Here is a 230,686-nt window from a genome sequence, read left to right on the forward strand (position 1 = left end):
GTGGACAGCCATACTTCTGATTTATGGCAGCAAATTTTATCAATCATACAAAACAAACTCAGCAAACCCAGTTTTGATACCTGGTTCAAAGCAACCAAGGCTACCAAACTGAATGACCGCTCCATCGTCATTTCCGCACCAACTACGTTTGCCGTCGAATGGCTGGAGAGCCGTTACACCAAATTGGTCGGATCGACGGTATACGAGCTGCTTGGCAAGCAAGTCGATGTGAAATTTGTCATTGAAGAGAACAAGCCTGCTGAACCGGACCCGCAACTGCCGGCACCAACGCCAACCGTTGTACAGGAAGAAGCGGTACTCAGCATGCTGAATCCGAAATATACGTTCGATACATTTGTCATCGGGCCAGGCAACCGTTTTGCCCATGCCGCATCGCTGGCGGTCGCTGAAGCGCCCGCCAAAGCTTACAACCCTCTTTTTCTGTATGGAGGAGTAGGTCTCGGTAAAACACACTTGATGCATGCGATCGGACATTACATTCTAGAGCATGATCCAGGCAGCAAAGTTGTTTATTTGTCGTCTGAGAAATTCACGAACGAATTCATTAACTCGATCCGTGACAACCGCGGGGAGAGCTTCCGTAACAAATACCGGAGCGTCGACATTTTGCTCATTGATGATATTCAGTTCTTGGCGGGAAAAGAATCAACACAAGAGGAATTTTTCCATACGTTTAATGCGCTGCATGAGGAACGGAAGCAGATCATCATCTCCAGCGACAGACCACCAAAGGAAATTCCGACACTGGAAGAACGACTTCGTTCTCGATTTGAATGGGGGTTAATTACGGATATCCAGCCTCCTGATTTGGAGACAAGGATTGCAATCTTGCGTAAAAAGGCACGTGCGGAAAACTTGGATATTCCGAATGAAGCGATGATGTACATCGCCAACCAGATTGACACCAATATCCGTGAACTGGAAGGCGCCCTGATTCGGGTCGTTGCTTATTCTTCACTGACTAATCAAGATGTAACCACTCATCTGGCAGCTGAAGCACTGAAGGATATTATTCCTTCCAGTCGCCCCAAAATGATCACTATTCATGACATCCAACAAAAGGTCGGCGAGTACTATAGCCTTAAGCTTGAAGATTTCAAAGCACGGAAACGGACCAAGGCAGTTGCTTTCCCAAGACAGATTGCCATGTATCTCTCTCGTGAACTGACAGATTTTTCTCTGCCCAAAATCGGGGAAGCATTCGGAGGACGAGATCATACCACTGTCATACATGCTCACGAAAAAATCTCCCAAGCGATTAAAAACGATCAGGATCTCTATAAAGTTATCAACAACTTAACCGAAAAAATCAAGAATCCAACCTGAACAAGTCCCAAGCCTATGCACAACGTATACACATGTGGATAGGCTTGGGTGTACGGGTTTATACCCACTTATCCACATATTCAGTGCCCCTATTACTATTATTACTAAAAAGATCTTAAAGATATCATCTCCAAAATAGCCATTTCGGAGCTTAGCCTTCGGCCTTTGAAAAACACCTTTTAACACCCCAACACCCAAAAAATCAGCTAGGAGTGAAACCATGAAAATCAGCATAATGAAAAACTACTTAAACGATTCCATACAGCAAGTATCCAAAGCGATCTCAAGCCGTACAACGATTCCGATTCTGAGCGGTATCAAATTCGACGTGAATCATCAAGGTGTAACGTTGACAGCAAGCGACACCGATATATCCATTCAATCCTTCATCCCGCTTGAAGATGGAGATAAAAGCGTAGTTCAGGTAGATCAACCGGGCAGTGTAGTTCTACCAGCCAAGTTTTTCGTGGAGATCATTAAGAAGCTGCCATCCCAAGAAGTCCACATGGAAGTCAAAGAGAACTTCAACACCTTTATCTCCGCAGGTGCTACCGAGATTCAACTGGTAGGTCTTGATCCGGAAGAATTCCCGGTACTGCCAAGCATCGAGGAAAACCAAACGGTCTCCATTCCAGGAGATTTGCTGAAAAATATGATCAAACAAACCGTCTTCTCCATTTCCACACATGAAACAACTCCAATCCTGACAGGTGTACTCTGGAGTTTGGGTGACAACGAGTTGAAATTTGTGGCAACAGACCGCCACCGTCTTGCTACTCGTTCAGCAATGCTGGATAATGCAGAAGGTATCCGCTTCAACAACGTGGTCATTTCCGGTAAAACGCTGAACGAGCTCAGCAAAATTGTTCCGGATCAAAATACGCTTGTGGATATCGTTGTTGCAGACAATCAGGTTCTGTTCAAAATCGACCGTGTATTGTTCTACTCCCGTATTCTGGACGGAACATATCCCGATACTTCTAGAATTATTCCAACGTCATACAAAACAGAACTTGTTTTAGATACAAAAAAATTAAGTGAATCCATTGACCGGGCTTATTTGCTGTCGCGTGAAGAGAAAACAAACATTGTGCGTATGCAAACGATGGATTCAGGATCTGTTGAAATTTCTTCAAGCTCTTCCGAGCTAGGTAAAGTAAGAGAAGAAATCGAACCTGCCGAATTTACAGGAGATCCGTTAAAAATCTCGTTCAACTCCAAATACATGCTGGATGTGCTGAAAGTCGTTGAAAGTGAGCAGCTGATGATCGCTTTTACAGGAGTCATGAGTCCTATCATCTTGAAACCGCTGGATGACAGTCACAGCCTTTACGTGATATTGCCATATCGGACGACCAACTAACGAAAGGAAGATCAGAGTGAACCAAGTTACGATTCGAACGGAATATATTAAGCTTGATCAATTTTTGAAACTGGCTGATTGCATCCCAACTGGGGGTATGGCCAAAGCTTTGCTTCAGGAAGGACTTGTACGTGTGAATAAAGAGCCTGAGGAACGCCGGGGACGTAAGTTATACCCTGGGGATATCGTTGAAGTGGACGGAGAAGGCACATTCGAAGTTGCCGCAGAATAAGAAGACCAGTTCGATCCTGCTGCCTCCTGACGGACGGGATAAAAGGGAGGTTACCGCGTGTTTGTGAACAGCATTGATCTGCAGAATTTCCGCAATTATGAACATCTGAGACTGGACTCTTTTGGTCCCGTAAACTTGTTGATCGGGCAGAATGCCCAGGGCAAGACCAATCTTGCAGAGGCAATTTTTGTACTTGCACTCACCAAGAGCCACCGTACATCCCGTGACAAGGAGCTGATTCGTTTCGGTGAGGAACGTGCCAGACTTGCAGCAGAGGTCGACAAAAAGTACGGATCGGTCAAACTTGAGTTATCTTTGTCGCAACAAGGCAAAAAAGCAAAGATTAACGGCCTGGAGCAGCGCAAGCTAAGTGATTTTGTCGGAGCACTCAATGTCGTGATGTTTGCTCCGGAGGATCTGGAGATTGTAAAAGGCACACCGGGGGTCCGCCGCCGGTTTCTTGACATGGAGATCGGACAGGTCGCACCAGGTTACCTGTATCACCTGCAGCAATACCAAAAAGTGCTCGTCCAACGAAACAATTTGCTTAAGCAGCTTTGGGGACAAGGGGCATCAGCCCAGACCATGCTTGAGGTATGGAACGAACAACTGGTTGAGCATGGTGTTAAGATCGTCAAAAAAAGGAAACAATTCATAAAGAAACTGCAAAAGTGGGCAGAAACGATTCATCAGGGGATCACCGGAGGCGGGGAAGTCTTGCGCCTAGCCTACCTTCCGTCCTTCAGCGAAGCCGCTGAGGAAGATGAAGCTGTCTTAATGGACCAATTTATGATAAAATTATCACAAATGAAAGAGCAGGAGATTCGCCGAGGCACAACCCTTAGTGGGCCGCATCGGGATGACCTGTCCTTTTTCATTAACGATCGGGAAGTACAAACATATGGCTCGCAGGGGCAGCAGCGCACAACGGCGTTGTCCCTTAAACTTGCGGAAATCGAACTGATTCACGAAGAAATCGGAGAATATCCGGTCCTGCTGCTGGATGATGTTCTGTCAGAGCTGGACCCTTTTCGCCAGACGCAGCTGATCGAAACGTTCCAGAGCAAGGTGCAAACCTTTATTACAGCTACGGGGATCGAGAGCCTCAACGTTGACAAGCTCAAAGATGCCAGTATTTATCACGTTCATGCCGGACAGGTTGAACGCTAAGGAGTGAGGGCTTATGTACATTCATCTGGGCGGTGAGAAGATCATCCGTTCTTCCGAATTGGTCGCTATTTTTGATATATCAATTGAAAAATCCTCAAAGATCTCCAAGCAATATGTCACGCATGCCGAGCAGGAAAAAACCGTGGAACACATCGGTGAGGAGGAAGCCAAGTCCATTGTGGTGACCAAAAACATTGTGTACTACTCGCCAATTTCCTCAGCCACGCTGAAAAAGAGGGCTCACATTTTTCCTGATCTCTAGTAGTTCATTGGCATAAAGGTGTGTATTTTGCTGCTTGTCTTTATGTGGACAACTGGCGCTGAAATGAAGGACGTTGCCTATTTCAGCAAACATTATTAGTTAACGCATATTTACGATATTGAATCTATAGAAGTAGGTGAAAGCATGTCTATGAATCAACCGTCATATGGTGCAGATGAAATTCAGGTTCTTGAAGGACTGGAAGCCGTACGGAAACGTCCGGGGATGTATATCGGTTCCACCAGTTCCAAAGGTCTGCATCATCTGGTCTGGGAAGTAGTGGACAACAGTATCGATGAAGCGCTCGCAGGTTACTGTGACCATATCGAGGTTACTATCCATGAAGACAACAGTGTCACTGTTGTCGATAACGGACGTGGGATTCCTGTCGGTGAACATGCCAAAATGAAACGTCCTGCGCTTGAGGTCGTTATGACCGTCCTCCATGCAGGAGGTAAATTTGGTGGCGGCGGGTACAAAGTATCCGGTGGTTTGCACGGTGTAGGTGTATCCGTAGTTAATGCACTATCCGAAAAAGTTGTTGTCACAGTTAAGGTTGACGGGCATGTCTATCAACAGGAATACCGTCGTGGAGCTCCACAATATGACCTGAAAGTAATTGGAACAACGGAAGAAACGGGAACAACGGTTAGGTTCCACCCAGACCCTGAAATTTTCACGGAAACGAGAGTTTATGATTATGACATCTTGCTTGCCCGTATTCGTGAGCTGGCATTCCTGAACAAGGGAATTGGTCTTACACTGACGGATGAGCGTACAGGTGCAACCAACTCGTTTCTGTACGAAGGCGGCATTATCGAATACGTCTCCTTCCTCAACCAGAAGCGAGAAGTACTGCATGAAACTCCAATCTACGTTGAAGGTTCCAGAGATAATATCCAGGTGGAAGTTGCCCTGCAATACAATGACAACTACACCGAGAATATCTATTCCTTCGCCAACAATATCAACACGCATGAGGGCGGAACCCATGAATCAGGTTTCAAGAGTGCCCTTACACGGATTATCAATGACTACGCCCGTAAAGCGGGGGTAATCAAAGACAGTACGGGTAACCTTTCTGGGGACGATGTGCGTGAAGGCTTGACCGCTATTATTTCGGTCAAGATTCCGGAACCGCAATTTGAAGGACAGACAAAGACCAAGCTGGGTAACAGCGAAGTTCGTGGGATTGTCGAATCCTTGTTTGCCGAGAAACTGCAGGAATTCCTAGAAGAGAATCCTTCCGTATCCCGCCGCATTTTGGAAAAAGGACTGCAAGCAGCCCGTGCGCGTGAAGCAGCCCGTAAAGCCCGGGAACTGACACGTCGTAAAGGTGCACTCGAAGTAAGCTCACTTCCGGGTAAATTGGCAGACTGTTCATCCAAGGATGCTTCAATCAGCGAATTGTACATCGTCGAAGGTGACTCTGCCGGCGGATCAGCGAAGCAAGGACGTGATCGTCATTTCCAAGCGATTTTGCCGCTGCGTGGTAAGATTCTGAACGTGGAAAAAGCTCGTCTCGACCGGATCTTGGGTAATGCGGAGATCAGGGCTATTATTACGGCGATGGGTACAGGTATTGGTGATGACTTCGATATTGCCAAAGCCCGATATCACAAAATCATTTTGATGACGGATGCCGATGTCGATGGTGCTCATATCCGAACACTGTTGCTGACATTCCTGTATCGGTACATGCGTAAAATCATTGAGGCAGGTTACGTATATATTGCACAACCGCCATTGTTCAAGATTGAGCGTAACAAAGTGATTCGTTATGCCGGTTCCGAGCAAGAGCGCGATGAAATTATTGCCACGTTCGGAGAAAATGCGAAATTTAACGTTCAGCGTTACAAAGGTCTTGGCGAGATGAATGCCGGACAATTGTGGGAAACGACGATGGATCCGGAGAGCCGGACTATGATGCAAGTATCGATCAATGATGCCATACTTGCTGATGCGATGTTTGATACCCTGATGGGGGATAACGTTGAACCGCGTCGTGACTTTATCCAGGAAAATGCGAAATACGTGAAAAACCTCGACATTTAACGATATTCGAAGAGGCGCCTGTGAGGGCGCCTTTTTATATTATTTGAATCACGGAATAGGAGGCAGAGGACTTCCGTAACCCGTGGTTAGCGACGTACACGTTTTTTGGCAGACGAGGCCTGTGCTTTGGGGGATGGGCGAGAAGCCTTACTCTTTTTGGCGGGCAAACGGCCGTACGCAATTGCATAGCGTTTGATCTTCCGGTATGCCCCCTTGTCCGGGAGTAAACCAAAAGCATAAATGCCCGGCAATGTGTTGACTTCAAGAATCCAGGGACGTCCTTCTTCGTCTAGTGCAATATCAATACCAATCTCTTTGAGCCTTGGAAATGATGTCTGCAATTGCACAGCGGTATGGATACCTAGACGGTATAGCTCATTGCGGAGTTTTTTGAATCTATCCTGTTGAAGATGGGGCAGTACGAGTTCTTCAAACGTGGCCAATTGTCCACCACCATGAATGTTCGTGATAATTTTGCCCGGTGCAGCAACACGTCCCAGAATACCTGTTGTTTCCCAGTTATGTTGCAGATTTTTTTGAGTCAACACACGCAAGTCAAAAGGCAAATCTCCATGCTTCATCAGCGAGATTCCCTGTTGAATGATATAATCCCGTTCCTGAATGCGATCATTCAGTGCTCGTTCGAGTTCATCCAGGGAATGAAAGGATCTCTCCTCTGTACCGTATTGGAGATGATATGTTGTTATGAGCTGGGTAGCTCTGGAGGTAACAGCACTTGCTTCGAGTTCATCCGTAGGTGGGTTCCGATCATTGGTTTCTTCAGGAACATCTGCTTCTGTGGCGTAATCGTCGGAATTAACAACTGGTTCGTATAAACGGGTTGTTTTCACCCGCATGACCCCATTACCGTAAGTACCACGGTCCGGTTTGATATAGTTGGACTCGAATAATTCAGTCATTCGTTCCAAAGTTTGACGGCTATATTTTCGGGTCACTGGAATATATTCATTCACCATGCGACTGCGTTGTAACACAGCTGTTTTGGCCCATTTGCTGGAGACGCGTTGGATACCCAAGATCCATCAGTCCTTTCATGTTTTGTTCATTTCCAAAGAGGGAAAGACACGGAGAAATCAAAGGACAAGAGACGATTTCAGTGGTATAATAGAGAAATATGGCGTTTTGTGCGATGAGCTGCACAATTTGCAGTTTGATCGTAGGACGGGAATGGCTTTAGCCTCGATGGGCACAGTACATATGCCGTATTTCTAGCATTGTATGTGCAATTGAGGAGGAAGGCAGGGCGTATCCCCAGAGACGCAAAAGTTCCCGGAAGAAAGGCTATTGCCCAGCGGACGTTTAATTGTGTAACTTTTGTGAAAGTAATATAATAAAGAGTAGCGTTCTTGCGCGGTTTTAGCCTTGTTAGGCTTTTCACATATAATCAATTTTCTTGCATGACGGAATGGAACGTTTGTTGAAGGACAAGAAGGAGGTCCAGCATGGCGGAAGAAATGAACTCTCAGATTACAGATCGGGATATAGGCGTGGAGATGCGTGAATCGTTTATGGATTATGCGATGAGCATCATTGTTAGCCGTGCCTTACCTGACGTACGTGATGGATTGAAGCCGGTTCACCGGCGTATTCTGTACGCAATGTCAGAGCTCGGCATGACCCCCGATAAACCACATAAAAAATCAGCCAGAATCGTCGGCGAAGTTATCGGTAAGTATCACCCACACGGTGACTCTGCTGTATACGAGACGATGGTACGGATGGCACAGGATTTCTCCCTGCGCTATATGCATGTAGATGGACATGGTAACTTTGGATCGGTCGATGGCGACATGGCAGCAGCGATGCGTTATACGGAAGCTCGCTTGTCTAAGATTGCTATGGAAATGCTTAGAGATATCAACAAGGATACGATTGATTTCCAGGCGAACTATGACGGTGAAGAACATGAACCAATCGTTTTGCCTGCTCGTTTTCCTAACTTGCTTGTCAATGGGGTTGGCGGGATCGCGGTAGGTATGGCCACCAATATTCCTCCTCATAATCTGGGTGAGGTCATTGATGGTGTACAGGCCATGATTCAAAATCCAGACATTACATCCATGGAACTCATGGATTACATTCAAGGACCAGACTTCCCTACATCCGGTTACATTTTGGGCCGCTCAGGCATTCGCCAGGCGTATCAGACCGGACGTGGCTCAGTAACGATGCGGGCCAAAACCAACATCGAAGAGAATAACAACAAAGCGCGAATTATCGTTACAGAGCTGCCTTATCAGGTGAACAAGGCGAGACTCGTTGAGAAAATCGCCGAGTTGGTACGTGATAAAAAGATTGATGGCATTACCGACCTTCGTGATGAGTCTGACCGTAATGGTATGCGGATTGTAATTGAGCTTCGTAGAGACGTGAATCCGGGTGTTGTTCTGAACAACCTATACAAACACACATCGATGCAATCCACTTTCGGAATTAACATGCTTGCGATTGTGAATAAAGAACCTAAAATCCTGAACCTGCGTGAAGTGTTGTATCACTACCTGCAGCATCAGATTGAGGTTATTCGCAGACGTACGCAGTTTGAACTGAAGAAGGCTGAAGCTCGTGCACATATTCTAGAAGGCTTGCGCATTGCGCTGGATCATATCGACGAGATTATTACATTGATTCGTTCTTCCAGTAATGCAGATGCAGCCAGAGAAGGTTTAATTGAGCGTTTTTCACTCAGTCATGATCAGGCTCAAGCGATTCTCGATATGCGTTTGCAACGCCTCACAGGTCTGGAACGCGAACGTATTGAGAATGAATACAACGAACTGATGGTCAAAATTAGAGAGTATCGCGAAATTCTGGCCAATGAACATTTGGTGCTTGAAATTATCAGCACAGAGCTGCAAGAGATTCGCGACCGCTTTAGTGATGATCGTCGTACAGAGATCACTGTAGGTGAAGAGAGTATTCTGGATGAGGACCTGATTCCACGCGAAGAGGTTATCATTACGATTACCCATACAGGCTACGTGAAACGTCTGCCGGTATCCACATACCGCAGCCAGAAACGTGGTGGACGTGGGGTTGTGGGTATGGATACGAAAGATACTGACTTTGTTGAGCATCTGTTCGTAACCAACTCTCACAACTACCTCATGTTCTTCACCGACAAAGGTAAGGTGTATCGTCTCAAAGCGTACGAGATTCCAGAGCTTGGACGTACCGCACGGGGAACACCGATTATCAACCTGATCCAGATTGAGCAGGGTGAATCGGTTAATGCCGTGATTCCGGTTCAAGAATTTGAAAGTGACAGATTCTTGTTCTTTGCTACCCGTCAAGGGGTCGTGAAGAAAACGCCACTTGAGGATTACACCAATATCCGCAAAGGCGGCTTGATCGGTATTTCCTTGCGTGATGATGACATTCTAATTGATGTTAAGCTGACCGATGGACAGCAAGAGATCATTATGGGTACAGCTCACGGAATGTCTATTCGATTCTCCGAAAGTAATGTACGTTCCATGGGACGTAGTGCAACCGGGGTTAAAGGGATCACATTGGATGAACAGGATGCCGTTATCGGCATGGATGTAGTCGATAAAGATCTCGATGTTCTGATCGTTACAGCCAAAGGTTACGGTAAACGTACACCTGTGAGTGACTATCGAATGCAGACTCGTGGCGGTAAAGGGATTAAGACGATTAATGTCACAGAGAAGAACGGCGCAGTAGTCAGCCTCAAGATGGTTAAAACCGAAGAGGATCTGATGATTATTACGTCTAGCGGTACGTTGATCCGGATGAGCATGGAAGGCATATCCACGATGGGTCGATACACGCAGGGTGTGAAGCTGATTCATATTCGTGACGAAGATTCAGTAGCTACAGTCAGCCGGATTGACAAAAATGAAGAAGAACCAGACGATGAGTCACTTGAAGGCATGGAAGGTGGGGAAACCCAAGCTCCCGCAGTAAGCCTGGAAGAAGGAACCCTTTCTGACGCGGATGCAGATGCTGAAGTTGAGGACGACGATTCCGGTTCGGAAGCATAAACCTAGAATGTTATATAAACCGATCTCTTGGAGATTGGAAAAAGATTGCGAGGGCTCCCAGTGGGAGCCCTTTTGTTGTATAAAGGGATCTCTTCTTCTATTCTTTCGAATCTAGGATGTACAGCCTCATTTCTGAGTAATATAATGGGAAATATCATGAAAAACCGGGACTATGGTCTTGTTTGTTTTTAACATAGAAGAACGATGAGTGAGGGGAATATACATGGGACTTATCACCCTGTCAGAAGTCAAACCAGGACTCAAACTTGGGAGTGATGTGCAAACGCTTCGTGGCAACGTTTTGCTTCAGAAGGGCAAAGTCATTTTACCCAAGGATATGGAAGTGCTCAAAGCCTTTATGATTCACCAGGTGGATATTGAGCACGAGAGAATGGGATCAAGTAATACAGGAACCAAGGGTGCATCTGCGTCTGCAGGAAGTACAGCAAACGAGAAGAATGGTGAACGGACAGCGAAGACAGGGAATGTCAGCACAGCCCCTGTAACAACGTCTCTACAGGATGAGTATGAAAAGATGGTAGGACTGACCAAAAATGCGTTCTTGTCCTCTCTGGCGGCTGAATTGCCTGTATATGAGCTGCGTACACAGTTAGAGGCTGTGTTTGCACATCTCAAACAATATAATGTGCTTACCTTCAGTCCACGAGTAATGCAAGAACATGATTATGTGTATCACCATGCTGTACTGAGTGCAATCACATCCTACCAACTGGCCCAGTGGATAGATCTTCCCTCCAAGGATTGGATGCAAGTCGCGTTTGCAGGCTTGTTCCATGATATTGGTAATAACAAAGTAGATCCGCAAATTCTCCATAAGCCTTCTACGTTAACCGTTACAGAGCAGAATGAGATCCGGCAGCACACCAAATATGGTTACCAGATTCTTAAACAGGCAAAGGCTATTAATGAGGGCGCCAGACTTGCTGCTTTGCAGCATCATGAAAAAGTTGACGGATCAGGTTATCCGTTGCAGCTTAGTGGGACGCAGATTCATATTTACGCTAAAATCGTAGCTATCGCTGATATTTTCCACGCCATGACACTGGAGAAGATTTACCGTAAGGCACAATCACCGTATCTAGTTCTAGAACAGATCCAGAGTGAGGCATTTGGAAAATTGGATCCTGCAATTGTACGTGTATTTGTTCAACGATCAACCCAGATCCATAATGGCATCCGAGTAAAACTCAGCAATAACCAGATTGGAGAGATCGTATTCTCTGATCGAGATCATCCTACACGGCCTATGGTGTCAGTAGAAGGAACGATCATTAACCTAATGCAGCAAAGGCAGCTTCACATCCAAGAGGTTATCGGTTAACTATAGATATTAGGGCATTTTGAGGAGAGGGTCTTTCTTTTATAGAGAGGCCTTTTCGTTCTGAGATATATATGAATTGTAGATATACAAGAAAAGATTATTAAGAGAATGTATAATTCGATCAAAAAAAGACTTGCAATCAAAATCTGTACATGGTATATTCTAATTCCGGCCAAGAAAACACGGCTTACACAGTGCGGCAAGCAAATCAAATAAGCTTCGAAAGAAACTTAAAAAAAGAGCTTGCAAAGTTGGTTCGGATGTGATAAGATATAAAAGTTGCTGAAGAGAACAACGTTCGGTCACGAAACAAGTTTGATCTTTGAAAACTGAACAACGAGTGAGTAAACATTCTGCTTGCAGAATGAACGCGAAAGTTTGAAACAAGCCTTGGCTTGAATCGACTGGAGCACAATTGAGATTTTTAATCTCGTCAGATTCAAAATGAGCTTATCGCTCTTTTCAATACTTTATTGGAGAGTTTGATCCTGGCTCAGGACGAACGCTGGCGGCATGCCTAATACATGCAAGTCGAGCGGAGTTGATAAGAAGCTTGCTTCTTTGAGACTTAGCGGCGGACGGGTGAGTAACACGTAGGCAACCTGCCCTCAAGTTTGGGACAACTACCGGAAACGGTAGCTAATACCGAATAATTGTTTTCTTCGCCTGAAGGAAACTGGAAAGACGGAGCAATCTGTCACTTGGGGATGGGCCTGCGGCGCATTAGCTAGTTGGTGGGGTAACGGCTCACCAAGGCGACGATGCGTAGCCGACCTGAGAGGGTGATCGGCCACACTGGGACTGAGACACGGCCCAGACTCCTACGGGAGGCAGCAGTAGGGAATCTTCCGCAATGGGCGAAAGCCTGACGGAGCAATGCCGCGTGAGTGATGAAGGTTTTCGGATCGTAAAGCTCTGTTGCCAGGGAAGAACGCTTGGGAGAGTAACTGCTCTCAAGGTGACGGTACCTGAGAAGAAAGCCCCGGCTAACTACGTGCCAGCAGCCGCGGTAATACGTAGGGGGCAAGCGTTGTCCGGAATTATTGGGCGTAAAGCGCGCGCAGGCGGTCATTTAAGTCTGGTGTTTAATCCCGGGGCTCAACCCCGGATCGCACTGGAAACTGGGTGACTTGAGTGCAGAAGAGGAGAGTGGAATTCCACGTGTAGCGGTGAAATGCGTAGATATGTGGAGGAACACCAGTGGCGAAGGCGACTCTCTGGGCTGTAACTGACGCTGAGGCGCGAAAGCGTGGGGAGCAAACAGGATTAGATACCCTGGTAGTCCACGCCGTAAACGATGAGTGCTAGGTGTTAGGGGTTTCGATACCCTTGGTGCCGAAGTTAACACATTAAGCACTCCGCCTGGGGAGTACGGTCGCAAGACTGAAACTCAAAGGAATTGACGGGGACCCGCACAAGCAGTGGAGTATGTGGTTTAATTCGAAGCAACGCGAAGAACCTTACCAGGTCTTGACATCCCTCTGATCGATGCAGAGATGTATCTTTCCTTCGGGACAGAGGAGACAGGTGGTGCATGGTTGTCGTCAGCTCGTGTCGTGAGATGTTGGGTTAAGTCCCGCAACGAGCGCAACCCTTGATCTTAGTTGCCAGCATTTCGGATGGGCACTCTAAGGTGACTGCCGGTGACAAACCGGAGGAAGGTGGGGATGACGTCAAATCATCATGCCCCTTATGACCTGGGCTACACACGTACTACAATGGCCGGTACAACGGGCTGTGAAGCCGCGAGGTGGAACGAATCCTAAAAAGCCGGTCTCAGTTCGGATTGCAGGCTGCAACTCGCCTGCATGAAGTCGGAATTGCTAGTAATCGCGGATCAGCATGCCGCGGTGAATACGTTCCCGGGTCTTGTACACACCGCCCGTCACACCACGAGAGTTTATAACACCCGAAGTCGGTGGGGTAACCGCAAGGAGCCAGCCGCCGAAGGTGGGATAGATGATTGGGGTGAAGTCGTAACAAGGTAGCCGTATCGGAAGGTGCGGCTGGATCACCTCCTTTCTATGGAGAATCGTTTCCCGCGTGGAAACATTCAAATATGCAGCTCAGCTGCAAACTACTCACTCGTTGCTCAGTTTTGAGAGCTCAAACTCTCAAACAGCTTGCTTTTGCATGGAGCTTGTTCTTTGAAAACTAGATATCGAAACGAAACAAACGCGAATTAGAACATTCCTTTTTAGCTGAACTTGTGTATAACAAGTTTCAATAAAAACGGTAGTTAATTGCTGTTGCGATGGTATCGAGTGGGAGCGACTTTTGGTTTTGGACGCAGTCCAAAACAAGGGAAGCGAGCGATCGAAACCGGAGCAATTTGGTTAAGCTACTAAGAGCACACGGAGGATGCCTAGGCGCTAGGAGCCGATGAAGGACGTGGCGAACAACGAAACTGCCTCGGGGAGCTGTAAGCAAGCTTTGATCCGGGGGTGTCCGAATGGGGAAACCCAGCTGGGGTAATTTCCAGTTACTCATAACTGAATACATAGGTTATGTAGAGGCATACCAGGGGAACTGAAACATCTAAGTACCCTGAGGAAGAGAAAACAATAGTGATTCCGTCAGTAGCGGCGAGCGAACGCGGAGAAGCCCAAACCAGAGAGCTTGCTCTTTGGGGTTGTGGGACGTCTCACATGGAGTTACAAAGGAGTCAGTTAAACGAAGAGGTCTGGAAAGGCCCGCCAAAGAAGGTAAAAGCCCTGTAATTGAAAGTTGATTCTCTCCGAGACGGATCCCGAGTAGTGCGGGGCACGTGAAACCCCGTATGAATCCGGCAGGACCATCTGCCAAGGCTAAATACTTCCTAGCGACCGATAGTGAAGCAGTACCGTGAGGGAAAGGTGAAAAGCACCCCGGAAGGGGAGTGAAATAGAACCTGAAACCGTGTGCTTACAAAAAGTCAGAGCCCGTTTTAGGGGTGATGGCGTGCCTTTTGTAGAATGAACCGGCGAGTTACGTTCCCGTGCAAGGTTAAGGTGAAGAGCCGGAGCCGCAGCGAAAGCGAGTCTGAATAGGGCGATGTAGTACGTGGACGTAGACCCGAAACCGGGTGATCTACCCCTGTCCAGGGTGAAGGTGCGGTAACACGCACTGGAGGCCCGAACCCACGCACGTTGAAAAGTGCGGGGATGAGGTGGGGGTAGCGGAGAAATTCCAATCGAACTCGGAGATAGCTGGTTCTCCCCGAAATAGCTTTAGGGCTAGCCTCGGAAAACAGAGTCGTGGAGGTAGAGCACTGATTGGGTGCGGGGCCCGCAAGGGTTACCAAGCTCAGTCAAACTCCGAATGCCATAGACTTACTTCCGGGAGTCAGACAGTGAGTGCTAAGATCCATTGTCAAAAGGGAAACAGCCCAGACCATCAGCTAAGGTCCCCAAGTGTGTGTTAAGTGGGAAAGGATGTGGAGTTGCACAGACAACCAGGATGTTGGCTTAGAAGCAGCCACCATTGAAAGAGTGCGTAATAGCTCACTGGTCGAGTGACTCTGCGCCGAAAATGTAACGGGGCTAAACACACCACCGAAGCTATGGCTTGATGCTTTGCATCAGGGGTAGGGGAGCGTTGTATAAGGGTTGAAGGTGTACCGTAAGGAGCGCTGGACATTATACAAGTGAGAATGCCGGTATGAGTAACGAAAAGATCAGTGAGAATCTGATCCGCCGAAAGCCTAAGGGTTCCTGAGGAAGGCTCGTCCGCTCAGGGTAAGTCGGGACCTAAGGCGAGGCCGAAAGGCGTAGTCGAAGGACAACAGGTCGAAATTCCTGTACCACCGTAAGCCGTTATGAGCAATGGGGGGACGCAGTAGGGTAGTGACGCGGACTGATGGATGTCCGTCTAAGCAGTGAGGCTGATGTGTAGGCAAATCCGCACATCGTAAGGCTGAGCTGTGATGGGGAGCGAAAATTGTAGTAGCGAAGGTCATGATCTCACACTGCCAAGAAAAGCCTCTAGCCAGGTGAAGGTGCCCGTACCGCAAACCGACACAGGTAGGCGAGAAGAGTATTCTAAGGCGCGCGGAAGAACTCTCGTTAAGGAACTCGGCAAAATGACCCCGTAACTTCGGGAGAAGGGGTGCCCCGGTAGTGTGAATAGCACGAGGGGGCCGCAGTGAAAAGGCCCAAGCGACTGTTTAGCAAAAACACAGGTCTGTGCGAAGCCGTAAGGCGAAGTATACGGGCTGACGCCTGCCCGGTGCTGGAAGGTTAAGGGGAGTGGTTAGGAGCAATCCGAAGCTGTGAACCGAAGCCCCAGTAAACGGCGGCCGTAACTATAACGGTCCTAAGGTAGCGAAATTCCTTGTCAGGTAAATTCTGACCCGCACGAATGGCGTAACGACTTGGGCGCTGTCTCAACGAGAGATCCGGTGAAATTTTAATACCTGTGAAGATGCAGGTTACCCGCGACAAGACGGAAAGACCCCATGGAGCTTTACTGCAGCTTGATATTGAATTTGGGTACGATCTGTACAGGATAGGTGGGAGCCTTTGAAGCGTGAGCGCCAGCTTGCGTGGAGGCAACGTTGGGATACCACCCTGATCGTATCTAGGTTCTAACCTGGTACCGTAATCCGGTGCGGGGACAGTGTCAGGTGGGCAGTTTGACTGGGGCGGTCGCCTCCTAAAGAGTAACGGAGGCGCCCAAAGGTTCCCTCAGAATGGTTGGAAATCATTCGAAGAGTGCAAAGGCATAAGGGAGCTTGACTGCGAGACCTACAAGTCGAGCAGGGACGAAAGTCGGGCTTAGTGATCCGGTGGTACCGCATGGAAGGGCCATCGCTCAACGGATAAAAGCTACCCTGGGGATAACAGGCTTATCTCCCCCAAGAGTCCACATCGACGGGGAGGTTTGGCACCTCGATGTCGGCTCATCGCATCCTGGGGCTGAAGTAGGTCCCAAGGGTTGGGCTGTTCGCCCATTAAAGCGGTACGCGAGCTGGGTTCAGAACGTCGTGAGACAGTTCGGTCCCTATCTGTCGTGGGCGTAGGAAATTTGAGAGGAGCTGTCCTTAGTACGAGAGGACCGGGATGGACGTACCGCTGGTGTACCAGTTGTTCCGCCAGGAGCACCGCTGGGTAGCTATGTACGGACGGGATAAACGCTGAAAGCATCTAAGCGTGAAGCCCCCCTCAAGATGAGATTTCCCAGTATGTAAGACCCCTTGAAGACGACGAGGTAGATAGGCTGGGGGTGGAAGTGCAGCAATGCATGGAGCTGACCAGTACTAATCGGTCGAGGGCTTATCCAATAGCAAGTGATAGTTCGCATGTTTCGTTTCGAATCTAGTTTTCAGAGAACAACCACTCTGAAATGTAAGCTACGCGTTTGGTGGCGATGGCGGAGGGGTTCCACACGTACCCATCCCGAACACGACCGTTAAGCCCTCTAGCGCCGATGGTACTTGGACCGCAGGGTCCTGGGAGAGTAGGACGCCGCCAAGCGAAGAACCACTGCCGATGTTATTCGGTGGTGGTTTTTATTTGTTTATAAGGATTAGAGATGATGAGCGGAAGCTCTAACATGATCGTCAAATGAAGGTAACATTTTTGTTACGGATAACAGCGGCAAAACCAGTATAATAGGACTATGTTAAATATGCTAAAAGTACCTGACCACAGAGCTGGAATGTGCAGCTGTGAAAAGGAGGGTGTGTGTGTTAAGTTGGCGGAGACTTGGACTACAATCAATTCTGTTGCTTTGTTTGACCGTTGTTCTGGCAGGATGCGGTGAAGCTTCAGGATCTGTATGGACTTCATATGAAGGTGCGGTGAACGAGAAGAGTTTCCCGGTGCCTAAAGTAGCGAATAAATCTGACCAGTCCGAGAACAATTCGGATATGGACTATGTTCGATATACGCTGTCTGGTATTAGTGAGAGCACTAGCTTGCCTGAGGTATATCTAGACGAGATTAAAAGCTGGGGTTGGACAGAGAGGCAAGCCAAGGGTACATCCAATGAATCCAGTACCTTGCGAGTATTTGCAAAGGAAGGACATACTGTGCATTTAGCAGTACATGATGGATCCTTTACACTAATGGTTCCTAGAAATGATGCTACTCAAACGACAGTTAAATCATTGGCTGAAGACGATTGAGCTGCTACGTGTAAGATTGGATATGAAAATTAACGCTGTGATGTTCCTTATATAGTAAAGCTCCCGTGTACATGATAGGGGGCTTTTTGTTATTTTACGAAGTAGGCTGCAATCGTGATCGGAGTACCTAGTGTGTAATGCAAGAGAAGCCATAAAGGTAAAGAGGATTAGGAGTAGATATTGTGGTACAGAAAGGCGAGTATATGCGCTTGAACTATTATAGGGGTGTGCTGAGCTTTTAAAGGTAGAGGACGAGAGATGTAGTTATATAAAGGTATGGGGTAGATTGAATGGTTAATGGAAGGCTAGGCTAGAAGGGAGATAGAGGATCGCTCATAGGAGTAAAGTATACGAGATATTTGGAGTTAAAGGATATGGAACAGCAGATGAAAAAGTGGAGAAGAATGGAGTCTGTCATGGGGATAACTAATTTAGCCATACCCAGACTGTGGATAAGGGACAGGAAGGGAACAAAACATAAAGGTTATCCACTGTGGATAACCTTTGTTTGATCATGTGAGGCTGAGCCAGCTGGACGATACGAGCTCTTTTTTAACAAATATCCGAGGGGCTCAGGCCATTATGTATTACAGGTGAATGAGATACTGCACTATTGGATGAACGAAGGGTATTATTGCAGATAATATGAGACATCTTGTTCATTTAATTTGATGAGTCCATCTTTGCGCTCGCGGGAGAGTACCATGACAACATATAAGCGAGGACCCAGCAACCACAAATGCCAGAAGATCAGCGAGAGGGTGAAGGACAATGGGGACCATATCAAACATACTGTAATGATACATAGTCCAATCCAGCTCATGTTAAGGTGTACCCGGACAAACATACGGAAGCTGAAATGCTGATCAGGGATATAACCTAACCAAGGCATACGCAGATTCCAGCGCCACCGTTTAGCGTAAGAGGTACGTACCAAAAGTAATATTGTTCTGGCAATGACATAATGAATCCAAATGGTGATTGGGCCTGCCAGTACAAAAAAGAAGAGGCCAGTCCAAGAGAATGCAAGTAGATTGAATAAAAGCATGATGACCGGCAAACAAAGATAACTATAGATGACACTGCGGGCGATAGCCTTTTTTTTCAGAAGCCGGTATTGATAAAATGTTGCTTTATTCTCCGGTTCGGCGATCATACGTTTATATATCCTCCTTCAAATTCACGTTTGTGTGGGATAGGTATTTGTTTTCTTATACGTGTAAAAGGGAATGCATTATGTATGTATATATGAACCTTGTCTATCACGCCATGACGATTGTACAAGATATTGAGATTCGACTGAGCTTATCTCAGTATACTCTCGAATGCATGGACTGTCAGGCTTTGATATCGTTATCATGTATTATATATCGGCTGAGATTCCAAGTTTTTTTAAGAAATTTGAATATAAGTTTTGAGCCATACTAAGGGATACGTGATTTTGAGGGAAATGCGATGGATGCAGGATAACAGTGTAGACATAAGTAGATGAATGCTCCTGATCAGAAGATGAATGTATTTTTCGGTACAGACACCCCGGAGGGGGTGGGCGAATATATATATTTTATAGAAAGAAAGCACTATGAAAATGTATAAAATAATAGAAACTGTGCAATACTGATAGTAAACGTAAAACAAGGTGGGATGGTTCATGGAAGAACATGCCGAACACACATGTATTATCTGCGAGCAAAGAAAAAGAGAAGGCATTTTTATTGTATCTGAATTCATATGTGACACTTGTGAAGCAGAAATGGTTCATACCGATGCGCAGGATGCCAAGTACAATTATTTTATTCATCAAATGAAGCAAATTTGGGTACAAAAAAACGCATAATGCATATTGCTAATAGAAGTAGAAGCGAAACATCACGCTGTAAAGATGCTGATGTGTATAGAGGCCCATTGGGCCTTTTTCTGTTTTTAGGAGAGAGAGTCTTGTCTGCCATTTAAGGAAGGCGTATGCTGATATAATGATATCGAAAATTTGCAGCAGCGCGTGTGGAGATGGGGAAGAATGGCGTTCCTTGGATTAAGAAGCATGTGGGAGCGCACCGGGCGCACATTATATATGTACAGGATGGTTATTTCATGGAACATAAAAATAAATCAAGTAGAGCCCCTTTATATGAAGCGTTGCTTGCGTATCGTGATTCGAAGCAGCGTTCTTTTCATGTGCCTGGGCATAAGAATGGACAAGCTTACCGACATTTGCTGAAACCAGCAGAAGAAGGACAATCCCCCGTTAAGGATATTGTTAATGAGGAACACCAGCACAACGGAGATATTCAGAGCGAAGCGGGAAGAAATGTAAATAGAAGGATAGAGCAACTTAGTTTAGTGGAGAACGATGGGGATACCATAGGGAATGGGGAACGACTCAGCGATGAAGCGACTCATTCGGAGACAGGATTAGGACCGGATCGTTCATTCCTGGAGATGATGGAGATGGATGTTACAGAGATTACGGGCACCGACGATTTGCATCATGCGGAAGGTGTGATCCAGGAAGCACAGGAGCTTGCGGCAGATTGTTTTGGTGCAGAGGAGAGTTTCTTCCTTGTGGGGGGAAGTACGGCTGGTAATCTGTCCTTACTTCTTACTGTGTGTGATGAGCCGAACAGTATTGTGCTGGTGCAGCGGAATGTACATAAATCCGTTATTCACGGGTTAATGCTAGCCGGCGCAAGAGCTGTATTTCTGGAGCCGTGGGTCGATCCAGCGTCTGGACTTGCGGTCATGCCGTCGGTTGAGACGGTTCAGGCTGCTGTCCAGTCCTATCCTGAGGCAAAGGGCGTACTTGTCACTTTGCCCAATTACTACGGCATGGGCGCTGATCTGACGCCCATTGCCGAGGTATGCCACGTTGCTGGCATGCCATTGCTCGTAGATGAAGCGCATGGCGCGCATTATGGGCAGCATCCGGAGCTGCCTGTTTCTGCACTGTCATGCGGAGCAGACGGTGTCGTGCAGTCGACGCATAAGATGCTGTCGGCCTTCACCATGGGTGCGATGCTGCACATCCAGGGACCACGATTAAACCGGTCCCTGTTAAGGCAGCGCCTGTCCATGGTGCAAAGCTCAAGCCCATCATACCCGGTGATGGCTTCGCTTGATCTGGCGCGCCGGCTCCTGCATGTGCAGGGCGTGGACACGTTCACGGCGGGGCTCGCCGCTGTGAACGCCTTTAAGCGCGGCCTCGCAGAGCTGCCGCGCTTTCAGTTGCTGCAGCCTGCACAGCCGCTGCAGCCAGAACCGCCAGCCGGAACAGCGAAGCCGGCTGGTATGTCCGTGTCCGCTGCGCAGCAGACACGGGAGGGCCTGCCCGCGGCGGCGATGCCATCTGCCGCGGGGTATACCGCTCAGGACCCATTCAAGGCCGTCATCTATGACGGCGCAGGGGTGCTGAGCGGTTATGGGCTACAGCAGCAGCTGGAAGCATGCGGCTGTGTGCCCGAGATGAGCGACGAACGGTACGTCGTCTTGCTCTTCAGCCTGGGCTCAACGGTGCAAGACGCTCAGCACCTGTTGAAGGCTTTACACCATATCAGCTCTGCCAATGGGCATGAGCAGGTCCAATCTAATGCAGAGACATCACATCAACTCGCTAAAGATTCTGCGCATTATATTTCCACGTGGAACAATTTACAAGAAAACACTTGCTACTCGGAACCGATCTCCTTCACACTGCAACCAATTGTGGAGACGGATACGATCAATGTTCCGATAGAAGAAAGTGCAGGCTGTCGATCAGCCGAGATGGTTACTCCATACCCTCCAGGGATTCCGCTTGTCTATCCGGGTGAACGCCTAAGTCCAACGATAGTGGAGCGTATACAACTCCTGCGTGATGAAGGAGCGAAGTTTCACGGGGTATCAGATGCATCACTACAGGTATTAAAGGTCATGAAGGATTGATAAATACACATATGAAGTCTGAATTACATTTACCAACGGTAGTCTGTATGACCAATACGGTTAGTGATACCGGACCCTACACATGTGAGGGTCTCTTGGTCATTAATCTAGTTGCTATCTTCCAACTCAGGCATGCAATACGTTGAAGGATGTCAGGGTCCAACATTTTGAAGTCAAGGATTGCTGATCCTGACGAATTGTCCAGACGATAATCTAAGGAACCGAGTACATCTTATTTAGCCTTCGAGTTCTCCTTTTATTTTGTAAGGAACCTGAGACTTGTTATTAACCCAAATCACCTAACAAACACGCTGTAAACGGCTGATTATTCCAATATAGCGTGTTTCAGAATCCTTAGATTGCTGCGGACGCTTCAAATTGCTGAATAAGATGTCACAGGGTCGTTAGCGCTTCCGCTCCGTGTTCTGCTCCAGACACGTTCAGTTACGTTCCAGCTTTCGACAGGTACGAAGACACGCTCTAGTTCAGCTTATACAGATAGACATAAGAAAGAAGGGAACACTTTGGGTATTCCGCTAAAAAAATATACAGGAATAGTCCTGCAAGTTTTGTTAATGTACGGTTTTTATTGGATTGGCAACCTCATTCAAACTCTATTACATCTGCCGTTAACAGGAAGTATTGTGGGTATGCTGGTTTTGTTCATTGCCATTCAACTGGGATGGGTCAAAATGAGCTGGGGAGAAGAAGGGTCAACGTGGCTTCAATCCCATTTGCAATTATTGTTCATTCCACCTACTGTTGGCATCATTAATCATTTTGATTTTTTTAGAGCTAACACATTATTTTTAGTCCTTGGTTTGATCGTCAGCACATTAATCACATGTCTGATATCTGCCAAATTAAGTGAGTGGCTCATGACATGGAGATCGTCTCATTCAGGTAAAAAGGAGGCGATCACTTGTCAGCATTCATCCTCGGAATTGGAATGATCGCGCTAACTATCGCTGTATATATTCCAGCCACTCGTCTATATAAAAGGCTGAAATGGCCGATACTTATGCCTGTACTCACAACGACTGCCATCCTGATCCTGATCTTGGTGATTTCCGGTATAAAGCTGGAAACGTATATGCTAGGTGGCAAATGGATACAGGAACTCTTGGGCCCAGCAGTTGTATCTCTCGCATTTCCCTTGTCCAGACATCTGCATGTGCTGAAGCAAAATATCATTCCAATTGTGGGCGGAACGATCGGAGGCAGTATTACAGGGGTGTCCACAGGTGCTTTAATCGCCATTCTTCTGGGGTATCCTCAAGAGATGGTTATCGCTTTATTGCCAAAATCCGTGACCACTCCTGTTGCTATTCAACTTGCTAATCAGGTTGGAGGGAATGCCTCATTCACATCGCTGTTTGTCATGATTGCAGGATTCTCAGGGATATTACTGGGGCCGATGCTCTTGAAATGGGCCAAAGTCCGCAGTAAACATGCCTACGGAATTGGATTGGGTTCAGCATCTCATGCCCTCGGCATGGCAAGGTCATTTGAATATGGAGAGAATGCCGTAGCCCTCAGTTCAGTATCCATGATTGTAAGTGCCATTGCCGGATCAATGATGCTTCCATTATGGGTATGGATCATCTACGGTTGAACGCTTTACTTTGTTGTTCATGTTGGAGTAACTGCTGACCTATAGTATTATAGTAAGAAACAAGCTTGTATGATCTTGGTGTTATTATTACGTACCGATATAGCTGTAGCTATACACCTCTGGGCGGGGGATATCATATCCTGTAGCAAGAGGGTCAAAGCATTTTCAATTACAGCAGCAATAGATGCAATTATCGACATAGAAAGCAGGGAAGCATATGCAGGGCAGAGGTAAATTCATTACGCTGGAAGGGGGAGAGGGTTCCGGTAAAACAACGATGATTGGTAGAATAGGTTCTTATTTTGAAGAACGGGGTATACCTTACGTAGTTACGCGAGAGCCTGGCGGAATTGAGATTGCGGAGAAAATACGTTCAATTATCCTGGACCCTCTTCATACGGCAATGGATGCTCGAACCGAAGCGCTATTGTATGCAGCTGCACGCAGCCAGCATCTGGCGGAGAAGGTAGAGCCTGCGCTGAAAGCTGGAAAAGCAGTCATCTGTGACCGATTTGTCGATAGCAGTCTGGTCTATCAAGGATATGCCCGTGGACTCGGGATAGAGAATGTATGGGCTATTAATCGCTTTGCGATCGGTGATCTTATGCCGGATGTGACCTTATATCTGGATATTGAGCCTGAAGTAGGGCTTGCACGGATCGACGCTCATGATGGCCGCGAGGTGAACCGTCTGGATCTGGAGAATCTGGAGTTTCACCGTAAAGTGCGAGAGGGTTACTTCCTATTAAAAGAGCAGTTCCCGGAACGAATCAGAGTTATCGATGCTTCCATGAAGCAGGAGGATGTCTTGGCAGCGATGATTTTGTCGCTGGAGACAGGGATTTTGAAGGATTTTGACGAGTAATTGTCTAATATATAGACAGGGCATTTAATAAAGGTGCTTATTCTGAAGGAGGTTATGCAGGATGAAACTGATTGTTGCGATTATACAGGATAAAGACAGCAACCGATTATCCAGCGCATTGGTCAAAGCAAACTTTCGGGCAACGAAGTTGGCCAGTACGGGTGGATTTTTGAAGGCAGGCAACACGACGTTTATGATCGGTGTCGATGATGGTCAAGTCGAGTCCGTAATGAACGTCATTCGCAGCAGCTGTAAGGTTCGTGAACAGCTCGTGACTCCGGTCACACCGATGAGTGGAACAACCGACTCTTACCTGCCGCTACCTGTTGAAGTTCAAGTAGGTGGAGCTACTGTATTTGTTCTCCCGGTAGATCGCTTCGAACACTTCTAATTTAAACGTTTTGCATGGAACCCATGAGGGTCTTTCATGATCAATAGCATGTTGGAAACGATGGATGCAAGCAGCTTTAAAAGAAGTTCGTGTGTGCCACTTATGGAACCGCCTTTCTTGATCAGAAGAATGGGCACACTCTTTTTCGAATGAACATTTTCTAGCTGGGGAATGCTCATTCGGAAAGAGGTTGACTACAAACAACAAGTCCTTAATGGTGATGTATATCTACCATTTATATAGAGTGTGATCAGCATATATAGAAGCCTCATCCTCACGCACAGGCGCAACGCGCACTGTGCTGATGGGCGATTAGCTAACTTTGATAGAAAGCGGGCGTATCCATGAAAATCAATCCTGGATTCAGACCGATTCAGAGCGGGATCAGTTCTACTGATTCAGGCTCCAAACCGGTTCAATCCAAAAATTTCTCTGATATGATGAACCACCAGGGGGAACGGGCCTCACAAGCTGAACTGAATCGCCGGTTTAGTGAAATCCAGCTTCAAGGTGATCGCCTGGCACGTTCCATGACGATTCGTGAACTGAAGGCGTATAAGCAACTTGTTAAAAGGTTCCTGGAAGAGACCGTTCGTCGCGGTGTATCCATGAAAGAGACAAGGGGTTGGGATCGTCGGGGCAGAGGCAAGCGTTATAAGCTAATTGATGAAATTGACTCCGCTCTGTTATCCATGGCAGATGAATTGCTGGATACAGAAGAAGGAAAAATCTCTCTATTGCAACAAGTAGGCGAAATTCGGGGGATGCTTATTAATTTAAGCTTCTGAGGAGGAAGTATGTCCTTTCAACAGATTATGGGTCAACAAGCGGCCAAGCAAATGTTACAAAGCAGTTTGAGACGTCAGGCAATAAGCCACGCGTATTTATTTAGCGGTCCAGCGGGAAGCGGGCAACGGAAGACGGCAATTACCTTTGCCAAGGCAATATTCTGTACAGAGCTTGAAGATGACGCGTGCGGGCAATGTCTTGAATGTCGTAAGGTGGATCATGGTAACCACCCGGATCTAACCATGCTTGCACCAGATGGAAACAATATTAAAATAGATCAAATCCGGGATCTGCAGCGTATCTTTTCATACCGATCAGAGGCAGGTCATCCCAAAGTATATATTATAGAACAAGCCGAGAAAATGACGGTTCAGGCAGCAAACAGTTTGTTGAAATTCCTGGAGGAACCGCAGGTACCGGCAGTTGGCATCCTGATTACAGATAATGGACAGGCCATGTTGCCTACGATTCGTTCACGCTCCCAATTGGTGCCGTTCAGCGCACTCAATCCGGAAGAGATGCTGCAATCACTAATTGAGGAAGGGCACCCTGCCAATCTGGCTCGCTCTGCCGTCCATTTAGCGTCAGGATTGGAAGCATGTAGAGAAATTCTCCAGCAGAATTGGTTTGCAGAAATTAGAAACGTAATGTTACAATTAGGGAAGGAGTCCCTGGGTAGAGGAAGTACATCATTGATCTCTGCACAGCAGAAGCTTTTTAAAACCGGACTCTCTGAACACCTGGACATGTTACTCAGTTTGTTCCATCTATGGTTTAGGGACATGCTGTATGTTCAGTACGATAGGCATGAACATATCGTTTTTATAGATCAGTTAGACATGCTATCTCAGTTGGCACATACCCGCAGCACAGAGCAGTGGGTCTCCTATATGGATATGGCCGCAGCATGCAGAAAAAAATTGCGTTTTAACGTCAATGGCCAGCTTTGTCTGGAGCAATTTTTGATCGGTTTGGCATAAGACTGGGAGAGGGATAAGTTAGTTCCAATCATATGCAAACGGTTATAACTTCGGCCGGTTCCCTAAGAAGACGGGGCTTCAGACGAAGTGGGGTTGGCTTACAAGGGGGTTAATTTTTTGTACAGTGTAGTGGGTGTCCGTTTCAAAAAAGCGGGCAAAATTTATTACTTCGATCCCCTGGACCTTCCCATTGAGAAAGAAAACTGCGTTATCGTGGAGACAGCGCGGGGGGTAGAGTACGGTAAGGTTGTTGTTGGTAAGAAGGAAGTGGGCGAGTCCGATGTGGTGTTGCCGCTGAAGAAAGTCATCCGCGTTGCGGGCGAGACCGATGCCCGTGTGGTTGATGAAAATAAGCGTGCAGCGAAAGAAGCATTCGGTACTTGTTTAAATAAAATCAAAGACCATGGCCTCAAAATGAAGCTGGTCGATGTGGAATTTACGTTTGATCGCAATAAAATCATATTTTATTTTACAGCTGAAGGAAGAGTTGATTTCCGGGAGCTGGTCAAGGATCTGGCAAGCATATTCCGGACACGAATCGAGCTGAGACAGATTGGTGTACGTGATGAAGCGAAGATGCTTGGCGGAATCGGACCTTGCGGCCGTGTATTGTGTTGTTCTTCCTGGCTGGGAGACTTTGAGCCGGTATCAATCAAGATGGCTAAAGATCAGAGCCTGTCACTGAATCCGACGAAAATTTCAGGGTTGTGCGGAAGACTCATGTGCTGTCTGAAATTTGAGCATGATAACTATGAAAGTGTGAGAGAAGAACTGCCAGCTGTAGGCAAATTGGTCGTCACCTCATTGGGTGAAGGAAAAGTTGTCGGAATTAATGCCGGTAGCCGCACAGTCCATGTTCAACTGTTCGACATCAGTAAAGTCAAAGAACTTCCGCTGGATGACGTCGTTATCAAGTAAACCATAAAGGTTGCTTCGGGGTGGAAACTTGGAAAAGAAAAATCTGTTTACGCACATTCATGAAATGGAAACCCAACTGGGTCAGTTGCACGGTGATTTAGGAGAGTTAAAAATGATTGTGAAGGAGCTGCTTGAGGATAATCAGCGGCTTACCATCGAGAATGAGCAATTACGCAAATTGCTCAAACGTGAGGCTCCGGCAGATCTGCCAATCTCCTCAGCACTCGCTCCCGTAGCAAGACCAGCAGGTCCGGCTACAGGTGAAGATGTTGTGGGTGAAGGCTATGATAATCTGGCCCGGTTGTATCACGAAGGCTTCCATATCTGCAACGTCTATTATGGACATCTGCGGACGGAAGGCGATTGTCTGTTCTGCCTGTCTTTTTTGAATAAATGAAGTGACCGTAGGGATCCCCTACGGTTTTTTTTCAAGGTTACAAACCTAAAAGTAACAAACATGAGATATAGAATACCGGAGGATGAGCGTAACATATGAAAGCAAATGAAGTCGCGTTACAGGAGTCAGAGCGGATTGATGATCTGCTCTCTCATGATTTAAGAATCATTCAAAGTGATGAAGTGTTCAGTTTTTCGATGGATGCGGTATTATTAGCCCGATTTGCTTCCGTACCTAAACGCGGTCGTGTACTTGATTTGTGTACAGGTAACGGGGTGGTTCCCATTTTGCTTACAACGCGTACACAGGCTAGTCTGGAGGGAATCGAAATTCAGCCTCGTTTGGCGGATATGGCTCGTCGCAGCGTTCAATTAAATGCACTGGACGAATCAATTATGATTCGTGAAGGTGATTTGCGAGAATTGGTGAAAGAAACGGGACATGCTGTATACGATGCAATAACGGTAAACCCCCCTTATATGCCCCTGAATGGCAGTGACCTCAAAATGAACACACATCAGGCAATGGCACGTCATGAGATCGGGTGTACCTTGGAAGAAGTGATCCAGGCTTGCAGTCGACTTGTACGTAATGGCGGCAAAGTATCGATGGTTCATCGTCCACAGCGACTTGCAGAGATTATCTCGCTCATGCGTGAGTATAAGCTGGAGCCGAAACGAATTCGGATGGTACATCCCCGTGCTCATCTGGAAGCCAACATGGTATTAATTGAAGGCATGAAAGATGGTAAACCGGAAGTAAGGATGCTTCCTCCACTCATTGTCTACAATGAAGAGGGGAAATACTGCGAAGAGATTATGGATATTTACTATGGCCAGCAACATGCTGAGCGTACTACGAAAGGAGGACTATAGAGATGACTTTGCATATTCAGAAAAGCTATGCGGAGCAGCTTGAAGGATCAGGCAAGCTGTATCTGGTTGGAACACCCATTGGTAATCTGGAGGATATGACCTTCCGAGCCATCAAGACATTGCAGAGTTGTGACATCATTGCAGCAGAAGACACACGACAGACCCGGAAGCTGCTCACTCATTTTGAAATTACACCTTCGATGCTGTTTAGTTATCATGAGCATAACAAGGGGGCAAGTGGACCTGAACTGATACGCTATATAATAGAAGGAAAAAATTTGGCACTCGTCAGTGATGCTGGTCTGCCAGCCATTTCGGACCCGGGATCCGACCTTGTACAGCTTGCACTGGAAGCCGGAATAACGGTCATTCCCATCCCTGGACCCAATGCTGCATTATCTGCTCTGATCGTGTCCGGATTACCGACGGAGCGTTTTACATTCGGCGGTTTTTTGCCGCGGGAGAAAAAGGACATGCGAAAAGTGCTGGAGGCTTTTGACGAATCCAACGGGACTTTGTTATTTTATGAATCACCTCACCGTATTCGGAAAACATTAGTCCACCTCGAAGAAATTCTGGGTGATCGCTCCATTGTCCTTGCTCGTGAACTAACCAAGCGTCATGAGGAATTCGCAAGGGGTACTGTGAAGGAATGCATAGACTGGCTTGAAGAGCATCCACCTCTTGGCGAGTACTGTTTGCTGGTGGAAGGTATTAAGGAAGAGGAGCGGAAGGCTGAGCGCGAAGCATGGTGGCAGCTGATGTCACTTGCGGATCATGTCAGCCATTATGAGGGTGAAGGATATAATCGCAAAGATGCGATGAAAAAAACGGCAACCGATCGTGGTCTGACGAAGCGGGATGTATATAATGCGTTAATCGAGTAGCCAATCTAACCCAATATCTTCTGTTATGGGGAACATAACCTGAAAAGAACCTTATATTCAACATTCATGTAGTTTTTGGGTAATGGAACCCATAACAGGGCAAAAAAATACCTTCCGCGGTGGGGTTCACACCGGGAAGGCCATTAAGGAATATTAAAAAGGTTAGAAATAACAATTTAGATAAGTCCAGTATACCTGGTTTTTCTTATTTTGTCACAGGTGCAGGGATTTCGGAAATACATTCGTTACAAACAATTTTACCTTTGAAGTAAGTAACGTTCTCTGCATTACCACAGAAGATACAAGCAGGCTCATATTTTTTCAACATGATGCGCTCGCCGTCAACATAGATTTCCAGAGCATCTTTTTCACCAATACCGAGCGTACGGCGCAATTCGATTGGAATAACTACCCGTCCCAGTTCGTCCACTTTTCTTACAATACCTGTTGATTTCATCATTATAATCAGTGCTCCTCTCAGCTAACTATCATTGTCATTATTCGACATTATTTTATGTTTTATGATACTCATCATACCAACGATTCCCAAAACAGTCAACCTTAAAATTAGCTTAAAATTAAGGCTGTTTTTCACAAGGTTACTGGTGGTAAGGGATTGGCAGCCATTTTTCGCATTTAAACAACAATGCCAAGTTTGTCGATTTGGAAAACGACAAAACTACGTTATTCGACAAAGTTCGTCATAACGTGTCGAATCTTAGGTGAATCGTGGAGCTCAAAGCGTTAATATAAAAGAAATTAAAGGAGTGAATCGACATGGAACAACGACTAACGGAAGAGAAAGTATTCAAAGATCCGGTACATAATTATATCCACGTGCAAGATCCGGTTATATGGCAGTTAATTAACACCCCGGAATTTCAGCGTTTACGCCGGATTCGCCAACTCGGTACTTCTTACCTTACTTTTCACGGAGCAGAGCATAGCCGGTTCTCACATTCACTAGGTGTTTATGAAATTACACGCAAGATCATCTCTCAATTTGAAAGAAGTCATTATTCAGATTGGCCGAAGGAAGAAAAGATTGTAGCTCTGTGTGCAGCTCTGCTTCATGATCTCGGGCATGGTCCATTCTCTCACTCCATCGAGGAAGCTTTTGACATGAATCACGAAGATTGGACTTGTCGCATTATTACAGGTGATACCGAAGTAGGGGCGATCTTAAGACGGTATGCTCCTGATTTTCCTGAGAAAGTGGCATCTGTCATTCAAAAAACGTACGAAAAGCCGATTGTCGTGAACTTGGTGACCAGCCCGCTTGATGCAGACCGAATGGACTATTTGCTCAGGGATGCTTATTTTACAGGTGTAAATTACGGCACGATTGACCTTGATCGCATCCTTCGGATGCTGCGTCCTTATCATGGACGGATTGTAGTCAAGGAGTCAGGTATGCATGCTGTGGAGGATTACCTCATGTCTAGGTATCAGATGTATTGGCAGATTTACTTCCATCCGGTAACTCGTAGTTCTGAAATTCTATTGCGGCAAATATTCAAGCGAGCAAAAACACTCATACAGCATGATTTTCAATTTCGCTTCATGATTGATCCACTCCCTCAATTATTTGCAGGAGAATTATCCGTGGATGAATATTTGCAGTTGGATGAAGCATTAATTCAGACGGCATTTACACAGTGGCGAAAGGAGGACGATACTGTTCTGAGTGAGTTATGCGAACGTTTTATGGATCGCAAGTTATATAAGTATGTAGAGCTTGAACAGGTCGACTTGACAATAATAGAAGAGATTCGGGAAGCTTTTGTACAGGCAGGTCTTGATCCCGAATATGATCTTGAAATTGATTTTCCTTCCGATAATCCGTATGATGTTTTTCGTCCGGATGAATCCACGGATAAGCAGATTCTTCTTCTGGATCGACAGGACAATTTACGTGAGTTGTCAGAAGTATCTGACATTGTCCGTTCCATCAGCGGGCTTCACCGGGGGAAACATCATTTGTATTACCCGCAAAACAAGGTGGATGCGATTATTCATGAATTACCGTCACATATACGCCCCTATTTCTTGTAATCGTGTGGGTATAATCCAATGAAGAATTTAGATATCAAAAGACTTTCAAAAAGAGCTATTTTTCATGATACAGTAATCTGCTTTAATGGGGAGTATATGTAGATCGACATAATTTTGTAAATGAAAGTAGGCAAAGTTAGCACAATCAGCAATATGTAGATCAGAATATCCTTATATCTTCTATATATTGTAGTTGTGAAGAAACAAACGTAATGATGTAATATACAGATTGTCCAAAATGTTTTTTTGTATGAGTCATTAAAAAATTTGAATTTCACCAATTAAATTTTCAAAAGAAGATAGTCGTTATTTCGACATGAAGGGAGATACAGACATGATGCTGTTCGACACACATACACATCTGGATGCACCACAATTCGACGAGGACCGCGAGGACATGATTCAGCGTGCTGTGGATGCAGGAGTTGGTCGCATGATCAACATTGGCTTTAACCGGGAGACAATTCCAACCACAATGAAACTCGCTGAAACGTATGACTTTATCTATGCAGCTGTAGGTTGGCATCCCGTAGATGCGATCACAATGCAGGAGGGGGATTTGGAGTGGATTGCATCTTTATGCAAGCATGAAAAAGTGGTGGCAATCGGTGAGATTGGATTGGATTATCACTGGGATACTTCACCGAAGGAAATACAGCATCGCGTATTACGACAACAAATTGCCTTGGCGCGTGAAGTGAACATGCCGATTGTCATCCATAATCGGGATGCACATGAGGATATCATAAGAATTTTGCGTGAAGAGAAGGCGAGTGAGGTTGGTGGTGTGATGCACTCGTTCTCAGGCAGCTGGGAAACAGCGAAAAGTTGTCTCGATATGGGTTTCCATCTCTCCTTCGGAGGACCGATTACCTTCAAAAACGCAAAGCAACCCAAAGAGGTGCTGGCGAAGGTTCCGATGGACCGATTTTTCATTGAAACCGATGCTCCATATTTGACACCTCACCCTTATCGCGGGAAACGAAATGAGACAGCGCATGTACGTCTGGTTGCAGAGGCAGCTGCGGAAATTAAAGGCATTTCGGTGGAGGAAATTGCTGCAATAACCACCAAAAATGCCATGGAACGATTTGGAATTCGTTAAAAAAACGAGCAAATGAGGTGAAAAAGGCAGGTAAGCGGAGTTAATTTGCCCTTTGATCCAAATAAATCAAGAATATTACAATATTTTAACCAAATATTCAGAAAAACGTACTTGATCAACGCTTTACAACATGCATCAAAACAGGATATCATCTTTTCAGTGAATTGTTGTGCGGAAAATTGGACAGATGTTCGGGGGATGAACAAAGGGACACTTTCCGATGAAACAACATTACTTTCATGAATCAGTCTCGCTGAGTCTCCGTTAACGGAGAGCGGGGGAACCAATAGGGCTTAAACATCGGTGAATTTGGCCGATGCGCAACGTTCGCTGACCCAAAAGCAGCGAAGGGAACTGCGAAGCCGTATTTGATTTCTTCTTTGGGTCTCGGGGTGAATTCAAGGGCGTCCGCCATGAGCGGGTGACCCAAGATAGGGCGGCTCTCTTTCGCCCGAACCCGACAGCTAACCTCGCAAGCGGAAAAAGAGAGGCAACCTCGTGCATGAATTTCCGATATTCAAAATCATTCGGAAGCCACGAAAGAGTTCCTCTTACACTCTTTCTTTGGCTTTTTTGTTTTTGAATAAAAGAAATGTTGTCATCATACGGTAGGTATTCAGGAGGATGACATCATGTTGCGAAGATTGATTCATGGTGCAGAACCGATCAGTTGGTTCGATCTGTGTTCTGTAGAAAATTTGGTATAGTCACGTCAAAGACATCATGCGTTACTTTAGACGGCGAGGCTATGAAGGAGGACGGAGAAGTGGGCACATTCCAACCAGAAGAGACCCATGAGTCACGATCATCCAGTAAGTCTTTCGCGTTGCGGTGGAAGCATGAGAACATGCGTCAAATGGCATTGATCGCGATTTTCTCAATTGCGCTTACAATCATGATCTTGTTAGTCGTTTACGGTCAGGCCGGGAAACAAATTTCACTGGTTATTGATGGCAAAGCTCAGGTGGTAGAGACTCGTACAGGAATGCTTCAGGAAATGTTGGAGGAGCAGTCGATCACAGTCAGCCCTCACGATAAGGTATCCATGTCCATGAACGGGGCGATTACAGATGGAGACCGAATCGTTATTGAGCGGGCCGTTCCAGTTAACATTACGGCAGACGGAGACACCAAGACTCTGTATACAACGGATTCATCGGTAGAAGATGCAATTCAAAAATCAGGTATTCAAGTTGAAAGTAATGATAAGGTGTATCCGGCGCTTGGAACTGCGATCAAAGCAGATATGAAGATCCGTGTAGTGCGCGTAACAAAGCGTACAGTGGATGTAGAACAACCAATCGCTTACAAAGTAATTAAAACGGCTGACCCTAGCTTGTACAAAGGGGATAACCGTGTCGTTGTGAACGGCAAAGAAGGCACAATTGTACAGCACATCGAAAAGGTATTTCAGGATGGAGAATTGGTCTCCAAAAAAATGGTCGGCAAATCTGTCGCGAATAATCGTGTAGATAAAGTTATTGCTGTCGGCACCAAAGCAAAACCGGTCGTGAAAAAACCAGAGATTCAGACCGTATCAGCTCAGACTTCAACAACGAAAAAAGCTACAACAACGAACTCGAAGAAAACATCTGCCTCGGGCAGCAAAGTGATTACCGTATCCGGGACTTCTTTTAAATACTCCAAAGTACTTAAGAATGTATCCATGACTGCCTACTCTTCCGAAGAGCCTGGCATTGGAACCAAAACAGCTTCTGGTACTCGTGTAACGGAAGGACGCACCATTGCGGTTGATCCCAAAGTCATACCAATTGGCTGGTGGGTATATATCGAAGGTCTGGGATTCCGTCGTGCGGAAGATACAGGCGGTGCCATTAAAGGCAACAAAATTGACGTATATTATGACAGTGTGAAGCATGCCCTGAATTTTGGACGCAAGAAAGGCAAGACGGTCTACGTGATCGGTCCGGTGAAGCCGGAAGCGAACTAAAATCGTTTTACTTTGAAATGGGAATGCTATAAAATAGTTGCATGAATGATTCATGCGGAATATGCGGCGGAGGGGTCTGAATTCAGTCTCCCCCGCCGTTTGGCAGAGAAGAGGATATTCCTCTTCTTTTTGCGTTAGAAAGGAAGAAATGGAACATGATAAAAGAAGTCATTGTGGTGGAAGGCCGTGATGATACGGTAGCCATCCGTCGGGCCGTGGAAGCCGATACCATAGAAACAGGTGGATCAGCCATCAACCAACGCATTCTGAACCGGATTGCGCTTGCTCAGGAGAGACGGGGAGTCATTGTACTGACAGATCCGGATCATGCCGGCGAACGCATTCGTAAAATCATTGCGAATAAGGTGCCTGGTTGCAAACATGCTTTCATTCCGGAAGCCGATGCCACACGCAAAGGGGATATTGGGGTGGAGAATGCCTCACCGGAGGCAATCCGTCATGCTCTGGCACGTGTACATACTTCATACGAAGGCGCTCCTAGCCTGATCGATTGGGAGGACCTGATCGCGGCAGGACTTATTGTGCATCCGCAGGCTGCTGCACGTCGCATGGAGATGGGCAATCTGCTGGGTATCGGATATTGTAACGGTAAGCAGTTCCACAAACGTCTCGGTGTATTTCAGATTACACGGGAAGAGTTCTCTACAGCATTAGCGCAAATTGAACGTGAAGGATTGTGAGCATATGAAGGATATGGAAGAGACGATAGAAATTGCAACGCCCAAGCGAACCAAAGAAATTATTCAAAGACACGGATTCTCATTTAAGAAAAGTCTAGGTCAGAACTTTTTGATCGATCAAAATATACTGAACAAAATTGTTAATGCAGCCGATTTGGACGAGTCCAAGGGCGCTTTAGAGATCGGACCGGGTATTGGAGCCCTTACGGAACGATTGGCCCGGGTAGCGGGTCCTGTCACAGCCGTAGAGATTGATCAGCGCTTGATTCCCATTCTGGGAGAAGTGATGCAGCCTTATCCGAATGTACGTGTGCATCATGGTGATGTGCTGAAGCTTGATCTGGCTGAACTGTTCCAAAGCGATTTTGCATCGGTGGACAAAGTCAGTGTTGTGGCTAACCTGCCTTATTATGTAACGACTCCAATTATGATGAAACTGTTGGAAGAGAAGCTGCCAGTGGACAGCATTGTTGTCATGATCCAAAAAGAAGTGGCTGAACGCATGGCTGCTGCACCGGGATCGAAAGACTACGGCAGTCTGAGCATCGCAGTTCAGTACTACAGTATTCCTGAGCTTGTGTGTATTGTGCCACCGACGGTCTTCATTCCCCAACCTAATGTGGAATCAGCTGTCATTAAGCTGAAGGTGCGTGAGCAACCACCAGTTGAGATTCCCGATGAAGCACACTACTTCGAAGTGGTACAGGCTTCTTTTGCCCAGCGGAGAAAAACAATCTCGAACAACCTGAAGGCTCGTTTCTTCACAAAGGAGAACCGAGAACAGGCAGACATTCTGCTGGAGCAGGCAGGTATCCAACCATCCCGACGCGGAGAGACGTTAAGTCTGCAGGAGTATGCTACACTCAGCACCGTAATGTGGGAAGCAGGGGTACGCGCAGCATTATAAAATTCGAATGAACCAAACCGGGTCTCTGCCCATACGATGGGGTAGAGGTGATTACGTTGATGAATATCGGAGACTTGGTCGTTCGGAAGTCATACGGCGGCGATGTGACTTTTCGGGTGGAAGGCCTTCAGTTGGATGCTGCGGTCATTAAAGGGACTGAGTTCCGGCTGCTTGCCGATTCCCCAGTGGACGATTTGATACAGGTTCCTTACGAACCGCAAAGCGCCAAGACCAGACAGGCGCATATTAAAGCACATCAGACCCTTTCCCGCCTGCAACAGATTCGTATGGAACAGGCTGAGCGGAATCGTGAAGGTCTGGTACAGGACTGGTCTGCTCAGCAGGAGCCGGCTTATTTTGAAATGCCGGGAAAGGTGCTTCATCTGGATGGTGATCCGAACTATTTGAAAAAAAGTATGGATCTCTATGAGCAACTTCGTGTTCCCGCAGAGGGACAATACGTTCATGAATCGGCAATGGCAGATACCTTATACCGTTTATTACCCAAAGTACGTCCAGATATCGTGGTCATTACGGGTCATGATGGGGTGTTAAAGACACGTCAGCCCTATGACTTATATAGTCTTGGTAGTTATAAGAACTCGCAAAATTTTGTGGCGGCCATTCAGGTGGCCAGACAATATGAACGCCATCTGGATGCACTCACTATTGTGGCAGGAGCCTGTCAGTCCCATTTTGAGGCACTGCTGCGCGCTGGAGCGAACTTTGCCAGTTCTCCAGGCAGAATCCTCATTCATGCACTTGACCCGGTCTACGTGGCAGCCAAGGCTTCCTTCACATCGGTACGGGAAACGGTCAACATGAATGATGTTCTGCACAATACGATCAGTGGTAGCCAAGGTGTGGGTGGTGTCGAGACACGGGGGAGCTACCGGGTAGGTCTGCCGGGGCTGAATGATTTATCTACGCTAAAAGTGAACCCGTCGGCAGTCTGATGCAGGCCATTTAAAGTCCCAATTTGGGGCTTTTTTTGTTTGCAAAAAAATTCATTGACAACAACTTTTTGATGCTGATATAATAATTAGTTTTGATTTGACAATGACTGTAAAATCCGGTATAATGGACAAGAAAAGAGGTGGTCGTCGACAATGGCTAAAAACACGCTGTTGGATATCAAACGCAATCTCGATGCACATATTGGTCAGAAAATTATGCTGCGGGCTAATGGTGGCCGCCGTAAGACCATTGAGCGTACGGGTGTATTGGAAGAAACGTACCCTTCTGTTTTTATTGTTAAGCTTGATGAGGAGCAAGAAACCTTCAAGCGAGTATCTTATAGTTATGCGGATATACTTACGGAATCGGTGGAAGTCATGGTTTTTGACCCGGGCAGCCAGACGCATAGCTCCTATATGGAGACGTAAGTATCGTTGTACAGGCGATTCACCTCACGGGTGGATCGCTTTTTTATGTCTACAAAATCAACCATTTATCTTCTAAGGTAACCCATACATACGCAGGAATGAGTGAGGAACGGTCGCGGCATACTATATGTACAGGTGAAGGGACAGTTTCTTAAGCAATACAGGAAACTTCATTTGGTCTGATGGCAATATGTCCAAAACGTGAATGAACTCATCACATTATGATGGATACTTAGGAGGAGGATGGTTCATGAGTCGCAGAAGAAGAAGTGTCATGTCAGAGGATCTGAAGAATGAGCTCGCGAAAGACCTGGGCTTCTATGATACGGTCCAACAGGAAGGTTGGGGTGGAATCAAAGCCAAGGATGCAGGAAACATGGTGAAAAGAGCCATTCAACTTGCTGAGCAGGCTGCCCGCAAATCTTAATCCGGTTAAAGCAGACTGAAAAGCGGGGAAATCCGTCAGGGACAACCCCGCTTTTTCCCCTTAGATGCGGAATAGAAATGACTTGACAGCCCCATTTTGATATAATATGTTAAGTTGTCTTAGGGAAAAGGTGAGGACGGGTGAACGCCTTGAAAATTTACGAAAAAGCGCCTGCTAAAATTAATTTGATGCTGGACGTTTTACATAAAAGAAGCGATGGATTCCATGAAGTTGAAATGATCATGACCATGGTCGATCTTGCTGATCGGCTTGAAATGTCGGAGCTGCCGCGCGATACCATTTTTATCTCCAGTCAGGCGGGTTATATCCCGCTGGACGAGAAAAATCTGGCTTTCCAGGCAGCCAGGCTGATTAAGGAGCGCTATAACGTGCATACGGGCGTCCATATTCATCTGGATAAAAAGATTCCAGTTGCAGCCGGCCTTGCCGGAGGCAGCAGTGATGCAGCAGCAGCTCTGCGTGGATTGAACCGTCTGTGGCGATTGAATATACCGGATCACGAACTGCAGGAGCTTGGAGCTGAACTCGGTTCGGATGTTCCATTCTGTATCACAGGAGGGACTGCACTCGCTACAGGCCGTGGTGAGAAGTTGACTCCTATTCCTAATCCGCCGCAATGTTGGGTAATTCTGGCCAAGCCTCCAATCAATGTGTCTACAGCCGATGTATACGGAAGGTTCCGCAGTGACAAGATTGTTCGTCATCCGAGTGCGGCTAAAATGGAACAGGCGATTCGCAACCAATCCTTTACGGAAGTCTGTGACCAGATGGGCAATGTGCTTGAAGATGTAACGTTGAAGCTGTATCCAGAAGTTCAGCATCTGAAGGATGCCATGATTCGGTTGGGCGCAGACGGTGTGTTGATGTCCGGTAGTGGTCCAACGGTATTTGGACTGGTCTCCAAAGAATCCAAGGTTGCCCGGATATACAATGGCCTGCGTGGTTTCTGTAAAGAAGTGTACGCTGTACGTATGTTGACATGAAATTCGCTTTTATAATGTACAAACACGTATAAAGGTGGTATATTTTTAAATAATTATTCGGATTTAGATGTTTCCGTGATCGTGAGGATGGATCTCTGTGAAGAAGTTAAAACGAAGCGCAAGGCTGGTTGAAATGACGCAATATTTATTGTCCAGACCGCATACGGTTATTCCGCTCACCACATTTGCCGAACGTTATGGTGCCGCAAAGTCTTCAATTAGTGAAGATTTGGCGATTATCAAGGAAGTGTTCGAAGAAGGTGGCTCAGGAGAACTGCATACACTGGCTGGAGCAGCCGGGGGAGTAAGGTGGATTCCGAAGGTATCCCGAGAACTGGCACTTGCATTTGCGGAACGGCTCTCGACCCAGCTCGCGCAACCTGATCGTATCTTGCCTGGAGAATACCTGTACATGTCCGACTTGCTTGGTCAGCCCGCATTGATGAATGAAGCCGGCAAGATCTTTGCAACGGCCTTTGGCAATATGAATATTGATGTGGTAATGACGGTAGAAACCAAAGGAATTCCACTGGCTTATGCGACCGGAGCCCAGCTCAACCTGCCTGTCGTGCTCGTACGCAGGGACCATCAGGCTACAGAAGGATCGGCCGTAAGTATCAATTATGTATCCGGGTCCCATAAAAGTCTGCATACCATGTCCCTGTCTCGTAGGGCGATGCGTGAGCATTCCAGAGTACTTATTGTGGATGACTTCATGAAGGCTGGGGGTACGGTGCAAGGAATGATCGATCTTTTGGCCGAGTTTAATGCTACAGTTGCCGGGGTAGGGGTACTGGTGGAATCTGGTTCTGTAGATTCAGAAGAACGGCTGTTAACCGATTACGTATCTCTCGCGAAGCTGACAGCGGTTGATGCCAAGAGCAGACAGATTTCCGTCAAGCCTGGCAACTATTTTGACCTGTAGAAAGATGACGAATGTTATGTCGTTAAAGGGTCTTTTCCATCGACCTAGCACTAACGTTGTCGAATTGTGTATTAAATAAAAAAATTCCTGAAATTAGGAAATTTTTATGGTTATAAAAAGAAGGAGTTCGTATATGCCGTGTGGAATTATACACCAAGTTCTGATGGAAAAAGGTGGTGAACACACACATGCAAATTACGGATGTCAGACTCCGCCGTGTTAACTCGGAGGGGAGAATGAAGGCTATCGCATCCATTACCATCGATAACGAATTCGTCGTTCATGACATTCGTGTCATTGATGGTAACAACGGAATGTTTGTTGCTATGCCGAGCAAGCGCACTCCTGATGGAGAGTTCCGTGATATCGCCCACCCGATCTCTTCCGGTACGCGTGAGAAGATTCAGGCAGCAGTTCTGACTGAATACGATCGTGCTGCAACTGAGGAAGAAGTCATTGAAGAAGGTGCCTGAGAACATTATTGGGGTTCGAAGGAAAAGAGAGCCATGTCTTATGGCTCTCTTTTCTTTTTGATCGGAATAAGATATATTCAGTATTGAGTTTATTAGCAGAGAACAAAAAGCGCATCGTGCGCTTGGTGGCAGGGCGGCATCTTAGGAATCATTGGGATTCGGTTAAGCTCGCAGGTACACGGCGTATACATATAGGTCACATTTCGTTGGTGTCCGCGTTGTTACGTGTGATTACAGAGACAGCAGGCGATGAACAAGACCGGCGTGAAGCCGGCTGAACGATACTCATTGGATATAGATAAGCAATGCATTTCAATGGGTTTTTCAGAACAGGAGGTCGTTAACTTTGAAACGAATGGCAATCGTTCTTGCCGCAGGGCAAGGCAAACGAATGAAGTCAAAATTGTACAAAGTACTGCATCCCGTATGCGGTAAACCTATGGTTGGACATGTGCTGGATGCAGCACTCAGCGCAGGCGTTGAACGCAGTGTGGTAGTTGTCGGCCATGGTGCCGAAGCGGTGCAGTCATTTTTAGGTTCCAAGGCGGAGTATGCACTCCAGGCGGAACAACTGGGCACAGGACATGCAGTACAGCAAGTTAAATCCTTGCTTGGCGGCGAAGCAGGATCCACAATTGTGGTCTGTGGGGATACACCGCTCGTGACTCGTGAGACATTGGAAGGTCTGATGAATCACAATGAGAGTCGCGGGGCGGCAGCTACAGTACTTACGGCTCAGTTGGACAATCCCAAAGGCTACGGCCGAGTAATACGTGGAGAAGATGGTTCCGTACAGCGGATCGTAGAACAAAAGGATTGCAACGAACAGGAAGATGCTGTGAATGAGATTAACACAGGCACATACTGCTTCGATAATGCAAAATTGTTCGCTGCGCTGGATAAAGTAACGAACCAGAATGCTCAGGGAGAATATTATCTCACAGACGTAATCGGCATTTTGCGTAATGATGGAGATGTGGTTGAGGCTTACATGTCGGATGACATCGCGGAATCCATCGGGGTTAACGATCGATTGGCACTTTCGCAAGCAGAAGCCTTCATGCGTGAACGTCTCGCTGTACGTCATATGTTGAACGGTGTTACAATCATTGATCCGTCATCGACATATATCGGAGCGGATGTTACGATTGGAGCAGATACAGTATTGTATCCGGGGACAATTCTCAAAGGCACAACTTCGATCGGCGAAGCATGTCATATTGGTCCTCAGGCAGATGTGGAAGACAGCGTTATTCAGGACGGAGTTACAATTAAACATTCGGTGTTATCCAATGCCGAAGTGGGTTCTGATGCAACGGTTGGTCCATTTGCTAATTTGCGTCCAGGAACTAAACTGGGTCGCAACGTAAAAATTGGTGACTTTGTTGAAGTGAAAAATGCTACAATTGACGAAGGTTCCAAAGTATCTCATCTCAGCTATATTGGGGATGCCAAAGTAGGGAAAAACGTAAATGTTGGATGCGGGGCAATAACTGTCAATTATGATGGTTATAATAAGGCTGTAACGACGATTGAAGATGATGCTTTCGTAGGTAGCAACGTCAATCTGATTGCACCAATTACGGTAGGAAAAGGCGCTTATGTCGTTGCTGGCTCTACCGTTACCCATTCCGTTCCCGAGAATGATCTGGCCATTGCTCGTCCACGTCAGGAGAATAAACCTGGTTATGCGGAGAAGATTCGCGGACGTGCCAAAGCCAAGAAACAAAATGCCAAACCCCAATAAGGGGTTTTGATAACAAGATTGCCTCCCGAAGATCCGGGAGGTGCCGACATGTCGCAGACGCTTATAGATTCCAATGAACCAGCACGGAGGGTTTTTATTTTATGACTTATTTTGATTCGAAATTAAAAATATTTACTTGCAATTCTAACCCCAAGCTTGCCCATCAAATTGCTGATTATATCGGGATCCCTATGGGTGAATCCCACACGACCAGCTTTAGTGATGGCGAGATTCAAGTGAAACTCTCCGAGAGTGTTCGGGGCTGTCACGTTTACATCGTGCAGTCCACTTGCTTGCCGGTTAATGATAACCTGATGGAAATGCTCGTGATGATTGATGCACTCAAACGGGCATCTGCCAAGACGATTAACGTTGTTATACCTTACTACGGCTATGCAAGACAGGATCGCAAGGCGCGTTCGCGTGACCCGATTACAGCGAAACTGGTTGCTAACCTGATTGAAAAAGCGGGTGCAACGCGTGTCATCGCGATGGACTTGCATGCAATGCAGATTCAGGGATTCTTCGACATTCCGGTTGACCATTTGCTCGGCGTGCCGATTTTGGCTCAATATTTCCGGTCGAAACAGATCGAAAATCCGGTTGTTGTGTCGCCTGACCACGGTGGCGTAGTGCGTGCACGTAAACTGGCTGATTTCCTGAATGCACCCCTGGCGATTATCGATAAACGTCGTCCTGAGCCAAATGTGAGCGAAGTGATGAACATTATTGGTAATATCGAGGGCAAAACAGCCATTCTGATCGATGACATTATTGACACGGCGGGAACGATTGTACTGGGAGCGAATGCTCTGATGGAAGGCGGCGTAAAAGAAGTATACGCGTGCTGTACTCACCCGGTATTGTCCGGACCTGCGATGGAACGTTTGGAGAATGCACCATTGAAGGAAGTCATCGTAACGGATACCATTCCAATTACGCATGCTAACCCGACAAGCAAACTCAAAGTGTTGTCTGTAGCGCCTTTGCTCGGAGAAGCCATTATCCGGGTTCATGAGGAATTGTCAATCAGCAAGCTGTTTGAAATTGAATAAGGACGTCTGCATAAAGTAGTAGAGGGGTTACGTTTTCCGGTTCAATGGAAAATGTAACCCCTGTCGGCGTGCCGTTTTATTAAAAGTGAAAATAGACCCTGGTCAATCCATATAAGTTGAACTACTCATTTACAACGCAAGATGTCTCTGCACACGCAATGTTCCAGTGTAAAAAGGTTCGTTCATCTTAATATGGTTAATACCCGGGGCGGGAGATAAATCGGAAACGCCGCCGATGAAAAAGTGTATCGGCAATTTCGACAAATTGATTATCAAAACGGGTGATGAGTCCAATCTCAATATGGGTGTCGCGGTCGTATACCTGTACAGGTACGTGATATTCGAGATGATAGATAAAATCGCTATGTTGAGTCAGTTGTCCGTTGTCTTCGCGCAAAACCCGCTCACCTTCCTGGGTTGATAAAATATTAACTGTGAATACTACAGTAAATCGTAACTTTACTTTCCTGATATTATATGAAATATAACATTCGAAGTCTATGCCTCACCTCAGGCTAATCCGAAGGAGGGAACAAGATGAAGTGGATTGTCGGACTTGGAAATCCAGGCTCGAACTATGCCAAAACCCGTCATAATATCGGTTTTATGGCACTCGACCGGTTGGCTGATCGTCATAGTATCTCCATTACACAGAGTAAATGTAAGGCGCTGATTGGAGAAGGCCATATTGGCGGTGTGAAAACCGTGCTGATTAAACCAATGACTTATATGAACCTATCTGGTGAATCAGTTCGGGCGTATATGGATTTTTATAAAGTTAGTCTTGAAGATCTGATTGTTGTGTACGACGACATGGATACTGAGATTGGCAAAGTCAGATTGCGTTATCAAGGCAGTGCTGGCGGGCATAATGGGATCAAGTCCATCATTCAGCACACCGGTACACAGCAGTTTAACCGGGTACGCATGGGAATATCCCGTCCTGAGCCAGGACATGCCATTGTCGATTATGTACTGTCGACTTTCATGAAGAAAGAAAAGGAAGCCCTTGATCAGACCATTGAGCAAACATGTGATGCCTTGGAGCATAGCTTGACTCATACGTTTGAACAAACGATGGCGAAGTTTAACGGATAATGTTGTAAAACAACCTGGTAAAATGATCAAAAAGACGGGTTCGATTCAGCCATACTGGACATACTGGACGTATAAACCATGTTCAGGAGGCATAAACATGTCAGTGAATTACGTATGTAGGCATTGCCGTACCTTTATCGGACGAATCGATTCTGCCCGGATAACGGAAGCAGAGCTCGGCTTTCATTTCTTGACCCCCGACGAGCGGAGGGATATAATAGCGTATAATTCCGGTGGTGACATTACCGTTCGGATTACATGTGATTATTGTAAGGAAGCACTGGAGCACAATCCGGAGCTCAGCCTGCTCGCGAGTCCGCTTCAATAGACATCGCTGTAGCAGGATCGAATGACAGTTGAGGGCGGTTGCGTAATAACGCTCCACCTTTTATAGCCTTGGCAGCCTGCTGAGGCTTCTTTTCAGTTGGCATGAAAGCCACTGCTATTTCCAAATCAGGCCCCGCCACATCAACAGATGTGGCAATGTTGCGAGTAATCCTTTATGATGAAACAGGAGAAAAAGGAATTTGTATCCATTTTAATAGTGATGCTACGCGTATGCGTGAGATAATCAAGTAAGTTATAAGAGAGGTGCCCCTTTTGTTACAAGCACTTATACAGGCTTTTTCCAAAGATCCGGACTTCGGGTCCATTACAGCCGGAATCAAGTCCGGCATGAAGGAACAATTGGTTTCGGGTCTATCCGGCTCGGCGCGTCAGATTATGCTGGCTGCTCTGCATCAGGAAATGAACCGACCATTGCTCGTAGTAACGCACAATATGTTTTCAGCTCAAAAAATTGCAGAAGATTTACAGGAAGCGCTTTCACCCGATCGGGTGTTGATCTATCCTGCCAACGAACTTGTCGCTGCTGAAGCCGCTGTTTCCAGCCCGGAAACATTGGGTCAGCGTATTGATGTGTTGGTCCGCTGCGCCCAGGGATTCAGGGGCGTTGTTGTTATTCCTTTTTCCGGGGTAAGACGTTATGTTCCGCTTCCGGAAGTGATGGCCAATGCTCGGATTTTGATTAAACAGGGCAACACACTTCAACTGGACTCTTTCCTGCTGGAGATGGTAAAGCTCGGATATGAGCGTGTGGAGCGCGTGGAATCTCGTGGTGAGATGAGTGTACGCGGAGGGATTATCGACTTCTATCCGGTTACTTCATCGATCGCATATCGAGTGGAGTTATTTGATGACGAAATCGATTCCATTCGGACATTTGACCCAGCCGATCAGCGTTCAATTGAACGAATTGAAGAGATTACGGTTTTGCCATGCAAGGAGTTAATTGCAGACCGTGAACGGATGGAAAAAGCTGCCGACGCGGCTGCTCTTTTGCTGGAGCTACAGCTGGAGAAAATGACGGATCGGCAGGCGAAGCTGCGTCTTCGTGAAGAAATTCACCGGGAGATCGAGCTTTTGCGCGAGCACGTGTATTTCTCTGAAATGTATAAATATATTTCTCCGCTCTATCCGGAGAATAAAACGATTTACGACTATATGCCAGAAGATACCCTGCTGGTCCTTGATGAGCCTGCGAGATTATCGGAGACATCGAAACAGCTGGACCGTGATGAATCGGAGTGGAACCTGCATTTGATGCAAAACGGAAAAACACTTCCGGATCTTCCATTATCCGCAGACGGTGATGAACTCTTGTATGAGCGTCCATTCCAGACGCTGTTTATGTCGATCTTTTTGCGTCAAGTTCCACACACCCAACCACAGAACATTCTGAACTTCATCAGTCGTGGCATGCAGGATTTCCATGGACAGATGAACGTACTGAAGGCAGAGATGGAGCGCTGGCAGAAGGCCGGAGTTCAAGTGCTCATGCTGGCGAACGGTGAGGAGCGACTCGAGCGGATGCGCCGGGTACTTATGGATTATGATATTCCAGAGCCAGAGATGATGATCGGTAACTTGCAAACGGGATTTGAAATGCCGTCCATTCATTTGGCTGTCGTGACCGAGGGCGAGATGTTCTCGCAAAAACAGCGTAAAGTACGCAAACCGATTCGCAATGTAGACAATGCTGAACGGATTAAATCTTACAGCGAGCTAAAAGTGGGCGATTATGTCGTTCACCAGAACCACGGGATTGGTAAGTACCTTGGGATCGGCACCCTCGAGGTTGGCGGCATTCATAAGGACTACATGCATATTCTCTATGCAGGTGGAGACAAACTGTCTGTACCTATTGAGCAGATCGATCTGATTCAGAAGTATGTGGGTTCCGAAGAAAAAGAACCGAAAATATACAAGCTGGGCGGCAATGAGTGGACACGGGTTAAAAATAAGGTCCGTACATCCGTACAGGATATTGCTGATGATCTGATCAAGCTGTATGCAGAGCGTCAGACCTCCAAAGGGTTTGGATTCGACAAGGATTCTGCAGAACAGCAGGAGTTTGAGGACATGTTCCCTTACGATGAGACACGTGATCAGGTGCGTGCGATCGAAGAAATCAAGAAGGACATGGAACAAAACCGTCCAATGGACCGTTTATTGTGTGGGGATGTAGGTTACGGCAAAACCGAGGTGGCTATTCGGGCTGCATTTAAAGCAGCTATTGAAGGCAAACAGGTGGCTGTACTCGTTCCGACAACCATTTTGGCACAGCAGCATTTTGAGACGTTCCGTGAGCGGTTCTCCGGTTATCCGTTCAACATCCATGTGCTTAGCCGGTTCCGCTCCCGTAAAGAGCAGAATGAAACTGCCAAAGGCATCAAGGCAGGCACAGTAGATATTGTCATCGGAACGCATCGATTGCTGTCGCAGGATCTGGTGTTCAAGGACCTGGGACTGCTCATTGTTGATGAAGAACAGCGCTTCGGAGTAACCCATAAGGAGAAACTGAAGAAGCTGAAAACCAATGTGGACGTGCTGACGCTAACGGCAACGCCGATTCCGCGTACGCTTCATATGTCCATGCTGGGTGTGCGTGATCTGTCCGTTATTGAGACTCCGCCAGAGAATCGTTTCCCGGTACAGACCTATGTCGTTGAACACAGCCAGGCGCTTGTTCGTGAAGCCATTGAACGTGAGCTTGCCCGTGGCGGGCAAGTGTATTACCTCTACAACCGTGTTCAGGGAATTCAGGAGATGGCTGCTGAGATTTCTGAACTTGTGCCTGAAGCCAAGGTTGGTGTGGGACATGGTCAGATGTCGGAAACAGAGCTGGAGAAGACGATTCTGGACTTCCTGGATGGTGAATATGACGTGCTTGTGAGCACAAGTATCATTGAGACCGGGGTAGATATTCCGAACGTAAATACACTAATCGTACATGATGCAGATAAAATGGGGCTCTCCCAGCTGTATCAGCTGCGCGGACGTGTGGGTCGTTCCAACCGTATTGCGTATGCCTATTTTACGTACCAACGGGACAAAGTACTTACGGAAGTTGCTGAGAAGCGTCTGCAATCCATCAAAGAATTTACCGAACTGGGTTCAGGATTCAAAATCGCCATGCGTGACTTGTCGATCCGTGGTGCAGGAAATCTGCTAGGAGCAGAGCAACATGGCTTCATCGCTTCTGTCGGGTTCGATCTGTATTCCCAGATGCTTGCGGAAGAGATCAACAAACGCAAAGTTACGATGCTTGGCGAAGAACCGGTACCTTCCGACCAGTGGAACACAACCCTGGATCTCAGTATCGATGCCTACTTGCCGTCCGATTATATTTATGACAGTATTCAGAAGATTGAGATCTACAAAAAAGTGGCGGTCATTGCATCCTTCGATGATGCGATGGAGTTGGAAGACGAATTGGTTGACCGGTTCGGTGATCTTCCGGAGGCCGTTATTAACTTGCTGGCTGTTGCGCGGATGAAAGTATACGGCAAAATTTACGGTATTGAATCCATTTCCCAACGTGGTGAGGACATTACCGTGAAGTTCTATGAGGGGCGTGAACATGCCTTTGAACTCTCGAAAATCGCGCACATTGGAAATCAGTTCGAAAGACGTGTACAATTTGAACAAGGACCCCATATGCTGATTCACGCTAAAGGCAAGGGGCTTGGGGATAAGCAACTGATGGAGCTGGTAGAGAAAATTCTGGAATCCATGAAGACGGCTTTTAAATCAAAGGGGGAACTAAAAGATGTTACCAAAGTATAAAAAAGTAGGAAAAGTACTGTCAGTGAGTATGGTTGCAGTACTTTCCTTATCACTGCTTGCTGCATGTGGCAAGAAGGAAGAAGCAAAAACACCTGAATCGACGGATACGAGTGCTGTAGTCGCAACGTATGAAGGTGGTACCATTACAGCCAATGAATTCGACATGGAGCAACGTGTCATGAAATTCCTCTATCCGGAGTATGCACAAATGATGGATATGGACGATTTCAAAGAGTATTTGGTGAAACAGGAAGTTGCTTATGAATATCTGAGTGGCAAAGCAAGTGAGGAAGCCAAAACAGCAGGTTCCAAAGCGGCAACCGAGCAATTCGATAAAATGAAAGCTTCTGTTCAGGCAGATCAATGGACAGAAATGCTCAAAGCTCAGAATTTGACAGACGATAACATTAAAGACTATATGACTCGAATCATGACAGTGATTAAAGACAAAGAAACAGGCGTTACGGACGATGCAATCAAGGCTGAGTTTGAGAAAAACAAAGATCAGTTCACAACAGCTTCCGTTCGCCACGTGTTGATTGGATTTACAGATTCCAAAACACAAAAAGAGCGTAAAAAAGAAGATGCACTGAAAATTGCAAAAGAAGTAAAAGCCAAGTTGGATGGTGGAGCGGACTTTGCTGGAGTGGTGAAGGAGTACTCTGACGATACTAAGTCGGTACCTGATGGTGGACTGTATGAAAATACACCGGTATCCACTTGGGTAGAGGCATTCAAGGAAGCTGCCAAAACATTGCCACTGAACAAAATCAGTGATCCGGTGGAGACAGAGTATGGTTACCACATCATGAAAGTGGAAGCTCGTACTGAAGCGGACTTCACCAAATTGACAGCTGAGCAAAAAGAAAGTCTGAAGAGCCAATTGGCAGCTGCTGAGATCGATACGTTCATGCAAAATGAATTGGACAAAATCGTAAAAGAAGTCAAACTGCCAAAAACAGAAAAAGCTGAAGAAGGCACAACTGAGGGTACGACTGAGGGTACAACGGGTACAGGAACTGAAGGAGAGAAAACAACCGAACCAAAAACGGATGACTCCACAGGCACAGATACCAAGACTGACCAAGGTACGACTGGAACAGATAAAGATGCAAAGACAGATGAAGGTACAAGCAGTAAATAAGCGAATAAACATGGCTGTTAGCACACGTTCAGGGTTAAATTTGCCCGAATGAATGCCTTGTACTACGTAAATATGGACAACCATACAGAGAAGCAAGGGGAGGACTTAGGACCTCCTTCTTGCTTCTTCCTGTCTATATACAAGGCGTATGGGTATATGGTCGCCTTCTTCAAAAGTTACACAACTATATTCTCCAAAGCATGTATAAGGAAATGGGAACAGATGAATACTATGGTCAAGATATCACACTAAACGTTCTGGGACTTTCCTCTACCCATTAAGGAACAGTAGTTGAAAAATCTTCTCGAGAAAGTGGGGCAACATGTGAAATGAAAGCTACTGGTATTGTCCGCCGTATAGATGACCTTGGTCGTGTGGTCATTCCAAAAGAAATTCGCCGTACGTTACGTATTCGTGAAGGTGATCCACTGGAAATTTTCGTGGATCGTGATGGAGAAGTTATTCTTAAAAAATATTCGCCAATTGGCGAACTTGGTGATTTTGCCAAAGAATATGCAGAATCCCTGTATGAGAGTACAGGTCATGTAACCATGATCTCCGACCGGGATACCATTATCACGGTGGCAGGGGGCTCCAAGAAAGAGTATCTGGACAAGCAGGTAGGTCAACTGTTAGAGGGCTGTATGGAAAACAGAAAGACCATTTTGGAAACAAACAACGGTTCCTATGAGCTTAGCAAAGATCATGACGAGACGTTATCATCATTTGTTATTGCGCCGATTATTTCAGGTGGTGACCCCATCGGAACGGTTATCCTGTTCAATAAGGATGAATCGGTGAAGATGTCTCAGATGGAAGTGAAGATGTCCGAGACAGCTGCTGGTTTCCTTGGCAAGCAAATGGAACAATAGATAGCGAATCAACTCCTGGTGCCCTGATATGGGCATGCGGGAGTTTTTGCGTTTTAAGGGAAAGGAGTTGATCGAGACGGGTGTCATGGTGCAGAGTTAGTCTGTATGCCCTCAGGCAGGTATAATAACAAGGTATGCTTAAACGGATTATGCAGGAGGGACTTATGAAACAGCCGTCTACAGGCTCGAGGCTACTACAGGGTGCATTTGTTCTTGGGCTTGCCGCCATTATCTCCAAAATCATTGGTGCTTTTCAAAAGATTCCGTTGCAGAATCTGGGGGGAGACGGTGTTTTTGGCATTTACAATACGGTGTATCCGTTATATATGCTCATTGTTACGCTTGCTGCTGCCGGGCTGCCCCTGGCCGTATCCAAATTCGTAGCAGAGCAAAATGCACTGGGGAGACAGGACGAGAGCAGAAGGATTATCCGGTTATCTTCCGTGCTGCTCGGGGGAATAGGACTTGTTATGGCGCTCTTGATGTATGCAGGCGCGCCGCTAATCGCTGACATGATTGGCAACCGACATGTCGTTCCTTCGATTCGTGCAGCTTCATGGGCGTTGTTGTTCGTTCCGGTGATGACCGGACTGCGTGGATATTTTCAGGGGTTACAGCAGATGGTCCCAACAGCGGTATCGCAAGTGGTGGAGCAGACGATACGTGTCACCGTCATGATTGTTCTGCTTGTATGGTTGATGAGACGAGACGCTTCGCTTGAGACGATTGCCGCTGGAGCCATGATGGGCTCCGTTGCTGGCGGAATGGTCGGACTGTTAACGATGTTAGGGTACATGGTCCGTCATCGGCGGAAACGTAGGGAAGTGGGAACCGGACCATTGGATTTGGGAAGAATAAGTAACGGCAGAGAGGTTGGATCAGATTCTCATGAGCATCAAGAGCATCAGGAGAATAGATCGGTTACGCCACAGATGAAAACGGTGAGTTCCATAAACCCCGCTCTGGCAGACCAATCTCGATCCAATGCCGAATGGATCAGGATGCTGCTCATGTACGCCATTCCGGTCTGTCTCGGGTCGCTTGCCGTACCACTGATGAATCTGGTGGACACCTTCACCGTGCCACGGCTTTTGCGGGGAGAAGGATTGGATGAACTCCAGTCGATGGTTTCCTTCGGCATCTACAACCGCGGATTGCCGCTAGTTCAACTGGTGACGATGCTGGCTACGTCACTGTCTGTGCTGTTTATTCCGGCGATGGCGGAAGCCCGGTTAAAGGGCGGGCCAGAAGCCGTTCGGCAGCAAGCAGGCCTCGCGCTGCGCTGGTTCTGGTTGATCGGCCTGGCGGCATCCGCGGGTCTCGCGGTGCTGGCGGAGCCGATTAACCGCATGCTGTACGGAGATGCCGCAGGCACCGAAGCACTGCGGTACATGGCGCTGACGGCTGCGGGCAGCACCGTCAGCATTATTGCGGCGGCGCTGCTGCAAGGCCTCGGCGCCGTGCGCGCACCCGCGTTCAGCATGCTGGCCGCTGCAGGCGTCAAGGCGTTGCTGAACGTTACGCTTGTGCCGGCGCTGGGCATCAGCGGCGCGGCCATGGCAGGCGCAGTCGCCTACATGCTGGCGGCTGGCCTGAATGTGGCGCTGCTGGCGCGACTTGTCGCCCTGCGCCCTGCCCCTGGCGCCGTCCTGGCGAAGCCGGCGCTGGTGATCGCCGCCATGAGTCTGGCGGCGGTAGGCATGGCCTTGGCCGCCGAAGCGGTACTCGGCGGCATGGGTATCGCGGCCGACCGCAGGCTGGCCGCAATGGGCGTGAGCCTGCTGGGCATCGCCGCAGGCTCGGCCGTGTTCTTGCTGGCGGCGGCCCGGACAGGGCTTCTGACCGCAGCGGAGCTGGCGGCTGTGCCCAAGCTGGGGCCTCGCCTGGCCAAGCTGCTGCACAGACTGCGTGTGCTGCGCTAGCTTCATGCTCAAGGTGCTTCTGCATTCAGCACAGCCAATATGCAATTATAGGATATCGAATGATTCTGGTATAATACGTGTAATTAGTCCTGATCAGGCACGCTGAATGAGTGAGCCTGGGCAGGATAGTCCGGATGGAGGTTTACGTAATGAGTGCAGCTTTAACCGTAGTGGGTCTTGGATCAGGAGATGCAGACCAACTGACCGTAGGTATTATCAAAAAAATGAAACATGCAGCTACGCTGTATGTACGTACCCTGGATCATCCTGTATTGAATGATCTGAAGCAAGAGGGGCTGGAGATGACCTCGTTTGATGCGATCTATGAGGCGAAGTCCTCCTTCCCCGAGGTGTATGATGAGATCGCGAACCAATTGATCGAGGCTGCTCGCAAGGGTGAGGCTGGAACGGAGATTGTGTATGCCGTACCCGGTCATCCCATGGTGGCAGAAGCCAGTGTGCGACTGCTCAAAGAACGCTGTCCGCAAATGGGCATTTCACTACGTGTAATGGGTGGAGAAAGCTTTCTGGACGAAGCCTTTATACGGCTTGGATTTGATCCTATTGAAGGCTTTCAACTCCTGGATGCCAGCAGCTTGAATACAGAACTGGTACAACCACAGCTACATACGTTGATCGGACAAGTCTATGATGTGTTCACTGCTTCGGACGTGAAGCTGTGCCTGATGGAAGTTTACCCGGATGACTATCCCGTATTTGTCGGTCATGCACTGGGTGTACAGGGCCAAGAGATCATTCACAAAATTCCGCTACACGAACTGGACCGGATCGAAGGGTACGGCAATCTGTCACTGATCTATGTACCGAAGAACACCGATGATGCCCTGCGTCGCCGATCCTTCGCACGTTTGCATGAGATCGTGAATATTCTTCGCAGCCCGGGTGGCTGTCCATGGGATCAGGAACAGACGCATCAGTCCATTCGCAAAAACCTGATTGAAGAGACCTATGAAGTCATTGAGACAATCGATGAGGATGACCCTGACCATATGAAAGAAGAGTTGGGTGATCTGCTGCTGCAGATTTTATTGCATTCCCAGATGGAAGAAGAAGTGGGCACATTTAATGTCTATGATGTCATCGAAGGGTTGAATGATAAGCTAATCTTCCGTCATCCCCATGTTTTTGGCGAACATCAGGCAGAAGATGCGAATGAAGCTCTTCAGAACTGGGAACAGATGAAAGCAGAGGAGAAGAAGCGCAAAGGTCAGGATCAGCAGAAGGTTTCCGTGCTGGATGGTATACCGCGTGACTTGCCTGCGCTGATGAAGGGATACAAGTTACAGAAGAAAGCAGCCAAAGTTGGCTTTGACTGGGATGATGTTGACGGTGTGTTTGCCAAGATCGAGGAAGAACTCGCAGAGTTGAAAGAAGCGGTGCAACAAGGCCAGTCTGCGGAAGAACGGAAGCTCGAACTGGGTGATTTATTATTCGCAGCCGCGAACGTTGCAAGATTCATCGATACGGACCCGGAAGAGGCACTTGCTGCGACGAACCGCAAATTCATTGGGCGTTTCCAATATATTGAGGAGCGTCTTCATGAACAGGGAAGAACACCAGCAGATAGCAATGTGGAAGAGATGGAGCAATTCTGGCAGGAAGCGAAGAAGGCAGGATTATAACGGGTTCAATTTTCTGGAAAATACCTATTAGCCTTATTCCATCATTCTATGCAGTATGTTATGATAATACGAACATGTGTTCAGCTGTAATGACTGGATTGATGTTTAGTCATGGATAGTTTCGGGTACTGGTCTTAGACTGTTCCCTGCCGACCATCGACAAAAAAGCTAAAAAAGTCGCGGACCAAGGCAGGATTTCAGATGCCAAGCCAGAATACATGTGTAGTGACCTAACGCGAATCAGCGGCAATCAATGTATTGTCAGGGATCGCAGATACTTTTTTTTCAATTTGGGAGGCTTTTAAAAATGAACAAAACAGATCTGATTAACAACATTTCAACCAAAAGTGGTTTGACTAAAAAAGACGTTGAGTCCGTATTGAACGGCTTTTTGGGAGAAATTACAGATGCACTTGCCAGCGGAGACAAAGTACAATTGATCGGCTTTGGCACTTTTGAGACCCGCAAACGTTCCGGTCGTACCGGACGTAACCCACAAACAGGGAATGAAATCGTGATTCCTGAGTCCACTGTTCCTGCATTCAAAGCAGGCAACAAACTTAAAGAAGCCGTAAAATAATGCGTCTTGATAAATTCCTGAAGGTCTCCCGGCTAATCAAACGCCGCACTGTGGCCAAGGACGTCTCTGAACAGGGACGTGTTCTGGTGAACGGACGTGAAGCAAAGCCCAGCGCCAATGTCAAAGTGGGCGATGAGCTGACGGTTCAGTTCGGTCAGAAACTGGTCACCGTGAAGGTGGAACGAATTGCCGAGAGTACCAAGAAGGATGAGGCGAGCAGCCTCTACACCTTGGTGAAGGAAGAGCCGATCGCCAAGGATAACGGGATGAACTGGTAACAGTACATCTGGTATGAACATGCATTCAATGCAAGTTGAATCGAAACGTCCTCCTGTCACAGGGAAGGGCGTTTTTGTTTTTACTGGAAGCCGGGTTATTTGTTCAACAACGCTGGTTCTATTCCGACCTCCACATCCATAAGCTAGGTGTAAGAAGGAGGGGTACATGCCATGGTTGAGCACGGTAAGGCCAAACAGCATCATCTGAGCATGCAGAATCGGAAACTGCTGGATCTGACGGGTGTCTCCAACGTGGAGAGCTTCGACAGTGAGGAATTTTTGCTGCAGACTGAACTTGGGCATCTGACCATCCGGGGGCACAATTTACATATCAAAAACCTGAGCCTGGAGGAAGGTCTCTTATCCATTGAAGGCACAGTTAGCTCTCTGCAATATCTGGACCCCGGTTCCCAGAACAAGAATAGTAAAGGCCTGTTCGGCAAGATGTTCCGATGAGTCCGGATACTCAATGGATCACATTGATGTGGATGCTTACTTCGGGGGTCGTGATGGGAATGGCCTACGACAGTTACCGGGTACTGTCCGGACAGCTGCGGTTTCCGAGATGGAGTATTCACACGCTCGATCTGTTGTATTGGGTTGCTTCCGCGCTGTTCGTTTTTCGGATGCTATACGCCGGAAACCACGGACAGTTGCGGTTTTATGTCTTTTTGGGGCTGATTATAGGGGTTTGTTTCTATTTTTGGCTTTTAAGTGTTACAACCCAGCGTTTTGTGGTAATGTTAATTAAACTCGCAAGAACGCTGATTCATTGGTGTGGACATATCCTTAACATCCTGATCGTTATGCCGGCTAAAGGAATTTATAAGTTCATTCGCGTATTATTCGGTTTTGTAATTGCGATACTATTATTCCTGGGCAGGCTGGTACTGCAATGTTTGGTACCTTTCGGCAAGTTGTTCCGCTGGATGTTTAGGCCGCTCCTGAAATATTGGGTAACGCCATGCTTCATGATCCGTGTGGGTACAAGAATTGCAGCGATATGGAAACGCTGGTTTTAAGGAGGTCCGTAATGGGTAAAACACCTGTGGGCAGATCAAAGGCTCCAACTAACCAAGGAAAATCTGCCGGTGCAAAAAGGCGCCTCATGCTTTGGATGACGTTTATGATTGTATTTGTAATATGGGCAGGATATACATTCCTTGTGCAGAATGCACAAATTTCGGACAAGAGTTCTCAGCTGGCTACTCAGCAAGCTTCAAAGGCAGATACGTTGAAGAAGCTGGAACAGTTGAAGTACGAAGTCAGCCGGTTGAATGACCCTGAATACATAGGACAGCTGGCACGGAAAAAAGGATATTATCTTCCTGAGGAAACGCCAATCCAGGTTGAAGAGTCAGGGAACTGATGGAATTCGGTCCATTACCGAGCTAGGTTTGTTATCCGTGTGTCTGAAGCCGTTAAACCGGAAAAAATAGGCTCTCTGATGGGGTAGTGTTCAGTTGACCTTGGTTTACGGCATAAGGTATAATTACATTAGCGCAGCATTGATTTTGGCATTCAAAAAATCGGGTTGTATATTTTTAAGGGAGGATCATTTTATTCTATGGCAATTGAAGTGGGCACCAAGTTAGAGGGCAAGGTGACAGGAATCACGCATTTTGGAGCATTTGTGGATCTGTCAGGAGGTGTCACGGGTCTCGTTCACATCTCGGAAATCGCCGACAATTACGTCAAAGATGTCAACGACCACCTGAAGCTGAATGACCTCGTTACAGTGAAGGTTATCAACGTTGACAAGGATGGCAAGATCGGACTTTCCATTAAGCAAGCTGTTGACAAACCGGTTGAGCAACAAACACAATCCAGACCCCCGAGAGCTCCTAGACCGGAACGCAGTGGAGGAGATCGCGAACGATTCAGCGGCGGAGGTCCAAGTGGTGGCCAAGGTCGTGGTGGCGGCGGCGGTGGATTTAACCGTGGTGACCGCGGAGGCCGTTCTTTCAAGCCCGCAGCAGGCAAACCTTCATTTGAGGATAAAATGTCACGCTTCCTGAAAGATAGTGAAGAGCGGATCTCTTCGCTTAAGAAGAACACAGAAGGCAAACGTGGAGGCCGCGGAGCCAAGCGTGTGTAATCTGTCACAACCTGATCTAAACATATAAGTAAAACCGTTAGCCCTTGGGCTAACGGTTTTTTTGCATTTCTTTCACAGATGACTTTCACAGATAAGAGCGGAATAGCTTTTTTTGTAAAGTGAATCTCCATATCCCCAGTTTTTCTGCACGACAAAATGGAACCATAAGAACATTTGTCGTCTACCATTTTTTACCGACAGGTTTCCGTGGCATTCCACAGCTATCCTGCTCAAATGATGGCGAGACCAAAGCATCTCCAGTTCAAAATCAGACATTGCCTTTGTCGGAATGAAGTAAGGGAAGGACAGAAACCACAATAAGGCCGGGGGTTTTGCTCCACCGCGCCAGGTTCGTTTCTTTTGTCGTAAACTTTTTGGACCCTGCCCACCTATTCTGACAAACTACGTCTTCTATTCTATCTATAATCAGAACCATCGAGAACGAAACACGAAAATTCAAATTAATCGAATGGGGTGCCTTGAGGATGATGGAAAAGTGGAATGTCATTCAATTTCCGGGAATGAAAGCAGGTAAAGGTGGTACGGAAGCTCGGGAGGAGTTGTCTGTACGTCTGAAACATTGGCTTGGCTCCCGCAAGGCTGTCCAAATGGTGGCTTCCCGCAAATGGGTACTGCTGCTTACGTTTATGGGATTTCTACTCGGAAAGGCGATGATCCTGAATGAGTTATCTCCTTTTGCCATTGCGTACTTCGCCGTAATTGCTTTCATGCGCAGGGATTACATAATTCCGGTAGGCGCCGCTCTACTCGCAGGTAGTCTCTTTGCACCGTTTCCCGTACCACTCATTGTTGCATCAGAGATCGCCATCTTTTATCTGCTCTTCCGCGGTCTGGAGTCATATGATCGTGCTGAATTATCTTATGCGCCGACGATGGTGTTTACCACTACATTTATGGTCAAATTATTCGCGGTTGTGATCGGGCCATCCTTCAGCTGGTACGCTATGCTGATGCTCACGATGGATTCGGTACTAAGCTTCGTGCTTACCCTTGTTTTCATACAAGCCATACCGATCTTCACCTACCGCAAAAAAAAGTTCAGCCTGAAGAACGAGGAGATCCTCTGCCTGATTATATTGCTCGCATCCGTTATGACGGGAGCTGTGGGGTGGACCATTCAATCCTTATCCGTCGAGCATATGCTCTCCCGTTATCTTATATTAATCTTTGCGCTGGTGGGCGGAGCCCCCCTCGGAGCCTCAGTTGGGGTCATTACTGGATTGATTCTGAGTCTGGCTGACATGTCAGCGGTGTATCAGATGAGCCTGCTTGCTTTTGCCGGGATGCTGGCAGGGATGCTTCGAGAGGGTAAACGTGCGGGGGTTGCACTGGGCATGCTGCTAGGTTCGTCCATTCTATCCATCTACTTGGGTGGGCCAGGTGATGTGATGAATTCATTATGGGAGACATGTGCGGCTATCGTTCTGTTTATGTTGACACCTAAGAGCTTGATGACGGCGATATCGAAATATGTACCAGGTACGCAGGACCATACCAAATCCCAGCATGAGTATGCCAAGCGGATTAGGGATATCACAGCAGAACGGGTCACTCGCTTCTCGCAGGTATTCCGTCAATTGTCACGCAGCTTTGATCAGATGTCCGGTGCGGGCGAGCCAGTACAGAAAGAAGGTGGAATGGATCATTTCATGAATGCGGTTGCCGAGGGCACATGTGCAAGCTGCTTCAAGCGTACGCAATGTTGGGATGCCAAGTTTATTCAGACCTACAAATACATGACCGATGTGATGAGTACCATTGAAGGGAACCCGGAGATTTCAGGTAAGCAGATTCCAGTGGAATGGAACAGGGTGTGTTCGAAGCCGGAAGAGGTACTTGAAGTCATGCGTGCCCAATACGGGCTGCATCAACATAACATGCAGTGGAAACGCCAGATTATTGATAGCCGGCAGCTGGTTGCAGAGCAATTGTCCGGTGTATCTCAGGTCATGGAGGACCTGGCCAAAGAAATTCAGCGGGAAAGTGAGGAGATGGTGCAACAGGAGGAACAGATTCGGGATGCACTGGAGTCACTGGGCCTGTCCATTCACTCTATTGAGATCATCAATCTGGAAGCGGGCAATGTGGAAATTGAGATCGTACATGCATATACACGGGGATTCGATGAGTGCCGGAAAATGATCGCTCCGCTGATCTCGGATGTACTGGACGAACATATCGCCGTCTTGCATGAGACAATGACCGACCCTCGCCAGGGACTGGCGACTGTTACGTTTGGTTCAGCCAAAACGTTCGAGGTAACCACCGGTGTTGCTGCTGCTGCCAAAGGGGGAGATGTGATGTCAGGCGACAGCTTTAGCACAGTTGAGTTAGGAAACGGTACATTCGCGGTTGCACTCAGTGATGGAATGGGCAATGGAGAACGGGCTCGCATGGAGAGTAGCGCGGCACTGAACATACTGGAGCAGTTGCTACAGTCAGGCATGGACGAGAAACTGGCGATCAAATCCGTGAATTCCGTTCTGATGCTGCGCTCCCCTGAAGAGATGTATGCCACAGTCGATATGGCGCTGATTGATGAGTATACGGCAGAGACAACGTTTATGAAAATCGGATCAACGCCAAGCTTTATCAAACGTGGACAGGAGGTTATTCAGGTTTCAGCCAGCAATTTGCCAATCGGTATTATTAAAGATATTGAAGTGGATTTGGTGACGGTACAGCTACAACCAGGTGATATCCTCATTATGATGACGGATGGCATCTATGATGCACCGGGGTATGCTGTTAACAAAGAGCTATGGATGAAACGGCTCATTCAAGAGATTGATACAGACGATCCACAAGATTTGGCCGATTGCCTGCTTGAAAGTGTCATAAGATATCAGCAGCATGAAATTCTGGATGATATGACCGTCGTTGTTGGAAAAGTAGAGCATTTCCGTCCTGAATGGGCCACACTGCGTGTGCCCGGCATTAATCGGATGGAGCGACCACGGACCGTCAGCTAATTGCATATTCTTCTGTTTGAAGTCTCTTCAATCTGGCAATGCTAGTCATAGAGTTGGAGAGTAACGAATAACGGAGGGATATCGGATGAAGCAAATCTTATTGATCACCGACGGTTGTTCCAATGTAGGACCAAGTCCGGTGCTGGCAGCGGCCGAAGCACAGGAAGAGGGCATTACGGTTAATGTAGTTGGCGTGATTGATTATGGAACCATTGGTGAATTGGGCAGTCGGGAGATTGAGGATATTGCCAGAGCCGGAGGTGGAATCAGCCAAATCGTAGGTACACGGCAGCTTGCCCATACCATGCAGATGATGACAAGGAAAACGGTGGTTCAGACTATTCAGCAGGCGGTTAATAGAGAGTTAACACAAATTTTGGGGGAGAAGGAGCCCAAAACGGTAACCGATCTGGAGCCTGCACAACGCGCCCGGGTCGTGGAAGTGATGGATGACATGGCTGAAACTACAGCCTTACAGGTGATATTGCTAATAGACGTCAGTGCCAGCATGAAGCCCAAACTGGCAGCGGTTGAAGAGGGCATTCGCGATTTAATGTTGAGTTTGCAGGCGCGTGTAGGTCAGAGCAAGCTTTCCGTATTTCATTTCCCGGGACGACACAGTGGAGAAGATGCGGTAATGGATATTGACTGGACAACGGATCCAGGCCGTGTTCGGTCCCTGTTTGGAAGGTTGCAGATGAAGGGCGCAACACCGACAGGTCCTGCAATTCAGAAGGTGATTGATTTTTACCGTTATGGTACACTGGAGGAACAGCAGGAAATAGAAGGGAACTATCGCATTGAAAGAGAAGGGATGCTCGGTGACAACGTTGTCTGACGCCTCTTTCCCGCCAGGAACAGTGGTTACAGGGAAATGGAATCGCAGTCGTTACACGATTCGGAAGCTACTGGGCAAAGGAGCCAATGGCATCGTTTTTCTTGTCCAACGGGGTGAAAATGGCAAACACTACGCGCTAAAAATGGGATTTGATCCGGTAGATCTACAATCGGAAGTCAATGTGCTCAAATCTTTTCAACTACAGCGTAATCATGAAGCCCTTCGGCAGAGCGGCATTCCTTCCTATCTTAAAGATGTGGATGATTATGCCGTTCGTGGCCGGGATATTCCCTTTTATGTGATGCGTTACGTTAGAGGTGAGGCTCTTCATCACTTCATTCGGCGTCAGGGGACAGACTGGACACTTCTGGTGGGACTTAGGCTCTTGCAGAAGCTGGCACAATTGCATCAGGCAGGATGGGTGTTTGGTGATCTCAAACCTCAGAATGTGCTGGTATCCGATTATGGGCAGGTAGAACTGATCGACTACGGCGGAGTTACGTCTATTGGTCGAAGCGTCAAGCAGTTCACCGAATGGTATGATCGGGGCTTCTGGAATGCAGGCAGCCGTACAGCCGATGGTACCTATGATGTGTTTGCATTTGCATTATTGTTGATTCATGTACTTGAAGCAGACGCGCTCAAGGCACTGGCAGCAGAAGGATTACCACAACTGCGAAGTGTGAATCAGCTCGTAGCGCTGGTGGAGCGCAGTGAACGACTGGGTCCTTTTCGCAATTGGACGATTCAGGCACTACGAGGTCAGTTTCGTGATGCAGGTCATGCGGCACAAGCGTGGAAGGAAATGATGGCTCGTCCCACGCCTCTACGCCGTCGTTCCAAAAGTACAACACCGCGCTGGCTTAAGAACGCATTCGCTGTATCTGTGATATTACTTATTGGAGTGCTCATCTATGCACTGCGTTTCTGATCTGTGAGAGTGCATATACATAACGCAAGGAATGAGGAACAGGTATGGAGGCTTTACGCTGGAACATGCTGGTGAAGAACGTGCTGGATGCAGCGGAAGAGCATCAGTTATGGGTTCCCGGGGATCGGATTGTCGTCGCAGTATCGGGCGGGCCGGACTCGGTGGCTTTTTTGCATATCATGCACGAGATCAGCAAGCGGCATGTCCCGCTTGAATTGATCTGTGCGCATGTGCATCATGGTTTCCGTCCCGAATCGGATGATGAAGCCGACAAAATGATGGAACTGGCACAGCAGCTTGGCATTGCATTTGAATGGACCAAGGCCGATGTTCCTTCATATATGGAGCTGACGGGTCAAGGACCACAGGAGGCTGCCCGCAACAAGCGGTATGCTTTTCTACATGAAGTAGCTACCAAGTATAATGCCGCAAGCATCGCTTTGGCACATCATGCGGATGATCAGGCGGAGACAGTCATGCTTCATTTGCTTCGTGGAACCGGCTTGTCGGGACTCTCAGGAATGAAGTTTAAAAGGCGAGAAAAAAATGTGGAACTTATTCGTCCATGCCTTCGTATAAACAAGACAGACCTTGTAGAAGCTTGTAATACCCAGGGTTTTATGTATTTTAATGATGAAAGCAACACCCTGCGTAAATATCGGCGTAATGCCATTCGCTTGGATGTGCTTCCTTTTTTGGGGCAGTATAATGGACAACTCACGCCGTCATTGAATCGGCTTGCCGAAATTGTGGGTGATGAAGACGATTTCATGGAGCAGAGTGCATATGACACATACAGGTGTCTAGTGCAGGTGAACGGCGGAAGGCAAACCTTTGAGGTGCCTTCCTTCTTGAAGTTACATGTCGCTTTACAACGAAGGTTGATTAAACTAATATTGAATTATCTGCCTTTGGACAGTGATTTTGTCGACTTTACCCGTATAGAAACCATTCGACACAAGGTCATGGAGACCGATGTGACGACCTGGAGCCTGGATATAGGACAGACACTCGCCTGCACTCGGGAGTATAATCTGATTTCTTTCGGCATACGGACGGACGTACAGGATCAATCTTACGAGTATCGTCTTGCGCAATGGAGTGGAACTTATGAGCTTTCACTCACCCCAATTAATCGATATATTCGGTTGATGACGGTGAGTCCCGAGGACTATCATGTACCAGAATCGGCGGATCAAGCCGCGTTTGATGCGGATCAACTGCTTATGCCGCTGGTTGTGCGTTCACGGTTACCTGGAGATACCATGAAAGTAATGGGATTAAACGGAAGCAAAAAGGTGAAAAATATTTTCATCGATGAGAAAATCCCCCCATCTGTCCGTCCACGTATTCCTGTGGTATGTGATGGAGCAGGTCATATCATCTGGTTACCGGGTGTTCGACGGTCCAGTGTGGCTCCTGTCAGGGAGGGCACTTCCGCAATCCTGTACATGACTGTAGGCGATTCAGCGATTCAGGGGTAGTGGTTATGGTTCAGGTAAGGCTTTCATAGTATAACTTAGGAGGTTCGCACAGTTGCAGAACGACATTCAAGAAGTATTGATCAGTGAAGAAGAAATTCAGAGTAAAGTCAAGGAATTAGGTGCAACACTAAGTGCCGAATATGCAAACCGCAATCCTTTGGTCATTTGTGTGCTCAAGGGTGCGTTTATATTTATGGCTGATTTGGTTAAAAACATAACGGTACCTGTTGAAATGGATTTTATGGCGGTATCCAGTTACGGCGCTTCCACCAAGTCATCAGGTGTTGTCAAAATCATTAAGGATCTGGATGTGTCCGTTGAAGGACGGGAAGTTTTGATTGTCGAAGATATTATCGACAGCGGACTTACACTCAGCTATCTGATTGAACTGTTAGAAAACCGCGGTGCCGAATCGGTGCGTGTGGTTACGCTGTTCGACAAGCCTTCAGGCCGTAAAGTTGAGTTGGAAGCTCATTACACAGGCTTTGACATTCCTGACGCGTTCATCGTTGGTTACGGTTTGGATTTTGCGGAGAAGTACCGGAACCTGCCCTATATCGGGATTTTGAAGCCGGAAGTCTATAGTAGCTAATATCCTGCCCGACCCAAGCCTTGAGCTGTTCTTGGCTTCTGTTGAGAAGCCATGTCGGGCTATGTTAAAATAATTAAAGTGTCTCGAGAGGAGGTAGGGGATGAATCGGTTCATCCGGAATTCTGGTTTTTATTTGATTCTTTTTTTAGTTGTGGTGGGGATAGTCCAGTTCGTCAGCAATGGCGGCGAAGCCACCGATAATCCTAGATATGATCAGTTGCGTGCAGCGATCAAAGCCAACAATGTCTCTGAATTGACGGTTCAATTCAACGGTCAAACGTATCTCGTGACCGGTCAATACAAGAAGGCACCAGATGGCGCCAAATCAGAAAATTTCTCAACGTATATTCCTCCTACGGATGAGGCAATTAGTGAGCTTGTAGCTGCAAGTGAAACTAACAATTTCCAATATCATCAGGAGCCAATGAAAGGTGACAGCATCTGGTTGACGTTGCTGACTTCCTTTATCCCTTTGATCATTATGTTCCTGCTGTTCTTCTTCCTGTTTAATCAGGCTCAAGGCGGCGGCGGTAAAGTAATGAACTTTGGTAAAAGCCGTGCTCGTCTCTATAACGAAGAGAAGAAGCGGGTTACATTTGAAGATGTTGCGGGTGCTGACGAAGAGAAACAGGAACTTGTTGAGGTTGTAGACTTCCTCAAGGACCCTCGTAAATTCGCAGCAGTAGGTGCACGGATTCCTAAGGGCGTATTGCTCGTAGGTCCTCCAGGTACAGGTAAAACGTTGCTCGCTCGTGCGGTAGCCGGTGAAGCGGGTGTACCATTCTTCAGTATTTCAGGTTCCGACTTCGTGGAAATGTTTGTCGGTGTCGGTGCATCACGTGTACGTGATTTGTTTGAAAATGCAAAGAAAAATGCGCCATGTATCATCTTTATCGATGAGATTGATGCTGTAGGACGTCAGCGTGGTGCTGGTCTTGGTGGTGGTCACGATGAGCGTGAGCAAACACTTAACCAGTTGCTCGTTGAAATGGACGGTTTCGGAGCTAACGAAGGTATTATCATCGTAGCTGCAACGAACCGTGCAGATATTTTGGACCCTGCCTTGCTGCGTCCAGGACGTTTTGACCGTCAAATTACGGTTGACCGCCCTGATGTAAAAGGTCGTGAAGCTGTCTTGAAAGTACATTCCCGTAATAAACCACTGACTAAAGACGTGAAGATGGATATTATCGCGAAACGTACAACAGGTTTCTCTGGTGCAGATTTGGAGAATCTCTTGAACGAAGCGGCATTGCTAGCAGCACGTCGTAATCGTAAAGATATTTCCATGAAAGAAGTTGACGAAGCGATTGACCGTGTCATCGTTGGTACGGAGAAGAAAAGCCGTGTCATCAGTGATCGTGAGAAACGAATCGTTGCTTATCACGAAGCAGGCCATACCATTGTAGGATACTTCCTGGAACATGCTGATATGGTACATAAAGTGACCATTATCCCGCGCGGACGTGCGGGTGGATATGTAATCATGTTGCCAAAAGAAGACCGTATGCTGGTTACCAAGCAGGAACTGTTGGATAAAGTAACCGGACTTCTCGGAGGTCGTGTAGCTGAAGAATTGTTCATCGGAGAGATTGGTACTGGTGCATACAGTGACTTCCAGCAAGCGACAGGTATTGTTCGCAGCATGGTTATGGAATACGGAATGAGTGAGAAATTGGGACCTATGCAATTCGGAAGTTCACAAGGACAGGTATTCCTTGGTCGGGATATCGGTCATGAACAGAATTACTCGGATTCCATTGCGTATGAGATTGATCAGGAAATGCAACGCTTTATCAATGAATGTTATGAGAAATGTAAGGACTTGCTTGTTAAACATTCAAAAGAGATGCATCTGATCGCTCAAACTTTGCTTGAGGTAGAGACTTTGGAAATGGATCAGATCAAGCAATTGATCGAAACAGGTTCCTTAACTCCAAAAGCAGAGAACGACAATGATGGTGAAGGCACACCAACTGAAGGCGGAGAGCCAATCATCGACAACATCGGTGATGTGCGTGTCCGTATTCAAGGTAAAGATGAAACGCCTGAGCCACCAGCAGGAGATATTCCAAACGAGTCTCCGAATCTGGAAAAAGGTAATAACAATAACCCGGATGATGGCGGAACGAAGCCAACGTCTTAATGAATAATACATCTGGCTACGCCAGCAGGTGAAATCAGGAGAGCCCTTGGGCTCTCTTTTTTTGTCCATTATTTTAAAAGGGGATAGATACAGATAAACGGGAGTTAGATGGCGAACCAGTTAGCAAACAGGTGGTTAAGGTGCTGTACCGGGCCTTTTTCATTTATTGACAGAGTCGTGAACGTTGTGTAGATTAGTTGTTAAACCGCTTGTGATTCGTTTCTCAAGCGACATTAACGACTTAGGATGGCCCTACGAAACAGCGTATGACGCTGTCCCGATAAAGGAGAGGATCACAGGTGGAAGCTCTGGCTTTAGAGCGCAAGGCTGAGATGAACCGCGAGCTGCGTGAGCGGCTGATGGAATTGAAGAAGGAACGGAATGCCATTATTCTTGCCCATTATTATCAACGTGACGAGGTACAGGAGGTTGCTGACTTCCGTGGAGATTCGTTTTTGTTAGCCCAGAAGGCAGCACAAACCGATGCCGATGTAATTGTTTTCTGTGGTGTTCATTTTATGGGTGAAAGCGCTAAAATTCTGGCGCCGAACAAAACAGTTATTATTCCGGATGAACGTGCGGGCTGCCCGATGGCAGATATGGTGAACGTGGATGGACTACGCAAATTGAAAGCACAACACCCTAACGCCAAGGTGGTTACTTATATCAATTCCTCGGCTGAGATTAAGGCTGAGACTGACATCTGTTGTACTTCAGCGAATGCAGTTCGGGTTATTCAATCGGTGGATTCCGACGAGATTATCTGGGTACCTGATAAAAACCTGGGACATTACGTGCAGCAGCATACAGACAAAAAAATGATTATCTGGGAAGGTTACTGCAACACGCATGATATGCTCACAGTCAAGGATGTGGTGGAGATGAGAGCTAAGCATCCAAATGCAGAGTTTGTTGTTCATCCAGAGTGTCGCCCTGAAGTTGTGGAAATGGGTGATTTTGTGGGCAGCACAACAGCTATTCTGGAGTATTGCAAAAATTCATCAGCGAAGGAATTTATCGTAGGTACCGAAGATGGCACAGGATATCAGCTTCGTCTGGACAGTCCGGATAAACAGTTCCACTTTGCTACCAAGTTCCTCGTATGTCCCAATATGAAGGTGAACAACTTGAAGAAACTGGTGAAATGCCTGGAAACGATGAAGCCGCAGATCTACGTGCCACCGGCTGTTGCCGACAAAGCCAGAGAATCACTAGAGCGCATGTTGTTGGTAAAATAGGATGCGCTACTCTTGCTCCAAGACAGGTGAATAACATGATACCGCAATATTTAGTTGATTTTGATCTGTCTGCGCTACCCTTGGTAGAGACGGATGTACTGGTTATAGGCTCAGGGATTGCTGGCTTGTTTACTGCTATTAAGGCCAGTGAACAACAACGTGTATTAATGATCACGAAGAAGTCATTACTTGAAAGTAACACCAGATATGCGCAGGGAGGAATCGCTGCGGTTATTGCTGAGGATGATTCACCTGCTTACCACTTGCAGGACACACTTGTTGCAGGAGCGGGCTTATGCCGCTCCGAGGCGGTAGAGGTATTGGTGAATGAGGGTCCGGACGGAGTGAAGGAACTGATTCGTCTGGGTACTTTGTTTGATCTGGAGAACGGCGAGTTGGCATTGACGCAGGAAGGTGCGCATAGCCACCGCCGTATTTTGCATGCCAACGGGGATGCCACGGGATATGAGATTGTACGTGCACTTGCTGTCGAAGTGAATGAGCATCCCGGGATTGAAGTATGGGATGAGCATTTTGTTGTTGACCTGATTACAGAGCGAGGGGAATGCATTGGCGCACTGGTTCAAAAGGATGACGGATCGCAAGTGTTCGTGAAAGCACAGGCAACCGTTCTTTGCTCTGGCGGGGCAGGGCAACTATACCGATACACAACGAACCCGGATGTAGCTACTGCCGATGGTGTAGCAATGGCCTACCGGGCTGGGGCTATCGTGCGTGACATGGAATTTATCCAATTCCACCCCACCTCTCTTTGTTACCCGGGGGCCCCGCGTTTCCTTGTGTCAGAAGCCGTACGTGGTGAAGGAGCATACTTGCGCAATGTGAAGGGCGAACGTTTCATGGATCGTTATCATGTCCAGCTTGAACTGGCCCCACGCGATATCGTGGCACGAGCGATTGTTAGTGAGATGGAGTCCACCAACAGTACGTTCGTGTATTTGGACATTACGCATGAACAGCCAGAGATGATCAAGCACCGGTTTCCTACCATATATGAGACTTGTATGCGTTATGGATTGGACATGACAACCGACTGGATTCCCGTTGCACCTGCTGCCCATTACATGATGGGTGGCGTGAAAACGGATTTAAGTGGAGAGAGCAGCATCTCCCGATTATTTGCTTGTGGCGAGGTATCTTCTACAGGAGTGCATGGAGCTAACCGACTGGCAAGCAACTCCTTATCAGAAGCGATTGTATTTGGCCGGAGAATTGTTGAGCGTATTCAATCTCTTCCTCCGCTTGGTTCATTACAAGGAAGAGCGGGTGCGCCTTCATCTGCGGGCATGAATAGCAAGATCAACAAGATCATGGAAGAGCAAAAGCCGGTATCCGAAAGACGCTTACGATTACAGAAAATGATGGTTCGTCAGGTAGGCTTGCGCCGAAAAGGTGAGGACCTGCGGAAGGCCATGGAGAAGCTGCAACAGGAATTGCAGTTTTTTGATCAGACACTTACTCATAAGGAAGAGTTGGAGTATGCCAATCTTCTGACCTGTGCCTGGTTAGTTACCGGTGGCGCATTACACCGCGAGGAGAGTCGGGGGGCTCACTATCGTGAGGATTTCCCGGTACGTGATGATATGGTGTGGCAGAAGCATAGTCTGCAGCAGCGAGAACAAGCGATTGTGGAGGAATTGATGTCATGATACTGAACGGATATAATGAAGGGCTTATCGAATCAATCAAAAACTGGCTTCGTGAAGATGTCGGTGCAGGTGACGTTACAACGAGTGTGACGATCCCAGCAGGCAACCAATCCAAGGCTATTATACACGCCAAAGACAATGGTATTATTGCAGGCATGACTGTGGCTGAACTTGTATTTCAGATCGTTGATCCTGATCTTGTTTTTACACCGAAGGTAACAGACGGAGACAAGGTTACCCACGGCACAATTTTAGCCGAGGTAGAGGGAAGTACACACTCGCTACTTACGGGGGAACGACTGGCACTCAACTTGCTGCAACGTATGTCCGGGATTGCTACGCGTACGCGTGCTTACGTTGATCTGCTGGATGGACTTGAGACCAGACTTGTGGATACACGTAAGACAACGCCGGGTCACCGATTACTTGAGAAATACGCAGTGCGCGTGGGTGGCGGAGCGAATCATCGATTTGGACTGTACGATGCCGTTATGATTAAGGATAACCACATCAAGGGTGCAGGCGGAATCACCGAGGCGGTACAGCGTGCGCGAACCGTTATTCCACATACGATGACGATTGAAGTGGAGACTGAAAATCTGGAGCAGGTGAGAGAAGCCTTGCAAGCCGGGGCAGATATCATTATGCTGGATAACATGCATCCAGAGCGGATGCGTGAAGCGGTTGAGCTTATTCGTGAACAGGCTCCTCATGTGAAGGTTGAAGCATCCGGTAACGTATCCCTCCAGACCATTCGTGGTATTGCTGAGAGTGGTGTGGATGTAATCTCGGTTGGCAGGTTAACCTATTCTTTTGAGAGCCTGGATATCAGCCTGGATTTAAATGAAAAGAAAGAGGGGTGAACCTCTTTGATTCTAGTTGTAGACGTGGGGAACAGCAATATGGTGCTCGGCGTATATCAAGGCCGGGAATTGCTGCACCACTTTCGTCTGAGTACATCCCGTCAGTCAACAGTGGATGAATACGGCGTATTGATTTATAATTTATTTCATATGTCGGGTATCAGGGCAAGTGACATCGAAGGTGTCATCATCTCATCTGTGGTTCCGCCACTGGTGAATGTCATCGAAGCGATGTGTGAGAAATATGTAGGCAAAAAAGCTTTACTCGTCGGGCCCGGCATTAAAACCGGCTTGAACTTGCGATATGAGAACCCTCGTGAAGTGGGTGCAGATCGTATTGTGAATGCAGTAGCGGCCGTTGAGAAATATGGCGGCCCTCTCGTCGTGGTCGATTTCGGTACCGCAACGACCTTTGACTGTATTGACGAGAAAGGTCACTACCTGGGTGGAGCTATTGTACCTGGCATTCAGATCGCCACGGAAGCCCTCTATGAGCGGGCATCCAAGCTGCCTCGTATAGAGCTGGAGAAACCTAAAAAGGTCATTGGCCGTAATACTATTCATGCCATGCAAGCAGGTATTATATTTGGCTATGCAGGGCAGGTAGACGGTATTGTAGAACGCATTCGCGAAGAGATGGGTGCGAAACCCAGAGTTATCGCGACAGGTGGTCTCGCTACACTTATCGCAGAAGAAACCCGTAGTATAGAGGAAGTTGATCCGCTGCTTACGCTTGAAGGGCTGCGTATTATATATGAGCGGAACCGGGAAAGGTGAGCATAGAGACGGCATACAGCGGGCTGAGATTACAGCTTAAGTGTTGTGCCGTTTTTTCTGTGTTACGACTATTATGGCGATACGCCAAAGGAGGCTGAATGACTTGGAAAACAACAACAAGCATGACCGGTTAATTCGTGGTACAGCAATGAATGGAAAGGTAAGAGCCTTTGCTATCCAGACTACGGAACTGGTTGAGGAACTACGCAGAAGACATGATACGTTTCCCACGGCTACAGCTGCCATGGGGCGTACGGTTACAACTGCAGCCATTATGGGTGCAATGCTCAAAGGTGAAGAGAAGTTAACGGTACAAGTCAACGGCGATGGTCCAATTGGACAGATTGTAGCCGATGCCAATGCCAAAGGCGAAGTACGAGGATATGTTTCTAATCCACATGTACATCTGCCAAGCAACAGTGTGGGGAAACTGGACGTTGCCGGTGCGGTTGGAACGGAAGGTTTCATTAACATAACGAAAGACCTGGGATTGAAAGAGCCATATCGTGGCAGTGTACCTATTATTTCAGGAGAACTGGGTGAAGACTTCACGTACTATTTTGCTCAATCGGAGCAAACACCTTCTGCTGTAGGCGTTGGCGTGCTCGTTGATACGGATAATTCCGTTATTGTCGCAGGCGGATTCATTATGCAGCTGTTGCCGGGATTGACAGACCAAGAGATCACGGCGATCGAAAATGCTATTAGTGCATTGCCGCCAGTGACGACTTTACTGGAGCAGGGGCTTGAATTGGAAGAGTTGCTTCGCCGATTGTTGCCAGATGTACAAGTAATGGAAGGGTTGGATATTCATTTTAGCTGTGAGTGTTCACGTGAGCGGGTAGAGAAGACGCTAATCAGCCTGGGCCAAACGGAGATGGAACAATTAATTGAAGAAGAGGGCCAAGCTGAAGTAGTTTGCCAATTCTGTAATGAAGCTTATGACTTTAATAAAGAACAACTTGAGACCATCCTAGAGCAAGCCAAGAACTGATCTATGCGGGGACGGGATGCGGAATGACAAGACAGGAAAAAGGGTTGTGGACGGCTGTCATTGTCTTGACGCTGGGCATGCTGGTCATGGGTACGGTGATGGCTATGCATGGTCTCAGACAGGGCAAAGACGAGGCAGATGCATCCCATGATGCCAATACGGAAGAAGGAAGCACCGTAGCGACGATCAACGGAGAAGTTATCACGGATAAAGAGTGGACCGATGCGCTGAAAAGACGTTACGGCAGTGAGTTATTACTCCAGATGTTAAACCGTAAAGCGGTATATGCCGAAGCAATTGAACGCAAGCTGATCGTCACTCCCCAAGAGATTGCAAGGGAGCTCGCGGCCGCGATGGATGGGTACGATTCGGAGAAAGCGTATTATGACGAAATGAAGTCTCAATTGGGCCTGTCGAAACAGGAGCTTGAATTGGAAGCCGGCTACAGGCTGCTGTTGGAGAAAATCGCAACGATCGGCATACAGATCAAGGATGCAGATATTGAGCATTACTGGACTGAACACCGTGAGGACTACGTTTCCCCCGAGAAATATGACTTGTCCATTATCGTAGTGAAGGAAGAAGAGGAAGCCGATTCCTTACTGGATGCGTTGGAGAAGGGGGAAGACTTTGAAGAAGCTGCCCGCAGGCAATCGACAGACAGCTTCTCTCGTGATGCTGGTGGCAGGCTGGGCTGGATTGAGCGGAATGATCCATTCCAGTCCGAAGAAATTCTTCAACTCGCTGCCGGACTGGATATAGGTAATATTGGTGGTCCAGTTCAAGTGGAAGAGGGCTATGCGATTATCAGACTCAATGATAAAGAAGAACAACAGGTGCAATCGGCCGAAGAGGTCCGTGAGGAGATTCGAATGCAGCTGGCTCTGAGTCAGGCGGATCCCTTGCCACAGGTCGAACAAATGCTGCGTAACAAGTATGAAGCCGTAATCCTGTCCGAGATTCCTGCCTCCTGAAATTTTATGGGAATATGGTCTCGCTCTGCAGCATCTTGATAAAAATACTCTGTCTGCGGTCTTAGGGCCGAAGGCAGAGTATTTTTTTGAGTACTCATATTGACAATAAGGGTTAACGTTGATAAGATGAAAATAATAAATACCTACTCGTTTACTCGGATATAAAAGCTTTACTTTTGAACAAAGAAACTTACGGAAACCTTCACCCTGTCTTGAAATATTAGCAGTAAGGGATGGGAGCAGCAGGATTTCCGCAGTTCTTCTATAACATCCCAGAGGCTATCGGCCGCACAAGTATAGTTAACAGGACTCAAGTTTTATTCATCCACTAAGGAGGGCATTCATATGGCTAAAGTAGTTAATAACGTAACAGAACTCATCGGAGGTACTCCGCTTGTTCGTCTGAACCGTATCGTACCTGAAGGCAGTGCTGAAGTATTCGTGAAGCTGGAGTATCAGAATCCAGGTTCAAGCGTGAAAGATCGTATCGCAATTAGCATTGTGGAAGAAGCGGAAAAAGAAGGCAAGTTGAAACCAGGTGATACCATTATCGAAGCAACAAGTGGTAACACGGGAATTGGACTCGCGATGGTGGCTGCAGCCAAAGGCTACAAGTCCGTTATTGTAATGCCTGAGACCATGAGCTTGGAGCGTCGCAACTTGCTTCGTGCGTACGGTGCTGAGCTTGTGCTTACACCTGGAGCTGAAGGTATGAACGGTGCTGTTAAAAAAGCCGAAGAACTGCTGAAAGAAAACCCATCCTATTTCATGGCTGAGCAATTTAAAAATAAAGCCAACGTGAAGATTCACCGTGAAACGACTGGCCCTGAAATTGTTGATGCAATCCAGTCTGTGGGCGGTACGTTGGATGCGTTCATTGCCGGAATTGGTACAGGCGGAACAATTACAGGTACAGGCGAAGTGCTGAAAGAAGCTTTCCCTGGTATTAAAATTGTTGCAGTTGAGCCAGCAGCTTCGCCAATTCTCGCAGGCGGCAAACCAGGACCTCATAAGATCCAAGGAATTGGTGCCAACTTTATTCCTGAGATCCTCGACCAAGAAATTTATGATGAGATCATCCACATTGAGAATGATGATGCATTCGAGACGGCTCGTCAGGTAGCGAAGGAAGAGGGCATCCTGTCCGGTATTTCTTCCGGTGCAGCGATCCGTGCAGGTCTCCAGGTTGCCAAACAGCTGGGTGCAGGCAAACGCGTTGTTGTAATCGTGCCAAGTAACGGTGAACGTTACCTCAGCACACCGCTTTACAACTTCGAAGGCTAAACCTACAAATGACAAAACCAATCCTCCTTGCCCGCTGACGGGTATGGAGGATTTTTGGTGTAATGCTTTTAAAAGGAGCGGCGCTTTAGTATACTATCAGACAATAGAACTAGCGACAGATGGAGGGCGGCAAACCGCAATGACACACCTGATGACAACATACGCCGACTGGATGGAGTGGGCTGAGCAAGGCTGGACCATGATGCCCTATATCACCAAGTCGGATGAGGGGCCGTATCATGGCGGTTTACCGTTATCTTGGGAGGCAGCCTGGGAACAGGCGTCACCCTACGCAATGGTGTTGGAGAATGGCAAAGGCGGAAGATATACTTTTCTGGGACTAGACCCCGTTTCCGTTATTTCCGGGAAGGGTCAGGAAGCGGTTATTCGTGATGTACCGGAAGAAACCACCTCGATGGACAGCGGCAAGCCGCTTGATGTATTGAAGAGATGGACAGCCCCTTATCGTGCGCCTAAGGTTACTGGGGCTCCAGACTTTGGGGGTGGATACGCAGGTTATCTCAGCTATGATGTAGCGAGATCGTTGGAGAAGCTTCCAGCCTTGGCTGAAGATAACCCGGCTCTGCCGGATTATTGGTGGATGCGTTTTGAAGAAATATGGGCGTATGACCATCAGCAACAGGCACTTTTCTGCATGGTTCATCTGGCTGTAGAGCCTAATCCGAACGAAACCGATGTGCGTGGTCTATATGCAGTAGCCGAAGCGCGGGCGATAGCGATGCAGCAACGATGGCTTCATATAATGGGGGTTGCACAGGCCGAGGAACAAATGCAGGCACTGGAACGCCGCAACAAGCAGGTCAATCGTACACCGCAGCCTGAAGATGCGAACAGGGAATCCGAAGGGTGGGCAACCTCCTTCCCACAGGAGGAATTTGAACAGGCTGTACGCACAGTACAGGAATATATCAGACAGGGCGATGTGTTCCAGGTGAATCTGTCCTTGAGACAGGAAAAACGGCTTCATTCGAGCGCTGAGCATATTTATGAATGGTTGCGCCTCGTGAATCCATCACCGTATATGGGTATGCTTCGTAGTCCAGATTTTCAACTGGTAAGCGGATCTCCCGAGCTGCTGGTCAAAGTGGAGAACGGGAAAGTCAGTGCACGTCCCATCGCAGGAACCCGAAGAAGGGGCCGTGATGAGGCAGAGGATAAGGCTATGGCGGATGAACTGCTGGGCAGTGAGAAGGAACGGGCGGAGCATATTATGCTCGTCGATCTGGAACGTAATGATATTGGACGGATTGCAGCCTACGGTTCGGTTCATGTGCCTGAATTGATGACCATCGAGAAGTATTCCCATGTCATGCATCTCGTTTCCCAGGTGGAAGGCAGACTGGCAGAAGGGTTATCCGTATTTGATGTGATTGCTGCGACATTCCCGGGTGGAACGATTACCGGAGCGCCCAAAGTCCGCACCATGGAGATTATCGAGGAGCTTGAGCCTGTGCGTCGTGGACCTTATACGGGTTCCATCGGGTGGATGGATTACAGTGGAAATATGGAATTGAACATCGTCATTCGTACACTTGCCATTAAGGATGGTATTGGTTATGTACAGGCCGGTGCAGGCATTGTCATTGATTCCGATCCATATCGGGAATACAAGGAATGTCGCAACAAGGCAAGGGCGATGATGAGAGCTGTGAATTACAGCGAAGAGGCAGAAGCAAGCAGAGTTATGGAACAGGAACAAGTAGAGCGAGCCGAAGCCATTAAAAAATAAAACGAAGCAACCGTCACTTGATTGACGGAAGATGAGGAGGAGCAGGCATATGATACTGGTTATCGATAATTACGATTCCTTCACGTACAACCTGGTTCAATATCTGGGTGAACTGGGTGAGACGGTGGAAGTTCGCCGCAACGACGAGATTGATTTGGCAGGCATAGAGACACTGGCACCTGATCATATTCTGATCTCTCCGGGTCCTTGTACACCGAATGAAGCAGGTATTAGCCTGGCAGTCATCGAGCATTTCAAGGGAAGCATTCCGATCTTTGGTGTATGTCTGGGGCATCAGTCCATTGGACAAGCGTTTGGGGGCAATGTCATTCGTGCAGAGCGCATGATGCACGGCAAAACATCCGAGATGCACCATAATGGAACATCCGTATTTGCCGGATTGCCATCCCCGTTTACAGCTACCCGTTATCACTCCCTCATTGTAGAGCGCAGCAGTCTGCCGGACTGCCTGGAGATTACAGCGGAGACAGCTGAAGGTGAAATTATGGGTTTGCGTCACAAAGAATATGCGATTGAAGGGGTTCAATTCCACCCGGAATCCATTATTACAGACCATGGGCATCAGATGCTTCGCAACTTCCTGTCCCAACAGGTGAAGGTATAATATGCAATATGCCGCGATAAACGGAGAGTTGGTCAATATGGCGGCAGCCGTGGTTCCTGTAACGGATCACGGCTTTTTGTACGGACTTGGATTGTTCGAGACGTTTCGGACCTATCGAGGCAGCCCTTTTCTGCTGGAACGGCATCTGGAGCGGATGGCTTCGGGGTGTGAAGAACTGGGCATTCCTTTTACAACGACCGCGGCAGAGGTGACAGATTGGATTCAACGTTTGATGCAGGCGAACGGACTTCAGGATGCATACGTCCGATACACGGTATCCGCAGGTGAAGCGCCGCTAGGTTTACCTTCTGGTGATTATTCGAATCCAAATCATATTTTACTGGCAAAAGCATTACCTGAGCCCACTCCCTCTTTATATGAAAGTGGCAAAATGCTTCAAAGGTTGTCTACACCACGCAACACGCCCGAAGGTGAAGTCCGATTCAAGTCACTGCATTATATGAACAGCATTCTGGCGAAACGGGAGTTGAATGCGTATGGGCAGGATGCACAGAGTGCAGAAGGTCTACAATTAACCCGTGACGGGCATGTCGCTGAGGGTATTGTCAGCAATGTATTTTGGATACGGGAAAATGTGCTCTACACGCCAGCACTCTCAACCGGCATCCTGCCTGGCATCACGAGAGCCGTGGTGCTTGAGATCGCCACGGAGCAAGGCATTCCTTGCATAGAAACGTTAGCTGCCTGGCAGGATCTCCTGCAAGCAGATGAAATATTTCTAACAGGCTCGGTTGCCGAACTGGTTCCGGTTACGACTCTGCGGGATCAGGACGGAGTCGTAACGATAATCAGCAACGGACATATAGGCCCGGTTACAACAGTCCTTCTGGGTATGTACCGGCAGAAAGCGGGGTATACTTCATGACACTTACACCTGTCATCTATGAACGGAACTATGCATGGGGGCCAGCTGAGTTGAAGCTGGGTGCAAGAACACAGATTATGGGCATTCTTAACGTCACACCTGACTCATTCTCGGATGGTGGTCGGTATACCAACGTGGAGCGGGCGGTTGCTCATGCCATGCAGATGATGGAGGACGGGGCGGACCTGATTGATATCGGCGGGGAGTCCACACGGCCAGGTTCAAATGTAGTGGGCGCCGATGAAGAGCTGAGCCGGATCATTCCGGTTATCGAAGCATTGCATCAGCAAGCCCCGCACATTCCAATATCGGTAGACACGTATAAGGCCGATGTTGCGCGTCAAGCTATTCTAGCCGGTGCCCATATCATTAATGATGTGTGGGGTGCCAAGGCAGATCCAGATATGGCACGCACGGCAGCAGCACTGGGGTGTCCCGTTATTCTGATGCATAATCGACAGGAACGAAACTATACCGATTATTTGAGTGATGTCGTCAGCGATTTGCAGGAGAGCATACAGATTGCGCTGGGATCCGGTGTAAAAGCAGATCAGATTATCCTGGACCCGGGCATTGGTTTTGTGAAGGATCTCGCAGAAAATCTGAAGCTCATGTCATCGCTCGGTTTACTCAATGAAATGGGTTATCCGGTTCTGCTAGCCACCTCACGCAAAAGATTCATCCAAAACACCCTGGATGTTGGTGCCGATGATGCGCTGGAAGGAACGGCTGCGACCGTTGCCTTCGGCATCGCCCAAGGCTGCCAGATGGTTCGGGTTCATGATGTGAAGTCGATTCGGCGGACGGCAGACATGTGTGATGCCATGTTATACGCTTCTCCAGGTATACGGAGGAAATAATTCTGGCGGGTCAGAGTGACCCGTCCAGTGGAAGCGCAGCGTTTTTATAAGGCGAAGCTAAGGAATAACTTCAAATAGATTAGAATTTCAATATATATAGAGGGCAGGCGGATCGTATGGATAGAATGGTTATGCATCGCATGGAGTATTACGGATATCACGGTGTATTTGCCGAGGAGCGGAAGCTAGGGGCACGTTACTATATTGATCTGGAGATTGACATGGACCTGAGTGAGGCTGGACGTAATGATGATCTGACCAAAACGATCAATTATGCGGAGATCCATGAGCTGGTCAAACAGATTGTAGAGAATAAATCATTCCAGTTAATTGAAGCTTTGGGCGAACATATTGCATCTTCTTTACTAGACACTTATACTATTATCAATGCATTGACAGTCAAGGTGACGAAGCCACATCCGCCATTCGATATTCATTTTGAGGGCGTAACGGTAGAGCTTCGCCGCACAAGAAAGTGAGAACCGATCATGATTGTACATTCGACCTCTGAATCTTCAGAGGCTTATATTGCTTTAGGGGCCAATTTGGGTGACCGGGAAGAGACGTTGCTTGAGGCGTTGTCTTTGCTCGATGAACACCCTCATATATCCGTTCTGCGTTGTTCTTCGCTATATGAGACGGAACCTGTAGGGTATGTAGATCAGCCTGTGTTTCTGAATATGGCAGTCGCCGTACAGGTGATGCTGACACCGGAGCAGTTGCTTACGGAATTACTGGATATCGAGAACCGGCTTGGACGTGTTCGTGATATTCGCTGGGGACCGCGCACCGTTGATCTGGATCTGCTCTGGATGCAGGGTGAGACGCGAGATACCGAATTGCTCCAATTGCCTCATCCCCGTATGGGCGAACGGGCTTTTGTACTGGTGCCACTGTCGGATATCGTACCCGAGGACGAGGTTTCAGGTTTGTATACCTTTGTACAATCATCGTTGTCTGTACTGGATGGAAAGGATGGAATACAGCTTTGGAAAACATGCAATTGGCCAATCGAATCCGGGCATTCCGGAAGCTGAAAGGTTTAACACAACATGAACTTGCTGCCGAGACCGGCATCTCGCTGGCCATTCTGGGAACCATTGAGCGGGGGAACCGTAAGGTATCACAGCAAGAACTGGATCGAATTGCTGGTGTGCTGGCAATCAGTATCGAGGAGTTGCAGGGTAACTAGGACCGTTTCGGTTTCGTCATGCTATAACAATAGAGATATCGATCGAACCATAATCGTTGATTTATTTAGAATTGTAAAAGGAGTGAAACGACTACCGTGCTTAACATTGGTGGCATTGAAATGAAAAATCAGGTCGTACTTGCGCCGATGGCTGGCGTATGTAATCCGGCTTTTCGATTAATCGCAAAAGAATTCGGAACAGGCCTCGTATGTGCGGAGATGGTGAGTGGCAAAGCCATTGTCCATGGCAACCAGCGTACACGGGAGATGTTGTTTGTAGATGAGCGTGAGAAACCGCTGAGCCTTCAGATTTTTGGAGGAGATCGTGATTCCCTCATAGAAGCAGCCAAGATTGTGGACAAGGAAACGAATGCAGACATCATCGACATTAATATGGGATGCCCTGTGCCTAAGGTAACAAAATGTGATGCAGGTGCACGTTGGTTGCTTGATCCGAACAAGATCTATGAGATGGTATCCGCTGTAGTAGATGCGGTTGAGAAGCCGGTAACGGTCAAGATGCGTATTGGCTGGGATAACGAGCATATCTTCGCGGTTGAGAATGCGCTCGCGGTTGAACGTGCAGGCGGACAGGCGGTAAGTGTACACGGCCGAACACGAGAGCAACTCTATACAGGCACTGCTGACTGGTCACACATCAAAGATGTTAAAGAGGCTGTCTCTATTCCGGTGATCGGCAACGGTGATGTCCATACACCAGAGGACGCACGCCGTATGCTGGATGAAACGGGCTGTGACGGGGTTATGATTGGTCGTGCCGCGCTGGGAAACCCATGGATGCTGTATCGTACCATTCAATACTTAAGCACGGGGGAATTGCTTCCTGACCCGAATGGCGAAGAGAAGATCCGTGTTGCCATCCTGCATATGGATCGTCTGATTGCATTGAAGAATGAGACAGTTGCCGTACGCGAGATGCGTAAACATCTGGCTTGGTATCTGAAAGGCTTGAAAGGATCTGCCCGTATCAAGGATGTTATTATGGAAGGCACCAAGCGGGATGAGATGGTACAGATTCTGGAGAACTTTGTGAGTCAGTTGAAAAGTGAAGGTAATTTGGAGTCAGAACCGGTGATTGCCGGAAGTGCATCATAATTAAGTCTGTAAAACGTTTACAGCTACAGATGACGTAACATTGACTTTTCGAGATCGTTCCCCTATACTTTCACAGTATAAATTCGCCATGTGCGTTAATTAAAGGCTAGTCATCAGGAGGAATATTCTATTTCTCTGGAGAACTTCATATAGTTTTGAAGATGTATGCGGGCGGAGCTATGTAATTACCACTGATTCCGTTGCCGTACAATCAAATTATTCCCATGACAGGAGAATCGGTTGAGATGAGCGACAAGGAAGTTATCCTTACACCAGAGGGACTTAAGAAGCTGGAAGAAGAACTGGAAACATTGAAATCAGTGAAGCGCCGCGAAGTGGCTGAACGGATTAAGGTAGCCATCGGGTATGGAGATATCAGTGAGAACTCTGAATACGAAGATGCCAAGAACGAACAGGCTTTCATTGAAGGTCGTATTATTACTTTGGAGAAAATGCTTCGGAACGCACGCATTATTAACAGTGATGAGATTGACACCGATGTCGTGAGTGTAGGTGCAACAGTTACTGTGGAAGATTTGGAATTCGGCGACATCACAGAATATACAATTGTAGGTTCTGCTGAATCAAACCCGCTTCAGAACAAGATTTCCAACGAAAGCCCTGTCGGTAAAGCGATCTTGGGCAAGAAAAATGGTACAGTTGTTGATGTAAGTGTGCCTGCTGGCGTAATTCAATATAAAATTGTAGATATTAAAAAGCTATAGTAACGAAGCAGTTGGGCACGGTAAACAAAAGCTTCCTTAGGGAAGCTTTTTCAACATTTGAGGAAGAGTGTCCTCACGCGATGCCTGCAATGTAAATAAGGAGATGAATATAGATCATGACGGATGAAGTCTTGAATCAGGAAACCGAACTTAGCGAGCTTTTACAAATTCGCCGTGACAAATTGGACGAGCTCCGCAAATTGGGAATCGATCCTTTTGGCCAAAAATACGTACGTAACGAAGAAGCCGGCTCCATTCTGAAAAAGTATGAAGAACTGACCAAGGAAGAGCTGGAAGAGAAGCACATCGAAGTCAGTATTGCCGGACGGATTATGGCGAAGCGGGGAATGGGTAAAGCAAGCTTTGCACATATTCAGGACCTGAGCGGCAGAATCCAGATCTATGTTCGTCAGGATACCGTGCCTGAGGACAAGTATGCGGCATTCAGCCTGTTGGACCTTGGCGATATCGTTGGGGTAACTGGCGTAATCTTTAAGACCAAAACAGGTGAAACTTCTGTCAAAGTTAAAGACCTTGAAGTGCTGTCCAAATCGCTCTATCCGCTTCCGGACAAATTCCATGGTCTCACTGACGTGGAGCTTCGTTATCGCCAGCGTTATGTTGACTTGATTATGAGCCCGGACGTACAACAGACCTTTATCGCACGTTCCAAAATCATTCAATCAATGCGTCGTTACCTGGATTCCCTTGGATATCTGGAAGTGGAAACACCTACGTTGCATACCATCGCAGGAGGAGCTGCAGCACGTCCGTTCATCACACATCACAATGCGCTGGATATGGAATTGTACATGCGGATTGCGATTGAGCTTCACCTGAAACGTCTGATTGTTGGCGGACTGGAGAAGGTGTATGAGATCGGCCGTGTATATCGGAATGAAGGTATGTCCACACGTCACAATCCGGAATTTACAATGATTGAATTGTATGAGGCATATGCCGACTACAAGGATATTATGCAATTGACGGAGAACCTGGTAGCTCATATTGCACAGGAAGTGCTGGGTACGCAAGTGATCCAGTATGGAGACCATGAAGTAGATCTTACGCCGCAGTGGCGTCGTGTTACGATGGTGGATGCAGTTAAGGAAGTTGTGGGCGTAGACTTCTCCGTACATATGACGGATGAGGAAGCACATAACTTGGCGAAGGAACATAAGGTTCCGGTTGAAAAACATATGACATTCGGTCATATTCTGAACGCGTTCTTTGAAGAATTTGTGGAAGAGACGTTGATTCAACCGACATTCATCACGGGACATCCTCTTGAAATCTCACCACTGGCGAAGAAAAACGATGTAGACCCGCGCTTCACGGATCGCTTCGAATTGTTCATCGTTGGACGCGAGCATGCCAATGCCTTCACAGAGCTGAATGATCCAATTGATCAACGTCAACGCTTTGAAGCACAGATGCTGGAGAAAGAGCATGGGAACGACGAAGCTCATGAGATGGATGATGACTTCATCCGTGCGCTTGAATATGGTATGCCACCGACAGGCGGATTGGGAATCGGGGTTGATCGTCTGATCATGCTGCTGACCAACTCCCCTTCGATTCGTGACGTACTGCTCTTCCCGCACATGCGTCCTCGTACGCAAGATTAAATAAGGAACGTATCATACGTTCATAATAGAAGAGGAACCTGCCGTTCAGTATGATGCTGAGGCAAGTTCCTCTTTAGGTTTACATAGGCGCCTAAAATAAAGTTCATCAGAACGCTCTGTTCAAATTACAACATTATGGTGGAACTGCGTCTTGGATTTAAGTTAGACTAACTTATTCGTATTTTGTTAAAAGAGGTGCCCTTCATGAAGTTCAGGCTTCACTTTGCCAAATTTTTATCTCCCCCGTTAATCCTGGTCGGTGGTTTTCTGCTTATCATTGCGATTGGAACAGTGCTTCTCATGTTGCCAATCTCTAACCAAAGTGGTGAGCATTTGGCGTTTATTGACGCGCTCTTTACATCAACCTCTGCCGCATGTGTGACAGGACTTGTCGTTGTGGATGTAGGGACGACCTTTAATCTGTTTGGTCAGCTTGTCATTATGGTATTAATGCAGCTTGGTGGACTCGGTTTCATGACCATAGCTACCCTTTTTGCACTTGTCTTGGGCAGACGAATCTCACTCAAGGACAGGCTACTGCTCAAAGAAGCCATTAATGCAGACAGTATGGAAGGGATTGTACGCATTATCCGCAAGGTGTTGATCTTCTCTTTTACCATTGAAGGGGTGGCTGCTGTCATACTGGCGATGCGCTGGGCAACAGAGATGCCATTGGTTCAGGCTATATACTATGGAATATTTCATTCCGTTTCATTGTTTAATAATGGGGGATTTGATCTGTTAGGCAACAGCTTTCAATATTACACTGGAGACTGGATATTCAACCTGATTGCATCCGTGCTCGTTATCTCTGGTGGACTAGGTTTTGTGGTGTTAAATGATCTGTTTGAGTATCGCACACGCCGTCGTCTTTCCCTACAGTCGAAACTGGTGCTGTCTGTGTCGGGAGCGCTGATTGGTATAGGAGCAATTGTGTTGTTTGTTTTCGAATTTACCAATGGACATACACTGGCTTCACTCACCTGGAGCGAGAAGATCTATGCATCCTTCTTCCAGTCGGTCTCTACACGTTCGTCGGGAACAAGTACAATCGATATCACGGAGATGAGGCAGGCTACCCAATTTTTCTTCATTCTGCTGATGTTTATCGGGGCTTCCCCGGGATCGACCGGGGGCGGGATCAAGACGACTACATTCCTGATTATGATTGGTGCAGTGTATGCCATGATTCGGGGAGACAAGGATATTGTGTTTTTCCGCCAGCGTGTGCCGAAGGAATTACTGATGAGGGCGCTGACCATTATTATGGTTTCACTGATCATATTCATGATCGTGGTGATGCTTCTGCTTACGACAGAGGATGCGCCATTCCTTTCACTGATGTTTGAAGCTGCATCGGCTATTGGTACCGTGGGTCTTTCTGTCGGAGTGACGGATGAGTTGACCAATTGGGGAAAAATCATTATTACCGTTACCATGTTTGTAGGTCGTATTGGGCCATTAACCATCGCGTATGCTCTTCGTCCGCGCAAAGAGAAGAAACTGTATCGTCATCCGGAGGGCCGGATCATTATCGGATAAAAAGAAAAACCGCCAGACATTCAGAACTAACTCCCGTTATCGTAACAGGGCTTGGTCATAACGAATGTGCTGCGGTTTTTTTTGGTTTAACGGCATAAGGAGGCAAGATGCACACCAAGGATATCATCCATGAGTTTGGCATTCATCTGATCGGGTCTAAGCACCGTATGGATACCCAAGCCATCCACGAGTGCATACAATCTCTCGATCTCAAGTTTAATATCAAGATCTGGTCTCGTGAGATCATGTTCGATCAGGTGAGTGATAACATAGCCTACAGCTTGTCTGAGTGCATCATACACTGTATCGGCAAGTTCTTTGAGCGTAGCATCGGTTTTGGATCTGGCTGTAAAAGCGTACCACACCTCCATTTCGGCCAGTTTTTCATCTGTGTTTGGTAATAACTCGAGTAATAAACATTTCATATTATCCATGGGAGATCCGGTGAAGGACATGTGTTGGATTCGATTGGATACCCGCTCGGATACCAGATTCATGGCATATAGTAATAGTTCTGACTGTGTAGAAAAGTAGTGACGCATTGAACCGACCGAAATTCCTGCTTCTTCGGCGATATTCCGAACAGAGGCTTGTTCCATGCCATCTCTTCGGATGATACGCCAAGCTGCTTCGGCCACGAGCATACGCTGTTTATCATGATCAACAATTTTAGGCATATGAACATTATATCATTGTTGATTATTATGATACAAATGTGCTAAATTATATTTAATACAATCGTATTATAAAAGGGGGCTAACAGATGATTGGTTATTTCATTATAGGATGTGAGATTGCCTTTTGGGTGTTTGTGTTTGCGGGTCTAAGTGTTAGGTATCTTCTTGGCATGAAAAGGTTAGGCATCGGTTTGTTGATGGCAACACCAATAGTGGATCTGTTGTTGCTGGTTGCCACTGTGATAGATCTTCAGCGTGGAGCTACAGCGAGCATGATTCATGGTATTGCTGCGGTGTATATCGGAGTAAGTATCGCCTATGGTCATCAGATGATCGCTTGGGCGGATCGATATTTCCTGTATTGGTTCAAAGGCGGAGAGAATCCTCGTAGCAACAAGTTATATGGAAGGGAGCATGCACGTCATGAGCGTAATGGATGGTTTAGACATCTTTTGGCTTGGGCAATAGGTAGTGCATTTCTATTCGCCATGATATGGTGGATTGGGGATCCTGAACGTACAGCCGTCTTCTATAATCTGATTAAAATGTGGGGAATCATAATCGGTATCGATTTTATAATAAGCTTTAGCTATAGTTTATGGCCAAGAAAAGTTCCTGCTAGGAATGTTAAACAATAAAATCAAGTGGAACGCGCATAAGAATCTGCTACATTGGGAGGGCACTCTATATTCGTTTAGGACGTATCATTTCGGTAACTATAAAATTTGAAAAAAAGACTTGCAATCAAAATCTGTACATGGTATATTCTAATTCCGGCCAAGAAAACACGGTTTACACGGTGCGGCAAGCAAATCAAATAAGCTTCGAAAGAAACTTAAAAAAAGAGCTTGCAAAGTTGGTTCGGATGTGGTAAGATATAAAAGTTGCTGAAGAGAACGACATTCGGTAGCGAAACAAGTTTGATCTTTGAAAACTGAACAACGAGTGAGTAAACATTCTGCTTGCAGAATGAACGCGAAAGTTTGAAACAAGCCTTGGCTTGAATCGACTGGAGCACAATTGAGATTTTTAATCTCGTCAGATTCAAAATGAGCTTATCGCTCTTTTCAATACTTTATTGGAGAGTTTGATCCTGGCTCAGGACGAACGCTGGCGGCATGCCTAATACATGCAAGTCGAGCGGAGTTGATAAGAAGCTTGCTTCTTTGAGACTTAGCGGCGGACGGGTGAGTAACACGTAGGCAACCTGCCCTCAAGTTTGGGACAACTACCGGAAACGGTAGCTAATACCGAATAGTTGTTTCCTTCGCCTGAAGGAAACTGGAAAGACGGAGCAATCTGTCACTTGGGGATGGGCCTGCGGCGCATTAGCTAGTTGGTGGGGTAACGGCTCACCAAGGCGACGATGCGTAGCCGACCTGAGAGGGTGATCGGCCACACTGGGACTGAGACACGGCCCAGACTCCTACGGGAGGCAGCAGTAGGGAATCTTCCGCAATGGGCGAAAGCCTGACGGAGCAATGCCGCGTGAGTGATGAAGGTTTTCGGATCGTAAAGCTCTGTTGCCAGGGAAGAACGCTTGGGAGAGTAACTGCTCTCAAGGTGACGGTACCTGAGAAGAAAGCCCCGGCTAACTACGTGCCAGCAGCCGCGGTAATACGTAGGGGGCAAGCGTTGTCCGGAATTATTGGGCGTAAAGCGCGCGCAGGCGGTCATTTAAGTCTGGTGTTTAATCCCGGGGCTCAACCCCGGATCGCACTGGAAACTGGGTGACTTGAGTGCAGAAGAGGAGAGTGGAATTCCACGTGTAGCGGTGAAATGCGTAGATATGTGGAGGAACACCAGTGGCGAAGGCGACTCTCTGGGCTGTAACTGACGCTGAGGCGCGAAAGCGTGGGGAGCAAACAGGATTAGATACCCTGGTAGTCCACGCCGTAAACGATGAGTGCTAGGTGTTAGGGGTTTCGATACCCTTGGTGCCGAAGTTAACACATTAAGCACTCCGCCTGGGGAGTACGGTCGCAAGACTGAAACTCAAAGGAATTGACGGGGACCCGCACAAGCAGTGGAGTATGTGGTTTAATTCGAAGCAACGCGAAGAACCTTACCAGGTCTTGACATCCCTCTGATCGATGCAGAGATGTATCTTTCCTTCGGGACAGAGGAGACAGGTGGTGCATGGTTGTCGTCAGCTCGTGTCGTGAGATGTTGGGTTAAGTCCCGCAACGAGCGCAACCCTTGATCTTAGTTGCCAGCACTTCGGGTGGGCACTCTAAGGTGACTGCCGGTGACAAACCGGAGGAAGGTGGGGATGACGTCAAATCATCATGCCCCTTATGACCTGGGCTACACACGTACTACAATGGCCGGTACAACGGGCTGTGAAGCCGCGAGGTGGAACGAATCCTAAAAAGCCGGTCTCAGTTCGGATTGCAGGCTGCAACTCGCCTGCATGAAGTCGGAATTGCTAGTAATCGCGGATCAGCATGCCGCGGTGAATACGTTCCCGGGTCTTGTACACACCGCCCGTCACACCACGAGAGTTTATAACACCCGAAGTCGGTGGGGTAACCGCAAGGAGCCAGCCGCCGAAGGTGGGATAGATGATTGGGGTGAAGTCGTAACAAGGTAGCCGTATCGGAAGGTGCGGCTGGATCACCTCCTTTCTATGGAGAATCGTTTCCTGTAACGGAAACATTCAAATACGCAGCTTAGCTGCAAACTACTCACTCGTTGCTCAGTTTTGAGAGCTCAAACTCTCAAACAGCTTGCTTTTGCATGGAGCTTGTTCTTTGAAAACTAGATATCGAAACGAAAGTAAATGCGAATTAGAACATTCCTTTTTAGCTGAACTTGTGTATAACAAGTTTCAATAAAAACGGTAGATTGCTGGAGCGAGTGATCGAAATGGAGCGACTTTTGGATTTGCGCAAGCAAACCAAGCGGAGCGACAGCTCGAACACGAGCGCAATGGTTAAGCTACTAAGAGCACACGGAGGATGCCTAGGCGCTAGGAGCCGATGAAGGACGTGGCGAACAACGAAACTGCCTCGGGGAGCTGTAAGCAAGCTTTGATCCGGGGGTGTCCGAATGGGGAAACCCAGCTGGGGTAATTTCCAGTTACTCACAACTGAATACATAGGTTGTGTAGAGGCATACCAGGGGAACTGAAACATCTAAGTACCCTGAGGAAGAGAAAACAATAGTGATTCCGTCAGTAGCGGCGAGCGAACGCGGAGAAGCCCAAACCAAAGAGCTTGCTCTTTGGGGTTGTGGGACGTCTCACATGGAGTTACAAAGGAACCGGTTAAGCGAAGAGGTCTGGAAAGGCCCGCCAAAGAAGGTAAAAGCCCTGTAATTGAAAGTCTGTTCCCTCCGAGACGGATCCCGAGTAGTGCGGGGCACGTGAAACCCCGTATGAATCCGGCAGGACCATCTGCCAAGGCTAAATACTTCCTAGCGACCGATAGTGAAGCAGTACCGTGAGGGAAAGGTGAAAAGCACCCCGGAAGGGGAGTGAAATAGAACCTGAAACCGTGTGCTTACAAAAAGTCAGAGCCCGTTTTAGGGGTGATGGCGTGCCTTTTGTAGAATGAACCGGCGAGTTACGTTCCCGTGCAAGGTTAAGGTGAAGAGCCGGAGCCGCAGCGAAAGCGAGTCTGAATAGGGCGACATAGTACGTGGACGTAGACCCGAAACCGGGTGATCTACCCCTGTCCAGGGTGAAGGTGCGGTAACACGCACTGGAGGCCCGAACCCACGCACGTTGAAAAGTGCGGGGATGAGGTGGGGGTAGCGGAGAAATTCCAATCGAACTCGGAGATAGCTGGTTCTCCCCGAAATAGCTTTAGGGCTAGCCTCGGAAAACAGAGTCGTGGAGGTAGAGCACTGATTGGGTGCGGGGCCCGCAAGGGTTACCAAGCTCAGTCAAACTCCGAATGCCATAGACTTACTTCCGGGAGTCAGACAGTGAGTGCTAAGATCCATTGTCAAAAGGGAAACAGCCCAGACCATCAGCTAAGGTCCCCAAGTGTGTGTTAAGTGGGAAAGGATGTGGAGTTGCACAGACAACCAGGATGTTGGCTTAGAAGCAGCCACCATTGAAAGAGTGCGTAATAGCTCACTGGTCGAGTGACTCTGCGCCGAAAATGTAACGGGGCTAAACACACCACCGAAGCTATGGCTTGATGCTTTGCATCAGGGGTAGGGGAGCGTTGTATAAGGGTTGAAGGTGTACCGTAAGGAGCGCTGGACATTATACAAGTGAGAATGCCGGTATGAGTAACGAAAAGATCAGTGAGAATCTGATCCGCCGAAAGCCTAAGGGTTCCTGAGGAAGGCTCGTCCGCTCAGGGTAAGTCGGGACCTAAGGCGAGGCCGAAAGGCGTAGTCGAAGGACAACAGGTCGAAATTCCTGTACCACCGTAAGCCGTTATGAGCAATGGGGGGACGCAGTAGGGTAGTGACGCGGACTGATGGATGTCCGTCTAAGCAGTAAGGCTGATGTGTAGGCAAATCCGCACATCATAAGGCTGAGCTGTGATGGGGAGCGAAAATTGTAGTAGCGAAGGTCATGATCTCACACTGCCAAGAAAAGCCTCTAGCCAGGTGAAGGTGCCCGTACCGCAAACCGACACAGGTAGGCGAGAAGAGTATTCTAAGGCGCGCGGAAGAACTCTCGTTAAGGAACTCGGCAAAATGACCCCGTAACTTCGGGAGAAGGGGTGCCCCGGTAGTGTGAATAGCACGAGGGGGCCGCAGTGAAAAGGCCCAAGCGACTGTTTAGCAAAAACACAGGTCTGTGCGAAGCCGTAAGGCGAAGTATACGGGCTGACGCCTGCCCGGTGCTGGAAGGTTAAGGGGAGTGGTTAGGAGCAATCCGAAGCTGTGAACCGAAGCCCCAGTAAACGGCGGCCGTAACTATAACGGTCCTAAGGTAGCGAAATTCCTTGTCAGGTAAATTCTGACCCGCACGAATGGCGTAACGACTTGGGCGCTGTCTCAACGAGAGATCCGGTGAAATTTTAATACCTGTGAAGATGCAGGTTACCCGCGACAAGACGGAAAGACCCCATGGAGCTTTACTGCAGCTTGATATTGAATTTGGGTACGATCTGTACAGGATAGGTGGGAGCCTTTGAAGCAGGAGCGCAAGCTTCTGTGGAGGCAACGTTGGGATACCACCCTGATCGTATCTAGGTTCTAACCTGGTACCGTAATCCGGTGCGGGGACAGTGTCAGGTGGGCAGTTTGACTGGGGCGGTCGCCTCCTAAAGAGTAACGGAGGCGCCCAAAGGTTCCCTCAGAATGGTTGGAAATCATTCGAAGAGTGCAAAGGCATAAGGGAGCTTGACTGCGAGACCTACAAGTCGAGCAGGGACGAAAGTCGGGCTTAGTGATCCGGTGGTACCGCATGGAAGGGCCATCGCTCAACGGATAAAAGCTACCCTGGGGATAACAGGCTTATCTCCCCCAAGAGTCCACATCGACGGGGAGGTTTGGCACCTCGATGTCGGCTCATCGCATCCTGGGGCTGAAGTAGGTCCCAAGGGTTGGGCTGTTCGCCCATTAAAGCGGTACGCGAGCTGGGTTCAGAACGTCGTGAGACAGTTCGGTCCCTATCTGTCGTGGGCGTAGGAAATTTGAGAGGAGCTGTCCTTAGTACGAGAGGACCGGGATGGACGTACCGCTGGTGTACCAGTTGTTCCGCCAGGAGCACCGCTGGGTAGCTATGTACGGACGGGATAAACGCTGAAAGCATCTAAGCGTGAAGCCCCCCTCAAGATGAGATTTCCCAGTATGTAAGACCCCTTGAAGACGACGAGGTAGATAGGCTGGGGGTGGAAGTGCAGCAATGCATGGAGCTGACCAGTACTAATCGGTCGAGGGCTTATCCAAATATGCAAGTTGTAATTCGCACACTTTCGTTTCGAATCTAGTTTTCAGAGAACAACCACTCTGAAATGTAAGCACCGCGTTTGGTGGCGATGGCGGAGGGGTTCCACACGTACCCATCCCGAACACGACCGTTAAGCCCTCTAGCGCCGATGGTACTTGGACCGCAGGGTCCTGGGAGAGTAGGACGCCGCCAAGCAAAGAACCACTGCCGATGTTATTCGGTGGTGGTTTTTATTTATATACAAATGAGTACTTGAGGTATAAAAAAAGCCTGAAAACGGAAACTTTGTATCCTAAATGGCTCAATAGAAATAAACGTCGGTTGATTTGTGCAGACATTTATAGGTTATATTTTTTTAACTTGTCCGCACGAGAAAAACAGTTGTATTCATCAGGCAATACACCTAATATAACCAAGTACTTTTCCTTGACAGTCTAAATATCGCTTTGCTAAGATGGCAATAATAAATTTTTCAGAAAACGTATTTTCGGCGTAAAATACAGCCTGGAATCTTCGGGTTTTGGACCGTAAAGCTGAGCAACCATAAGGAGGAACACTTGCGTGTGGGAAGATAAATTTGGTAAGGAAGGCCTCACCTTTGATGATGTATTGCTAGTGCCACGGAAATCCGAGACACTGCCTAAAGAAGTAGATGTATCTATTCGTTTAAGCGACACTGTGAAGTTAAATATTCCTTTGATTAGTGCAGGAATGGATACGGTAACTGAAGCGACTTTGGCTATTGCCATTGCACGTGAAGGCGGTATCGGTATCATTCATAAAAATATGTCTGTTGAACAACAGGCTGAAGAAGTAGATCGGGTTAAACGTTCAGAGAGTGGTGTAATTACGAATCCATTCTCACTCACAGCAGATCATCTGGTATCTGATGCTGAAGAAGTTATGGCGAAATATCGGATCTCCGGCGTACCCATTATTGAAGGAGATCAGAAGCTGGTTGGTATTTTGACCAACCGTGATTTGCGTTTTATCCATGATTACGGCATCAAAATCAGCGAAGTTATGACTCGTGAGAATCTGGTTACCGCTCCTGTAGGTACTACATTGCAAGAAGCTGAAGGTATCCTTCAGAAACATAAGATTGAGAAACTTCCATTAGTTGATGAGACGAACACGTTGAAAGGTCTTATCACTATTAAAGATATTGAGAAAGCCATTCAATTCCCTCATGCAGCCAAAGATGCTCAAGGTCGTTTGTTGGTTGGTGCAGCGATTGGTATCTCCAAGGACACCTTTGAACGTGCGGATGCTTTGGTACAAGCTGGTGTTGATTTGATTACGGTAGACTCGGCTCACGGACACCACATTAATATCATTGAAGCAGTACGTCAGCTTCGCGAACGTTTCCCTAGCCTGACCATCGTTGCAGGTAACGTGGCTACTGGTGAAGCTACTCGTGACCTGATTGAAGCAGGGGCTTCGGTAGTTAAAGTGGGTATTGGTCCAGGGTCGATTTGTACAACACGTGTAATTGCTGGTATTGGTGTACCTCAAGTAACGGCAGTGTACGATTGTGCAACAGTGGCACGTGAATATGGAGTTCCGATTATTGCGGACGGCGGAATTAAATATTCTGGTGAAATTACGAAGGCACTGGCTGCAGGTGCACACGCGGTTATGTTGGGAAGTTTGTTTGCCGGTACAGCGGAAAGCCCGGGGGAAACTGAAATTTTCCAAGGACGTAGCTACAAAGTTTATCGCGGTATGGGTTCAATGGCTGCGATGAAACAAGGTAGTAAAGATCGTTATTTCCAAGATGATGACAAGAAACTGGTTCCAGAAGGAATTGAGGGTCGCGTCGCTTACAAAGGTCCATTGTCTGATACGATTCACCAACTGATTGGTGGTCTGCGTTCCGGTATGGGTTACTGCGGTACAAGCAACCTGGAGCAGCTTCGGAACGATACTGGCTTTATTCGTATTACAGGTGCAGGCCTGCGTGAAAGTCATCCACATGATGTACAGATTACAAAAGAAGCACCTAACTACTCGTTGTAATCGGAAGAGAGTTAATCATTTCCAGGACAGGCTCGGTGATTTTCACCGGGTCTGTCTTTTTTTGCAGATACCCCTGTGATAGAATAGAACAAGCGGTGACGATCCATGGATGGATTAAGGCGTTGCGGCGGCTATTTGACGTGAATCTATGAATATGGTTATGAAAAGCAAATGCAGTACAAGAAAAGGTTGCCAGCCAAACAGAAGCGCGGACGTCCTTTTACATAAGCATTCGCAAAATGCGGACTAAGTGACAATCGATAACGAACTTTAGGAGCAATAATATTGCTCGTTCGATACAGCGCATATAGCACACATCTCACACATCAAACATGCAGGTTAGGGAACAAGAAAATCGCAGCATAAGCTGCACTGAAGCAATTAACAATGCTTTGGAACGAAGGGAGTATTCATCATTGAAAGCCAAACACATGAATAAGAAGAAACGCCAAATGCTCAAAAAGAGCGTAGCCTCGGTAATGCTAATTAACATGCTTTGCATGTCTGCAGTAATGCCAGTCATGGCTGCTGCGAACGACTCCGGGCAGGTCCTGACTGCTGCAGCAACAACAACGAAGACGGAGAAAGCTGTACAGGTACCTGGGGTAGACTCATTGGGACTTGAGGTTAGGTCAGCCGTTCTCATGGAGGCATCAACGGGGCAGATTTTGCTCAATGTCGATGCGGATAAAGCCATGCCACCTGCCAGTATGACCAAAATGATGACAGAGTACATTGTCGCTGAACAAGTTAAACAAGGTAAACTCGGCTGGGACGATATTGTAACTGTTAAAAAGAATGCTGCACAAAGTGTCGGATCACGTATTTTCCTTGCTGAAGGGGACCAACACACAGTTAAGGATCTCTATATTGCTATGGCTGTAGGGTCTGCTAATGATGCTACGGTCGCTTTGGCTGAACATGTTGCAGGTTCGGAAGAAGCTTTCGTGAAAATGATGAATGATGAAGCGAAGCGTATGGGCATGAAGGATACGTTCTTCATCAACTCATCCGGTCTCGATCGAGCAGATATGCCTGCCGATTTCCGCCCAGCTGAAGACAAGGAAACAGTCATGTCCGCACTGGATGCTGCAATTCTATGCAGATATATCATCATGGATCACCCAGACTACAAAGATTTTACAACCATTCAATCCTATAAGTTCCGTCCAAATGATAAAGCACCAATTATTAATTATAACTGGATGCTGGAAGCGAATAAAAATATAACCAACTTCAAAAGCTATGCCTATGAAGGTCTGGATGGAATGAAAACAGGCCATACCACGAACGCAGGTAATAACTTTACAGGTACAGCCGAACGTAACGGTATGCGTCTAATCAGTGTCGTGATGGGCACAGATTCGGAATCCGCACGTTTCAGAGAAACTAAAAAGGTATTGGACTTTGGATTTAACAACTTTGAAGTGAAGCAGGCTGTCGCAGGCAAGACCAAAGTGACGGGCTGGGAAGCTGTACCTTTGAAAAAAGGTAAAGAAACAACCGTTCCTGTCGTAACAGATAATGCGGTAAGTTTCGTTGTACCCAAAGGTACTCAGAACCTGGATGTGACGTTCAAAGCTAACGTAACTGAGGCTGACAAGCTGGTAGCACCAATCAAGGCAGGTACGAAGGTTGGTACAGTAACGTATACGTATAAAGCAGATGGAATTGAGCCTCAGGAAAAAACAGTGAACTTGATCACAGCCGAAGAGGCCGATAAAGGCGGATGGTTCCGCTTGTTCTTCCGAGCTGTTAAAGATTTCTTCGTCGATCTCTTTGATGGGATCAAAAACCTGTTCTAGTTTATAGGATACTTCTTGTAAAAGAGTATGATCGTGAACTGGATGATATGTGGTCATATCATTGCCAAAATACAAGTTATTCGACCGGATGGATTGTATATTTACAGTTTTTCCGGTAAAATATCAAGTTAGAATTCACGTATAATGAGGCGGAAAATTCCAAGGTTTTTTTACCTGGTGGAGTGGGTTAACTGCTCTATATAAGGTAATGAACGACACATACATTACGGGCCGAAGTGTCCAAGTATCTTGGAGCACCGATGAAGGGCATAGAGATATCCAAACTTGCACCTTCCGAGCGTATGCAAGATCGCGGCTGGTATGAGAAGGGGAATGTGCAAATGAAGATCGGCGTATTAGCGCTTCAAGGGGCTGTCACAGAGCATATACGGAGTATTGAACGCGCTGGAGCAGAAGGTGTTGCTATCAAACAGGTTCAGCAATTGCATGATCTGGATGGTCTTATCCTTCCTGGCGGGGAAAGTACAACGATTGGCAAACTGATGCGTAATTATGGGTTTATGGATGCCATTCGAGCGTTTGCTGCTGAGGGCAAACCGGTATTTGGTACCTGTGCTGGCTTAATCGTTATGGCTAAGCACATCACGGGACAGGAAGAGGCCCATTTGGAGTTAATGGATATGACTGTATCCCGAAATGCATTTGGACGGCAGAGAGAAAGTTTTGAAACAGACTTGCCGGTCAAAGGCATCGAGGAAACGGTGAGAGCTGTGTTTATCCGGGCTCCCTTGATTGAGCGTGTTGGAGAGCAGGTAGAGGTACTCTCTACTTACAATGATGAGATTGTTACAGCTCGTCAGGGACATTTGCTGGCTTGCTCGTATCATCCGGAGTTAACGGATGACTATCGTCTGCATGCTTATTTTGTAGACATGGCCAAGTCCTACAAACACGCGGTAGACCCTAAATAGTGTATGATGTACAACCTATGATCTCCCGGTCATCGGATCACTTCCCCAGCAGCCTTGTAAGGCCGCTGATTGGCAGTTGCATCTGAACGGATGCCTGATGTTGCCGTATCTGCTTCATAGCGGGAATCGCAGCGGAGGGTCGCACCGGGGACATAGGTTGTTTTTGTGGTTACAGATTCCGATAAGTATATAGTAAGGTATACACAGTAGATTTTTGAGAATCGATTTAACATAAGGCTTCACTTCGTGGGGTTATTTAGGAGGGGTATATCGTGCTTGATGTGAAAATATTGCGGAATGAGTATGCACGTGTAGAGGAAGCATTGACTAAACGTGGCAAATCGTTGGATCTTATCGCGGGATTTACCGAGATGGATACCAAACGGCGGGAATTGCTTCAAGAGAGTGAGACGCTCAAGAGCCGTCGGAATACGGTCTCTGCGGAAGTTGCTAGACTGAAGAAGAATCGTGAAAATGCGGATGATCTGATTGTGGAGATGCGCGAAGTCTCTGATCGAATCAAAGCCATGGACGAAGAAGTTCGGGAACTGGAAGTGAAGATCAATGATCTCACCATGGCGATTCCGAATATTCCTAACGAAAGTGTACCTGTTGGAGCTTCTGAAGACGACAATGTTGAGATTCGCCGCTGGGAAGAGCCAAAGTCATTTACTTTTGCACCAAAAGCCCACTGGGAAGTTGCTCAAGATCTCGATATCCTTGATTTTGAAGCAGCTGCCAAAGTAACAGGATCTCGGTTTACCTTTTATAAAGGGCTGGGTGCCCGTCTGGAACGTGCATTAATCAACTTTATGATGGATCTGCACAGCGATCAGCATGGATATGAAGAGATTCTGCCCCCATACATCGTTAATCGGGATAGCTTGTTTGGAACAGGCCAACTGCCTAAGTTTGAAGAAGATCTGTTCAAGTTGAAAGATACCGAATATTATCTGATCCCTACTGCTGAAGTTCCGGTAACGAACTATCATCGCGAAGAGATTCTGAATGTAGATCAATTGCCGAAGCACTTTGTGGCATACAGCTCATGTTTCCGTTCTGAAGCTGGTTCGGCTGGACGGGATACACGCGGATTGATTCGCCAGCATCAGTTTAACAAAGTAGAGCTGCTTAAGCTCTCTACTCCGGAGACTTCGTATGAAGAGTTGGAGCAAATGACTCAAAATGCGGAGCGTGTGCTTCAATTATTGGGATTGCCGTATCGCGTTCTGACACTGTGTACCGCGGATATGGGCTTCACATCAGCTAAAACGTATGATATTGAAGTATGGTTACCTGAGAGCAACACCTATCGTGAGATTTCCTCCTGCTCCAACTGTGAGGACTTCCAGGCACGCCGTGCCAATATCCGTTTCCGCAGAGATCCAAAAGCCAAACCGGAATTTGTGCATACATTGAACGGGTCAGGATTGGCCGTTGGACGGACGGTAGCCGCTATCCTGGAGAACTATCAACAGGAAGATGGTACGGTTGTTATCCCTGAAGCATTGCGACCTTATATGGGCGGAAAAAGTGTGATTGCACGTCGCTCTTAAGCGAGAGTTAACCATCCTTATCAAGAGGAATACAAATTCAATCCGTCATTTTGAATGACGGATTGAAGTGTTTTGTATCATAGAGACATTTGTCTGATACGGATCATAAATTTTAATAATAAAAAAGGTTGCATTATGTTGTCGAGATATGGTATGATACTTTTCGTGGCAAGTTTATAAAAGTTAATTCCCTGGAGAGGTACCGAAGCGGTCATAACGGGGCGGTCTTGAAAACCGTTAGGGGGCAACTCCACGTGGGTTCGAATCCCACCCTCTCCGCCATACTACACTTATAACAAGGATTCGAGCGATCTCGCTCGGGTCCTTTTTTGCGTTATGCGATTGTTTAACGGAGTGATGGTACGGGTTGGTGACCCGTGTATACGTTGCTCAGTACAACATTATATTTTGAGTACGTCTGATATGTATAAAAACATCTTCATCGCCGCACTTTATAGGAGTGGAGGTGGTAAGATGAATCGCGAGTTAAACATCGATCAGACAGAGCTTGTAGGGGCTTGGCAAGAGCGTTTGCCTCAAGTCTTGAATGTGGGTGATCAGGCTCAAGTAATGGCGGATGAGGCCGATCAGCAGGCCATTCGGATACACATTGCGACAGCAGGTCATGAGATGTATTCTTTTGATTTCAAATGTGAGTATGTGGATTCCCGTGAAGTCAGTGTCCAGCTGATTGATGTGGAACGGGATGGACGAACAACAGATGAGCGTACAGAGCCAATTCAGGAACTGGCCCACGATTATACAAGGCACATTCACGAATGCGCTCAGTCGTTACAATCCCAGACGCGACAATAGCTTGAAATCTCAAGGAGTGAACTCAATTGACTAAAGCCAAAGCGGGAGTAGACAAAAACCTGCAAAATGTAGTTGATGATCTGGAGCAGCCAGCCGTAAACAGTCACCATGCCCAGCAAATCCAGCAAGATATCAATGATCGCCGTCATCAGGATGCACTAAATCATGATAAAACGGAAGATAGGGACCCATCCCATTCCTAACATTGATGAGGGGGCAACATTATGAGCAAACCGAAAACAATTCCTGTACCGGAAGCGCAAGCTGCCGAACAGCATCATCATTCATCCAAACGTTCTTCCATGCAGGAGCCATTATCCGGTTCCAAAAAAGTAAAAAATCAAAATCATGTGGATCATTTGAATCCTCAAGGTTAACTTAGAAGAAGATTTAAGCAAAAGTCCCTTGTTACCTAACAGGGGGCTTTTGCGTATTCATACATATACAAAGACAGGCATATGGTTATTTCCAAACCTCACGTAGGTCTTTGTAGCCATTTTAAAGAGGAAAGATCACATTTTTCCCAAATTAGGTTTCAGTATCTGGTGATATGGTATATCATTGATATTGAATTACTTTTTTTGGGGTTATCACGAGAGGAGAGAAACAAATGACTAAACGTATGGGGGCGCTTCTTCTTACGTTGCTGTTGACCGTATCCATGGCCTTGACAGCATGTAGCAGCAAGCAGGAACCAAAAGAGGCATTGAAGACGGCTGCGGCCAATGCTTCCAAATTAACTTCGTATGAAATGAGTTCCAACTTCACTATTAATGAATTGAGCTATAAACCTGGGGATGCTTCACAGACTGATCCTACTATGACTCAGTTTATGAGCATGTTGAAGGATGCTCAGTTGAATGTAACAGGTGTATACCAAAGTGAGCCAATGCAGACAGAGATGACTCTTGGCATTGAACTTAAAGGCGATATGGGTATGACCTTTACCATTCCAATGGTGATGACTGCTGAGAAACTCTATGTGAAAGTGCCAAATATTCCGTTCTTCCCGATTCCAGAGAACGTTGTTGGCAAATTCCTGGAACTTGATCTGAAAGAACTGGCTGAGCAAGAGGGTACGGAATGGAACCCGGATGCTATGGACGCAGCCAAAACTCAAAAGCTGAGCAACGAAGTCATGGACGCAGTGCTGAGCGAATACGATCAAGCTAAATTCTTCAAAAACCTGGACACCAAAGATGCACAACTTCCTGAAGGTGTAGATGCGAAGCAGGTTGTACAATTCTCGGTGAATAATGACAATGTTAAAGAAGCCGTTACTGTACTGGTAACAAAAGCTATGCCTAAAGTGTTGGATATTCTGTCCAAAGAGGAATATCGTGAAATGCTGCAAATGGATCAGGCTGATATCGACAAAGCTAAAGAAGATTTGAAAATCACTGAAGCAGATCAGGCTGAAATGGCTAAAGACTTGGATAAATTGAAAGATGTTCTGACAATTAACCAATTCAACATCGACTTCGCATTGGACAAAAACGACTTCCCTGTATATCAGAAGATGGTCGCTGATGTGTTGATCAAGCCAGAAGATACGAAAGACGAAGTGAAACTGGCATTTACCGGTTCCAATACGTACACCAAGATTAACGAAAAAGCAGCATTCAAAATTAACATCCCTACGGGCGATGACGTAATTACTATGCAAGAGTTCGAAGAACTGATGAGCGCTTCATACGGATACTAATCTCGCTGAGTTCAAACCGTCTGTGATTCAAGTGAAGGATAATCTCCTTCTGCTTGGATTCAGGCGGTTTTTTTATGCTACATAGCGTAAGAGGGTATATCCACCGAATGATTGATCTTGGATTTTGAATGGTGGCTAAGGTTACATACCAATAAAACCGTACTCTCTCCTACATAAATAGGGTAGCACGGTTTTAAAGATTGAATGTGCATCATGTTGAATTGGGGATACAGACAGCTATGTGGTGGAGCTTCTAAATTAGTTAATCCGCAAGTCCATCCAAGTCTTCAGCAAGTACAGCATAGATCTGATGATCCTGATATTTGCCGTTGATCTTGAGGTATTTGCGAGCCGTACCTTCAAACTGGAACCCGTTCTTCTCCAATACGCGCTGCGAACCTTTGTTGGTAGGCAATACCGCAGCCTGGACCCGATTTAACTTCAGCGCACGGAAGCCGTAGGCTACGGCCAGTTTAACCGCTGCTGTCATTCGTCCGCCGCCCTGATAATCCGGATGGATAAAGTAACCCATATCAGCATAATTGGCAACGCCTAATACGACATTGTTAAGACTTACTTGTCCAATCAACAGGCTGTCTTTAATGGTATAGATTCCAAATTGGTAACCTGTACCTTCTTCTGCTGCATTGACCCGATCCTCGATTCGTTGAGTCTGAGCATCCAATGTATAGAAATCATCTTCTCGCAAGGGTTCTACGGACTGGTATGGGATTCGTGTGGTCTGAATCAGATCCAGATAGGATTGTGTATCTTGGGGTGTGAGCAACCGAAGGCTTATGCCATTGGCTGTGTCATATAGGGTTAACGCCATTACAGCACACTTCCTTTCCAATTGGGATGTTTGTAGTCGGTAATTATTTTAACTTTTGACGCAGACTTCTGAAAAATTGAGTTAGCATCGTGGAGCATTCGGGCTGAAGAATATCCGGGATCACTTCGGTTCGATGGTTAAATCGAGGCTCCTGTAGCAGGTTCATCAGTGTACCTGCACAGCCTGCCTTGGGATCAGCCGTACCAAAGATTACGCGGGGAACCCTGGATTGTACAATGGCGCCTGCACACATGGGACAAGGTTCCAGTGTGACGTACAGAGAACAATCCAACAAGCGCCAAGCTCCGATGGTCTCGCTTGCCTGACGAATAGCCACCATCTCTGCATGGGCGGTAGAATCCAGTGTCGTTTCTCGCAGATTGTACCCTCGGCCAACAATTTGGTTATTTTGTACAATTACAGCTCCAATCGGCACTTCCCCAAGGGCCTCGGCTTTGTATGCCTCAGCAATGGCCTCCCGCATCCAATGCTCATGTTGAGCTTCCTCGGATAATTGTGAAAGGTCGGGCTGGAGAGAATGGTCATTCATTACAATATAACTCCTTCCAAAAAGCATTTATTCAGCGAACAGGCATTCGGGTTGTTAACATGTTGTGTATAGAAATGTGGATAACCGTATAGTTGCTCACATAGTTATAAACAAACTATCCACAAGCCTGTGGGTATGTGGACAAATACAGTGATTAATTTCATTGTAGAGTTCAAAAATGCAAAAAACAACGAATTTCGAGCTTTTCCGTCATTCGGTAACTTTTGGTCACAGGTCAATTATCCTTTTCAAAAAGACATACAAGCGTTATGATGGAGATAGGTTTTGCCATATATCGCCAGAGGGTACAAGCCGAGAGGTGAACAAAAAAACTTGTCTATTAAAACGAAATTATCCATGATTATGTCCTGCTCAGTGCTCGTTATTTTAGTGTTGAATATCGCACTGAGTTATTATACTACAGAAGAGAATCTGAGGCAGGACAGTGAAACCAAGATGGTACTCACTGCAAAGCAGATTGCAATTGCTGTCGAACAGAATCAATACAGTTCAGATTATGTAAAAAGGCAGATTGGAAACAATCTGTGGCTTGCTGCTGTCATGGCAGCGGAAGAGTTGGACCCGGATATTAATAATATCACAAATGAAGAACTTGTTCGCTTGAGTCAAAAGGTCGGCGTTTCGCATATTTCATTGATGGAACAGACGGATGATGATATTGTGGTTAGCCGCTCATCAGATCCAAGAGAGATCGGGCTGTCCACCAAATCCATGACCTATTGGTATCAGGCGTTTAAACAATTATTTGAAAAACAACAGGTAACGATTCCTCAAGGGCAGAAGCTGGAGCATTTCTGGTCCGATGGTTTCGAGTATTCGACATCCAGTCCCTCGGATATTGATATCTGGGGTTACTACCATGATGGAAAGAGAAACTACATAATCAATCCCTTCTATAATAATACGGAAGTTGATGACTATGTGAAAATTTCTAGTCCGGATGAGATTTTGAATAAAATCCGTGAGGTCAATCCCTCCATTCTGGAGATTACAGGCATCAATCCATTGACTTTTGGCAGCCCGAACATGGGTGATGACGGAAGAGATTCGAATTTTAGCAAGTTGAATAACAGACCTATTCGGTTTGGCACGTATCAGTATGGATCTACCGATGAAGATCATCGTGCTGTTGTGCGCGCCATTCGGACAGGGCAGAATGTATCTTTTGTCAGTGAAACGCACGAACAGAAGGTGCTGAAGAGTTTTATCCCTATTTTCACACCTAATCAGTCTTCATATGTCATCAGTATTGTCATGGACTATAAGCAAATATCCTCCATGGTGTCTGAGCAACTGGTGAGCCATGCCTCAATATCGTTGGTGTTGCTGGAGATCGTGATCTTTGGTAGCTATCTGCTCGCAGGTTATATTACGCGTCCGATCCAATCCATACTGGGCAAAGTGAATGATGTAGCGGATGGACACTTTGACTTCCGTCTGAAAGTACGGAGGAAGGATGAACTCGGCCAACTGGCCAATCGGATTAATGCCATGATTCGTAATCTGGGCCATTATACGAGTCGTCTGAAACAGATGTATGAAGAAAATCGCGCGGTAAAAGAGCATCTGGAGTCCATTATCAATCAGACAGCCGATGCCATTCATATTACGGATCTTGAAGGGAAAGTGCTGCGGGTTAACCGGGCATTTGAACAATTATATGGCTTTCGAAGTCGCGAGGTGGAAGGTCGTAATCTGAAAATCATCCCGCCAGAGGCAGAGGAAGAAATGAAACGTCAGCATGCCCAACTCGTTGAGGGAATGTCTATTACGTCCAATGAAACCACCTGGATGAAGAAAGATGGGACTCGTGTAGAAGTCAGTGTCAGTACGGCTCCAGTACGAGACGAAGCTGGGGAGATTACCGCACTCATTAGTGTCTCCAGAGACATTACAAGCCGTAATCGGATGGAAGAGCTGCTCAGACGCTCTGAGAAGCTAACAACCGTGGGCCAGCTTGCGGCAGGTGTCGCGCATGAAATACGTAATCCACTCACCACGTTGCGCGGATTCCTACAGTTACAGCAAGAGAGCAACAAGCTGAATCATCGTCATCTGGATCTGATGTTATCGGAGCTGGATCGCATCAACCTGATTGTTGGTGAATTCCTGATTTTGGCCAAACCGCAGGCAGTTCATTTTCAGAATCGGGATATTCGTTTTATTCTCGGCGATGTCATCTCGTTACTGGATAGTCAGGCGCACCTGCATGGTGTAGAATTTGTACTGCGTGCCTCATCCGATTCGGCTATGGTACACTGTGAAGAGAACCAGTTGAAGCAGGTATTCATCAATTTGCTGAAAAACGGTATGGAGGCCATGCCAAATGGAGGAAACATCCACATTAAGCTCAAGCATGACGAGCAGTCGAAGCGCGTCAGAATTGAGATCAGGGATGAAGGCATTGGTATCCCGGAAGAGATGATGCCTAAGCTTGGGGAGCCTTTCTTTACGAATAAGGAGTCCGGGACGGGGCTTGGTCTGATGGTCAGTCAGCGAATTATTCAATCACATAAGGGCATGATGGATATTAAAAGCGTCATGAACAAGGGAACAACGGTTATTATTGAACTGCCTGCATCCGAGCAACAACCAGAGGTTATTCAGGCAGATCAGGTAACGGATGAACCAATTACAGATGAAGAGAAATAGATGAGGTGAGATTACCTTTTGCGTATTAATAAATTTATTAGTGAAACAGGTTATTGCTCCCGGCGTGAAGCCGACAAGTTGGTGGATCGTGGGCTGGTAACCATTAATGGAGTTAAGGCTGAACTGGGCAGTCAGGCAGAAGAAGGCGACGATGTACGCATCAATGGCAAGCCGATCAATGAAAAGAGAAAACATGTATATATTGCGCTGAATAAACCGATTGGAATCACAAGTACTACTGAGCAGCATATTCAGGGGAACATTGTTGATTTTGTCGGACACGATGAACGTATCTTTCCAATTGGACGTCTGGATAAAGACTCGGAAGGTTTGATTCTGATGACCAATGACGGAGATATCGTTAACCGGATTCTTAGAGCAGAAGGACGCCATGAGAAAGAGTATATCGTCACTGTTGATCGAACGGTCACGCCGAGTTTCCTTAGAGGTATGAGCACCGGAGTTAAGATTTTGGGTGAAATGACACTGCCTTGTACCGTGACCCGGATGACGGATCGGGTATTCCGTATTATCCTGACCGAAGGAAAGAACCGTCAAATTCGGCGGATGTGTAGTGCCTTTGGCTACGAGGTTCGTAAGCTGAAGCGGATTCGGATCATGAACATCCATCTTGGAGAAATGGCAACCGGTTCTTGGAGAGAGCTCACTGCTGCTGAAAAAGCGGAGCTGGGCGGTCTGCTGGACTATTCACTGGAATAGTCGATTCGACTTTCTTCGACCCAATAAGAGCAATAATTATTGAAGAAAATATAAAAGCAAAAGACCGCTCCCTATCGTTAGATGGAGAACGGTCTTTTTGGTCATTGGCGGCCTAGTGGCCTTTAATTTCCTCCGCCAACGGCTTTTACATTGGTATTGTTACTTTGATACTTCCGAATGATAGAAACCTCTACACGGCGATTCTGTGCCCGTCCGGCATTGGTGTCATTACTGGCAACCGGGTGATACTCTCCATAACCACTTGGTGTGAATTTGGAAGGGTCCAATTGTGTGTTCAGCAACAGGATTTTCAGGAAGTTAAGCGCACGGTCTGCACTCAGATCCCAGTTATCCTTATATTGGTTGTTCGAAATGGGAATATTATCGGTATGACCGGATACAACCACTTCGTATTCAGGAAATTCTTGCAGCATGCTTGAAATGGCTTTGGCCAGGGATCGTGATTCAGGCTTCACATCTGCTCGGCCTGAGGAGAACAGGGCGTTATCACTGATGGTGATTTTCAATTCAGACTGATTCAGCTTGGTGTTCAGCTGGTCCGAAAGGCCGTTCTTCGAGATATACTGGTCAAGCCGTTTCTTGAGCTTCTCCAGATCTTCCTGCTCTTTTTGAGCCATTTGTGCATCCGTAATCTGAGCTGGTGTTTTTTTAGTGATTTCTGTAGGTTCCTGTTTGTTCTTACCCAAGTCAACACCTGGCGTATCCGGATTCATGGACGTATGATCCAGAATACCAGAGCCTCCATTCAATGCACTACTTAGTGCGGAAGCCATCTGCTCGAACTTGGCCGCATCGAGTGAACTCATGGAGAACAACGTGATAAACAGGGCAAGCAACAAGGTCATCAAGTCAGAATAGGGAAGCAACCAGCTCTCGTCTATATGTTCTTCATGTGGTTCGTGCTTTTTAGCCTTTTTCACCTGATGATCCCTCCTTCTCTTCCAGTTGTTTGCGTTCGGAAGGTGTCAGGAATACAGATAACTTTTGATTGATGGCAATGGTGGATACACCAGATTGTATGGATAACAACCCTTCAACCATCATCAGCTTGATCTCCATTTCTTGCTTGGACATCCGCTTCAGTTTGTTAGACATCGGGTGCCATAACACGTAACCACTAAATATACCAAGGAGTGTTGCGATAAATGCTGCCGCAATCGCATGGGAGAGTTTCTCCATGTCACTAAGATCGGCAAGTGCTGCGATGAGACCTACAACGGCCCCGAGAACCCCGAGCGTTGGCGCGTACATCCCCGCCTGGGCGAAGATCAAGGCACCGCCGCGGTGGCGCTCCTCTGTAGCATGAATATCTTCCATCAGTACATCACTTACAAATTCCTGATCGTTGCCGTCGATAATCATACGCATACCGCCACGAAGGAACTGATCGTCAATCTCTTCTACTTTTGATTCCAGTGCAAGCAAACCTTCACGACGGGTAGTGGAAGCCCAATCCATAAACGTGCCGATCAGAGACACTCGATCAATAAGTACTTGATTTTTGAAAATAATCGCGAAAAGCTTAGGAATTTTCTTAACTTCTGACATAGGAAATGCAATAAAAATGGTTCCTGCCGTACCAACAAAGATAATAACGTAGGCTGCCGGATTGTTAACCAGGTTGATTAAGGGCGCACCCTTCAGGAACATACCGAGTACAAGGGAGACCAGCCCAAAAACTAGTCCAATAATCGTTGAAATGTTCATCATACACCTCATCCATGAGATAAAATTGAATCCTTTCAAGCGGCTGTATTCGGGCTTCCGGACGAATTTTTGGCCGCAATCCGTTCAATGTTAGGCATTCCTTGCGGTTGCTAAAACAGTTCAAACGGTCATATATAGTATTTATCGACCAGAAGGCCTTTTTTTTTAAGGGCTATTTTCAGGTATAATAAGATCAAATCCGCTCCTTAGGGGCCGAATAGGAGTGAAAAGCCAATGGGCGTAAAGCATGGACGGGATTATGAAGGAATTTTGACAGATCTGACAACGGCAATTGGACGCATACCGGATCGGTATGTTTTCTTTGAAATGGACGCGGAAGAGTGGGAGAGACTCGCTGCACCTGAGCAACTTGAAGTGGATGAGGCGTTGGCGGAAGATTTGTTCTATGCACTGGGCGAAGAGTCTGTGATTCCGGTTGGAAGTGGCGTGGTCATCCATGATAAGGAACAGCACCGCATTCATATTCTGATCGGGGAAGAAGAGTTAACATTTGTACCTTTAATCTAGTGTATATACATGCATTTTAAGGTGTATGAATGGAACTGGAATTTTCCACAAAGCCTTATGGTTAGTGGTTCTACGCCATATAAGTTGATTGGATTTTGAAGCTTGTCCGTGGTAAGATGTTACTCGTGAAATGGGCTGATCGCATGGCGATGAGCCTGGCCTTTGAGGTTGCTGACGATAGCACCGAAGGTGTTGGTGGTTATACGGACGCACGTCTGTAATGTACCATCCTATGGGGAGGAAGATAACGCATGGTTTTTTCGCAAGAGGAAGTCGAAGCTCATCTGGGAAGGCTGGAAGGCTGGGAACTGGAAGAGGGACGGTGGATTGTACGCAAATTTGTGTTCTCCAACTACATGAAAGGGATTGCATTTGTGGATGAGGTCGCTGCGATCTCGGAAGCGTTCAATCATCATCCTTTTATTACGATTGACTATACAACGGTTACGCTGCGTCTCACGTCATGGGATGCGGGCGGTATTACATCTGTAGATATTAAGGAAGCAGGGCAGTACAACGAAGCTTATGACAAAATGAGGTCGGAATAACGAAGTTGGTTATTATCGCGCGGCCGGAAGTGAGTGAACCCATACATGTCAGACTATAATCAGGAACAACCTCTTATTGCTGTCGTAGGCAGTCTCAATATGGATCTCGTGGTGAAGACAGATACGATTCCGGAAGAGGGAGAGACAGTGAGCGGTGAGGAACTCCACTATCTCGCTGGCGGCAAAGGTGCAAATCAAGCTGTCGCTGCTGCGCGTCTGGGTGGACAGACCACAATGATTGGTGCGGTGGGATCGGATAGTTTTGGCGAACGTCTGCTGCACAGTCTGACGGAAAGTGGTGCAGATGTCTCGCAGGTTCGCAGATTGGAAGACACGGTTACAGGGACAGCTTCCATCTGGCTCTCTCGAGGAGACAATCGGATTATCGTTATTCCTGGTGCGAACGGGCAAGTAGTGCCTGAGATGCTGGAAGAAGCGGATACGGTAAAAAGCCTGACTGCAGCCGCAGCGGTGCTGCTACAGCTGGAGATCCCGCTGCCAGCGGTTACCCGCGCCGCCCAACTGGCGGCTGAAGGCAGCGCACTGGTGGTGCTCAACCCGGCTCCCGCGGTGCCGGGTCTGCCCCAGGAGCTCCTGCGGTGCGTCGACGTTGTCACGCCGAACCGCAGTGAGCTTGCCGTGCTGACCGGCCGGGATCATCTCCGGCCGGAAGACCTGGATGCGGCGGTCGCAGAGCTCGCCGCATCCCTCGGGGCGGCTGTCGTCACGACGCTTGGCCCCGAGGGGGCTGTGTACGCGGCGGCGCCTGGTGGCCGCGTACAGGCAGGGCGTGCCGGCGCATGCCGTGCGCCCGGCTACGCCGTAAGCGCCGTCGATACGACCGGCGCTGGCGATTGCTTCAACGGCGCGTTGGCGGTAGCCCTCGCGCGCGGTGAGACGTTGGACGCGGCCGTAGGCTTCGCCATGGGTGCGGCCGCGTTATCCGTGACGAAGCTCGGCGCCCAGTCCGGGATGCCGTCCGCACGTGAAGTGGAGGCCTTTCTGGCCGAGCATGCGGCAGATGCCTAATCAATAGCATAACAAAGAGGCTCTTATTCTCCCAAAAGGGGATTAAGGGCCTCTTTGTTATGCGCGTGCAGAGATTATTTCTTCTCTGACAGCCACATGGCGATATTAGCAATCTCTTCATCCTGCAGTTTGCCCTTGAAGGAAGGCATGCCGCCACCTTTACCTTTGACAATCGTAGTGTAGATCTTCTCCAGATCATCCTGGCTGCCGATGTTTGCTAGAGCAGGTCCTACACCACCCTGAAGCTGATCCCCGTGACAGGAGATACAATTGGCTTTGACCAGTGCTTCAGCCTGTCCGGCATCCAATGTGACTTCCGGCATGGTTGGCTTGGCTTCTTCAGCCACTTCTTCTTTCCCTGGAAGCGTAAACATTAAAACAATAGCTAAAGCGCATGCTGCAAAAAATACTCCGCTCATGATCCATTTGTGCATCCCTTATGTCCCCTCCAGAATGAAAGATCATCTAACCTGAAACTATCCATATCATTATAACGGAACCTGTACTGACATCATAGCATTTTGTGGGAAATTTTTGAACTAATCACATAACAAGGCGCAAATTTGGTTGTTTTGCAATGGATTTTAATCACGAGGCCCTTCATAAACCATACAGTGAAAGGGCTTCAAGCCGCTTGGGGTCTGTCGTTCGTATGTATCCTGGGTGACAAATCCACTCTTTAGATAGACTTGAATGGCACGAGCATTCCAAGTGAGCACTTCCAGATCAATCTCATTCGTGGGATTTCGGCGAATAGCTTCCTGTACAATGGCCGTGACAAAGGCTGTCCCTTGACCCTGTCCGCAAAGCTCTGGATGCATCCCGAGGCCAATCCGGGTTACCCCTTGAAGTGGGAAGTATTGAGCAAATCCACATATACGATCATTCTGATCCAGGACGATCGCATATTGCTCCTGCCGCAGTTGTGCATCTCCGAATTCCACTTCCAGCGCTTTCATCTGCTCCCAGGGGAGCCAGCTATAGATATTGTAAGGCGGATCATACTGCCAACTGCAGATGAGCTCCGCATGTTCTTCTTGCATCGGTACAACATGAAACGTCACAGGGGCTTCCTTCATACGTCTGCATGCTCCTTTCCTTGACACAGAACTCTTAGTTCACTCTACAAAAGAGATATTGATTTGGCAAGTTTCCCTTTACCAGAAAAATATGAAACAAAAGTTCCGGTAATTCCGTTTATATTATAACAGGGTGGGTAAAAACATCATAAGGGCACGGACGAACGAGGACAAAATGAGCCTGTTGATGTTGCAGGATAGCCCCGAGCGTAACTTGCAATATGAATCAGGATGGAAGCACAAAAAAACCGCCGGATACATTCCTGCGGAGAATGTACCGGGCGGTTCTGTTATGCTTCTTGCTTCGTTACAGTATGGTTCATGGTTACAGTATCATGTTGCTCAGCTTGTCCCTAGTCAAGGGCCAGTGATTCATACGCGTCCGTGCTCATAATCCGTTTAGCGCCAACATAACGATTGGCCCAATAGCTTTCACTCAATGCACTGATCGTAACGCCTTTGGAAGAAGAAGAGTGTGCGAACTTTCCATCCCCTACAAAGATTCCTACATGGGATACGCCTTTACCTGTAGTATTAAAGAATACCAGATCGCCAGCTCTCATTTCCATGCGGGATACGGAATCGCCCATGTCGAATTGGGAACTGGATTGGCGTGCCAAATCAATACCCAATTTGTCGAATACATACCGTGTAAATCCGGAGCAGTCAAAGCCGTTAAGCGTTGTTCCCCCACTTTTGTATGTAGTTCCCATTGCTGAATCAATTACTTTATCCATTTTTGAATCTGCGAATGCGCTACCTGCACCAAGCGATAATGCGAATGTGATGCTAAGTACAGCTGCGGTTAATTTCTTCTTGAACAAGAGATATTCCCCTTCCAACGCCTGCGAGGTTAGCTTAAGGATTCGGTTGAAGGTCCCCTATGATCCCTCTGTAGCAAGATCAATTCACCCATAACTGGTTCCCCCGCTTCCCAGGTGCCAGGAATTTGGCTATGCTAGTTATGCACCTGCGAAATCAAGAAATGACGATTTAATTTTAAGTAGTTACAAATATGAATGTAAAGATTACAAAGTTGTTACTAAAAACTCACTGCGATTATTGTAACAGAGGAGTACGTCTTTGGCAACGTTTAGCAACAAAATTAGCAAAAAAAACCTCGACCTTTGACGGGGAAAGGTTGAGGTTTGCCTATTTATAAGTACATAGCAAGCCATGAGTTTAACATGTGATGGTAACAATTTTTAAACTAAATGCTCTCACCTTTGGATACTTTGGACTGCCACAATCGGAAATGGCTGCATATTTTCCACAGACTCAATAGACATCTGGCAAGTGGATACGTCTGCTGTAGTATAAGTCCGGTAAGTCCCGTTAATAACCATGAGGCTGAAGTGAATGCCCCAAAGACGAGTAAGTGGACTCCGCCCAGCAGGAGAGCAATGCCGATAACGGCGATGAGATGACGCAGTGCAATCCAGAGTGCTTTGAGGGTGCCGTGAGCCCCGCCTTCTCCTTCTGGTGCCGACACACCGAACTGCATGTAGAGCATGACATGGTGGATGACCCATCCATATACAATCCAGGCAGCAACATAAGGTATACCAGGCAAAAGTAATTGAAGGGAATGAAATCCGTCCATGAGGATCGAGTAGAGCTTCGGTATGAGCCAGTAGGCGGGCAGAAGTATCAATAATGTACGTATGGTGTGCAGCAGCAGCATCGGTTTCCACAGTTTTTTGATTCCACGGACGAATGGGATGCGCTCTTCTGTAGAATTAAAGTGCTGAAGTGAGTAGAGCAGTCCTGCCTGAATAAGGGGGCTGATCAACATGCGAACCAGCAGCATGCCCCCCAGAATCCATAGATAACGATGAACCTCCGGATGGGTAGATAGGTTAAGTTGGCTTTCCATTTTGAACAAAAGTGTACTCAGTTCCCCGGCATCAGAATCTGGATAGCGCAGGAGGAGTGGGATGACTGCCGATTGTACCATTCGATAGAAGAAATATCCCCAAATGAGTTGATAAAGAAATAAGAGTGCCGCAATGAACATATGCTGACGGACGAGAAACCAGCCTTCACGTATTTTCGCTTTCACCGTATCCACCTCACCATGACAGACCTCCGAATATGGCTTCTATTAGTTTGGTTACACTCATGCTCCAGCGGGACTTCGTCTGCTCATCCAGTCCGGATTTTAGGAAATTGTTCATATGGCGGTTCTCCAGCACGATCGTGTACAGGGGATCGGTCATGGCCCAAGCTACGGGGGATGTGTGCGTTAATTTATAGGTAATTCGATCTTCTATGCCATCCCATTGCTTGGTGAGGGTATGTCCGTCTTCAAAAGCAATGCGAACAGGAACGGCGTTGTAATCACTGCCTTTTTTGACAATCGTCACGGATGACTCGTACCATGTTTGACCGTCTTTCTGTACAGGCGTAACACGAATCTTCTCTACAGCAAAGTCAGCCATTCCATTACCGTAGACGTATTGGTCAAAATAATCAGACCAGGACGTGCGGGTCACTTGTTCCACAACGTTCTGAAAATCTGCCGAAGTGGGATGTTTGAAGCGGTACTTCTTCACATAGGTAGAGAGAATGCGTTCCATCTTTTTTGTGCCGACTTGATGTTCAATACCAAGCAATACAAGCTTGCCACGTGTGTAGACATTGGCTGCATACTCATTCTGTGAATCGAACTTCCAGGATTCTTGTGTTAAGGATGAAGGAGACGTAATCAGGCCCGATTGTACCGGCAGATTCGGAATCAATCCGTATTCCTGCTCCATCAATTTGTCTTCTGCATAAGAGGTGAACCCCTCATCCAGCCAGGCTTCCTCGAATTCGTTGCTGGCAACCATGCCGTAGAAGTACTGGTGTCCGATCTCGTGGACTACGGTACGTTCCAGGTCATAACCTGGAGTAGTGTCATCGGCTCCAAAGGCCGTTACCAGCGTAGGGTATTCCATACCTCCAGCACCGTTCCCCGCTTTGGGTGGAACAACGATGGATAAGGTAGCATAAGGATACGGGCCAAACCATTTGCTATAATTGGATAGAGCGGCCTTCGCGGCGTAGAAATAACGTTCCTTCAGATCCTGATGAGCAGGATCTAAATATAATTTGATTCGTACACCAGGCACATTGGGTGCAGAGAAGGGTTCCTCGGCGTAGACAAAATTCGGTGAAGCTGCCCAGGCGAAATCATGCACATCATCGGCATAGAATTGATAGACTTTTTCTCCGTTCTTCACCACGGCTTGTTGTGTCGGAAATCCGGTAGCGGCAACTTTGTATGTTTCAGGCACCCGAATACGCACACTATATATACCGAAGTCGGCGTAAAACTCTGAATTGCCATGGTATTGGTGCAGATTCCAGCCTTCCGTTGTCCGTCCGCGCCTGCCCACAGGTTCATAGGCACTTAATTTAGGAAACCATTGACCTGCCATGACAAAATCATCAGCAGTTCCCATCCGGGCAAAAATCTTTGGCAGATTCACTTGGAATCGGGTGTGGAGTGTAATGCTTTCTCCGCCTTTGACGGGTTTGGGTAAGCGTACTTTAATGAGGGTGGTGTCCTTGATATTTCCGTCATCTGGTTGCACATACTGCATCCGGTGCAGCAGAGAGAGCCCGTCCTCCGTTTTCATTTCGGTAATATTCATGGAGCCATAACCGTTGGTAGGCATGACATCACCCCGAAGCTTTCCACCGGATTCCTTCATAAAGGTGGTGTCAGCAGAAGAGAAGGCGTTGGGATACATATGAAAGTAAAGCTCGTTGACGGTTTTTTTACCTGGATGTGTCCAGGTAATCGTCTGAGTCCCTTCCAGTACGTTCCCTTCGACCAGTTTTACATCCATGTGATATTCCACAACACGGTTGCTGTACACTTCGGCAGTAGGGGTCTGTACACTTTCTGGAGGTGCTGGGGTTGGGGCTTTTGCCTTAGGCTTGCCCGATTCCGGGGCAAGTGTTGGCAATCCGGAATGAGTTGAGTGAGTATAACCCAGAGTGATCCATATCCCTCCGGCCAGCACACACAGGGCCAGGGATGCGGTGAGCCAGCTCTTGGCGCGTCGTGGAATCATCGATAAATACCTCCCGTTGACAAGCATCTACAGCATGTATATGTTTGCAATGGGCCGATTATTAGTTAAAATATTTGTATCAACCCTTGGAGGCTATAAACATGGACCAAAACGAGCAAAACGGCAAAAAGCAGATTGCCTTGAATATCGTTAGTGCAAAGAGCAAGCATAAAGGCTTCGGTGCAGGCTCCATTGATCTGAATAACCTATCTCCGGTCATTATTGACAATGGCGAAGCCAAAATTGATATTGGTGCGATGCATGCGAAGAGTAAAGTGGAGCGCAATATCAAGTTCTCGACGAATCGTGAAGATGTGCCCAACGGACGCCAAGTATGGCTGGTGTGGGTAGCTGTGGATCGCACGGAAGAGGGACAGCTGTATGGTGGAGCAACGGCATGTGAGATGTGGATCGATACAGAAGCGAGACGCGGATGGAAACTGCTGGCTGAACATGTGAATCGCATGGATTATGCCATGAAGCGCCGTTTCATGCTGGATGAGCTGGGGCCGGAAGATCGGGCTGCACTCAAGAAGCTGTTGATCTCACACAACGAAGAATGGTGGAATGCTTCTCCGGATGAATTGAAAGAAGCACTCGCTTAAGGCAAATCAATTCAACACCGTATAAAATTAAAAAAGCAAAAGGACCCTTGACCGTAAAGTTCGGTTTGGGGTCTTTTGCTTGTGCATGATCTGTATTCATCGAACTGAATAATTATGAGTTTTCATCCGAAGTTAATTTCCAAATGCCTAATATAACGAGAGGTTACGGGTGACGCAACTAAGTCATCGTGCATTTGCGTCATTCTACCCACCAACGTTTGAAATCTCCCCACCAGGAATGTTTCTCTTCCTGTATGCCTTGTTGATTCTGTACCTCACGGGTCTTCTCATCTTCTCCAGGATCCGAATCATCCGTCGTACCGTGGCAGACCTCTGTGGGTTCAGTGCCGTCAATAAAAACTTCCAGTCGTTTCTCTTCACAACCGGTGCCTGCCAGCTTACCGGATTCCGGGTCGATATAGACACTTACGACGTGATCAGGAACAGTGAAAATTTTGGGTGGTACGCTCGCAAGCGCCTGCTCTGTGAATTGGGCAAAGATTGGTGCCGCGCGGCGGCCGTCCGAAGTCGATATGGCTTTGCCTTGGTCATATCCAACCCATACGGCGGTAGAAAGCTCTGGTGTGAATCCAACGAGCCAGGCATCCGTGTTGGTTGTGCCTGTCTTTCCGGCTACCGGACGTTTAATTGTGGCAGATACCCGGTTACCGGTTCCTCCATTTTCGAATACACTTTCCATTAATCGAGTTAGTACATAAGCTGCCGCAGGTTCCACAACGGTCTCAGCCTTGGTTTGAGGCGATTCATAGAGTACACGTCCTGCTGCATCCGTCACTTGCAGAATGGCGACAGGCGGCGTTCGTTGTCCACCAGCAGCAATGACGGAAAAGGCCGACGCCATCTCCAGCGGGCTGACAGGTGACGTTCCCAGTGCGAGAGAAGGTACGGCGCTCAGGTTGCTCGTAATACCGAGGTTTTTCGCCATACTCACAACCTGCTCAGGACCGATCTGCATAATGGTGTTCACCGCATAGATATTGTCTGAAGCGGCGATCGCTTGTCTAAGGTCAATCTCACCCAGATATTTGTCTCCGAAGTTGCCGGGTTTATAGGTCTTGCGGTCATTGTCGTAGTGAAATAGGGTAGGTTCACTATTAAATATGGATGCACTGGTGAGTTGCTTGGACTCCAGGGCAGCCAGATACATAATAGGTTTAAACGCCGAACCTGGCTGGCGCGTTGTCGCCAGTACATGGTTAATCTGATTGGTGCGGTAATTCTTGCCGCCCACCATGGCTTTAATGTAACCTGTCCGAGGGTCGATGGACACCAGAGCCGTCTCCAGCTCACTTTTGGCATCCATACCTTTCGCTATGGCGTCTTCCGCTGCTTTTTGTACACGCAGATCCAGTGTGGTGTAGATGTTCAATCCTCCGTGATCCAGCATCGCTTCACTGATGCCCAGCTCTTTGATGGCCAGATTCCGGATATAGTCACGGAAATACGGGGCGCTTTCCACCGTTTTACGCTCACTTTCCGGTTTGAACACCAGCATTTGCTCATAAGCTTTATCCGCTTCAGCTTGGGTGATCTTGCCGATATCAGCCATAGCATTCAGCACGATCTTCTGCCGGTCTTTGGCGTTTTTCATATGATTATAGGGTGAATAGTAGGTCGGTCCTTTTGGGATGCCTGCCAGCATGGCGCTCTCTGCGAGATCCAGCTGTTTGGCGGATTTGCCAAAATACATTCGCGAAGCTGCTTCGATTCCGTATGCACCATGCCCATAATAGATTTCATTCAGATACATCTGTAGGATTTCATCCTTGCTGTATTTCATCTCCAATTGCGCCGTGTACATGGCTTCTTTTGCTTTGCGAGTCCATGTTTTCTCATGAGATAGATATAGATTGCGCGCCAGTTGCTGGGTCAATGTACTCGCGCCTTGCGACATCTGCATATGTTCGAGGTTAACGAGCACGGCCCGTCCCATTCCCTGAACGTCAAAACCGTAGTGATTATAGAACTTGCGATCCTCTACAGCCAGAGTGGCATTGACGAGATTCGGAGCGATATCCTCCAGTTGAACCGGAACAGAGTCTTTGCCACCGGCGGAGAAGGTAGCGATCACTTCCCCTTGACTGTCCAGCAATCGGGAATTCCGATCAGAGTCTGCGAGGGGCAGGCTGGTTGCGTATAGGTAGACCAATCCTGCAGCGGTAGCAAGCATGGCGAGCACGGCGAGCAGAGACAGGTTTTTAATGAATTTACGTACACGGAACCCGCGTTTGCGGGTCTTTTGATTTGGCTTGGTCATGGAACGGGCTCCTCTCTTTTCTTCCAGTATGGGACTTCATTGGCAGGGATATTCAATCAGGTGCATAAGCAGACAAAATGTAGCGTTTTCGCCGGAAAAACCGTTTTGCAGTATAAACGTCAATCGCGTATAATGCAAAAGGGTAATGAAAAGGTAAGATTCGGCACAAGATACTAAAGCGCGTAAGGACGAACAGACGAATGGTCATTGATTCATTGATTAGTCAGACGCTCTGCACGCTCTGGTCAATTTAATCTATATAATGAAGTGAACCGCGGACTTTTCCCGCAGGCCAGCAATCATAACGTGATATGGCGCCGAACGCTGGACGTGCTTGGGCGAACCGATTATAGTGCATCGCACTTGATCGGGTATGGCTGATCATTAACTTTACGGAAAGAAGGTAGAGATTATGGAATTGTGGTTTACGGAGAAACAGACCCCGGTATTCGGGATCACCGCGAAGATTAAGCAGACCTATGTCACAGAGAAAACCGATTTTCAAGATTTGGCCATGGTAGAAACCGAGGAATTCGGTAACATGTTGCTTCTTGATGGCATGGTGATGACGACCGTAAAAGACGAATTCGTATATCACGAAATGGCGGCACATCCTGCGCTGAACACTCACCCGAATCCGAAAAAAGTTCTGGTTGTCGGTGGTGGCGATGGCGGGGTCATTCGTGAAGTGATCAAGCATGCTGCTGTAGAAAAAGCAGTTCTCGTCGAGATCGACGGAAAAGTCATTGAATACTCCAAAAAATATTTGCCTGAAATCGCCGGCAAGTTGGACGAGCCTAATGTTGAAGTGCTTGTCAACGACGGCTACATGCATATTATTGAACATAAAAATGAATACGATGTGATCATCGTAGACTCTACAGAGCCTGTAGGTCCGGCTGCTCCATTGTTTGAGCGCGGTTTCTACCAAGGTATCTATGAAGCGTTAAAAGAAGACGGAATCTTCGTTGCCCAAACGGACAACCCGTGGTTCAAGGCGGATCTGATCCAGAAGGTGAACAAAGACGTCAAAGAAATCTTCCCGATCGTACATGTGTACGGCTGTAATATTCCAACCTATCCAAGTGGTTTGTGGACATTCACGATGGGTAGCAAGAAACATGACCCGCTCAAAGTGGATGAGACCCAAATCCCGGAGATGGATACCAAGTATTACTCTCCGCGTCTGCATAAAGCAGCATTTGTACTTCCTAAATTCGTGGAAGATTTAACGAAATAAAGGGGAAATCATTAATGAAACTGGATCAAGCTTATTCAGGAAACGTATTTATTTGCAGCTCTGAGGATTATGAGAACTCGAAAGCAGTTATCTATGGTATGCCCATGGATTATACTGTCAGCTTCCGTCCGGGTTCCCGTTTTGGCCCATCTCATATCCGTCAAGCATCTGTTGGACTCGAAGAGTACAGCCCATATCTCGACAAAAGCATCGTAGACATGACGTACTTTGACGCTGGAGACTTGCTACTGCCTTTCGGTAACGCGGGACGCAGCCTTGATGTAATTCATGAATACATCGGCAGTCTGCTTGCTGATGACAAGTTCCCAGTTGGTCTCGGTGGCGAGCATCTGGTTACTTGGCCAGTCATCCAACAAATGTACAAGAAATACCCGGATCTTATCCTGATTCATATTGATGCACACGCAGACCTTCGTGAAAATTATGAAGGCGAGCCATTGTCTCACTCCACGCCAGTGCGTAAAGCAGCTGAGTTGATGGGTGGCCAAAACATCTATCAGTTCGGTATCCGTTCTGGTTCCCGTGAGGAGTTCCAGTATGGTCGTGAGAACATCAACTTCTACCCATTTGAAGTGGCAGCTCCGATGAAGGAAGCTCTTCCGAAGATGGGCAACCGTCCAGTATATGTGACCATCGACATCGATGTGCTTGATCCGTCAGCAGCTCCAGGAACAGGTACAGCAGAAGCGGGCGGCATTACGTCCAAAGAACTGCTGGAAGCCATCCATATGATCGCCGGATCTGATGTAAATGTAGTTGGTTGTGACCTGGTTGAAGTAGCACCAATCTATGATCCCACACAACAGACACAGATTGTAGCTGCGAAGCTGATTCGCGAAATGCTGCTTGGATTCGTGAAATAACACAGAATAATTGATAAAGATAACGCTCTCTGTCTGCGCTGTTTCAAATTAGCGCAGGGAGGGCGTTTTTTTTGTTCACGTTTATCCCTGTGCCCTCAACTATTCTAGCTTAAGGAACGGAATTGATTGTTGGACCAAAAGTATTCTGGCAAACCAAATAATGAAGTTAACTTAACTTAACTTAATTTAACTTTTGGAAAGAGCTATGCTATACTGACTACATAAGTATTCAGTAGTATATTAATTGATATATTACATTCGTGAAGTATATGGTGATCGGGTTCGACCATATACTAAAAAAGAGTCTTCACCGCGCCAACGGCAAAGACTCTTAGGACCCGAAAGGCTGTGGATTGCCACGGCGCGCATGAACTAAATAATGCTATTCAAGCGAAACCCACCGTCAGGCTTCCGACCTTATGAGGTGGGTTTTCGCTTGCTACGAAACTTTTTGCGTAACCAACGGTAAAGCTTTCGTCCACTCAGTACAATACTGAGGATCGCCGCAATCCATCGGATCACATCAAGCAACGCCACAAGTTTGACCATCGACGTCACCCCCTCTCGGGAAGCTGCGCCGTGATCTGGAAAACATCCACCGTTATTCAAGAGTCCATAAAATCAATTATAGCACGTATGTTCCTATGTCTCTACCATTTATTGCTTGTATCAGTACAGGCTCGCACATGCAGATATCTTGCCTTGGCATGAATCTATCACCACACTTATGTATAATATGGAAGTAGAGGAAGGTGAATATGTATGCGTGTGATTCGATCTCAATTGAGTATGTATCCCAAATGGTTTCCTGTAGTTTTTATAGTTTTTTTCATCAATTTTGTATTAGCAGTGACGGTATTTCTTAACTTCACGTTGATGTTGGCTAGCCTCGCGATGCTTTTTGCTGCATATAGTATTCGGGAATATAAATACAACAAAATATACTTTAGTTTATGCCTGTTCTTAAGTGTCAGTTTTGTTATCCTTGGTATAAGAACATTTCCCATGTAACTTAGAGTGCACAACGTTTAGTGATCAACCACCTCTGCCCGCATGATACCAATCATGGGTAAAGGTGGTTTTTTTCTTGCGAAATTGTCATCCAAGTGCACCAGATTGTTACGTTATAACCAAACAAATTGGGTAAAACCATAGAAGGAGGTGTTACGATGACAACTAAGAGTACAGTGACATGGAAACGGATTGGTGCACTCGCATTATCGTTAACGCTGGCTTGGGGGATGGGACCGGTACATATGCTTTCAGGCGCAAACGCTGAATCCTCGCAGGATTGTGGAAAGGGAGATCACGGACTAGCTACTACACTGAAAAAGGGTAGCGGCGTGGAAGAGCAGCACCTGCAATTTACAGACATTGATTTTCTTAATGATACGACTGGACGAGCTGGGGGTGAAGGCTTCCTGATCGGAACCTCAAATGCAGGATGTACGTGGCAGTCCATATATACCGGACAGTGGCAATTTACACAGCTTGATTTTCCGAATAATGTGAATGGATATGCGTTGGCACAAGTGAAAAATTCACCTGCAACCTATCTGATTCGTACCCATGATGGGGGATCGCACTGGACACGACTCGATACGCCGGGCATTCAATTCAAGCGAATCGATTTTCGCAATAAAGATGTAGGATATGGTTACACCTATAATGGTGCATATCAGACGAAGGATGGCGGGGTAACCTGGAGCAAAATAAATACGCCTGCCAACACACGTGCAGCTGCTTTTGCGACAGAGAAGCAAGGGTATGCTGTCGTGGTTGTACCTGGATCGGGATATCATCTGAAGCAAACGAGTGATGGCGGCAAGAACTGGACAACCTCTCTTCGAGTTGTCTCAGACACATGGAGTGGAGCGGATCTGTATGCACACGGTCAGCAAGTGTGGGCCCTTCTGTATGGTGATGCAGGCATGTCCCAACAATCGTACTCCCTCTATGCGAGCGGCAATCAAGGTAAGAACTGGACCCAAGTATTTGCGCAATCCACAGCAGGAGGAGGTCCTGCGCCAGGTACAAACAGTACGGGGAAAGGAACCGGACCTGCCAATCCAGGTGGTCATCCAGGTAACATGGCGTTGATTGGTAATCAGACAGCTTATCTGTCTGCAGGTTCACCAGCAGCTGGTAAAGTGGGTATCGGACGTTCTTATAATACAGGTTCCACGTGGAAAAACGTTGACTTGAAAGATCCGGGGTACAGTTCCCGTATCTCTTTCCCATCGGCCAAGACGGGTTGGCTCGTCGTAACAAGTGATAACTCCCCTGCGATCTATCAGACTACTGATGGCGGAACAACGTGGACACAAAAAATGTTGTTGCCTTCAGAGCAGGATTAAATAGCCTGTTAATCTGAAATAACAACAGAGCAAATCCAAATTAGAAATGAATGATAATCAATCTGGTATGTCTCTGCATGGATATCTATAATGAATAAGCCTCTTCCTGGCTAATGATGTGGGAAGGGGCTTGTTTGTGTAGAAATAAAAACGGTTGAAACCTGCTTTAAAACAAGTTATTGTAAGCGATAACAATACATTATATGGAGGTTGAAATCATGGTTGATGTTATTCTAAAGGCAGATTCAGACCAAGGATTAATAAATCGCAATATATATGGTCACTTTTCCGAACACTTGGGACGTTGTATTTATGAGGGGCTGTGGGTAGGAGAAGATTCACCTATTCCGAATACGGATGGAATTCGAAATGATGTATTGACGGCCTTGCAGAAGCTTAATGTTCCAGTCCTTCGTTGGCCGGGCGGTTGTTTTGCCGATGAATATCACTGGAAAGACGGTGTGGGTCCGAAGAGTGAGCGTGCTCGTATGATCAATACGCACTGGGGTGGTGTGGAAGAGAACAATCACTTTGGTACGCATGAATTCTTGAGATTATGTGAGTTGCTCGGCACCGAGCCATATATCAGTGGCAACCTGGGTAGCGGAACCGTGCAGGAAATGCAGGAATGGGTGGAATACATTACGTTTGATGGCGAGTCTCCTATGGCGAACTGGCGGAAACAGAATGGCCGGGAAGAACCGTGGAAGCTGAAGTATTTTGGCGTGGGAAATGAGAACTGGGGATGCGGCGGGAATATGCGTCCTGAATATTATGCGGATGAATATCGTCGGTATGCTACATATGTACGTAATTATTCCGGGAACGAGATTTATAAAATCGCTTGTGGCCCGAACGATAGTAACTATGAATGGATGGAAGTGTTGATGCGGGAAGCTGCCCGTTTCATGGATGGCATCAGTCTTCATTATTATACAATTCCGACAGGTGTGTGGGAAGACAAAGGCAACGCTACCGGTTTTGGAGAGGCTGAATGGTTTACCACGTTGAAGAAAACGCTGTTTATGGATGAATTGCTTGTGAAGCACTCCGAAATTATGGACAAATATGATCCAGATGGCCGGGTTGGGATCATTGTAGACGAGTGGGGAACGTGGTATAACGTTGAGCCGGGAACCAATCCGGGCTTCCTCTACCAGCAAAATACGATGCGGGATGCAGTTCTTGCAGCGGTTAACCTGAATATTTTTAACCAACATAATAAACGGGTACAGATGGCGAATCTTGCACAGATCGTCAATGTGCTTCAATCGCTTGTGCTCACGGAAGGGGACAAAATGCTCCTGACACCTACGTATCATGTATTTGATATGTATCAGGTTCATATGGATGCGCAGCGGCTGGATTTGAATTATGATAGCCCTGGGTATACCTTCGGTGAAGACACCATTCCTCAGCTCAGCTTATCAGCGTCCCGCAACAAGGATGGGGTCATTCATGTGACAGCTTGTAATCTGAGCCACATCGATGAATTGGAAGTTGTCTGTCAGCTGGACGCAGCTCAAGCGGCTAAAGTATCCGGGCAGATTCTGCACCATACTGATTTTGGCGCATTCAATACCTTTGAACAGCCGAATCATGTTCAGCCTGTGGCGTGGGAGGGACTCACACTGGAGAATAACACCTTGCGTTTTGTTCTTCCTCCAGCATCGGTTGGGGTCATCGCTATAGAGGGATAATGATGAAAAGGCAGGAACCATGCAAGGGTTGCAATGATCAGTATGATGTGAAGATTAGCGATGCCAAAATGGCCAGACTTGTTGAGATTGCTTCACGCTCGCGTCCGACGGTACAGGATGAGGAATACGAGCGGCGGCTATCCATCTGCTCTGCCTGTCCGGGATTGCAATATGGCACGACTTGTCGGCACTGTGGCTGTCTTGTACAGGTGCGAGCGAAGCTGAGCGAGTCGACATGTCCTTTTCCTTATGAATCACAATGGGCCTGATCGGATGAATGAATATTATTATAATGAAGCAAAAGGGAGCTGCACTTTACAGGTGTAGCTCTTCTTTTTTGGCTTGATGAGGAAAAAACTCTGAATTTGGATTTGAATTGAGCGAGGGAACTGGATATAGTTATACAGTAGAGTGTAGGATAGCGAGCTATCCGGGAATATGAGCGCGTATAGCGACACAACAATACGGGAAGGGCTGTTCTCACCGGCCGTGCCTGATTTTGCGTCGCCTCGAATATAATGGAGGTTAACATTCATGTCGAACATGCGACCGGTACACATCCGGCTGCACAGCCGTTATGAAGGTGAAGATGTGCTGCAGGAAATGCAGGGTGAAGCCGTATTGAAAGGGTCTGTTCTTTATGTTCGTTACGAAGAACCGGAGGTTGGACCCGAGGGAGGCACAACTCGTACCACATTGAAGCTGGGTGGACAATCCATCAAGATTATACGTCATGGTGAAGTGGAATCGGAGCAGACTTTTGAATTGAATCGGAAGCTTCCTGGTTTCTACCGATCACCATACATGTCGTTTGCCCTGTCCACGCATACACAGAAGCTGGAACTTTCCATTCAGGGATTGAGCGCACGCGCAGCGTGGAGCTACGACTTTTACCGCTTTGATGAAGAATCCGGACATTTCGCGATTAGTTTGCATATACAGGAGGAACCAATTTCATGACACGTAATCCATTAGATACGATTAACGAACGGGTAAGCACGGCCATCGGCAACGCCATTGTGGCGGCCGGAATTGTTACACAGGAAGAATTGCCAGCCATTACATTGGAAGTACCGCGTGAGAAGACACACGGGGACCTGGCTACCAATGCTGCCATGCAGCTGACCAAGATTGCCAAGCGCAATCCGCGCCAGATTGCTGAAGAGATCATTGCCAATCTGAATCTGGCTGAAGCAGGAATCGAGAAGGCTGAGATTGCCGGTCCAGGATTTATTAACTTTAAGTTGGACAAGAGTTACCTTTATCCAGTGCTTGCACTTGTGCAGGAGCAGGGCAAAGACTACGGAAGAATTAGCATCGGAGAAGGGCGCAAAGTCGAGATGGAGTTCGTCAGTGCCAACCCAACAGGCAGTCTGCATCTGGGTCATGCCCGTGGAGCAGCTGTAGGTGATGCTCTATGTAACATCCTTGACTACGCTGGATATGAAGTAACCCGTGAATACTACATTAATGATGCAGGTAATCAGGTGTTTAATCTGGCTCGTTCCATTGAAGCTCGTTATCTGCAAGAGCTGGGTCAGGATGCTGAGATGCCTGAAGATGGTTATCACGGTGAAGATATTAAAGGATTTGCCAAGCAACTCGTTGCTGAAAAGGGTGATGAATTGCTGTCCATGCACCCGGGTGACCGTGCAGCTTATTTCCGTGACTTTGGACTGGAGAAGGAACTGGACAAGATCAAACGTGACTTGAATCGCTTCCGTGTTAACTTTGACATCTGGTTCAGCGAGACCTCCCTGTATGACAACGGAGAAGTTCTGCGAGTGCTTGATGAATTGCGTGACCGCAATGAGATCTATGAGCAAGATGGAGCAACTTGGCTGAAAACGATGCAATACGGTGACGACAAAGAACGTGTGTTAATCAAGAACGATGGCACGTATACTTACCTGACGCCAGACATTGCTTATCACCGCGACAAATATGCGCGTGGATACGACACGATGATCAACATCTGGGGTGCGGATCACCATGGTTATATCCCCCGGATGAAAGCTGCGATGCAAGCACTGGGCAATGACCCTGAGAAACTGGTCGTTTTGATTGCACAGATGGTGAGCTTGTTCCAGAACGGCGAGAAAGTGAAAATGTCCAAACGTACAGGTAAAGCGGTAACGATGGAAGATCTGATGGATGAAGTGGGTATTGATGCCATCCGTTATTTCTTCACGATGCGCAGCATGGACTCCCACCTGGACTTTGACATGGACCTTGCAATTTCGACATCCAATGAAAATCCGGTATTTTATGTACAATATGCGCATGCACGTGTATGTAGCGTATACCGTCAGGCTGAAGAACAAGGTATTGAACTGCTGCCACTGGCACAGATCGACCTGTCCAAGCTGACAACAGAGCACGAGTATGACCTTCTTCGCAAAATGGGAGAACTGCCTGAAGAAATCTCGGCAGCGGCAACAGGATATGCGCCTCATCGTATCATCCGTTATGTATACGAGCTGGCATCCCTGTTCCACAGCTACTACCGTGCAGAACGTGTCATTACGGAAGATGCGCAGCAAACTCAGGCACGTCTTGCACTGATCGGTGCTGTGCGTACCGTTATTGCAACGGCGCTTCGTCTGGTAGGCGTAAGCGCACCAGATAAAATGTAAATTCCAGGCTTGCGGCCTGCCGCCGCTCCGCCTCAATTAAAAAGTCTCCATGTCCGCGTTGTGTCTTCAACGTGGTACATGGAGACTTTTTTTGTTTTGTACCCAGAGCTGAAGAAAACGAATTTGCCTATCTAAGGTACGCTAGCCTCCCCAGACATCACAGCGGGTGCCACTTGAGGATTCAGCCGCAAGCAAGATCCCTTCGCACATTCAAGTCGGGGGTGGGTTACTGTGATTCGCCAAACATCAATCAAACGAGTTCTGCTAATGGTTAGCATAGCCTACTCACTCTTCGCCCTCCTGCATTAGCTTCAGGGCGTCAATCTCACCGCCACGTATTTTGGTTTTCGCTGTGGTAGTCTTGCGGGCTCGCAGTGGGATCGTAGCACGTTTGACGAGGGTCTTGATTTCACTGGGGGATAATCCCGGATGCTTAGCAAGCAGCAAGGCGATAGCACCGCTCACATGCGAGGTTGCCATGGAAGTGCCGCTCATCTCGTGATGCTTGCCTTGCACCCATGAGGAGACAATCTTATCACCAGGTGCATAGACATCCACATATGCGCCACGATTGCTGAAGGAAGCAATACGTCTGTTTTTGTCAGTTGCTCCGACGGATATGGTCTGCGGATAACGTGCTGGATAATCAATACTGCGTCGTTTGCCATCGTTTCCTGACGAAGCAACAATGACAATTCCGGCATGGTACGCACGATTGACAACATCAAGCAGCGCCTTGCTGCGTGTTTTCATGCCAAAGCTCATGTTGATGATATCGACCCTGTTACGCACACACCAATCGATGCCAAGCACAATGTCGGATACATAAGCCGATCCGTTGTGGTCGAATGCCTTCACGGGATAGATCAGGGACCGTGGAGCTACACCAATCATGCCTGCGGTGCTGTTGGCTGCGGCGATGGTCCCCGCAATGTGGGTGCCGTGTCCATTATCATCATGAGGAAGCAGGCTGCGGTTTAACAGATTGATTCCGCGTGCCAGGGAATATCGAAGATCAGGATGGTGATAATCAGCACCTGTATCAATTACACCGATTTTGATCCGGTGCCCGGTAGATACAGACCATACTTTGGGTGCCCGAATCTGCTTCACTCCCCAGGGTATGCCTTGGGCATTGCTCGGTTTGCTGTGGAGCGCGGTGGCGTGAAGGGAGATGGGGGTGTCTTCTTCAATCGTAATCTCATCCCCATAGCGGTATAAATCCTCCGGGCGTTGTACTGTAGCGATAATGGAACGAGCTAGTCGCGAGGAGCGGACGGCCCCAAGGTCGGTAAATTCATTCCGCATTCGGGATAATTCCACGAGGCAGGCCTCGTACTGCTGCGGTTTGGCAAATCTGATCAAATATCGCCCTCCCTGTTCTGGTTCAGGGCGTCTCATTCCGTCAATTAATTGATGCAATAAACCAGTATAGTCCATAATGGGCAGCCCCCTTCGGGATGAACATGCTGAGGTATTCTATGAATGCGCTCATCCCGCCGCATGGGGAACTTGCCCTTTTTTTATAAAAACACATTCACTTCGTGTCAAAACGGGCGCAGGGACATATGATGGATGGAGAGCTAGAGGGCTCTTGCGGGGAACCTGGTGAGGAGCAATCCTTCAAGGGTATACAGTCAAAAGGCGGAGGGGACTCCGTCTTTTTTATTATGGAGTTGTCTCTTTTGCAATGAAGGACACGTATGAGTTTAATGTCGTATCGCGTTGAATATATTGGACAGATTGGAGCTGCTCTCCGTATTTGCGTCACATCCGTACATAAAAACTTGCTTTTTAACGCTAAATAGGTTTTACTTAGGTTTGTTAATGGATATGTTATACGTAACAGTCCAGTTCGTAGGGGTTAAAAAGTGAATTTTGTGTGAGAGGAAGTGTCTGCAGTGAGTACCTCGCTCAATTTGAAAATTGATAAAGAAAAGGTAAAAGAGATCCCTTTGGTGGACCTTGCCTTTATGGTGCTGAAAGCGGCTAATACGCCGTATTACTATCGTGACTTGATGAATGAGGTAGCGAAGCAGCGCGGAATGACTGATGAAGAAATCAACGAGTTTATCGCCCAGCTATATACCGAGATTAATATCGATGGCCGTTTTGCTTGTGTCGGTACAAGTCTGTGGGGCTTGAAGCGCTGGTATCCGGTAGCTGGAACAGAAGATTCCATGACGGGTGCGAAGCGTCCGCGTATCATCAACGATGAAGATGATGATCTGGAAGATGAAGACTTCGGTGAAGAAGAAGATAGCTATAACAGCGATGAAGACTTCGACAGCACGGATAAAGACGAAGATGAAGACGAAGAAGATGAAGACGAAGATGACATCTTTGATGAAGAAGACAGCGAAGAAGAAGTGCTGGTCGAAGATGACGATCTGGAAGATGAAGACCTCGAAGAAGACGAAGAAGAGTCTGAAAACGAGGATGAATTTGACGACGATTCTGATAATCGGTAGTCATTTTTGACGTCTATAATTTACCCGTTTCCCCGGAATAGTCAGCCTTGACAGCAGACGGGGTAACGGGTAAACTATTGCATGGGCTTATGAATGAGCGACAATATATTTATGTTTTTTATAGAAGGTGCCCCGTCCTGCGGGAGTACTTTTTTTTGTATTTTTAGAGGCATAATTTTGCAAAATAATTTCCTTTCCGTATGCTCCCGGCCAACATTTCGTGGCCCGTTTTTGTATATCAAAAACACCAAATGAAATGAAGGCTACCGGAATATTTGCACCATTTTTTTGCTGTAAAACAACGTGTATTTAAACCGTCTTCGCAGAAAGAGCAGTTCGCAGATGCAGGGAATTTCTGCCATTGCTCTTTTTAACGATGATTACCTGGGAAACAGGTTACGATAATACCATATATCGCCTGAATTTCTGTACTTATATTAGGAGGGTAATAACAGTGACAAAGTATATTTTCGTGACGGGCGGAGTTGTGTCCTCCCTGGGCAAAGGGATTACAGCTGCTTCGCTGGGCAGATTGCTGAAAAACAGAGGGCTTAAAGTAACCATCCAGAAATTTGATCCGTATATCAACATTGACCCGGGGACTATGAGCCCTTATCAGCACGGCGAGGTTTTTGTAACGGATGATGGCGCGGAAACGGATCTGGACCTTGGCCACTATGAACGTTTTATTGATATCAATCTCTCCAAAAACAGCAACGTCACGACTGGTAAAGTATACTCTTCCGTCATCAGCAAAGAGCGACGCGGGGAATATCTGGGCGGAACGGTACAAGTTATTCCACACATTACGAACGAGATCAAAGAGCGTGTATTCCGCGCTGGACGTGAAGCTGGTTCAGATGTGGTTATTACGGAAATTGGCGGAACAGTGGGCGACATTGAGAGTTTGCCTTTCCTGGAAGCCATTCGTCAGATCAAGAGTGATGTAGGTCGCGACAATGTGATGTACATTCACGTAACACTTATTCCTTATATCAAAGCAGCGGGTGAAGTGAAAACAAAACCAACACAGCATAGTGTTAAGGAACTGCGCAGCATCGGTATTCAACCGAATGTGATTGTCTGCCGTACGGAGTATGAATTGTCTGACGACATGAAAGCCAAGATCGCTCTCTTCTGCGACATTGATGAGAATGCCGTGGTTGAATGTCGCGATGCAGACACCTTGTATCAAGTGCCTTTGAACCTGCGTGAAGAAGGCTTGGATGAGATTGTGGTAAATCACCTGAAACTGACTACTCCTGCACCGGATATGAGCGAGTGGGAAGGGCTGGTTGACCGGATCAACAAGTTGGAGCATACGGTTGAGATCGCTATTGTTGGTAAGTATGTAGCGTTGCACGATGCATACCTGAGTGTTGTTGAGTCGTTGTCTCATGCTGGATTCGCATCGAATGCGGATGTGAAAATTCGCTGGGTTCCTTCTGAAGATATTACGGATGAGAATGTAGGCGACCTGTTACATGGTATTGGCGGTATCCTTGTTCCTGGCGGATTCGGAGATCGTGGTATTGAAGGTAAAGTATCGGCAATCCGTTATGCTCGTGAGAAACAAATTCCGTTCTTCGGTATTTGCCTGGGTATGCAGGTTTCCGTTATTGAATATGCACGTTCCATTGTTGGTTTGAATGGTGCGAACAGCTCCGAGATTAATCCGGCTACCGAATTCCCTGTAATCGATCTGTTGCCTGAGCAAAAAGATATCGAAAATCTGGGCGGTACGATGCGTCTGGGTCTGTATCCTTGTAAGCTTCAAGAAGGTTCTTTGGCGATGGCTTGTTATGATGACGAGCTGGTGTATGAGAGACACCGTCACCGGTATGAGTTCAACAACGAATACCGTGAAGCGATCGAAAAAGCAGGACTGGTTATCTCGGGTACATCCCCGGATGGACGTCTGGTTGAGATCGTGGAACTTCCAGGACACCCATGGTTCCTGGCGGTACAATTCCATCCGGAATTCACTTCCCGTCCGAACCGTCCGCAACCATTGTTCCGTGAATTCGTGAAAGCTTCATTGGAGAATGCAAAGAAATAATCATGTTTTAGAGTTGACGTAATAGATATTGGAGGATGTTCATGGCAACCGCAGAGGTTGCCGTGAACATCCCTTTTTTTTGCGTAAAAAGCAGGCTGAAATGCTTTTTGTCATTTTGTGAAAGTAGCAGGATTTTAATGGAAGAGGTAGAATACTTATCATGACGACTATGGGATAGTTATCCAGATTCAAAGACGTATATGCTTTCCTAATTCTAGGGGGTTACAGAGTGGAAGATAAAAAAGTTTTGATTGTTGATGACCAGAACGGAATCCGAATCCTATTAATGGAAGTGTTCAGCAGTGAAGGGTATAACACCTTTCAAGCACCCAACGGCAAGGTTGCTCTGGAGATTGTAAATAATGACAAGCCTGACCTGGTATTGCTCGATATGAAGATTCCCGGGATGGACGGTTTGGAAATCCTGAAGCATATTAAAGAAATTGATCCGGGGATCAAAGTGATCATGATGACCGCTTATGGTGAACTGGACATGATTAAGGAAGCCACGGATCTCGGAGCGCTCATGCACTTCACGAAACCGTTTGATATCGACGAGATGCGAGTGGCTGTGAATATGCAGCTTCGCAATGGTACTGTCAATAAATGCAGTTGAATCCTGTTGATACAGGATTTTTTTGTATGCGGACAATATAGATGGTACTTGGTGGGGAGAATGGGGTATTTCACCGCTTTATCCGGGGAATATTGGAAATGGGAAAGTTATAAAGCGGTGTCTATGAAAACTGTGCTGCAAAGCACAGCATTTTTGCAAATGCTTGTTTAGTATTTGACATGGGATGTGGTATAATAAGGCCGTATGTGATTTCGGCTAAAAACCATAGACACAACCCAAACCCCTAGGAGGATTGAAACCATGCCATTAGTATCTATGACAGACATGTTGAACAAAGCACTTGAAGGAAAATATGCAGTTGGTCAATACAACATCAATAACCTTGAGTGGACTCAAGCGATTCTTGGTGCAGCTGAAGAAGAAAAATCCCCAGTAATCCTGGGTGTATCCGAAGGCGCAGCACGTCACATGGGCGGCTTCTACACTGTAGTTAAAATGGTAGAAGGACTCATTCACGACATGAAAATCTCCGTACCAGTTGCGATCCACTTGGACCACGGTTCAAGCTTCGACAAGTGTAAAGAAGCGATCGATGCTGGATTTACATCCGTTATGATCGACGGTTCCCACCACTCTATCGATGAAAATATCGAAATGACTAAAAAAGTTGTTGAATATGCACACGCTAAAGGCGTTTCTGTAGAAGCTGAAGTAGGTACTGTAGGCGGACAAGAAGACGACGTTATCGGCGGAATCATGTACGCTGACCTGAACGAGTGTATCCGTATCGTTAAAGAAACAGGTATCGACACATTGGCACCGGCTCTTGGTTCCGTACACGGTCCTTACCATGGCGAGCCTAACCTGGGCTTCAAAGAGATGGAAGAAGTTCGTGACGCGGTACAAGTTCCACTCGTATTGCACGGTGGTACAGGTATTCCTAAACACGACATCGACAAAGCCATTTCCCTGGGTACATCCAAAATTAACGTAAACACAGAGAACCAAATTGCTTTCTCGAAAGTGGTTCGTGAAGTGCTTGCAGCTAAACCAGATGCTTACGATCCACGTACATTCATCGTACCAGGCCGTGATGCAATCAAAGAAACCGTTAAAGGTAAAATCCGCGAGTTTGGTTCCAACAACAAAGCGTAATTTATCTTTGCCAGTTCCATACTGTGAAATGGAAGAACACCGCCTAGCCGGTGTCTTTCCATTTTCACACCTTATTTCTACATCGGAAGCCAACAGCACGTATTGCCGTTCATCGGCTGCAAAACACGTAGGGGGACATTAAGCTTTATGGAAAAATTGATGATTAGTGGCGGACGTCCGTTACAGGGAACTGTAACTATAAGCGGCGCCAAGAACAGCGCCATTGCGCTTATTCCTGCAGCATTGCTTGCCGAGTCAGAAGTCGTGTTGGACAACCTGCCGCTTTTGAGTGATGTGGCGGTTTATGCAGAAATTTTGGAGGAACTCGGAGCACGTGTAACTTGGGAAGGCAGTCAGATGAAAATTGACCCTTCTGAGATCAAATCCATTCCTATGCCGAATGGTCCCGTGAAGAAGCTTCGCGCCTCGTATTATATGATGGGTGCATTACTGGGACGTTTCAAAGAAGCAACGATAGGTTTACCAGGGGGCTGTAATTTTGAGCCTCGTCCAATTGATCAGCATATCAAAGGTTTTGAAGCGCTTGGCGCAACCGTAACGAACGAACATGGCTCCATTCATTTGCATGCCAAAGAGCTTCGCGGCGCAAAAATTTATCTTGATGTAAGCAGTGTGGGCGCAACCATTAATATTATGCTGGCGGCTACTCGTGCCAAAGGCTCTACAATTATCGAAAACGCGGCTAAAGAGCCTGAGATTATAGATGTAGCAACACTTCTGAATTCCATGGGTGCCAGCATCAAGGGTGCAGGTACCGAAACGATCCGTATTGAAGGGGTCTCGGAGCTGAAAGGCTGCCGTCATTCCATCATTCCGGACCGTATACAAGCGGGAACGTATATGATCGCTGCAGCGGCGACGCGTGGAGATGTTCTGATTGACAATGTGATTCCCAAACATCTGGAAGCTTTAACGGCAAAGCTGTTGGAGATGGGTGTTGGCATTGAGGAATTGGATGAAAGTATACGTGTTATTGGCAAACCGAACTATAATCATGTTGACGTGAAGGCACTGGTGTATCCTGGTTTTCCGACGGATCTTCAGTCACCAATGACCAGTGTATTAACACAGGCAACCGGTGTAAGTGTCCTGAGCGACTTTGTATACAGCAATCGGTTCAAGCATGTGCCTGAGTTGGTACGGATGGGCGCAAAGATTCGAGTAGAAGGACGGTCAGCGATTATTGAAGGCAGTGCATTAAACGCGGCCAAAGTAAAAGCATCCGATCTTCGCGCTGGTGCAGCGCTGGTGATTGCAGGTCTCACCGTCAGTGAAGGTGTGACTGAAGTAACTGGGGTTGAATATATTGACCGTGGTTATGATCATCTGGTGACTAATCTTCGTTTGCTCGGTGCAGATGTATGGCGGGAAACGGATTAATTAATAGGAAGCATGATGCATGATTCAGTCCTACACATGTTTATTTTAACTGAACTGCATATCTTTTCGGTGATTAGGTAAACCTGTTTTAATAGAGTTCTCAGTCTCTCCGGCATAAGACGAAATGTTACTGTTTCCTTTACCGGAGGGTCTTTTTTTGAATTAAACTTCATATGGCTGTAAGAACATCATTTCTCATCCCCAACCCCCGGTTTTGTTTGAACTGCGCTCCATAGCCGGTCTATCCGGATTGATCGCCTCAATGCATCGTTCACTCAATAGCGGATCATGCCGAATGTTGGCCATCCCACCCGGAAACTTACACTCAAAGACAAGTATTTGCATTATAACGGTTACATTCCGTACAATGGACAGAAGAGATTGTGGCAGATGCTGCGCTCTATAGCCGGAACATCTAGCGAAACTATCCATTTCACACGGACTTATTAATTGAATAGGTGGTTATTATATGGATCTACAAATTTCCGATTTGGAAGAAATGAAACTAACGGACCTCTACAAACTGGCCAAAAAATATCAGATACCTTACTATGGTACGTTAAAAAAGAAAGAATTAATCTTTGCTATACTGCGCGCACAAGCCGAACAGAGCGGTCTGATGTTCATGCAAGGCGTACTCGAGATTTTACCTGAAGGTTACGGATTCCTTCGGCCGATTAACTACTTGCCAAGTACGGAAGACATCTACATCTCAGCTTCTCAGATTCGCAAGTTTGACCTAAGAACAGGTGACCTCGTATCAGGTAAATGTAGAACGCCTAAGGAAAACGAGAGATACTTCGGTTTGTTGCAAGTCAACGCTGTAAATGGTGAGAATCCATCGGCGGCTGCAGAGCGACTTCACTTCCCGGCACTAACCCCACTGTATCCGCAGAAAAAACTGGTTCTCGAAACATCCCCCAACCATTTGTCCACACGAATTATGGATGTGCTCGCCCCGGTAGGATTGGGACAGCGCGGATTGATCGTAGCACCTCCCAAAGCGGGTAAAACGCTTCTCCTCAAAGAAATTGCCAACAGCATCTCAACTAACAATCCTGAAATTGAACTGTTTGTCCTGTTGATTGATGAACGTCCAGAGGAAGTAACGGATATGTCGCGTTCGGTAAAAGGGGAAGTTGTGGCTTCGACATTTGATGAACTGCCTGAGAATCATATTAAAGTGGCGGAATTGGTACTTGAGCGTGCGCTTCGTCTCGTTGAGGCCAAAAAGGATGTTGTTATCCTGCTGGATAGCATTACGCGTCTTGCCCGTGCATATAACCTGGTTATTCCCCCATCCGGTCGTACACTTAGTGGTGGTATTGATCCGGCTGCATTCCATCGTCCGAAACGTTTCTTCGGTTCTGCCCGAAATGTGGAAGAAGGTGGAAGCTTGACCATCCTGGCAACGGCATTGATTGATACCGGATCACGTATGGATGACGTCATTTATGAAGAATTTAAGGGTACAGGTAATATGGAGCTTCATCTGGATCGTCGTCTGGCAGAGCGCCGCATATTCCCGGCAATCGACATTCGTCGTTCAGGCACACGTCGTGAAGAAGTATTGCTTAGCAAGGAAGAGTTGGATACAATCTGGGCGATTCGTAAAAACATGAATGATTCCCATGACTTTGTCGAAGGATTCCTGAAGAAACTTCGTAACAGCAAGACAAATGCAGAGTTTTTGGCGGCATTTGATTCGGCTGGTAATAGCCCGACAAGCAATTCCGGGACAACAACTACCCGTCGCTCACCTAGACAGACAGCTACATCAGGTACATCGACGTAAGTGTCGTTCGACTAATCATTTTCTTTTTGCAGCACTGCTGTGAATGTTACAATATACCCGTCGTTAGGTTTAACCCATTAGATGTGAGGAGAACATCATGTATTTAGTATACGCAGATGAAAAAGGTAATGTATTTGATCATCCTTCCCTGTACGGGCTTGCCCGCAGTGGAGATATGATCGTGGAGATTATGGAAGACGAACTTATCCCTTTGCCAGAGGGTGCGACGTTGGTTGGACTCCCGAGCACCCGGCCCATTGGTATGGATCCGGACACTGGTGAGATGCTGCCAATGCCAACGGACACACAGGCTGTAGGTGCTTTGCTTCCGCAAGGATTTACTCGTTTGTGTCTCCCTGGATATGTGAAGACGGATAAGGAGTATAAGTTGCCGTTGTTCGGTTATTCCGCAGTAGTCTGGAAAGATGGCGGTTTTTATGTCACCGCTTCGAAGTCGGATAGTCCTGACAAGTGGAATCCGCTCAACTGTGACCGTGACGATGTGCGTTCCGGGGTTAAACGATTGACAGAGCAATACCCCGAGAACCGTCTCTACACCCATCTATCCAACTGTGCGCTTGGATATGAATGTCTGACTTCATCGAACACGTTCCTGAATCGTTGGGAAGGTGGAGTACCAGTATCCTATTCTTGCAATGCAGGTTGTTTCGGGTGTATCTCCGAGCAACCGGATGATAGCGGCTTTGTTTCCCCGCAGACACGTATGAACTTCCGACCACGTGTGGATGAGATTGTGGAGGTTATGCTGGAGCACCTGAAGACCCCAGAGTCCATCATTAGCTTTGGACAAGGTTGTGAAGGGGAGCCTTCCACGCAGGCCAAGTTGATTATTGAAGCGATTCGCGAAGTGCGTTCTGTAACGGACATGGGGTATATCAACATTAATACCAATGCCGGTCTGAACGATCATATTAGAGGTATTGTGGATGCTGGATTGGATCTGATGCGCGTAAGTACAATCAGCGCACTGGATGACCATTATAACGCCTACTATAAACCACGTGGTTATACCTTAGCCAATGTTGAAAAGTCGATGAAATATGCGGCGCAGCAGGGTGTATACACCTCGATTAACTATTTGATCTTCCCAGGTGTAACGGATCGTGAAGAAGAGATTGAGGCGATGATTGAGTTTGCGAGAAGAACCGATCTACGCTTGATTCAGATGCGTAACCTCAATATTGATCCGGAGAGTTATCTGGAATTAATCCCTCCTGCTCAAGGAGATATCTTGGGCATGAAGCAGATGATTGAGATCTTTGAAGACGAGTTGCCTGATGTTGTGATCGGATCGTATACCCATGTTCCACCAGCTGGAATGGCACGTCCCAAACGGTTGATTACCTCTTAACAATAATGGATTGCAACAGGCACAAGGCCGTGTTATAATCTCAGAGTTGTGCCATTTACTCTGGGTCCGCTTGAGGCTCAGGGCGGAAAGAGGTGAAAGGTAATGAAAGAAGCAATTCATCCTAAATACACGATTGGTCAAGTATCTTGCGCTTGCGGGAATACTTTTGAGACAGGTTCGGTTAAAGACGGACTTCGTGTAGAGATTTGCTCCGCGTGCCACCCGTTCTTCACAGGTAAACAGAAGTTTATCGATGCTGGCGGCCGTGTTGATCGTTTCAAGAAGAAATACGGAATCTAATAGGACAATTCTTGGAGTTGTCTGCTAATTGCATCCAACACACCCCTGCTGATCTGGCAGGGGTTTTTATATGTTATATGTAAGCATAGTTGCTTCTGCTTTCCTTTCCTCTAGTTGCAATTTGGATGACCTTACGTTATACTATTTCTTACCGTGCTAGATGGGGAGGTAGCGGTGCCCTGTAACTCGCAATCCGCTATAGCGAGGTTGAATTCCTGCTAGAGGTTTTGCCGATGTGAGGTTTGGTCCCTAAACGTGGTGTTGACGGTTGGGTCCTCCGCAATGAGTACTCATGAACCTGGTCAGGTCCGGAAGGAAGCAGCCATAAGTGAGATCACTCTTGTGCCGGAGGGTTGCCTAGCCCGAGCTATTGTTCAGGGGTGCCACTTGGATCGCAAATATCGATAGCAGGTGCACGGCTTACCATTTAAATGTAGAGACCTTTGCAGTTGTATGTATGCAGGGGTCTTTTTGATATGTCTTAAAAAACCACGCATGAATGAGTCAGATAAAGTTTGGATTCACCCTGGAATATAGTATAATGGGGGAACGACAAAGGACTCGAATGCGAAGTGGAAGGAAGGTAACGCATCATGGAGCATATCGCGTTATACCGGGCTTGGCGTCCCCAGTCGTTTCAAGATATGGTGGGGCAACAGCATATTATTCAGACCTTGCAGAATGCGATTCGTGAACAGCGGACTTCCCATGCCTACTTATTTAGCGGGCCCAGAGGAACGGGGAAGACAAGTGCCGCCAAGATTTTGGCCAAAGCTGTGAACTGCGAACGTGGGCCTGCGCCTGAACCTTGTAACGAGTGTGAAGCTTGCCGCAGGATTACGACTGGCGCTGTGATGGATGTGCAGGAGATTGATGCTGCATCCAATCGGGGCGTTGAAGAAATCCGTGATCTTCGGGAAAAGGTTAAATATGCGCCAACCGAAGTCCGGCAGAAAGTCTATATTATTGATGAAGTGCACATGCTGACGACGGAGGCATTCAATGCTTTGCTCAAAACATTGGAAGAGCCACCGCCACATGTGATGTTTATTTTGGCAACAACAGAACCACACCGCCTTCCGGCAACAATTATATCGCGCTGTCAGCGATTTGATTTTCGTCGGGTTTCCCTGGAAGAGCAGACAGCAAGACTTACCTTGATCTGTGAACAGGAAGGTATGGAAGCGGACCAGGATGCGCTCCAATACATTGCCCGTTTATCAGACGGTGGAATGAGGGATGCACTCAGTGTGCTGGATCAGATCTCTTCATTTACAGATGGGCGAGTAACGTACCAGCAGGTCATGGACATGACGGGTGGAATTGCTTCAGAACAATTTGCCAAACTGGCTGCTTCGCTACTCAAGGGTGATGTTGGTCATATTCTGCAGATGATTGAAGGTTTCATGCATGAAGGAAAGAGCGCAGACAAGTGCATGGAGAATTTGCTGTATTATTTCCGCGATTTGCTTATGATTAAGATGGTACCTGATGCAGATAAACTGACGGACCGGGTACTTAATCCGGAATCTTTCCGTGATATGGCAGAGTCATTTACCAGGGAACAACTGTTCCACATGATTGATACTCTTAATCGGTACCAGAGTGAAATGAAGTATGCAGTACAACCACAGACATTATTTGAAGTTGCATTGCTTAAACTGTGTAGTATTCCAGCTCAAGTCGAAGCTTCTGTTCAGATGGGAGCTTCAGCTCATGCAGCACCTGCTGATGGGGGAGAGATCAATCGCTTGAAGCAGCAGCTTGCTGAGTTGGAGAAGAAGTTGGATCGTGCATTAAAGAGTGGATTGTCTGGTGGCGAAGGTACATCGAGCGCTCCGTCGCGTCCGGCAACAAGAGCTCCTGTATCGAGAGGGAACTCGCCTGCGAAGCTTCCTGCACAGTTGGATCAGTATGTTGCGCGCAAGGGAGCCCCTGAGTTCGCAGAGATCAGCAAAAAATGGAGTCAGATCCTGCAAAGGGTGAAGGAAGAGAGGGTTACCGTTCACGCCTGGTTCGTGGATGGTGAGCCGGTATCATTGCTTGAGGACAATGTGTTGGTTGCTTTTAAAAACAACATTCACCGTGAAACAACGGAGAAGCAGGCTAACCGTGAAGTCATTGAGCGGGTGTTGTCCGAGCAGCTTGGGCGTCCTGCGCGATTGGTGACGATGATGCTCAAAGATTGGACCGGAGCAACGGAGGGAGCTTCTGAAACGCCAAAGGAGGACTTTAAGCTTGAACCCGAGCATGAAGACGATGGTTCAAGCAGTAAACAGCCTTGGATAGATGAAGCCATTCAACTCTTTGGTGAGGACCTAGTAGTGATCAAAGAATAATGCGCATAGCGCGATAACCATAACAAAGGAGATGAACAATTATGAACAACATGAACCAAATGATGAAACAAGTGAAGAAAATGCAGGAGCAAATGCTGAAAGCACAAGAGGAATTGGCGGACAAAACAGTCCAAGGTACATCCGGTGGCGGTGTAGTGACGGCTGAAGTTAACGGACACAAGAAATTGCTTGCTATCACGATCAAACCTGAAGCGGTAGATCCGGAAGATGTTGAAATGTTGCAGGATCTCGTTATGACAGCTGTTAATGATGCAATGGCCAAAGCTGATGAAATTGCCAACAAGGATATGGGCAAGTTCACTGGCGGCATGAATATTCCGGGATTATTTTAATTAAAAATTGATCCTGTCAAAGGAGACACAATCGATTGTATTATCCCGAACCAATAGCCAAGCTAATTGATGCCTTCACCCGATTGCCGGGTGTTGGCCCCAAGACGGCAGCTCGTTTAGCTTTTCATGTGCTTAACATGAAGGAAGATGACGTTATTGATTTTGCCAAAGCACTCGTAAGTGTGAAGCGTAATCTTCATTACTGTTCTGTATGTTGTAATATTACCGATACCGACCCGTGTCGCATCTGTCAGGATAAGTCCAGGGATGTCTCTGTAATCTGTGTAGTTCAGGATTCGAAAGATCTGGTGGCCATGGAGCGCACCAAGGAATTCGATGGATACTATCATGTGTTACAGGGTGCGATCTCACCTATGGAGGGAATTGGACCAGATGATATTCGTTTGAAGGAACTCCTGATTCGATTAAGTGATGAACGTATTAAAGAGATCATCTTGGCGACAAACCCCAATATTGAGGGTGAGGCTACAGCGATGTACATCTCCCGTTTGGTACGTCCATTTGAGATCAGTGTGACCCGGATTGCGCATGGATTGCCTGTAGGTGGCGATCTTGAATATGCAGATGAAGTGACCCTTTCCAAGGCGTTAGAAGGGCGCAGAGAGATGCGTTAGTGTTTTCAGTTTGAATTAAACAATGAACTTCCTTGGAAACTTCGGAAGCTAAATAAGTTTCGGTGTGCAAAGAGAGCCCTAGGGCTCTCTTTTTTTGTGGAGAAAATAAATGCTCGGGTTCTAAGTTTGTCCTTTCCTTGATAAGTATGAGAATATGCTGTGCTGATCAGGAGGAGGAGAGTTTATGTTTTTATGGCGAAATACACGGAACTCAATAGAGAAACAGAACAGAATGTTGAAGGAGCTTGAGGAGGATCAGATCTATGCAGATGTACAGACGGCTAAGCAGGAGTGGGAACGGGCTATGAGACAGTTTGAAGATGCGCAGGGGCAGGATGAGATTGATTATGCCATCTATGTATTGGAGGCAGCTGAGCGAAAGTACCAGATTCATTTGAGAAGAGCAAAGCGAGCCAGAGCTAATAATGATGTTGCATCACAGCGAGGATTGAGTATGTAGAGCTGAGATTACATTAAACATGGAGGTGTACCATATGAAGAGTATTATACTGGGGAGCGTACTAGTTGTATCTTTACTGGGACTTATTGTGGTTTTATTCAGAAAGCGGATAGGGTTGTCGGTATTTACGTCATTTGGAATCCATCTGGTGCTTGCTGCAGTAGGGATATACATCGTGAATTATTCCGGCTGGATTATAGGAACCTACATCCCGTTGAACCCTGCAACGATAGGGACAGTGACTGTTTTGGGATTGCCAGGTGTGGGCCTATTATTAGGGTTGAAATTTTCTTTGTTTGGATAGTTGACTCCCAGGATATTTATATGGTACATTATATCTCGTTGCTTTGCTTGCTTGGTTACATGCTTTCGATGAAATGAAGAAGTTCATTACGAGCTTCGAAAAAGAATTTCAAAAAAACACTTGACCAAAACGAACGAAGTATGATATATTATAAAAGTCGCCGCTGAGAGAAAATGGTGACAAAAAACAAGTTTGATCTTTGAAAACTGAACAACGAGTGAGTAAACATTCTGCTTGCAGAATGAACGCGAAAGTTTGAAACAAGCCTTGGCTTGAATCGACTAGAGCACAAATGAGATTTTTAATCTCGTCAGATTCAAAATGAGCTTATCGCTCTTTTCAATACTTTATTGGAGAGTTTGATCCTGGCTCAGGACGAACGCTGGCGGCATGCCTAATACATGCAAGTCGAGCGGAGTTGATAAGAAGCTTGCTTCTTTGATGCTTAGCGGCGGACGGGTGAGTAACACGTAGGCAACCTGCCCTCAAGTTTGGGACAACTACCGGAAACGGTAGCTAATACCGAATAATTGTTTTCTTCGCCTGAAGGAAACTGGAAAGACGGAGCAATCTGTCACTTGGGGATGGGCCTGCGGCGCATTAGCTAGTTGGTGGGGTAACGGCTCACCAAGGCGACGATGCGTAGCCGACCTGAGAGGGTGATCGGCCACACTGGGACTGAGACACGGCCCAGACTCCTACGGGAGGCAGCAGTAGGGAATCTTCCGCAATGGGCGAAAGCCTGACGGAGCAATGCCGCGTGAGTGATGAAGGTTTTCGGATCGTAAAGCTCTGTTGCCAGGGAAGAACGCTTGGGAGAGTAACTGCTCTCAAGGTGACGGTACCTGAGAAGAAAGCCCCGGCTAACTACGTGCCAGCAGCCGCGGTAATACGTAGGGGGCAAGCGTTGTCCGGAATTATTGGGCGTAAAGCGCGCGCAGGCGGTCATTTAAGTCTGGTGTTTAATCCCGGGGCTCAACCCCGGATCGCACTGGAAACTGGGTGACTTGAGTGCAGAAGAGGAGAGTGGAATTCCACGTGTAGCGGTGAAATGCGTAGATATGTGGAGGAACACCAGTGGCGAAGGCGACTCTCTGGGCTGTAACTGACGCTGAGGCGCGAAAGCGTGGGGAGCAAACAGGATTAGATACCCTGGTAGTCCACGCCGTAAACGATGAGTGCTAGGTGTTAGGGGTTTCGATACCCTTGGTGCCGAAGTTAACACATTAAGCACTCCGCCTGGGGAGTACGGTCGCAAGACTGAAACTCAAAGGAATTGACGGGGACCCGCACAAGCAGTGGAGTATGTGGTTTAATTCGAAGCAACGCGAAGAACCTTACCAGGTCTTGACATCCCTCTGATCGATGCAGAGATGTATCTTTCCTTCGGGACAGAGGAGACAGGTGGTGCATGGTTGTCGTCAGCTCGTGTCGTGAGATGTTGGGTTAAGTCCCGCAACGAGCGCAACCCTTGATCTTAGTTGCCAGCACTTCGGGTGGGCACTCTAAGGTGACTGCCGGTGACAAACCGGAGGAAGGTGGGGATGACGTCAAATCATCATGCCCCTTATGACCTGGGCTACACACGTACTACAATGGCCGGTACAACGGGCTGTGAAGCCGCGAGGTGGAACGAATCCTAAAAAGCCGGTCTCAGTTCGGATTGCAGGCTGCAACTCGCCTGCATGAAGTCGGAATTGCTAGTAATCGCGGATCAGCATGCCGCGGTGAATACGTTCCCGGGTCTTGTACACACCGCCCGTCACACCACGAGAGTTTATAACACCCGAAGTCGGTGGGGTAACCGCAAGGAGCCAGCCGCCGAAGGTGGGATAGATGATTGGGGTGAAGTCGTAACAAGGTAGCCGTATCGGAAGGTGCGGCTGGATCACCTCCTTTCTATGGAGAATCGTTTCCCGCGTGGAAACATTCAAATATGCAGCTTAGCTGCAAAACACTCACTCGTTGCTCAGTTTTGAGAGCTCAAACTCTCAAACGTTTGGTGGCGATAGCGAAGGGGTTCCACACGTTCCCATCCCGAACACGACCGTTAAGCCCTTCAGCGTCAATGGTACTTGGACCGCAGGGTCCTGGGAGAGTAGAACGCCGCCAAGCGTAACCCATTCTGGGTTCAAAAAAAGTATATATAATGTGGGCCCTTAGCTCAGTTGGTTAGAGCGCACCTCTGATAAGGGTGAGGCCGGTGGTTCGAGTCCACCAGGGCCCACCATCTATACCTTTAAAATTTTATATGGGGCCATAGCTCAGCTGGGAGAGCGCCTGCCTTGCAAGCAGGAGGTCAGCGGTTCGATCCCGCTTGGCTCCACCAAAAATGTTTTACAAGTTTGTTCTTTGAAAACTAGATATCGAAACGAAAGTAAATGCGAATTAGAACATTCCTTTTTAGCTGAACTTGTGTATAACAAGTTTCAATAAAAACGGTAGATTGCTGGAGCGAGTGATCGAAATGGAGCGACTTTTGGATTTGCGCAAGCAAACCAAGCGGAGCGACAGCTCGAACACGAGCGCAATGGTTAAGCTACTAAGAGCACACGGAGGATGCCTAGGCGCTAGGAGCCGATGAAGGACGTGGCGAACAACGAAACTGCCTCGGGGAGCTGTAAGCAAGCTTTGATCCGGGGGTGTCCGAATGGGGAAACCCAGCTGGGGTAATTTCCAGTTACTCATAACTGAATACATAGGTTATGTAGAGGCATACCAGGGGAACTGAAACATCTAAGTACCCTGAGGAAGAGAAAACAATAGTGATTCCGTCAGTAGCGGCGAGCGAACGCGGAGAAGCCCAAACCAGAGAGCTTGCTCTTTGGGGTTGTGGGACGTCTCACATGGAGTTACAAAGGAGTCAGTTAAACGAAGAGGTCTGGAAAGGCCCGCCAAAGAAGGTAAAAGCCCTGTAATTGAAAGTTGATTCTCTCCGAGACGGATCCCGAGTAGTGCGGGGCACGTGAAACCCCGTATGAATCCGGCAGGACCATCTGCCAAGGCTAAATACTTCCTAGCGACCGATAGTGAAGCAGTACCGTGAGGGAAAGGTGAAAAGCACCCCGGAAGGGGAGTGAAATAGAACCTGAAACCGTGTGCTTACAAAAAGTCAGAGCCCGTTTTAGGGGTGATGGCGTGCCTTTTGTAGAATGAACCGGCGAGTTACGTTCCCGTGCAAGGTTAAGGTGAAGAGCCGGAGCCGCAGCGAAAGCGAGTCTGAATAGGGCGACATAGTACGTGGACGTAGACCCGAAACCGGGTGATCTACCCCTGTCCAGGGTGAAGGTGCGGTAACACGCACTGGAGGCCCGAACCCACGCACGTTGAAAAGTGCGGGGATGAGGTGGGGGTAGCGGAGAAATTCCAATCGAACTCGGAGATAGCTGGTTCTCCCCGAAATAGCTTTAGGGCTAGCCTCGGAAAACAGAGTCGTGGAGGTAGAGCACTGATTGGGTGCGGGGCCCGCAAGGGTTACCAAGCTCAGTCAAACTCCGAATGCCATAGACTTACTTCCGGGAGTCAGACAGTGAGTGCTAAGATCCATTGTCAAAAGGGAAACAGCCCAGACCATCAGCTAAGGTCCCCAAGTGTGTGTTAAGTGGGAAAGGATGTGGAGTTGCACAGACAACCAGGATGTTGGCTTAGAAGCAGCCACCATTGAAAGAGTGCGTAATAGCTCACTGGTCGAGTGACTCTGCGCCGAAAATGTAACGGGGCTAAACACACCACCGAAGCTATGGCTTGATGCTTTGCATCAGGGGTAGGGGAGCGTTGTATAAGGGTTGAAGGTGTACCGTAAGGAGCGCTGGACATTATACAAGTGAGAATGCCGGTATGAGTAACGAAAAGATCAGTGAGAATCTGATCCGCCGAAAGCCTAAGGGTTCCTGAGGAAGGCTCGTCCGCTCAGGGTAAGTCGGGACCTAAGGCGAGGCCGAAAGGCGTAGTCGAAGGACAACAGGTCGAAATTCCTGTACCACCGTAAGCCGTTATGAGCAATGGGGGGACGCAGTAGGGTAGTGACGCGGACTGATGGATGTCCGTCTAAGCAGTGAGGCTGATGTGTAGGCAAATCCGCACATCGTAAGGCTGAGCTGTGATGGGGAGCGAAAATTGTAGTAGCGAAGGTCATGATCTCACACTGCCAAGAAAAGCCTCTAGCCAGGTGAAGGTGCCCGTACCGCAAACCGACACAGGTAGGCGAGAAGAGTATTCTAAGGCGCGCGGAAGAACTCTCGTTAAGGAACTCGGCAAAATGACCCCGTAACTTCGGGAGAAGGGGTGCCCCGGTAGTGTGAATAGCACGAGGGGGCCGCAGTGAAAAGGCCCAAGCGACTGTTTAGCAAAAACACAGGTCTGTGCGAAGCCGTAAGGCGAAGTATACGGGCTGACGCCTGCCCGGTGCTGGAAGGTTAAGGGGAGTGGTTAGGAGCAATCCGAAGCTGTGAACCGAAGCCCCAGTAAACGGCGGCCGTAACTATAACGGTCCTAAGGTAGCGAAATTCCTTGTCAGGTAAATTCTGACCCGCACGAATGGCGTAACGACTTGGGCGCTGTCTCAACGAGAGATCCGGTGAAATTTTAATACCTGTGAAGATGCAGGTTACCCGCGACAAGACGGAAAGACCCCATGGAGCTTTACTGCAGCTTGATATTGAATTTGGGTACGATCTGTACAGGATAGGTGGGAGCCTTTGAAGCAGGAGCGCAAGCTTCTGTGGAGGCAACGTTGGGATACCACCCTGATCGTATCTAGGTTCTAACCTGGTACCGTAATCCGGTGCGGGGACAGTGTCAGGTGGGCAGTTTGACTGGGGCGGTCGCCTCCTAAAGAGTAACGGAGGCGCCCAAAGGTTCCCTCAGAATGGTTGGAAATCATTCGAAGAGTGCAAAGGCATAAGGGAGCTTGACTGCGAGACCTACAAGTCGAGCAGGGACGAAAGTCGGGCTTAGTGATCCGGTGGTACCGCATGGAAGGGCCATCGCTCAACGGATAAAAGCTACCCTGGGGATAACAGGCTTATCTCCCCCAAGAGTCCACATCGACGGGGAGGTTTGGCACCTCGATGTCGGCTCATCGCATCCTGGGGCTGAAGTAGGTCCCAAGGGTTGGGCTGTTCGCCCATTAAAGCGGTACGCGAGCTGGGTTCAGAACGTCGTGAGACAGTTCGGTCCCTATCTGTCGTGGGCGTAGGAAATTTGAGAGGAGCTGTCCTTAGTACGAGAGGACCGGGATGGACGTACCGCTGGTGTACCAGTTGTTCCGCCAGGAGCACCGCTGGGTAGCTATGTACGGACGGGATAAACGCTGAAAGCATCTAAGCGTGAAGCCCCCCTCAAGATGAGATTTCCCAGTATGTAAGACCCCTTGAAGACGACGAGGTAGATAGGCTGGGGGTGGAAGTGCAGCAATGCATGGAGCTGACCAGTACTAATCGGTCGAGGGCTTATCCAAATATGCAAGTTGTAATTCGCACACTTTCGTTTCGAATCTAGTTTTCAGGGAGCAATCCTTGAATGATGTTGAAGATTGTTATTTGGAGAGATACCCAAGTGGCTATAAGGGGACCCTCTGCTAAGGGGTTAGACTGCGTAAGCGGTGCGAGGGTTCGAATCCCTCTCTCTCCGCCATCTTTACCTTAAGATGGACAAGCAATCAAGACACAACTAATATGGCGGTGTAGCTCAGCTGGCTAGAGCGTACGGTTCATACCCGTAAGGTCGGGGGTTCGATCCCCTCCGCCGCTACCATATTACCCAGGAGGCTTAGCTCAGCTGGGAGAGCATCTGCCTTACAAGCAGAGGGTCGGGGGTTCGATCCCCTCAGCCTCCACCATATACGCCGGTGTAGCTCAACTGGTAGAGCAACTGACTTGTAATCAGTAGGTTGGGGGTTCAAGTCCTCTCGCCGGCACCATTAATGCCTGGAACCGTGGTGTAGTTGGCCTAACATGCCTGCCTGTCACGCAGGAGATCGCGGGTTCGAATCCCGTCGGTTCCGCCATTAATCCTAAAAATTAAATATGGCTCGGTAGCTCAGTCGGTAGAGCAGAGGACTGAAAATCCTCGTGTCGGCGGTTCGATTCCGTCCCGAGCCACCTTTAATCCCTGGAGGATTAGCGAAGTGGCCAAACGCATCAGACTGTAAATCTGCTCCCGTACGGGTTCGGTGGTTCGAATCCATCATCCTCCACCAGTTTTATGAGTCATTAGCTCAGTTGGTAGAGCACCTGACTTTTAATCAGGGTGTCGAAGGTTCGAGCCCTTCATGACTCATCTTTAAAAAAAGAGTGATTAATCATTAATTTGATTAGTCGCTCTTTTTTATTATGTACTTTTAACGGATTATGGATATTTATTAATGCTGTGCAAGATATGATAAACTAATAGAAAACATGCAGAGTGGTGACGTTCATTATATGAAATTCATACCTGATCTAAAACAGCAAATTGAAGTCATTATAGGCACAACTTTGGACGAATATGAAATTACAATAGAGGAATGGACGCAATCCGTTACGAATCTGGTGGGTCTTCATGAAAATTCAGAGACCTATGGTGATAAAGGTGAAAGTCTGGAGCTATTTGAACAAGCTACATCTCCAAGCTCATCCGATGTGATCAGTCTGAATACGGGAGAACGCATATTTTTTAAGGTTCGGATGAATGAGAAAGAAGAGACCGTGGTATGTTGGGGATGCGCTGCAAGATCCATCACTGTGGAGAGACGGAGATTTATTGAGCTTTTGATCCGTTCCAACACAGAATTACCCGATGAGACACAGCCTGTTGTATATGAGAATGATAGGGAGCAGTATTTGACTGAATTGGGTCTCTGGCTTAGAGAGCAGATCGAAGAACCATCCAAGCAGGAATCTCAAACGGTTCCTGATCACTTTGTGGTGCCTGCTGGATTGAATGCTGAGAAGATTCTGTTCTTGCTGCAAGGGGATACACCGGATGCACATCGTCTACGATCCAAGGAACTCAACAAGCTGCTTGAGAGTTATTTTGGCGAGGAGATTGTATTGATTCCCTTAGGGGAGCAAGAGTGGGTTTTCATGGGTGATAAAGAAATCGTTACAGAAGAAGCCGAGGAAGATACACCGGATGCCCAAAAGGATTCACTGAACGCTTTTTGTCTGGGGTTACATGAACTGGTAGCCAGTGAATGGGCTGGGGTGTTCCATCTGTCTGCATCTCTGCCATGCATACCCGCAGAACAATTAGTATCAGTTACAGCGCTTCTTAAAGAAAGTGTGCAATTGGGGAGAGCATTCCATGTTACGCAGCATATTCATCTCCCATGGGATCTTCATCTGGAACGGTTGGTAGCGAGCATTCCAGATGAACAACGGATACGATTTATACAGGAAACAGGCAAGGACACGTTAATCTTAAATGATAGTGAGACTCTTGCTACGTTAGAAACCTTTTTTAGCCTGGACTGTAATGTGAGCGAGACAGCCAAACGGCTTTTTATTCATCGTAATACGTTGGTTTATCGTCTGGACAAGATCAAACAGGAGATTGGATACGATGTAAGGCACTTCGAAAGTGCTGTTCTAGTGCAGTTTTTACTGCTTATGTACAAAGTGACGAAAAAGCATTGATATTTTTGTGCAGTTTGCGAATAGTCAAACCTCATACAGATAGGGTAATATAAAAATACAAATTGTATTCGATTACAAAATGATCTCTGAGGAGGCAACAATCATGGCTGGAGTACGTTTAGAGCATATTTTCAAAAAATACCCGGGTTCTGATAAAGCAACTGTAGTTGACATTAACCTGGACATTAAAGATAAAGAATTTCTGGTATTGGTAGGTCCGTCCGGTTGTGGTAAATCAACAACACTGCGTATGATCGCAGGCCTTGAGGAAATTTCTGAAGGTAAACTCTATATCGGTGACCGTGTCGTTAATGATGTTGCACCTAAAGACCGCGATATCGCGATGGTATTCCAATCCTATGCCTTGTATCCGCATATGAGCGTATATCAAAACATGGCGTTTGGTTTGAAATTGCGTAAGGTTAAAAAAGACGAGATCGACAAACGTGTACGTGAAGCAGCTAAAATCCTGGATATCGAGCATTTGCTTGAGCGTAAACCTAAGGCATTGTCCGGTGGTCAACGTCAGCGTGTCGCTCTAGGACGTGCGATTGTCCGTGATCCACAAGTCTTCTTGATGGATGAGCCTCTCTCCAACTTGGATGCTAAACTTCGTGGTCAGATGCGTGCGGAAATCACTAAACTGGCTAAACGTTTGGAAACAACAGTTATCTACGTAACGCATGACCAGATCGAAGCAATGACGATGGGTGACCGGATCGTAGTTATGAAGGATGGTATCATCCAACAAGCAGCTTCTCCGGAAGAGTTGTATAACCTGCCGGCTAACCTGTTCGTAGCTGGTTTCATCGGTTCCCCGACAATGAACTTTATCTCGGGTAAACTGGCTGAGCAAGGTGCTAACCTGCACTTCGTAGCTCCAGGCGTGGACGTTGAAATCCCGCAAGGTAAAGCACAAGTGTTGAAATCTAGAGGATACATTGGCAAAGAAGTCATTCTGGGTGTTCGTCCAGAAGACATTCACGAAGAGCCAGTATTCCTGGAAGCATCCCCGAACTCTGTATTCTCTACTCACGTAGATGTAACAGAGAACCTGGGTCACGAAATGCTCCTCTACTTGAGCGGTGTAGGTAACGATACTACAATCGCACGTGTAGATGGACGTTCTAACACTCGTGATGGTTCCACAGTTAAAATGGCCATCGACATGAACAAAGTTCATATCTTTGACAAAGAGACTGAAGTGAACGTACTTCTTCAAGACTAATATTACTGGGATTCATCGGTGACGATGGAATCTGACAGTTAACGCAATTATACATTGTAATGAGAGCCCCTTCCGTTATTGCTGGAAGGGGCTTTTTTTAAAAAATTAATGAACTCTATAATATTCAGCGGGGCAAGGATTAACAATTACCTGATAAACAACCGCTAAACCATCCATGTAGTATCCCCAATGGGTGCTTGATCAGAAGGTTTTTTCTTACTAATGGTTGTCGGAGGCTACGATTGCATTCATCCCGGAATTCATTTAAGATTATTTGAAGGTCTGTCTTCATATATCTGAGAGAACCGACTGTTGGAAGGGTATGCATTCTGTACCCCATGTTGTGAATGCGCTAATAATGGAAAGAACTGATACACGATCTGAATTACATAGAGGTACAGCGAATGCTGAAAGGAAGAGACAAATGGCGAAAAAAGTGAAAGTATCCGAATTGGTACAGCAGTTTCAGTTGGAGGTTGTTTCTGGATCTCACGGATTGAAAAGAGTCATTACGGTAGATGATCTGAACCGTCCTGGTCTGGAAATGGCCGGTTATTTTGAATACCATCCTCAAGAACGGGTACAGCTACTTGGAAGAACGGAGTTAGCTTTCTTTGCAATGTTACCCGAGCAAGAGCGGCGTGATCGTATGCAACGTCTTTGTACAGAAGAGACGCCTTGTATCGTTGTAACGCGCGGACTTGAAGTCCCGCAAGAGCTGATTGATATCAGTGAAGAACGGGATCTGGCTGTATTACGCAGTAATATGGCAACAACAATTCTGTCCAGCCGGATTACCGGATTTTTGGAGGGGAAATTAGCACCTACTGCCACGATTCATGGTGTACTGTGTGATGTATACGGGGTTGGTATGTTGATTACAGGTAGTAGCGGTATTGGTAAGAGTGAAACAGCACTTGAACTGGTTAAACGTGGACACCGACTGATTGCCGATGATGCGGTAGAGATCCGCCAAACGTCAGATTTTCAGCTTCACGGTACTGCACCTGAATTGATCCGCCACTTGCTCGAAATTCGAGGTGTCGGTATTATCAACGTCATGACATTATTCGGAGCCGGTGCCGTTCGGAATAACAAACGGATTACCCTGGTTGTACGTCTGGAAGCATGGCAGCAGGATAAACAATACGATCGTCTGGGTCTGGACGAAGAGACTACACGTATCATTGATACCGATGTGCCTCTCGTTACGATTCCTGTTCGTCCGGGACGGAACTTGGCGGTTATTATTGAAGTAGCCGGAATGAACTATCGTCTGAAACAGATGGGTCTTAATGCTGCACTGCAATTCACGAACAAGCTGACAGCAACCATCTCGGAAGATATGGAAGACATGGATTAAGAAACATTTTATACAAGGAAATGAAGATAAATGGTTGACGTGTACTGCTTCTCTGGAGCGCAGGGCATGCCAACCATTCGTCATGCGTGTGATTGATCGAATAAATAGGAGTGTGAATGAATGGATACATTATTACTGTTGAACCCGATTGCGTTCTCTATTGGAGCGTTAAAGGTTCACTGGTACGGGCTTATTCTTGGTACCGCGGCACTTATAGGACTGCTGCTCGTGATCCGGGAGGGCAAACGCTACAATATCCCACAGGAAGTGTTCATGGACATGGTTCTGCTGGGTGTGCCTTCTGCCATCATTGGTGCCCGCATCTACTATGTCGCATTTAAGTGGGAAGATTACAAGGATAATTTCTGGGATGTCTTTAAAATATGGAATGGCGGTATCGCCATCTATGGTGCCCTTATTGGTGCAATCATCTGTGCAGTTATTTTCTTCCGTCGTAAAGGCTATAACTTCTGGCGTATGGCCGATATCTGTGCGCCTGGACTGATTGTTGGACAGATGATCGGACGTTGGGGGAACTTTGTGAATCAGGAAGCCTATGGCGGTCCTGTGGAAGAATCATTTTTGAGAGACAAGCTTCATCTGCCGGACTTTATTGTGAATCAAATGAACGTAGAAGGTGTATTCCATCATCCTGCGTTTTTGTATGAATCAGTATGGAGTCTTGCTGGTCTAATCTTGCTGCTGATTCTGCGTCGTCAGAAATTCCTGCGTTCAGGTGAACTGTTCATGTCCTATTTCATCTGGTACTCTATCGGTCGTTTCTTCATTGAAGCTTTGCGTACGGACAGTCTGGGCTTCCAGGCTCCGCAATGGGTCGCTTCATTAGTGAACGGGCTGTGGTCTCCAATGACTGTGATGGGCTTCGAACAAGGATATCTTGATCCTGCTTATGGCAACGTAAGAATCTCGCAACTGCTCGCTATTGGTATCATTATTGTTGCTGTTGTATTCATAGTGGTGAGAAGAGTGACAGGTAAAGCCGATGTTCGTTACAGTGATCCGATTGTATCGTCCAAAGTTACCTCTGATGATATGGAACATACAGGAACAGTTGTTGGCAAAGAGAGCAAGGTAACACCTCCAGCCAAAGATGACCCGAAGCAAGTTGATGATAAAAAGGAGTAATGCAACATGATTGACACGGTATTGTTCGATCTGGACGGAACCATTATTGATACCAATGAGCTGATTATCAGCTCATTCCAGCATGTCATGGGGGGATGGGAGCATTCAGCTCCATGGACACGAGAACAGATCATTCCGCATATGGGTGGCACACTGGAGCAGCAAATGCGTACCTTTTCTGGACAAGAGGAAGTCTCTGAGTACGTGAAAGGTTATCGTGCCTATAATGATATCCATCATGAAGCGATGGTTAGACCTTTTCCACATGTCATTGAGGTAGTAGAGGCGTTGCATCAGGCTGGCATTGTGATGGGTGTGGTCACAACTAAAATTCGTCCATCTACATTAAAGGTGCTGGAACGTTTTGACCTACTGAAATATATGAAGACGATTGTGACCGTGACTGATGTGACGAATCCGAAGCCACATGCTGAGCCTGTGTTGAAAGCAATGACGGAACTGGGTGCAGATCCTGCTAAAACGTTGATGGTTGGTGATAGTCCGGTGGATATCCAATCGGCTCAAAATGCGGGTGCACTCTCGGCGGGGGTTGCATGGTCTCTTAAAGGAGAAACAATCCTGAACGGATATGGCCCCGATCACATGTTGCACGACATGAGAGACTTGTTAGAACTCATCCGTATTGAAACGGGTCGTTCATGAGAAAAGTAACCCGCTATCCGGTAGAGGACCAGAATGCACTTTGGCATATCTACAAGACAGTGAGTCCGTGGAAGGGCGTTCGTAATTTTATCTGGATCCAGTTGTCACGTTACTGTCCGATCCTATCGGTGAAGAACTGGATTTATCGCCGAATGCTGGGGATGAAGGTGGGAAAACACACGGCCTTTGGCCTGATGGTGATGGTGGATGTGTTTTTTCCGGAGAAAATAACGGTCGGCGAAAACTCGGTCATCGGTTACAACACAACAATTCTCGCTCATGAGTATCTCATTAAGGAGTACAGGCTCGGTGAGGTGATTATCGGGGAAAATGTACTGATTGGTGCCAATACAACGATTCTGCCTGGGGTAACCATAGGGGATGGAGCGGTTGTAGCTGCTGGAGCTGTCGTACATAAGGATGTTGCACCAGGAGCTTTTGTTGGAGGTAATCCACTACGTGACTTATCCCGTGCGGCAGCTTCTACGGAAGAGACTGTCTTTAACACGGATAATTCTTCTCAGGGTAGTGTGCATTAAGTCCACAACGTAATGAAAGAAGATGGGTTGAAGTAAAAAGCTGCTTATGGCAGCTTTTTTCGTATATAAATACCGATGGGTGAGGGTAACGGTGCGAATATAAAACGAGATGCCGATCCAAGGGCAATCAAGCTTCGGTATTGTTGACGGTAGTGCGGATTTCATGTTATCATATCCCATATCCTTTAGTTTGTTAGCACTTTACCATGTGAAAGTATTGTTGGAGAAATTAAACGTGATAAAGGTTGAACTAAACCAATAGTTAAAGGCTTGTGCAGCAATACGTTGATTCAGGGTTACAAGATAGAATGGGGATTTACACTACATAAATCCTGTTGAAATAGAATGAGCACCACTCTTAAATTACTGACTCGGGGTGAATAATACCAATGTCCAAACCAAAAGGATTTGAAAAACCGACCGGATTTCGCGACTATACACCACATGTTGTATCCAAGCTGCGTACGATTGAGCGGAATGTACTAGAATGTATGGAACGCTGGGGTTACCGTCAGATCATCACACCAACGATTGAATATTACGATACGGTAGGTGTAGCCAGCTCTACATCGGATCGCAAATTGTTTAAATTATTGAACAGCCGGGGAACCACCCTGGTGCTCCGATCGGATCTAACGGCTCCGATTGCACGTGTCGTTTCGTCCATGCTCAAAGATGAGCAATTGCCACTGCGTCTGTCCTATCATGCGAACGTATTTCGTTCGATTGAAGAGGAAGCTGGACGGGAGGCGGAGTTCTTCCAGACAGGGGTGGAGCTGGTTGGAGATGACTCACCTGAGGCGGATGCAGAAGTTGTTGCGCTTGCGATTGCCTCTTTGCAGGCAGCGGGCGTGTCTTCTTTTAAAATAGCGATGGGTCATATGGGATTCCTGAACGGATTACTGGAGGAAGTGATTCCAGGCCAGACAACGGAACAGGAGCAATTGAAGGAAGGGCTGCTCGGACGTGATTATGTTGGCTATCGCCAGTCGATCGAAGCATTGAACCTGGAACCCAAGTTGAAAGAACAGCTTGAAGCGATCCTGCGTCTGCGCGGTGGCAAGGAAGTCTGCACACATGCGGTAGAGCTAAGTTCAAGCGCTGAAGCAGCACAGTCGATTGCGCATCTGTGTGCAGTATTCGAAGTGTTGGAAGCGTACGGCGTATCCGAACATGTACTGATTGATCTGACGATGATCGGGGATTTCTCCTATTATACGGGCATGACGTTTGAAGGATATGCAGCAGAACTGGGATCTCCGGTATGCAGCGGCGGGCGGTATGACAATCTGTTACAACAATTCGGGCGTTCGTTGCCAGCTACAGGGTTTGCACTGAAAACCAACCGGATTATTGATGGCGTTCACGGTATTACCATTGAAGAGAAGAAACCGATACTTATCCAATATAGCCCGAAACGTCGGGCCGAGGCACTGACAGAAGCGGCAAGATTACGCAGTCTGGGACAAAATGTAGTGACACTCCTTCTTCCTGAAGACGGGGCTGGAGCAAGTGCTGTATCTGTTGGAGCAACAACCGTTCAGGCTGAGCAGGTTATTACTTACGGATCTGAAGAAGGAGGACGCTGAGATGTCGGATATTCTGAAGGTGGCCATGCCGAAGGGCCGAATCTATAAAAAAGCCTCCAAATTGTTCCGTGAAGCGGGGCTGGATATTCCAGAAGACGTGGATGATACACGCAGATTGGTTATTGAAGTACCGGAAGCGGGAATGGAATTCATCATGGCGAAGCCAGTAGATGTTCCAACCTACGTGGAGTACGGTGTTGCTGATATCGGAATTGTTGGTAAAGACGTGCTGCTGGAGGAAAATCGGGATGTGTACGAACTATTGAATCTGGGAATCGCCCAGTGCCGTATGTCTGTAATTGGACTTCCCGACTGGAAGCCAGGCATTCAGCAACGTGTTGCAACGAAGTATCCGAGGATCGCTTCACAGTATTTTCGGGAGCAGGGGCAGCAGGTTGAGGTGATCAAGCTGAATGGTTCCATTGAGCTTGCGCCCTTAATTGGTCTGGCAGACCGGATCGTCGATCTGGTGGAGACTGGTCAGACGCTGCGCGAGAACGGATTGGTGGAGATGACAGGTATTCTGGACATCACCAGCCGTCTTATCGCCAACCGGGTAAGTTATCGAATGAAAAACGCACGAATCCAGGCTTTGTGTGATGCACTTCAGCAGGTTATTCCGGCATCGAATGAGATATCGGCGGGAAGCCTTCGGGGATAAATTACTGATAAGCAAGGACTGCAAGGCAGCAAGGAACGGGAAATATACAAACGGAATAACCAAAGAATGAAACGATAGAAGTAAGGAACGAGGAAAACGAGAAACAAATCGGCCATATAAGGTAGGTATTACAGGGGATGAGGAGGTTGTACGTATGAAAATTGTACCTGCACGGGAGTTTGATCTGAAGCGTGAAGTGGAGTATGGCACGCCAGAGCAAAATGAAACGGTACGGCGTATTGTCAGCGACATTCGCCGTGAGGGTGATGCGGCACTGCTGCGTTACACGGAGCAGCTGGACCGCACGAAGCTGACGGCCGCGGAATTGCGCGTGCCGCAGGAAGAGCTGCAGGCGGCTTATGCAGCCGTGGAGCCATCCTTTGTGACGGCGATTCGGCAAGCCGCCGCCAACATTCGTGCGTTTCACGAGAAGCAGAAACGAAACTCGTGGATGGATTGGCAGCCGGACGGCAGCCTGCTGGGCCAGGTCATCCGACCGCTGAAGCGGGTCGGGGTCTATGTACCTGGCGGTAAAGCAGCGTATCCATCGTCTGTGCTGATGAATGTGATTCCGGCACAGGTGGCAGGCGTGCCGGAGATTGTTCTCGTGACGCCGCCGTCTACCAACGGTGGCGAAGGCATTAACCCGTACATTCTCGTGGCTGCTGCGGAAGCAGGCGTAAGCGAGATGTACCGGGTTGGCGGCGCTCAAGCCATCGCCGCCCTCGCTTACGGCACGGAGAGTATTGCCCCGGTCGACAAGATCTGTGGACCGGGCAATATTTACGTGGCGCTCGCGAAGCGCGAGGTGTACGGTGCGGTCGATATCGATAGTATCGCCGGGCCGAGTGAGATTGTGGTACTCGCCGATGATACGGCGAATCCGGTGTATGTCGCCGCCGACCTGTTGTCGCAGGCGGAACATGACGAGATGGCATCGGCCATTCTCGTCACGAATTCGGCCGCGCTGGCGGAAGCCGTGCAGGGCGAAGTGCAGCGGCAACTTGAAGTGCTGCCGCGGCGTGATATCGCTGCTGCTTCGGTAGAGCAGTATGGCGCGATTATTGTGGTCGATTCCATCGATGAGGGAATCGATGTGGTGAACCGGCTCGCACCGGAGCATCTGGAGATCATGGTGCAGGAGCCGATGACTTACGCTGGCCGGATTGAGAATGCCGGTGCGATCTTCCTCGGCCCGTACAGCTCGGAGCCGGTAGGGGATTATTTTGCCGGACCGAATCATATTATTCCGACTAATGGAACGGCGCGATTCAGTTCGCCAGTGGACGTGGACGATTTTATCAAGAAATCCAGTCTGATCTATTATAGTAAAGAAGCGCTGCTGCAGAACGGAGCGGCTATTATAGAGTTGGCCCGCCATGAGGGTCTTGAAGGTCATGCCCGTGCAATCGCTGTACGGTTAGAACAGGAAGGAAAGGCGGAATCGGACAATGGATAAGCAACATAACGGTGTGGAACTTGAAAACAAAGGTGCAGTGCGCCAAGCAGAGGTTGACCGCAAAACGAACGAGACCAATATTCAATTGGCCTTTAATGTAGATGGAACAGGACAATCCACGATTGAAACGGATGTACCTTTTCTGAACCATATGCTGGATCTGTTCACGAAGCACGGACAATTCGACCTGAACGTACAGGCCCGTGGAGATATTGATATCGACGATCATCACACGGTTGAAGACATCGGCATCTGTCTGGGACAGACGTTGCGAGAAGCATTGGGTGACAAACGCGGGATTAAGCGCTACGCCAGTGTTTTTGTACCGATGGATGAGGCACTCGCTCAGGTTATTATTGATGTGAGCAACCGACCTCACTTTGAATACCGTGCAGAATATCCTTCCCAACAGGTAGGCAGTTTCTCCACGGAGCTGGTACATGAATTCCTATGGAAATTGGCGCTGGAAGCCCGGATTACGTTGCATGTCATTGTGCACTATGGTCAGAACACCCACCACATGATTGAAGCGATCTTTAAGGCATTGGGACGTGCACTGGATGAAGCAACGTTGATTGATCCACGTGTAACGGGTGTGCCTTCCACGAAGGGAGTGCTGTAGACGATGGCGATTGCAATTGTCGATTACGGTATGGGTAACCTGCACAGCGTCGGCAAAGCGGTCGAACGTCTTGGCTACGAGGCGCTGGTCACGGGTGACCGGGAAGAGATTCTTGGCGCAGATGGTGTGATTCTGCCAGGCGTAGGTGCTTTTGGTGATGCGATGGTTCATCTGCGGGAGAGTGGACTGGATACGGTGGTGAAAGAAGCGGCTGCGGGGTCCAAGCCACTTCTCGGGATCTGTCTGGGGATGCAGTTGTTGTTCAGCTCAAGTGAAGAGCATGGCGAGCATGAGGGACTGGATATTTTGCCAGGTAAAGTAGTGCGATTTGCACCAGGAGAACTGAAGGTTCCTCATATGGGATGGAACCGTCTGGAATTCCTCCACGCGGAGAACCCGCTGTTTACGGGACTTGAGGGAGGACACGTCTATTTCGTGCATTCCTATCATGCGCTTACGGACAACAGGGACGATCTGCTGGCGGTAACGGATTACGGACATCCGGTGACAGCCATTGTAGGCAGCGGATCCAACTTCGGTATGCAATTCCACCCGGAGAAAAGCGGAGAGCTTGGCATGAAGCTGCTCGGCAACTTTTTGGCTCTGACAGGAGCGCCTGTACAACGGTAAAACAATCATCTCTTCTTAACTATAGAAAGCGTACAAATCTAATTCATATTCAGGAGGCCTTGTATGTCATCTTTTATCCTATATCCGGCAATTGATATCCGGGACGGCAAATGTGTAAGACTGGTGCAGGGAGATTATAATCAGGAGACCGTGTACAACGATGACCCTGTTCAAGTGGCTCTATCCTGGGAGAAGCAAGGCGGTACATATGTGCATCTGGTGGATCTGGATGGTGCCAAAGCAGGTCATCCTGTTAACGATGAGCTGATCGGTCGCATTGCCTCGGCTGTGAACGTACCTGTTCAGGTGGGGGGCGGACTTCGTACAGTAGCGGATGTAGAGCGATTGCTAGGTCTGGGTGTTAGCCGGCTGATCATTGGAACAGCGGCCATTGAGGATCGTGCTTTTACAGAGGAAGTACTGGGACGTTACGGCGACAAAGTGGCAATTGGCATCGACGCTCGTAATGGTTACGTGGCAACCCGCGGATGGCTTGAAACATCGGAAGTACAGGCAGAGGTACTCGCGAAGGAATTGGCGGCGTATGGGGCAGAAACGTTTATCTTTACGGATATTTCCCGTGATGGTATGATGCAGGGTCCTAATGTGGAAGCGATTGTGTCTCTAGCCAAGGCAAGCGGACGGACCGTTATTGCTTCCGGTGGTGTGAGTGTAATGGATGATCTGCTTCGTCTGAGTCGTCACGCCGATGATGGTGTTGGTGGAGCGATCGTGGGTAAAGCACTGTATACAGGAAGCATCGATCTGTCTGAAGCGGTACGTGCAGTAAATAAGTAAGGGATATTCGGATAGAGAGGAAGAGGTAGCATGCTGGCAAAAAGAATCATCCCCTGTCTGGACGTGAAGGACGGCCGGGTCGTCAAAGGCGTCAACTTCGTCAATCTCCGCGATGCGGGTGATCCGGTAGAGCTGGCGGCGCTATATGACCGCGAAGGCGCGGACGAATTGGTATTTCTCGATATCTCCGCTTCGGTAGAAGGTCGCGAAACGATGGAAGAAGTCGTGCGGCAGACGGCTGGCGAGATTGCTATTCCCTTTACGGTAGGTGGAGGCATCTCCAAGGTGGAGGACATGAAGCGGATTCTCCGGGCAGGAGCGGACAAAATTGCAGTGAATACAGCCGCGGTACTTAATCCGCAGTTGATTGCCGATGGTGCACGTCGCTTTGGCTCGCAGTGTATCGTGGTAGCGATCGATGCCAAGTATAACGAAACTTGGGGCGAGTGGGAGGTCTATACACATGGTGGACGTAAACCCTCCGGCATCAAGGCGTTGGAATGGGTTAAACAGGCTGAGAGCTTGGGCGCGGGAGAGATTCTGCTAACCAGTATGGACGCGGACGGAACAAAAGACGGTTTCGATCTGAAGCTGACGGCAGCGGTATCCGAATCTGTGCGTATACCAGTCATCGCATCGGGCGGTGCGGGCAAGGAATCTCATTTCTATGATGTATTCACCACGGGCAAAGCGGATGCAGGTCTGGCCGCAACGATTTTCCATTACAAAGAAATCGCCGTACCGGCGTTAAAACAACATTTGAGAGAACAAGGGGTGGAGATCCGTGACTAAAGTGAGCGATGAAATCAAGGAACAGTTGTCCTTGGAACAGGTTGTGGAACACATTCGTTGGAGTGACGGTTTGGTCCCTGCCATCGTGCAGGATGTGGATACTCGGAAAGTCTTAATGATGGCTTATATGAATCGCGAATCTCTGAAGTTGTCGCTTGAATCCGGTGAAGCCTGGTTCTGGTCACGCTCTCGTCAAGAGCTGTGGCATAAAGGGGCGACATCTGGCAACGTGCAGACCATTACTTCCCTGAAATATGATTGTGATGGTGATACCTTGTTGGTTGAGGTCAAACCGAACGGTCCTGCCTGCCATACAGGTGCGGTAACATGTTTCCATAATGAGATCATTGGTTTGCCAGAGAAATCGACAGACAAGGCTCCGGATAAAGCCGGTGAGGCATCTGCTTCTGCGAATTCGGATTCCGAAAGTCGCTTTGAGGTATTGGCTGAACTGGAATCCGTTATTGCAGAGCGTGAACGTGAACGCCCTGAGGGTGCATATACAACCTATTTGTTTGATAAAGGTGTAGATAAAATATTGAAAAAAATCGGTGAAGAAGCGTCCGAGACGATTATCGCCGCCAAAAATAAAGATAATGACGAGCTTCGCCTGGAAGTCAGTGACCTGATGTATCACCTGCTCGTCCTGTTACAAGAGCGCAAGCTGCCACTGGACGACATTATGTCAGAGCTGAGCCGCCGTCATGAACGGCCTCGCCGCGATTAGGAGGCGAGTTTCGTGCGTATAGACTACCATACACACCATGAGCGGTGTGGACATGCCGTTGGCAAACTGGAAGAGTATGTACAGCGTGGTGTGGAGATTGGACTATCCCAGATTGGATTGTCCGATCACATGCCATTGCTGCATGTCGATCCAGCTCAATATTATCCGGAAATGGCGATGCCTATGGATGAACTGCCGCGTTATGTAGAGGAGTGTTTCTCCCTGAAAGAACGTTACCGTGGGCAGATTGACGTACGTGTTGGTCTGGAAGGTGACTATATTGAAGGCTGGGAAACAGAGATTCGTGCAATCATTGAGCGTTATCCTTGGGATTATGTGATTGGCTCCGTTCATTTCCTCGGGGAATGGGACATTACGGATTTTCGCCAGACCCATCACTGGGAGGGCAAAGACATCCTTGAAGTATATCGTCAGTACTATAATGCCGTGAGTAAGGCAGCTGCGACGGGCCTGTACGATATTATGGGTCATACGGATGTCATTAAACGGTTTGGCTATGTTCCTTCAGAGGAGCAGACGGCGGAACGTAGCTCACTAGAGAATGCAGCGCTGCAGGCTATTGCCAAAAGTGGCTGCGCCATGGAACTGAATGCTTCCGGGTTATCGAAGCCTTGCGCCGAGATGTTCCCTAGTCGTAGAATGCTGACGGAGGCTATTCGATTGGGCATTCCTTTAACGATGGGTTCTGATGCGCATGATCCACTGAAGCTGGGGGATTATTTGCCTGAAGCTGAAGCACTTTTACATGAGTTGGGCTGTACGGAAGTCGCTGTTTTTGAAGGCCGTCATCGCTCGTTCATTCCTTTAAATGTAGAAGCCAGTGGAGTATAATGAGGGTAGGAAATAACCTTTTAGATAAGGGATTATATAGGGGCTTCAACCCTCGGGAGGGCATTATGCAGCATTCGTTACGTATTTTTTCCGGTTCATCGAACCCTAAGCTGGCAGAACAAGTATGTGACAAGCTGGGTGTACAACTGGGCAAGATCAAGCTGTCCAGGTTCAAGAGCGGAGAAATATACGTTCATTATGAAGAAACGATCCGTAATTGTGATGTGTTTCTGGTACAGTCGTTGTCTCATCCGATCAATGAGCTGTTTGTCGAGCTGTTGGTGATGATTGATGCCGCAAAGAGGGCTTCAGCACGCACTGTGAACATCATTGTTCCGTATTATGGTTATGCGCGTCAAGAGCGTAAATCTGCTCCACGGGAGCCGATCTCGGCCAAGATGGTAGCCGATGTATTAACTACGGCTGGCGCCAATCGCGTGGTAACGATCGACCTGCACGCAGCGGCCATTCAGGGATTCTTCAACATTCCAGTTGATCACATGACATCGCTGGATCTGATTAGTGATTATCTGTTGAGCAAAGGTATTGAGAACCCTGTCGTTGTGTCCCCTGATGCGGGACGAGCATCAATGGCAGAGAAGCTGGCCAATCGTCTGGATTCCCCGTTTGCCATTATGATCAAGAAACGTCCAAGCCATAATGAATCCGTGATTACCCATGTCATTGGTGATGTAGAAGGACGGACCCCGATTATTATTGAGGATCTGATCGACACCGGAACAACCATTCTGAATGTGGTGGAAGGGTTGAAGGAACGCGGGTCCAAAAACGTATATGTATGTGCAACTCACGGATTGTTCTCCGATGGAGCAGTAAGTAAGTTGAATCACCCGTCAATTGAAGAGGTGGTAGTTACGGATTCGATCGCACTGCCAGATGACCACCCCGAATGCTTCAAAGTGTTACCTGTTGCGCCAATGCTGGCTCGCGCCGTACGCATTATTGTGGATGGTGGCTCCATGGCCACATTGTTTAAGGATTCTGGCATTTAGTGCATCGAGGATATAACGGTGTGCTGCCAGATGAAGTGTTCCGTGTCTGAGTTGTTGTCTGCTCAGCACGGTTTTTTTGTTTTGGCTCTTGGAATTCAATTCTTGCATTGCTGCTCCGAGGCATGTGCTATAATAACATAAAATCAGTTATGATAGCGTTATCATTATAGTATTCAGCCCTCAAGGTGAGATGGATGCTGAACAGTAGAACCACGGCTGAGAACATTGGCATCGTGGAGTGAGGAGTGGGGTCTATTGTCTCGTAATTGGTACTACCGGTTACTGTTCTCTTATTTCCCAATTTTTTTTCTTACGGTGACCATACTCATTTTCATCGCGTTTGTTTTCATCAATGACATCTCTAAAGAGGAAACAAAAAAAGCAGACCGGATCTCCTCCAGTTATATGATAGACACGGTGGATCGTACAATCAGGGGGATTGAACTATCCATTTTGGAAACGGTACAGAGTCAGCAGGCATACAGACTCTATTTTAGTAACAGAAACCAGAACAGCTCGGACACAGTGTATGCAATTGCACAGAGTTTACGGGAGCTAACGAATTCGTCCTCATGGATTCAATCCATCTATCTATATGACAAGCGAAATAAACATGTTCTGACCGTAAGTGGCTCCAGAGAAGCGGAAGGTTTCTCGGATAAGGCATGGATTGACCAGATGGGTACCGGTTCTATCGGTTCAGGGTGGCAACCTGTCCGGGAATTCGATACGGACTCTTCTCAACGTACCCCGATTCGCGTATTAACCGTGAACAAGGACATGCCTTTGCCTTTTGGCTCTCAGGGCACATTGGTCATTAATATCAAGATGAGCAGTATTGAACAGAGCGTAGATAGTATGGTTAATGGTCAGCTCTCATTCCTGACGATTACTGATCGGGAAGGTAAGGTTGTGTATAATGCACACTCGGACCAAGAGGGCTCGATAGATGGTCAGGAACTGAACAGGCTATCATTAGAAAGACTGGGATGGACCATATCCAGTGGAATCAAGGCCGGTAACTTATTTGGCTGGGTATCTGTCGTGTCTTATGTATGGGTAATCATTGCGATTGTGACGGTTATCTGTGCAATTGTGTATATCGTGTATATTACTCGTCGTAACTATAAGCCTATTCAGATCATCATGAACCGAATTGAGTCTCATCAGATTCGAGCGTTTGAACACTCGGGGGCTCGTACGGATGAGATGAAGATGATTGACGGTGTACTTGAGAATCTGATTAATCACATGATGGATTATGACAAGAAAAGCAGGGAAAATATACTCATGCAGCGCAGTAAGTTGTTCAATGCCTTATTGCACGGTGAACACATCGAAAATGCAGAAGAGCAATTAACAGAGCTCTCTCCACTGAATGACGTGCATGAATCGTCACGCTTTATCGTTGTTGTTGGAGAGATTAATCGTTATGAGAAGGGGTTCCAGGAGAGGTATACGAGAGGTGAACAAAATACGCTGAAGTTTGCCTTGATGAATGTTTTGCAAGAGCTGTCACGTAATACCGGAGTACAATGCTGGACGGAATGGATTAGTGTAGATCAAATTGCAATCCTTTTTGTGTTCAAAGAACAGAGTAATAACAACTTGGACATGTCTGGTCAGATTCGGGTTGTAGCTGAGGAATGCAAATCTTGGGTGGAACAAAATCTACGCATTTCCTTAAGCTTTGGCATTGGACCTATTGCTCAGGGAATCGGTGCGATACGAAGTTCTTATGCGGCAGCAGAAGCGGTAATGCAACGTAAACTTTTGATGAACGGAGATGTCGGCCAAGCCGACTGCGGTGAACCACAGCATCCTTTGCTGGATACCTATACTTATCTGCAGATGATTGCGGACTTTGTTAAGCGGTTCCGGATGTCGAGTGGACAGTGGCGGGAACAGTTGGAGGAGATCTTTACCGCATTTGAACAGAACAAATTGCCGGATGACGAGATTCGTTCTCTGATTCAAGCCATGTTACAGATGCTCAGCCGAGAGGTGGCTATGATGTCGGAAGGGCTTCAGGAGGAGCTGTCTGAAGAAAACATCAACAGATGGTTAAGCGCTGTGGAAGAGGCAGAGACGCTTACGGATGTGAAAAGTCTTTTGTTCGATGGTCTGACGGACTTGTTCCGAACGTATGTAGCGGTAACGGAAACCAAGAGTTACAAAGCCATGGTCAACGAAATGAAAAATTATATTGAAGAACAGTTTGCGAATCCTGATCTTTCCTTGAAACATCTGAGCGACCGATTCCAGATTACGGGCAAACATGCGAGTTATTTGTTCAAGACAGAATTCAACATGAAGTTTGTTGATTTTGTTACAGAGCTTCGCATGAAGGAGACGGAGCAGCTTCTGCTCAATACCGATTACTCTTTGCAGGATATTGCCCTGAAGGTTGGGTATGCGAATGGAATTACATTAGGACGTGTATTTAAACGGGTAACGGGTATCACACCAGGAGATTATCGTCGTTTGAAACGAGAACATCGAGAACCCGAAGAGTAACGCAATGATGATCTTATTCTGAGATCTATAGATCAGGATAGCACAGGGTGAATTTCATGCAGTCACTTTCCACCAGGAGAGCAGGCTTGCAGAGGTTCGCCCTGTTTTCGTTGAACAGCTCTCTGCTGGGAGAAATAAATTGATGCAACTGTTTTCGCAGGATAACAAGCTAATATTCCTGATTATCCCCCGTTTACGAATATAGGCAGTGTGTGAAAATGGTTTATCCGAATGGGGACAGGCAGTTCTGAGTCGTAAGGTGTTGAGAGCCATCAAAGCCTAGAGCAGCATAGCTTTGGGAAAATAATCAGTCTGCGAAAATAGGCGTAGCATATAAACCATAATCCGTTTGTAAGCGCTTCCGAAACTGGTTTATTGCTAGAGTCCGCGAAGATGTGGAATACTCGGAGCAAGCCTTAAACATTCACGCAAAGTAAAAGGGGATGACAAAATGATTGGAAAAGCAACCAAGGGGAGTAAGAAGAAATGGATGGGTCTGGCACTTACAATGGTAATGGGAGTGTCCTTACTTGCGGGGTGCTCGTCTGCATCAGACAAAGAATCAGCAGAAGGCGGGGCAACAACGAATGGTGAGCGTGTTACTTTGAAAGTGGAGGTTTTCGATCGTGGTAACAGTCCTTCTCCACATACGATCACTAACAACTATTTAACTAAATTTGTTCAAGAGAAATTCGGCGATCCGAATAACATTGATGTGCAATTCGTACCTGTTCAACGTTCAGAAGAAACAACGAAGCTCAACGTGTTAATGGCCAGCCCCAGCGACGTTCCAGATATTGTGTTTGTATACGACTCCAGTGTGTTCTACCGTTATGCTCAGCAAGGTGGTCTAACTGAAGTGGGTGAACTTCTTAATGAACATGCGCCTAACTTAAAAGAATATCTTGGCGAAGACCTATTGAAATTTGGTCAGCTTGAAGGTCAGCAATTCGCTATTCCGGGTAAACGTGCCATTACTTCCCGCTACAATTCTTATATCCGTCAGGATTGGCTCGACAAGGTTGGAATGAAGGCTCCAACGACAACAGATGAGCTTTATGAAACGCTGAAAGCGTTTAAAGAGAAAGATCCGGGTAATCTGGGCAGCAAAAACATCCCAATGGGTATGGCACTTGCCCCAGCCCAGTATGAAACATTGATTTACTCATTTATTAAACCCGTACAAGATGGACTTACGTACAGTCAGCGTTACGAGCTACCATTGCATGATGGGTTCAAAGATGCGATGCAGTTCCTTAACAAACTTTACAATGAAGGTCTGATCAGCAAAGACTTCAGTCTTGATGAAGAAAAAACGCAATTGGTCAAAGATTTCCAGAACGGTAATATCGGCTACATGTCTGAGGACGTAGGTCAGATTCTGTATGCAGATGGTATGCTTGATAATTTATCCAAAAATGTACCGGATAGCAAAGTTGTAGCAGTTGACGCTTACACCAACCCGAATGTGGACAATAAACACATCAAATCACGCTATGGTAGCAACGGTATGTACATCATGATTCCAAAAAGCAGCAAACGTTCGGTTGAAGCAGTGAAATACCTGGACTGGATGGCTTCTGGAACGAACTTGCTAGAGATAAACACAGGTGTCGAAGGTGAAAATTTCGATATGGTTGATGGTGTTCCAGTTGTTAAAGATGATGCACCACAGGATGTCAAAGATCGTGTCTACAACGGTGGTGACATGGCCATTATTGCTAACGGTAAAGTTGTTGGAGATCAGGCAGCCAATGAAGCCGCATGGATTGCAGGCTTCCCAGAACGTAACCAAGAGCTGATGAGACAGTCCATTGATATTGCTAATACGGATACGATCGGCCCGGTTATCTTCAGCAAACCAATCGAAGCAGAATCTAAATATGGTACAGCGCTAAATGATAAGTTGAAAGTGCTTATTGTGAAAACTGCGATGGCTAAACCGGCAGACTTCGAAGCGGTATATGAAAAAGAAATGAATGATTTCATGTCACTGGGTGGCACAGAACTGAAGAAAGAGCTTGAAGCAGCACTTCAGTAAGCGCTATTAAATAAACAGATTCATCTTCTAATTACTAAATAAATATGTAATTCACTGCATAACTTTGGAAGGAACGTGTGCCGCCAGTATGGGCGGCACAGCCGTTTCTTGTTGATAGGAGGAAACCGATTTGACCATCACATACTTGAAAAGGTATTGGCAATTATACGCGCTCATCTCACTGCCCCTGATCTACTTCTTGATCTTTCGTTACGGCCCAATGTACGGGGTTCAGATCGCTTTTAAGGATTTCAACTTGTTTCAGGGCATTAACGGGAGTGAGTGGATCGGTTTCGATGCTTTCCGTGAAGTATTTGGAATGCGGGACTTCTACACCACATTACGAAATACCTTCATGTTAAATTTCCTCGACTTGCTTGTTTCGTTCCCTGCTCCAATTTTATTGGCCATCATGCTCTATGAAGTTCGTTTTAAATGGTTTAAAAAACTATCGCAAACGATTCTATACATTCCTCACTTTATCTCCTGGGTTATCATTGGGGGGATTGTATACCAATTGTTCGGCAATCAATCCGGTATGGTTAACGGTGTATTGGAGAGTTTGGGCTTAAATTCAATACCATTTTTGACAGAAAAAAATCCATGGCTTGTGACATATCTGTTCACAGGTGTCTGGCAGAGTGCAGGATGGGGTACCATTCTATATTTGGCGGCATTAACTGGCGTGAACAAGGAATTGTTTGAGGCTGCAGAGATTGACGGAGCTTCAAGACTGAAGAGAATCTGGCATATTACGTTGCCAAGTATTAAACCAACCATTGTGACCTTGCTCATTCTTAATCTCGGACATATGGTCAGCATCGGTTTTGATCGGCCTTATATCATTGGTAATACGGCCGTGCGAGAATATTCCGATGTACTCAGTACCTTTGTATACAGAGTTGGTCTTGAATCAGGACAATACACGCTGGCAACTGTCGTTGGACTGTTCCAGGCAGTGGTAGGGCTCATATTCGTGCTAGGATCTAATTATATTTCAAAGAAAGCAACGGGTGAAGGTATTTTGTAGGTTGTAGATAAACGGAAGAGACGCCAATCGGCTTGTATGTATAGACCATCAGTAAAGGAGCTGTGCGCATATGAGTGAACGCACCTCAAATCGGATTTTTGATATCGTTAATATCTCCTTTATCAGTTTGTTTGTTATATTCTGTCTAGCTCCATTTTTGCATACCATTGCGATATCTCTAAGTTCTAACCGGGCTATTACTTCGGGAGAAGTGACCATTTTTCCTAAAGAATTTAACTGGAATGCGTATGTTCAAGTATTCTCTGATCAATCCATGCTATATTCACTGGGTTTTACGACTATTCTGACAGTGGTAACCACAGTGTTGTGCATGTTATTCACACTTGCTGCTGCATATCCGTTAACCAAGAAAAAATTGAAAGGGCGCAAGCTCTTCATGTATGTCATCATCATTACGATGTTCTTCAGTGGCGGGATGATTCCCGAGTATTTGCTCATTCGTGATCTCAATATGCTTAATTCAGTGTGGGCACTGATTCTGCCTGGACTGGTCAGCCCTTTTAACCTGATTATCCTGATCTCATTCTTCAGAGGTATTCCAGAAAGTCTGGAAGAATCAGCAGAAATTGACGGTAGCTCACATGTACACACGCTATTCAAAATCATACTCCCATTATCCATGCCTGTACTGGCCACATTAGCTCTATTCTATGCGGTTGGTCGCTGGAATGGATTCCAGGATTCCCTGTTGTATATTAATGATCCCAAGTTGTATCCGTTACAACTGAAGCTCTTCCAAATGGTTCAAAACAACATGGTGAGTGAGCTTACATTAATGGAAGGCGCTAACCGCACACCACTGACTCCGGAAAGTCTCAAGGCAGCTACAGTTGTTTTTGCAACGGTACCCATTCTGCTTGTTTATCCGTGGCTGCAAAAGTATTTTGTCAGCGGTGCGATGCTTGGCGCGGTAAAAGGTTGAGTTAAGGCTGGTGTAAAAGTTTAGCCAGAGGGAGGAGAAGGAAAACAGATGCAGCACATAGATAAGGGAATATATTCGTTCTCCACATGCTGGAATATCCGAAAACATGATGTCGGGGAAAATATGATTCGGGAGATTGCAGATCTCGGCTTTCGCCGGGTGGAGCTAAATTATAATGTAACGAAAGAGATGCTCACGACGATTGAGCCCATGATTGAGCGTGGAGAGATCGGAATTTCTAGTGTCCACAATACCTTTCCACATGACCCTGATCCCGATTATGGTACGGATTCCATCCTGCTCGGCTTCGAAGATGAAGTGAAACGTAAGCGGGCGATCGAATTGCTGGTAGAGTCGGCTGAATATGCCCAGCGTTATGGGGGAGAAGCTGTTGTTGTACACCCCGGAGAGGTACCTTTCCCTGAGGATATCAGCAAAGATCTTGGAAAGATCTATAACGAGGAAGGCCCGGATTCACCGAAGTATCGCAGCAAATGGGCGGAATTGATGGAGCGGCGGCAAGCTCTCAGTTCAGGGTATGTGGAGAAAATTATCGCCAGTCTGGATGAAGTGTGCAATCGGGCGGCAGCCAAAGGTCTGGATGTCCGTTTTGGCATCGAGACGAGATCCAGACCACAACAGATTCCTACCCTTGCTGAAGCCAAGACCATCATTACGGCCCTCAAAGGGGCCCCGGTTGGCATCTGGTACGATACAGGTCATGCCATCATGATGGATCGAATGGGCCTATATGACAGTGTGGGAGAAATGCAGGGGCTGATGGATGATATCGTAGGGGTGCATATTCATGAGACTCTCGGTCTCTCTGATCACTGGTGCCCGTATGTACACAGTAAGGATATGAATTTCTATGATGCCTATCTGCCGATGATCCGTCGTGCACAAGTGAAGGTGTATGAGTTGAAGTCTGCCTGTACGGCAGAAGAGATTCACGAGAGTCATGATTTGCTTATGAAGAAGCTTGGAGTGACAGAGTAGGCGTGGTGATGGGGGAAACAGTTGGCGTGTTCACAGCGTGTGTTCAACGACTTTTTCCTCAGTGACAAAGACCCGTAAATATGAAGTAAAACAAGCACGTATTTTCTAGCGACTTTAATCGGTATATGGTATATACTGACGAGAAAAAATGAACTCACCTACGGGCGGTGTGAGTATGCTTCCGTTCTGAATTGAAGGCGCTGAAGCAACATACTCCGCACATCGGGAGAATGCATTGGTATGGAGGGACTGCACATGTACAAACAGCTGGTGGAGAGTAATGACAGAGCGGTAGAAAGAGGCATATCCCGGCAGATGCTTGACCCTGAAAGCCGTTATTATGGAGGCACCATCGATCCCTATACAGGTGTTGCCTGGGTCAACCACACAACGGGAACGCCCACGGATATGTGTTACTGGGGGGCTGCGATCTCCAATCCGGACTCCATCTATTATCGGGATGAGGCGTTGTTAGATCGACTGCTGATAGCTACGGAATATGTACTCCGCTTCCAGCATGAAGATGGTTCAATATCTCCGGGCTGGACTAATTACCACTCCCCTCCAGACACTGCATTTGTCGTTGTGGGATATTCACAGTTGTATCAGTTACTTCAGCAACAGGAATGGGAGCCATTGCAACCTGTACTGACCAACATGAGGCTGTTTCTGGAACGCACGATTCCAACGATGCTTACAGGTGGTTGTCATACGCCGAATCATCGCTGGGTGCTATGCGCGGCGCTCGGTTTCCTGCATCAAATCTTTGGTCTGGAGGAAGCTGTGCAGCGCGCAGAGCAGTGGCTGGCAGAAGGCATGGATATTACACCCGATGGGGAGTGGACCGAACGAAGCAACGGAATATACAGCGCAGTTAGCGACATCATGTTAATTCATGCCGCGCGCCTGCTCAATCGTCCTGAACTGCTGGAACCGGTGAGGCTTAATCTCCGCATGATGGTGTACCTGGTGCATCCTTCAGGTGAGATTGTTACAGATTATTCAGGGCGACAGGATCTGGGCAGTGTTCATGATCTGTCACCCTATTACCTACCGTATGCCATTCTGGCGCGGTTGGATGGTGATCCACTCTTTGCGGGGATGGCAGCCTGGGCGGGAGATACATTGACTGATCCGGGAGGGTGCTCGGTGAATACACTCATTCGGTTAATGCTTGAGCCTGAGCTTCAGCATCCGGATGAGGAACGTGATGCATTACCGAAGCAATACGAAGTTATGCTGAATGAACATTTTGTACGGGGAGACTATCTGGGACAGATGGATTCAGCAGGGCATCACGGACGGATCTCTCACAGTCGGATGCATACGGATTTTGGTGCTCCGGTAGCCCGAATTCGGGATGGTGCTACTAGCGTGACCGTGATGACAGAAGTTCCTTCTTTCTTCGCGCTTCGTCATGGTGAGGTGCGTCTGCTGGCTGTGCAACTGGCTTCATACTTTAATCCGGGTTATGTCCCTATGCAGCACATGACCAGATTATCCGAAGGGTACCGTTTGACTGGTGAGCAGAAGAAAGGCTACTATGGTCCAGTTCCTGCGAATCTGTTACCGGAATCTGCTGCATCAGATATAAGTCCATGGTATTTGCTACCTCATCAGAATCGTCAGCTTACTCATGAGCAGACATTCCGTGTAGGCGCAGAAGTGCAACCAACTGAAAATGGATGGACCATGCATCTATCCGGGCAAGAACCGGAGGACATTATGATGCAGTTGTCCTTTGTATTCGGAAGCGAAGGTGAGTTGACCTGTGAGGACGCGATGGAAACAAGTGAGGGTCACTATTTGTGGAAAGGCGGTACGTTACGCTATACCTGCGGAGAAGACTGGCTGGAGATTACAGGGGGCGAACTTGGGCATCTGGCGGCAACGGTTCGTGAGGCCAAACTGCCGGACAAGTGCAAGGTTGTGCTGGTCAATTTCATGACACCGTTTGATAAAACCATTCATATTTCACTTTCGCCTTCGATGGCGTTGAGTAATGAGTCATAACTTTAGAAGACCGAGCCTGCGGGCTTGGTCTTCTTTTTTTACGAATGATTACGGCGAACCGTTCGTTACATCCCCAATGATGTGCTCAATCCATGGAACTTCATGAATTTTGATATTTCAGGATGCGTCTCATACTGTAAACTTGAACTATCATTGCAGTTGCTCCAACGCAGTGTCGATGGATTTGGTGAACAGAGGATTATCTTTGGTATTGCTCCAGTAGACGATAAGGGCATTTCCTTTCTCATATAGAAAGGGGAACGTTGTGAAATGGGCATTTTCCATGTGCTTATTGAATTCTTTGGTCCCGTTAATGCGATCTTTCTCTGAATTGAAAATATAGAAATGTAAAAATTCAGGGCTATAAGGCTCTTCTTCCACTGGTACTTCAACGGAGTACACCTCAGGCACAACATCATTTAATTTCAAAGGATACCCGGTTATACCAAAGGACACTAAATTCAAGTTTTGAGACTCAAGCGCTGTTACTACTTCATCAAGTGTAAAATGATTTTCATCATTTTTTATCTCTTCCGAACATCCATTCAAAGCAAATAAGCAGATTAAGATGAATATAAGTGGTTTAATTTTCGAGATCATCAATATAACATCTCCTAAAAAAATAATGATGTACCTTTATTTTTATAATTACACACGACATCCCGTGACCGACGGGATTGGACTAATGCAATACTGCAAAGAGATCTTGTGGCAAGTGAGTGATGGAGTCTCTAGGCAAAAAAGGTATCCTTTTAATAAACAACGCTCCAAGGTGATATGTTTCCTGCAAAATGGAATATCACTTTTCTTTTGCATTTTTTTCATAAACGACATGAAACTACATATTGAGAAGTGGGCCTTAAGATGTGGTATACTGGAGAGTATGAATGAAATGCAAAGAGGAGGTGCCTTGGAAGATGAAGGGCAAGCTAGTGCGGGCTGAGGGACACCTTGCCAATATTATACCGATTCACTTGGATGCTTCTTTCTTTTTTGAAAGAGCTGTCCGCTCGCTGGACCGTAATCATGTTGACAAGGCATTAAAATATTTTCGCAAAGCTGTTGAATACGAACCGGAAAATCCGGTAAATCATTGTAATATGGCGGGTATATTATCGGAGAAGGGGGATTACGAAGCCTCCAATGCCATCCTGGCTAACGTGCTGGAAGTGGTAGATCCGTCGATGACGGAATGTTATTTCTATATGGCGAACAATTATGCAAATATGGATCGGTTTGAGGAAGCCGAGCAAGCACTTGTTACCTATCTGGAGGAGGACACCCAGGGTCAGTTCATGACGGAGGCCGAAGAGATGATGGAGCTTCTGTACTATGAGCTGGATCGTCCGACCAAACTGAATCGAATCAAATCACGCAAAGGTGTAGTGGAGCACGATCAGGCACGGGAACTGTTGGAAGAAGGGAAATTTGCACAGGCTGCTGAATTGCTCGAAGGCATGTCTTCTGATTATCCTGATTACTTGGCTGCCCGTAACAATCTGGCACTCGCCTACTATTATATGGGTCTGTTTTCCAAAGCAAAAGAGACCATTGCCGAAGTGCTTGAACAGGAACCAGGTAATCTGCATGCACTCTGTAATCTGGCCATTTTCCATCAAAACGAGAACCGGGCCGATCAAGTGCTGCTTCTGATCAAAAAATTGCGGGTCATCGTGCCATTCCAGCACGAACAAGTCTACAAACTCGCGACAACGATGGGAATTCTGGGCCAACACGATACGGCTTATGTTCACTTCCGGCGTTTGCTCAAGGATGAAGAGACAGCTGCTGATCCGGCACTTGCTCATTATGCAGCAGTGGCGGCTTATAATACAGAACGTTATGATGCTGCTGAGCGTCTATGGCATCATGTGTCCAAGCTTGATCCGGGTTCCGAAGTATCCCGTTATTATCTGTCAGGTCTTGAAGCTGTAAAACAAGGCGAGCAAGAACCAGAGAAGCTAAGTTATCACTATCATCTGCCTTTCGACGAGCAGTTCAGACAGTGGGAGAACTATGGTAACGGCATTCCTGAAGAAATGAAGAATGATCCACTGATTCGGTCATCGTTCTTCTGGGCATTGCGGCATGGTGATCGGGCAACGAAGTTGCAGGTTATTCATGCGCTCGGAATGATCGGTGATTATGAGGTGCAGCAGGCTCTGCAATCCTTCATTGAAGAGCCGGGAGAAGAACAGGATCTGCTTGAGGCAGCACAAGCTGTACTGAACGGATTGAAATCGGCTGAACATGAGGAGGGGAATACTCAGGTGGTTCGTCCCTTTTCTCCTGTTGCCTTGAAGTCCATTGGGAAGGTTCAATCCACATCAGAACCATCGGACACTAGCTCGACCTCTCATTGGCAGGCTGTTGTTGATCGTGCATTACAGATGTCTGAAGCAAAGGCTGAGTTGCAGCAAGAGATGGAACGGCTCTGGACGGATTATGTATCCCGTGTACATCCAGAGGTTCCGGGCACGAAACAAATTGAGGGTTGGGCTGCTGGACTTGAATATTTGGCAGCGAAGAATCATAGTCGTCCCGTTACCTATCAAAGCATTGCTGAGCGGTATGGGATATCGGCATCAACGGTTAGCAAGTATGCTAAACAGATTCATGCGGTGTGTAACAGCAATCCACCACTTGTATAGAAAGTTGGCCCTCACTCGTTTTCAGAAAGACATCATGAGGTGAAGGATACAACAACCGGGAAAACGGGTAAACTTAACGAATGGGCCTTGTAAATGCCTGTAGGATATCATCTTGGCAAGTTCATCGCTAGTACAACACATTCTCACCTTAATTAAGGAGGCTGTATCTATATGTCTAAATACAGAACGATTGTGATCGGAACGGGACCTGCGGGTCTGACAGCAGCGATATATCTGGCTCGTGCTAATCTGAAACCACTGGTTATCGAAGGTCTTCAGCCGGGTGGTCAATTGACGACGACAACGGAAGTTGAGAATTTCCCCGGTTTCCCGCAAGGTATCATGGGTCCGGAACTGATGGACAACATGCGTAAGCAAGCTGAGCGTTTTGGAGCCGAATTCAAAAATGGTTGGGTGGAAGAAGTGGATTTCAGCAAACCGCCTTTCAAGGTCAAAGTTGGAGGAATCGGTGAACTGGAAGCTGAATCGATCATTATCTCCACAGGTGCTTCCGCTCGTTATCTCGGTATTCCGGGTGAGCAGGAAAATGTGGGACGTGGTGTAAGTACATGCGCGACATGTGACGGTTTCTTCTTCCGGGGCAAAAAAATCGTGGTTGTGGGCGGTGGTGACTCCGCCATGGAGGAAGCAAGCTTCCTGACTCGTTTTGCAACAGACGTCACATTGGTTCACCGTCGGGATGAGTTGCGTGCATCCAAGATTATGCAGGATCGGGCTCGCAGCAATGAGAAGGTGAAGTGGGCGCTGAACCGTACTCCACTCGAAGTCGTACCGGAAGCTATGGGTGTCAAAGGACTGAAGGTGCGCAACAATGAGACGGGGCAGGAAGAGTTGCTCGAAGCAGATGGCGTATTCGTTGCCATTGGTCACACGCCAAATACCGGATTTCTGGGTAATGCGATCACACTGGACGAACATGGCTATGTTGTGGTTAAACCAGGAACGACGGAGACCAATATACCGGGTGTATTTGCCTGTGGTGATGTTCAGGATACGAAGTATCGCCAAGCTATTACGGCTGCAGGATCCGGATGTATGGCCGCGATGGATTGTGAGAAGTTCCTTGAAGGAAGCATTATCCATGATTGGAGCGAAACGTTGGATAAATAAGCATGACATGCGTGAGGTTGGGCATATGCTAGGAATAAGAGACAACGGGAAGTCTCATGTAATGAGAGAAGCCGGAAGGCTTCTCTTTTTTTGAAACTACAGTGGGCATGAGTTCGTATACATATGGGGCATATTAGCTGTGAGGTGAAGATTTTGGGGGAAATGATAAAAGATTGGCTACAGAATGCGACAGTGAGACGATTTTTGATCCTGCTCTTGTTCTGTTTGGTTTTGTTCAGTATGGGGAGTATGCTGCACATGATTCTGCTGTTGTTCCTGGTGACGTATGTCATGAACAGATTACAGCATTTCATTACAGGTGGTTTGAATCGGTTGTTTCCGATCAATTATAAAGTTGTGGTCATTCTGCTCTATATGATTGTTATCGCAGTAATTGTGCTCGGTATCTCCAGATATTCACCACGGATCGTGGATCAGGTCGTTCAGTTAACGAACGAGATTATGAAATTTTTGGATAGTGCAGATGGAGATAATTTTGCTTCCAAGATTGCGGGTTACCTTCAGTCCTTCGATATCAAAAATTACACCAATGATGCATTGAAATATATTTTCGCTTTGAGCAAATGGTTGGAGTTTATTCTGCTCGTTATCATTCTGAGTCTGTTCTTCTTGTTGCAGAAGCAGGAGATATCCAAGTTCACGTCCAAGTTCAAAACAAGTAAAATTGGATGGTTCTATAATGAAGTAGCTTATCTGGGAGACAAGTTCGTCTCTTCTTTTGGTAAAGTCATTGAGGCACAGCTTCTGATTGCGGTGTTCAATACAGTGCTGACCATTCTGGGCTTATGGATTCTGGGTTTCCCATATCTGTTCGCGCTGACCATTCTGGTGTTCCTGCTCAGTCTGGTGCCCGTTGCGGGGGTTATCATCTCGCTGGTACCGCTCTGTCTGATTGGGTATCAGATGGGTGGACTGAAATTAAGCATTATTGTGATCATCATGATTATTGTAATTCATGCTTTGGAGACGTACTTCCTGAATCCAAAATTGATGGCGCACAAGACCAAATTGCCAATGTTCTACACCTTTATCGTACTGATTCTGTCGCAACACTTCCTGGGAATCTGGGGACTGATCATTGGTATTCCGATCTTTGTCTTCCTGCTCGATATTCTGGATGTGAACAAGATGGAGAAGACAGAAGAGCCGGTACGTGTGGAGTCGAAGTTGTGACGTATAGCTGAAGAACGGCTGAGTGCAATCCAATTGAAAAACATTGATTTTATAAAAGTAAGGCGCCTTCCATCTGTATCTGTGGAAGGCGCTTTTGTGTTGGCTGTGACGTCATTCAATGGTCCTCTGCGTGAGAATGACTGGTGGTTAGTGGAGTGAAATGGGACACCACGTTGAGGGGACGATGATCATCTTTTATGAATGGAACGAGGGGAGATGCAATATCATGAGTTGAGGCTTCCTCTGCTATCGAGGAAGGAACAAAGCGTGCGTTCATAAATGAAGGTGATGAGATTGTATACGTATTCATAAATGCTATGTGATGTGGTTCACAACCCTGTCAAAGCAAGATGTATCCGAGGTCTTATCGTCTTGACCCAGGCGTATCCTTCAATTATAGTTGGTACGTAGGACTTAAACTATTTTAGATAGATAAAGGTGGCTTGCAGCATGTCTGAGAAAATCTACGTTGGGGTCGATCTCGGCGGAACAGCAATCAAGGTCGGTATATGCGATGAACAAGGTCAGCTAATGCATACGTATGAAGGACCGACTGAAGTGGATAAGGGCGTAGACACGGTCATCGCCAACATCGAGAAGTATGTCCGACATATCGTAGCCGAATCACCATACAGTTGGGAACAGCTTGAGGGTGTGGGTGCTGGAGTGGCCGGTTTCACGAATGTACGCGAGGGAATTATCGTTCATGCCCCTAACATCGGATTTCGGAATGTGGCCATTCGTTCGATTCTGGAAGAACGTCTGGGCAAGCCAATCAAAATAGATAACGATGCAAACGTGGCAGCACTGGGTGAAGTATGGGCAGGAGCCGGCAAAGGCGTAGACAATTGTGTATGTTATACACTCGGTACAGGCGTCGGCGGAGGCTTGATCTTGAATGGTAACATCTATCAAGGCTTCTCCGGTATGGCGGGAGAGCTGGGTCATATCAGTGTAGTACCTGATCTGGAGGCCATCAAGTGCGGCTGTGGTAAAATGGGATGTGTAGAAACGGTATCGTCTGCAACGGGTATTATCCGTATGGCGAAGGATGCCGTAGAACGTGGTGATCATACGTCACTGGCACTCGTCGACAAGATTGCAGCCAAGGAAGTATTCGATGCTGCTAAGGCAGGCGATGAAGTAGCACAGCGTATTGTAAACCGTGCAGCATTCTACCTGGGCAAGTCCATGGCGACTGTAGCGGCTGTCATTAACCCGGAGATGTTCATCATTGGTGGCGGTGTGTCCAAAGCGGGCAATTTCTTGTTCGATGAAATACGTACCGTATTTGCTAAGCTGACACCGGAACCGTTGCAAGATGGGGTTCAGATTCTGGAAGCTACACTTGGGAATAATGCAGGTATTGTGGGTGCGGCAGGTCTTCTCTTGCGTTCCTAGTAACCTCGTAACAATATATGAAGACAGCAATATGATAAGGAGGGGACATTTATGCTTGAAGGTGAAGGCTCACCAGGCACAGGCGCCACGCTCATTATCATTACGGGCATGTCCGGGGCAGGTAAAACCATTGCAGTACAAAGCCTGGAGGATCTGGGTTTCTTCTGTGTGGATAATCTGCCACCGGTATTGATTCCGAAATTTGCGGAACTAATTGAACAGTCTAACGGCAAGATTGGTAAGGTTGCATTGGTTATCGATCTGCGCGGGCGTGAATTCTTTACGGCTCTGTCCGAGTCTTTGAACTATATTAAAGATCATTTTACCATTCATTGCGAAATTTTATTCTTGGATGCTACAGATTCTGTGCTTGTTCAGCGTTATAAAGAAAGCAGGCGCAGACATCCTCTGGCTCCTGAGGGCATGCCGCTGGACGGCATCCGACTGGAACGCAAGATGTTGGAGGAACTCAAAAACTCCGCTACTCAGGTACTGAATACAAGTACAATGAAGCCTGCCCAACTGAAAGAACGCATCATATCCCGCTTTTCTCATCTGGAAAGCCAAATGCTGTCAGTGAATATTACGTCGTTCGGATTCAAATATGGCATTCCAATTGATGCTGATCTGGTGTTTGATGTACGTTTTTTACCGAATCCGCATTATATTGATCATTTACGACCGAATACGGGACAGAATAGTGATGTGTACGAATATGTTATGAAGTGGCCAGAGACTCAGGCGTTTCTGACCAAGCTGCTGGATATGCTGCATTTCCTGATTCCGCAATACCGGAAGGAAGGCAAAAGCCAGGTTATTATTGGAATCGGCTGTACCGGAGGCAAGCATCGTTCGGTAGCGATATCGGAATATTTGGGCAAGATGTTGGGAAGCAGCGAGACAGAAGCTGTCACCGTAAGCCATCGCGACGCCGACCGGGACCGTCATTGAAGAGGGTGAAGGGATGAAAGAGGCCGGACCACGAAGAGAACGTCCGAGAATAGTTGTAATGGGCGGCGGAACCGGATTATCCGTGATGTTACGAGGTTTGAAAGAGAAGCCGCTGGATATCACGGCCATCGTCACGGTTGCAGATGACGGTGGAAGTTCAGGCATCCTGCGCAATGAGCTACAGATGCCGCCTCCGGGCGACATTCGCAACGTGCTTACGGCACTGGCTGATGTAGAACCATTGCTTTCAGATATGTTGAAGTACCGTTTCAATACAGGCGCGGGGCTTGCAGGCCACAGCTTGGGAAATTTGATTTTGGCTGCAATGACGGATATTTCGGGCGACTTTGTGACCGCAGTGCGGGAGCTTAGCCGCGTGTTTGCCGTTCGAGGTGAGGTATTGCCAGCAGCCGGGCAGGCCGTTGTGTTGCATGCCGAGATGGAAGATGGCACAATTATTACAGGTGAGTCCAAAATCCCTGAGGCAGGCGGACGCATCAAACGTGTTTTCCTTGAACCGGATCACGTGGAGCCGTTGCCAGAGGCAGTAGAGGCTATTCGTCAAGCTGACGCCATTCTGATCGGGCCAGGCAGCCTATATACAAGCATTCTTCCCAATCTGCTTGTACCTAAGCTTGCAGAAGCTGTGGTAGAGGCTGATGCGGTGAAGATGTTTATCTGTAATGTTATGACACAGCCGGGAGAAACGGATAACTATACGGTAAGTGACCACCTTAAGGCGGTACACGAGCATATAGGTCATCAGCTCTTCGACTATGTTATCGTAAATAATGGTGATATTCCGCTGCAAGTGCAGAATAAGTATGCGGAAAAAGGAGCAAAACCGGTTGTACTGGATATGAACGTACTCGAAAGTGCCGGCTATCAGGTGGTTGCAGATACCCTTGTTCTGTTCAAGACTTATCTGCGTCATGATGCCGACAAGTTAAGTCATCACATCTACCAGCTGGTACAAAATTGGATGTTACGGAAGAGGTGAAGTCCCATGTCGTTTGCAGCACAGACCAAAAAAGAGTTAACCATGATCGAGAGCGAACCGTGCTGCGAAAAGGCGGAACTTTCAGCCCTCATCCGTATGCTTGGTGCAGTGCAGTTATCGAATAAAAAAGTGATCTTGGATATTTCGACGGAGAATGCCGCCATTGCAAGACGGGCATACTCTCTGCTTAAAAAGCATTTTCAAGTGCATACGGAATTACTGGTCCGCAAAAAAATGCGGCTGAAAAAGAACAATGTATATATTGTTCGTATTCCAACTATGGTACAGGAGATTCTCAAGAGTCTTCATATTGTATCGGAAGGTTTTCTGTTTACACCAGGGATTAATACGGAGTTGTTTCAGCAGAACTGTTGTAAACGGGCCTATCTTCGCGGTGCATTTCTGGCCGGTGGATCGGTTAATAATCCGGAAGGCTCCTCGTACCATCTGGAGATTGCGTCCATGTATGAGGAGCACTGTCAGGCACTCGTTGATCTCGCCAATGAATTTCATCTGAATGCCCGGTGTATAGAACGGAAAAAAGGATTCATCCTATACATTAAGGAAGGCGAGAAAATCATTGAGCTGCTCAGCATCATTGGTGCTCATCAGGCCTTGTTCAAGTTTGAAGATGTACGGATTATGCGAGACATGCGTAACTCCGTTAACCGGATTGTCAATTGTGAAACTGCCAACCTGAATAAAACCATTGGAGCGGCTGTAAGACAAATCGATAATATCCGTTTGTTGCAAAAAGAAGTTGGTCTGGAGTCACTGCCTGAGAAACTTCGCGAGGTGGCGGAGGTTCGACTGGCTCATCCAGATATCAATTTGAAGGAAGTGGGCGAACTCCTTAAAGGTACAGTTAGCAAGTCTGGAGTAAACCATCGGCTTCGTAAAATTGATGAGCTGGCTGAGAAAGTGCGCACAGAACGTTATGGTTAAGACGTCGTAGGGTAAGTAACAAAGTCGGCTGTTTCTACTGAACAGAAACGGTCGGGAAGGTCAGCCGTTAAGGATCTGGGAGAACTCACTTAGGTCATTGAATGCGCTCTGCAAAAGATGAAATAGGGCAAGATAATGTCCTAGAAAAGACCCTGAGTTTTTTCTTCTAGTGTCCTGCACGGGTTAATGGTATAATGTTGTATAAATATAATTGTGTATTTAATGTCCAGATTTCATAATAGGGGGTAAGTTTCCATGACAAAGCACCCGGTAGTTGTCCGTTTGAAAACGGGTCTCCATGCCAGACCTGCGGCACTGTTCGTTCAAGAAGCGAATAAGTACTCGTCTGAAGTGTTCGTCGAGAAGGACGACAAAAAAGTTAATGCAAAAAGTATTATGGGGATCATGAGCCTTGCGATTAGCACAGGTACGGAAATCCAGATTAGTGCAGAAGGCGCGGATGCCGAACAGGCTGTAAACGCTTTAGTTAGTCTGGTAAGCAAGGAAGAGCTCGAAAACCAATAAGATATGATCAATCCAATGAAGAAGTCCCGAAAGGGGCTTTTTTGCGTTATTGAGGTATTTGCTATCGTCAAGTGCAACATTATGGAATTTGTCCCGTCTGTTAAGGTATCAAATCGATTAAAGTTTGAGATGTTAACACATAAGGAGGCTATCGTGATGGGTAAACAATGGATGAAACCGTTTGGTGCAGTGCTAGTGGCAAGTACGTTGCTTGTAGGAGGAACCGCTTGGGTTGCGCCAGGGAGCTATGCTTATGCTGCAGAGGTTCAAGGCGTACAACAGAATGTGATTAATGTCGTGGGTAAAGGTGAGATTCAGGTGAAGCCTGATATTGCTTATCTGTCCATTGGTGTGAACAGTACTGCAGAGACAGCTGCATCTGCTCAAAAAGCGAATGCTGCCAAAGTTCAAAAAGTATCCAACTTGCTGAAGAATACGTGGAAGATCAGTGCAGACGACATTCAAACCAGTCAGTTCTCTGTACAACCCAACTATACGTATAGCGAAAAAGACGGACAACAAATTAAAGGATACACAGCCCATCATACACTGACAGTCACGTATCGTCAGATGGACAAGATCGGCGAACTGCTTGATGCTGCTTCAGGTGCGGGTGCGAACAATATTGAGAACGTGCGCTTTACTGTAGAAAATCCGGAAACTTATGAGTCCCAAGTGATTGAGAAAGCTGTTGCCAATGCAGATGTGAAAGCTGGCGCCATTGCAAAAGCGGTTAAACGTCAACTGGGTGCTGTTCTTTCCGTAAGCCAAGGCGATGCGAATGTACCTGTGTTCTATGCAAGTGAGTCATTGATGTCCAAAACAGCAGATACAGCAGGTGGCACTGAGATTGAAACAGGCCAGGTTAAAGTAAGCACAATCCTGAATATCACGTATGAAATGAAATAAATAAGATCGAACTAATGATTGTAAACTCAAGTAACCTTTATAAGTGTCATTTAAAGGGTACAACGAAATAATGACAAAGACTTTGTCCTGTGGACAGAGTCTTTTTTTGTTGGAAAAGCAAACTTTAATGAAGTTAGATAGAAGTGTACCTTTTTGAAGCAACGTGAAATGCTGTTTATTGGTATCTTTTTTGTATAGTTGTTCGTGACAAAAAGGTCATATCCCCTTATATTTTGCGTCTGATATTCATCAACATTGTAACTCGAGCTGTAAACCTTTCCGAAATTGGGTTAATTATAATAGAGAGGTGAGCGTATGAGATATGCGATCAGGTCAGGATTACATACGCAATGATACCTAATTGTGAATTCAGAGAGGAGTTTTATATATGACATCATGGAAAAAATGGACAAGTGCGTTGCTTGCAGCAGGAATTATTGTAGGTAGTGGTTCGGTATGGCAGGAGAGTTCGGTACAGGCGGCTTCTGTATCCTCGAAAGTGACAACCCCAGCTGAGGTAACGCTGAAATCGGGTGGGAAAACACTGACTCAAAAAGGACTTCTTCAAGGTGGATCGACTTGGGTCTCGCTGACAGCAGTCAAAGATGTAGCGGGTGGAACGTTGAAATATGATGCTAAAACGAAGTCATATACGGTAACAGCAGCCAACAATGCGATGACCGTTAGCCTGATGGATGGACAGCCAAACGTCTATATTAACGGGTATTACCCTCAGGTGGAAGCGAAATTGATTCAGGGTCGATTATATATTCCATTCTCGGCAATGCGAGATTATCTGGGTGTACAGGGAAATTGGGATGGCAAAACCAAAACGTTGACACTCAGCAAGGTGAAACAAAATAGCGTGAAAGTTAAGGCGGCCACAGTTAATGTCACTGTGAAAAATGCTGAAGTAGATGTACAATATCCGCAGGTGAGTGGACTTGCCAGCAAAGAAGCTGAAACGGCAATCAACAAAGTGCTCAAAGATGAAGTGGATACGGCTGTTGCTGCCTTCAAAAAACAAACCACTGAATTCGGCGGGGCAACAGCCAACCGTCCATATGCTTTTGAAACTTCGTATGTCGTGACCTACAATGAGAACGGCGTGCTAGGTTTGATCACTCAACGTTATGAGGACTATGCAGGAGCACACGGCATGACAACCCGCACGGGACACACCTTTGCACTGGACACAGGCAAGGAGCTTACGTTAGATGATGTGCTGCAAAATAACAAAACCATGCGCGAGACGTTGGGTAAAAAAGTGGGCGAGCAACTGAAAGCCCGCGGTGGATACCTGGAAGGTTACAAAGGGTTAAATAAAGACCAGGATTTCTATGTGACACCAACAGGTGCAGTTGTGTTCTTCCAGTTGTATGAATATACAGCTTACGCGGAAGGCTTCCCTGAAATGAAGTTCACTTACAAGGAAATTCTGCCTAAGGGCACGGAACCGTTTAGCAACGTAACATCAGACAAGTAAGTTCGCGTAGGGTAACTTTTAAGCAAGAGCACTTATATCACATTCTTCTCATGAAAAATAATAACAAGAATCCCCCGTCATCCTGCTTTGACGGGGGATTCTTGTTTATCCAGGCAACGCACTCCACTAACGGGTGTGATATTTGCCTGTTTAGTTGGAAATAGCACAGGGCGGGCTCACCTATATATCGGTGAAGCCCGCCCTGTGAAGTTACCGCTAGTCTCCAGGCAGCATATTAGATGCCTTGGGAACCCACGTTTTCAATAACTTTATCAATGATACCGTAATCGGCAGCTTCAGCAGCACTCATGAAGTAGTCACGATCTGTATCTTTCTCGATCCGCTCCAGAGGTTGACCTGAACGCTCAGAGATGATGCGGTTCAAGGTATCACGCATTTTCAGGATGCGGCGAGCACGAATTTCGATGTCCGAAGCTTGACCTTGAGCACCACCAAGCGGTTGGTGAATCATGATTTCACTGTTAGGCAACGCAAAACGTTTCCCTTTTGCACCAGCATTCAGCAAGAATGCACCCATGGAAGCCGCCATACCTACACAGATGGTAGATACATCCGGTTTGATGAATTGCATTGTATCGTAAATGGCCATACCGGCTGTAATCGATCCGCCTGGGCTGTTGATGTATAAGTGAATGTCTTTCTCCGGATCTTCCGCAGCCAGGAACAACATCTGTGCCATAATGGCATTAGCCACTACATCATTAACATCGCTACCAAGGAAAATAATACGATCCTTCAGCAATCTGGAGTAGATGTCATAGGCGCGCTCACCCCGGTTGCTCTGTTCAACGACCATTGGAATAAAACTCACGTGAAAAACCTCCTCGGAATGTAAATGTTATTGGTGCTTATATTTAAACTGTTACCGTATTACCCACATAATAAACAATTCCAAACAAAAAGTCAAAGAAAGTCAAACTAACTTGCAAAAAAAAGAAACCTTTCCGGTTTCATTGGTTAAAAGGGTTATGAGCTGTTAAATAAAAGTGGCGCGCCCGCCAAGAATCGAACTTGGATCTCAGGCTTCGGAGGCCTACGTCATATCCATTGGACCACGGGCGCACATTATGTGACAGCAATAATGATTATAGCTCATGAAATATTTAATTGCAAGCAATTCGTGATGTGTATTGGTTTGGATCAACCTAAAAATGATCATGATGAAGAAGAGTGGATAAAGAGTGCATTTAAGTAAATGCTATTAGAGGTTTTGGACATGCCCGATGAAATGTATTCTGAGCGATATGTAGATGGAATATGGTATGCGTGAGCTAGTCCTTGATCATGGAAGTCTAGGATTGTGAAAATAGGCGCGTACAATCGCTGAATGAGTGTCGAAATAACACGTTGAAACACTTGCATGTCACGTCAGTTTTAGGTAGAATAGACGTGGGACTTAAAAAGTTAACCCGGGACGTTTTAGGGCCACGAAAGAGAGCTTGGAACGAGAACTTGCGGGAGTGGAAAGCATGCGAACGATTTTAGAAGTACAAAAGCAGCTTCTGCCTGATCTCATGGATGTCTTGAAAAAGAGGTATACGATTCTGCAGCAGATCATGTTATCGGATGTGATCGGACGGAGAACGTTAGCTAATTCCATGCAGATGACCGAGCGGGTTCTGAGGGCTGAGACCGATCTGTTAAAGGCTCAGGGACTTATTGAAATTGACAGTGCAGGAATGAAGATCAGCGAGGCAGGGTATGATTTGCTGCAGCAGTTAGAGCCCGTAGCCAAAGAGTTGTTCGGATTATCCGAGCTGGAAGAGCGCATCAAGCAAGCCTACGGTCTGCAAAAGGTAGTTGTGGTTCCTGGTGATTCGGACGTATCTCCATTTGCCAAAAGGGAACTGGGCAGAGCCGGAGCGAAGGCTCTCGGCAATATCATGAGTGACAACGACGTTGTCGCCGTTACTGGCGGATCAACAACGGCCGAAGTCGCAGAGCAACTGACTCCGCCAACATCGCTCAAAGGTGTCTGGTTCGTACCGGCACGCGGTGGACTTGGAGAAAGCCTTGAAATTCAGGCAAATACGATTGCATCCACGATGGCAAAACGGGTAGGAGCGCAATATAAACTCCTGCATGTACCGGATTTGCTTAGTGATCATGCCTATGAATCATTAATCCAGGACCCCAGTGTTCAGGAGATTCTGCAGCTGATTCGAAAATCGCGGATTGTTATTCATGGAATTGGTGATGCCGTGGAGATGGCGACAAGACGTAAACTTGCGACGGAGATCATAGATGAACTTCAGGAGCAAGGAGCGGTATCTGAATCTTTCGGTTATTACTTTAACGATCAGGGTAAGGTGGTACATACCATGCTTACACTGGGGATGCGACTACAGGATATTGAACGAACCGATGTTGTGATTGGAATCGCAGGTGGCAAAAGCAAAGCTGCTGCTATACATTCCGTGTTACGATTTGGTCAGGAAGATATTCTGATTATTGATGAGGCAGCTGCCGAAGTCATCGTTGCTGAAATGGAATAAGGTTTTACTCTGCAACACAACTATTGTTGTCTTGACGGACTTCACCGTCTGTCTTGAATATATAAGTTTCATAAAAAATTAATCAAAACTTGGGAGGAACTTACTCATGATTAAAGTAGGTATTAACGGTTTTGGACGTATTGGACGCTTGGCATTCCGCCGTATTCAAAATGTAGAGGGCATTGAAGTAGTAGCAATCAACGACTTGACTGACGCTAAAATGCTGGCTCATTTGCTCAAATATGATACAACTCAAGGTCGCTTCGATGGCGATGTTGAAGTACACGATGGCTTCTTCAAAGTGAACGGCAAAGAAGTTAAAGTATTGGCTAACCGTAACCCGGAAGAACTTCCTTGGGGCGACCTGGGCGTAGATATCGTTCTGGAATGTACTGGTTTCTTCACAACGAAAGAAGCAGCTGAGAAACACTTGAAAGGTGGAGCTAAGAAAGTTGTTATCTCCGCACCAGCTACTGGCGACATGAAAACCATCGTTTACAACGTAAACCATGAAATCCTCGACGGTACTGAAACTGTAATCTCCGGCGCATCTTGCACAACGAACTGCCTGGCACCTATGGCAAAAACACTGCAAGACAAATTCGGAATCGTTCAAGGTTTGATGACTACAATTCACGCTTACACTGGCGACCAAAACACATTGGATGCTCCACACCCTAAAGGTGACTTCCGTCGTGCTCGCGCAGCAGCTGAAAACATCATCCCTAACACAACGGGTGCTGCTAAAGCAATCGGTCTGGTAATTCCAGAACTGCAAGGCAAATTGGATGGTGCAGCTCAACGTGTACCAGTAGCTACTGGTTCCCTGACTGAGCTCGTAACTGTTCTGGGTAAAAAAGTTACTGCTGAAGAAGTTAACGCAGTAATGAAAGAAGCTTCCGACCCACAAACTTTCGGATACACTGAAGACGAAATCGTATCTTCCGACATCCAAGGTATCACTTTCGGTTCCCTGTTTGATGCAACTCAAACTAAAGTTCTGACTGTTGGCGACCAACAATTGGTTAAAACTGTAGCTTGGTATGACAATGAAATGTCCTACACTGCACAATTGGTTCGCACTTTGGAGCACTTTGCAAAAATGATTAAGTAATATCTGCAATAACATAGAGCGGAAACAGATGCTATATTGTTTCCGCTCTTTATATATCAATATTTTGCAAATTTCTCAAAAACACCAGGATTGACAAGGGATTTCAGCCCTTGATCGGTCCACCAAATACATGGGTGCGGAGGAAATACAGATGAACAAAAAAAGTGTACGCGATATCGAATTGACAGGAAAACGGGCTTTTGTCCGTGTAGATTTCAATGTGCCGCTCGAAGATGGTAAAATTACAGATGACAAACGTATTCGTGCAACGCTTCCTACAATCAACTTCTTGATTGAAAAAGGCGCTAAAGTCATTTTGGCAAGCCACATGGGTCGTCCTAAAGGCGAAGTGGTTGAATCCTTGCGTTTGACTCCAGCAGCTGAGCGTTTGTCCGAATTGTTGGGTAAAACAGTTGTTAAAGCTGACGATTCTGTTGGTGACGCTGTTAAAGCTCAAATCGCTGAACTGAACAACGGCGACGTATTGTTGCTTGAAAACGTTCGTTTCCACGCAGGCGAAGAGAAAAATGATCCGGAACTGGCAAAACAATTTGCTGAACTGGCTGACGTTTTCGTTAACGATGCGTTTGGCGCGGCTCACAGAGCACACGCTTCGACTGAAGGAATCGCTCACTTGCTTCCAGCAGTGTCCGGTTTGTTAATGGAAAAAGAACTTGAAGTGTTGGGTAAAGCCATTTCCAACCCTGAGCGTCCTTTCACAGCCATCATTGGCGGATCCAAAGTTAAAGACAAAATCGATGTAATCGACAACCTGCTGAACATTGCAGACAACGTGATCATCGGTGGCGGTCTGACTTACACGTTCCTCAAAGCACAAGGACATGAAATTGGACAGTCCTTGCTGGATGACTCCAAACTTGATGTTGCGCTCGGTTTCATCGAAAAAGCGAAAAAATTGGGCAAAAACTTCTACCTGCCGGTAGATATCGTAGTGTCTGACGATTTCAGCGCAAAAGCAAACACACAAATCGTTGATATCGATGGCATCCCAGCAGATTGGGAAGGAATCGACATCGGTCCTAAAACACGTGAGATCTATGCTGACGTAATCAAAAACTCCAAATTGGTTGTATGGAACGGACCAATGGGCGTATTTGAAATCGAGCCATTCTCCCACGGTACTCGTGCAGTAGCAGAAGCTTGCGCTGAGACAGAAGCTTACACTGTAATTGGTGGCGGTGACTCCGCAGCAGCAGCTGAGAAATTCAAATTGGCTGACAAGATGAACCACATCTCTACAGGTGGCGGTGCATCGCTCGAGTTCATGGAAGGTAAAGTACTTCCAGGCGTAGTGGCATTGAACGACAAGTAAGTTTTAGTAGTCTATAGCATGAAGGAGTTGAAACCCATGAGAACACCGATTATCGCAGGTAACTGGAAAATGTTCAAAACGGTTTCCGAATCCAATGACTTCATTCAGGAAGTTAAAGGAAAAGCGGAAGTTGAAGGCGTGGAAACTGTAATCTGCGCACCGTTTACGAATCTGCCATCCCTGGTAGAAGCCGTTAAAGGCACAAACATCAAAATTGGTGCACAAAATCTTCATTTTGAAGACAATGGTGCATTCACAGGTGAAATCAGCGGTGTAATGCTGAAAGACCTGGGTGTGGATTATGTCATCGTTGGTCACTCGGAGCGCCGTCAATATTTTGCGGAAACCGATGAGACTGTTAATAAAAAGTTACATGCAGCATTCCGTCACGGATTGACTCCAATCTTCTGCCTTGGTGAAACGCTTGAAGAGCGTGAAGCGAACCAAACAAAAGACGTATGCAAAGTGCAAACAGAAGCTGCTTTGGCAGGTCTGTCTGCAGAGCAAGCGGCACAAGTCGTTATCGCTTATGAGCCAATCTGGGCGATTGGTACAGGCAAATCCTCCACTTCCCAAGATGCGAATGAAGTTATTGCTTACATCCGTACATTGGTGAAGGATCTGTACAACGAGACGGTTGCGAGTGCAGTTCGTATTCAATACGGCGGCAGTGTTAAACCGGAGAACGTAACAGAATACCTCGGACAAAGCGACATCGACGGCGCGCTTGTTGGCGGTGCCAGCTTGCAGCCGGCTTCGTTCATCGCGCTTGTTGAGGGGGCGAAGTAAGATGACAGCTCCAAAACCTGTAGCATTGATCATCATGGACGGCTTTGGTCTGCGTAACACGGTGGAAGGCAATGCGGTAGCGCAAGCCAAGAAACCGAACTACGACCGTTTTATGAGCCAATTCCCACATACAACACTCACTGCTTGCGGTGAAGCTGTAGGTTTGCCAGAAGGGCAAATGGGAAATTCCGAGGTAGGTCACCTGAACATCGGTGCCGGCCGGATCGTATACCAGGATTTGACCCGTATCTCCAAATCCATTCGTGACGGCGAGTTCTACGACAATGAAACACTTGTCAAAGCTGTGCGCGAAGCGAAACAAAACGGTAAAAAGCTTCATCTCTACGGCTTGTTGTCCGATGGCGGCGTACATAGTCACATCGACCACCTGTTCGCTATGCTGGATCTGGCCAAAAAAGAAGAAATGAACGATGTATATATTCATGCCTTCATGGATGGCCGTGATGTTATGCCCGACAGTGGTAAAGACTTCATGCAGAAGCTGATCGCTAAAATTGAAGAAGTTGGTGTGGGACAAATCGCTACGGTACAAGGTCGCTATTACGCGATGGACCGTGATAAACGTTGGGAACGGGTGGAGAAATCATACCGCGCCATCGTTTATGGAGATGGACCGAAATACACTGACCCACTCAAAGCGGTTGAAGAATCGTATGAGAAATCCGTATTTGATGAATTCGTTGAACCAACGGTTATCGTCAAAGCGGATGGTGAGCCGGTAGGTTTGGTAGAAAGCGGCGATTCCGTTATCTTCCTTAACTTCCGTCCTGACCGTGCAATCCAGTTGTCGCAAGTGTTCACGAACCAGGATTTCCGCGGTTTCGATCGTGGTCCGAAGTTCCCTGTGGGCTTGCACTTTGTTTGCTTGACTTTGTTCAGTGAAACGGTTGAAGGTTATGTGGCTTATTCGCCGAAGAACCTCGACAACACCCTGGGTGAAGTTCTGGTACAGAACAATAAAAAACAACTGCGTATTGCAGAAACGGAGAAATACCCGCACGTTACCTTCTTCTTCAGCGGCGGTCGTGATGTGGAGCTTCCGGGCGAAACTCGTGTACTGATCAACTCACCAAAAGTTGCGACATATGATCTGCAACCAGAGATGAGCGCGTATGAAGTGGCTGACGCATGTGTTCGCGAGATCGAAGCAGACAAACATGACGCCATCATTCTGAACTTCGCTAACCCTGACATGGTTGGACACTCCGGCATGCTGGAGCCTACCATCAAAGCGGTTGAAGTAACAGATGAATGCATGGGCCGTGTTGTGGATGCAGTACTTGCCAAAGGCGGCGTTGTACTGATCACTGCGGATCATGGTAACGCGGATATGGTGTTCGATGAGCAAGGACGTCCGTTCACAGCTCATACAACGAACCCGGTTCCATTTATCGTTACAGATGCTAACGTTACCTTGCGTGAAGGCGGAATCCTGGCAGATATCGCGCCAACGATCCTTGACCTGATGCAGTTGCCTAAACCGGAAGAAATGACAGGTACATCTGTTATTGCTACTCGTAAATAAGTTACACAGCCAACATATATGAAATTGGGAAGTTTGGCGTTTACCTCTGAACGGAGGCAGCAGAAATGGTCTGAAGAAGCGAAGCGTTCGCCTTTATCACAGGATTCCAACTTATGAGAATAAGTTCAAAGGAATCCGGGGATAACAGCGATCGGAAGACGATTCTGCTGACGAAGTGGATAAGGGGAAACACAAGGAGTCCTAATTTTCAATAAATTCAAATTTAAAGGAGATTATCACAAATGACTATTATTTCTGACGTGTACGCTCGCGAAGTCCTCGACTCCCGCGGTAACCCTACAGTAGAAGTTGAAGTATACCTGGAGTCCGGCGCAATCGGACGTGCAATCGTTCCATCCGGTGCATCCACTGGTGCCCACGAAGCAGTTGAGCTTCGCGATGGCGACAAATCCCGTTACCTCGGTAAAGGCGTTCTGCAAGCTGTTAAAAACGTAAACGAAACAATCGCTCCAGAAGTTATCGGTATGGATGCATTGGATCAATTGGGTATCGACAAATTGATGATCACTTTGGATGGTACGCCAAACAAAGGTAAACTGGGTGCTAACGCAATCCTGGCTGTATCCATGGCAGTAGCTCGCGCAGCTGCTGACGCTCTGGACCTGCCATTGTACGTTTACCTGGGCGGATTCAACGCTAAAGCATTGCCAGTTCCAATGATGAACATCATCAACGGTGGTGAGCATGCAGACAACAACATTGACGTTCAAGAGTTCATGGTTCTTCCAGTTGGAGCACCAAGCTTCAAAGAAGCTCTTCGCGTAGGTGCGGAAATCTTCCACAACCTGAAATCCGTATTGAGCTCCAAAGGCTTGAACACAGCTGTAGGTGACGAAGGTGGTTTCGCACCGAACCTTGGTTCGAACGAAGAAGCAATCACTACAATCATCGAAGCGATTGAAAAAGCGGGTTACAAACCAGGTGTTGACGTATTCCTCGGTATGGACGTAGCTTCCACTGAGTTCTACAAAGATGGTAAGTACACTCTTGCTGGCGAAGGTAAATCTTACACTTCCGCTGAGTATGTTGACCTCTTGGCTTCATGGGTTGAGAAATACCCAATCATCACAATCGAAGACGGTATGTCTGAAGATGACTGGGATGGTTGGAAATTGCTCACTGAGAAATTGGGAGACAAAGTACAACTCGTTGGTGACGACTTGTTCGTAACGAACACTGAGCGTCTTGGCAGAGGTATCGAAGAAGGTATCGGTAACTCCATCCTGATCAAAGTTAACCAAATCGGTACATTGACTGAAACATTCGATGCAATCGAAATGGCTAAACGTGCAGGATACACAGCTGTAATCTCCCACCGTTCCGGTGAGTCCGAAGACAGCACAATCGCTGATATCGCTGTTGCAACAAACGCTGGTCAAATCAAAACGGGTGCTCCTTCCCGTACAGACCGTATCGCGAAGTACAACCAATTGCTCCGCATTGAGGATCAACTGGGTGAACTGGCTCAATACAATGGTCTTAAAGGATTCTACAACCTTAAAAAATAAGCTGGATATCCAGCTTTTACGGGCAAGCCGGGTAACCGGCTTGTCTTTTTTATTGATGCGGATTAATCGTATAATGTATGGAGTATGTAGATGGTCAAATTTAGGGTATTGTATGAACTGCACTACTTGTATCACAACAATAGCTATGTTACAATTAAAGTAACTGTTTTTATGGTGAGATGTTATGCCCACATGGGTAGGAGGTGGAAAGAATGGATATTGCTTTGAAATTGCTGCTCGTTGTCTTCTCGATCGGTCTAATCACTGTAGTATTGCTGCAGCACGGGAAAAGCGCTGGTTTGGCGGGTGCCATCTCCGGTGGTGCGGAACATCTTTTCGGTAAAACGAAAGCGCGCGGATTGGATCTCTTCCTGCAACGTGCAACGGTGGTACTTGGTGCAGGATTTATGATTTTGTCTATTATTGTTACGGTGTTTTCCAAGTAAAATTGGAACTGCTGGGCAATGAATAGCTTAAGCTAATGGCTTAATTGATGAACCTTCGTTTCGTGGAGAAACGGGGGTTTTTTAATAAATTTTTACGCGTCCAAACTTTACCAACAATAATCTAATCTATAGACTCCATGATTTCGGTCTTCTTCTCACTTCTGTTCGGTTTTCCTTCCTTAACATGCAACACAACCCCTATCATGTATGGATATGTCCCTCGCTTATTCGTTACGCGCGAACGCACTCCCTATAATGAATGTCATGTGTACAGAAAATTTTCGGATGTAGTCCTTTTCCAGATGCGTACAGCATGGGTATCGCATAAAATGTCTGTAGAGATACGTGAAAGCGTGATTTTAGAGGAGCGCCCGGCAACAGTGGTTTTTTTACGAGGTACGGATGGGCTGGATTGAATTCGTGTATACTAGGGTATGAGATAGTATGGGTGCGCGACTATACTCTTCCCGACAGTGATTGCAAGAAAATGGTAAGAATTCCGATACATAAACAGATGAGATCCGATTACACTTTTATGTTTCCCGAGGTGAATATATTAATGATAACAGAACAACAATTGCTCGACTTCATGCGGGAGACCGCTTATAAACCGATGACTTATCAGGAGTTGGAACAGCACTTCGAGATCGAAGACGCAGCTGATTTCAAAGCCTTTTTGATTATGCTGAATACGCTGGAGGAATCCGGAAAAGTTCTGCTGACCCGAAACAATCGTTATGGCATGCCAGAGCGCATGGATTTGGTTCGCGGACGTCTACAGGCTCATGCCAAAGGATTTGCTTTCCTTATTCCTGAGGATCGAGAGCACCCGGATGTGTACATTCACGCCAATGACATGAAGAGTGCGATGAATGGTGACACGGTATTGGTTAAAGTCACGTCCCAAGGCCCTTCTGGCGGTCGCCTGGAGGGTGAGATTGTCCGTATTGTTACTCGTGCGGTGACACAAGTTGTAGGGGTGTTCCAAAGCCATGAGGTGTACGGCTTCGTAATTCCGGATGATAAACGGATTAATCGCGATATTTTCATCCCGCGTACCAATTTTGCTGGGGCGGTTGATGGACAGAAGGTTGTAGCAAAGATCGTCAGCTATCCGGAGGGCCGTGCGGCAGCCGAGGGTGAAGTGATCGAGATTCTCGGTCATAAGGATGAGCCGGGTATTGATATTTTGTCCGTCATTCGCAAGCATCAGCTTCCTGAAGCTTTCCCGGATGAAGTTGTAGAAGAAGCGGAGAAAGCACCTGACTCCATCACGGATGAAGAGATTGTTCAACAGGGTCGCCGTGATCTGCGCGGACTGAACATTGTCACGATTGATGGTGAAGATGCCAAGGATCTGGACGATGCTGTAAATGTAGAGAAACTGCCTAATGGTAATTACCGTTTGGGTGTTCACATTGCCGACGTCGGCTACTATGTACAGGAGAATTCCAAGCTGGATCAGGAAGCCTACAACCGTGGATGCAGTGTATATCTGGTGGACCGGGTTATTCCGATGTTGCCTCAGCGCCTATCCAACGGAATCTGTAGTTTGAACCCGCAAGTAGATCGCTTGACCCTGTCTTGTGAGATGGAATTCAACGATCAGATGAAAGTTGTGAAACATGACATTTTCACGAGTGTAATCAAAACCAAAGAGCGGATGACATATTCCAACGTCCGTAAAATCCTTGAAGGTGAAGAGCCGGAATTGCTTGAGCGTTATAAGGATCTGGTAGATGATTTTCATCTGATGAAAGAAATTGCCTTGAAACTGCGTGCTATGCGTATGCGTCGTGGAGCGGTTGACTTTGATTTTGAAGAATCCAAAATCATTGTGGATGCAGAGTGCAAACCGATCGATATCGTGAAACGGGAGCGTTCGATTGCAGAGCAGATCATTGAGGAATTCATGTTGGCAGCGAACGAAACAGTGGCAGAGCATTTTCACTGGTTGAAGGTTCCGTTCATTTATCGTGTGCACGAAGACCCGGATCAGGAAAAACTGCAAAATTTTCTCGCCTTTGCGGCGAATTTCGGACACCAGGTCAAAGGACGTGGCAATGCAATTCATCCACGGGCCCTTCAATCGTTGCTTGAGGATATCAAGGAAACAAAAGAACAAACCGTGATCAGTACGATGATGCTTCGTTCCATGAAACAGGCAAAGTATGATTCTGAAATGTCAGGTCACTTTGGCCTCGCGGCAGAATTCTATAGTCACTTCACGTCTCCAATTCGTCGTTATCCCGATCTCGTCATTCACCGGGTGATTCGTGAAGTCATTGAAAATAATGGCGCTTTGCCGGAGAACCGTCAGGAGTATTTGGCAGCACGTATGGCCGATATTGCCCAGCAGTCTTCGGAACGTGAACGTGTGGCGGTAGAAGCTGAGCGGGATACGGAGAAAATGAAGAAAGCCGAGTACATGCTCGATAAAGTAGGCGAAGAGTTCGAAGGCATGATCAGCAGTGTGACCAGCTTCGGTATGTTCATTGAACTGGAGAACACGGTTGAAGGTCTGATTCGTCTGAGCGCGCTTACGGACGACTATTACCATTTTGATGATCAGCATATGGCTCTGATTGGTGAACGGACTTCAAAAGTCTTCCGTATCGGGGATGAAGTGAAGATCCGTGTGGCACGTGTCAGCATGGAAGAGTATACGATTGATTTTGAAATGGTGGATATGAAACCTCGTGCTGAACGTCCTGGCGGCTTCGGTGGCGGACGTGGCGGCAAAGGTGGACGTCCAGGTAGCGGAGGCGGACGCGGCGGTGCCAAGGGTGGACCGGGTGGATTCAGCGGATCGCGTGGCGGCAAAGGCAGCTCAGCCAGTGCTGGAGGCAACCGTGGTGGCCGATCAACGGAAGAGAGCGGCAAAGGTGGACGTGGCGGTCGCAGCGGAGCAGCGAGTGCAGGTACGGGCGCAGGCTCATCCGGTGGATACGGAGGTAAAGGCGGCGGCAAACCGAAAGGTGAGCGTCGTGCTGGTGATGCTGGCGGATCGACGGGTCGGGGTAAAGGCGCGGTGAGCTTTGGTTTTGGCTCAGGTAAAGGCGGTTATAGCTCTACATCGGGTGGTTCGGATAGTAATTCAACTGGTGGACAAGGAAGTGGACTGAACAGCGGCAGCGGTCGCGGTGAAGGAAGCTTTAAGTCCGGCAAGGGCGGCGGTAAAGGTGGCAAGGGCGGAAGTGGACGTAAAAACACTTCGCCGAGCGGCGTATTTATCGGAGAAGCTGCAACACCTGGTGGCACTCAGGAAGGCGGAGCACCACGTCGCAAGCGGAAGAAGAGCAAAGGCGCAACTGGTAACGGCACGGCAGCTTTTGTGCGGAAAAAGAAAAAATAAAGCTAACGTTACCTGAAGATATGGATAACCATTCGTTCCTCTAGGTTAAGCGTTGGAGAGATAGTCACTTTCTGCGGTGTGTTGTTTCGCACTGTCTGGAAGTGGTGTAATGAGGAGGGGCGGCAGAGGTCGCCTCTTTCTTGATTTTAACAGCCGTACTTGCTACAATTAAGGTCTGGCACGTGGTACCTTGGTGCAACAATGGGTGCGTTGCTACAGAGCATGGTACCGGCTTATTTTACGGAGAAGGAGTGAGGACATGGGCAAGAATGATGGACAGAGTAAAGTGCTCGCACAGAATAAAAAGGCTTCCCATGACTACTTCATTGAAGATACGTATGAAGCGGGCATGGTGCTTACCGGAACGGAGATCAAATCTCTTCGTAACGGCCGTGCGAATATTGGTGATGCATTTGCCACGATTCGGAACGGTGAGATTCATATTCATAATATGCATATTAGTCCTTTTGAACAAGGGAACCGAAATAATCCGCTCGATCCGACACGTACGCGTAAGTTGTTAATGCATAAAGTACAGATTCACAAGTTGCTCGGGCTGTCGAAACAGGATGGGTACAGCATTGTGCCACTGAAAATCTATATCCGCAATGGTTACGCAAAGCTCTTGCTTGGACTGGGTAAAGGTAAGAAGCAGTTTGATAAGCGTGAGACTGCAGCCAAGCGGGATGCACAACGTGATATTCAACGGGCAATGCGCGAGAAGCAGAAGGTTGCACGATAAGTGGAGCGCTGGGTGTGAAAGTTTTACTTTAGGTGTATAAGGTAGTTTCTAGTGATGGAGTTAGGAAAGTTGATTTACGAGTTAAGGAGTCTCAGTGTTTGTCCTGTATTGGGCAAGATTGAGGCTTTTTATTTGAATTAGCGAAGGTAATAGATGAGGTTGTTGAAATGTGCTATGAACTTAATTTTTGTGATATGTGTAAAAGAAGTAATTAGGAGCATGGAATATGGCGTAGTGATGAGTCAAAATTACTCGCTCTTGCGTAGTTTGCCTGATTCGTGGGTAAAATACTTAGGTGCCGATGTTTGTGATCTGATCTGGGTAAACTTTACTTCCGATTGGTGACGCGGTATAATATGTAGACGATTGAGCCTGTTATATTGGATAACCTTGTATCTGTGCTCAGCCTGTTGGAACGTTTTCCAGCAATCTGTACTATATCGGCTTGCTGCTCTATGTTATGATTACTCATGTAGCAGACAGGAATGCCGAGTTTGAAAGAAGCATCTTTTTACCTTGGAGGAAAAAGATGTGCAGCACCTTTGCTCCGTATTCACGGATTAATCCTGGAGCCCTTCTTATATGAGGGGGCGTTTATGGATTCGACGGGGATAGTTCGAGCATGGGTAGCGGGTAGTGGGGACGCGTCCGCTTCATCAACGCTAAAGCCTATTAAACGGCAAACAACAAACAAACTACGCTTTCGCAGCCTAAGAAACTGTGTGCGTGCTTCTAACCTGCATCGCCCATGTGACAGGATTAGGGGCTAACAAGTAGTGGGATACGCTGTCACATCTCCGCCTGGGGTGTGCTGAAGAAGACAATCAGGCTGACCCAACGTATAGCCGGTTACGGGGCGATACTCGGGTGACATCAAAACTGTGACTACACCCGTAGAAGCTTATGTGTCGTTATCTTCGGACAGGGGTTCGACTCCCCTCGCCTCCATTAGTAGCATAGCAAAAACAGCCACCATTTGGTGGCTGTTTTTGTTATGCTATCGTGTTAAAAGTAAAGGCGTAATAATGTACTAGATTTGATGAAAAATATTCTAATATAATAATAGGAATGTATCTTTTTAATATTATGTTAAGTCAATTTGCTTGTAAATGAATTAGCGTTGGAGGCGGATTCAATTCAATTTGCGTAGAACTAAAATAAAGTTAGCTAAATAGAATCAATTGTTGTTAAAATTAAAGACGAAATAGCTGGGTAACTATAATTAAGTAAATCAATATCATTAAATAATACAGAAAGGATATTATTGTGATTTTAGCTTATTAACTTCAATGATAGGAGATATTCAAAATGATTATTGTAGATGATATTATTGTTTCGGGACTAGTAAATGTGACATGTACTTTTATTACTGATATTTTTAAATCATATAATAAACGACCGTGGGATAAGACTATAATTAAAGATGTTAATACATTTATACATAAATACACGGATACCGAGTTAGATAGTGGAGCTTTCTGTGATTATCTAATGAGAACTGAAACTACTATGAACTTAAAAGAATATATAAAGTATTCAGCAACTTCAAGAATTTATAAGGTCAGGATAGTTAAGAAAAATTATAGAACAAATTTAAATAAACAAGATTTTCTTGGAATGCTAAGTTCTTCAGCAATCAATTATGTCAAAGAAGTGAATGGGAAGGTTTTATCTTCAGAAATAGTGACCTCTTATTTTAAAGATCTTATGGATATTTTAGAGAATAAACTCATAGAAAAACTTGATACCCCGCAATTAGGAAGCTTATATTTTTTGAATCAAAGCATGCAGGAAATGGAATTAAGGATAATTAATAGTTTAAATAGAGATATTTATATAGATAATTCACAAAACTATGAAAAAACTCGAGAAAAATATATAAGACTTATAAAACTTAAAAACAAAAAAAGTCATGTTTATGGACTTAAAGAGCTCGAAATGTACTCTTTTTATGTATTTCCAGAATTTGAACTCCACACTGAAGAACTTTCTACTAAACATAAAATTAATGTTTCTTGGGAAGAAATTTTTAAGGAGTCAAACGAGATATCAATTATTGGGGGAGCTGGACTTGGTAAAAGCTTGTTTCTAAAAAATTTAATGAATAAGTACGAAGAGCTTAATATTTTAAATTCAAAAGATGTACTCCCTATCTATTGTGACTTGAAGCAATATAAACAATTTGGTAAAAATAGTTCTTCGTATTCTATTGATGACTATCTAGTCGATAGTATTATTAACCATACAGGTATAGATAGAAGAGAGATAACTAAAGATTTTATTAATTATTTTATGAATGCCGGAAGATGTCTAATTTTATTTGATGCATTAGATGAAGTTGACTCACATGATCGAAATGATTTAAATAGTATGATTATGAGCTACTTCCAAGAAACAAATAAGCACAATAAGATTTGTCTTACTTCTCGTGCACAAGGATTTATTTCAAAGACAAGAATTACTTATAGTGTTTCCTCAGTAACTCCAACACAAATTTATGATTATTTGGATAACATGTGTAAGTTAGGACTATTTAGTGAAGATTATATTGAAGGATTTATGGAGAAATGTAATACACTTATTAGAAGTAGGTTTTTGTTAAGTCTTCTTCAGGTATCACTATTAATAAATATTTATAAAGCTGAATTAGAATTACCTGAGAATAAGATAGATTTATATGATAAATGTATAGAATATATATCTAAAAAAAGGGAATTTGAAAAGAAAAAAACAGAATTTGATTTTGGACTAATAAGTAGTATTTTAGATAGTAGTTCTAGTTTTGAAAAATTAGCTTCTCTAGCAAAACCTAATAATATTGAAATTCATGAAAGTACTATACATGATGTGTTTAGTAAGATGTTTCAAAGATCATATGGAAATAACAGCAATAGTGCCTTAAATGCAACTAAGGAATTTTTAAAGTTTTGCTCTCTTAGAACTGAATTATATGTAGTAGGAAGCCAAGATTACCATTATAAATTTTTTCATAGATCCTTTTTTGAATATTTTTATTCTAAACATCTCATTAAAGTTTTTCCTGAAAACGAAAATTTAATCGAGGAACTATATATATATGATATTGATTCTGAGGTATTTGAATTAACAGCTGCTATATTAAAAAAACATGATTATGATAGATACACTCAGCTTATGGACTTGGCATTAGTAAGAGTTAAGGAATGCTTAAATAATATAAATTCTGAAAATGAGAGTAAAATACTAAAACTTTGCCTATTAATTAATGCATCTGTTGAGAAATATTATTTAGGAGAAATTCAAAAATTGTTATTTAGCGAGAAAAGAGAGTTAAAAGATTTCAAAAATGAGAAAGCTTCCGATGTTATCGTTCCTATAGTTCTAAAAAATGAAAAGGAGGAAGCTATTAAGAATATTTTAAAATATTATAATGAAGAGATATTTGCAGGTAAATTTATGAATTATATGATTGATAAAATAATATCCAGTAGAGACTGGGATAAGAATTTAAATTTCTCTGTTGAGTTAAATAGTTTATTTATTCGTCTTTCAATGTTTTTTCAAGAAGAGGAGATTGTAAGAGCAACAAAATCTAATGATTTGAGTTTTATAGAATCACTAGTATATCGTTATATAAAATTCTCTGAAGGGCAATCTCCTAAATATGTAGATAAGTCTATAAAGAGTTATTTTCAAAAAATCAATAAACCTAAGAGATTAAAAAGTTAAAGGATTGATTCTTCTAATAGCCTTTTTAGATCAACAGTATTTGATGGTTCAATGATATTATTAAAATGTTCCATAATAAAAAATGCTCTATAATATGATTCATAGGAATAAGTTTTATTGAAAATGGTTTATAGATTGTGACAGATAAAGAGCCGTTATACATGATAATAAAGTGGTCAAGACCCCATTTAATAGACACTATAAAAAGACCCTAGGCTGCAAACTGGCGGTCGGTACTCTACCGGCGTCAGTTTTTTTTAGTTTCCGTTTTGGTCGTTTTCGGTTGTAAACGGATATACTTTCCGATTAGACTTGGTGCTTCGGTAAGCGTTCGGATATGATAAGGATAGATTCCAGATTACCAAGCACTTTTTTAGCAACGCATTCTCCCGCTTCAGTTTTTGCACATAGCGTTCTTGATCCAAGTATTCTTTACGTCGACCTCGCTGATCCATCAGTCCAAACTCGCCATTTTCCCGGTGTTTTAGCATCAAGCACTCATTCGTCCCGGGTCATGAATTCCCAAATGTTCATTGATCTTTCGGTAAGTCCAGCCCTCAACCGTATGCAGACGAATAGCCTCTTTTTTATCTTCTCCGAATACGTATATACTTTTGTCCTTTAATCGCCATAAAAAATGCACCCCCTAGGATTTCATCAGCTAACCCCAGGGGTTTTTCCAATGTCTATTCTAAGGGGGGCACTCCAAGTTCTGGTTGGTGTTTTTTTGTTTATGATATAATCTTTGTGAAATAAGCTGATGCAGGCCCGATATACTCTGTAATCTCCCAAAGGAGGCAAAAACATGAGCCAAACGCAGCAACAGATCCGTGAGTTTGTTGCAGGGATACAAGCATATGTCTCGCCCGTAAATGTGATTAATCCTTGGAGAGATTATGTGAAGGGCTATGATATCGGCCCAGAAGCGGTAAAGATTCGGTCGGAACATTTGGTCAGGTATTTTGAACCAAGAATGTGCAAGGCTCGGTACATTTTTATTGCGGAAGCGGTGGGATATCAAGGGGCGAGGTTCTCCGGTGTACCCTTGACGTCTGAGCGAATGGTTATCGGGAATCACTCGCTGGTGGATCACCAGATGATTTTTCCAGGTGAGCCGGGTGTCCGAACCAGCTTGCCCAATATTGCCAAACCTAACCGGAGTCAGGCAATGTATGGATTCACAGAACCGACAGCATCCATCATATGGGGCGAAGTGTTATCCAGTTCAAGGTGGAAACCAACGGACTTTATATTTTGGAACATCTATCCCTTTCATCCTTATCAATCTTCTGAAAACAAGATGACGAATCGTACGCCGACTTTGGTAGAGTTGGAGGATGGTGTGTTATTTGCCAGACAGCTAATGCAACTGAATCCTGATGCCCAGATCGTGGCGATTGGCAGAAAGTCAGCAGACACGTTAAGCTCACATCTCATTAAACATCACCATGTTCCCCACCCTGCGAATGGAAGGGCAGTACAATTTCAAAAAGCAGTAAGGTCAATAATCTAGCCCAGTTTGAAACTTGAGAAATGTAAGCCTGACATATGCACCTTATCGTTCAAGTGACCACATATAACGTAATGCCCCTATCCTATATAAATTGGTTGGTGAAGCTAAATGATTGAAAAATACTGGCTTGTGGTGCAATATCCGCTGAAGAGCGCGCAGGGCAGCAAACGAGATCATTGGTTGAAGGAAAAGGTAATGGAATATCTGGAAACCGTTCTGACCCAGGCGGAGTTGGGAGAGGTGGATGGATGTGATATGGGTAGCCGTGTAGCTGATCCGAAGGAATATGTAATGAACATTTTCTGTGTGGTAACGGATGAAGATCGGAGCATGGCGCTAATTAAAAAAGTGCTGAGGGAGAGCCTCCTGGATTACACCCGCATCCAAATCGCTACGATGCCATATGGCATAGAAGGAAACTACACGCTGAAATATGCCTCCAAAAAAGGCGTTACCGAATTCTCGCTTTGATCACGATTCGCTGTGGTTGTTTACCATAACGAACTCTGTACTTGTCCTGCCCGAGGGCGTTTTGCCTCCGAAAAATTCCCCACTTAATTTCATTATACGAGAAAATGATGATTGGACTTCCCAACCTAAACCACTCGATCAACGCACGGTCAGCAGTAAGAATTATGCTCTTACACATCGTAATCTTGCTCAAAAGTATGTGCATCTCAAGCTAGTTGTTTACCGCCGTCTTTTGTGTATCAAGATCCTCCGCGAACCCGCTTCACTCTCCATTCTGCACAAACCACAACTTATTATCTGTACCTCCAGAATTTTATAAAGCAGTGCTCCTTGGGTTTCAAGTCAGGGGGCCCCATACCCGAAGTATTCACAACCATTTGCTCCCCTAATCCTCATTCTACTTCACGCAGTCATACCATCCCCAAGCGATAAAAAGAATTGAGCCTCCTCCATACACCGTCCTATAATATACAATTGTATACAATCCAAGAGAGTGGTGGATAACACAACCGGTCATCCGATCCAAACCGTTAAACCCATCACACTTCGGAACCAAAGGAGGGTCAGAGTGAAAAACAGAGCAAAGGATGCAACAACAGATGCAGGAGCAACAACAGAAGGTGATGCAACAATTGAAGCGAAAGTAACAGCAACAGCATCAGATGTCGAGACCAATGCAGAAGCAAACGAAAATACGAAAGCAAACACAAGAGCAAACCCCAGTGCAATGAAGAAGAAGTGGACTCCCCGTTTCAAAGAGTTCATTCAACGCATGCCCAAGACGTTGGCTTTTAAAATTCCGTTTGCCTACTTTGTCATTATTCTGCTAACGGTGGCGTTCAGTGCGTTGGTGTTGAATCGAATCTCGGAAAATGACGCGCAGCGAAAAATTAATGAAGCATCACTGCAGACAATCACATCCATTGAGACCAATGTTAATCTGATGATCGGGAACGTGAACAATTATTCGAAGATGATTTTCTCCGATCCCAACTTGCAGAACCTGCTGCGGCAGGGCAATGTGTACTCCAATTTACAGACACAGTCCAAGGTTAGCGCGTATTTGACCAATCTCATGCAAGCGATTCCAATTATTGATTCAGTCTATATTTATGATAATTCGGGTCACCGATTCTCTGTCGGTACACAGGAGTGGCCCACGTTTATGGAAGCGAATGTGAAGGAAGCGCCGTGGTACGAACAGGCTTTGAAGCACAACGGACGATATCTGCTCAGGCTGAATGGTAGCAGCAACGATAGCGGAGTCTCGGCCATGGGGGAAAATGATGGGCAAGAGGTGGTCTCATTTATTCGCCTCATTCGGGATCTGGATGATACGTCTCCACTTGGCTTTCTGGTCATGAACATCAAGGGGGCATCCATCGCGCAAGCCTACGCCAACCTGTCTGCACCGGATTCATTTCAGGTGGCCATTCTGGATGAGCATCAGCGGGTGATCGCAACCAACGCAACCGATGGGAAGAAGGGCGTGCCTGCGGTATCCGACGCATCCATGTCTGCGGCTTCTGGACAGGAAGGCATGCACGAGATGTTAGAGGCCAATCAGGCCAAGTTAAAACAAACATTTCAAGAGCAGCCCTCCGGCTTCATCACCTTGCAATCGGGTGGTCAGGAGTATGCGCTAACCTATCGTTCGGCTGGTGATGATCAGTGGAAATTCATCAGCATGAGTCCATACCGGGCTACTGATACCCGTAATAAATCCATGGTACTGCTCGCGTTGATCCTGCTGGCGGTGAACGGGACTGTCTTTTTTGTAAGTTCATTCATCATCTCGCGCAGTGTCATCAAGCCGATTCACAAGCTGCTTCGCGCCATGCAGAAAGCGCCAAGTGGCAACTTCCGCAAAGTGACGGTTGAGCTGAACAGCTACGAGTTCGAGCAGTTATATGGAGGATACAACCAGATGATTGAGCAGATTGACCAGATGCTGAAACGAATCATTCAGGAGCAGCAGACGCTCCGCCGTGCAGAGCTGAATACACTTCAGGCGCAGATCAAGCCGCATTTTTTATACAACACACTGGATTCCATCACCTCCCTGGCCATGTCGGGCATGAACGATAAGGTATGTGAGCTGTTAGAAGCGCTCGGAAGTTACTATCGACTGAGTGTCAGCAAAGGCCGTGAACTGATTACACTGCACGAGGAGGTTGAGATTGTACGAAATTATCTGACGATCCAGCAGGTGCGCTACCCCGGTGTGTTTGAGGTGCAGTACGATATTGCTCCAGATTGTGAGCGAGTGATGATTCCCAAGCTCGTACTCCAGCCGCTGGTGGAAAATTCACTGTATCATGGCATTCGTTCCAAAGGCAGCCCAGGCACGATACGCATTCAAGCACATCGCTCCAAGGAAGGGGTACTTCTAACGATTACTGACGACGGAGTTGGCATGTCCGAGGAAGAGATACAGCAGGTTCAACGCAAAGAAATAAACCGTTCTAACCGTTTTGACTCAACTAACTCAACCAACTCATCTAATTCAACTAATCCTTCCAATCCTTCCGATCTTTCTAATCTTTCTAAGATTACCTATAACTCTAAACACAATCCAAGCTTTGGCTTATGGGGAACGATGGAGCGACTTCGTATTTTCTACGAAAGAGAGGATGGACTCAAGCTGGTGAGCGAGGTTGGAAAAGGAACCACCATTATGATAACGATCCCGAAGGGAGCCGATGAATCGTGGAATTAACTATGAAACCATTCAAGGTATTGATTGTGGACGACGAATATCTCATCCGAAATCTGCTGCGTATGCGTATCGATTGGGAGCAGCAAGGCATGGTCATCGTTGGCGAGGCCTCCGATGCCGCGGAGGCTTTGGATCAGGTGGAGCTGTTGCGTCCAGACATCGTCTTCACGGACATATACATGCCGAAGATGGACGGCATTGAACTGAGCCGTATCCTCATGGAGCGTTACCCGAACCTAAAAATCGTGGTTGTGACGGGACATGATGAATTTGAGTATGCTCGTCAGAGTGTGAAGCTGGGCATATCCGATTTTATTTTGAAACCCATTCGTGCTTCTGAGTTATTACAGGTTACGGCGAAGCTGCGAACGGCGATCGAACAGGAGGTCGGACGTGAGTACGAGCTGATGAAGTTGCGGGAGGAAATGAAGCAGAGCTTGCCTTATCTCAGGGAGAGGTTTGTGAATCAATGGTTAAGTCATGTGGTGCCTGAGGATGAACTACAGGAGAAGGCGCGATTCTTCGGCATTCCTATCTCGTCTGGTGAACCGGGATTACGCATCGCAGTAATAGAGGTGGAGGTTGCTGTACCGCAAGCGAAGATAGCTGCACCAGAGGTTTATCCATATCTACCCGACATATCTCATCAAGTTCATGCAGCTCATCAAGCCCGTCAACCGCACCAACTCAGCCAAGTTCAAGGAGAGCCCCAACACGATCAAACGCATTTAAGCCAGCATCAGACAGAAGCCCATCCACAACCCGCTGAGGAAATACATATTCTGCTGCGAATGGTAGGCATGAAGCAGGTGCAGGCTTTTTATGCGCAGGATTCACAAACCGTTATTGTCATGGACCCGCATAACCGAGTCGTTGTGCTCTCGCTTGGTGCGGATACGGAATTTGCCAATCAGGTACAGCAGCTTCAGGAAGAACTTCAACAGACGCTTAAGCTCGAAGGGTGCGAAGTGGATGTGACTGTAGGGATTGGGCAATGGCAATCAAGATGGGAAAAGGCCTGTGTGGGATACCGGGAAGCCTGTCGTGCACTCGACTATCAGGCGTTTGTGGGGAAAAATCAGGTCATTTGCTTCGAGGATCTGGTCATTGAAAGCGGGAATAGGCCCTATCACTCGGATGCTCAGCTGCTCCAACAACTACAATTTAATGTCAGTGTTGGTGCGGGAGAAGAAGGGGTATTATTGCTGGAGCGTATACTGTCTGTGCCATTCTCGGACGTTTCACAGTTTCGGATGGCAGCCTTGGATGTGGTTACGGAGTGCCAGCGTGCTGCCATAGAGCAGCAGCTTGAGGGAGAGCATGCATTGAACAAGGAGGCCGTTGCGGCCATTTTTACAGCAAATCATCTGCCCGAACTAAAAAGTATGCTAGAGCAGCATGTCCGCACCGTATCGGATGTCATACAAGCCAAGCGACAGGCCAATGAAGGCAATCTGATCGACCGGGTGAAGGCTTATCTTGAAGAGAACATGGGCAATGCGGAAGTGGGGCTTTCCAGCACGGCGGCTGCTTTTTACGTAAGCTCGGGCCATCTGGGGCGGCTGATGAAAAAAGAAACCGGGCAGACATTTGTGGAATATCTCACCCAACTCCGCATGAAGAAGGCTGAACTGCTGCTGAAACAGACGGATCTGAAAGGATATGAGATTGGGGAGCTGGTAGGCATCCCGGACCCACACTATTTCAGCGTCTTGTTCAAAAAACATATCGGCCGATCCATGAATGAATATCGAAATGTAAAAACCTGAAAAATGAGAATGTAGTCGGGCGTGTTGGGGAGTGTGGGGAGTGCGGCGAAGGTCTGAGTGTAAACCCGCTTCGGTTGTAATTCCACATATGTTCGAAAATTACAAATCGATGCCTGTTTTCTAAATGGAGAACAAAGCACAGTTTGCCTAAAATATGGGCTAGAACCAACGAAAACACATAGGGAGGTCTGTAGATATGAAAGCGCTATTAAAAAAATCAGCAAGTCTAATTCTGACATTGGGCATTGTAAGTAGTCTGGCGGCATGTTCATCTGGCTCGTCCGGCGGCGCACAGGGGGAAAGTAATGGCAAGATCAAGCTGACGCTATGGGATCAATCGGTCGGCAATACCGATCCTTCGGCCAAGCTGCTGCCCGAGATTGTGGAGAAATGGAACAGCGAGCATCCAGACATTCAGGTTGAACGTACGGGCACGACAGGAGAACAGTACAAAACCAAAGTCAAAACATCGATTGCAGCTGGTGAAGCGCCGGACCTGTTCTATGGCATGGGAGGCGGCAGCTTCATGCAGCCGTACATCAAATCCGGTAATGTGCTGGAAATCTCAAGCTACCTGACGGACGATATCAAAGAACGGATGGGCCCGGGTATGGCTGAGGCGATCAATATGGACGGCAAAATCTACACGTTGCCCGTGTACACTCATATCGCCAACCTTTACGTGAACACGGAATTGTTCGAGCAGGCGGGTGCCAAGATTCCGACCACCTATAACGAACTGCTGGATGCAATCGAAAAGCTGAAAGCGGCAGGAATTACTCCGGCTGTGATTGGGGAAAAAGACCGCTGGCCGGGCATGTACTGGTACGACATTATTGCGATGCGCCAAGCAGGCAATGCTGCGGTGATGGAAGCCTTTAAAGATCCGTCAAAGTGGGATTCGACCGACTTTGTTGCCGCCGCGACTAAGATGCAGCAGCTTGCGCAAGCAGGAGCTTTCAACAGCAGCATGTTCAGCATGAGCTATGACGAGATGCTTGGGGCTTTCAATGCAGGCAACGGGGCGATGATGTTCCAGGCCAACTGGGTAAATGCAGGAATTGAGGATCCGTCCTCCGCAGTCAAAGGCAAAGTGAAAGTGATTCCGTTCCCGGTGTTTGAGGATGGAAAAGGCACAAATACCGAAATCTTCGGCGGAGCTGTCGATGGTTTCTACATCAATCAGAATACCAAACATCCGAAAGAAGCCGTGGAATTCCTCATGTATCTGAGCGAACAGCTCGGTACGCAAGGTTTCCTGGCCGGAGCCGGTCTGCCAAGCTGGAAAACAGATGCACTCGACACGTCCAGTCTGTCCTCCCTGGATCTGTCTGCGGCAGACATTATGAAAACGGCGACCTCATTCATCGCGTGGTGGGATAACATTCTGCCAGCGGAGTCTGCCGAAGCGCACAAAAACCTGATTGCCCAGCTGCTTGCCGGCGATATAACACCTGAGGAGTTCTGCAAACAAATGGCACAGCTCAAACCAACAGAACTGAGCTTGTAGATCGCGCAGGCTAATATGCGCATAATCCATACACGTGTAAGCTCGTGTTGAGCTTGCCAAACTGAAGCCTGCTAACAATGAAGATGAGCCCAAACAAGGCGTGGTCCGGTATATCCCGGTCACGCCTTTGAGAGGAGAACAACAATGAACTCTGTATTTTCCAATAAAGGCACCATAGCTGTCTTCGTACTGCCCACACTGATTCTGTTCTGCGGAATTGTGCTTATTCCAATCTTTGTCTCCAGTTATTACAGTCTGTTGGACTGGAATGGCGTAGGCAGGGGGACATTTATCGGTCTGGACAACTATGTGGAGATGTTTAAGGATACGCGTGTACTGAATTCGATCAAAAACTCCCTGTTATTCGCGGGAGCTTCGGTGTTCATTCAACTGCCGATCTCGCTCGTGCTCGCGCTGATTCTGGCGTCCAACGCCAAGGGGGAAGGGTTCTACCGGACCGTGTATTTCATCCCGGTATTGATCTCAACGGTGGTTATTGCCCAGTTGTGGTCAAAAATCTACAATGCCGATTACGGTCTGCTGAACGTGCTGCTGCAAAATATCGGCTTAGCCCATTGGGCGCAAGATTGGCTGGGTCAGAAGCACACGGCACTTGCGGCTTCTTTTATCCCAACCCTATGGCAGTACGTAGGGTATCACATGCTGCTGATGTACGCAGGAGCGAAATCCGTCTCGCAGGATGTGCTTGAAGCAGCAAGAATGGATGGTGCTTCACGTCTTCGCACGGCTTGGTCCATTATGATTCCTTTAATGAAGCCGATCCTGAAGGTAAGCCTTGTATTTTCGGTTATTGGCGCATTCAAGGTGTTTGACCTGATCTATGTGCTGACGGGCGGCGGGCCGTTCTATACCACTGAAGTGCCGAGCACGCTGATGTACGCCACCATTTTTGATACGTTCCGGTACGGATATGGCAGTGCAATCTCGGTATTTATCATTGTGGAGTGTCTGGTATGTACGATCCTCATTAATTCATTGTTCAAAACGGAATAGAAGGAGGCATGAGGCATGAGTACCGTAGAAGTCATGTTGCAAAAAAAGCCCAAGCCAAGGTCCATCTCCGGACCAATCGGGAAAGTGTTCCTGCAAGCGTTTCTGATCCTCGTCGCAATTGTGCAGATCTACCCGCTCATCTGGCTGGCGCTGTTTTCCCTGAAGGATAACAGTGAAATCTTTAGCGGTGATGTAGCCGGGTTGCCGAAGGCGTTTCTGTGGAGCAACTATACCAAAGCCATGTCCGACGGCCATGTGCTGACCTATTTTATGAATAGCGTGCTGGTCACAGCTGCCTCCATTGTCTTGGTACTGATCTTGTCTTCGATGACGGGATACGCAATCACAAGAATGAACTGGAAGCTCAGCGGGCTCACGATGACGATTATTTTGCTGGGCATGATGGTGCCGATTCATGCGGCGCTGCTGCCATTGTTTATTATTTTGAAGAATCTGAGCCTGCTCAACAGTTATTGGTCACTGATCATTCCCTATGTGGCGTTTGGCATTCCGATGGCGGTATTCATTCTGGGCAGCTTTTTCAAAGGTATCCCGCGAGAGATGGAGGAGTCGGCGGTGATCGACGGCTGCGGTATCTACCGGACGTTTTTCTCTATTATTCTGCCTCTGGTAACCCCGGCTATATCAACGGTAGCCATCTTCACGTTTTTGTCGTGTTGGAATGAGCTGATGTTTGCGGTCACGTTTATCAATAACACGGCTTATCAGACATTGACGGTGGGCATGATGTCGATGGTGGGAACGTACATTACGCAATGGGGCATCATTGGTGCGGGACTGATGATTACGACGGTGCCAACGGTGATCATCTATCTGCTGTTGAATAAACAGGTGCAGAAGAGCATGATCGCAGGTGCGATCAAAGGTTAGTTGGAGGCTGGACTAGACCGCGGTCTATGAACATGGAATAATAAGGGGTATGTAGCCAGTCAGTTGCAGAGAGGGGTCATTATTTATGGTCAATATCGCGATGGTAGAGCAAGAGTCTGTTCGGGAAAAGGTTGTGGCGTTTACGTTTGATGATGGGCCGCATCCGGTGTATACACCTCAAGTTCTTGAGATATTCCGTCGTGCCGGTGGGCAGGCGACGTTTTTCATGATTGGCCAAGAGATAGAGGCTCATTCGGAGATTGCGGCGGAGGTACACCGTGAAGGGCATGAGATCGCAAACCATACATACACGCATCCGGACCTGACCAAGCTGACGCTGGAGGAAGCCGGGGAAGAGTTGCAACGCGCAGAACATCTTGTTCAAGAAGTTACGGGGCAACCTGCCCGCAGCTTCCGACCGCCGTATTTTGGCGTAAACGATGATATATTGTCTCTGGCAGCGGAACGCGGATATCGCATGATTGGTGCGGTCAACGGTGATGCGAAAGATTGGGATAATCCTGGCGTTGAGCATATCGTGGAGCATACCCGGTCTGCGGTGAAACCCGGCAGTGTGCTGATATTCCATGACGGGTACGGAGACCGTTCCCAGACGGTGGAGGCGGTACGTGTTCTGGTGGAGGAACTGGTCACAGAAGGGTATCGATTGGTGACGGTGAGTGAGCTGCTGGACATTTCTCGTGAACAGGATGAAAAGATAACATAATCAAGTGGACCCATCATTCTTTGAATGACTGGGTCCTTTTTTATATATAATTTGTATAGGAAGAACGGAGCAGAGGTATAAACTTTGCTTGCCCTCTCAAACTACTTTATAATAATAGGCTAAACTAGATTATGTCAGGAGGAAACAATGGACTTTATCAAAAATCAACTAGAAGAACTCGGCATGAGTGGACCCTCCATTGGTTATCTTTCAAACATCATTATGATTATTTTTATCGCACTAATCTCGATATTGGCGAATGTGATTGCCAAGCGAGTGGTACTGAAGACGGTGCATCGTATTGTAAGTAATAACCGTTTCAAGTGGGGCCACATCGTGGTTCAGAAAAATTTATTTCAGAAGCTGTCGCATCTTGTGCCGGCTATTATTATCTATTATTCGGCTTATATTTTCCCGTCTTATCAGACCATAATTGAAAAAGCAGCAATGACCTACATGATTGTCATCATGATCACGGTAATGAATGCATTGCTTAATGTATTCGATGATATCTATCGTACCTATGAGGTGTCGAAGATTCGCCCAATCAAGAGCTACATTCAGGTAGCCAAGATCGTTCTGTTCATTATCGGGGGCATTATCGTCATCTCCAGCCTGATTGGACAAAATCCGCTCATTATCCTCAGTGGACTTGGTGCATTATCGGCGGTATTGATGCTCGTATTCAAAGACTCGATCCTTGGCCTCGTGGCTGGTGTACAGCTATCGTCGAACGATATGGTGCGTGTTGGTGACTGGATCGAGATGCCAAAGTATAATGCAGACGGGGACGTTATCGACATTACACTGAACACAGTGAAAGTGATGAATTTTGATAAAACGATTACGATGATTCCAAGCTATGCCCTCATATCGGACTCGTTCCGGAACTGGAGAGGCATGCAGGTGTCCGGTGGCAGAAGAATTAAGCGGAGCATCTATATCGACATCAGCAGTATTCGTTTTTGTACGGAAGAGATGGTGGCTGAATTTGAGAAGATTCATTACCTGACGGATTATGTCACTTCCAAACTTAAAGAAATTCAAGCGTACAACATGGAGCATCAGGTGAATACTGAAAGCAACGTGAACGGCAGACAGCTCACAAATATCGGTGTATTCCGGGAATATATCCATCAATATTTGAGGAACCATCCGAAGATCAATAAAGATATGACGATGATTGTGCGACAATTAGCACCGGAAGATCGCGGGCTGCCTCTGGAAATCTATGCATTCAGCAATGATATCAACTGGGGTGTATATGAGAACGTTCAGGCGGATATCTTTGACCATATCTTCGCGGTGGCGTCAACTTTTGGACTGCGGGCCTTCCAGAATCCAACTGGACATGACATTGTGCAACTGAAAGAGGATAAACAATTGGTGCGAGAGTACTAGGGGCTCATAACAGCTCTATCCTTTTCCAATATACTATTCATTCATAAGCCATTAACTCATCTGGGTTGATGGCTTTTTGTCTGTGATATAATAGGCATATTTTAAGAACGAAGAAGTAGGGGGAACGTGTATGGATTGGGAAGCTCATATCGAACAGTGGAGCCGAACGGCCGTTAGATTACTGGATATTCGGTATTATCGTGCGGAGCATGGAACGGTTCCTGATCACGATGTGGCGCATAACAGCTTCTTCTTAATCACTACTCATGGAGAGGCTAGGATAAGGATATCAGGCGAGGTCTACCAGACTCATTCAGCATACATATTGCACGGGGGAGCAGATGCTGGGCTAAGTATTACACCGTTGGAACAGGACTTTGCCTGTTATCTGATTTTATATACAGCCGAGTGTGCATCGCCGGAAGATCGAAAGGGTTTCCAGATGACGTATGGGTTTGCACCGTATGCATTACTCCCTGTTCAGGAAAAGTGTGAAGCCATGAACCGTCTGTGGCAAGAACCCGCCTCCATAGATAAGCTACAGGCACAGTCGTTTTTTCTTCCGTTGGTGTACGAGATCATGCGGCAGCAGATTCAGACATGGGCTAAAAAGGAAAACAGCAAACCCAATATCGTCACTGACGCAATCCACTATATTCACGATCACTATAGCGAGCTGATTACAGCCGAGGAACTAGCCAAGAGATACCATTGCAGCGCCAGCTATTTATCCCGTTTGTTCAAAAACCAGATTGGACTAGGACCGATTGAATATCTTATTCATGTGCGGGTTCACAGATCCAAGCAGTACCTTCTAAGATCCGAAGCCCGGATCCAGGAAATCGCGAGCAATGTGGGTTATGCGGATATGTATTATTTCAGTCGCTTGTTCAAAAAGCATACCGGCTTATCGCCAGTACAATTTCGTACACAATATCGGAAACAGGTTCAAGTTCAGTATAATCCATTACGTGGGTTAGAATCGTCTATTGTAACCTCTAACTCCGGTTCTCATAATGAGAATGAGACTTATTATCAACGGATTGGGGAAGGGGACACATCCATGTTTAGATTTTCAAGACCAGCCTTTGGGGCGATGATGTTATTATGCACATCCTTGCTTCTAAGTGCTTGCCAGACCAGCAGTACTCCAGGAGCAACGGCTTCCCAGCCAGCTTCATCAGATACGAATACTGCTGTAGCTACAGACAGCGCAGCTGTGGAAACGCGGATATATAAACATCTGAAAGGCTCAACCGAGATTCCTGTGAACCCTCAGCGAGTCGTCAGCTTCTATCACTTGGGCGAATTGATGGCGCTGGGGGTGAAGCCGGTTGGCACAACGACATATATTTTGGATAACCCACTTATAGATGATACTTCCGGTATTTCAGATGTGGGCGTTCCGCCAGATGCCGAGAAAATCCTGTCACTGGAGCCAGATCTGATTGTGACAACGGCAGCATTCGCAGAAGCTGTGGAAGGCGGGTATGATGCACTGAGCCAGATCGCTCCGACCATTGTTGTCGAGCAGTATAATGACCCGATTAAAGATGTGGAGATGTTTGGGGATATTCTCGGGAAACAAGAGGAAGCACGGTTATGGAATGAGCAATTCAAAGCCAAAATCGCAGCGTACAAAACGAAAATTAGCCCTTATGTTCGTGCGGATGAAACGTATTCTATATTAAACGTGCGTCCAGATGCTCTTTTTGTATACGGAGATACCAATATGGGGGGCAACATTATTTATAAATATCTTGGGTTGAAGCCAGCGCCCAAGGTAGAGTCGGACGTCATCCATGGAGAAACGTGGGAGATTTCCACCGAGGTCATTCCCGAATTTATCGGTGACCGTCTGTTCCTGGCCGTCAATGAGGGAGCTGAGGACAAGCTCAAGGATGTGCAAAAGTTGATTGATGCCTCACCAGCCGGGAAAGCGGGTCACGTATACTCCATTAACTTTGATCAGTTCCTTCCGAGTGACCCTATTGCAGTAGAGAAACAGTTAGACATCATCACAGATATAATTGTAGGAGATGGCAAATAGATGTGTATGTCTGTGATAGGTCTACCGAGTTGAAGTGTTATTGATGGCTTAGATGTAGAGGAGTTCGCATTGATTCAAGCCGGCGTGAAGGGGTAGAATAACGAGAGGACGTTTATTTTCTAACAATCTAATCTCGGAACGAAAATCTAACCTTTTGGCAAAGGAGAGTTCTCACATGAACCATCAGATTCCGGAATATACATTGAACGATGGCTTGAAAGTACCTGCAATTGGATTTGGTACCTACAGTCTGAAAGGTGAAGAAGGCGTTAAATCGATCGCGTCTGCCATGGATGCGGGTTATCGATTAATTGATACGGCGTATAACTATGAGAATGAGGCAACCGTGGGCAGAGCAATCAAGCAAAGCTCCATCGCCAGAGAAGACCTGCTGATTTCCTCGAAGCTGCCGGGGCGTTATCACGCTCAGGATAAAGCACTCGTGGCGATTCAGGAATCATTGTACAGAGCGGATCTGGACTATTATGACCTGTATCTGATCCACTGGCCCAATCCGAAGAAGGACATGTATGTCGAGGCATGGCAAGCACTGATCGAAGCCAAAAAGCGTGGATATATCCGATCCATCGGCGTCAGCAACTTCCTGCCTGAGCACAATGAACGCCTGATTAAGGAGACGGGGGTAGCGCCGAGCCTGAATCAGATTGAGCTGCATCCGTTCTTTGACCAAGCTGGTCAGCGGGAACAGGATGCGAAGCATGGCATCGTTAACGAATCCTGGAGTCCGATTGGACGTGGCAATGATGCTGTACAGGATATTCTGAAGGATGAGAATATTCTTCGGATCGCGGAAACGCATGGCAAAACACCGACCCAGATCATTCTGCGCTGGCATGTTCAGCTGGGCTCCATTCCAATTCCGAAAGCGGGCTCCTTACAGCATCAGCAGGAAAATATCAATATATTTGATTTTGAGTTGAGCACAGAAGAGATGCAGGTCATTTCTGCATTTAATCGTCCGGATGGACGGTTGTGGGATCAGGACCCAAGTGAGTACGAAGAGTTTTAAAGAAGGACAAGCAATATCTGCCCAACTTTACGAAGCAATATGAAAAACTGTTCGTGTCACTTGCTGCCAAGTATGGATCAATATGAAATTAAATGTGATCCAGACTGTAAGTACGATGTGATTAAATGCCATTATAACCTGCGCACCTTTTGGAATAATTATTGGTCCCTCTGGGTTACCAGTGAAATTCCAAAGGGTGTTTTTGAGTGAATTGTATCTAGTCATAGCCTGCCTTATCGGGCTATATTAATAACGATAAGAGCATACATCTGTGGAATTCTGGATGGCAAGCAGCATAGCAATGGGGTCATAAGCAGGTTGTTCAGGGGAGGGCGATGTTTAGTGGTGGCTAACTGGTGGTTCGCGCTGATTATTATGGTTGTGGTGAATGGGATTGTAGCCTGGAGTTTATGGACGGGGGAACAAACAAGTAGAAGGGCGAAAAAGTGGTTTTTTATTGTGGCTAATCTTATCGGGGTAGGGCTTGCCATCTCTCAATTTTTCTGGATGGACTTCAACTAGGATGCAGTGGTGGTATGAGAATATAACGTGTAATACATAGAAAATAAGGAAGGGCTGCTCCCATGTCAGATATGACAGGAGGCAGCCTTTCCTTATTGGAGCATTTTAAGGGTTGTTGCAGTTTTCCGCGTTGCGTAAGTTCTGCTAGTGTCTCGCAGGAATACGGAAAGTTAGAATCTCATACGGTTTGATATCAAAAGAAATCCGACCATTTTCCACAGCGCATTCCGCTTCGTTATTCTCAAGCAAATCACACGTGTACGCCGTGGCACCTGCTCCTTCAGGCAATTGCAGGGAAGCACGGCTGCGGCGGCCATGTGCTTCATAGAGACGGATGATCATATCATCGTTATTCTCGGCTTTTTTGATAACCTCCAGCACGACATTATCCTGATCAACCGATGCGAGTGACCACAACCCAGGTAACGTGCCGGTTTGCGATGCAATCTCACGAGCAACCAGCGGACGGTTGAGATCATAAGCAGCTTGGATGACACGTCCTTCACGGAAATCGCCCTGATGCGGATAGAGCGCGTAGGTGAATACGTGCTGCTCTTTGTCAGCATTTTCATTCGGGTACGTTGCGCTCTTGATCAGCGACAATCGCATCACCGAGTTATGAATATCATATCCATATTTGCAGTCGTTCAGCAGAGCAGCGCCGTACCCGTTCTCCGCCAGATCGGCCCACTTCTGTCCGCATACTTCGAACCTGGCTTGATCCCAGCTTGTATTCCGGTGAGTAGCACGCTCCACGTTGCCGTACTGGATCTCGTAGACCGCTTTTTCACTCCAGATATCCAGCGGGAAGGCTGCTTTCAGCAGCAAATGCTCCTGTTTCCAATCCACTAACGTGCGGAAATCAATTCGGCGTGTATGCGCGTAGAAGATAATCGTTTGTTCAACGACAGAGTCCAGGAACTGTCGCTTCACTTGCAACACGGAACGCACCGGCCCGCTTTCAACCCACTCCAGTGACTGCAGGTTGTTAATCTCCCACATATGCTGTTCATAATAGTCGTCAATGTTCCATGCCTCATATTCCGCAGGTCGATCCTCGAACACTTGCAGCACATTACCACGCTTGCCAGACTGAAGCAGCTCACGCCCCTCCAGCTTGTCCCATACGGATATGAACTCGGCACGTTCATTCAGTTGAATATCGAACCAAGGTGTATGGATGTGACGCTGATTGGCTTCCCACTGTGCAACCGATACGCTCGCGACAAGTTCGTCTGTCAGATCCGGTGTGATTCGGAAGGATTTATACCCGGATGCCGGCACGTTCTCTGCAAGGAACACAAGTCCGCCTTCAGGAGTACGCTGGCTTGGTACAGGGCGATCTCCATCATGGACGGTCACTTTTCTCGCAAAAGCAGGCAGTTCAACCACATCTGTTCGTACGAATCCGGTGGTGTTGAATACGACAATGGCTTCGCCATCAGATGTAATTTGGCTTGCAATGCCGTTCAGTGCGCTGTCTTTCAGCTCATCCGTGACACGCAGCACTTCTTCATATTGCTCTTTGGAATCCACATATACCTGCTCAATGGAGCTGCCCGGCAGAATATCATGGAACTGGTTCAGCATCGTCAGCTTCCATGCGTGCTCCAGTGCATCGGTTGGATAGGCTGCCTGGGCATTCGCCTGACGATGAATCATGGCATACAGCTCGGCATCAGCCAACGCAAATTCGCTATGACGGTTGTACCGTTTGTTGCGGGCCATGGAAGTGTAGGTACCGCGGTGATACTCCAGATACAGCTCACCCGACCAGCGGGGAACGGAAGGCACATCCACCAGATTTTGCTCCAACTTCTCGAAAAACTCGCGTACAAAGGTACGTTTCACCGCAGGCACACCCGGCAATCCAACATCAAGTCGTCTGCCATGCTCCAGCATCTCTCCGGTTGGTCCGCCGCCGCCATCCCCGAATCCGAAACATTGCAGAACATCTGCATTAATGTTTTTGTTCTGGTATCGCTGCCACGTGCCTTTGACTTGGGAGGCGTTGAATCGTCCATTATAAGTCGTCTCGAAGCGGCGTTGTCTGAAATCGGGATGCTTGTCATAGTCTGTCGCTGTGATGAAATGAGTTAGAACTTCAGAGCCGTCAATACCTCTCCAGTACATCGTGTCGTTCGGAATTTGGTTCGTATCATTCCAGGCAATTTTGGTGGTCATAAAATAATCAATGCCACTCTTGCGCATAATCTGCGGCATCGCTGCACTATAACCAAATACATCCGGCAGCCAGAGCACACGGTTCTCTACGCCGAACTCTTCCTTGAAGAAACGTTTGCCGTATATAATCTGACGGATCATGGATTCGCCGGAGATCAGGTTACAATCGGCTTCCAGCCACATCGAACCTTCGGCTTCCCAGCGGCCTTCGGCTACCTTTTCCTTGATTTTTTCATAGAGAGACGGGTAGTCTGCTTTCAGGTACGCATATAACTGCGGTTGCGAGGACATGAACGTGTATTCTGGGAACTTGTCCATGAGATATAATACACTCGCGAAGCTGCGAATGACCTTCTCCCGGGTCTGATCCAATGTCCATAGCCATGCCACATCGATATGCGTGTGTCCGATACAGTGAACGGTTGGGATGTGATCACCCGCAGGGCGAGCTTCACCATAGACATGGTCTTGCAGATATCGACGCGCTTCCAGCACCGAAGCATGGAATTCTGCGCTGTTCTCTTGACGCAAATCCAGCAGATTCACGGCTTTATTCAGATGTTCGACCAAATTCAGCCGCTCCAGATCATCCTCACGCAGCAGATCCGCCGCATCGAGCGCAGCCTTAAGATCGTAATATAGATCGGTTACAGGCTGATGATGCTCAGCTACATAGACATTGAGAAAGACATCGGCTGCCGAAGTACTACAGTACGCATATAAAGCCAGTTCGAATTCTTCCCCTTTTGCCGCAGCAGGTGTCAGGTCAATTTCCGTATGGTTCACATCCAAACCACAGATCAGTTCCCCATTGAGGAATGCCAGAAATTGTGGATTATCATAGTTCCAGATATCATCCGCACCGGTGACGATGGTACATACGACTTTTTTTCCTTCCATATGATCCGGGATGCGAATCCGGGTTTTGAAGCAGCTGTGTACATCTTTACCACCCCAGCCATCCCCTTTACGAAATACGTTCCAGGAGGAAGGGTCTTCATGCACCAGTTCCCAGGAGTGGTAACCACTTTCTTTATGATAAAGCTCCGGTATATATGTCTTTGAGGTCAGTCGTGCACGTTCCAAGTGTTTAACTATGGTATGGATCCGAGTATACAAGGAATTCATTTTCATGTTGGTTTCCCACCTTGGTTTGTAGTAAGTACAGGCTGTAGTCGTCGTTGGAGCAAGTATACTGCAAGCGCTAACATATCAACTCTATCATAACAAAGGGGAAAGGGAGCAAACTACGTAATGTATGCTGAAAAAGACGTATTTTTATTGCATTTCATGCTAAAATAAAATCATTAGTATCGGGATAGGAGGCATGTCCATGACAACATCCGTTTTGACATACGAGCAGGGATATGTAATCCATGTCAATCAGCCTGGAGACGAACTCTTTTATCATTTGGACTACGACGAACGCTCCCATGATTTGAATATGGAGTTTCAGCACTTTCATGATTTCTATGAAGTCTGTATTCTTCTGGATCGTACGGCTGCGCATATTATTGAAGGCAGTTTATATGAGATTCAGCCAATGGATATCGTGCTGCTGCGACCTTCTTTGCTGCATAAGACGCAGTATCCGAAAGGTACACCGCCAAAACGGTTGATGATTAATTTTGCGATGCCTCGCCATATGCCCGGACTTGAGAACGGTTACAATGAACTATTCTCCATTTTTGATGAAGAGGTTCCGATTTTCCGCTTTCCGGAAGAAAGGCGCAAAGAAATCCTCGCGCCCATCAATGATATTTTTGCCATATCCCAGCAGCGCTCTACACTTCAACCGGTTGTGATCCATCATAAATTTGTAGAGTTTCTGTGTGCCATTCATCGTTACGCGGCAGAGAACGGGTATGTGCGAGAAGAGACAGGATCATCGATGTCCCGGCGCATGTATGCCATTGCATCCTATATTCACAGCCATTATCAGCAGGATTTATCTTTGGAAGAGGTATCCAGGCGGTTTTATGTAAGTGCCCACCACTTGTCCCGCCAATTCAACAGGGTCACTGGTTTTACCTTCACGGAGTATGTGCAGATGACCCGTATTCGAAATGCCCAGCAATTGCTGCTGAATTCAAGTGAAAAAATTACGGATATTGCTGCACAGTGTGGGTTCGCCAGCTTTTCCCAGTTCAATCGCATCTTCAACAAACAGAGCGGTATGTCACCAAGTGCCTATCGACGGAGCAGACCATCGCAGAGCAAACATGAAAGGATGCTTGTGGGTGAAAGACACGAGTGACGATGGCGCCTAGCGTGAGATAACAAGCGGAGTGATGGACAGGCTTAAATTGCTAGTTAACGGGCTATTTTTCTGGACAGGAGATTTTCATGAAAATAATAGTTAACGACACGGATAGGATTCAGTCCATATATTTATGATTTGGCTAGGGACAGACCGCCATCATACATCCGATAGACCTTGTCACAATATTCAAGCATACGCTCATCATGGGTAACCATAATGGCCGCTTTTTGGCGTGATTTCACTTCTTGCGCGATTAGACTAACCACTTCATGGGCTCGTTTGGTGTCCAAACTGGCGGTTGGTTCATCGGCCAAGATGATGTTGGGATTATTCATTAAAGAACGCGCAATGGCTGTCCGTTGTTTCTCACCACCGGATAACTCTTCGGGAAAACTTTTTAACTTCAAACCCAGCCCCAGTTCTTCCAGCAGCTTGGTGGCAAATGCCTTATCCTCTTTTTTGACCGTTCCCGCCATTCTTTTTACAACTAACAGTTGATCGAGAACATTTAGATAGGGAACTAGATTGGAAGATTGCATAATAAATCCAACTTCTTGCAGCCGTATAGTAGATAGCTCTTTCTCCGTAAGCTTCGAAATATGATTTCCGTTTAGTTGAATATCTCCTTCGGAGGCTTTCAGCATGGCCCCAGCAATAGACAAGAATGTACTTTTACCAGAACCAGAAGGTCCAACGACAGCAACAAATTCCCCCGGTTCCACGGATATGGATACATGATCGAGCGCGGTGATCCGATTATTTCCTTCGGCATAATACATGGTGACTTCCCGCATGTGCAATCCCTTACTCATTATTCAACCCTCCCGAGCGCCTTAAGCGGATCAATCTTCGTAATTTTGCGAACAGATACCAGTGAACTTAACATAGCGATAACCAGCAGGATAATAGAATAATTGAAGACAAGACTGGTCTCCAGCTTAAATGGCATTCCTTTTGGCATAATTGCTGCTGTCCCATAAGTCAGCAAGATTCCAACAACAATACTAGTCAGGGAAAGGACAAACACTTGCGAGATAATGGCTTTTCCCAAGAAACGGTTGCTGGCACCGATCGCTTTCATAATGCCAAACTGGTTGGTCTTTTGCATCGTAATGACATAGAAGAATACCCCGAGTACAAATGCAGAGATCGCGAGCAGAAAGGCAAGCATCATCAGAATCGTTCCGTTCTCTTCTTTGTATCCTGGCATGCCTTGCACAGCTTCCGACCGGGTAACGGTATCCGTACTGGATAACTCTTTATTTATAGCTTCTGGATCAATATTCTCGCCTTGTAACATGATCGCATTAACCGGTCCGGCAATTCCTTTATCTGAACCTGGAGCCGCAAAGGCAATCTTCCGCCATTCAGCCATTGGCGTAAATACGGATGCAACGTGGTTATAAGTCTGATTCTCCACAAATCCGATAATGGTCAATGATTCCGTCGTACCATCCAGTTGAAAGGTGTCCCCGATATTATAGCCCTCATCTTTTAGGGTCGAATTCACAACTACCCCGGTGGGATTCTCGGAAGACAGGCTTTCACCTTCTACAATTGCTGGCTCCAGGAAGCTTCCTGGGTTAATTCCTATAATCGCTATATCGACTTTATCTTCATTCTTGGTACTTGTTTCTTTCATTGCTGTTGCCATTGAACTACCCATAGGTGATGCAGCATCCACATTAGGAAGTTGTTCCGCCTTCGCCACCACTTGATCTGACAGCAGTGACTTGCTCATGGAAGACTGAGCCCCTTCTTCAAAGATGACATAATCAGCCTTCATGGTCTTGAATGTTGATGCGGCTAGTGTAGACAATCCATTTCCCAGACCGGATAAAATAAATACCAACCATGCCATAAGTACGAAGATAATGATAATCATCAAAAACTTCATTTTACTATGCATTAGCTCCTTCATCGCTAAAAACATGATCTGTTCAACTCCTTTTCTTTTTTTGACACATGTGTCAAATTAGATGCGCGGCCACGCGGTCTTCATCATTAAACGACATAAATGACACTTGTGTCAAATTGAATCCAAGAACAAAGTTAGCTCTTGGCTCCTCCGATCCACATTTGGAACAGTAGCTTTCCCCAATCAGGCGTAGGGATATTCATCATATTAGGCGTATTAATCAAGTTGAAGAATACACCAACAAGTACAGGTAGAGGGATATCTTGCCGGAGGGCCTGATCCTGCTGTGCGCGTTCAAATAAGCGTGATAATTGAATTTTGAGGGTCTGATGTGCTTCCTCAATGAATTCAAGATCTCTCGCTGCCGCAGCAGAATTAGTCGTATTAATTTTGCTGGCATCTCCCAGAAGTTGATGGAGCGTCGATTCTTCTGCGTAGATCAGAAGCAGTTGCTCAAGAGCATCCATGGGATCAGTCTCATCAACGGCCAATGAATTCTCCAACACGGTTGCTATTACACGCTTCATACAAGCAGCAACAATCTCTTCTTTATTAGCGTAATATTGATATATCGTGCTTCGGGCTCCGGAGAGATGCTGTGAGAGCAGCTTGAGGTGAAAACCGTCGTAGCCATGCTCCAGAATTAATTTCTTGGTCGTATCCAGTAGCTCTGTTTCGGTAAAAGATTGTTTTCTTCCCATTGAATCTCTTCCTTTTTCTCATCTATAAAATCTGTATTGTATTCATAATACCTTATATATGTGATGCTTTGGATTTCGCTGATATATATTCAGTTTAGCATAACATAACATAAGCTCCTATGTGAGCTGTTGAACATAGATTCACCCCTGTCCCTGTCAGGGTAAAAATAATCACTTCCCATAATGCTTGTAACTTGTAACAAAGGAGTGAAGATAAATCGTTTATAAAGCAGCACCTTATCTACTTATGTTAGGTATTTTTATCGTCATTTTGGATGGGTTGTGGATCGTGGATGTAGCTGACTCTTATGATCTCTACCCTGGATCAGCATGGGCCCTTTTGGCAATCGGATTATGCATGATGATATTCGCTTATATCATGATTCAGCATAAACGGAAGCAAGAAGCTCCAATGAAGGATGAAGTTCAAGAAATACATGCTGAGAGGGTGCCTGCACAGCAATTCGTGAATCGAATGTGGAAAGACCGAGAGGCTGTAGGCGGCAGACTGATTTTGTCTCTCCTAATCATCCATGCAATTATCGCTGTCTTTCACCTCGGTCTGGCTTTACGTATGGTACAGATCACTATATTCGTGGGCATCATTTGCTTCTCGTTTTTCTACATTATGAATGATGACAGGGGAGACCTGAAGGAGCAAGAGGAGGATTTAAAGCCTGAAAGTCATTTTATGCAAACCTTTATGCGTCTGATTGATTACAGGCAACACCCTTTTAGTCTAGGATTTCTTGTGTTTCTACTCATTGTGCTTACATTCCTGATTTCAAAATGGTTCGGGTGGGAGATCAGCTTTGATACAGGTGGGAATCCGCTCTATGTCATGAGTCTACCGACTTCTGCCGTTATATTATCAGGTCTAGCCTTTGCTTGCGGACTGATTTATATCAATCAGCATTGTGATTTCTTCGGGCTTCGCCAAACAGATCAGGGTGCGTACAGGCTGTTTCAGATTCATTTCTATGAAATTATTGCTTGCGGGGCTTCCTTTTTCATCTGGCTGGGAATTATTATTCTAAGTTGGTTTTTTGCCTAGATGGCTGGGTTGGATACGGTGAGTGATAGAAATAAGCGTATGTTCCCTTGAGATAGGTTGGCGTGGATGACACATACAAAAAGGCAAACCCTTGAACTAACAAAGGGTTTGCCTTTTTCTTTCTGATCTTACGATCAGACTCACGCATGTACGAGATGAATCTTGGTGTTATCCCTGATCCTTCGGTGCCAGCTCGATGGCGGAGCGGATGGCAGCCAGCATGCTTTTGTCATCGGCGATGTTCTTACCCGCGATGTCGAAGGCTGTACCGTGGTCAACCGACGTACGAATGATTCCGCCCTTCAGACCAACGGTGATGTTCACGCCTTCCTCGATGCCCATTACCTTAATTGGCGCATGGCCTTGGTCGTGATAGCAAGCTACAACAATATCGAAGTCGCCGCGGCCAGCGCGGAAGAAGAGTGTGTCCGCCGGGAGTGGACCAACAACGTTAATGCCTTCCTTCTGCGCACGCTCAATGCCGGGCTGCAGCTTCTCTTCTTCTTCTCCGTTGCCGAACAGTCCGTTCTCTCCGGCATGAGGATTGATTCCGCATACGGCTACGCGCGGATTCTCAAAGCCTGCTTTTTTCAACGTATCATGGGCAAGCTTCACAACGGTGTAGGTTCTTTCCGGGTTGATACTCGCGATGGCATCAATCAGACCCATGTGTGTCGTCAGGTGAATGACTCTCAGATTAGGCGTCGTCAGCATCATCGAGAAGTCCTGCGTATCCGTCAGGTCCGCCAGAATTTCGGTGTGTCCTGGATACAGGTGCCCTCCTTGATGCAGGGCTTCCTTGTTCAAAGGTGCTGTGCAGATGGAGTGAATCTGGTGTTTTTTGGCCAGATCAATGGCTTTGGCGAGAAACTGGAATGCTGCATCCCCAGCCACGGCAGATACTTTGCCGTATTCCAAGTCCGCAGGGACAAGGTTCAAATCAATCACATCTACAGTACCGAATTCATACTTGGCTTCGGAAGGCTCTTGAATCGCGTTAACGTTCAGACTTGAGCCGATGATCGGCAGTACGCGCTCCAGAATCTTCGCATCACCAATCACGAGTGGATTGCACTGATCATACATCTCTTGATGACCCAGTGCTTTCATAATAATCTCCGGTCCAATACCTGCTGCGTCGCCCATCGTAATTCCGATTGTAGGTTTCATACGAGAATACCTCCTTTTAATTTTTGAATCGCATGGATAAAGACATCTGGTTTGCCGAATCCGCCTGCTTTGGTAATCACATGCAGATCATCAATGCCTATAAACTTGGAGATCGGTACGCCGATTTCAAGCTCATCCAGCAGCTCGAAGCCGCTAATATTCCATTTCAGACAGATTTGTTTTGCCGTATCGCCACCAGTCATGGAGACACCCTTGAACAGTCCCTCTTCCAATAGTCTGGCACAGATCTCACCCATCGCGAGTACAATTTCATTGCTAACTTCGGTGTGATTAAGTCCCCGAACTTCGCCCGTGGCACGAGCCAATTCAATATCAATCTGTTCAGCGGTGGAGTAAAGGACGACATCTTGTCCTTCCAGCGCTTTGTCGCGGACCTCGTTATAGACACGTTCCATCTCTTCTGCACGGTCTGCGGTCGCGGATACCGCTTTGAAGGAGTGGAAGGAGACAGAAGCCACGCGGGATTTGCGCAGCAAGCGACTCAACTGCTCGCGCGAATTTTTGTTTACACTGCCCACCACCGTCAGGATTGGACCCGGATTCTCGGGTATGGTTAGCGCGGTAGACTTGGATTCAAGTGCAAAGTGAGCAGGGAGGTAGTTGGCAATACCCGCTGAGCCTGCCCAGGCAAAGGTATAATCCAACTCGCGAGTCATCTGTAGTACCAGCTCCAGATGGCTTTCCTCGGTGGAGTCCACCAGGACGTAAGGAGTATTGTTTTCCTTCAACTGTTTCAGCTTGGCACAAAGATGATGCTGGCCGGCTTCCAGATCGGCGACGGTGATCTCGCCAACTTCGTACTTGGTTTGAAGTTTCAATAAGTCCGGAAGGTAGGAAATCGTTACAGGTGTCTTCGGATCATGGGCAATTTCAGTATCTGCCAGTGGAACGCCATTCAGGTAATGAATTCCGTCCAGAATAGTCCGGTTATTTTTCGGATATCCTGGAGCAATCATCATAAAATCAGGCTTAACTACATCATACACAGCATCAATCTCGATGCCGATATTGCCGCGCATGGTGGAGTCCATCTTTTTGAAAATCGTCTCAAATCCATTATTCGTTAGCAACTCAGCAGCCCGATATACACGTTCATACGCTTCCTGCGGAGATATGGAACGACTATCTGTATCAAAGACGACAGCATCGTATTGTGTAAGAGGTTCTTCATTCATATTAAAAAGAACACTGGTTTTCAAGCCATGGCGGGCAAGCTGCACCCCGCTGTCATTGGCACCGGTCAAATCATCTGCAATAATGGCTAATTTCATGCAGTCATCCCTCCTTGTAAGCACAATTTTATAAAAAGTCCGTTCGGATTAGATTGTCAATTAAATTCATCAGATCAGATCAAAATCATTTATGTGGTTGGTCGTTGATTGTATTTCTCGACGCCACCTGATTTCTCCAGTCGTTTGGAGAGGAACCCGATGAAGATCGGTAACAGGATAGCTGTCGTTACAACGCTCGCCGCAATTTGCACCGTAGCAATCTCCGCAATCGGGCCAAATGAAGCATTAGCAGCCACGATGGCAGCAGGTGTACCTACCGCATTGCCGGCTGTTGAACCTTCGGAAGCACCAACAATCGGGTTCCAGCCAATGGCTTTGAACAAGAAGTATCCGATTCCGCCTGTGAGAAGCACGGTTAGAACACCAAGCAGAATGCCACCTAGACCACCTTGAATGATGGAGGAGAAGTTGATTCCCATACCCAGGGAGAATGCAAAGAACGGAACAAGTTTGTCACTGCCTTTGTAAAGCCAATCCCCCAGATTACGGTCCAGATTACCAATAATGACACCAACGATGAGTGGAAGCAATACAGCAACGAATGCCATCGGGGAGAACATGCCGTTCGCAAAGCCCATTGCACCAAAGATCGAGAGCGCTACCATGGTCAGGAATGGACCATCACTGAGCGCGAGAAAAGGGTAAGCTGCCTTGTCATCTTCTTTACCGTATTGACCAGCGAGTGCGATGTAAAGACCACCGTTAGAGTTGGTCATCGCAGCGATAATGGCAAGTGGGGCCAGACCCAGGAATAAACCGCTTGAATCCGCAAACAAAATAGCGATAAAACCAAGGCCTGCACCAATCACCCATTTGAACGTAAGCAGGGTCAAACCTTTGCCGACAGATGAACCTGCCGTTTTGAACGTAATCTGTGTACCGGCAATTAACAGGAACAGCGCAATCAGCGTACTGGCACTATTAACGAAGAGAGCTTCCGTGAATCCACCAATGCGCAGAGCATTCGGGAAGAATGTATTGATCGTTGCACCAAGCAGCAGGGGGACAACCATCATACCGCCAGGGATGCGATCTAAAGTTGCTTTAATGTTCATAGTAGTTAGCTCCTTATGAAGTAATCGTTTTTATGAAGCGCTTGCAGGGATTATATTATCCCATATCGTTTAATATAGCAACAATAAATTATTGTAAATTTTAAATAAGTATTATAGTGTTTAAAAATGCAACACAACAAGGCGATAAAAAAGACGCAAACTTAAAGTTAATCTTTAAGTTTACGCCATAATGTGGCCCGGTTAATCCCCAGACGCTCCGCAGCCTTCGATTGATTGTTGTTTTCCTCCTGAAGCACAATCTGAATCACTTCTTTTTCGATCTCCTTCAGCGTACCGTTCAACTTCATTGGGCTAGAAGAAGGTTGCTGATCCAGCAAGCGGGATAAGGTAGCGGTGGAGATGACATACTCCTGCTCATTGAGTGCAGCCTGCTTGATCAGATGTTTCAGTTGGTTGACATTCATATGTGTGATCTGTTCTTGGATCAGCTGCAGTGCATCTTCTTTTATTCTAACCGCAGTAGTTCCGTACTTCTGGTAATATCCCGTAAGAAAATGCTGCATCAGTGGAGCCAGATCTTCTGGTCTATCCGCAAGATTTGGCATCATGATCGTATTAAGCTCCAGATCGAGTGACCAATGTGGGTTCAATGCCTGCTCCCCGAGTATAAACACCCCAATCCGGTTATGAAGGCAGCTCTGGATAAAGGAGAGCAACTCCGGATCTTCCATACGTGTCTCCATGTGGTTAATCTCTACATTTCGAACCTTGGCGAGTGGTATCTTGTGCAAATGACCTGAAGGCACTTGTGAGAGATCGATCTGTAATAACAGTCCGCCGGCAGAGTACATCTGATGAATATGTTTGACTAGAAAAGATTTACCGGAATCCGCTTCACCCAGCAGATAGATCGGTTCATGATTCTCGTAAAGTGCCCGAATGTTCTTTAATACCGCCTGCATGGTAGGGGATTCGGCAACGATAGGCTCCATCGATGCGTCCGTGAACGTTGTTATGCCGAATTGTGCAAAGGCATAGGGTTGTCCTTTTTCCAGCATGTATACCTTGTAGTTCTTGTTGTCCAAGGTCGTTTCATAGGCGTTAACCGTGAGCTGGTAATCGTCCACCATGAACACATTTTGGACCTGGGATTGGTGGAATTCCAGACTCGTGTTGGTCAAATACATGTGATTTTCGGTCAGCGGATTGTTCTCAAAGTCGGTCAGGCTCTCGAATACGACTTCATTCCGTTCATTTAAAATAAGCAAATTCGGATGTTCCCGTGTAACCAGGTCATTCAGTATGATCGATATCGCATGATTTTTGCTCAAATAACGGTAGACCAACTGCGCATCTGCCATTGCTCTAAGGATGGATTCCTGACCGGATTGGATTAACAATCCCTCCAGACCATAGGTCTTCGCGGTGTTGACGGTGATCACATCCCCGACAATCTGGCGGTACCCGGAAGCTTTCAACTCCAGGAGCAATCGTGCCACATCTTCCGAGCTATGTATGGTATAGACCTTGAGAGGCAGATCCATCAGATCAATAATCGATTGTGCACCAGAGGTGATGTTGGAGAAACCAACAATCGCTGTCTGACCGTTAAACTGGCTTGCCAGGGTGAGTGAACGAATCATATCATAACCCGATAACTGCACATCAATGACGGGAATGGTGACTGCTTTTTTAATCAATTGGGCGGTACCGCCGCGGCTAATGATAATCTCTGCCCCATTTTTCTCAGCTTGGATTGCTAGCTCCACGCCTTTCGCCAAGTCGCCCACGTCTGTCTGAATGGTTAACTGGGGAAAACGGGGAATGCACTCTTGTATAATAGGAATCATCGATTCGTAGGGAGCAATAAAGTGAACTCGTGTACGCATAATTTTCCTGCCTTTATCGAAAACTTTGATCCCCTTATTATAGCCAACTTGCGAAGGAATGGCACCTATGGGGGGAATCAACACGGCTACATCCGAAAAATGGATATGGATATGGCTTAACTCACCAAGTGAAATGTGATGAAGTGCACTGAATCGAATCCTTAACTATTTCAAAATTAATGGATCATTGCACACGCTAAGTATAGAGAAATGAGGAGTTTTATATGGGAGACATTCATAAAGTAGCTGAGCCAGATCACATCATTAAGAATGTTGTCGCAAAGTTCCCGTGCAGAGTCCTGTGGAGTGAAGGCCGTCCATGTCTGGAGTATCAACGTGAAGAGGATTTAGCCCAGATCGAAGAATACATTCGTACAGTGTACAATGTTGAGCTGTTGGATGTGTTTTTCACCGCGGTGGAGAGCCTTCCGGTTGAGCTATAGGCTAGTTCTGAAGTTAGGGCGTGAGACGACACTACAGGTGCTCGTCTTTTCTTATTTTGCGCTATGATCGTGTGAATTTGGTCGTATGGACTCCACTTGCCATCGTGAAATGTGAAACGTATGTGGGCGTATTCATGTATTATAGTATACATATGAACTTTTCGGAGGAGGAACACGTAATGGGAATCTTATCGAGGTTTAGAGACGTGATGAAAGCGAATGTGAACAACATGCTGTCTCGGGCAGAAGACCCGGAGAAGAGCGTGAATGAGTATATGCGCAACCTGAGCAGTGATCTGGGGCAGGTGAAGGCCGAGACGACGGCGGTGTTGTCGGATGAGAGCCGGGCGAAGCGAGCACTGGATGAGTGCAGCGCCGAGGTCAAGAAGTTACAGCGGTACGCAGAGAAATCGGCGGA

At 46.9% G+C, this 230,686-nt stretch carries 193 protein-coding genes, 12 tRNA genes, 9 rRNA genes, 2 other RNA genes and 2 riboswitches (1 of these 218 cut by a window edge); of the genes, 188 read left to right on the plus strand and 28 right to left on the minus strand.

Annotated elements, in window-relative coordinates; all coding sequences use genetic code 11:
* From dnaA to gyrB, 6 genes are all read left to right on the plus strand, one after another.
* The gene (dnaA, locus tag MKX40_RS00005; protein ID WP_339238906.1) at positions 1-1,347 is read left to right on the plus strand and encodes a chromosomal replication initiator protein DnaA; all 1,347 of its coding nucleotides are present in this window, start codon (positions 1-3) and stop codon (positions 1,345-1,347) included.
* Positions 1,348-1,567: 220 nt separating this feature from the next.
* A complete protein-coding gene (dnaN, locus tag MKX40_RS00010; RefSeq protein WP_017691408.1) occupies positions 1,568-2,710 on the plus strand; it encodes a DNA polymerase III subunit beta in 1,143 nt (380 codons plus the stop codon).
* Positions 2,711-2,726: 16 nt separating this feature from the next.
* Entirely contained in the window at positions 2,727-2,942 is a 216-nt protein-coding gene (gene yaaA / locus MKX40_RS00015) for a S4 domain-containing protein YaaA (RefSeq protein ID WP_036611994.1), read from the plus strand.
* Positions 2,943-2,999: 57 nt separating this feature from the next.
* Positions 3,000-4,112: a DNA replication/repair protein RecF gene (gene recF / locus MKX40_RS00020; protein ID WP_076216624.1), complete on the plus strand. Its 1,113-nt coding sequence runs from the start codon at positions 3,000-3,002 to the stop codon at positions 4,110-4,112.
* A 13-nt stretch (positions 4,113-4,125) separates the two neighbouring features.
* Positions 4,126-4,374, plus strand: a complete 249-nt coding sequence (locus tag MKX40_RS00025; protein ID WP_017691405.1) for an extracellular matrix/biofilm biosynthesis regulator RemA family protein — start codon at positions 4,126-4,128, stop codon at positions 4,372-4,374.
* A gap of 144 nt (positions 4,375-4,518) precedes the next feature.
* Positions 4,519-6,429 (plus strand): DNA topoisomerase (ATP-hydrolyzing) subunit B, encoded by a 1,911-nt coding sequence (gene gyrB / locus MKX40_RS00030; protein WP_339238908.1) that lies wholly within the window; start codon positions 4,519-4,521, stop codon positions 6,427-6,429.
* A gap of 86 nt (positions 6,430-6,515) precedes the next feature.
* On the opposite strand, the gene MKX40_RS00035 is transcribed toward gyrB, so the two are convergent.
* Positions 6,516-7,466, minus strand: a complete 951-nt coding sequence (locus MKX40_RS00035; RefSeq protein WP_339238910.1) for a YheC/YheD family protein — start codon at positions 7,464-7,466, stop codon at positions 6,516-6,518.
* 426 nt (positions 7,467-7,892) lie between these two features.
* Between MKX40_RS00035 and gyrA the strand changes: the two genes are divergently transcribed.
* The 6 genes from gyrA (at position 7,893) to MKX40_RS00065 (ending at position 17,905) form a co-directional block, all read left to right on the plus strand.
* Entirely contained in the window at positions 7,893-10,457 is a 2,565-nt protein-coding gene (gene gyrA / locus MKX40_RS00040; RefSeq protein ID WP_339238911.1) for a DNA gyrase subunit A, read from the plus strand.
* A 223-nt stretch (positions 10,458-10,680) separates the two neighbouring features.
* On the plus strand, positions 10,681-11,799 hold the full coding sequence (locus tag MKX40_RS00045; RefSeq protein ID WP_339238913.1) for an HD-GYP domain-containing protein: 1,119 nt from the start codon (positions 10,681-10,683) through the stop codon (positions 11,797-11,799).
* Between the two features lie 470 nt (positions 11,800-12,269).
* Positions 12,270-13,821: ribosomal RNA gene (locus MKX40_RS00050) — 16S ribosomal RNA — on the plus strand.
* 312 nt (positions 13,822-14,133) lie between these two features.
* Positions 14,134-17,059, plus strand: a 23S ribosomal RNA gene (locus tag MKX40_RS00055).
* Between the two features lie 76 nt (positions 17,060-17,135).
* A 5S ribosomal RNA gene (gene rrf, locus MKX40_RS00060) occupies positions 17,136-17,252 on the plus strand.
* Together the 16S, 23S and 5S rRNA genes form the textbook arrangement of a ribosomal RNA operon.
* Before the next feature lie 212 nt (positions 17,253-17,464).
* Positions 17,465-17,905 carry a hypothetical protein gene (locus tag MKX40_RS00065; protein ID WP_253428854.1) on the plus strand — a complete coding sequence of 147 codons (441 nt, stop codon included), beginning with the start codon at positions 17,465-17,467 and terminating at the stop codon, positions 17,903-17,905.
* A 631-nt stretch (positions 17,906-18,536) separates the two neighbouring features.
* On the opposite strand, the gene MKX40_RS00070 is transcribed toward MKX40_RS00065, so the two are convergent.
* On the minus strand, positions 18,537-19,061 hold the full coding sequence (locus tag MKX40_RS00070) for a hypothetical protein (protein ID WP_076216777.1): 525 nt from the start codon (positions 19,059-19,061) through the stop codon (positions 18,537-18,539).
* Positions 19,062-19,556: 495 nt separating this feature from the next.
* Here MKX40_RS00070 and MKX40_RS00075 point away from each other — a divergent pair, with 495 nt between their 5' ends.
* From MKX40_RS00075 to rsmI, 12 genes are all read left to right on the plus strand, one after another.
* The gene (locus MKX40_RS00075) at positions 19,557-19,742 is read left to right on the plus strand and encodes a sigma factor G inhibitor Gin (RefSeq protein ID WP_017691396.1); all 186 of its coding nucleotides are present in this window, start codon (positions 19,557-19,559) and stop codon (positions 19,740-19,742) included.
* A gap of 254 nt (positions 19,743-19,996) precedes the next feature.
* The gene (locus MKX40_RS00080) at positions 19,997-21,823 is read left to right on the plus strand and encodes an aminotransferase class I/II-fold pyridoxal phosphate-dependent enzyme (RefSeq protein ID WP_339238915.1); all 1,827 of its coding nucleotides are present in this window, start codon (positions 19,997-19,999) and stop codon (positions 21,821-21,823) included.
* Positions 21,824-22,398: 575 nt separating this feature from the next.
* A complete protein-coding gene (locus MKX40_RS00085) occupies positions 22,399-22,776 on the plus strand; it encodes a CidA/LrgA family protein (RefSeq protein WP_339242856.1) in 378 nt (125 codons plus the stop codon).
* Positions 22,746-23,438: an LrgB family protein gene (locus tag MKX40_RS00090; RefSeq protein ID WP_339238916.1), complete on the plus strand. Its 693-nt coding sequence runs from the start codon at positions 22,746-22,748 to the stop codon at positions 23,436-23,438. The genes MKX40_RS00085 and MKX40_RS00090 overlap by 31 nt, the downstream gene beginning before the upstream one ends.
* A gap of 217 nt (positions 23,439-23,655) precedes the next feature.
* Positions 23,656-24,303 (plus strand): dTMP kinase, encoded by a 648-nt coding sequence (gene tmk / locus MKX40_RS00095; protein ID WP_339238917.1) that lies wholly within the window; start codon positions 23,656-23,658, stop codon positions 24,301-24,303.
* Positions 24,304-24,364: 61 nt separating this feature from the next.
* Positions 24,365-24,694, plus strand: a complete 330-nt coding sequence (locus MKX40_RS00100; protein ID WP_017691391.1) for a cyclic-di-AMP receptor — start codon at positions 24,365-24,367, stop codon at positions 24,692-24,694.
* A gap of 344 nt (positions 24,695-25,038) precedes the next feature.
* Positions 25,039-25,482, plus strand: coding sequence for a YaaR family protein (locus MKX40_RS00105; RefSeq protein ID WP_017691389.1), 444 nt, complete (start codon positions 25,039-25,041; stop codon positions 25,480-25,482).
* A gap of 9 nt (positions 25,483-25,491) precedes the next feature.
* Positions 25,492-26,463 (plus strand): DNA polymerase III subunit delta', encoded by a 972-nt coding sequence (gene holB, locus MKX40_RS00110; protein WP_253428866.1) that lies wholly within the window; start codon positions 25,492-25,494, stop codon positions 26,461-26,463.
* 117 nt (positions 26,464-26,580) lie between these two features.
* Positions 26,581-27,381, plus strand: a complete 801-nt coding sequence (locus MKX40_RS00115) for a stage 0 sporulation family protein (protein ID WP_053778939.1) — start codon at positions 26,581-26,583, stop codon at positions 27,379-27,381.
* Between the two features lie 28 nt (positions 27,382-27,409).
* Entirely contained in the window at positions 27,410-27,778 is a 369-nt protein-coding gene (yabA, locus tag MKX40_RS00120) for a DNA replication initiation control protein YabA (protein WP_017691386.1), read from the plus strand.
* A 95-nt stretch (positions 27,779-27,873) separates the two neighbouring features.
* Positions 27,874-28,653, plus strand: coding sequence for a tRNA1(Val) (adenine(37)-N6)-methyltransferase (locus tag MKX40_RS00125; protein ID WP_339238918.1), 780 nt, complete (start codon positions 27,874-27,876; stop codon positions 28,651-28,653).
* A 2-nt stretch (positions 28,654-28,655) separates the two neighbouring features.
* Positions 28,656-29,540: a 16S rRNA (cytidine(1402)-2'-O)-methyltransferase gene (gene rsmI / locus MKX40_RS00130; protein WP_253428872.1), complete on the plus strand. Its 885-nt coding sequence runs from the start codon at positions 28,656-28,658 to the stop codon at positions 29,538-29,540.
* 205 nt (positions 29,541-29,745) lie between these two features.
* On the opposite strand, the gene MKX40_RS00135 is transcribed toward rsmI, so the two are convergent.
* Positions 29,746-30,000: an AbrB/MazE/SpoVT family DNA-binding domain-containing protein gene (locus MKX40_RS00135; protein WP_024633700.1), complete on the minus strand. Its 255-nt coding sequence runs from the start codon at positions 29,998-30,000 to the stop codon at positions 29,746-29,748.
* Positions 30,001-30,317: 317 nt separating this feature from the next.
* Here MKX40_RS00135 and MKX40_RS00140 point away from each other — a divergent pair, with 317 nt between their 5' ends.
* From MKX40_RS00140 to MKX40_RS00205, 14 genes are all read left to right on the plus strand, one after another.
* Positions 30,318-31,595: an HD domain-containing protein gene (locus tag MKX40_RS00140; protein ID WP_339238919.1), complete on the plus strand. Its 1,278-nt coding sequence runs from the start codon at positions 30,318-30,320 to the stop codon at positions 31,593-31,595.
* Positions 31,596-31,929: 334 nt separating this feature from the next.
* Positions 31,930-32,700 (plus strand): TatD family hydrolase, encoded by a 771-nt coding sequence (locus tag MKX40_RS00145; protein WP_339238920.1) that lies wholly within the window; start codon positions 31,930-31,932, stop codon positions 32,698-32,700.
* 241 nt (positions 32,701-32,941) lie between these two features.
* A riboswitch (cyclic di-AMP (ydaO/yuaA leader) is annotated at positions 32,942-33,195 on the plus strand.
* Between the two features lie 271 nt (positions 33,196-33,466).
* Positions 33,467-34,651, plus strand: a complete 1,185-nt coding sequence (locus MKX40_RS00150; RefSeq protein ID WP_339238921.1) for a ubiquitin-like domain-containing protein — start codon at positions 33,467-33,469, stop codon at positions 34,649-34,651.
* Positions 34,652-34,806: 155 nt separating this feature from the next.
* Positions 34,807-35,352, plus strand: a complete 546-nt coding sequence (rnmV, locus tag MKX40_RS00155) for a ribonuclease M5 (RefSeq protein WP_339238922.1) — start codon at positions 34,807-34,809, stop codon at positions 35,350-35,352.
* A gap of 4 nt (positions 35,353-35,356) precedes the next feature.
* Positions 35,357-36,259 carry a 16S rRNA (adenine(1518)-N(6)/adenine(1519)-N(6))-dimethyltransferase RsmA gene (gene rsmA / locus MKX40_RS00160; RefSeq protein WP_339238924.1) on the plus strand — a complete coding sequence of 301 codons (903 nt, stop codon included), beginning with the start codon at positions 35,357-35,359 and terminating at the stop codon, positions 36,257-36,259.
* Between the two features lie 59 nt (positions 36,260-36,318).
* Positions 36,319-37,215 (plus strand): sporulation peptidase YabG, encoded by an 897-nt coding sequence (yabG, locus tag MKX40_RS00165; RefSeq protein ID WP_339238925.1) that lies wholly within the window; start codon positions 36,319-36,321, stop codon positions 37,213-37,215.
* Between the two features lie 153 nt (positions 37,216-37,368).
* Positions 37,369-37,644: a Veg family protein gene (locus MKX40_RS00170; RefSeq protein ID WP_053778931.1), complete on the plus strand. Its 276-nt coding sequence runs from the start codon at positions 37,369-37,371 to the stop codon at positions 37,642-37,644.
* 250 nt (positions 37,645-37,894) lie between these two features.
* Positions 37,895-38,071, plus strand: a complete 177-nt coding sequence (locus MKX40_RS00175; protein WP_017691375.1) for a small, acid-soluble spore protein, alpha/beta type — start codon at positions 37,895-37,897, stop codon at positions 38,069-38,071.
* Between the two features lie 149 nt (positions 38,072-38,220).
* Positions 38,221-39,075: a 4-(cytidine 5'-diphospho)-2-C-methyl-D-erythritol kinase gene (gene ispE / locus MKX40_RS00180; RefSeq protein WP_076320281.1), complete on the plus strand. Its 855-nt coding sequence runs from the start codon at positions 38,221-38,223 to the stop codon at positions 39,073-39,075.
* A gap of 97 nt (positions 39,076-39,172) precedes the next feature.
* Positions 39,173-40,000: a pur operon repressor gene (gene purR, locus MKX40_RS00185; RefSeq protein ID WP_017691373.1), complete on the plus strand. Its 828-nt coding sequence runs from the start codon at positions 39,173-39,175 to the stop codon at positions 39,998-40,000.
* A gap of 188 nt (positions 40,001-40,188) precedes the next feature.
* Complete coding sequence (gene spoVG / locus MKX40_RS00190; RefSeq protein WP_017691372.1) at positions 40,189-40,473, plus strand: septation regulator SpoVG; 285 nt, start codon at positions 40,189-40,191, stop codon at positions 40,471-40,473.
* An 83-nt stretch (positions 40,474-40,556) separates the two neighbouring features.
* Entirely contained in the window at positions 40,557-40,751 is a 195-nt protein-coding gene (locus MKX40_RS00195) for a hypothetical protein (RefSeq protein WP_339238927.1), read from the plus strand.
* Positions 40,752-40,819: 68 nt separating this feature from the next.
* Positions 40,820-42,220, plus strand: coding sequence for a bifunctional UDP-N-acetylglucosamine diphosphorylase/glucosamine-1-phosphate N-acetyltransferase GlmU (gene glmU / locus MKX40_RS00200; RefSeq protein WP_301289664.1), 1,401 nt, complete (start codon positions 40,820-40,822; stop codon positions 42,218-42,220).
* Positions 42,221-42,321: 101 nt separating this feature from the next.
* Complete coding sequence (locus MKX40_RS00205; RefSeq protein ID WP_017691370.1) at positions 42,322-43,275, plus strand: ribose-phosphate diphosphokinase; 954 nt, start codon at positions 42,322-42,324, stop codon at positions 43,273-43,275.
* Positions 43,276-43,471: 196 nt separating this feature from the next.
* On the opposite strand, the gene MKX40_RS00210 is transcribed toward MKX40_RS00205, so the two are convergent.
* Positions 43,472-43,672, minus strand: a complete 201-nt coding sequence (locus MKX40_RS00210) for a hypothetical protein (RefSeq protein WP_024633712.1) — start codon at positions 43,670-43,672, stop codon at positions 43,472-43,474.
* Positions 43,673-43,812: 140 nt separating this feature from the next.
* Here MKX40_RS00210 and pth point away from each other — a divergent pair, with 140 nt between their 5' ends.
* From pth to MKX40_RS00395, 37 genes are all read left to right on the plus strand, one after another.
* Complete coding sequence (gene pth / locus MKX40_RS00215) at positions 43,813-44,373, plus strand: aminoacyl-tRNA hydrolase (protein ID WP_253428882.1); 561 nt, start codon at positions 43,813-43,815, stop codon at positions 44,371-44,373.
* Positions 44,374-44,470: 97 nt separating this feature from the next.
* On the plus strand, positions 44,471-44,701 hold the full coding sequence (locus MKX40_RS00220) for an anti-sigma-F factor Fin family protein (RefSeq protein ID WP_253428884.1): 231 nt from the start codon (positions 44,471-44,473) through the stop codon (positions 44,699-44,701).
* Positions 44,702-44,973: 272 nt separating this feature from the next.
* Complete coding sequence (gene mfd, locus MKX40_RS00225) at positions 44,974-48,501, plus strand: transcription-repair coupling factor (protein WP_339238928.1); 3,528 nt, start codon at positions 44,974-44,976, stop codon at positions 48,499-48,501.
* Positions 48,485-49,645, plus strand: coding sequence for a peptidylprolyl isomerase (locus tag MKX40_RS00230; protein ID WP_339238929.1), 1,161 nt, complete (start codon positions 48,485-48,487; stop codon positions 49,643-49,645). Before mfd ends, MKX40_RS00230 begins: the two co-directional genes overlap by 17 nt.
* Positions 49,646-49,974: 329 nt before the next feature.
* Positions 49,975-50,517 (plus strand): stage V sporulation protein T, encoded by a 543-nt coding sequence (spoVT, locus tag MKX40_RS00235; RefSeq protein ID WP_036606123.1) that lies wholly within the window; start codon positions 49,975-49,977, stop codon positions 50,515-50,517.
* 164 nt (positions 50,518-50,681) lie between these two features.
* A complete protein-coding gene (locus tag MKX40_RS00240; protein ID WP_339238930.1) occupies positions 50,682-52,439 on the plus strand; it encodes a polysaccharide biosynthesis protein in 1,758 nt (585 codons plus the stop codon).
* Positions 52,440-52,588: 149 nt separating this feature from the next.
* On the plus strand, positions 52,589-54,082 hold the full coding sequence (gene mazG / locus MKX40_RS00245) for a nucleoside triphosphate pyrophosphohydrolase (RefSeq protein WP_339238931.1): 1,494 nt from the start codon (positions 52,589-52,591) through the stop codon (positions 54,080-54,082).
* Positions 54,083-54,389: 307 nt separating this feature from the next.
* Entirely contained in the window at positions 54,390-54,662 is a 273-nt protein-coding gene (locus MKX40_RS00250) for an HU family DNA-binding protein (RefSeq protein WP_017691362.1), read from the plus strand.
* Positions 54,662-54,940 (plus strand): RNA-binding S4 domain-containing protein, encoded by a 279-nt coding sequence (locus tag MKX40_RS00255; protein WP_124118808.1) that lies wholly within the window; start codon positions 54,662-54,664, stop codon positions 54,938-54,940. The genes MKX40_RS00250 and MKX40_RS00255 overlap by 1 nt, the downstream gene beginning before the upstream one ends.
* 171 nt (positions 54,941-55,111) lie before the next feature.
* Positions 55,112-55,396 (plus strand): sporulation protein YabP, encoded by a 285-nt coding sequence (yabP, locus tag MKX40_RS00260; protein WP_105602444.1) that lies wholly within the window; start codon positions 55,112-55,114, stop codon positions 55,394-55,396.
* Positions 55,393-55,962, plus strand: a complete 570-nt coding sequence (gene yabQ, locus MKX40_RS00265; protein WP_339238934.1) for a spore cortex biosynthesis protein YabQ — start codon at positions 55,393-55,395, stop codon at positions 55,960-55,962. Before yabP ends, yabQ begins: the two co-directional genes overlap by 4 nt.
* An 11-nt stretch (positions 55,963-55,973) precedes the next feature.
* Entirely contained in the window at positions 55,974-56,309 is a 336-nt protein-coding gene (locus MKX40_RS00270) for a septum formation initiator family protein (protein WP_339238935.1), read from the plus strand.
* Positions 56,310-56,507: 198 nt separating this feature from the next.
* Complete coding sequence (locus tag MKX40_RS00275) at positions 56,508-57,038, plus strand: S1 domain-containing RNA-binding protein (protein ID WP_017691357.1); 531 nt, start codon at positions 56,508-56,510, stop codon at positions 57,036-57,038.
* Between the two features lie 485 nt (positions 57,039-57,523).
* Positions 57,524-60,031 (plus strand): stage II sporulation protein E, encoded by a 2,508-nt coding sequence (gene spoIIE, locus MKX40_RS00280; RefSeq protein WP_339238936.1) that lies wholly within the window; start codon positions 57,524-57,526, stop codon positions 60,029-60,031.
* Between the two features lie 85 nt (positions 60,032-60,116).
* Positions 60,117-60,869 (plus strand): VWA domain-containing protein, encoded by a 753-nt coding sequence (locus tag MKX40_RS00285; protein WP_339238937.1) that lies wholly within the window; start codon positions 60,117-60,119, stop codon positions 60,867-60,869.
* Positions 60,853-61,800: a serine/threonine protein kinase gene (locus MKX40_RS00290; RefSeq protein WP_253428901.1), complete on the plus strand. Its 948-nt coding sequence runs from the start codon at positions 60,853-60,855 to the stop codon at positions 61,798-61,800. The genes MKX40_RS00285 and MKX40_RS00290 overlap by 17 nt, the downstream gene beginning before the upstream one ends.
* Before the next feature lie 44 nt (positions 61,801-61,844).
* Entirely contained in the window at positions 61,845-63,284 is a 1,440-nt protein-coding gene (gene tilS / locus MKX40_RS00295; RefSeq protein WP_339238939.1) for a tRNA lysidine(34) synthetase TilS, read from the plus strand.
* A gap of 52 nt (positions 63,285-63,336) precedes the next feature.
* The gene (gene hpt / locus MKX40_RS00300; protein ID WP_017691352.1) at positions 63,337-63,876 is read left to right on the plus strand and encodes a hypoxanthine phosphoribosyltransferase; all 540 of its coding nucleotides are present in this window, start codon (positions 63,337-63,339) and stop codon (positions 63,874-63,876) included.
* 100 nt (positions 63,877-63,976) lie between these two features.
* Positions 63,977-66,022, plus strand: a complete 2,046-nt coding sequence (ftsH, locus tag MKX40_RS00305) for an ATP-dependent zinc metalloprotease FtsH (protein WP_339238940.1) — start codon at positions 63,977-63,979, stop codon at positions 66,020-66,022.
* 299 nt (positions 66,023-66,321) lie between these two features.
* Positions 66,322-67,260: a quinolinate synthase NadA gene (gene nadA, locus MKX40_RS00310; RefSeq protein ID WP_017691350.1), complete on the plus strand. Its 939-nt coding sequence runs from the start codon at positions 66,322-66,324 to the stop codon at positions 67,258-67,260.
* Between the two features lie 35 nt (positions 67,261-67,295).
* Positions 67,296-68,930, plus strand: a complete 1,635-nt coding sequence (gene nadB, locus MKX40_RS00315) for an L-aspartate oxidase (protein ID WP_339238941.1) — start codon at positions 67,296-67,298, stop codon at positions 68,928-68,930.
* The gene (gene nadC / locus MKX40_RS00320) at positions 68,927-69,793 is read left to right on the plus strand and encodes a carboxylating nicotinate-nucleotide diphosphorylase (protein ID WP_339238942.1); all 867 of its coding nucleotides are present in this window, start codon (positions 68,927-68,929) and stop codon (positions 69,791-69,793) included. The genes nadB and nadC overlap by 4 nt, the downstream gene beginning before the upstream one ends.
* 6 nt (positions 69,794-69,799) lie before the next feature.
* Complete coding sequence (locus tag MKX40_RS00325; protein WP_026081372.1) at positions 69,800-70,570, plus strand: type III pantothenate kinase; 771 nt, start codon at positions 69,800-69,802, stop codon at positions 70,568-70,570.
* A gap of 73 nt (positions 70,571-70,643) precedes the next feature.
* A complete protein-coding gene (hslO, locus tag MKX40_RS00330) occupies positions 70,644-71,564 on the plus strand; it encodes an Hsp33 family molecular chaperone HslO (RefSeq protein ID WP_339238943.1) in 921 nt (306 codons plus the stop codon).
* Between the two features lie 23 nt (positions 71,565-71,587).
* Complete coding sequence (locus tag MKX40_RS00335) at positions 71,588-72,538, plus strand: peptidyl-prolyl cis-trans isomerase (RefSeq protein WP_339238944.1); 951 nt, start codon at positions 71,588-71,590, stop codon at positions 72,536-72,538.
* A 345-nt stretch (positions 72,539-72,883) separates the two neighbouring features.
* Positions 72,884-73,822 carry a cysteine synthase A gene (cysK, locus tag MKX40_RS00340; protein WP_339238945.1) on the plus strand — a complete coding sequence of 313 codons (939 nt, stop codon included), beginning with the start codon at positions 72,884-72,886 and terminating at the stop codon, positions 73,820-73,822.
* A 139-nt stretch (positions 73,823-73,961) separates the two neighbouring features.
* Positions 73,962-75,572: an anthranilate synthase component I family protein gene (locus tag MKX40_RS00345; RefSeq protein ID WP_339238946.1), complete on the plus strand. Its 1,611-nt coding sequence runs from the start codon at positions 73,962-73,964 to the stop codon at positions 75,570-75,572.
* Positions 75,573-75,621: 49 nt separating this feature from the next.
* A complete protein-coding gene (pabA, locus tag MKX40_RS00350; protein WP_339238947.1) occupies positions 75,622-76,197 on the plus strand; it encodes an aminodeoxychorismate/anthranilate synthase component II in 576 nt (191 codons plus the stop codon).
* 1 nt (position 76,198) lies between these two features.
* On the plus strand, positions 76,199-77,083 hold the full coding sequence (locus MKX40_RS00355; RefSeq protein WP_339238949.1) for an aminotransferase class IV: 885 nt from the start codon (positions 76,199-76,201) through the stop codon (positions 77,081-77,083).
* On the plus strand, positions 77,080-77,943 hold the full coding sequence (gene folP, locus MKX40_RS00360; RefSeq protein WP_339238950.1) for a dihydropteroate synthase: 864 nt from the start codon (positions 77,080-77,082) through the stop codon (positions 77,941-77,943). Before MKX40_RS00355 ends, folP begins: the two co-directional genes overlap by 4 nt.
* A gap of 116 nt (positions 77,944-78,059) precedes the next feature.
* Positions 78,060-78,422 (plus strand): dihydroneopterin aldolase, encoded by a 363-nt coding sequence (folB, locus tag MKX40_RS00365; RefSeq protein ID WP_339238951.1) that lies wholly within the window; start codon positions 78,060-78,062, stop codon positions 78,420-78,422.
* A gap of 9 nt (positions 78,423-78,431) precedes the next feature.
* Positions 78,432-78,980: a 2-amino-4-hydroxy-6-hydroxymethyldihydropteridine diphosphokinase gene (gene folK / locus MKX40_RS00370; protein ID WP_339238952.1), complete on the plus strand. Its 549-nt coding sequence runs from the start codon at positions 78,432-78,434 to the stop codon at positions 78,978-78,980.
* The gene (locus MKX40_RS00375) at positions 78,941-79,135 is read left to right on the plus strand and encodes a helix-turn-helix transcriptional regulator (protein WP_339242857.1); all 195 of its coding nucleotides are present in this window, start codon (positions 78,941-78,943) and stop codon (positions 79,133-79,135) included. The genes folK and MKX40_RS00375 overlap by 40 nt, the downstream gene beginning before the upstream one ends.
* A 96-nt stretch (positions 79,136-79,231) precedes the next feature.
* Positions 79,232-80,251 (plus strand): tRNA dihydrouridine synthase DusB, encoded by a 1,020-nt coding sequence (gene dusB, locus MKX40_RS00380; RefSeq protein ID WP_339238953.1) that lies wholly within the window; start codon positions 79,232-79,234, stop codon positions 80,249-80,251.
* 245 nt (positions 80,252-80,496) lie between these two features.
* Positions 80,497-80,976 (plus strand): transcription elongation factor GreA, encoded by a 480-nt coding sequence (gene greA / locus MKX40_RS00385; protein WP_076216743.1) that lies wholly within the window; start codon positions 80,497-80,499, stop codon positions 80,974-80,976.
* Positions 80,977-81,092: 116 nt separating this feature from the next.
* Positions 81,093-82,604 carry a lysine--tRNA ligase gene (gene lysS, locus MKX40_RS00390; RefSeq protein ID WP_339238954.1) on the plus strand — a complete coding sequence of 504 codons (1,512 nt, stop codon included), beginning with the start codon at positions 81,093-81,095 and terminating at the stop codon, positions 82,602-82,604.
* Positions 82,605-82,808: 204 nt separating this feature from the next.
* The gene (locus MKX40_RS00395; protein WP_339238955.1) at positions 82,809-84,146 is read left to right on the plus strand and encodes a TrkH family potassium uptake protein; all 1,338 of its coding nucleotides are present in this window, start codon (positions 82,809-82,811) and stop codon (positions 84,144-84,146) included.
* 86 nt (positions 84,147-84,232) lie between these two features.
* Here the strand turns inward: MKX40_RS00395 and MKX40_RS00400 are convergent, their stop codons facing one another.
* Positions 84,233-84,823 carry a TetR family transcriptional regulator C-terminal domain-containing protein gene (locus MKX40_RS00400; RefSeq protein WP_339238956.1) on the minus strand — a complete coding sequence of 197 codons (591 nt, stop codon included), beginning with the start codon at positions 84,821-84,823 and terminating at the stop codon, positions 84,233-84,235.
* 86 nt (positions 84,824-84,909) lie between these two features.
* On the opposite strand from MKX40_RS00400, the gene MKX40_RS00405 reads away from it, so the two are divergent.
* From MKX40_RS00405 to MKX40_RS00465, 13 genes are all read left to right on the plus strand, one after another.
* The gene (locus MKX40_RS00405; protein ID WP_339238957.1) at positions 84,910-85,461 is read left to right on the plus strand and encodes a hypothetical protein; all 552 of its coding nucleotides are present in this window, start codon (positions 84,910-84,912) and stop codon (positions 85,459-85,461) included.
* A gap of 437 nt (positions 85,462-85,898) precedes the next feature.
* A 16S ribosomal RNA gene (locus tag MKX40_RS00410) occupies positions 85,899-87,450 on the plus strand.
* Between the two features lie 306 nt (positions 87,451-87,756).
* Positions 87,757-90,682: ribosomal RNA gene (locus MKX40_RS00415) — 23S ribosomal RNA — on the plus strand.
* A 79-nt stretch (positions 90,683-90,761) separates the two neighbouring features.
* Positions 90,762-90,878: ribosomal RNA gene (gene rrf / locus MKX40_RS00420) — 5S ribosomal RNA — on the plus strand.
* Positions 90,879-91,244: 366 nt separating this feature from the next.
* Positions 91,245-92,702 carry an IMP dehydrogenase gene (guaB, locus tag MKX40_RS00425; RefSeq protein WP_339238958.1) on the plus strand — a complete coding sequence of 486 codons (1,458 nt, stop codon included), beginning with the start codon at positions 91,245-91,247 and terminating at the stop codon, positions 92,700-92,702.
* 416 nt (positions 92,703-93,118) lie between these two features.
* Positions 93,119-94,507 carry a D-alanyl-D-alanine carboxypeptidase family protein gene (locus MKX40_RS00430; protein ID WP_339238959.1) on the plus strand — a complete coding sequence of 463 codons (1,389 nt, stop codon included), beginning with the start codon at positions 93,119-93,121 and terminating at the stop codon, positions 94,505-94,507.
* 341 nt (positions 94,508-94,848) lie between these two features.
* Positions 94,849-95,439, plus strand: a complete 591-nt coding sequence (gene pdxT, locus MKX40_RS00435; RefSeq protein ID WP_339242858.1) for a pyridoxal 5'-phosphate synthase glutaminase subunit PdxT — start codon at positions 94,849-94,851, stop codon at positions 95,437-95,439.
* A gap of 272 nt (positions 95,440-95,711) precedes the next feature.
* Entirely contained in the window at positions 95,712-96,995 is a 1,284-nt protein-coding gene (serS, locus tag MKX40_RS00440) for a serine--tRNA ligase (RefSeq protein ID WP_339238960.1), read from the plus strand.
* Positions 96,996-97,188: 193 nt separating this feature from the next.
* Positions 97,189-97,277 (plus strand) — tRNA-Ser (locus MKX40_RS00445).
* Positions 97,278-97,469: 192 nt separating this feature from the next.
* On the plus strand, positions 97,470-97,811 hold the full coding sequence (locus MKX40_RS00450) for a hypothetical protein (RefSeq protein WP_253428947.1): 342 nt from the start codon (positions 97,470-97,472) through the stop codon (positions 97,809-97,811).
* A gap of 26 nt (positions 97,812-97,837) precedes the next feature.
* A complete protein-coding gene (locus MKX40_RS00455) occupies positions 97,838-98,014 on the plus strand; it encodes a hypothetical protein (RefSeq protein ID WP_017691325.1) in 177 nt (58 codons plus the stop codon).
* A 21-nt stretch (positions 98,015-98,035) separates the two neighbouring features.
* Positions 98,036-98,188 (plus strand): small acid-soluble spore protein P, encoded by a 153-nt coding sequence (locus tag MKX40_RS00460; RefSeq protein ID WP_253428949.1) that lies wholly within the window; start codon positions 98,036-98,038, stop codon positions 98,186-98,188.
* A gap of 233 nt (positions 98,189-98,421) precedes the next feature.
* On the plus strand, positions 98,422-99,516 hold the full coding sequence (locus MKX40_RS00465; protein WP_253428951.1) for a hypothetical protein: 1,095 nt from the start codon (positions 98,422-98,424) through the stop codon (positions 99,514-99,516).
* Between the two features lie 262 nt (positions 99,517-99,778).
* Here MKX40_RS00465 and MKX40_RS00470 read toward each other — a convergent pair whose 3' ends face one another.
* Positions 99,779-100,348 (minus strand): GNAT family protein, encoded by a 570-nt coding sequence (locus tag MKX40_RS00470; protein ID WP_339238962.1) that lies wholly within the window; start codon positions 100,346-100,348, stop codon positions 99,779-99,781.
* 43 nt (positions 100,349-100,391) lie between these two features.
* Entirely contained in the window at positions 100,392-100,898 is a 507-nt protein-coding gene (gene tadA / locus MKX40_RS00475) for a tRNA adenosine(34) deaminase TadA (RefSeq protein ID WP_339238963.1), read from the minus strand.
* 333 nt (positions 100,899-101,231) lie between these two features.
* Between tadA and MKX40_RS00480 the strand changes: the two genes are divergently transcribed.
* Positions 101,232-103,571 (plus strand): ATP-binding protein, encoded by a 2,340-nt coding sequence (locus tag MKX40_RS00480; protein WP_339238964.1) that lies wholly within the window; start codon positions 101,232-101,234, stop codon positions 103,569-103,571.
* Between the two features lie 18 nt (positions 103,572-103,589).
* Positions 103,590-104,291, plus strand: coding sequence for a pseudouridine synthase (locus tag MKX40_RS00485; RefSeq protein ID WP_339238966.1), 702 nt, complete (start codon positions 103,590-103,592; stop codon positions 104,289-104,291).
* Between the two features lie 122 nt (positions 104,292-104,413).
* Here the strand turns inward: MKX40_RS00485 and motB are convergent, their stop codons facing one another.
* On the minus strand, positions 104,414-105,232 hold the full coding sequence (gene motB / locus MKX40_RS00490; protein ID WP_339238967.1) for a flagellar motor protein MotB: 819 nt from the start codon (positions 105,230-105,232) through the stop codon (positions 104,414-104,416).
* On the minus strand, positions 105,219-106,019 hold the full coding sequence (motA, locus tag MKX40_RS00495) for a flagellar motor stator protein MotA (RefSeq protein WP_339242860.1): 801 nt from the start codon (positions 106,017-106,019) through the stop codon (positions 105,219-105,221). The genes motB and motA overlap by 14 nt, the downstream gene beginning before the upstream one ends.
* Before the next feature lie 234 nt (positions 106,020-106,253).
* On the opposite strand from motA, the gene MKX40_RS00500 reads away from it, so the two are divergent.
* The 4 genes from MKX40_RS00500 to rbsK all read left to right on the plus strand — a co-directional run bounded on the left by MKX40_RS00500 (position 106,254) and on the right by rbsK (position 108,124).
* The gene (locus MKX40_RS00500) at positions 106,254-106,547 is read left to right on the plus strand and encodes a hypothetical protein (RefSeq protein WP_253428962.1); all 294 of its coding nucleotides are present in this window, start codon (positions 106,254-106,256) and stop codon (positions 106,545-106,547) included.
* A gap of 95 nt (positions 106,548-106,642) precedes the next feature.
* The gene (locus MKX40_RS00505; protein ID WP_339238970.1) at positions 106,643-106,768 is read left to right on the plus strand and encodes a hypothetical protein; all 126 of its coding nucleotides are present in this window, start codon (positions 106,643-106,645) and stop codon (positions 106,766-106,768) included.
* 30 nt (positions 106,769-106,798) lie between these two features.
* A complete protein-coding gene (locus tag MKX40_RS00510) occupies positions 106,799-107,095 on the plus strand; it encodes a 4a-hydroxytetrahydrobiopterin dehydratase (protein WP_062838136.1) in 297 nt (98 codons plus the stop codon).
* A 45-nt stretch (positions 107,096-107,140) separates the two neighbouring features.
* On the plus strand, positions 107,141-108,124 hold the full coding sequence (rbsK, locus tag MKX40_RS00515) for a ribokinase (protein WP_339238971.1): 984 nt from the start codon (positions 107,141-107,143) through the stop codon (positions 108,122-108,124).
* A gap of 74 nt (positions 108,125-108,198) precedes the next feature.
* On the opposite strand, the gene MKX40_RS00520 is transcribed toward rbsK, so the two are convergent.
* The 5 genes from MKX40_RS00520 to MKX40_RS00540 all read right to left on the minus strand — a co-directional run bounded on the left by MKX40_RS00520 (position 108,199) and on the right by MKX40_RS00540 (position 113,267).
* Positions 108,199-108,558: a cytochrome c gene (locus MKX40_RS00520; protein WP_278297432.1), complete on the minus strand. Its 360-nt coding sequence runs from the start codon at positions 108,556-108,558 to the stop codon at positions 108,199-108,201.
* Positions 108,559-108,708: 150 nt separating this feature from the next.
* Positions 108,709-109,203, minus strand: coding sequence for a GNAT family protein (locus MKX40_RS00525; RefSeq protein ID WP_339238972.1), 495 nt, complete (start codon positions 109,201-109,203; stop codon positions 108,709-108,711).
* A gap of 353 nt (positions 109,204-109,556) precedes the next feature.
* On the minus strand, positions 109,557-109,991 hold the full coding sequence (locus tag MKX40_RS00530) for a C40 family peptidase (RefSeq protein WP_339242862.1): 435 nt from the start codon (positions 109,989-109,991) through the stop codon (positions 109,557-109,559).
* A gap of 39 nt (positions 109,992-110,030) precedes the next feature.
* Positions 110,031-110,168: riboswitch (cyclic di-AMP (ydaO/yuaA leader) on the minus strand.
* 245 nt (positions 110,169-110,413) lie between these two features.
* A complete protein-coding gene (locus tag MKX40_RS00535; protein ID WP_339238973.1) occupies positions 110,414-111,265 on the minus strand; it encodes a hypothetical protein in 852 nt (283 codons plus the stop codon).
* 10 nt (positions 111,266-111,275) lie between these two features.
* Positions 111,276-113,267 (minus strand): M1 family metallopeptidase, encoded by a 1,992-nt coding sequence (locus tag MKX40_RS00540; protein ID WP_339238974.1) that lies wholly within the window; start codon positions 113,265-113,267, stop codon positions 111,276-111,278.
* A 101-nt stretch (positions 113,268-113,368) separates the two neighbouring features.
* On the opposite strand from MKX40_RS00540, the gene MKX40_RS00545 reads away from it, so the two are divergent.
* The gene (locus MKX40_RS00545) at positions 113,369-113,872 is read left to right on the plus strand and encodes a YwhD family protein (protein WP_253428974.1); all 504 of its coding nucleotides are present in this window, start codon (positions 113,369-113,371) and stop codon (positions 113,870-113,872) included.
* A 199-nt stretch (positions 113,873-114,071) separates the two neighbouring features.
* Here MKX40_RS00545 and MKX40_RS00550 read toward each other — a convergent pair whose 3' ends face one another.
* Positions 114,072-116,150, minus strand: coding sequence for a PBP1A family penicillin-binding protein (locus tag MKX40_RS00550; protein ID WP_339238975.1), 2,079 nt, complete (start codon positions 116,148-116,150; stop codon positions 114,072-114,074).
* A 412-nt stretch (positions 116,151-116,562) separates the two neighbouring features.
* Here MKX40_RS00550 and speE point away from each other — a divergent pair, with 412 nt between their 5' ends.
* Together speE and speB are read left to right on the plus strand one after the other, a co-directional pair.
* Positions 116,563-117,390 (plus strand): polyamine aminopropyltransferase, encoded by an 828-nt coding sequence (gene speE, locus MKX40_RS00555; RefSeq protein ID WP_339238977.1) that lies wholly within the window; start codon positions 116,563-116,565, stop codon positions 117,388-117,390.
* Positions 117,391-117,404: 14 nt separating this feature from the next.
* The gene (gene speB / locus MKX40_RS00560; protein WP_278297424.1) at positions 117,405-118,274 is read left to right on the plus strand and encodes an agmatinase; all 870 of its coding nucleotides are present in this window, start codon (positions 117,405-117,407) and stop codon (positions 118,272-118,274) included.
* 417 nt (positions 118,275-118,691) lie between these two features.
* Here speB and MKX40_RS00565 read toward each other — a convergent pair whose 3' ends face one another.
* Entirely contained in the window at positions 118,692-118,823 is a 132-nt protein-coding gene (locus MKX40_RS00565) for a hypothetical protein (protein ID WP_017691304.1), read from the minus strand.
* Positions 118,824-119,443: 620 nt separating this feature from the next.
* Here MKX40_RS00565 and MKX40_RS00570 point away from each other — a divergent pair.
* The 5 genes from MKX40_RS00570 (at position 119,444) to argS (ending at position 124,967) form a co-directional block, all read left to right on the plus strand.
* Positions 119,444-120,631, plus strand: coding sequence for a hypothetical protein (locus MKX40_RS00570; RefSeq protein ID WP_339238978.1), 1,188 nt, complete (start codon positions 119,444-119,446; stop codon positions 120,629-120,631).
* A gap of 218 nt (positions 120,632-120,849) precedes the next feature.
* Positions 120,850-122,331 (plus strand): alpha-N-arabinofuranosidase, encoded by a 1,482-nt coding sequence (locus MKX40_RS00575; protein ID WP_339238979.1) that lies wholly within the window; start codon positions 120,850-120,852, stop codon positions 122,329-122,331.
* Positions 122,331-122,600: a DUF6171 family protein gene (locus MKX40_RS00580; protein WP_237178610.1), complete on the plus strand. Its 270-nt coding sequence runs from the start codon at positions 122,331-122,333 to the stop codon at positions 122,598-122,600. Before MKX40_RS00575 ends, MKX40_RS00580 begins: the two co-directional genes overlap by 1 nt.
* Before the next feature lie 265 nt (positions 122,601-122,865).
* Positions 122,866-123,291, plus strand: a complete 426-nt coding sequence (locus tag MKX40_RS00585) for a DUF1934 domain-containing protein (protein ID WP_339238980.1) — start codon at positions 122,866-122,868, stop codon at positions 123,289-123,291.
* Positions 123,288-124,967: an arginine--tRNA ligase gene (argS, locus tag MKX40_RS00590; RefSeq protein WP_339238982.1), complete on the plus strand. Its 1,680-nt coding sequence runs from the start codon at positions 123,288-123,290 to the stop codon at positions 124,965-124,967. The genes MKX40_RS00585 and argS overlap by 4 nt, the downstream gene beginning before the upstream one ends.
* Before the next feature lie 285 nt (positions 124,968-125,252).
* On the opposite strand, the gene MKX40_RS00595 is transcribed toward argS, so the two are convergent.
* The gene (locus MKX40_RS00595; protein ID WP_339238983.1) at positions 125,253-126,407 is read right to left on the minus strand and encodes a S8 family peptidase; all 1,155 of its coding nucleotides are present in this window, start codon (positions 126,405-126,407) and stop codon (positions 125,253-125,255) included.
* Between the two features lie 461 nt (positions 126,408-126,868).
* Here MKX40_RS00595 and rpoE point away from each other — a divergent pair, with 461 nt between their 5' ends.
* The 49 genes from rpoE (at position 126,869) to MKX40_RS00840 (ending at position 171,429) form a co-directional block, all read left to right on the plus strand.
* A complete protein-coding gene (rpoE, locus tag MKX40_RS00600; RefSeq protein WP_062838121.1) occupies positions 126,869-127,438 on the plus strand; it encodes a DNA-directed RNA polymerase subunit delta in 570 nt (189 codons plus the stop codon).
* A gap of 454 nt (positions 127,439-127,892) precedes the next feature.
* Positions 127,893-129,497 (plus strand): CTP synthase, encoded by a 1,605-nt coding sequence (locus MKX40_RS00605; RefSeq protein ID WP_339238984.1) that lies wholly within the window; start codon positions 127,893-127,895, stop codon positions 129,495-129,497.
* Positions 129,498-129,726: 229 nt separating this feature from the next.
* Positions 129,727-130,113, plus strand: coding sequence for a response regulator (locus tag MKX40_RS00610; protein ID WP_339238986.1), 387 nt, complete (start codon positions 129,727-129,729; stop codon positions 130,111-130,113).
* A 261-nt stretch (positions 130,114-130,374) separates the two neighbouring features.
* Positions 130,375-131,229: a class II fructose-1,6-bisphosphate aldolase gene (fba, locus tag MKX40_RS00615; protein ID WP_091039193.1), complete on the plus strand. Its 855-nt coding sequence runs from the start codon at positions 130,375-130,377 to the stop codon at positions 131,227-131,229.
* A gap of 147 nt (positions 131,230-131,376) precedes the next feature.
* On the plus strand, positions 131,377-132,630 hold the full coding sequence (locus tag MKX40_RS00620) for a UDP-N-acetylglucosamine 1-carboxyvinyltransferase (protein ID WP_339238987.1): 1,254 nt from the start codon (positions 131,377-131,379) through the stop codon (positions 132,628-132,630).
* 469 nt (positions 132,631-133,099) lie between these two features.
* A complete protein-coding gene (gene rho, locus MKX40_RS00625; protein WP_036607258.1) occupies positions 133,100-134,425 on the plus strand; it encodes a transcription termination factor Rho in 1,326 nt (441 codons plus the stop codon).
* A gap of 97 nt (positions 134,426-134,522) precedes the next feature.
* Positions 134,523-135,797, plus strand: coding sequence for a radical SAM protein (locus MKX40_RS00630; RefSeq protein WP_339238988.1), 1,275 nt, complete (start codon positions 134,523-134,525; stop codon positions 135,795-135,797).
* 102 nt (positions 135,798-135,899) lie between these two features.
* Positions 135,900-136,097, plus strand: a complete 198-nt coding sequence (gene rpmE / locus MKX40_RS00635) for a 50S ribosomal protein L31 (protein WP_056698168.1) — start codon at positions 135,900-135,902, stop codon at positions 136,095-136,097.
* A gap of 151 nt (positions 136,098-136,248) precedes the next feature.
* An RNA gene (gene ffs, locus MKX40_RS00640) (signal recognition particle sRNA large type) lies at positions 136,249-136,516 on the plus strand.
* A 174-nt stretch (positions 136,517-136,690) separates the two neighbouring features.
* Complete coding sequence (gene dnaX, locus MKX40_RS00645; RefSeq protein ID WP_339238989.1) at positions 136,691-138,436, plus strand: DNA polymerase III subunit gamma/tau; 1,746 nt, start codon at positions 136,691-136,693, stop codon at positions 138,434-138,436.
* A gap of 41 nt (positions 138,437-138,477) precedes the next feature.
* Positions 138,478-138,789, plus strand: a complete 312-nt coding sequence (locus MKX40_RS00650; RefSeq protein WP_036607248.1) for a YbaB/EbfC family nucleoid-associated protein — start codon at positions 138,478-138,480, stop codon at positions 138,787-138,789.
* A gap of 35 nt (positions 138,790-138,824) precedes the next feature.
* The gene (gene recR / locus MKX40_RS00655) at positions 138,825-139,424 is read left to right on the plus strand and encodes a recombination mediator RecR (RefSeq protein ID WP_062838113.1); all 600 of its coding nucleotides are present in this window, start codon (positions 138,825-138,827) and stop codon (positions 139,422-139,424) included.
* A 184-nt stretch (positions 139,425-139,608) separates the two neighbouring features.
* Positions 139,609-139,884: a DUF2508 family protein gene (locus MKX40_RS00660; protein WP_339238990.1), complete on the plus strand. Its 276-nt coding sequence runs from the start codon at positions 139,609-139,611 to the stop codon at positions 139,882-139,884.
* Positions 139,885-139,918: 34 nt separating this feature from the next.
* Complete coding sequence (locus tag MKX40_RS00665; protein ID WP_339238991.1) at positions 139,919-140,188, plus strand: pro-sigmaK processing inhibitor BofA family protein; 270 nt, start codon at positions 139,919-139,921, stop codon at positions 140,186-140,188.
* 347 nt (positions 140,189-140,535) lie between these two features.
* Positions 140,536-142,087: ribosomal RNA gene (locus MKX40_RS00670) — 16S ribosomal RNA — on the plus strand.
* Between the two features lie 99 nt (positions 142,088-142,186).
* Positions 142,187-142,303: ribosomal RNA gene (gene rrf / locus MKX40_RS00675) — 5S ribosomal RNA — on the plus strand.
* Between the two features lie 38 nt (positions 142,304-142,341).
* Positions 142,342-142,418, plus strand: a tRNA-Ile gene (locus MKX40_RS00680).
* A gap of 23 nt (positions 142,419-142,441) precedes the next feature.
* Positions 142,442-142,517: transfer RNA gene (locus MKX40_RS00685), tRNA-Ala, on the plus strand.
* Positions 142,518-142,720: 203 nt separating this feature from the next.
* A 23S ribosomal RNA gene (locus MKX40_RS00690) occupies positions 142,721-145,646 on the plus strand.
* Positions 145,647-145,730: 84 nt separating this feature from the next.
* A tRNA-Ser gene (locus MKX40_RS00695) sits at positions 145,731-145,822 on the plus strand.
* Between the two features lie 43 nt (positions 145,823-145,865).
* Positions 145,866-145,942 (plus strand) — tRNA-Met (locus tag MKX40_RS00700).
* A 9-nt stretch (positions 145,943-145,951) separates the two neighbouring features.
* Positions 145,952-146,027 (plus strand) — tRNA-Val (locus tag MKX40_RS00705).
* Between the two features lie 5 nt (positions 146,028-146,032).
* Positions 146,033-146,108: transfer RNA gene (locus tag MKX40_RS00710), tRNA-Thr, on the plus strand.
* Between the two features lie 9 nt (positions 146,109-146,117).
* Positions 146,118-146,195, plus strand: a tRNA-Asp gene (locus MKX40_RS00715).
* Positions 146,196-146,216: 21 nt separating this feature from the next.
* Positions 146,217-146,289: transfer RNA gene (locus tag MKX40_RS00720), tRNA-Phe, on the plus strand.
* Between the two features lie 12 nt (positions 146,290-146,301).
* A tRNA-Tyr gene (locus tag MKX40_RS00725) sits at positions 146,302-146,387 on the plus strand.
* Positions 146,388-146,394: 7 nt separating this feature from the next.
* Positions 146,395-146,467, plus strand: a tRNA-Lys gene (locus MKX40_RS00730).
* Positions 146,468-146,610: 143 nt separating this feature from the next.
* Positions 146,611-147,804: a helix-turn-helix domain-containing protein gene (locus tag MKX40_RS00735; RefSeq protein WP_339238992.1), complete on the plus strand. Its 1,194-nt coding sequence runs from the start codon at positions 146,611-146,613 to the stop codon at positions 147,802-147,804.
* Positions 147,805-147,907: 103 nt separating this feature from the next.
* Positions 147,908-149,032, plus strand: coding sequence for a sn-glycerol-3-phosphate ABC transporter ATP-binding protein UgpC (gene ugpC, locus MKX40_RS00740; protein ID WP_062837775.1), 1,125 nt, complete (start codon positions 147,908-147,910; stop codon positions 149,030-149,032).
* Between the two features lie 424 nt (positions 149,033-149,456).
* The gene (gene hprK / locus MKX40_RS00745; protein WP_091011999.1) at positions 149,457-150,395 is read left to right on the plus strand and encodes an HPr(Ser) kinase/phosphatase; all 939 of its coding nucleotides are present in this window, start codon (positions 149,457-149,459) and stop codon (positions 150,393-150,395) included.
* 120 nt (positions 150,396-150,515) lie between these two features.
* Complete coding sequence (gene lgt / locus MKX40_RS00750) at positions 150,516-151,541, plus strand: prolipoprotein diacylglyceryl transferase (RefSeq protein WP_339238994.1); 1,026 nt, start codon at positions 150,516-150,518, stop codon at positions 151,539-151,541.
* A gap of 6 nt (positions 151,542-151,547) precedes the next feature.
* Positions 151,548-152,204: a pyrophosphatase PpaX gene (ppaX, locus tag MKX40_RS00755; protein ID WP_339238995.1), complete on the plus strand. Its 657-nt coding sequence runs from the start codon at positions 151,548-151,550 to the stop codon at positions 152,202-152,204.
* Entirely contained in the window at positions 152,201-152,743 is a 543-nt protein-coding gene (locus MKX40_RS00760; RefSeq protein WP_339238996.1) for a DapH/DapD/GlmU-related protein, read from the plus strand. Before ppaX ends, MKX40_RS00760 begins: the two co-directional genes overlap by 4 nt.
* A 389-nt stretch (positions 152,744-153,132) precedes the next feature.
* Positions 153,133-154,332 carry an ATP phosphoribosyltransferase regulatory subunit gene (locus tag MKX40_RS00765; protein ID WP_339238998.1) on the plus strand — a complete coding sequence of 400 codons (1,200 nt, stop codon included), beginning with the start codon at positions 153,133-153,135 and terminating at the stop codon, positions 154,330-154,332.
* Position 154,333: 1 nt separating this feature from the next.
* Complete coding sequence (hisG, locus tag MKX40_RS00770; RefSeq protein WP_062837770.1) at positions 154,334-154,993, plus strand: ATP phosphoribosyltransferase; 660 nt, start codon at positions 154,334-154,336, stop codon at positions 154,991-154,993.
* 154 nt (positions 154,994-155,147) lie between these two features.
* Complete coding sequence (gene hisD, locus MKX40_RS00775) at positions 155,148-156,452, plus strand: histidinol dehydrogenase (protein WP_339238999.1); 1,305 nt, start codon at positions 155,148-155,150, stop codon at positions 156,450-156,452.
* Positions 156,445-157,074 carry an imidazoleglycerol-phosphate dehydratase HisB gene (gene hisB, locus MKX40_RS00780; RefSeq protein WP_339239000.1) on the plus strand — a complete coding sequence of 210 codons (630 nt, stop codon included), beginning with the start codon at positions 156,445-156,447 and terminating at the stop codon, positions 157,072-157,074. Before hisD ends, hisB begins: the two co-directional genes overlap by 8 nt.
* 3 nt (positions 157,075-157,077) lie before the next feature.
* Positions 157,078-157,704 carry an imidazole glycerol phosphate synthase subunit HisH gene (gene hisH / locus MKX40_RS00785; protein WP_339239002.1) on the plus strand — a complete coding sequence of 209 codons (627 nt, stop codon included), beginning with the start codon at positions 157,078-157,080 and terminating at the stop codon, positions 157,702-157,704.
* A 63-nt stretch (positions 157,705-157,767) separates the two neighbouring features.
* Positions 157,768-158,502, plus strand: a complete 735-nt coding sequence (hisA, locus tag MKX40_RS00790) for a 1-(5-phosphoribosyl)-5-[(5-phosphoribosylamino)methylideneamino]imidazole-4-carboxamide isomerase (protein WP_047841450.1) — start codon at positions 157,768-157,770, stop codon at positions 158,500-158,502.
* Positions 158,503-158,532: 30 nt separating this feature from the next.
* Positions 158,533-159,294: an imidazole glycerol phosphate synthase subunit HisF gene (gene hisF / locus MKX40_RS00795; RefSeq protein ID WP_339239004.1), complete on the plus strand. Its 762-nt coding sequence runs from the start codon at positions 158,533-158,535 to the stop codon at positions 159,292-159,294.
* A gap of 1 nt (position 159,295) precedes the next feature.
* Entirely contained in the window at positions 159,296-160,021 is a 726-nt protein-coding gene (hisIE, locus tag MKX40_RS00800) for a bifunctional phosphoribosyl-AMP cyclohydrolase/phosphoribosyl-ATP diphosphatase HisIE (protein ID WP_339242864.1), read from the plus strand.
* A gap of 12 nt (positions 160,022-160,033) precedes the next feature.
* A complete protein-coding gene (hisJ, locus tag MKX40_RS00805) occupies positions 160,034-160,873 on the plus strand; it encodes a histidinol-phosphatase HisJ (RefSeq protein ID WP_339239005.1) in 840 nt (279 codons plus the stop codon).
* A gap of 65 nt (positions 160,874-160,938) precedes the next feature.
* Positions 160,939-161,886 (plus strand): ribose-phosphate pyrophosphokinase, encoded by a 948-nt coding sequence (locus MKX40_RS00810; RefSeq protein ID WP_036616184.1) that lies wholly within the window; start codon positions 160,939-160,941, stop codon positions 161,884-161,886.
* Between the two features lie 255 nt (positions 161,887-162,141).
* Positions 162,142-164,403 carry a helix-turn-helix domain-containing protein gene (locus MKX40_RS00815; RefSeq protein WP_339239006.1) on the plus strand — a complete coding sequence of 754 codons (2,262 nt, stop codon included), beginning with the start codon at positions 162,142-162,144 and terminating at the stop codon, positions 164,401-164,403.
* 451 nt (positions 164,404-164,854) lie between these two features.
* Positions 164,855-166,444 (plus strand): extracellular solute-binding protein, encoded by a 1,590-nt coding sequence (locus MKX40_RS00820; RefSeq protein WP_339239007.1) that lies wholly within the window; start codon positions 164,855-164,857, stop codon positions 166,442-166,444.
* A 130-nt stretch (positions 166,445-166,574) separates the two neighbouring features.
* Positions 166,575-167,474, plus strand: coding sequence for an ABC transporter permease subunit (locus MKX40_RS00825; RefSeq protein ID WP_339239008.1), 900 nt, complete (start codon positions 166,575-166,577; stop codon positions 167,472-167,474).
* A gap of 70 nt (positions 167,475-167,544) precedes the next feature.
* Positions 167,545-168,417, plus strand: coding sequence for a carbohydrate ABC transporter permease (locus MKX40_RS00830; protein WP_339239009.1), 873 nt, complete (start codon positions 167,545-167,547; stop codon positions 168,415-168,417).
* Positions 168,418-168,465: 48 nt separating this feature from the next.
* Positions 168,466-169,416, plus strand: a complete 951-nt coding sequence (locus tag MKX40_RS00835; protein WP_339239010.1) for a TIM barrel protein — start codon at positions 168,466-168,468, stop codon at positions 169,414-169,416.
* Positions 169,417-169,671: 255 nt separating this feature from the next.
* Complete coding sequence (locus MKX40_RS00840) at positions 169,672-171,429, plus strand: hypothetical protein (protein WP_339239011.1); 1,758 nt, start codon at positions 169,672-169,674, stop codon at positions 171,427-171,429.
* A 150-nt stretch (positions 171,430-171,579) separates the two neighbouring features.
* Here MKX40_RS00840 and MKX40_RS00845 read toward each other — a convergent pair whose 3' ends face one another.
* Positions 171,580-172,029 (minus strand): hypothetical protein, encoded by a 450-nt coding sequence (locus tag MKX40_RS00845; RefSeq protein WP_339239012.1) that lies wholly within the window; start codon positions 172,027-172,029, stop codon positions 171,580-171,582.
* A 317-nt stretch (positions 172,030-172,346) separates the two neighbouring features.
* Between MKX40_RS00845 and MKX40_RS00850 the strand changes: the two genes are divergently transcribed.
* The 10 genes from MKX40_RS00850 (at position 172,347) to MKX40_RS00895 (ending at position 183,622) form a co-directional block, all read left to right on the plus strand.
* Positions 172,347-174,080, plus strand: a complete 1,734-nt coding sequence (locus MKX40_RS00850) for a tetratricopeptide repeat protein (RefSeq protein WP_339239013.1) — start codon at positions 172,347-172,349, stop codon at positions 174,078-174,080.
* A 171-nt stretch (positions 174,081-174,251) separates the two neighbouring features.
* Positions 174,252-175,211, plus strand: coding sequence for a thioredoxin-disulfide reductase (trxB, locus tag MKX40_RS00855; protein ID WP_339239014.1), 960 nt, complete (start codon positions 174,252-174,254; stop codon positions 175,209-175,211).
* A gap of 162 nt (positions 175,212-175,373) precedes the next feature.
* A complete protein-coding gene (locus MKX40_RS00860; protein ID WP_124118318.1) occupies positions 175,374-176,405 on the plus strand; it encodes an AI-2E family transporter in 1,032 nt (343 codons plus the stop codon).
* A 450-nt stretch (positions 176,406-176,855) separates the two neighbouring features.
* Entirely contained in the window at positions 176,856-177,806 is a 951-nt protein-coding gene (locus MKX40_RS00865; RefSeq protein ID WP_017691252.1) for an ROK family glucokinase, read from the plus strand.
* 51 nt (positions 177,807-177,857) lie between these two features.
* On the plus strand, positions 177,858-178,757 hold the full coding sequence (rapZ, locus tag MKX40_RS00870; protein WP_017691251.1) for an RNase adapter RapZ: 900 nt from the start codon (positions 177,858-177,860) through the stop codon (positions 178,755-178,757).
* A gap of 13 nt (positions 178,758-178,770) precedes the next feature.
* Positions 178,771-179,757, plus strand: coding sequence for a YvcK family protein (locus MKX40_RS00875; protein WP_017691250.1), 987 nt, complete (start codon positions 178,771-178,773; stop codon positions 179,755-179,757).
* 6 nt (positions 179,758-179,763) lie between these two features.
* Positions 179,764-180,702 carry a DNA-binding protein WhiA gene (whiA, locus tag MKX40_RS00880; protein ID WP_253429043.1) on the plus strand — a complete coding sequence of 313 codons (939 nt, stop codon included), beginning with the start codon at positions 179,764-179,766 and terminating at the stop codon, positions 180,700-180,702.
* 255 nt (positions 180,703-180,957) lie between these two features.
* Positions 180,958-181,227 (plus strand): HPr family phosphocarrier protein, encoded by a 270-nt coding sequence (locus MKX40_RS00885; RefSeq protein ID WP_017691248.1) that lies wholly within the window; start codon positions 180,958-180,960, stop codon positions 181,225-181,227.
* Positions 181,228-181,383: 156 nt separating this feature from the next.
* A complete protein-coding gene (locus tag MKX40_RS00890; RefSeq protein WP_339239016.1) occupies positions 181,384-182,136 on the plus strand; it encodes an SIMPL domain-containing protein in 753 nt (250 codons plus the stop codon).
* Between the two features lie 388 nt (positions 182,137-182,524).
* A complete protein-coding gene (locus MKX40_RS00895) occupies positions 182,525-183,622 on the plus strand; it encodes a stalk domain-containing protein (RefSeq protein WP_339239018.1) in 1,098 nt (365 codons plus the stop codon).
* 235 nt (positions 183,623-183,857) lie between these two features.
* Here MKX40_RS00895 and clpP read toward each other — a convergent pair whose 3' ends face one another.
* Positions 183,858-184,454: an ATP-dependent Clp endopeptidase proteolytic subunit ClpP gene (gene clpP / locus MKX40_RS00900; protein WP_017691245.1), complete on the minus strand. Its 597-nt coding sequence runs from the start codon at positions 184,452-184,454 to the stop codon at positions 183,858-183,860.
* A gap of 176 nt (positions 184,455-184,630) precedes the next feature.
* Positions 184,631-184,705 (minus strand) — tRNA-Arg (locus tag MKX40_RS00905).
* A 407-nt stretch (positions 184,706-185,112) separates the two neighbouring features.
* On the opposite strand from MKX40_RS00905, the gene MKX40_RS00910 reads away from it, so the two are divergent.
* From MKX40_RS00910 to MKX40_RS01020, 23 genes are all read left to right on the plus strand, one after another.
* On the plus strand, positions 185,113-186,138 hold the full coding sequence (locus MKX40_RS00910; protein ID WP_124118313.1) for a sugar-binding domain-containing protein: 1,026 nt from the start codon (positions 185,113-185,115) through the stop codon (positions 186,136-186,138).
* Between the two features lie 106 nt (positions 186,139-186,244).
* On the plus strand, positions 186,245-187,252 hold the full coding sequence (gene gap, locus MKX40_RS00915; protein WP_056695277.1) for a type I glyceraldehyde-3-phosphate dehydrogenase: 1,008 nt from the start codon (positions 186,245-186,247) through the stop codon (positions 187,250-187,252).
* A 151-nt stretch (positions 187,253-187,403) separates the two neighbouring features.
* Positions 187,404-188,585, plus strand: a complete 1,182-nt coding sequence (locus MKX40_RS00920; RefSeq protein WP_124118312.1) for a phosphoglycerate kinase — start codon at positions 187,404-187,406, stop codon at positions 188,583-188,585.
* A 36-nt stretch (positions 188,586-188,621) separates the two neighbouring features.
* A complete protein-coding gene (gene tpiA, locus MKX40_RS00925; protein ID WP_253429049.1) occupies positions 188,622-189,374 on the plus strand; it encodes a triose-phosphate isomerase in 753 nt (250 codons plus the stop codon).
* A 1-nt stretch (position 189,375) separates the two neighbouring features.
* Entirely contained in the window at positions 189,376-190,920 is a 1,545-nt protein-coding gene (gpmI, locus tag MKX40_RS00930) for a 2,3-bisphosphoglycerate-independent phosphoglycerate mutase (protein ID WP_339239021.1), read from the plus strand.
* Between the two features lie 242 nt (positions 190,921-191,162).
* Complete coding sequence (eno, locus tag MKX40_RS00935) at positions 191,163-192,449, plus strand: phosphopyruvate hydratase (protein ID WP_076291983.1); 1,287 nt, start codon at positions 191,163-191,165, stop codon at positions 192,447-192,449.
* Between the two features lie 212 nt (positions 192,450-192,661).
* On the plus strand, positions 192,662-192,895 hold the full coding sequence (gene secG / locus MKX40_RS00940) for a preprotein translocase subunit SecG (protein WP_339239022.1): 234 nt from the start codon (positions 192,662-192,664) through the stop codon (positions 192,893-192,895).
* Positions 192,896-193,454: 559 nt separating this feature from the next.
* Positions 193,455-196,250 (plus strand): ribonuclease R, encoded by a 2,796-nt coding sequence (gene rnr, locus MKX40_RS00945; RefSeq protein ID WP_339239025.1) that lies wholly within the window; start codon positions 193,455-193,457, stop codon positions 196,248-196,250.
* 259 nt (positions 196,251-196,509) lie between these two features.
* Positions 196,510-196,992, plus strand: coding sequence for an SsrA-binding protein SmpB (smpB, locus tag MKX40_RS00950; protein ID WP_062837738.1), 483 nt, complete (start codon positions 196,510-196,512; stop codon positions 196,990-196,992).
* 586 nt (positions 196,993-197,578) lie between these two features.
* Positions 197,579-197,943: a transfer-messenger RNA gene (ssrA, locus tag MKX40_RS00955) on the plus strand.
* A 357-nt stretch (positions 197,944-198,300) separates the two neighbouring features.
* Positions 198,301-200,700, plus strand: coding sequence for an NACHT domain-containing protein (locus MKX40_RS00960; RefSeq protein ID WP_339239026.1), 2,400 nt, complete (start codon positions 198,301-198,303; stop codon positions 200,698-200,700).
* Between the two features lie 805 nt (positions 200,701-201,505).
* The gene (locus MKX40_RS00965) at positions 201,506-202,213 is read left to right on the plus strand and encodes a uracil-DNA glycosylase (RefSeq protein ID WP_339239027.1); all 708 of its coding nucleotides are present in this window, start codon (positions 201,506-201,508) and stop codon (positions 202,211-202,213) included.
* Between the two features lie 108 nt (positions 202,214-202,321).
* Entirely contained in the window at positions 202,322-202,684 is a 363-nt protein-coding gene (locus MKX40_RS00970) for a hypothetical protein (RefSeq protein WP_339239028.1), read from the plus strand.
* A gap of 568 nt (positions 202,685-203,252) precedes the next feature.
* Positions 203,253-205,403, plus strand: a complete 2,151-nt coding sequence (locus MKX40_RS00975; RefSeq protein WP_339239029.1) for a sensor histidine kinase — start codon at positions 203,253-203,255, stop codon at positions 205,401-205,403.
* A complete protein-coding gene (locus MKX40_RS00980) occupies positions 205,394-207,172 on the plus strand; it encodes a response regulator (RefSeq protein WP_339239030.1) in 1,779 nt (592 codons plus the stop codon). The genes MKX40_RS00975 and MKX40_RS00980 overlap by 10 nt, the downstream gene beginning before the upstream one ends.
* 196 nt (positions 207,173-207,368) lie before the next feature.
* Complete coding sequence (locus MKX40_RS00985; protein WP_339239032.1) at positions 207,369-208,682, plus strand: extracellular solute-binding protein; 1,314 nt, start codon at positions 207,369-207,371, stop codon at positions 208,680-208,682.
* A gap of 144 nt (positions 208,683-208,826) precedes the next feature.
* A complete protein-coding gene (locus tag MKX40_RS00990; RefSeq protein ID WP_339239034.1) occupies positions 208,827-209,696 on the plus strand; it encodes a sugar ABC transporter permease in 870 nt (289 codons plus the stop codon).
* A gap of 15 nt (positions 209,697-209,711) precedes the next feature.
* Positions 209,712-210,587 (plus strand): carbohydrate ABC transporter permease, encoded by an 876-nt coding sequence (locus MKX40_RS00995; protein ID WP_192136213.1) that lies wholly within the window; start codon positions 209,712-209,714, stop codon positions 210,585-210,587.
* A gap of 85 nt (positions 210,588-210,672) precedes the next feature.
* Positions 210,673-211,314, plus strand: coding sequence for a polysaccharide deacetylase family protein (locus MKX40_RS01000; protein ID WP_339239038.1), 642 nt, complete (start codon positions 210,673-210,675; stop codon positions 211,312-211,314).
* A 147-nt stretch (positions 211,315-211,461) separates the two neighbouring features.
* Complete coding sequence (locus tag MKX40_RS01005; RefSeq protein ID WP_339239039.1) at positions 211,462-212,715, plus strand: mechanosensitive ion channel domain-containing protein; 1,254 nt, start codon at positions 211,462-211,464, stop codon at positions 212,713-212,715.
* Positions 212,716-212,845: 130 nt separating this feature from the next.
* Positions 212,846-214,765 (plus strand): AraC family transcriptional regulator, encoded by a 1,920-nt coding sequence (locus MKX40_RS01010; RefSeq protein ID WP_339239040.1) that lies wholly within the window; start codon positions 212,846-212,848, stop codon positions 214,763-214,765.
* A 175-nt stretch (positions 214,766-214,940) separates the two neighbouring features.
* On the plus strand, positions 214,941-215,795 hold the full coding sequence (locus MKX40_RS01015; protein WP_339239041.1) for an aldo/keto reductase: 855 nt from the start codon (positions 214,941-214,943) through the stop codon (positions 215,793-215,795).
* Between the two features lie 345 nt (positions 215,796-216,140).
* Positions 216,141-216,317 carry a hypothetical protein gene (locus MKX40_RS01020; protein ID WP_339239042.1) on the plus strand — a complete coding sequence of 59 codons (177 nt, stop codon included), beginning with the start codon at positions 216,141-216,143 and terminating at the stop codon, positions 216,315-216,317.
* A gap of 144 nt (positions 216,318-216,461) precedes the next feature.
* Here the strand turns inward: MKX40_RS01020 and MKX40_RS01025 are convergent, their stop codons facing one another.
* Positions 216,462-219,635, minus strand: coding sequence for an alpha-mannosidase (locus tag MKX40_RS01025; RefSeq protein WP_339239043.1), 3,174 nt, complete (start codon positions 219,633-219,635; stop codon positions 216,462-216,464).
* 199 nt (positions 219,636-219,834) lie between these two features.
* Here MKX40_RS01025 and MKX40_RS01030 point away from each other — a divergent pair, with 199 nt between their 5' ends.
* Positions 219,835-220,758 (plus strand): AraC family transcriptional regulator, encoded by a 924-nt coding sequence (locus tag MKX40_RS01030; RefSeq protein WP_339239044.1) that lies wholly within the window; start codon positions 219,835-219,837, stop codon positions 220,756-220,758.
* A gap of 134 nt (positions 220,759-220,892) precedes the next feature.
* Here MKX40_RS01030 and MKX40_RS01035 read toward each other — a convergent pair whose 3' ends face one another.
* The 3 genes from MKX40_RS01035 to MKX40_RS01045 form a co-directional block, all read right to left on the minus strand.
* A complete protein-coding gene (locus MKX40_RS01035) occupies positions 220,893-221,576 on the minus strand; it encodes an ABC transporter ATP-binding protein (protein WP_339239045.1) in 684 nt (227 codons plus the stop codon).
* A complete protein-coding gene (locus MKX40_RS01040; RefSeq protein WP_339239046.1) occupies positions 221,576-222,697 on the minus strand; it encodes an ABC transporter permease in 1,122 nt (373 codons plus the stop codon). Before MKX40_RS01040 ends, MKX40_RS01035 begins: the two co-directional genes overlap by 1 nt.
* A gap of 119 nt (positions 222,698-222,816) precedes the next feature.
* The gene (locus MKX40_RS01045) at positions 222,817-223,383 is read right to left on the minus strand and encodes a TetR/AcrR family transcriptional regulator (RefSeq protein WP_192136206.1); all 567 of its coding nucleotides are present in this window, start codon (positions 223,381-223,383) and stop codon (positions 222,817-222,819) included.
* A 247-nt stretch (positions 223,384-223,630) separates the two neighbouring features.
* Here MKX40_RS01045 and MKX40_RS01050 point away from each other — a divergent pair, with 247 nt between their 5' ends.
* A complete protein-coding gene (locus tag MKX40_RS01050; protein WP_339239048.1) occupies positions 223,631-224,437 on the plus strand; it encodes a hypothetical protein in 807 nt (268 codons plus the stop codon).
* Positions 224,438-224,605: 168 nt separating this feature from the next.
* Here MKX40_RS01050 and pdxA read toward each other — a convergent pair whose 3' ends face one another.
* The 4 genes from pdxA to MKX40_RS01070 form a co-directional block, all read right to left on the minus strand.
* Positions 224,606-225,607, minus strand: a complete 1,002-nt coding sequence (gene pdxA, locus MKX40_RS01055; protein ID WP_339239049.1) for a 4-hydroxythreonine-4-phosphate dehydrogenase PdxA — start codon at positions 225,605-225,607, stop codon at positions 224,606-224,608.
* On the minus strand, positions 225,604-226,899 hold the full coding sequence (locus MKX40_RS01060; protein WP_339239050.1) for a four-carbon acid sugar kinase family protein: 1,296 nt from the start codon (positions 226,897-226,899) through the stop codon (positions 225,604-225,606). Before MKX40_RS01060 ends, pdxA begins: the two co-directional genes overlap by 4 nt.
* An 89-nt stretch (positions 226,900-226,988) precedes the next feature.
* Entirely contained in the window at positions 226,989-227,975 is a 987-nt protein-coding gene (locus MKX40_RS01065; protein ID WP_339239051.1) for a 2-keto-3-deoxygluconate permease, read from the minus strand.
* Between the two features lie 167 nt (positions 227,976-228,142).
* The gene (locus MKX40_RS01070) at positions 228,143-229,825 is read right to left on the minus strand and encodes a PrpR N-terminal domain-containing protein (RefSeq protein WP_339239052.1); all 1,683 of its coding nucleotides are present in this window, start codon (positions 229,823-229,825) and stop codon (positions 228,143-228,145) included.
* 224 nt (positions 229,826-230,049) lie between these two features.
* Here MKX40_RS01070 and MKX40_RS01075 point away from each other — a divergent pair, with 224 nt between their 5' ends.
* On the plus strand, positions 230,050-230,268 hold the full coding sequence (locus tag MKX40_RS01075) for a hypothetical protein (protein WP_339239053.1): 219 nt from the start codon (positions 230,050-230,052) through the stop codon (positions 230,266-230,268).
* A gap of 179 nt (positions 230,269-230,447) precedes the next feature.
* Positions 230,448-230,686: the beginning of a PspA/IM30 family protein gene (locus MKX40_RS01080; RefSeq protein WP_339239054.1), read on the plus strand. The gene runs 466 nt beyond the window's last position; the window shows 239 of its 705 coding nt (coding positions 1-239); its start codon is at positions 230,448-230,450; its stop codon lies off the right edge, out of view.

The sequence above is a fragment of the Paenibacillus sp. FSL R5-0517 genome (genome assembly GCF_037974355.1).
GTDB lineage: Bacteria > Bacillota > Bacilli > Paenibacillales > Paenibacillaceae > Paenibacillus.

Excerpts from the sequence above, each read along its gene's own strand:
- MKX40_RS00345 (WP_339238946.1), top strand. The coding sequence starts at position 73,962 with ATGACACACCTGATGACAACATACGCCGACTGGATGGAGTGGGCTGAG.
- rapZ (WP_017691251.1), top strand. The coding sequence starts at position 177,858 with ATGCTTGAAGGTGAAGGCTCACCAGGCACAGGCGCCACGCTCATTATC.
- folP (WP_339238950.1), top strand. The coding sequence starts at position 77,080 with ATGACACTTACACCTGTCATCTATGAACGGAACTATGCATGGGGGCCA.
- mazG (WP_339238931.1), top strand. The coding sequence starts at position 52,589 with ATGAGTGCAGCTTTAACCGTAGTGGGTCTTGGATCAGGAGATGCAGAC.
- MKX40_RS00510 (WP_062838136.1), top strand. The coding sequence starts at position 106,799 with ATGGTTTTTTCGCAAGAGGAAGTCGAAGCTCATCTGGGAAGGCTGGAA.
- MKX40_RS00970 (WP_339239028.1), top strand. The coding sequence starts at position 202,322 with ATGATTGAAAAATACTGGCTTGTGGTGCAATATCCGCTGAAGAGCGCG.
- MKX40_RS00830 (WP_339239009.1), top strand. The coding sequence starts at position 167,545 with ATGAGTGAACGCACCTCAAATCGGATTTTTGATATCGTTAATATCTCC.
- folB (WP_339238951.1), top strand. The coding sequence starts at position 78,060 with ATGGATAGAATGGTTATGCATCGCATGGAGTATTACGGATATCACGGT.
- spoVT (WP_036606123.1), top strand. The coding sequence starts at position 49,975 with ATGAAAGCTACTGGTATTGTCCGCCGTATAGATGACCTTGGTCGTGTG.
- MKX40_RS00660 (WP_339238990.1), top strand. The coding sequence starts at position 139,609 with ATGTTTTTATGGCGAAATACACGGAACTCAATAGAGAAACAGAACAGA.
- MKX40_RS01035 (WP_339239045.1), bottom strand. The coding sequence starts at position 221,576 with ATGAGTAAGGGATTGCACATGCGGGAAGTCACCATGTATTATGCCGAA.
- MKX40_RS00575 (WP_339238979.1), top strand. The coding sequence starts at position 120,850 with ATGGTTGATGTTATTCTAAAGGCAGATTCAGACCAAGGATTAATAAAT.
- MKX40_RS00220 (WP_253428884.1), top strand. The coding sequence starts at position 44,471 with ATGTCAGTGAATTACGTATGTAGGCATTGCCGTACCTTTATCGGACGA.
- MKX40_RS00400 (WP_339238956.1), bottom strand. The coding sequence starts at position 84,823 with ATGCCTAAAATTGTTGATCATGATAAACAGCGTATGCTCGTGGCCGAA.
- rpmE (WP_056698168.1), top strand. The coding sequence starts at position 135,900 with ATGAAAGAAGCAATTCATCCTAAATACACGATTGGTCAAGTATCTTGC.
- gpmI (WP_339239021.1), top strand. The coding sequence starts at position 189,376 with ATGACAGCTCCAAAACCTGTAGCATTGATCATCATGGACGGCTTTGGT.
- MKX40_RS00665 (WP_339238991.1), top strand. The coding sequence starts at position 139,919 with ATGAAGAGTATTATACTGGGGAGCGTACTAGTTGTATCTTTACTGGGA.
- eno (WP_076291983.1), top strand. The coding sequence starts at position 191,163 with ATGACTATTATTTCTGACGTGTACGCTCGCGAAGTCCTCGACTCCCGC.
- MKX40_RS00735 (WP_339238992.1), top strand. The coding sequence starts at position 146,611 with ATGAAATTCATACCTGATCTAAAACAGCAAATTGAAGTCATTATAGGC.
- nadC (WP_339238942.1), top strand. The coding sequence starts at position 68,927 with ATGATACTGAACGGATATAATGAAGGGCTTATCGAATCAATCAAAAAC.
- MKX40_RS00450 (WP_253428947.1), top strand. The coding sequence starts at position 97,470 with ATGAATCGCGAGTTAAACATCGATCAGACAGAGCTTGTAGGGGCTTGG.
- smpB (WP_062837738.1), top strand. The coding sequence starts at position 196,510 with ATGGGCAAGAATGATGGACAGAGTAAAGTGCTCGCACAGAATAAAAAG.
- MKX40_RS01065 (WP_339239051.1), bottom strand. The coding sequence starts at position 227,975 with ATGAACATTAAAGCAACTTTAGATCGCATCCCTGGCGGTATGATGGTT.
- MKX40_RS00355 (WP_339238949.1), top strand. The coding sequence starts at position 76,199 with ATGCAATATGCCGCGATAAACGGAGAGTTGGTCAATATGGCGGCAGCC.
- hisA (WP_047841450.1), top strand. The coding sequence starts at position 157,768 with ATGTCATCTTTTATCCTATATCCGGCAATTGATATCCGGGACGGCAAA.
- MKX40_RS00835 (WP_339239010.1), top strand. The coding sequence starts at position 168,466 with ATGCAGCACATAGATAAGGGAATATATTCGTTCTCCACATGCTGGAAT.
- MKX40_RS00985 (WP_339239032.1), top strand. The coding sequence starts at position 207,369 with ATGAAAGCGCTATTAAAAAAATCAGCAAGTCTAATTCTGACATTGGGC.
- pdxT (WP_339242858.1), top strand. The coding sequence starts at position 94,849 with ATGAAGATCGGCGTATTAGCGCTTCAAGGGGCTGTCACAGAGCATATA.
- greA (WP_076216743.1), top strand. The coding sequence starts at position 80,497 with ATGAGCGACAAGGAAGTTATCCTTACACCAGAGGGACTTAAGAAGCTG.
- spoVG (WP_017691372.1), top strand. The coding sequence starts at position 40,189 with ATGCAAATTACGGATGTCAGACTCCGCCGTGTTAACTCGGAGGGGAGA.
- MKX40_RS00570 (WP_339238978.1), top strand. The coding sequence starts at position 119,444 with ATGACAACTAAGAGTACAGTGACATGGAAACGGATTGGTGCACTCGCA.
- MKX40_RS00910 (WP_124118313.1), top strand. The coding sequence starts at position 185,113 with ATGCGAACGATTTTAGAAGTACAAAAGCAGCTTCTGCCTGATCTCATG.
- pdxA (WP_339239049.1), bottom strand. The coding sequence starts at position 225,607 with ATGAAACCTACAATCGGAATTACGATGGGCGACGCAGCAGGTATTGGA.
- MKX40_RS00960 (WP_339239026.1), top strand. The coding sequence starts at position 198,301 with ATGATTATTGTAGATGATATTATTGTTTCGGGACTAGTAAATGTGACA.
- MKX40_RS00145 (WP_339238920.1), top strand. The coding sequence starts at position 31,930 with ATGATGCTGTTCGACACACATACACATCTGGATGCACCACAATTCGAC.
- MKX40_RS01010 (WP_339239040.1), top strand. The coding sequence starts at position 212,846 with ATGGATTGGGAAGCTCATATCGAACAGTGGAGCCGAACGGCCGTTAGA.
- hisH (WP_339239002.1), top strand. The coding sequence starts at position 157,078 with ATGGCGATTGCAATTGTCGATTACGGTATGGGTAACCTGCACAGCGTC.
- rho (WP_036607258.1), top strand. The coding sequence starts at position 133,100 with ATGGATCTACAAATTTCCGATTTGGAAGAAATGAAACTAACGGACCTC.
- MKX40_RS01075 (WP_339239053.1), top strand. The coding sequence starts at position 230,050 with ATGGGAGACATTCATAAAGTAGCTGAGCCAGATCACATCATTAAGAAT.
- nadB (WP_339238941.1), top strand. The coding sequence starts at position 67,296 with ATGATACCGCAATATTTAGTTGATTTTGATCTGTCTGCGCTACCCTTG.
- MKX40_RS00270 (WP_339238935.1), top strand. The coding sequence starts at position 55,974 with ATGGGTAAAACACCTGTGGGCAGATCAAAGGCTCCAACTAACCAAGGA.
- fba (WP_091039193.1), top strand. The coding sequence starts at position 130,375 with ATGCCATTAGTATCTATGACAGACATGTTGAACAAAGCACTTGAAGGA.
- MKX40_RS00170 (WP_053778931.1), top strand. The coding sequence starts at position 37,369 with ATGGCTAAAAACACGCTGTTGGATATCAAACGCAATCTCGATGCACAT.
- trxB (WP_339239014.1), top strand. The coding sequence starts at position 174,252 with ATGTCTAAATACAGAACGATTGTGATCGGAACGGGACCTGCGGGTCTG.
- MKX40_RS00285 (WP_339238937.1), top strand. The coding sequence starts at position 60,117 with ATGAAGCAAATCTTATTGATCACCGACGGTTGTTCCAATGTAGGACCA.
- MKX40_RS00080 (WP_339238915.1), top strand. The coding sequence starts at position 19,997 with ATGGAACATAAAAATAAATCAAGTAGAGCCCCTTTATATGAAGCGTTG.
- gap (WP_056695277.1), top strand. The coding sequence starts at position 186,245 with ATGATTAAAGTAGGTATTAACGGTTTTGGACGTATTGGACGCTTGGCA.
- hisB (WP_339239000.1), top strand. The coding sequence starts at position 156,445 with ATGGATAAGCAACATAACGGTGTGGAACTTGAAAACAAAGGTGCAGTG.
- MKX40_RS00105 (WP_017691389.1), top strand. The coding sequence starts at position 25,039 with ATGAAAATCAATCCTGGATTCAGACCGATTCAGAGCGGGATCAGTTCT.
- MKX40_RS00585 (WP_339238980.1), top strand. The coding sequence starts at position 122,866 with ATGTCGAACATGCGACCGGTACACATCCGGCTGCACAGCCGTTATGAA.
- pabA (WP_339238947.1), top strand. The coding sequence starts at position 75,622 with ATGATACTGGTTATCGATAATTACGATTCCTTCACGTACAACCTGGTT.
- MKX40_RS00085 (WP_339242856.1), top strand. The coding sequence starts at position 22,399 with ATGTACGGTTTTTATTGGATTGGCAACCTCATTCAAACTCTATTACAT.
- MKX40_RS01070 (WP_339239052.1), bottom strand. The coding sequence starts at position 229,825 with ATGCGTACACGAGTTCACTTTATTGCTCCCTACGAATCGATGATTCCT.
- MKX40_RS00820 (WP_339239007.1), top strand. The coding sequence starts at position 164,855 with ATGATTGGAAAAGCAACCAAGGGGAGTAAGAAGAAATGGATGGGTCTG.
- MKX40_RS00125 (WP_339238918.1), top strand. The coding sequence starts at position 27,874 with ATGAAAGCAAATGAAGTCGCGTTACAGGAGTCAGAGCGGATTGATGAT.
- folK (WP_339238952.1), top strand. The coding sequence starts at position 78,432 with ATGATTGTACATTCGACCTCTGAATCTTCAGAGGCTTATATTGCTTTA.
- MKX40_RS01045 (WP_192136206.1), bottom strand. The coding sequence starts at position 223,383 with ATGGGAAGAAAACAATCTTTTACCGAAACAGAGCTACTGGATACGACC.
- hisF (WP_339239004.1), top strand. The coding sequence starts at position 158,533 with ATGCTGGCAAAAAGAATCATCCCCTGTCTGGACGTGAAGGACGGCCGG.
- MKX40_RS00840 (WP_339239011.1), top strand. The coding sequence starts at position 169,672 with ATGTACAAACAGCTGGTGGAGAGTAATGACAGAGCGGTAGAAAGAGGC.
- MKX40_RS00965 (WP_339239027.1), top strand. The coding sequence starts at position 201,506 with ATGAGCCAAACGCAGCAACAGATCCGTGAGTTTGTTGCAGGGATACAA.
- MKX40_RS00465 (WP_253428951.1), top strand. The coding sequence starts at position 98,422 with ATGACTAAACGTATGGGGGCGCTTCTTCTTACGTTGCTGTTGACCGTA.
- ugpC (WP_062837775.1), top strand. The coding sequence starts at position 147,908 with ATGGCTGGAGTACGTTTAGAGCATATTTTCAAAAAATACCCGGGTTCT.
- MKX40_RS01050 (WP_339239048.1), top strand. The coding sequence starts at position 223,631 with ATGTTAGGTATTTTTATCGTCATTTTGGATGGGTTGTGGATCGTGGAT.
- MKX40_RS00630 (WP_339238988.1), top strand. The coding sequence starts at position 134,523 with ATGTATTTAGTATACGCAGATGAAAAAGGTAATGTATTTGATCATCCT.
- dnaX (WP_339238989.1), top strand. The coding sequence starts at position 136,691 with ATGGAGCATATCGCGTTATACCGGGCTTGGCGTCCCCAGTCGTTTCAA.
- MKX40_RS00860 (WP_124118318.1), top strand. The coding sequence starts at position 175,374 with ATGATAAAAGATTGGCTACAGAATGCGACAGTGAGACGATTTTTGATC.
- yabQ (WP_339238934.1), top strand. The coding sequence starts at position 55,393 with ATGAGTCCGGATACTCAATGGATCACATTGATGTGGATGCTTACTTCG.
- rsmA (WP_339238924.1), top strand. The coding sequence starts at position 35,357 with ATGAAGGATATGGAAGAGACGATAGAAATTGCAACGCCCAAGCGAACC.
- MKX40_RS00520 (WP_278297432.1), bottom strand. The coding sequence starts at position 108,558 with ATGCACAAATGGATCATGAGCGGAGTATTTTTTGCAGCATGCGCTTTA.
- MKX40_RS00230 (WP_339238929.1), top strand. The coding sequence starts at position 48,485 with ATGTTACCAAAGTATAAAAAAGTAGGAAAAGTACTGTCAGTGAGTATG.
- hisD (WP_339238999.1), top strand. The coding sequence starts at position 155,148 with ATGAAAATTGTACCTGCACGGGAGTTTGATCTGAAGCGTGAAGTGGAG.
- MKX40_RS00865 (WP_017691252.1), top strand. The coding sequence starts at position 176,856 with ATGTCTGAGAAAATCTACGTTGGGGTCGATCTCGGCGGAACAGCAATC.
- yabG (WP_339238925.1), top strand. The coding sequence starts at position 36,319 with ATGAATATCGGAGACTTGGTCGTTCGGAAGTCATACGGCGGCGATGTG.
- yabP (WP_105602444.1), top strand. The coding sequence starts at position 55,112 with ATGGTTGAGCACGGTAAGGCCAAACAGCATCATCTGAGCATGCAGAAT.
- MKX40_RS01025 (WP_339239043.1), bottom strand. The coding sequence starts at position 219,635 with ATGAAAATGAATTCCTTGTATACTCGGATCCATACCATAGTTAAACAC.
- lgt (WP_339238994.1), top strand. The coding sequence starts at position 150,516 with ATGGATACATTATTACTGTTGAACCCGATTGCGTTCTCTATTGGAGCG.
- tadA (WP_339238963.1), bottom strand. The coding sequence starts at position 100,898 with ATGAATGACCATTCTCTCCAGCCCGACCTTTCACAATTATCCGAGGAA.
- MKX40_RS00500 (WP_253428962.1), top strand. The coding sequence starts at position 106,254 with ATGGGCGTAAAGCATGGACGGGATTATGAAGGAATTTTGACAGATCTG.
- MKX40_RS00175 (WP_017691375.1), top strand. The coding sequence starts at position 37,895 with ATGAGTCGCAGAAGAAGAAGTGTCATGTCAGAGGATCTGAAGAATGAG.
- MKX40_RS00075 (WP_017691396.1), top strand. The coding sequence starts at position 19,557 with ATGGAAGAACATGCCGAACACACATGTATTATCTGCGAGCAAAGAAAA.
- hslO (WP_339238943.1), top strand. The coding sequence starts at position 70,644 with ATGGCGATACGCCAAAGGAGGCTGAATGACTTGGAAAACAACAACAAG.
- rsmI (WP_253428872.1), top strand. The coding sequence starts at position 28,656 with ATGACTTTGCATATTCAGAAAAGCTATGCGGAGCAGCTTGAAGGATCA.
- MKX40_RS00650 (WP_036607248.1), top strand. The coding sequence starts at position 138,478 with ATGAACAACATGAACCAAATGATGAAACAAGTGAAGAAAATGCAGGAG.
- ftsH (WP_339238940.1), top strand. The coding sequence starts at position 63,977 with ATGAATCGGTTCATCCGGAATTCTGGTTTTTATTTGATTCTTTTTTTA.
- tpiA (WP_253429049.1), top strand. The coding sequence starts at position 188,622 with ATGAGAACACCGATTATCGCAGGTAACTGGAAAATGTTCAAAACGGTT.
- MKX40_RS01030 (WP_339239044.1), top strand. The coding sequence starts at position 219,835 with ATGACAACATCCGTTTTGACATACGAGCAGGGATATGTAATCCATGTC.
- tmk (WP_339238917.1), top strand. The coding sequence starts at position 23,656 with ATGCAGGGCAGAGGTAAATTCATTACGCTGGAAGGGGGAGAGGGTTCC.
- MKX40_RS00205 (WP_017691370.1), top strand. The coding sequence starts at position 42,322 with ATGACTTATTTTGATTCGAAATTAAAAATATTTACTTGCAATTCTAAC.
- MKX40_RS00405 (WP_339238957.1), top strand. The coding sequence starts at position 84,910 with ATGATTGGTTATTTCATTATAGGATGTGAGATTGCCTTTTGGGTGTTT.
- MKX40_RS00250 (WP_017691362.1), top strand. The coding sequence starts at position 54,390 with ATGAACAAAACAGATCTGATTAACAACATTTCAACCAAAAGTGGTTTG.
- hisG (WP_062837770.1), top strand. The coding sequence starts at position 154,334 with ATGTCGGATATTCTGAAGGTGGCCATGCCGAAGGGCCGAATCTATAAA.
- MKX40_RS00920 (WP_124118312.1), top strand. The coding sequence starts at position 187,404 with ATGAACAAAAAAAGTGTACGCGATATCGAATTGACAGGAAAACGGGCT.
- MKX40_RS00395 (WP_339238955.1), top strand. The coding sequence starts at position 82,809 with ATGAAGTTCAGGCTTCACTTTGCCAAATTTTTATCTCCCCCGTTAATC.
- MKX40_RS00540 (WP_339238974.1), bottom strand. The coding sequence starts at position 113,267 with ATGATTCCACGACGCGCCAAGAGCTGGCTCACCGCATCCCTGGCCCTG.
- MKX40_RS01005 (WP_339239039.1), top strand. The coding sequence starts at position 211,462 with ATGGACTTTATCAAAAATCAACTAGAAGAACTCGGCATGAGTGGACCC.
- MKX40_RS00240 (WP_339238930.1), top strand. The coding sequence starts at position 50,682 with ATGAAACAGCCGTCTACAGGCTCGAGGCTACTACAGGGTGCATTTGTT.
- MKX40_RS01000 (WP_339239038.1), top strand. The coding sequence starts at position 210,673 with ATGGTCAATATCGCGATGGTAGAGCAAGAGTCTGTTCGGGAAAAGGTT.
- dnaN (WP_017691408.1), top strand. The coding sequence starts at position 1,568 with ATGAAAATCAGCATAATGAAAAACTACTTAAACGATTCCATACAGCAA.
- MKX40_RS00100 (WP_017691391.1), top strand. The coding sequence starts at position 24,365 with ATGAAACTGATTGTTGCGATTATACAGGATAAAGACAGCAACCGATTA.
- MKX40_RS00565 (WP_017691304.1), bottom strand. The coding sequence starts at position 118,823 with ATGGTCAAACTTGTGGCGTTGCTTGATGTGATCCGATGGATTGCGGCG.
- MKX40_RS00895 (WP_339239018.1), top strand. The coding sequence starts at position 182,525 with ATGACATCATGGAAAAAATGGACAAGTGCGTTGCTTGCAGCAGGAATT.
- speE (WP_339238977.1), top strand. The coding sequence starts at position 116,563 with ATGGAATTGTGGTTTACGGAGAAACAGACCCCGGTATTCGGGATCACC.
- MKX40_RS00140 (WP_339238919.1), top strand. The coding sequence starts at position 30,318 with ATGGAACAACGACTAACGGAAGAGAAAGTATTCAAAGATCCGGTACAT.
- tilS (WP_339238939.1), top strand. The coding sequence starts at position 61,845 with ATGGAGGCTTTACGCTGGAACATGCTGGTGAAGAACGTGCTGGATGCA.
- MKX40_RS00025 (WP_017691405.1), top strand. The coding sequence starts at position 4,126 with ATGTACATTCATCTGGGCGGTGAGAAGATCATCCGTTCTTCCGAATTG.
- MKX40_RS00275 (WP_017691357.1), top strand. The coding sequence starts at position 56,508 with ATGGCAATTGAAGTGGGCACCAAGTTAGAGGGCAAGGTGACAGGAATC.
- MKX40_RS00525 (WP_339238972.1), bottom strand. The coding sequence starts at position 109,203 with ATGAAGGAAGCCCCTGTGACGTTTCATGTTGTACCGATGCAAGAAGAA.
- whiA (WP_253429043.1), top strand. The coding sequence starts at position 179,764 with ATGTCGTTTGCAGCACAGACCAAAAAAGAGTTAACCATGATCGAGAGC.
- rnmV (WP_339238922.1), top strand. The coding sequence starts at position 34,807 with ATGATAAAAGAAGTCATTGTGGTGGAAGGCCGTGATGATACGGTAGCC.
- lysS (WP_339238954.1), top strand. The coding sequence starts at position 81,093 with ATGACGGATGAAGTCTTGAATCAGGAAACCGAACTTAGCGAGCTTTTA.
- secG (WP_339239022.1), top strand. The coding sequence starts at position 192,662 with ATGGATATTGCTTTGAAATTGCTGCTCGTTGTCTTCTCGATCGGTCTA.
- MKX40_RS01040 (WP_339239046.1), bottom strand. The coding sequence starts at position 222,697 with ATGTTTTTAGCGATGAAGGAGCTAATGCATAGTAAAATGAAGTTTTTG.
- MKX40_RS00550 (WP_339238975.1), bottom strand. The coding sequence starts at position 116,150 with ATGACCAAGCCAAATCAAAAGACCCGCAAACGCGGGTTCCGTGTACGT.
- holB (WP_253428866.1), top strand. The coding sequence starts at position 25,492 with ATGTCCTTTCAACAGATTATGGGTCAACAAGCGGCCAAGCAAATGTTA.
- motA (WP_339242860.1), bottom strand. The coding sequence starts at position 106,019 with ATGAACATTTCAACGATTATTGGACTAGTTTTTGGGCTGGTCTCCCTT.
- MKX40_RS00045 (WP_339238913.1), top strand. The coding sequence starts at position 10,681 with ATGGGACTTATCACCCTGTCAGAAGTCAAACCAGGACTCAAACTTGGG.
- rnr (WP_339239025.1), top strand. The coding sequence starts at position 193,455 with ATGATAACAGAACAACAATTGCTCGACTTCATGCGGGAGACCGCTTAT.
- MKX40_RS00990 (WP_339239034.1), top strand. The coding sequence starts at position 208,827 with ATGAACTCTGTATTTTCCAATAAAGGCACCATAGCTGTCTTCGTACTG.
- MKX40_RS00375 (WP_339242857.1), top strand. The coding sequence starts at position 78,941 with ATGCAATTGGCCAATCGAATCCGGGCATTCCGGAAGCTGAAAGGTTTA.
- MKX40_RS00545 (WP_253428974.1), top strand. The coding sequence starts at position 113,369 with ATGGACCAAAACGAGCAAAACGGCAAAAAGCAGATTGCCTTGAATATC.
- MKX40_RS00885 (WP_017691248.1), top strand. The coding sequence starts at position 180,958 with ATGACAAAGCACCCGGTAGTTGTCCGTTTGAAAACGGGTCTCCATGCC.
- gyrA (WP_339238911.1), top strand. The coding sequence starts at position 7,893 with ATGGCGGAAGAAATGAACTCTCAGATTACAGATCGGGATATAGGCGTG.
- MKX40_RS00760 (WP_339238996.1), top strand. The coding sequence starts at position 152,201 with ATGAGAAAAGTAACCCGCTATCCGGTAGAGGACCAGAATGCACTTTGG.
- MKX40_RS00470 (WP_339238962.1), bottom strand. The coding sequence starts at position 100,348 with ATGGCGTTAACCCTATATGACACAGCCAATGGCATAAGCCTTCGGTTG.
- MKX40_RS00070 (WP_076216777.1), bottom strand. The coding sequence starts at position 19,061 with ATGATCGCCGAACCGGAGAATAAAGCAACATTTTATCAATACCGGCTT.
- argS (WP_339238982.1), top strand. The coding sequence starts at position 123,288 with ATGACACGTAATCCATTAGATACGATTAACGAACGGGTAAGCACGGCC.
- MKX40_RS00335 (WP_339238944.1), top strand. The coding sequence starts at position 71,588 with ATGACAAGACAGGAAAAAGGGTTGTGGACGGCTGTCATTGTCTTGACG.
- MKX40_RS00620 (WP_339238987.1), top strand. The coding sequence starts at position 131,377 with ATGGAAAAATTGATGATTAGTGGCGGACGTCCGTTACAGGGAACTGTA.
- MKX40_RS00460 (WP_253428949.1), top strand. The coding sequence starts at position 98,036 with ATGAGCAAACCGAAAACAATTCCTGTACCGGAAGCGCAAGCTGCCGAA.
- speB (WP_278297424.1), top strand. The coding sequence starts at position 117,405 with ATGAAACTGGATCAAGCTTATTCAGGAAACGTATTTATTTGCAGCTCT.
- MKX40_RS00255 (WP_124118808.1), top strand. The coding sequence starts at position 54,662 with ATGCGTCTTGATAAATTCCTGAAGGTCTCCCGGCTAATCAAACGCCGC.
- MKX40_RS01060 (WP_339239050.1), bottom strand. The coding sequence starts at position 226,899 with ATGAAATTAGCCATTATTGCAGATGATTTGACCGGTGCCAATGACAGC.
- MKX40_RS00890 (WP_339239016.1), top strand. The coding sequence starts at position 181,384 with ATGGGTAAACAATGGATGAAACCGTTTGGTGCAGTGCTAGTGGCAAGT.
- MKX40_RS00135 (WP_024633700.1), bottom strand. The coding sequence starts at position 30,000 with ATGATGAAATCAACAGGTATTGTAAGAAAAGTGGACGAACTGGGACGG.
- MKX40_RS00580 (WP_237178610.1), top strand. The coding sequence starts at position 122,331 with ATGATGAAAAGGCAGGAACCATGCAAGGGTTGCAATGATCAGTATGAT.
- MKX40_RS00595 (WP_339238983.1), bottom strand. The coding sequence starts at position 126,407 with ATGGACTATACTGGTTTATTGCATCAATTAATTGACGGAATGAGACGC.
- MKX40_RS00995 (WP_192136213.1), top strand. The coding sequence starts at position 209,712 with ATGAGTACCGTAGAAGTCATGTTGCAAAAAAAGCCCAAGCCAAGGTCC.
- MKX40_RS00765 (WP_339238998.1), top strand. The coding sequence starts at position 153,133 with ATGTCCAAACCAAAAGGATTTGAAAAACCGACCGGATTTCGCGACTAT.
- MKX40_RS00850 (WP_339239013.1), top strand. The coding sequence starts at position 172,347 with ATGAAGGGCAAGCTAGTGCGGGCTGAGGGACACCTTGCCAATATTATA.
- MKX40_RS00875 (WP_017691250.1), top strand. The coding sequence starts at position 178,771 with ATGAAAGAGGCCGGACCACGAAGAGAACGTCCGAGAATAGTTGTAATG.
- gyrB (WP_339238908.1), top strand. The coding sequence starts at position 4,519 with ATGTCTATGAATCAACCGTCATATGGTGCAGATGAAATTCAGGTTCTT.
- MKX40_RS00810 (WP_036616184.1), top strand. The coding sequence starts at position 160,939 with ATGCAGCATTCGTTACGTATTTTTTCCGGTTCATCGAACCCTAAGCTG.
- rbsK (WP_339238971.1), top strand. The coding sequence starts at position 107,141 with ATGTCAGACTATAATCAGGAACAACCTCTTATTGCTGTCGTAGGCAGT.
- cysK (WP_339238945.1), top strand. The coding sequence starts at position 72,884 with ATGGCTAAAGTAGTTAATAACGTAACAGAACTCATCGGAGGTACTCCG.
- pth (WP_253428882.1), top strand. The coding sequence starts at position 43,813 with ATGAAGTGGATTGTCGGACTTGGAAATCCAGGCTCGAACTATGCCAAA.
- MKX40_RS01015 (WP_339239041.1), top strand. The coding sequence starts at position 214,941 with ATGAACCATCAGATTCCGGAATATACATTGAACGATGGCTTGAAAGTA.
- MKX40_RS00845 (WP_339239012.1), bottom strand. The coding sequence starts at position 172,029 with ATGATCTCGAAAATTAAACCACTTATATTCATCTTAATCTGCTTATTT.
- hprK (WP_091011999.1), top strand. The coding sequence starts at position 149,457 with ATGGCGAAAAAAGTGAAAGTATCCGAATTGGTACAGCAGTTTCAGTTG.
- spoIIE (WP_339238936.1), top strand. The coding sequence starts at position 57,524 with ATGATGGAAAAGTGGAATGTCATTCAATTTCCGGGAATGAAAGCAGGT.
- ppaX (WP_339238995.1), top strand. The coding sequence starts at position 151,548 with ATGATTGACACGGTATTGTTCGATCTGGACGGAACCATTATTGATACC.